The 230,686-nt window shown below is 47.6% G+C and carries 220 protein-coding genes, 3 tRNA genes, 1 pseudogene and 1 riboswitch (2 of these 225 cut by a window edge); of the genes and pseudogenes, 95 read left to right on the top strand and 129 right to left on the bottom strand.

The genetic code is table 11. The annotated features are described in order from the left end of the window. On the bottom strand, positions 1–1,154 hold the 5' portion of the coding sequence (dxs, locus tag ACYVI9_RS04350; protein ID WP_460761177.1) for a 1-deoxy-D-xylulose-5-phosphate synthase. Its footprint begins 775 nt before the window's first position; only the first 1,154 of its 1,929 coding nucleotides appear in the window; its start codon is at positions 1,152–1,154; its stop codon lies beyond the left edge, outside the window. Between the two features lie 277 nt (positions 1,155–1,431). Here dxs and ACYVI9_RS04345 point away from each other — a divergent pair, with 277 nt between their 5' ends. The 3 genes from ACYVI9_RS04345 to ACYVI9_RS04335 all read left to right on the top strand — a co-directional run bounded on the left by ACYVI9_RS04345 (position 1,432) and on the right by ACYVI9_RS04335 (position 4,590). Further along, positions 1,432–2,499, top strand: coding sequence for a sensor histidine kinase (locus ACYVI9_RS04345; RefSeq protein ID WP_460761174.1), 1,068 nt, complete (start codon positions 1,432–1,434; stop codon positions 2,497–2,499). A gap of 10 nt (positions 2,500–2,509) precedes the next feature. Further along, on the top strand, positions 2,510–3,229 hold the full coding sequence (locus tag ACYVI9_RS04340; protein WP_460761171.1) for a LytR/AlgR family response regulator transcription factor: 720 nt from the start codon (positions 2,510–2,512) through the stop codon (positions 3,227–3,229). An 80-nt stretch (positions 3,230–3,309) separates the two neighbouring features. Next, positions 3,310–4,590 carry a M28 family peptidase gene (locus ACYVI9_RS04335; RefSeq protein WP_460761168.1) on the top strand — a complete coding sequence of 427 codons (1,281 nt, stop codon included), beginning with the start codon at positions 3,310–3,312 and terminating at the stop codon, positions 4,588–4,590. 43 nt (positions 4,591–4,633) lie between these two features. Here the strand turns inward: ACYVI9_RS04335 and ACYVI9_RS04330 are convergent, their stop codons facing one another. Next, the gene (locus tag ACYVI9_RS04330) at positions 4,634–5,299 is read right to left on the bottom strand and encodes an FAD-binding oxidoreductase (RefSeq protein WP_460761166.1); all 666 of its coding nucleotides are present in this window, start codon (positions 5,297–5,299) and stop codon (positions 4,634–4,636) included. A gap of 225 nt (positions 5,300–5,524) precedes the next feature. Further along, on the bottom strand, positions 5,525–7,792 hold the full coding sequence (locus ACYVI9_RS04325; RefSeq protein ID WP_460761163.1) for an aconitate hydratase: 2,268 nt from the start codon (positions 7,790–7,792) through the stop codon (positions 5,525–5,527). A 266-nt stretch (positions 7,793–8,058) separates the two neighbouring features. Between ACYVI9_RS04325 and ACYVI9_RS04320 the strand changes: the two genes are divergently transcribed. From ACYVI9_RS04320 to ACYVI9_RS04305, 4 genes are all read left to right on the top strand, one after another. Then, entirely contained in the window at positions 8,059–8,280 is a 222-nt protein-coding gene (locus tag ACYVI9_RS04320; protein ID WP_460761161.1) for a PspC domain-containing protein, read from the top strand. 149 nt (positions 8,281–8,429) lie between these two features. Then, the gene (locus ACYVI9_RS04315; protein WP_460761159.1) at positions 8,430–8,981 is read left to right on the top strand and encodes an RNA polymerase sigma factor; all 552 of its coding nucleotides are present in this window, start codon (positions 8,430–8,432) and stop codon (positions 8,979–8,981) included. Continuing rightward, positions 8,965–9,672 carry a hypothetical protein gene (locus tag ACYVI9_RS04310; protein ID WP_460761156.1) on the top strand — a complete coding sequence of 236 codons (708 nt, stop codon included), beginning with the start codon at positions 8,965–8,967 and terminating at the stop codon, positions 9,670–9,672. The genes ACYVI9_RS04315 and ACYVI9_RS04310 overlap by 17 nt, the downstream gene beginning before the upstream one ends. Continuing rightward, positions 9,632–10,549 carry a DUF4097 family beta strand repeat-containing protein gene (locus ACYVI9_RS04305; RefSeq protein WP_460761154.1) on the top strand — a complete coding sequence of 306 codons (918 nt, stop codon included), beginning with the start codon at positions 9,632–9,634 and terminating at the stop codon, positions 10,547–10,549. Before ACYVI9_RS04310 ends, ACYVI9_RS04305 begins: the two co-directional genes overlap by 41 nt. A gap of 324 nt (positions 10,550–10,873) precedes the next feature. Here ACYVI9_RS04305 and ACYVI9_RS04300 read toward each other — a convergent pair whose 3' ends face one another. The 4 genes from ACYVI9_RS04300 to ACYVI9_RS04285 form a co-directional block, all read right to left on the bottom strand. Further along, positions 10,874–12,298: a Gfo/Idh/MocA family protein gene (locus ACYVI9_RS04300; protein ID WP_460761152.1), complete on the bottom strand. Its 1,425-nt coding sequence runs from the start codon at positions 12,296–12,298 to the stop codon at positions 10,874–10,876. Positions 12,299–12,436: 138 nt separating this feature from the next. After that, positions 12,437–15,598 (bottom strand): glycoside hydrolase family 2 TIM barrel-domain containing protein, encoded by a 3,162-nt coding sequence (locus ACYVI9_RS04295; RefSeq protein WP_460761149.1) that lies wholly within the window; start codon positions 15,596–15,598, stop codon positions 12,437–12,439. A 188-nt stretch (positions 15,599–15,786) separates the two neighbouring features. Beyond that, positions 15,787–16,059, bottom strand: a complete 273-nt coding sequence (locus ACYVI9_RS04290; RefSeq protein WP_460761147.1) for a chaperone modulator CbpM — start codon at positions 16,057–16,059, stop codon at positions 15,787–15,789. Between the two features lie 4 nt (positions 16,060–16,063). Then, a complete protein-coding gene (locus ACYVI9_RS04285; protein WP_460761144.1) occupies positions 16,064–16,993 on the bottom strand; it encodes a DnaJ C-terminal domain-containing protein in 930 nt (309 codons plus the stop codon). Between the two features lie 322 nt (positions 16,994–17,315). Here ACYVI9_RS04285 and ung point away from each other — a divergent pair, with 322 nt between their 5' ends. From ung to ACYVI9_RS04270, 3 genes are read left to right on the top strand one after another with little or no spacing between them, the layout of a single operon-like run. Further along, positions 17,316–17,987: a uracil-DNA glycosylase gene (gene ung / locus ACYVI9_RS04280; protein ID WP_460761141.1), complete on the top strand. Its 672-nt coding sequence runs from the start codon at positions 17,316–17,318 to the stop codon at positions 17,985–17,987. A gap of 11 nt (positions 17,988–17,998) precedes the next feature. Further along, positions 17,999–18,583 carry a GNAT family N-acetyltransferase gene (locus ACYVI9_RS04275; protein ID WP_460761139.1) on the top strand — a complete coding sequence of 195 codons (585 nt, stop codon included), beginning with the start codon at positions 17,999–18,001 and terminating at the stop codon, positions 18,581–18,583. Positions 18,584–18,591: 8 nt separating this feature from the next. Continuing rightward, a complete protein-coding gene (locus ACYVI9_RS04270) occupies positions 18,592–19,347 on the top strand; it encodes a lysophospholipid acyltransferase family protein (protein ID WP_460761136.1) in 756 nt (251 codons plus the stop codon). Here the strand turns inward: ACYVI9_RS04270 and ACYVI9_RS04265 are convergent. After that, positions 19,344–22,265: a putative LPS assembly protein LptD gene (locus tag ACYVI9_RS04265; RefSeq protein ID WP_460761134.1), complete on the bottom strand. Its 2,922-nt coding sequence runs from the start codon at positions 22,263–22,265 to the stop codon at positions 19,344–19,346. The genes ACYVI9_RS04270 and ACYVI9_RS04265 overlap by 4 nt on opposite strands. A gap of 42 nt (positions 22,266–22,307) precedes the next feature. Between ACYVI9_RS04265 and ACYVI9_RS04260 the strand changes: the two genes are divergently transcribed. The 6 genes from ACYVI9_RS04260 (at position 22,308) to ACYVI9_RS04235 (ending at position 29,583) form a co-directional block, all read left to right on the top strand. Beyond that, entirely contained in the window at positions 22,308–23,297 is a 990-nt protein-coding gene (locus ACYVI9_RS04260) for an N-acetylmuramoyl-L-alanine amidase family protein (protein WP_460761131.1), read from the top strand. Positions 23,298–23,361: 64 nt separating this feature from the next. After that, positions 23,362–24,348 carry an MlaD family protein gene (locus tag ACYVI9_RS04255; protein ID WP_460761129.1) on the top strand — a complete coding sequence of 329 codons (987 nt, stop codon included), beginning with the start codon at positions 23,362–23,364 and terminating at the stop codon, positions 24,346–24,348. Continuing rightward, a complete protein-coding gene (locus ACYVI9_RS04250) occupies positions 24,345–26,300 on the top strand; it encodes an OstA-like protein (protein WP_460761126.1) in 1,956 nt (651 codons plus the stop codon). The genes ACYVI9_RS04255 and ACYVI9_RS04250 overlap by 4 nt, the downstream gene beginning before the upstream one ends. Positions 26,301–26,437: 137 nt before the next feature. Further along, positions 26,438–27,688 (top strand): ABC transporter permease, encoded by a 1,251-nt coding sequence (locus ACYVI9_RS04245; protein WP_460761124.1) that lies wholly within the window; start codon positions 26,438–26,440, stop codon positions 27,686–27,688. A gap of 62 nt (positions 27,689–27,750) precedes the next feature. After that, positions 27,751–28,791, top strand: a complete 1,041-nt coding sequence (gene tsaD, locus ACYVI9_RS04240) for a tRNA (adenosine(37)-N6)-threonylcarbamoyltransferase complex transferase subunit TsaD (protein ID WP_460761121.1) — start codon at positions 27,751–27,753, stop codon at positions 28,789–28,791. A gap of 171 nt (positions 28,792–28,962) precedes the next feature. Then, a complete protein-coding gene (locus tag ACYVI9_RS04235; protein ID WP_460761120.1) occupies positions 28,963–29,583 on the top strand; it encodes a WG repeat-containing protein in 621 nt (206 codons plus the stop codon). A 150-nt stretch (positions 29,584–29,733) separates the two neighbouring features. On the opposite strand, the gene ACYVI9_RS04230 is transcribed toward ACYVI9_RS04235, so the two are convergent. Beyond that, positions 29,734–30,366 (bottom strand): response regulator, encoded by a 633-nt coding sequence (locus tag ACYVI9_RS04230; RefSeq protein ID WP_460761117.1) that lies wholly within the window; start codon positions 30,364–30,366, stop codon positions 29,734–29,736. A gap of 156 nt (positions 30,367–30,522) precedes the next feature. Here ACYVI9_RS04230 and ACYVI9_RS04225 point away from each other — a divergent pair, with 156 nt between their 5' ends. Both ACYVI9_RS04225 and ACYVI9_RS04220 read left to right on the top strand, forming a co-directional pair. Beyond that, positions 30,523–32,538: a tetratricopeptide repeat-containing sensor histidine kinase gene (locus ACYVI9_RS04225; protein ID WP_460761115.1), complete on the top strand. Its 2,016-nt coding sequence runs from the start codon at positions 30,523–30,525 to the stop codon at positions 32,536–32,538. Positions 32,539–32,633: 95 nt separating this feature from the next. Continuing rightward, complete coding sequence (locus tag ACYVI9_RS04220; RefSeq protein ID WP_460761113.1) at positions 32,634–33,350, top strand: tRNA1(Val) (adenine(37)-N6)-methyltransferase; 717 nt, start codon at positions 32,634–32,636, stop codon at positions 33,348–33,350. A gap of 64 nt (positions 33,351–33,414) precedes the next feature. On the opposite strand, the gene ACYVI9_RS04215 is transcribed toward ACYVI9_RS04220, so the two are convergent. From ACYVI9_RS04215 to ACYVI9_RS04190, 6 genes are all read right to left on the bottom strand, one after another. Beyond that, positions 33,415–33,663 carry a DUF6952 family protein gene (locus ACYVI9_RS04215; RefSeq protein WP_460761111.1) on the bottom strand — a complete coding sequence of 83 codons (249 nt, stop codon included), beginning with the start codon at positions 33,661–33,663 and terminating at the stop codon, positions 33,415–33,417. Between the two features lie 7 nt (positions 33,664–33,670). Beyond that, positions 33,671–33,982, bottom strand: a complete 312-nt coding sequence (locus ACYVI9_RS04210; protein WP_460761108.1) for a thioredoxin family protein — start codon at positions 33,980–33,982, stop codon at positions 33,671–33,673. Between the two features lie 11 nt (positions 33,983–33,993). After that, complete coding sequence (locus tag ACYVI9_RS04205; RefSeq protein WP_460761106.1) at positions 33,994–34,629, bottom strand: redoxin domain-containing protein; 636 nt, start codon at positions 34,627–34,629, stop codon at positions 33,994–33,996. Positions 34,630–34,775: 146 nt separating this feature from the next. Further along, a complete protein-coding gene (locus tag ACYVI9_RS04200) occupies positions 34,776–35,876 on the bottom strand; it encodes a Gfo/Idh/MocA family protein (RefSeq protein ID WP_460761103.1) in 1,101 nt (366 codons plus the stop codon). Positions 35,877–35,931: 55 nt separating this feature from the next. Next, entirely contained in the window at positions 35,932–36,621 is a 690-nt protein-coding gene (gene cmk / locus ACYVI9_RS04195) for a (d)CMP kinase (RefSeq protein ID WP_460761101.1), read from the bottom strand. A gap of 455 nt (positions 36,622–37,076) precedes the next feature. Then, on the bottom strand, positions 37,077–37,577 hold the full coding sequence (locus tag ACYVI9_RS04190) for a phosphoribosyltransferase family protein (RefSeq protein ID WP_460761098.1): 501 nt from the start codon (positions 37,575–37,577) through the stop codon (positions 37,077–37,079). 102 nt (positions 37,578–37,679) lie between these two features. On the opposite strand from ACYVI9_RS04190, the gene ACYVI9_RS04185 reads away from it, so the two are divergent. Continuing rightward, complete coding sequence (locus ACYVI9_RS04185) at positions 37,680–39,002, top strand: 4Fe-4S dicluster domain-containing protein (protein ID WP_460761095.1); 1,323 nt, start codon at positions 37,680–37,682, stop codon at positions 39,000–39,002. A gap of 7 nt (positions 39,003–39,009) precedes the next feature. Here the strand turns inward: ACYVI9_RS04185 and ACYVI9_RS04180 are convergent, their stop codons facing one another. Together ACYVI9_RS04180 and ACYVI9_RS04175 are read right to left on the bottom strand one after the other, a co-directional pair. Beyond that, the gene (locus ACYVI9_RS04180; protein ID WP_460761092.1) at positions 39,010–39,681 is read right to left on the bottom strand and encodes a LysE family translocator; all 672 of its coding nucleotides are present in this window, start codon (positions 39,679–39,681) and stop codon (positions 39,010–39,012) included. A 9-nt stretch (positions 39,682–39,690) separates the two neighbouring features. Next, positions 39,691–40,347 carry a protein-L-isoaspartate(D-aspartate) O-methyltransferase gene (locus tag ACYVI9_RS04175; RefSeq protein ID WP_460761089.1) on the bottom strand — a complete coding sequence of 219 codons (657 nt, stop codon included), beginning with the start codon at positions 40,345–40,347 and terminating at the stop codon, positions 39,691–39,693. A gap of 166 nt (positions 40,348–40,513) precedes the next feature. Here ACYVI9_RS04175 and ACYVI9_RS04170 point away from each other — a divergent pair, with 166 nt between their 5' ends. From ACYVI9_RS04170 to purU, 6 genes are all read left to right on the top strand, one after another. After that, positions 40,514–41,686, top strand: coding sequence for a glycosyltransferase (locus ACYVI9_RS04170; RefSeq protein WP_460761086.1), 1,173 nt, complete (start codon positions 40,514–40,516; stop codon positions 41,684–41,686). Between the two features lie 53 nt (positions 41,687–41,739). Beyond that, positions 41,740–42,762, top strand: a complete 1,023-nt coding sequence (locus ACYVI9_RS04165) for a GHMP family kinase ATP-binding protein (protein ID WP_460761083.1) — start codon at positions 41,740–41,742, stop codon at positions 42,760–42,762. Positions 42,763–42,853: 91 nt separating this feature from the next. Next, the gene (locus tag ACYVI9_RS04160; RefSeq protein WP_460761080.1) at positions 42,854–43,432 is read left to right on the top strand and encodes a D-sedoheptulose-7-phosphate isomerase; all 579 of its coding nucleotides are present in this window, start codon (positions 42,854–42,856) and stop codon (positions 43,430–43,432) included. 52 nt (positions 43,433–43,484) lie between these two features. After that, complete coding sequence (locus ACYVI9_RS04155) at positions 43,485–45,134, top strand: hypothetical protein (protein WP_460761078.1); 1,650 nt, start codon at positions 43,485–43,487, stop codon at positions 45,132–45,134. A gap of 6 nt (positions 45,135–45,140) precedes the next feature. Next, positions 45,141–46,421 carry an HAD-IIIA family hydrolase gene (locus tag ACYVI9_RS04150; RefSeq protein ID WP_460761075.1) on the top strand — a complete coding sequence of 427 codons (1,281 nt, stop codon included), beginning with the start codon at positions 45,141–45,143 and terminating at the stop codon, positions 46,419–46,421. A gap of 92 nt (positions 46,422–46,513) precedes the next feature. Beyond that, on the top strand, positions 46,514–47,344 hold the full coding sequence (purU, locus tag ACYVI9_RS04145; RefSeq protein ID WP_460761073.1) for a formyltetrahydrofolate deformylase: 831 nt from the start codon (positions 46,514–46,516) through the stop codon (positions 47,342–47,344). 74 nt (positions 47,345–47,418) lie between these two features. Here purU and ACYVI9_RS04140 read toward each other — a convergent pair. The 6 genes and pseudogenes from ACYVI9_RS04140 to ACYVI9_RS04115 form a co-directional block, all read right to left on the bottom strand. Further along, a pseudogene (locus ACYVI9_RS04140) lies at positions 47,419–48,117 on the bottom strand (efflux RND transporter permease subunit); the annotation flags it as partial. Between the two features lie 26 nt (positions 48,118–48,143). After that, a complete protein-coding gene (locus ACYVI9_RS04135; RefSeq protein ID WP_460761071.1) occupies positions 48,144–48,614 on the bottom strand; it encodes a TolC family protein in 471 nt (156 codons plus the stop codon). Positions 48,615–48,702: 88 nt separating this feature from the next. Continuing rightward, entirely contained in the window at positions 48,703–49,305 is a 603-nt protein-coding gene (locus ACYVI9_RS04130; RefSeq protein ID WP_460761068.1) for a TetR/AcrR family transcriptional regulator, read from the bottom strand. Positions 49,306–49,507: 202 nt separating this feature from the next. Continuing rightward, the gene (locus tag ACYVI9_RS04125) at positions 49,508–50,224 is read right to left on the bottom strand and encodes a 3-keto-disaccharide hydrolase (RefSeq protein ID WP_460761065.1); all 717 of its coding nucleotides are present in this window, start codon (positions 50,222–50,224) and stop codon (positions 49,508–49,510) included. A gap of 26 nt (positions 50,225–50,250) precedes the next feature. Next, positions 50,251–51,618: a Gfo/Idh/MocA family protein gene (locus tag ACYVI9_RS04120; protein WP_460761062.1), complete on the bottom strand. Its 1,368-nt coding sequence runs from the start codon at positions 51,616–51,618 to the stop codon at positions 50,251–50,253. A gap of 86 nt (positions 51,619–51,704) precedes the next feature. Next, positions 51,705–52,619, bottom strand: coding sequence for a DMT family transporter (locus ACYVI9_RS04115; protein WP_460761059.1), 915 nt, complete (start codon positions 52,617–52,619; stop codon positions 51,705–51,707). Between the two features lie 146 nt (positions 52,620–52,765). On the opposite strand from ACYVI9_RS04115, the gene ACYVI9_RS04110 reads away from it, so the two are divergent. The 8 genes from ACYVI9_RS04110 (at position 52,766) to ACYVI9_RS04075 (ending at position 61,709) form a co-directional block, all read left to right on the top strand. After that, entirely contained in the window at positions 52,766–54,199 is a 1,434-nt protein-coding gene (locus tag ACYVI9_RS04110; protein WP_460761056.1) for an arginine deiminase family protein, read from the top strand. Positions 54,200–54,233: 34 nt separating this feature from the next. Next, complete coding sequence (ctlX, locus tag ACYVI9_RS04105; RefSeq protein ID WP_460761053.1) at positions 54,234–55,151, top strand: citrulline utilization hydrolase CtlX; 918 nt, start codon at positions 54,234–54,236, stop codon at positions 55,149–55,151. Further along, positions 55,148–55,768: a DUF1684 domain-containing protein gene (locus ACYVI9_RS04100; protein ID WP_460761051.1), complete on the top strand. Its 621-nt coding sequence runs from the start codon at positions 55,148–55,150 to the stop codon at positions 55,766–55,768. The genes ctlX and ACYVI9_RS04100 overlap by 4 nt, the downstream gene beginning before the upstream one ends. 238 nt (positions 55,769–56,006) lie before the next feature. Continuing rightward, positions 56,007–57,065, top strand: a complete 1,059-nt coding sequence (locus tag ACYVI9_RS04095) for a Kelch repeat-containing protein (RefSeq protein ID WP_460761048.1) — start codon at positions 56,007–56,009, stop codon at positions 57,063–57,065. A gap of 126 nt (positions 57,066–57,191) precedes the next feature. Beyond that, on the top strand, positions 57,192–58,505 hold the full coding sequence (locus ACYVI9_RS04090) for a DUF4270 family protein (protein ID WP_460761046.1): 1,314 nt from the start codon (positions 57,192–57,194) through the stop codon (positions 58,503–58,505). After that, positions 58,495–59,760 (top strand): hypothetical protein, encoded by a 1,266-nt coding sequence (locus ACYVI9_RS04085; protein ID WP_460761044.1) that lies wholly within the window; start codon positions 58,495–58,497, stop codon positions 59,758–59,760. Before ACYVI9_RS04090 ends, ACYVI9_RS04085 begins: the two co-directional genes overlap by 11 nt. Before the next feature lie 67 nt (positions 59,761–59,827). Continuing rightward, complete coding sequence (locus ACYVI9_RS04080; protein ID WP_460761041.1) at positions 59,828–60,967, top strand: sensor histidine kinase; 1,140 nt, start codon at positions 59,828–59,830, stop codon at positions 60,965–60,967. Then, positions 60,948–61,709 (top strand): LytR/AlgR family response regulator transcription factor, encoded by a 762-nt coding sequence (locus ACYVI9_RS04075; RefSeq protein ID WP_460761039.1) that lies wholly within the window; start codon positions 60,948–60,950, stop codon positions 61,707–61,709. The genes ACYVI9_RS04080 and ACYVI9_RS04075 overlap by 20 nt, the downstream gene beginning before the upstream one ends. Before the next feature lie 54 nt (positions 61,710–61,763). Here the strand turns inward: ACYVI9_RS04075 and ACYVI9_RS04070 are convergent, their stop codons facing one another. The 4 genes from ACYVI9_RS04070 to ACYVI9_RS04055 all read right to left on the bottom strand — a co-directional run bounded on the left by ACYVI9_RS04070 (position 61,764) and on the right by ACYVI9_RS04055 (position 65,710). Next, entirely contained in the window at positions 61,764–62,654 is an 891-nt protein-coding gene (locus tag ACYVI9_RS04070; RefSeq protein WP_460761036.1) for an SDR family oxidoreductase, read from the bottom strand. A 162-nt stretch (positions 62,655–62,816) separates the two neighbouring features. Then, positions 62,817–63,674: a sigma-70 family RNA polymerase sigma factor gene (locus ACYVI9_RS04065; protein WP_008585204.1), complete on the bottom strand. Its 858-nt coding sequence runs from the start codon at positions 63,672–63,674 to the stop codon at positions 62,817–62,819. A 171-nt stretch (positions 63,675–63,845) separates the two neighbouring features. Further along, on the bottom strand, positions 63,846–65,132 hold the full coding sequence (locus ACYVI9_RS04060; protein WP_460761034.1) for a prolipoprotein diacylglyceryl transferase: 1,287 nt from the start codon (positions 65,130–65,132) through the stop codon (positions 63,846–63,848). A gap of 164 nt (positions 65,133–65,296) precedes the next feature. Next, on the bottom strand, positions 65,297–65,710 hold the full coding sequence (locus ACYVI9_RS04055; protein WP_460761031.1) for a BrxA/BrxB family bacilliredoxin: 414 nt from the start codon (positions 65,708–65,710) through the stop codon (positions 65,297–65,299). 297 nt (positions 65,711–66,007) lie between these two features. Between ACYVI9_RS04055 and ACYVI9_RS04050 the strand changes: the two genes are divergently transcribed. Beyond that, positions 66,008–66,454, top strand: coding sequence for an Hsp20/alpha crystallin family protein (locus ACYVI9_RS04050; protein WP_460761028.1), 447 nt, complete (start codon positions 66,008–66,010; stop codon positions 66,452–66,454). 173 nt (positions 66,455–66,627) lie between these two features. Further along, positions 66,628–67,884, top strand: a complete 1,257-nt coding sequence (locus tag ACYVI9_RS04045; protein WP_460761025.1) for a hypothetical protein — start codon at positions 66,628–66,630, stop codon at positions 67,882–67,884. 109 nt (positions 67,885–67,993) lie between these two features. Here the strand turns inward: ACYVI9_RS04045 and ACYVI9_RS04040 are convergent, their stop codons facing one another. After that, the gene (locus tag ACYVI9_RS04040) at positions 67,994–68,845 is read right to left on the bottom strand and encodes an SMP-30/gluconolactonase/LRE family protein (protein WP_460761023.1); all 852 of its coding nucleotides are present in this window, start codon (positions 68,843–68,845) and stop codon (positions 67,994–67,996) included. Between the two features lie 200 nt (positions 68,846–69,045). Between ACYVI9_RS04040 and ACYVI9_RS04035 the strand changes: the two genes are divergently transcribed. Together ACYVI9_RS04035 and ACYVI9_RS04030 are read left to right on the top strand one after the other, a co-directional pair. Continuing rightward, on the top strand, positions 69,046–70,404 hold the full coding sequence (locus tag ACYVI9_RS04035; protein WP_460761020.1) for a Gfo/Idh/MocA family protein: 1,359 nt from the start codon (positions 69,046–69,048) through the stop codon (positions 70,402–70,404). A gap of 55 nt (positions 70,405–70,459) precedes the next feature. Continuing rightward, positions 70,460–70,533: transfer RNA gene (locus tag ACYVI9_RS04030), tRNA-Ala, on the top strand. Positions 70,534–70,656: 123 nt separating this feature from the next. On the opposite strand, the gene ACYVI9_RS04025 is transcribed toward ACYVI9_RS04030, so the two are convergent. From ACYVI9_RS04025 to ACYVI9_RS03990, 8 genes are all read right to left on the bottom strand, one after another. Beyond that, positions 70,657–71,985: a D-alanyl-D-alanine carboxypeptidase/D-alanyl-D-alanine-endopeptidase gene (locus tag ACYVI9_RS04025; RefSeq protein ID WP_460761017.1), complete on the bottom strand. Its 1,329-nt coding sequence runs from the start codon at positions 71,983–71,985 to the stop codon at positions 70,657–70,659. Between the two features lie 6 nt (positions 71,986–71,991). Beyond that, positions 71,992–72,624, bottom strand: coding sequence for a phosphoribosylanthranilate isomerase (locus tag ACYVI9_RS04020; protein WP_460761015.1), 633 nt, complete (start codon positions 72,622–72,624; stop codon positions 71,992–71,994). Continuing rightward, positions 72,611–73,408 carry an indole-3-glycerol phosphate synthase TrpC gene (gene trpC, locus ACYVI9_RS04015; RefSeq protein WP_460761012.1) on the bottom strand — a complete coding sequence of 266 codons (798 nt, stop codon included), beginning with the start codon at positions 73,406–73,408 and terminating at the stop codon, positions 72,611–72,613. The genes ACYVI9_RS04020 and trpC overlap by 14 nt, the downstream gene beginning before the upstream one ends. Positions 73,409–73,489: 81 nt before the next feature. After that, the gene (locus tag ACYVI9_RS04010) at positions 73,490–74,002 is read right to left on the bottom strand and encodes a GNAT family N-acetyltransferase (RefSeq protein ID WP_460761010.1); all 513 of its coding nucleotides are present in this window, start codon (positions 74,000–74,002) and stop codon (positions 73,490–73,492) included. A 4-nt stretch (positions 74,003–74,006) separates the two neighbouring features. Continuing rightward, on the bottom strand, positions 74,007–74,999 hold the full coding sequence (gene trpD / locus ACYVI9_RS04005) for an anthranilate phosphoribosyltransferase (RefSeq protein ID WP_460761007.1): 993 nt from the start codon (positions 74,997–74,999) through the stop codon (positions 74,007–74,009). Between the two features lie 77 nt (positions 75,000–75,076). Then, positions 75,077–75,646: an anthranilate synthase component II gene (locus ACYVI9_RS04000; protein ID WP_460761005.1), complete on the bottom strand. Its 570-nt coding sequence runs from the start codon at positions 75,644–75,646 to the stop codon at positions 75,077–75,079. A 79-nt stretch (positions 75,647–75,725) separates the two neighbouring features. Beyond that, the gene (locus ACYVI9_RS03995) at positions 75,726–77,144 is read right to left on the bottom strand and encodes an anthranilate synthase component I family protein (protein ID WP_460761003.1); all 1,419 of its coding nucleotides are present in this window, start codon (positions 77,142–77,144) and stop codon (positions 75,726–75,728) included. 208 nt (positions 77,145–77,352) lie between these two features. Further along, positions 77,353–78,096 (bottom strand): murein L,D-transpeptidase catalytic domain family protein, encoded by a 744-nt coding sequence (locus ACYVI9_RS03990; RefSeq protein WP_460761000.1) that lies wholly within the window; start codon positions 78,094–78,096, stop codon positions 77,353–77,355. 394 nt (positions 78,097–78,490) lie between these two features. Here ACYVI9_RS03990 and purE point away from each other — a divergent pair, with 394 nt between their 5' ends. Then, the gene (gene purE, locus ACYVI9_RS03985; protein WP_460760998.1) at positions 78,491–78,979 is read left to right on the top strand and encodes a 5-(carboxyamino)imidazole ribonucleotide mutase; all 489 of its coding nucleotides are present in this window, start codon (positions 78,491–78,493) and stop codon (positions 78,977–78,979) included. Here purE and bshC read toward each other — a convergent pair. Together bshC and ACYVI9_RS03975 are read right to left on the bottom strand one after the other, a co-directional pair. Beyond that, a complete protein-coding gene (gene bshC, locus ACYVI9_RS03980) occupies positions 78,976–80,577 on the bottom strand; it encodes a bacillithiol biosynthesis cysteine-adding enzyme BshC (RefSeq protein WP_460760995.1) in 1,602 nt (533 codons plus the stop codon). The genes purE and bshC overlap by 4 nt on opposite strands. Positions 80,578–80,696: 119 nt before the next feature. Then, entirely contained in the window at positions 80,697–80,954 is a 258-nt protein-coding gene (locus ACYVI9_RS03975; protein ID WP_460760992.1) for a GlsB/YeaQ/YmgE family stress response membrane protein, read from the bottom strand. Between the two features lie 431 nt (positions 80,955–81,385). On the opposite strand from ACYVI9_RS03975, the gene ACYVI9_RS03970 reads away from it, so the two are divergent. Together ACYVI9_RS03970 and ACYVI9_RS03965 are read left to right on the top strand one after the other, a co-directional pair. Further along, on the top strand, positions 81,386–81,694 hold the full coding sequence (locus ACYVI9_RS03970; protein WP_460760989.1) for a CD225/dispanin family protein: 309 nt from the start codon (positions 81,386–81,388) through the stop codon (positions 81,692–81,694). A 1-nt stretch (position 81,695) separates the two neighbouring features. Beyond that, the gene (locus ACYVI9_RS03965; protein ID WP_460760986.1) at positions 81,696–82,121 is read left to right on the top strand and encodes a DUF2752 domain-containing protein; all 426 of its coding nucleotides are present in this window, start codon (positions 81,696–81,698) and stop codon (positions 82,119–82,121) included. On the opposite strand, the gene ACYVI9_RS03960 is transcribed toward ACYVI9_RS03965, so the two are convergent. From ACYVI9_RS03960 to ACYVI9_RS03920, 9 genes are all read right to left on the bottom strand, one after another. Next, complete coding sequence (locus ACYVI9_RS03960) at positions 82,118–83,116, bottom strand: chorismate synthase (RefSeq protein ID WP_460760984.1); 999 nt, start codon at positions 83,114–83,116, stop codon at positions 82,118–82,120. The two genes, ACYVI9_RS03965 and ACYVI9_RS03960, sit on opposite strands and share 4 nt — an antisense overlap. Positions 83,117–83,154: 38 nt before the next feature. Then, on the bottom strand, positions 83,155–84,483 hold the full coding sequence (gene aroA / locus ACYVI9_RS03955) for a 3-phosphoshikimate 1-carboxyvinyltransferase (RefSeq protein ID WP_460760981.1): 1,329 nt from the start codon (positions 84,481–84,483) through the stop codon (positions 83,155–83,157). Between the two features lie 76 nt (positions 84,484–84,559). Beyond that, positions 84,560–85,576, bottom strand: coding sequence for a 3-dehydroquinate synthase (aroB, locus tag ACYVI9_RS03950; protein ID WP_460760978.1), 1,017 nt, complete (start codon positions 85,574–85,576; stop codon positions 84,560–84,562). A gap of 178 nt (positions 85,577–85,754) precedes the next feature. Then, on the bottom strand, positions 85,755–86,843 hold the full coding sequence (locus ACYVI9_RS03945) for a chorismate mutase (RefSeq protein WP_460760976.1): 1,089 nt from the start codon (positions 86,841–86,843) through the stop codon (positions 85,755–85,757). A 139-nt stretch (positions 86,844–86,982) separates the two neighbouring features. Beyond that, complete coding sequence (locus ACYVI9_RS03940; protein ID WP_460760973.1) at positions 86,983–87,834, bottom strand: prephenate dehydrogenase; 852 nt, start codon at positions 87,832–87,834, stop codon at positions 86,983–86,985. Between the two features lie 5 nt (positions 87,835–87,839). Further along, a complete protein-coding gene (locus ACYVI9_RS03935; protein ID WP_460760970.1) occupies positions 87,840–89,021 on the bottom strand; it encodes a pyridoxal phosphate-dependent aminotransferase in 1,182 nt (393 codons plus the stop codon). Beyond that, positions 89,012–89,905: a prephenate dehydratase gene (locus ACYVI9_RS03930; protein WP_460760968.1), complete on the bottom strand. Its 894-nt coding sequence runs from the start codon at positions 89,903–89,905 to the stop codon at positions 89,012–89,014. The genes ACYVI9_RS03935 and ACYVI9_RS03930 overlap by 10 nt, the downstream gene beginning before the upstream one ends. 337 nt (positions 89,906–90,242) lie before the next feature. Further along, on the bottom strand, positions 90,243–91,754 hold the full coding sequence (locus ACYVI9_RS03925) for an APC family permease (RefSeq protein ID WP_460760966.1): 1,512 nt from the start codon (positions 91,752–91,754) through the stop codon (positions 90,243–90,245). Between the two features lie 71 nt (positions 91,755–91,825). Then, positions 91,826–92,389, bottom strand: coding sequence for a DNA-3-methyladenine glycosylase I (locus tag ACYVI9_RS03920; RefSeq protein WP_460760964.1), 564 nt, complete (start codon positions 92,387–92,389; stop codon positions 91,826–91,828). 98 nt (positions 92,390–92,487) lie between these two features. Between ACYVI9_RS03920 and ACYVI9_RS03915 the strand changes: the two genes are divergently transcribed. Further along, positions 92,488–92,562: transfer RNA gene (locus tag ACYVI9_RS03915), tRNA-Val, on the top strand. A 127-nt stretch (positions 92,563–92,689) separates the two neighbouring features. Here ACYVI9_RS03915 and ACYVI9_RS03910 read toward each other — a convergent pair. Then, positions 92,690–92,872 carry a transposase gene (locus ACYVI9_RS03910; RefSeq protein WP_460760962.1) on the bottom strand — a complete coding sequence of 61 codons (183 nt, stop codon included), beginning with the start codon at positions 92,870–92,872 and terminating at the stop codon, positions 92,690–92,692. 182 nt (positions 92,873–93,054) lie between these two features. On the opposite strand from ACYVI9_RS03910, the gene ACYVI9_RS03905 reads away from it, so the two are divergent. Further along, on the top strand, positions 93,055–93,288 hold the full coding sequence (locus tag ACYVI9_RS03905; protein ID WP_460760959.1) for a TOTE conflict system archaeo-eukaryotic primase domain-containing protein: 234 nt from the start codon (positions 93,055–93,057) through the stop codon (positions 93,286–93,288). 30 nt (positions 93,289–93,318) lie between these two features. Here ACYVI9_RS03905 and ACYVI9_RS03900 read toward each other — a convergent pair whose 3' ends face one another. The 7 genes from ACYVI9_RS03900 to ACYVI9_RS03870 form a co-directional block, all read right to left on the bottom strand. After that, complete coding sequence (locus ACYVI9_RS03900; RefSeq protein WP_460760957.1) at positions 93,319–93,900, bottom strand: hypothetical protein; 582 nt, start codon at positions 93,898–93,900, stop codon at positions 93,319–93,321. 672 nt (positions 93,901–94,572) lie between these two features. After that, a complete protein-coding gene (locus ACYVI9_RS03895; protein ID WP_460760954.1) occupies positions 94,573–94,833 on the bottom strand; it encodes a hypothetical protein in 261 nt (86 codons plus the stop codon). A 128-nt stretch (positions 94,834–94,961) separates the two neighbouring features. Further along, positions 94,962–97,040, bottom strand: a complete 2,079-nt coding sequence (locus tag ACYVI9_RS03890; protein ID WP_460760952.1) for a CehA/McbA family metallohydrolase domain-containing protein — start codon at positions 97,038–97,040, stop codon at positions 94,962–94,964. A 177-nt stretch (positions 97,041–97,217) separates the two neighbouring features. Beyond that, on the bottom strand, positions 97,218–97,952 hold the full coding sequence (locus ACYVI9_RS03885) for a hypothetical protein (protein ID WP_460760949.1): 735 nt from the start codon (positions 97,950–97,952) through the stop codon (positions 97,218–97,220). A gap of 127 nt (positions 97,953–98,079) precedes the next feature. Next, positions 98,080–99,063: an L-glyceraldehyde 3-phosphate reductase gene (mgrA, locus tag ACYVI9_RS03880; protein ID WP_460760946.1), complete on the bottom strand. Its 984-nt coding sequence runs from the start codon at positions 99,061–99,063 to the stop codon at positions 98,080–98,082. 47 nt (positions 99,064–99,110) lie between these two features. Continuing rightward, complete coding sequence (gene dacB / locus ACYVI9_RS03875; protein WP_460760943.1) at positions 99,111–100,580, bottom strand: D-alanyl-D-alanine carboxypeptidase/D-alanyl-D-alanine endopeptidase; 1,470 nt, start codon at positions 100,578–100,580, stop codon at positions 99,111–99,113. Between the two features lie 31 nt (positions 100,581–100,611). Next, positions 100,612–101,505, bottom strand: a complete 894-nt coding sequence (locus tag ACYVI9_RS03870; protein WP_460760940.1) for a DUF6528 family protein — start codon at positions 101,503–101,505, stop codon at positions 100,612–100,614. A 61-nt stretch (positions 101,506–101,566) separates the two neighbouring features. On the opposite strand from ACYVI9_RS03870, the gene ACYVI9_RS03865 reads away from it, so the two are divergent. Further along, a complete protein-coding gene (locus ACYVI9_RS03865; protein WP_460760938.1) occupies positions 101,567–102,850 on the top strand; it encodes a CinA family nicotinamide mononucleotide deamidase-related protein in 1,284 nt (427 codons plus the stop codon). Positions 102,851–103,097: 247 nt separating this feature from the next. Continuing rightward, positions 103,098–104,414 carry a dihydrolipoamide acetyltransferase family protein gene (locus tag ACYVI9_RS03860; protein WP_460760935.1) on the top strand — a complete coding sequence of 439 codons (1,317 nt, stop codon included), beginning with the start codon at positions 103,098–103,100 and terminating at the stop codon, positions 104,412–104,414. Positions 104,415–104,440: 26 nt separating this feature from the next. Here the strand turns inward: ACYVI9_RS03860 and ACYVI9_RS03855 are convergent, their stop codons facing one another. From ACYVI9_RS03855 to mraZ, 14 genes are all read right to left on the bottom strand, one after another. After that, positions 104,441–105,376: a TIGR01777 family oxidoreductase gene (locus ACYVI9_RS03855; RefSeq protein WP_460760933.1), complete on the bottom strand. Its 936-nt coding sequence runs from the start codon at positions 105,374–105,376 to the stop codon at positions 104,441–104,443. A 122-nt stretch (positions 105,377–105,498) separates the two neighbouring features. Further along, the gene (ftsZ, locus tag ACYVI9_RS03850; RefSeq protein ID WP_460760930.1) at positions 105,499–107,406 is read right to left on the bottom strand and encodes a cell division protein FtsZ; all 1,908 of its coding nucleotides are present in this window, start codon (positions 107,404–107,406) and stop codon (positions 105,499–105,501) included. Positions 107,407–107,561: 155 nt separating this feature from the next. Beyond that, complete coding sequence (gene ftsA, locus ACYVI9_RS03845; protein ID WP_460760928.1) at positions 107,562–108,947, bottom strand: cell division protein FtsA; 1,386 nt, start codon at positions 108,945–108,947, stop codon at positions 107,562–107,564. Positions 108,948–108,999: 52 nt separating this feature from the next. After that, entirely contained in the window at positions 109,000–110,232 is a 1,233-nt protein-coding gene (locus tag ACYVI9_RS03840) for a cell division protein FtsQ/DivIB (RefSeq protein WP_460760926.1), read from the bottom strand. Beyond that, positions 110,229–111,614 (bottom strand): UDP-N-acetylmuramate--L-alanine ligase, encoded by a 1,386-nt coding sequence (gene murC, locus ACYVI9_RS03835; protein ID WP_460760923.1) that lies wholly within the window; start codon positions 111,612–111,614, stop codon positions 110,229–110,231. Before murC ends, ACYVI9_RS03840 begins: the two co-directional genes overlap by 4 nt. 23 nt (positions 111,615–111,637) lie before the next feature. Next, on the bottom strand, positions 111,638–112,741 hold the full coding sequence (murG, locus tag ACYVI9_RS03830; RefSeq protein WP_460760921.1) for an undecaprenyldiphospho-muramoylpentapeptide beta-N-acetylglucosaminyltransferase: 1,104 nt from the start codon (positions 112,739–112,741) through the stop codon (positions 111,638–111,640). Next, positions 112,731–114,041, bottom strand: coding sequence for an FtsW/RodA/SpoVE family cell cycle protein (locus ACYVI9_RS03825; protein ID WP_460760918.1), 1,311 nt, complete (start codon positions 114,039–114,041; stop codon positions 112,731–112,733). The genes murG and ACYVI9_RS03825 overlap by 11 nt, the downstream gene beginning before the upstream one ends. A gap of 24 nt (positions 114,042–114,065) precedes the next feature. Further along, positions 114,066–115,403 (bottom strand): UDP-N-acetylmuramoyl-L-alanine--D-glutamate ligase, encoded by a 1,338-nt coding sequence (gene murD / locus ACYVI9_RS03820; protein WP_460760915.1) that lies wholly within the window; start codon positions 115,401–115,403, stop codon positions 114,066–114,068. Between the two features lie 3 nt (positions 115,404–115,406). After that, entirely contained in the window at positions 115,407–116,678 is a 1,272-nt protein-coding gene (gene mraY, locus ACYVI9_RS03815; RefSeq protein WP_460760912.1) for a phospho-N-acetylmuramoyl-pentapeptide-transferase, read from the bottom strand. Between the two features lie 50 nt (positions 116,679–116,728). Then, positions 116,729–118,177: a UDP-N-acetylmuramoyl-L-alanyl-D-glutamate--2,6-diaminopimelate ligase gene (locus ACYVI9_RS03810; RefSeq protein WP_460760909.1), complete on the bottom strand. Its 1,449-nt coding sequence runs from the start codon at positions 118,175–118,177 to the stop codon at positions 116,729–116,731. A 70-nt stretch (positions 118,178–118,247) separates the two neighbouring features. Further along, on the bottom strand, positions 118,248–120,380 hold the full coding sequence (locus ACYVI9_RS03805; RefSeq protein WP_460760906.1) for a penicillin-binding protein: 2,133 nt from the start codon (positions 120,378–120,380) through the stop codon (positions 118,248–118,250). Positions 120,381–120,461: 81 nt separating this feature from the next. Continuing rightward, a complete protein-coding gene (locus tag ACYVI9_RS03800) occupies positions 120,462–120,806 on the bottom strand; it encodes an FtsL-like putative cell division protein (RefSeq protein ID WP_460760903.1) in 345 nt (114 codons plus the stop codon). A gap of 39 nt (positions 120,807–120,845) precedes the next feature. Continuing rightward, complete coding sequence (gene rsmH, locus ACYVI9_RS03795) at positions 120,846–121,814, bottom strand: 16S rRNA (cytosine(1402)-N(4))-methyltransferase RsmH (protein WP_460760901.1); 969 nt, start codon at positions 121,812–121,814, stop codon at positions 120,846–120,848. A gap of 32 nt (positions 121,815–121,846) precedes the next feature. After that, the gene (gene mraZ, locus ACYVI9_RS03790; RefSeq protein ID WP_460760898.1) at positions 121,847–122,299 is read right to left on the bottom strand and encodes a division/cell wall cluster transcriptional repressor MraZ; all 453 of its coding nucleotides are present in this window, start codon (positions 122,297–122,299) and stop codon (positions 121,847–121,849) included. A gap of 375 nt (positions 122,300–122,674) precedes the next feature. On the opposite strand from mraZ, the gene ACYVI9_RS03785 reads away from it, so the two are divergent. After that, entirely contained in the window at positions 122,675–123,958 is a 1,284-nt protein-coding gene (locus tag ACYVI9_RS03785) for an S-adenosylmethionine:tRNA ribosyltransferase-isomerase (protein ID WP_460760896.1), read from the top strand. On the opposite strand, the gene ACYVI9_RS03780 is transcribed toward ACYVI9_RS03785, so the two are convergent. Then, entirely contained in the window at positions 123,931–124,329 is a 399-nt protein-coding gene (locus ACYVI9_RS03780; RefSeq protein ID WP_460760893.1) for a group III truncated hemoglobin, read from the bottom strand. The two genes, ACYVI9_RS03785 and ACYVI9_RS03780, sit on opposite strands and share 28 nt — an antisense overlap. Positions 124,330–124,548: 219 nt before the next feature. Between ACYVI9_RS03780 and ACYVI9_RS03775 the strand changes: the two genes are divergently transcribed. Together ACYVI9_RS03775 and ACYVI9_RS03770 are read left to right on the top strand one after the other, a co-directional pair. Next, positions 124,549–124,908 (top strand): DUF488 domain-containing protein, encoded by a 360-nt coding sequence (locus tag ACYVI9_RS03775; RefSeq protein WP_460760890.1) that lies wholly within the window; start codon positions 124,549–124,551, stop codon positions 124,906–124,908. Between the two features lie 31 nt (positions 124,909–124,939). Further along, positions 124,940–126,169: a trans-sulfuration enzyme family protein gene (locus ACYVI9_RS03770; RefSeq protein WP_460760887.1), complete on the top strand. Its 1,230-nt coding sequence runs from the start codon at positions 124,940–124,942 to the stop codon at positions 126,167–126,169. 57 nt (positions 126,170–126,226) lie between these two features. Here ACYVI9_RS03770 and trxA read toward each other — a convergent pair whose 3' ends face one another. Together trxA and ACYVI9_RS03760 are read right to left on the bottom strand one after the other, a co-directional pair. Then, complete coding sequence (gene trxA / locus ACYVI9_RS03765; protein WP_460760885.1) at positions 126,227–126,547, bottom strand: thioredoxin; 321 nt, start codon at positions 126,545–126,547, stop codon at positions 126,227–126,229. A 143-nt stretch (positions 126,548–126,690) separates the two neighbouring features. After that, positions 126,691–127,956, bottom strand: a complete 1,266-nt coding sequence (locus ACYVI9_RS03760; RefSeq protein WP_460760882.1) for a nucleoside permease — start codon at positions 127,954–127,956, stop codon at positions 126,691–126,693. Positions 127,957–128,007: 51 nt separating this feature from the next. On the opposite strand from ACYVI9_RS03760, the gene ACYVI9_RS03755 reads away from it, so the two are divergent. The 3 genes from ACYVI9_RS03755 (at position 128,008) to ACYVI9_RS03745 (ending at position 130,321) form a co-directional block, all read left to right on the top strand. Next, positions 128,008–128,451, top strand: coding sequence for a hypothetical protein (locus ACYVI9_RS03755; RefSeq protein ID WP_460760879.1), 444 nt, complete (start codon positions 128,008–128,010; stop codon positions 128,449–128,451). Positions 128,452–128,679: 228 nt separating this feature from the next. Continuing rightward, positions 128,680–129,828, top strand: a complete 1,149-nt coding sequence (gene mqnE / locus ACYVI9_RS03750; RefSeq protein WP_460760876.1) for an aminofutalosine synthase MqnE — start codon at positions 128,680–128,682, stop codon at positions 129,826–129,828. 64 nt (positions 129,829–129,892) lie between these two features. Continuing rightward, positions 129,893–130,321 (top strand): CBS domain-containing protein, encoded by a 429-nt coding sequence (locus ACYVI9_RS03745; RefSeq protein ID WP_460760874.1) that lies wholly within the window; start codon positions 129,893–129,895, stop codon positions 130,319–130,321. Positions 130,322–130,370: 49 nt separating this feature from the next. On the opposite strand, the gene ACYVI9_RS03740 is transcribed toward ACYVI9_RS03745, so the two are convergent. From ACYVI9_RS03740 to ACYVI9_RS03725, 4 genes are all read right to left on the bottom strand, one after another. Continuing rightward, positions 130,371–131,729: a voltage-gated chloride channel family protein gene (locus ACYVI9_RS03740; RefSeq protein WP_460760870.1), complete on the bottom strand. Its 1,359-nt coding sequence runs from the start codon at positions 131,727–131,729 to the stop codon at positions 130,371–130,373. A gap of 40 nt (positions 131,730–131,769) precedes the next feature. After that, positions 131,770–131,835: riboswitch (Fluoride riboswitch) on the bottom strand. 38 nt (positions 131,836–131,873) lie between these two features. Further along, positions 131,874–132,536 (bottom strand): alpha/beta hydrolase, encoded by a 663-nt coding sequence (locus tag ACYVI9_RS03735; RefSeq protein ID WP_460760866.1) that lies wholly within the window; start codon positions 132,534–132,536, stop codon positions 131,874–131,876. A gap of 27 nt (positions 132,537–132,563) precedes the next feature. Further along, the gene (locus ACYVI9_RS03730) at positions 132,564–133,886 is read right to left on the bottom strand and encodes an aspartate kinase (protein ID WP_460760863.1); all 1,323 of its coding nucleotides are present in this window, start codon (positions 133,884–133,886) and stop codon (positions 132,564–132,566) included. A gap of 172 nt (positions 133,887–134,058) precedes the next feature. Beyond that, positions 134,059–135,153, bottom strand: coding sequence for an Ldh family oxidoreductase (locus ACYVI9_RS03725; RefSeq protein ID WP_460760860.1), 1,095 nt, complete (start codon positions 135,151–135,153; stop codon positions 134,059–134,061). Positions 135,154–135,314: 161 nt separating this feature from the next. Between ACYVI9_RS03725 and ACYVI9_RS03720 the strand changes: the two genes are divergently transcribed. Next, positions 135,315–136,520: an NAD(P)/FAD-dependent oxidoreductase gene (locus ACYVI9_RS03720; RefSeq protein ID WP_460760857.1), complete on the top strand. Its 1,206-nt coding sequence runs from the start codon at positions 135,315–135,317 to the stop codon at positions 136,518–136,520. A 58-nt stretch (positions 136,521–136,578) separates the two neighbouring features. On the opposite strand, the gene ACYVI9_RS03715 is transcribed toward ACYVI9_RS03720, so the two are convergent. Beyond that, on the bottom strand, positions 136,579–137,040 hold the full coding sequence (locus ACYVI9_RS03715; RefSeq protein ID WP_460760854.1) for a single-stranded DNA-binding protein: 462 nt from the start codon (positions 137,038–137,040) through the stop codon (positions 136,579–136,581). Between the two features lie 226 nt (positions 137,041–137,266). Here ACYVI9_RS03715 and mnmA point away from each other — a divergent pair, with 226 nt between their 5' ends. Together mnmA and ACYVI9_RS03705 are read left to right on the top strand one after the other, a co-directional pair. Then, positions 137,267–138,370 (top strand): tRNA 2-thiouridine(34) synthase MnmA, encoded by a 1,104-nt coding sequence (gene mnmA, locus ACYVI9_RS03710; protein ID WP_460760851.1) that lies wholly within the window; start codon positions 137,267–137,269, stop codon positions 138,368–138,370. Between the two features lie 54 nt (positions 138,371–138,424). Next, the gene (locus ACYVI9_RS03705; protein ID WP_460760848.1) at positions 138,425–139,243 is read left to right on the top strand and encodes a hypothetical protein; all 819 of its coding nucleotides are present in this window, start codon (positions 138,425–138,427) and stop codon (positions 139,241–139,243) included. A 10-nt stretch (positions 139,244–139,253) separates the two neighbouring features. Here ACYVI9_RS03705 and ACYVI9_RS03700 read toward each other — a convergent pair whose 3' ends face one another. Further along, positions 139,254–140,159 carry a ribonuclease Z gene (locus ACYVI9_RS03700; RefSeq protein WP_460760845.1) on the bottom strand — a complete coding sequence of 302 codons (906 nt, stop codon included), beginning with the start codon at positions 140,157–140,159 and terminating at the stop codon, positions 139,254–139,256. 34 nt (positions 140,160–140,193) lie between these two features. Beyond that, on the bottom strand, positions 140,194–140,583 hold the full coding sequence (locus ACYVI9_RS03695; RefSeq protein WP_460760842.1) for an STAS domain-containing protein: 390 nt from the start codon (positions 140,581–140,583) through the stop codon (positions 140,194–140,196). A gap of 95 nt (positions 140,584–140,678) precedes the next feature. Between ACYVI9_RS03695 and ACYVI9_RS03690 the strand changes: the two genes are divergently transcribed. The 3 genes from ACYVI9_RS03690 to ACYVI9_RS03680 all read left to right on the top strand — a co-directional run bounded on the left by ACYVI9_RS03690 (position 140,679) and on the right by ACYVI9_RS03680 (position 144,490). Beyond that, positions 140,679–143,207 (top strand): ATP-dependent Clp protease ATP-binding subunit, encoded by a 2,529-nt coding sequence (locus ACYVI9_RS03690; protein WP_460760840.1) that lies wholly within the window; start codon positions 140,679–140,681, stop codon positions 143,205–143,207. A 367-nt stretch (positions 143,208–143,574) separates the two neighbouring features. Next, positions 143,575–143,781 (top strand): hypothetical protein, encoded by a 207-nt coding sequence (locus tag ACYVI9_RS03685; protein WP_460760837.1) that lies wholly within the window; start codon positions 143,575–143,577, stop codon positions 143,779–143,781. 211 nt (positions 143,782–143,992) lie between these two features. Continuing rightward, entirely contained in the window at positions 143,993–144,490 is a 498-nt protein-coding gene (locus ACYVI9_RS03680) for a VOC family protein (RefSeq protein WP_460760835.1), read from the top strand. A gap of 104 nt (positions 144,491–144,594) precedes the next feature. On the opposite strand, the gene ACYVI9_RS03675 is transcribed toward ACYVI9_RS03680, so the two are convergent. The 4 genes from ACYVI9_RS03675 to ACYVI9_RS03660 all read right to left on the bottom strand — a co-directional run bounded on the left by ACYVI9_RS03675 (position 144,595) and on the right by ACYVI9_RS03660 (position 147,733). Beyond that, positions 144,595–145,317 (bottom strand): porin family protein, encoded by a 723-nt coding sequence (locus ACYVI9_RS03675; protein WP_460760832.1) that lies wholly within the window; start codon positions 145,315–145,317, stop codon positions 144,595–144,597. 77 nt (positions 145,318–145,394) lie between these two features. Beyond that, a complete protein-coding gene (locus tag ACYVI9_RS03670) occupies positions 145,395–146,111 on the bottom strand; it encodes a porin family protein (protein WP_460760829.1) in 717 nt (238 codons plus the stop codon). Positions 146,112–146,190: 79 nt separating this feature from the next. Beyond that, a complete protein-coding gene (locus ACYVI9_RS03665; protein ID WP_460760827.1) occupies positions 146,191–146,865 on the bottom strand; it encodes an OmpA family protein in 675 nt (224 codons plus the stop codon). A 130-nt stretch (positions 146,866–146,995) separates the two neighbouring features. Further along, positions 146,996–147,733, bottom strand: coding sequence for a hypothetical protein (locus ACYVI9_RS03660; protein WP_460760824.1), 738 nt, complete (start codon positions 147,731–147,733; stop codon positions 146,996–146,998). 237 nt (positions 147,734–147,970) lie between these two features. On the opposite strand from ACYVI9_RS03660, the gene uvrA reads away from it, so the two are divergent. Next, positions 147,971–150,814, top strand: coding sequence for an excinuclease ABC subunit UvrA (gene uvrA / locus ACYVI9_RS03655; RefSeq protein ID WP_460760821.1), 2,844 nt, complete (start codon positions 147,971–147,973; stop codon positions 150,812–150,814). 70 nt (positions 150,815–150,884) lie between these two features. Here the strand turns inward: uvrA and ACYVI9_RS03650 are convergent, their stop codons facing one another. Continuing rightward, on the bottom strand, positions 150,885–151,475 hold the full coding sequence (locus ACYVI9_RS03650) for a Yip1 family protein (RefSeq protein ID WP_460760819.1): 591 nt from the start codon (positions 151,473–151,475) through the stop codon (positions 150,885–150,887). A 275-nt stretch (positions 151,476–151,750) separates the two neighbouring features. On the opposite strand from ACYVI9_RS03650, the gene ACYVI9_RS03645 reads away from it, so the two are divergent. The 3 genes from ACYVI9_RS03645 to ACYVI9_RS03635 all read left to right on the top strand — a co-directional run bounded on the left by ACYVI9_RS03645 (position 151,751) and on the right by ACYVI9_RS03635 (position 154,650). Continuing rightward, a complete protein-coding gene (locus ACYVI9_RS03645; RefSeq protein ID WP_460760816.1) occupies positions 151,751–151,966 on the top strand; it encodes a Sec-independent protein translocase subunit TatA/TatB in 216 nt (71 codons plus the stop codon). A 140-nt stretch (positions 151,967–152,106) separates the two neighbouring features. Next, positions 152,107–153,525 carry an Asp-tRNA(Asn)/Glu-tRNA(Gln) amidotransferase subunit GatA gene (gene gatA, locus ACYVI9_RS03640; RefSeq protein WP_460760813.1) on the top strand — a complete coding sequence of 473 codons (1,419 nt, stop codon included), beginning with the start codon at positions 152,107–152,109 and terminating at the stop codon, positions 153,523–153,525. Positions 153,526–153,603: 78 nt separating this feature from the next. After that, on the top strand, positions 153,604–154,650 hold the full coding sequence (locus ACYVI9_RS03635; protein ID WP_460760811.1) for a lytic transglycosylase domain-containing protein: 1,047 nt from the start codon (positions 153,604–153,606) through the stop codon (positions 154,648–154,650). A 653-nt stretch (positions 154,651–155,303) separates the two neighbouring features. On the opposite strand, the gene ACYVI9_RS03630 is transcribed toward ACYVI9_RS03635, so the two are convergent. The 22 genes from ACYVI9_RS03630 to ACYVI9_RS03525 form a co-directional block, all read right to left on the bottom strand. Beyond that, complete coding sequence (locus ACYVI9_RS03630) at positions 155,304–156,137, bottom strand: energy transducer TonB (RefSeq protein WP_460760808.1); 834 nt, start codon at positions 156,135–156,137, stop codon at positions 155,304–155,306. 67 nt (positions 156,138–156,204) lie between these two features. After that, on the bottom strand, positions 156,205–156,846 hold the full coding sequence (locus tag ACYVI9_RS03625; protein ID WP_460760805.1) for an ExbD/TolR family protein: 642 nt from the start codon (positions 156,844–156,846) through the stop codon (positions 156,205–156,207). Between the two features lie 33 nt (positions 156,847–156,879). Continuing rightward, positions 156,880–157,536 (bottom strand): ExbD/TolR family protein, encoded by a 657-nt coding sequence (locus tag ACYVI9_RS03620; RefSeq protein WP_460760803.1) that lies wholly within the window; start codon positions 157,534–157,536, stop codon positions 156,880–156,882. A gap of 68 nt (positions 157,537–157,604) precedes the next feature. Further along, positions 157,605–158,462 carry a MotA/TolQ/ExbB proton channel family protein gene (locus ACYVI9_RS03615; protein WP_460760800.1) on the bottom strand — a complete coding sequence of 286 codons (858 nt, stop codon included), beginning with the start codon at positions 158,460–158,462 and terminating at the stop codon, positions 157,605–157,607. Between the two features lie 293 nt (positions 158,463–158,755). Then, positions 158,756–160,030 carry an ABC transporter permease gene (locus ACYVI9_RS03610; RefSeq protein ID WP_460760798.1) on the bottom strand — a complete coding sequence of 425 codons (1,275 nt, stop codon included), beginning with the start codon at positions 160,028–160,030 and terminating at the stop codon, positions 158,756–158,758. 138 nt (positions 160,031–160,168) lie between these two features. Further along, entirely contained in the window at positions 160,169–161,542 is a 1,374-nt protein-coding gene (locus tag ACYVI9_RS03605) for an NADH-quinone oxidoreductase subunit N (protein WP_460760795.1), read from the bottom strand. A gap of 10 nt (positions 161,543–161,552) precedes the next feature. Further along, the gene (locus tag ACYVI9_RS03600; RefSeq protein ID WP_460760793.1) at positions 161,553–163,028 is read right to left on the bottom strand and encodes a complex I subunit 4 family protein; all 1,476 of its coding nucleotides are present in this window, start codon (positions 163,026–163,028) and stop codon (positions 161,553–161,555) included. A gap of 44 nt (positions 163,029–163,072) precedes the next feature. Further along, a complete protein-coding gene (gene nuoL, locus ACYVI9_RS03595; RefSeq protein WP_460760790.1) occupies positions 163,073–164,971 on the bottom strand; it encodes an NADH-quinone oxidoreductase subunit L in 1,899 nt (632 codons plus the stop codon). A 48-nt stretch (positions 164,972–165,019) separates the two neighbouring features. Further along, entirely contained in the window at positions 165,020–165,343 is a 324-nt protein-coding gene (gene nuoK, locus ACYVI9_RS03590) for an NADH-quinone oxidoreductase subunit NuoK (protein ID WP_460760788.1), read from the bottom strand. A 66-nt stretch (positions 165,344–165,409) separates the two neighbouring features. Then, the gene (locus ACYVI9_RS03585) at positions 165,410–165,946 is read right to left on the bottom strand and encodes an NADH-quinone oxidoreductase subunit J family protein (protein ID WP_460760785.1); all 537 of its coding nucleotides are present in this window, start codon (positions 165,944–165,946) and stop codon (positions 165,410–165,412) included. 6 nt (positions 165,947–165,952) lie between these two features. Continuing rightward, positions 165,953–166,519 carry an NADH-quinone oxidoreductase subunit NuoI gene (gene nuoI, locus ACYVI9_RS03580; RefSeq protein WP_460760783.1) on the bottom strand — a complete coding sequence of 189 codons (567 nt, stop codon included), beginning with the start codon at positions 166,517–166,519 and terminating at the stop codon, positions 165,953–165,955. Positions 166,520–166,603: 84 nt separating this feature from the next. Further along, on the bottom strand, positions 166,604–167,662 hold the full coding sequence (gene nuoH, locus ACYVI9_RS03575; protein WP_460760780.1) for an NADH-quinone oxidoreductase subunit NuoH: 1,059 nt from the start codon (positions 167,660–167,662) through the stop codon (positions 166,604–166,606). 79 nt (positions 167,663–167,741) lie between these two features. Then, positions 167,742–168,872, bottom strand: a complete 1,131-nt coding sequence (locus ACYVI9_RS03570; RefSeq protein WP_460760778.1) for an NADH-quinone oxidoreductase subunit G — start codon at positions 168,870–168,872, stop codon at positions 167,742–167,744. A gap of 33 nt (positions 168,873–168,905) precedes the next feature. Then, positions 168,906–170,261, bottom strand: coding sequence for an NADH-quinone oxidoreductase subunit NuoF (gene nuoF / locus ACYVI9_RS03565; protein WP_460760775.1), 1,356 nt, complete (start codon positions 170,259–170,261; stop codon positions 168,906–168,908). A gap of 45 nt (positions 170,262–170,306) precedes the next feature. Next, positions 170,307–170,807, bottom strand: coding sequence for an NADH-quinone oxidoreductase subunit NuoE (gene nuoE, locus ACYVI9_RS03560; protein ID WP_460760773.1), 501 nt, complete (start codon positions 170,805–170,807; stop codon positions 170,307–170,309). A gap of 53 nt (positions 170,808–170,860) precedes the next feature. Next, positions 170,861–172,090, bottom strand: a complete 1,230-nt coding sequence (locus ACYVI9_RS03555; RefSeq protein WP_460760770.1) for an NADH-quinone oxidoreductase subunit D — start codon at positions 172,088–172,090, stop codon at positions 170,861–170,863. A 36-nt stretch (positions 172,091–172,126) separates the two neighbouring features. Beyond that, entirely contained in the window at positions 172,127–172,729 is a 603-nt protein-coding gene (locus ACYVI9_RS03550) for an NADH-quinone oxidoreductase subunit C (RefSeq protein ID WP_460760768.1), read from the bottom strand. Between the two features lie 19 nt (positions 172,730–172,748). Then, positions 172,749–173,330, bottom strand: a complete 582-nt coding sequence (locus ACYVI9_RS03545; RefSeq protein WP_460760765.1) for an NADH-quinone oxidoreductase subunit B — start codon at positions 173,328–173,330, stop codon at positions 172,749–172,751. Between the two features lie 86 nt (positions 173,331–173,416). Continuing rightward, complete coding sequence (locus tag ACYVI9_RS03540; protein WP_460760762.1) at positions 173,417–173,812, bottom strand: NADH-quinone oxidoreductase subunit A; 396 nt, start codon at positions 173,810–173,812, stop codon at positions 173,417–173,419. 135 nt (positions 173,813–173,947) lie between these two features. After that, positions 173,948–175,723, bottom strand: a complete 1,776-nt coding sequence (locus ACYVI9_RS03535) for a tetratricopeptide repeat protein (RefSeq protein ID WP_460760759.1) — start codon at positions 175,721–175,723, stop codon at positions 173,948–173,950. A gap of 117 nt (positions 175,724–175,840) precedes the next feature. Then, positions 175,841–176,761: a PstS family phosphate ABC transporter substrate-binding protein gene (locus tag ACYVI9_RS03530; protein ID WP_460760757.1), complete on the bottom strand. Its 921-nt coding sequence runs from the start codon at positions 176,759–176,761 to the stop codon at positions 175,841–175,843. Beyond that, positions 176,758–177,012, bottom strand: coding sequence for a hypothetical protein (locus ACYVI9_RS03525; RefSeq protein ID WP_460760754.1), 255 nt, complete (start codon positions 177,010–177,012; stop codon positions 176,758–176,760). Before ACYVI9_RS03525 ends, ACYVI9_RS03530 begins: the two co-directional genes overlap by 4 nt. Positions 177,013–177,140: 128 nt before the next feature. On the opposite strand from ACYVI9_RS03525, the gene ACYVI9_RS03520 reads away from it, so the two are divergent. The 3 genes from ACYVI9_RS03520 to ACYVI9_RS03510 all read left to right on the top strand — a co-directional run bounded on the left by ACYVI9_RS03520 (position 177,141) and on the right by ACYVI9_RS03510 (position 178,827). After that, the gene (locus tag ACYVI9_RS03520; protein ID WP_460760751.1) at positions 177,141–177,794 is read left to right on the top strand and encodes a polysaccharide deacetylase family protein; all 654 of its coding nucleotides are present in this window, start codon (positions 177,141–177,143) and stop codon (positions 177,792–177,794) included. Positions 177,795–177,924: 130 nt separating this feature from the next. Next, the gene (locus ACYVI9_RS03515) at positions 177,925–178,704 is read left to right on the top strand and encodes a TatD family hydrolase (RefSeq protein WP_460760749.1); all 780 of its coding nucleotides are present in this window, start codon (positions 177,925–177,927) and stop codon (positions 178,702–178,704) included. 36 nt (positions 178,705–178,740) lie between these two features. Continuing rightward, positions 178,741–178,827 (top strand) — tRNA-Ser (locus tag ACYVI9_RS03510). A gap of 142 nt (positions 178,828–178,969) precedes the next feature. On the opposite strand, the gene ACYVI9_RS03505 is transcribed toward ACYVI9_RS03510, so the two are convergent. After that, complete coding sequence (locus ACYVI9_RS03505) at positions 178,970–179,377, bottom strand: DUF6157 family protein (protein ID WP_460760746.1); 408 nt, start codon at positions 179,375–179,377, stop codon at positions 178,970–178,972. A gap of 222 nt (positions 179,378–179,599) precedes the next feature. On the opposite strand from ACYVI9_RS03505, the gene ACYVI9_RS03500 reads away from it, so the two are divergent. The 5 genes from ACYVI9_RS03500 (at position 179,600) to ACYVI9_RS03480 (ending at position 183,452) form a co-directional block, all read left to right on the top strand. Then, positions 179,600–180,439, top strand: a complete 840-nt coding sequence (locus ACYVI9_RS03500) for an outer membrane protein assembly factor BamD (protein WP_460760743.1) — start codon at positions 179,600–179,602, stop codon at positions 180,437–180,439. Beyond that, positions 180,414–180,755, top strand: a complete 342-nt coding sequence (locus ACYVI9_RS03495; RefSeq protein ID WP_460760741.1) for a DNA-directed RNA polymerase subunit omega — start codon at positions 180,414–180,416, stop codon at positions 180,753–180,755. The genes ACYVI9_RS03500 and ACYVI9_RS03495 overlap by 26 nt, the downstream gene beginning before the upstream one ends. Before the next feature lie 137 nt (positions 180,756–180,892). Further along, positions 180,893–182,101 (top strand): bifunctional phosphopantothenoylcysteine decarboxylase/phosphopantothenate--cysteine ligase CoaBC, encoded by a 1,209-nt coding sequence (gene coaBC, locus ACYVI9_RS03490; RefSeq protein WP_460760738.1) that lies wholly within the window; start codon positions 180,893–180,895, stop codon positions 182,099–182,101. A 40-nt stretch (positions 182,102–182,141) separates the two neighbouring features. Beyond that, the gene (locus tag ACYVI9_RS03485; protein ID WP_460760735.1) at positions 182,142–182,600 is read left to right on the top strand and encodes a DUF4296 domain-containing protein; all 459 of its coding nucleotides are present in this window, start codon (positions 182,142–182,144) and stop codon (positions 182,598–182,600) included. Between the two features lie 24 nt (positions 182,601–182,624). Continuing rightward, positions 182,625–183,452: an aminotransferase class IV gene (locus ACYVI9_RS03480; protein WP_460760733.1), complete on the top strand. Its 828-nt coding sequence runs from the start codon at positions 182,625–182,627 to the stop codon at positions 183,450–183,452. Here ACYVI9_RS03480 and ACYVI9_RS03475 read toward each other — a convergent pair. Both ACYVI9_RS03475 and mqnB read right to left on the bottom strand, forming a co-directional pair. Continuing rightward, complete coding sequence (locus ACYVI9_RS03475) at positions 183,449–184,249, bottom strand: 1,4-dihydroxy-6-naphthoate synthase (RefSeq protein ID WP_460760730.1); 801 nt, start codon at positions 184,247–184,249, stop codon at positions 183,449–183,451. The two genes, ACYVI9_RS03480 and ACYVI9_RS03475, sit on opposite strands and share 4 nt — an antisense overlap. 5 nt (positions 184,250–184,254) lie before the next feature. Continuing rightward, complete coding sequence (mqnB, locus tag ACYVI9_RS03470) at positions 184,255–184,902, bottom strand: futalosine hydrolase (RefSeq protein ID WP_460760727.1); 648 nt, start codon at positions 184,900–184,902, stop codon at positions 184,255–184,257. Between the two features lie 53 nt (positions 184,903–184,955). Between mqnB and ACYVI9_RS03465 the strand changes: the two genes are divergently transcribed. From ACYVI9_RS03465 to ACYVI9_RS03445, 5 genes are all read left to right on the top strand, one after another. Then, positions 184,956–185,366 carry a 6-pyruvoyl trahydropterin synthase family protein gene (locus ACYVI9_RS03465; protein WP_460760725.1) on the top strand — a complete coding sequence of 137 codons (411 nt, stop codon included), beginning with the start codon at positions 184,956–184,958 and terminating at the stop codon, positions 185,364–185,366. A 111-nt stretch (positions 185,367–185,477) separates the two neighbouring features. Continuing rightward, complete coding sequence (locus ACYVI9_RS03460) at positions 185,478–185,891, top strand: 6-pyruvoyl trahydropterin synthase family protein (protein WP_460760722.1); 414 nt, start codon at positions 185,478–185,480, stop codon at positions 185,889–185,891. A 40-nt stretch (positions 185,892–185,931) separates the two neighbouring features. After that, entirely contained in the window at positions 185,932–186,528 is a 597-nt protein-coding gene (folE, locus tag ACYVI9_RS03455) for a GTP cyclohydrolase I FolE (protein WP_460760720.1), read from the top strand. Between the two features lie 79 nt (positions 186,529–186,607). Then, positions 186,608–187,498, top strand: coding sequence for an ACP S-malonyltransferase (fabD, locus tag ACYVI9_RS03450; RefSeq protein ID WP_460760718.1), 891 nt, complete (start codon positions 186,608–186,610; stop codon positions 187,496–187,498). A gap of 27 nt (positions 187,499–187,525) precedes the next feature. Continuing rightward, entirely contained in the window at positions 187,526–188,839 is a 1,314-nt protein-coding gene (locus ACYVI9_RS03445) for an amidohydrolase (RefSeq protein ID WP_460760715.1), read from the top strand. A 17-nt stretch (positions 188,840–188,856) separates the two neighbouring features. Here the strand turns inward: ACYVI9_RS03445 and ACYVI9_RS03440 are convergent, their stop codons facing one another. The 4 genes from ACYVI9_RS03440 to ACYVI9_RS03425 form a co-directional block, all read right to left on the bottom strand. Next, the gene (locus ACYVI9_RS03440; protein WP_460760713.1) at positions 188,857–189,936 is read right to left on the bottom strand and encodes a redoxin domain-containing protein; all 1,080 of its coding nucleotides are present in this window, start codon (positions 189,934–189,936) and stop codon (positions 188,857–188,859) included. 97 nt (positions 189,937–190,033) lie between these two features. Next, a complete protein-coding gene (gene trpA / locus ACYVI9_RS03435) occupies positions 190,034–190,822 on the bottom strand; it encodes a tryptophan synthase subunit alpha (protein WP_460760710.1) in 789 nt (262 codons plus the stop codon). A gap of 6 nt (positions 190,823–190,828) precedes the next feature. Then, positions 190,829–192,058 carry a tryptophan synthase subunit beta gene (gene trpB, locus ACYVI9_RS03430; protein ID WP_460760707.1) on the bottom strand — a complete coding sequence of 410 codons (1,230 nt, stop codon included), beginning with the start codon at positions 192,056–192,058 and terminating at the stop codon, positions 190,829–190,831. Positions 192,059–192,258: 200 nt separating this feature from the next. Beyond that, positions 192,259–193,827, bottom strand: coding sequence for a hypothetical protein (locus ACYVI9_RS03425; protein ID WP_460760704.1), 1,569 nt, complete (start codon positions 193,825–193,827; stop codon positions 192,259–192,261). Between the two features lie 193 nt (positions 193,828–194,020). On the opposite strand from ACYVI9_RS03425, the gene ACYVI9_RS03420 reads away from it, so the two are divergent. The 11 genes from ACYVI9_RS03420 (at position 194,021) to ACYVI9_RS03370 (ending at position 206,375) form a co-directional block, all read left to right on the top strand. After that, a complete protein-coding gene (locus tag ACYVI9_RS03420; RefSeq protein WP_460760701.1) occupies positions 194,021–195,181 on the top strand; it encodes a 2-isopropylmalate synthase in 1,161 nt (386 codons plus the stop codon). A 124-nt stretch (positions 195,182–195,305) separates the two neighbouring features. Continuing rightward, positions 195,306–196,427: a 3-isopropylmalate dehydrogenase gene (gene leuB / locus ACYVI9_RS03415; RefSeq protein ID WP_460760699.1), complete on the top strand. Its 1,122-nt coding sequence runs from the start codon at positions 195,306–195,308 to the stop codon at positions 196,425–196,427. A gap of 63 nt (positions 196,428–196,490) precedes the next feature. Next, positions 196,491–198,167, top strand: coding sequence for a dihydroxy-acid dehydratase (gene ilvD, locus ACYVI9_RS03410; RefSeq protein WP_460760696.1), 1,677 nt, complete (start codon positions 196,491–196,493; stop codon positions 198,165–198,167). 55 nt (positions 198,168–198,222) lie between these two features. Beyond that, entirely contained in the window at positions 198,223–198,717 is a 495-nt protein-coding gene (locus tag ACYVI9_RS03405) for a DinB family protein (RefSeq protein WP_460760693.1), read from the top strand. 55 nt (positions 198,718–198,772) lie between these two features. Next, positions 198,773–200,515: a biosynthetic-type acetolactate synthase large subunit gene (gene ilvB, locus ACYVI9_RS03400; protein ID WP_460760690.1), complete on the top strand. Its 1,743-nt coding sequence runs from the start codon at positions 198,773–198,775 to the stop codon at positions 200,513–200,515. Between the two features lie 11 nt (positions 200,516–200,526). Next, positions 200,527–201,099 (top strand): O-methyltransferase, encoded by a 573-nt coding sequence (locus ACYVI9_RS03395; protein ID WP_460760688.1) that lies wholly within the window; start codon positions 200,527–200,529, stop codon positions 201,097–201,099. A gap of 13 nt (positions 201,100–201,112) precedes the next feature. Next, positions 201,113–201,823 carry a class I SAM-dependent methyltransferase gene (locus tag ACYVI9_RS03390; RefSeq protein ID WP_460760685.1) on the top strand — a complete coding sequence of 237 codons (711 nt, stop codon included), beginning with the start codon at positions 201,113–201,115 and terminating at the stop codon, positions 201,821–201,823. A 69-nt stretch (positions 201,824–201,892) separates the two neighbouring features. Then, positions 201,893–202,480: an acetolactate synthase small subunit gene (gene ilvN / locus ACYVI9_RS03385; RefSeq protein WP_460760683.1), complete on the top strand. Its 588-nt coding sequence runs from the start codon at positions 201,893–201,895 to the stop codon at positions 202,478–202,480. 36 nt (positions 202,481–202,516) lie between these two features. Beyond that, a complete protein-coding gene (locus ACYVI9_RS03380; RefSeq protein WP_460760680.1) occupies positions 202,517–203,008 on the top strand; it encodes a DinB family protein in 492 nt (163 codons plus the stop codon). A gap of 52 nt (positions 203,009–203,060) precedes the next feature. Beyond that, positions 203,061–204,542 carry a ketol-acid reductoisomerase gene (gene ilvC, locus ACYVI9_RS03375; RefSeq protein ID WP_460760677.1) on the top strand — a complete coding sequence of 494 codons (1,482 nt, stop codon included), beginning with the start codon at positions 203,061–203,063 and terminating at the stop codon, positions 204,540–204,542. A 324-nt stretch (positions 204,543–204,866) separates the two neighbouring features. Further along, positions 204,867–206,375, top strand: coding sequence for an ATP-binding cassette domain-containing protein (locus ACYVI9_RS03370; RefSeq protein ID WP_460760674.1), 1,509 nt, complete (start codon positions 204,867–204,869; stop codon positions 206,373–206,375). Between the two features lie 15 nt (positions 206,376–206,390). Here the strand turns inward: ACYVI9_RS03370 and ACYVI9_RS03365 are convergent, their stop codons facing one another. Continuing rightward, positions 206,391–207,536: a methionine aminotransferase gene (locus ACYVI9_RS03365; RefSeq protein WP_460760672.1), complete on the bottom strand. Its 1,146-nt coding sequence runs from the start codon at positions 207,534–207,536 to the stop codon at positions 206,391–206,393. 175 nt (positions 207,537–207,711) lie between these two features. Here ACYVI9_RS03365 and ilvA point away from each other — a divergent pair, with 175 nt between their 5' ends. Continuing rightward, the gene (ilvA, locus tag ACYVI9_RS03360) at positions 207,712–208,965 is read left to right on the top strand and encodes a threonine ammonia-lyase IlvA (protein ID WP_460760669.1); all 1,254 of its coding nucleotides are present in this window, start codon (positions 207,712–207,714) and stop codon (positions 208,963–208,965) included. A 21-nt stretch (positions 208,966–208,986) separates the two neighbouring features. On the opposite strand, the gene ACYVI9_RS03355 is transcribed toward ilvA, so the two are convergent. Further along, positions 208,987–210,060 carry an Mrp/NBP35 family ATP-binding protein gene (locus ACYVI9_RS03355; protein WP_460760667.1) on the bottom strand — a complete coding sequence of 358 codons (1,074 nt, stop codon included), beginning with the start codon at positions 210,058–210,060 and terminating at the stop codon, positions 208,987–208,989. 101 nt (positions 210,061–210,161) lie between these two features. Here ACYVI9_RS03355 and ACYVI9_RS03350 point away from each other — a divergent pair, with 101 nt between their 5' ends. After that, the gene (locus ACYVI9_RS03350) at positions 210,162–210,803 is read left to right on the top strand and encodes a carboxypeptidase-like regulatory domain-containing protein (protein ID WP_460760664.1); all 642 of its coding nucleotides are present in this window, start codon (positions 210,162–210,164) and stop codon (positions 210,801–210,803) included. A gap of 35 nt (positions 210,804–210,838) precedes the next feature. Here the strand turns inward: ACYVI9_RS03350 and ACYVI9_RS03345 are convergent, their stop codons facing one another. Together ACYVI9_RS03345 and ACYVI9_RS03340 are read right to left on the bottom strand one after the other, a co-directional pair. Then, the gene (locus ACYVI9_RS03345; RefSeq protein ID WP_460760661.1) at positions 210,839–211,120 is read right to left on the bottom strand and encodes a barstar family protein; all 282 of its coding nucleotides are present in this window, start codon (positions 211,118–211,120) and stop codon (positions 210,839–210,841) included. Further along, entirely contained in the window at positions 211,117–211,569 is a 453-nt protein-coding gene (locus tag ACYVI9_RS03340; protein ID WP_460760658.1) for a ribonuclease domain-containing protein, read from the bottom strand. Before ACYVI9_RS03340 ends, ACYVI9_RS03345 begins: the two co-directional genes overlap by 4 nt. An 86-nt stretch (positions 211,570–211,655) precedes the next feature. Here ACYVI9_RS03340 and ACYVI9_RS03335 point away from each other — a divergent pair, with 86 nt between their 5' ends. Further along, positions 211,656–212,546 (top strand): 3-hydroxyacyl-CoA dehydrogenase family protein, encoded by an 891-nt coding sequence (locus ACYVI9_RS03335; RefSeq protein ID WP_460760656.1) that lies wholly within the window; start codon positions 211,656–211,658, stop codon positions 212,544–212,546. Here ACYVI9_RS03335 and ACYVI9_RS03330 read toward each other — a convergent pair. After that, positions 212,520–212,966, bottom strand: a complete 447-nt coding sequence (locus tag ACYVI9_RS03330) for a type I restriction enzyme HsdR N-terminal domain-containing protein (protein ID WP_460760653.1) — start codon at positions 212,964–212,966, stop codon at positions 212,520–212,522. The genes ACYVI9_RS03335 and ACYVI9_RS03330 overlap by 27 nt on opposite strands. Before the next feature lie 32 nt (positions 212,967–212,998). Between ACYVI9_RS03330 and ACYVI9_RS03325 the strand changes: the two genes are divergently transcribed. The 4 genes from ACYVI9_RS03325 (at position 212,999) to queA (ending at position 217,430) form a co-directional block, all read left to right on the top strand. Then, positions 212,999–213,769 (top strand): AMP nucleosidase, encoded by a 771-nt coding sequence (locus ACYVI9_RS03325; protein WP_460760651.1) that lies wholly within the window; start codon positions 212,999–213,001, stop codon positions 213,767–213,769. Between the two features lie 38 nt (positions 213,770–213,807). Next, positions 213,808–214,197, top strand: coding sequence for a hypothetical protein (locus ACYVI9_RS03320; RefSeq protein ID WP_460760649.1), 390 nt, complete (start codon positions 213,808–213,810; stop codon positions 214,195–214,197). Further along, entirely contained in the window at positions 214,197–215,921 is a 1,725-nt protein-coding gene (locus tag ACYVI9_RS03315) for an ABC transporter ATP-binding protein (RefSeq protein WP_460760646.1), read from the top strand. Before ACYVI9_RS03320 ends, ACYVI9_RS03315 begins: the two co-directional genes overlap by 1 nt. Before the next feature lie 459 nt (positions 215,922–216,380). Then, positions 216,381–217,430 carry a tRNA preQ1(34) S-adenosylmethionine ribosyltransferase-isomerase QueA gene (queA, locus tag ACYVI9_RS03310; protein WP_460760644.1) on the top strand — a complete coding sequence of 350 codons (1,050 nt, stop codon included), beginning with the start codon at positions 216,381–216,383 and terminating at the stop codon, positions 217,428–217,430. Between the two features lie 151 nt (positions 217,431–217,581). On the opposite strand, the gene ACYVI9_RS03305 is transcribed toward queA, so the two are convergent. The 6 genes from ACYVI9_RS03305 to ACYVI9_RS03280 all read right to left on the bottom strand — a co-directional run bounded on the left by ACYVI9_RS03305 (position 217,582) and on the right by ACYVI9_RS03280 (position 222,560). Continuing rightward, complete coding sequence (locus ACYVI9_RS03305) at positions 217,582–217,995, bottom strand: hypothetical protein (protein WP_460760641.1); 414 nt, start codon at positions 217,993–217,995, stop codon at positions 217,582–217,584. Between the two features lie 504 nt (positions 217,996–218,499). Then, a complete protein-coding gene (locus ACYVI9_RS03300; protein WP_460760638.1) occupies positions 218,500–218,901 on the bottom strand; it encodes a hypothetical protein in 402 nt (133 codons plus the stop codon). A gap of 577 nt (positions 218,902–219,478) precedes the next feature. Continuing rightward, entirely contained in the window at positions 219,479–220,813 is a 1,335-nt protein-coding gene (creD, locus tag ACYVI9_RS03295) for a cell envelope integrity protein CreD (RefSeq protein ID WP_460760635.1), read from the bottom strand. 60 nt (positions 220,814–220,873) lie between these two features. After that, positions 220,874–221,164 carry a winged helix-turn-helix domain-containing protein gene (locus tag ACYVI9_RS03290; RefSeq protein WP_460760634.1) on the bottom strand — a complete coding sequence of 97 codons (291 nt, stop codon included), beginning with the start codon at positions 221,162–221,164 and terminating at the stop codon, positions 220,874–220,876. A 20-nt stretch (positions 221,165–221,184) separates the two neighbouring features. Continuing rightward, on the bottom strand, positions 221,185–221,799 hold the full coding sequence (locus tag ACYVI9_RS03285; RefSeq protein ID WP_460760631.1) for a hypothetical protein: 615 nt from the start codon (positions 221,797–221,799) through the stop codon (positions 221,185–221,187). A gap of 116 nt (positions 221,800–221,915) precedes the next feature. Further along, complete coding sequence (locus ACYVI9_RS03280; protein ID WP_460760628.1) at positions 221,916–222,560, bottom strand: hypothetical protein; 645 nt, start codon at positions 222,558–222,560, stop codon at positions 221,916–221,918. Between the two features lie 180 nt (positions 222,561–222,740). Between ACYVI9_RS03280 and surE the strand changes: the two genes are divergently transcribed. Continuing rightward, the gene (gene surE, locus ACYVI9_RS03275) at positions 222,741–223,601 is read left to right on the top strand and encodes a 5'/3'-nucleotidase SurE (RefSeq protein WP_460760626.1); all 861 of its coding nucleotides are present in this window, start codon (positions 222,741–222,743) and stop codon (positions 223,599–223,601) included. A 33-nt stretch (positions 223,602–223,634) separates the two neighbouring features. Further along, positions 223,635–224,762: a lipid-A-disaccharide synthase gene (gene lpxB / locus ACYVI9_RS03270; RefSeq protein WP_460760623.1), complete on the top strand. Its 1,128-nt coding sequence runs from the start codon at positions 223,635–223,637 to the stop codon at positions 224,760–224,762. A gap of 46 nt (positions 224,763–224,808) precedes the next feature. Here the strand turns inward: lpxB and ACYVI9_RS03265 are convergent, their stop codons facing one another. The 3 genes from ACYVI9_RS03265 to ACYVI9_RS03255 all read right to left on the bottom strand — a co-directional run bounded on the left by ACYVI9_RS03265 (position 224,809) and on the right by ACYVI9_RS03255 (position 227,171). Further along, positions 224,809–224,973: a DUF6728 family protein gene (locus ACYVI9_RS03265; protein ID WP_460760620.1), complete on the bottom strand. Its 165-nt coding sequence runs from the start codon at positions 224,971–224,973 to the stop codon at positions 224,809–224,811. An 18-nt stretch (positions 224,974–224,991) separates the two neighbouring features. Continuing rightward, positions 224,992–225,684, bottom strand: a complete 693-nt coding sequence (locus ACYVI9_RS03260) for a hypothetical protein (protein WP_460760617.1) — start codon at positions 225,682–225,684, stop codon at positions 224,992–224,994. 65 nt (positions 225,685–225,749) lie between these two features. Beyond that, positions 225,750–227,171: an FAD-binding oxidoreductase gene (locus tag ACYVI9_RS03255; RefSeq protein ID WP_460760614.1), complete on the bottom strand. Its 1,422-nt coding sequence runs from the start codon at positions 227,169–227,171 to the stop codon at positions 225,750–225,752. A 330-nt stretch (positions 227,172–227,501) separates the two neighbouring features. Between ACYVI9_RS03255 and cysM the strand changes: the two genes are divergently transcribed. After that, positions 227,502–228,383, top strand: coding sequence for a cysteine synthase CysM (cysM, locus tag ACYVI9_RS03250; RefSeq protein WP_460760612.1), 882 nt, complete (start codon positions 227,502–227,504; stop codon positions 228,381–228,383). 45 nt (positions 228,384–228,428) lie between these two features. On the opposite strand, the gene ACYVI9_RS03245 is transcribed toward cysM, so the two are convergent. Next, complete coding sequence (locus ACYVI9_RS03245; protein WP_460760609.1) at positions 228,429–228,758, bottom strand: MmcQ/YjbR family DNA-binding protein; 330 nt, start codon at positions 228,756–228,758, stop codon at positions 228,429–228,431. Between the two features lie 75 nt (positions 228,759–228,833). On the opposite strand from ACYVI9_RS03245, the gene ACYVI9_RS03240 reads away from it, so the two are divergent. Next, a complete protein-coding gene (locus tag ACYVI9_RS03240) occupies positions 228,834–230,165 on the top strand; it encodes a sulfatase-like hydrolase/transferase (protein WP_460760606.1) in 1,332 nt (443 codons plus the stop codon). Between the two features lie 21 nt (positions 230,166–230,186). Here ACYVI9_RS03240 and ACYVI9_RS03235 read toward each other — a convergent pair whose 3' ends face one another. Next, positions 230,187–230,686, bottom strand: the 3' end of a protein-coding gene (locus ACYVI9_RS03235) for an MFS transporter (RefSeq protein WP_460760604.1). The gene runs 883 nt beyond the window's last position; 500 of the gene's 1,383 nt are visible here — the last part of the coding sequence; the start codon falls outside the window, past its right edge; its stop codon occupies positions 230,187–230,189.

Below are 230,686 nucleotides of genomic sequence, written 5' to 3'. Positions count from 1 at the left end.
GCACTTAAGGTCGCCGCATGCTGTTCACAGATGCCCACATCAAAAGCCCGGTCGGGCATTTCCGCCATCATATATTTCAGGGAACATCCTGAAGGCATGGCCGGGGTAACAGCGAAAATCCGGTCGTTCTGCCGGGCCAGTTCAATGATGGTCTTGCCGAATACATCCTGGTATTTGGGTGGCTGTGGGGTTTCGAACTGCTTTTTGTAGATTTCTCCGGTTACCTTATCAAACAAACCGGGAGCATGCCATTTGGTCTGATCCTGTTCCGCCAGCGCATACCCCTTTCCCTTGGTGGTAATGATATGCAGGAGTTTGGGGCCTGGGATCTCCCGAAGGTCATTAAGGGTATCGATCAGTTTGCTGATATTATGGCCATCGATAGGTCCAAAATACCGCAGCTGTAAAGCTTCAAAAAGGTTGGCGCTGCTGCTGACCATACCTTTGATACCCTCTGTCAGTTTATGGGCCATGGCCCGTGTAAATCTTTTACCAACCGGCAGTTTACCCAGGGTATTCCAGACATCATCTTTAAATTTATTATAGGTTGGCGAGGTCGTAATATCGGTCAGGTATTCTTTCAGTGCACCGACATTGGGATCAATTCCGATGCCATTATCATTGAGAATGATAAGCATATCGGTATTCGCTACGCCTGCATGATTCATGGCTTCAAAAGCCATCCCCGCCGTCATCGATCCGTCTCCGATCACTGCGACGACTTTACGGTCAGCTTCCCCTTTGTAACGGGCCGCCATGGCCATTCCCAAGGCCGCTGAAATGGAGGTGGACGAGTGTCCTACGCCGAAGGTATCATAGATACTTTCACTGCGTTTCGGAAAACCACTGATGCCTTTGTATTTCCGGTTGGTCTCAAAAACATCCCGCCGGCCGGTAATGATTTTATGACCATAGGCCTGATGGCCCACATCCCAGACCAGCTGGTCATAGGGCGTCCGATACACATAATGCAGGGCCGTGGTCAGTTCCACGACACCCAGACTCGCAGCAAAATGTCCGCCATGGACACTCACCACATCAATAATATACTGGCGGAGTTCTTCACAGAACTCGTGCAGTTTCTCCAGGGGGATTTTCTTCAAATCCTCCGGAGAATTTACCGATTGTAATAAGGGACCGGGCGTGATAGTCATTCGGAATCAATTATCCTGCAAAAATAATAATTATTGTAATATGAGCCTGTCCCGCTCCGGTGGAAACACCGGCGCCGGGTTGCAGGCTCCAACCTGCTGTTAGTGACCTGTTTACGGCTTCCGGCCGCGCCGTACGGGAATAGCCCACCCCGCATTCCTTCACTGTCCGGTTCTTCAAGACCTGCCAATCCGGTATCCCTCACCCGGGGGCAAGAGGGCCTATTTCCGTTCATCCTTTAGGCGCTCAGGAACAGAAAAATTCCATTAGGTTTGTTCTATGTTTAACGGCAGGAAATATTACTGGATCTTCCAACTTATCGGATGGAGCTGTTTTTTTCTCTGGCAGATGTTTGGCGCCTGGTCTGTGGAGCGCATGAATACCCCGGAGGACCGGCTGCTGATCATTCAAAGGGCCGGAGGATTTACGGTAATGGGATTGATCATGACCCATTTACTACGTTTTACCGTATTAAAATTAAAAATTCTCTCCCGAAAACTCCCGCAGCAAATCTGGGCCTTTGTCTGGCTCACCCTGGCCACTTCTTTCATTACCGGATTTATTGAACTGTTTCTTTTCAAGGAACTTCACCTGCTTAGTAAGGGTGAGTCTATCATCATGAGCAGGTCCCTATGGTTGATTCTGCTGAACAACGGACTGGCCTGGTTTACTTTCCTGATTACCTGGAGTGCGATTTATTTTATATATCACTATGTATCGGCGTCTCAGAAAGAACAGATGGATCACCTGAAACTGAGATCTCATATCAAAGAACTGGAACTCAAAACCATAAAAGCCCATATCAACCCTCATTTCATTTTTAATTCCCTGAACGGCATCCGGGCCATGGTGGATGAGGATCCACGTCGTGCCAGAGCGGCGATTACCGAACTCAGCAATATTCTTCGCGGCGGCATCAATATTGACAAGTCTGACACCGTTCCGCTGACCGATGAGTTGAATATTATCAAAGACTATCTGGCGCTGGAACAAATGCGGTTTGAGAACCGGCTGACCGTTCAATATGATATTGAGCCGGATACCACCAGTCAGCAGGTACCGCCGATGATGTGGCAGATGCTGGTTGAAAATGCCATTAAACATGGCATCAGTCATGAAATGAACGGTGGACTGGTGCATCTGATCTCCAGGATCAACGGCGATCATATGGAACTTATTGTAGAAAATACCGGGCGCCTGAGCCACCGTCCGAACCATAATGGTTTCGGGGTAAAAAGTATCCATGAACGCCTGGAACTGCTTTATGGCAGTAATGCCTCCTTTGAAATTAATCAGGACGGCGACCATCGGGTTAAAGCCCTGCTTCGGTTGCCGGTTCAACCTTAAAGCTGTATATATGAAGACGCTTATTATTGACGATGAAAGACTGGCCCGTAAAGAACTCAGACAACTGCTGCAGCATTTTACAGAAATTGAAATTGCAGGAGAAGCTTCCAATGCCAATGAGGCAATAGAGAAAATCCGGGAACTGCAACCGGAATTACTATTTCTCGACATCCAGATGCCAGGTAAAACCGGTTTTGAAATGCTGGCAGAACTGGAAGCCGCTCCCCGGGTCATTTTTACCACTGCCTTTGATGAATATGCCCTGAAAGCATTTGAAGTCAACGCCCTGGATTATCTGCTCAAACCCATAGATCCCCAGCGGCTTGAAACGGCAATCAGGAAGGTAAACAATGAGTCACAGTCCGATCAGGAACATGCAGCAAACGGTGAATTATTAAACGAACAGAGCCAGGTATTTGTCAAGGATGGAGACCGTTGCTGGTTTATCCGACTCAGTGAAGTCCGGCTTTTCGAAAGTGTAGGTAATTATGCCAAGGTATTTTTCAATAATAATAAACCCTTAATTTTAAAGTCATTGAACGCTTTGGAAGAGCGCCTGGACCCGAAGGTTTTTTTTCGAGCCAACCGAAAACATATTATCAATTTACGGATGGTGGAAAAAATTGAACCTTATTTTAACAACGGATTAATCATCGAATTAAAAGGCGGTGAAAAAATTGAAGTCAGTCGTCGTCAAACGGTCAAGTTCAAGGAGAAAATGAGTTTATAATTCAGCGGGCCGGGATACACTTTAAAGCCGGAAAAAAATAGTTGGCGAAATAAAAACAACGAATTAAAAAATAAATACTGATGCAGTTAAAACAAATAATTACATTGGCCGCATTACTGGGTAATGGTATCCTGATGGCGCAATCCGCCACAGAAATACGGCAATCTGAAGTCAGCCGGGTGATTAATAAACTGGCTTCCGATGACATGCGGGGCAGAAAAGTGTACACGCCCCAAATTGATGAAGCTGCTGCATTTATTGCCACAGAATTTAAAAATGCGGGCCTGCAGCCGCTAATCGGCAGCAGCTTTCTGCAACGTTTTTCAACCATCAGCGCCACCCAGCAGGGCCTTACAGCCAGCGCCGGAAATCAGCAACTGGATGCCAAAAATTTTGTGGTATTAACCGCTTCCCCCGAAGTAACCATAACGGCCAATCAGGACTACCCTGTAAAACGCATTACGGCACAGGATAATTTTTTCGCCAAAGCGATGGAATATGCATCCGCCGGACAGAATGCAATTGTTTTGGTAGATACAAGCTTTGCCCAAAGATTTCCACGGCTGGCAGTATTAAAACGGAATTTCTTTAAATCAGCGGCCACCGTCGTTTTTGTTTCCGGGGATATCGATCTCAAGAATTTCAAACTGACAGCTACCCACCAAATAAAGGAACTTCAGTTATCCAATGTGGCGGGCCTCCTTACCGGGAACAAGCGTAAAGATGAATATGTCATTTTCTCGGCCCATTACGACCATATCGGCATTGGCCAGGCAGAAAATGGAGACAGCATCTACAATGGCGCCAACGATGACGCTTCCGGGACTACTGCAGTTATTGAATTGGCGAAATACTACGCGAAAAAAAAGGACAATGACCGCTCAATTATCTTCGTGGCTTTTACCGCTGAAGAAGTGGGTGGTTTCGGTTCCCAATATTTTAGCCAGCAACTGGATCCCGAAAAAGTGATGGCCATGTTCAATATTGAAATGATTGGGACCGACAGTAAATGGGGAAAAAACTCTGCTTATATAACAGGCTACGAAAAAACCAACATGGGAGATATTCTGCAAAAAAATCTTCAGGGGAGTGGTTTCAGTTTCCATCCGGACCCTTATCCCGACCAGCAACTTTTTTATCGCTCAGACAACGCCACACTGGCCCGACTCGGGGTTCCGGCGCATACAATATCCACTTCCAAAATGGACAGTGAACCCAATTATCATAAAGCCAGTGACGAAGTCAGCACCCTGGACCTGGAGAATATGACGCGGATCATTAAGTCCATTGCGATCAGTGCGCAGTCGATTGTCGCGGGAAAAGATACGCCGACCAGGGTTGATACCAGCAGCCTGCGTTAGTGTCAAAGTCTCAAGAGAAAGCACCGGATGCAATAAGTTTTTCTTAAAACGCCTCTTTTACAATCGCTGATGCCGCAATACCCAGTTTTGTTAATTCAGCTTCGACCGATTCCATCATCGCATCCGGTCCGCAGAGATAATAGTAGCGGATATTTTCATCAGCATGTTGTTGAATTAATGCGGCTGTTATATAGCCATGTTCATACGCTTCGGTTTGCTGCTGGGACAAAATATTAATAAAGTTAGCACCTAGCAGGTCCCTGAATGTATCTTCCAAAATAATATCTGCACTGGTCTTATTAGCAAAAATCAGTTTATTCTCACCGATTTTGCCTTCTTTTTCCAGGTACTTAAAAATGGCGATAAAGGGCGTCACACCTGCTCCGCCAGCCAGGAATATTCCAGGGCCTTTATAATGAATGTCACCAAACACTTCATGCAGTAACAAGCCGTCCTTTGGAACTAATGAAAGCAACTGTCCGGTAACACCATGATGATCAGGATAGGTTTTGATGGTAAACTCGATATGATCATCCTCCGGCAGAGAGGTAAAAGTAAAGGGTCTTAACTCCTTTTCCCAGCCAGGTTTGTCTATCGAGAGATCCACTGCCTGGCCAGGTTTAAATTGCAGGTTGCCTGGTTTGTCCGCCCGAATTTGCAGGACATCATGAGTTATTTTTTGAACCGATTGTATGGTAACGCGTTCCATATTTCTATGCTTTAGTCACCTGAATATACTATTAATTCTCCAGAGCAGCTGCCGATGCCTGTTTTTCGAACGGTAGATCGGACAATTAATAAGAATTCAATAGTGATTGCCTGATCCTATCCTATATCAATTCAAAAAACTTTAGCGATAGATTCGATCGGCCCTATATGAAATTAAGAAGCCGGCTCGAAGCCGGCTCCCTGGAAATTTTTCGAATTTTTACAATTAATTATTAGCAAATTCCTTTTTGATGATGTTTAACGCACCACCTGCAGCGAACCAGCCAATCTGTTGCATATTGTAGGTATGATTTACGGAGATTTCTTCAGAACTACCATCAGCATGATGTAATACTACTGTCAGCGGTATTCCGGGAGCAAAATCCTGCAGGCCGATAATATCGATGGTATCATCCTCCTGGATCTTATCATAATCAGCTTTATCTGCAAAGGTCAAACCCAGCATACCCTGCTTCTTCAGATTGGTTTCGTGGATCCGGGCAAAGGATTTTACCAGTACCGCACGTACACCCAGGTGGCGCGGTTCCATTGCCGCATGCTCACGGGAAGACCCTTCGCCATAGTTCTCGTCTCCGACAACGATAGTACCGATGCCTGCTGCTTTATATGCCCGCTGTGTAGTCGGGACGGGACCGTATTCCCCGGTCAACTGATTTTTAACGGCATCAGTTTTTTCATTAAAAAAGTTAATTGCTCCAATCAGCAGATTATTAGAAATATTATCCAGATGTCCTCTGAATTTCAACCAGGGACCGGCCATGGAAATATGATCAGTCGTACATTTGCCTTTGGCTTTGATCAGTAATTTCAGTCCTTTCAGGTCTTCTCCTTCCCAGGCTGCAAATGGTTCCAGTAATTGAAGCCGTTTGCTGGCCGGATCGACAATGACCTCTACGCTGCTGCCGTCTTCTGCGGGTGCCTGATAGCCCGGATCTTCGACCGAGAATCCTTTTGCCGGTAGTTCATCACCAGTGGGCGGATCGAGTTTTACGACTTCCCCGTTTTCATTTACCAGGGTATCGGTAATGGGGTTGAAGGTAAGATCACCGGCGATGGCCAGCGCGGTTACCAGTTCCGGAGATGCTACAAAGGCAAAGGTATTGGGATTGCCGTCTGCGCGTTTGGCAAAGTTGCGGTTAAAGGAGTGAACAATGGTATTCTTTTCTTTCCGCTCAGCACCTACCCGGTTCCACATACCGATACAGGGGCCGCAGGCATTGGCAAAGACTGTGGCGCCAATTTTATCAAAAGTATCCAGAAATCCGTCTCTTTCAATGGTGTAACGCACCTGCTCGGATCCAGGGGTTATGGTAAACTCGGCCTTGGTCTTCAGGTTTTTTTCACTTACCTGTTTGGCCAGAGAAACGGCCCGGCTGATATCCTCATAAGAAGAGTTGGTACAGCTGCCTATCAGACCCACTTCCACTCTGGTGGGCCAGTCATTGGCGGCGGCCACTTCTTTCATTTTGGAAATAGGCGTCGCCAGATCTGGCGTGAAGGGCCCGTTCAGGTGCGGCTCCAGTTCATCGAGGTTGATCTCAATCAACTGATCGAAGTATTTTTCAGGAGAAGCATATACTTCCGGATCTGCAGTCAGTTGATCAGCGATTCCGTCAGCCAGTGCCGCAATTTCTTCCCTTCCGGTAGCTGTAAGGTAACGGCTCATACTTTCATCATATCCAAAAGTGGAAGTGGTAGCTCCTACTTCTGCACCCATATTACAAATGGTACCTTTCCCGGTACAACTCAGTGATTTGGCACCTTCACCAAAATATTCGATAATACATCCGGTACCGCCTTTTACGGTCAGCACACCGGCTACTTTTAAAATAATGTCTTTAGGAGCTGTCCAGCCATTAAGTTTGCCCGTCAGTTTTACACCGATCAATTTTGGCATTTTCAGTTCCCAAGGCAGTCCGGCCATCACGTCACAGGCATCCGCCCCACCTACACCAATCGCAACCATACCCAGACCACCGGCATTCACTGTATGACTGTCCGTTCCGATCATCATGCCTCCGGGGAATGCATAGTTCTCCAGAACAACCTGGTGAATAATGCCCGCACCTGGTTTCCAGAAACCAATTCCATATTTATTCGATACGGAAGCCAGAAAATCATAGACTTCCTTGCTTTCCTTATTGGCATGTTGCAAATCGGCAGATGCACCGGTTTCTGCCATAATCAGGTGGTCGCAATGTACGGTCGACGGTACGGCCACCTTACTTCTACCCGCCTGCATAAACTGCAACAGCGCCATCTGTGCTGTGGCATCCTGCATAGCTACCCGATCTGGTGCGAAATCCACATAATCTTCTCCCCGCAGATAGGCTTTGCTGGCAGCTTCGGTAAGATGGGTATATAATATTTTTTCGGTAAAACTGAGTGGACGGCCGAGTAGGGCACGGGCGCTGTTTACTTTTTCTTCAAATGATGCGTAAACTTTTTTAATCAGATCGAGATCGAATGCCATTTCTTTTATATGTTTTTTTAACTAAATATGAAGGTTCCTTTAGCAATGGCGCGAATTTACATAAAATAGAGGGATTCTATTGACTATTTTTCAGCAAACGATTGCATGAAATAGCCTTAATCCACTCAGGATCAACAGCAATACCAGAACGCCCGTCACCCGCATTAGCAAATTGATTCATGTCAATTCATGGGCGCTCGTATGAAATTTTCCTAAATTACTCTACTTTTGCAGGGTTAATCTTACCATTCATCATATTTTCAACCATGAACCAGCTAAAAAGTTTTGTCGAATGGAACGCTTTTGGCGTTTGTTCATCCATAGGTGACCGGCTGCATATATCTCCCTGCCGTATTCGCCAGTATTTTATTTATTCCTCCGTGCTGACGATGGGTTCCCCTATTATTATTTATATGGTGCTTGCATTCTGGAAAAATATGAGAAACTATATCTATTCTTCCAAAAGAAATCCCTGGTACTATCTTTAACCAGGTTTATAAAACATTGGAATCATTTTTCTTCCTGACCCACAAACTTTTACGCTTCTAATTTTTGTTGGGCAAAAAATCCCTTTTAGGCTGTAACATTTCCCGGAGATTTGCTATTATTTATTAAAGGGAATGATATACTATTGAGTTTGACTGCCGAAATAGCATTGGATGAACAGGTGGAGCGCTGTCGCAGGGGCGACAGGAGGGCTTACCATGAAGTGTACCAGAAATATGCCCGGCCGATGCTGAACAGTAGCATGCGGGTATTGAATAATCTGGCAGATGCTGAGGATATGGTCCAGGAGGCGTTTATTGATGCCTTTAATTCTCTGGATCGTTTTAGCTATAAAAGCAGTTTTGAAGCATGGCTGCGTCGAATCGTTATTAACAAATCCATCAGTCTCATCAGAAAAAGGAAACTTTCGTTTTCCGATATTGATGTCTCAGGAATTGAGGAGACAGAGGAGGATCTGGAAGGAGAAGAATCGTCGTTCCAATATAACGTCGAACGTATTAAACAAGCTATCAAACAGTTACCCCAAAATCACCGGATCATTTTCAACCTATATACAATCGAGGGGCTGCCCCAGGAAGAAATCGGCCGGATGTTGAACCTGAGTCATAACAATGTGCGTACGATTTATCATCGTGCCCGGAAAAAAATACAGGAGCTTATCAGTTATGAGCAAAAAAACTAGTAAACTGGAATCTTTTATCGAAAGCCATAAAGAAGCTTTCGATGAATTTGAACCTTCGGAAGCTTTATGGCACCGAATTGAAAGAGCGTTGCCGGAACCGAAGGAACAAAAGGGCCGGGTCGTTTCCGTCAGAAGACTCTGGCAGGTCGCAGCGGCAGCAGCGGTGATACTGGGGGGCATTTTCCTGATTTACAGGATGAACCCATCCTCTTCAAATCCGGGTGCGGAACTGACCTCCCAAATAAATGACAGTGCAAAACAGCCGGATCCGATATTGCCAAAGGAACCAGAATCTACAATAGTTGCTGTAACGGTCGACACGCCGGTGCAGGAACTGGCTGAAGGCGGCCGGAGACAACAACCAACGGTAGTGGATCCGCGCCCGCAAATATCCCAGGAAGAACTATATCATTATTCCAGGCTGATCGAAATCAAGCAAAGCCAGATGGAAGCACTCAAAAAAAGTGAACCGCTACTGTATAAAGAATTTGCTGCGGATATGGAAATGCTGGAAACTTCCTATGGCGCTTTAAAACACCAGTTGGATGAAGGTGTGAACAATGAGAAAATTCTGGAAGCGATGATCGGCAACCTTAAAATGCAATCCGAACTGCTGAACCGCCAACTGGAGATACTTAAACAAGTTAAAAATGAAAAGCAAAATAATGAAAAGTCATTTAAGAATTTATAGCCTGCTGTCGCTCCTGTTACTGGCGACCGCAATTTCAGCAAAAGCGGGCAATATTGAGAAAACAAAAAAAATCAGTAAAACCTATGCCCTGAGCCAGCAGCAGGGTGTAAAAATTACCAATAAGTTCGGTAAAGTAGACATACGGACCTGGGAGCGCAATGAGGTTAAGGCCGAAGCTACCATACGGGTTACCGCCAGTAGTGAGCAGGCCGCGCAACAGTTGCTGGATAATATTCAGATTCAATCCTCCGACGGCAACCCGGTTAATTTTACCACCAGATTCTCAGGAGGCCAAAACAGACAGTCCAAAAACTCTCAGATTCATATCGACTATGTGGTTTATATGCCGGCCAGAACGGATCTGGAAATTAAGAATGAATTTGGGAATACCAGGATCCCGGATTGGACGGGCAACCTACGGATTGAACAATCCTTTGGTGATGTAATTACCGGCAGACTGTCGGGAGAACCGGATATCCAGGTAAAATTTGGCACACTCCGCTCCTCATCGATCCGCAACGGGGACATCAAGATTTCCTATTCCGATCTGACAATCGAAGGTCTCCAGGGTATCATCAGTGGGAAAATAGATTTTTGTAAAGTAGTGTCGCTGGGCCTCGAAAAATCTTTGGAACAACTCGATCTGAAGATATCCTATTCAGATGTCAAACTTAATTTAAATGAACTCAATGACCTCCAATTGGATATCCGTACCAATTTTGGAGATGTCCAGAACAAGTCAGGTATTCATCTGGAAGAAAATTCCAAATCAGGCAACCACGGTCCCAACTTCAATAAAAAATTTAGCGGTAAGCAGGGGTCGGGAAAAACTGAAATCAACATTTTCAATAGCTTTGGCGATATCATACTACTATAGGCTTTCAAATTAATTGAATCAAACCGAACAGAACGACCAACCATACCAAACAAAGTTCCCTTCCCAACATTTTCTTATCCCAGCTTCAATTTTTATAAAACATGCCGTTAAACTCAAAAGTCTTTCGCTTTTGGGATCTAAGGGAGGAACCGTTTCTGTAATATATGCACAACATCAGTTTAGGATGTAAAACCCTGTAGGGGACTTGCGCGTACACGTGTGGAGCGATAGTAAGAATTATAGCTTTTCCAGAGCAGTACCCCATAAAAAAATGTGGCTGCTGTCTAAAGCCCGCCACATTTTAAAATCCTATTCCAGGTTCAGTTATTTTGCGAAAGCGTGTTTATAGCCCTGAACCCTGTTCCAGCCGCCCCGGGTAAAATCAGGAATGGCTACAGGCGCACTGCCATTATCCAGAGAAATTGCGGTCAGTTCTGTCAAACAACACCATTCCGCCAGATCATAAACATCCATATCCAGGGGAAGCCCGTTCTGCAGGCAATATGCCAGCCGATAGTCCATAATAAAGTCCATGCCACCATGGCCCCCTACTTTCTTGGCCTGCTCTTCCAGTTCCTTTTGTATGGGGTGTTTGTATTTCTTCATTAAGGCTTCTTTCACTTCCTTGGGCACAAAACTGTGGGCACTCAGTTTCTCATGATTTGGCGCCACATCGGAGGAAGCCTGATCAGCACCAATTGCATAGCCTTCCAGCGGATACTTATTGGCAAATCCTTTGGTACCTGTCAGTTGGTACATCCGGGAATAGGGCCGCGGCGTCATTACATTATGCTGTATTTGAATGCTCTTCCCTTTTTCGGTCTTGATCATGGTAATGGTTTGATCACCGTTTCGAAACTCCGTGGGATATTCGCCTTTCATTTTTTTCCACTTCTCCCGACCATTGAAAGGATCAGTATCCACTGCTACCAGATAGTTCATTTTATCACCGCGGTGGATGTTCAAGGCCTGACAAATCGGACCAATACCATGGGTAGGATAAACGTCACCGCGATGTTCCCTGGCATAATCCAGCCGCCAATTGTTCCAATAAGCATCCCAAAATTCCGACAGATCATGAATATAGGCGCCTTCGCCATGAATCACTTCTCCGAATACGCCCTGCTGGGCCATGTTCAGCGTAGTAAGTTCAAAAAAGTCATAGACGCAGTTTTCTAGCATCATACAATGCTTACGCGTACGTTCCGATGTATTGATCAGCGCCCAGATATCGTCCATATTCATGGCAGCAGGCACTTCAATTGCAACGTGTTTGCCGTGCTCCATAGCATATAAAGCCATCGGCACATGGTGCTTCCAGTCGGTAGCAATATAAACCAGATCGATATCGTCTCTTTCGCATAATTTCTTCCAGGCATCTTCAGCCCCTGAATAACCTTCGACACGGGCTACCCCCCTTTTATCCAATATTTTTTGAGCATTCTCGACCCGCTCGGGACGCAGATCTGCCAGCGCCATAATTTTAGTATTGGGAATATGGGTCCAACGCTCCACCGCACCCGGGCCCCGCATACCCAAACCGATAAAGCCCACCCGGACCAACGGTATCTTCGGCGCTGCAAAACCCAGCATATCCTGCTGACCGGCAGGCCGGGCCGGCACCGGAACTGCTATTTGTTTCGCGACACCTTTGGTTGCGGTTCCCGATACAGATCTGGACGTGCCACATCCCTGAAACAAAAATGCAAATGAAGCCAGTGCAATAGTTAAAATCTTCAATTTGTTCATAATATTACTTTAGATGAATTTATTAATTCTACCCAGTTTGAACGGGCAAGCCGGTTGCTAGGGCACTAAGGTAAATCTTTAGTGGCTATGGCCGCCACGCAACCGTTTGCGCAAAAACCAGTCACAGCGCCCGGCTGTTTACAGGGGCTGGATCAGATAACTGTACTGATATTCCCCGGGCAACACCCAATATTTCTTAAGTGGCAGCGAACCCCAGCTGTCTATACCCTGGACGCCCAATTGCCGCAAATCGATATGCATATACACGGCATCGCCGGCTTCCAGCTCACCGGAATGATACTGATGTTTCTCAGGTGCCGGATCCAGTGCGTCCAGCGAATAGGGAAGCGCCGCGACAGAAAGCAGACTGTCGGTACATACTATTTTTAATCCCCTGCCATTAGCAGCTGTCAGCGACATCCACCGGACACCCGTTTTATTACCACTCTCCTGTGGACGTGCATAGGGAAAATACTGCTGCTCCAAACGCTGTTCAAACAACCCGACTTCGCTGGCATATTGTCTGTCAACATAATTTTCCCACGGACCCCGACCATACCACCGGATGCGGTTTAATTTCCTGGCTACCTGCATATCGTTGCCGATACGCATTAATAATTTACCTGCATCGGACGCTATTGTAAAATGATTTTCCACTAGTACACTACCGTCACTTGCCACCGTAAAAGACTGTTCAGTCGTTGCCTTTCCATTCAGCAGGGTTTTGACGAAGGTTATTTTATACGCATGTCCATCGAGAGGATCCTTCCGCACATCTGTCAATTCCCCTTTCTGATAGGCGTCACGCCAGTTACGTAGCGATTTATTCAGGCCGGCACCAATATCATTATCAGTAGGAGCTCTGTAAAAAGCAGGCTGGGGGCCGCTGCTTATCAATGTTGCATTATCGGCCGAATAAGCCGTTAACAGACCGGCTTTGGTGTCAAACTCCGCAGTAAAATGGCGCCCCTGTACGACCAGTATATTACCTGCCTCACTCACTTTTACCGTGCCTTTAGAAAAATCCGGAGCAACTGCGGTTACACCGCCTGCCCATTTAAATTGTTCGCTGGCTATTTCATAACCTTTCTCCAGAAAAGGTTCCGATTTTTTCAGGCGGTAATGGAGGTTCAGAAAATATTCTTTCCCTTCTTTAGGCCGGGTTTTAACCGGCAGTATCATATTGATCACTTCCCCGGATTGCAGTCGAAGTTTATTATTGGTGCCTTTCTCAACGACCCGCCCGTCTTCCAGCAGCTCCCAGTCCAACTGAACATTACTGAGGTCCCGGAAATCATAGCGGTTCGCAATACCGATTTCATTATTGCCCTTGTAAACAGATTTGATATATTGATGAACTTTCTTCAATTCCACCGCCATAGGCGTCAGCTGTCGGTACGCAGTTACGACACCTTTAACGCAGAAATTATTATCACTGAAATCCTCATTAACCGGTCCCGTCAGCGGGAAATCACCACCATAAGCCATGATCCGCTTGCCATCCTTTACCGTATCAATCGCCTGATCGATCCATTCCCAGACATACCCGCCCTGAGCACCTGGTGTGCTTTCTATGGCATCCCAGTAATCCTTAAAATTCCCAAGGCTATTGCCCATAATATGTGCATACTCGCTCATGATTAAGGGCCTGTTGTCTTTGGAATTACGCCAGCCGGCCACCCATCCCGGAGAAGGATATTGCGGACATAAAACGTCCGTATTGTAGTCGGATTCAGCACGTTCATACTGTACAGGCCTGCTGTCTCTGGCCTTCAGCCAGTCGTAGGCCTCATACATATTGACCCCGTTACCGGCTTCATTGCCCAGCGACCAGGTGATTACAGAAGTATGATTTTTGTCGCGTTCATACATTCGCTGAATGCGTTCCAGATGAGGTACCCGCCATTTCTTATCATTGGCCAGGCTGTACTCCAGGTCGTAATAACGTCCATGTGATTCAATATTAGCCTCGTCAATTACATAGAGTCCGTACTCATCACAAAGTTCCATCCAGTAGGGACTGGGCGGATAATGGGAATGGCGAACCGCATTCACATTCAGTTTCTTCATCATTTCCATATCCTTACGCATATCCGCCGCTGTGAGCGTATGCCCGGTACGTGCATTGTGTTCATGCCGGTTCACACCTTTGAAAAAAACTCTTTTACCATTTACCAGAAAATCCCGGCCCTTGATTTCTACCGTCCGGAAACCCAGCCGCACCGGGACGACTTCCAACAGGTTGCCGGATTTATCTTTTAACGTAATATATAAAGTATAGAGATAAGGTAACTCTGCGGACCAGGCTTTAACCTGGGGTATGTTTTTGGCGAAACTCAGGTCAGTTTTGTACCGTCCCAGTACTTTTTTAATACCTTCAGAACTGGCATTGTAGACCGCATTACCCTCCGCATCCTGCAGTTCAACGGCTACACTGAAAGTGTCGGGTTTGGAATGATTGGTATGCTGGTCTTTGCGGTAATTATTTACTTCGATGTCCAGTTGCAATTGGCCATCCTTATAGTCGTTCACCAGAGTGGACCGGACCTTAAAATCACGGATATCCAGCAGCGGTGTCGCATACAGGTACACCTCCCTTTCAATCCCGGAAATCCGCCACATATCCTGACATTCCAGATAGCTGGCATCGCTCCAGCGGTATACCTGCAGTGCCACCAGGTTCTCTCCCGGATGTACATATTCTGTAATATCAAATTCTGCTGCCAGTTTGCTGTCTTCACTGTAACCCACTTTTTTCCCGTTCACCCAGATAAAGAATGCCGATTTCACCGCACCCAGATGTATAAAAACCTGCCGGCCGTTCCAGGAAGCTGGCAGGGTTACTGTTTTGCGATAGGAACCTACCGGATTATTATCCTGGGGGATATCAAATGGGGGATTCATACGGGAACCCGTCAATTTTCGTCCGGCAAATTCATAGGGTTGGTTCACATAGATCGGCAGGCCGTAGCCGTTGAGTTCCCAGTTGGCAGGTACCGGAAAGTTCTCCCATTTGGAATCATCAAAGTCTGTCTCATAAAATCGCTGCGGGCGTTCCTGAGGATTTTGCACCCAGTTAAACTTCCAATTGCCATTGAGTGAAAGAAAATACCGCGAGTCTTCCCGGTTTCTTTTTTCAGCCAGTGCGCGGCTTTCATAAGCAAATGCCGTTGCCCGCATGGGCATCCGATTGACGGAAACGATCTCGGGCGTCAGTAATTCTGTCGGTAGCGGCTGTGCAATAAGACCATTCAAACAAATCATCAATGCCAGACAGCTCAACAGCGTCAATTTTTTCATGCGTAGAAGTTTTTACAATAATGAGGCTTCCGGATAGCCCAATATCTATGTGTCACCCATAGCCATCATCACTGCTATTGAAATGGTTGAGAATTCAAGGGCCACAAATAAACAGCTAAACTCCCTAAAAACAAAGGTTTGCGCAATCGGTTGTCCTGTAAAAGGAATAGATATGGTCTGTAGAATCCTTAATCTTCCAGTTCCCTGAGTTGTTGTTGCAATTGCTCAATGCGGCCCAGCAAATGGCTGATCGCTTCAATCCCGGGAAGATTAATATCCAGGTCGTAATGAAAATGCATAAACTTTTCGACAGCCGATAACTGGTCATCGCTGATAAACAGGGATTCCTCAGTTTTAGTCAACCGAATCAGGCCACAATCATCCAGACTTTGTATAAATGAAGTTTCTATGCGGTAATGCCGGCAGAGCTCATCAATATGAATGTTTTTTTCGCTGTCCATAGTCTCAGGATTTAGCAGCTTCGTCAGCCAGTTGTTGAAATAATGCTTTTTCTTTCTCAGATAGTTTTTCGGGTAGTTGTACCTGCCAGGTTATATACAGGTCACCGGTCTGACCTTCCTGTTTATATACCGGGAATCCCTTGCCTTTGAGCCTAACCGTAGACCCGCTACGGGTTTCAGGCTGGATGGTAAGTTTCACTTTCCCGTCCAGGGTCGACACCGTCTCCTCCCCTCCGAGTATTGCTTTATACAAACCCAGGGGGGCGTTTAAATACAAGTCGCTGCCTTTACGGGTAAAATTGGTGTTATTGACAATATGGAAAGTAATATACAAATCTCCATTGGGACCACCATTGACACCCGGCCCGCCATACCCCTTGATTTTTATTTCCTGGCCATTGTTAATACCAGCGGGCACGGTAATACGGATGTTCTTTCCATTTACTGTGAAAGTCTGCTGATGGGTTTTGGCAGCGGCGGTTAACTGCACGTCCACTTCCGCCCGGTAATCCTGTCCCTTATATTTGACAGTCCCCTGAGATCGTCCACCCGCCCCACCGAACATCTGCGAGAAAAAGTCAGAGAAGTCCCCCCCTTCACTATAGGTGAAATGTTCGGCAAAGTCTCCTCCAAACCCTCCGCCACCATAATAACTCCCTGATCCGGCATTCTGTTGCTGTTGCCTGCGGGCTTCCTCAAACTGCTCCGCATGTTTCCAGTCTGCTCCATACTGATCGTATTTTTTCCGCTTCTCCGGGTCACTGAGCACCTCATGAGCTTCATTAATTTGCTGAAACTTTTTAACCGCTTCCTGATCATTGGGGTTCAGATCGGGATGGTGCTTGCGTGCCAGTTTACGATAGGCTTTTTTAATTTCATCCTCAGAAGCGCCCTTCTCCAGACCCAATACTTTATAATAGTCTATATAATCCATTGTAGAACCGTATTACAGGCAAATTACAAAAATATTTGCTTCCTGAACAATTGGCGCAACCATGCCCTTGAATAGAATTCGGCCACGGACCAAACAGGTTCTCTGTATTTTTTAATCAGGTCCTGTTTACCAAAACCGATTAAATAGCCTGCAATAGACCGACAGCATTGTCCTGGTATCCCAACAAAAAACAATCGTAGCATATAAGTTATTAATTGGAGTTCCGTTACTGCTAACTCCGTGAACCTTTAAGCAAGGCAATACATCGCTGTTTTGCCGGTCCCGTTTAAATCTTTATGTTTGGTACTCAATTTATCAGTCTATGGATGTAGAAATTGCGGCTTCCTGGAAGCATCAGCTCAAAGACGAATTTGAACAGCCATATTTTGGCGAAATCGTCACCCAACTCAAAGCTGAAAAAAAAGCAAATGCAACTATTTATCCTCCCGGACCGCTTATTTTTAATGCATTTAATACGACGCCTTTCGAGAATGTAAAAGTATTGATATTGGGTCAAGACCCTTATCATGGTCCTGGACAGGCCCATGGCCTTAGTTTTTCCGTCCCTGAGGGGGTGCCCCCTCCGCCCTCCCTGGTCAATATTTTCAAGGAACTGGAAACTGATCTGGGTATACCAAGGCCCCTCAGTGGTAATTTAACGCACTGGGCCGCCGAAGGCGTTTTCCTATTGAATGCTTCGCTGACTGTGCGAAGCGGCGCCCCGATGAGCCATGCCAAAATTGGCTGGTCCCTGTTTACAGATGCCGTTATAAAAAAAGTCGCCGATCAACAGGAGCATGTCGTTTTTATGTTATGGGGGAGGTTCGCGCAGCAAAAAGCCGGATTCATTGATCCTTCCCGACATCTGATTCTGAAAGCGGCCCACCCTTCTCCGCTGTCAGCGCATGCAGGCTTCCTGGGTTGCCGACATTTTTCAAAAGCGAACGCGTATCTTACGGAACATGACCGTACTCCCATCAACTGGAACCTCTAATTCAATCGCATATGATACCCAAAAATCTTTCCCTGGAAACCGAACGGGTCCTTCTAAGACCGGTTACAGCAGCCGATTACGATACTTTTCTGGCCCTGAGTGCTCAGGATGATACGATGTGGGAATATTTTTCTTCAAAACTGAGCGACCCCGAACAACTGCAACAATGGATGCAGAATCTGTTAAACGCCAGGGAAGAAGGCAGCTGGGTGCCTTTTGCTATTATTGATAAGGCATCCGGTCAAGTAGCCGGCAGTAGCAGCCTGCTAAATATCTCCTGGCACGACAAACGCCTGGAAATCGGTGCCAGCTGGCTCGGTCCGGCTTTCAGAAGCACGGGCGTCAACCGGCATGCCAAATTTGCGATGATGCGATACGCAATTGAAAATCTGAAATTCGAAAGGGTGGAATTTAAGACCGGCGTCCTCAACCACCGCGCGCGTCGCGGACTGGAGAAAATCGGCGGCGTGGAAGAAGGCACCCTCAGAAGCCATTCACTGCTCTGGAACGGGCAGCGGAGAACTTCAGTTTATTACAGCGTCCTGAAAGAAGAATGGCAGGAGCTGAAAAAAACTATTTTTGCAGATATCTTATAACCACCAAGATGGGAATTTTCAAAGAAATTGCGGGAAGGATCTGGGCCACCTGGGGGCTGCTTTCATTTATCATTACATTTCTGATCGTGTTGCCAGTTGCACTGATTTCCTATTTGTTGCCGGAGCCACGCGGTACTGCCTTTCTGATCGGCGTATCCCGGATCTGGATGCGCGTCTGGCTCTTTTTAATCGGCTGCCCTGTAAAAATAGTAGGCACTGAAAACTTCAGGAAAGGTAAAAGCTATATCGTTACCTGCAATCACAATTCACTGCTGGATATTCCCCTCTCCTCTCCCTTTATCCCCGGCGCCAACAAGACCATTGCCAAGCGGAGTTTTGTAAAGATACCCCTGTTCGGCCTTTATTATGCCAAAGGTTCTGTACTTGTCGATCGCAATAGTGAAAAAAGCCGCAAGGAAAGTTTTGACAAAATGAAACAGGTGCTCCGGATGGGGATGTATATGTGCATTTATCCCGAAGGCACACGCAACCGCAGTCAGGAGCCCCTGAAACCTTTTTATAATGGCGCCTTTAAGCTGGCCCATGAGACCGGAACCGAAATTATCCCGACCATAATTTCCGGTACAAAGGAAGCCGTTCCGCTCGACAAAGCCTTTTTCTTTCTGCCCAGGGCCTTTGAAATACGCTTTCTGCCACCCATTTCGCCGGATGGCAAAACGGCGATGCAACTGAAAGAAGAAGTATATCAGGTAATGTACCAGGAAATTAAGGACCGCCAACAAAAAACAGCCATTGCCGGTTAACGGGTATTGGTAAACGAACGGGTACGATTAATTTTCAGATCCTGAAGCAGGGAGGATTTAGGACTGATGGTAAAGCTGAAAAAACGGTACATCCCTACCGGCGTTACATTGATGGACATCTGCCAGCAATGCAGATCCCGGGATATCGACATGGTAAATGTCTGTAACTGGGTCGTCGTTATATCATAATAGCCATTCACGCTAAAATTCCATTTGGGTGTCAGGTTAAAACTACCACTCATGTTGACACTGGAAGTCACCGGTTTCACCGTAGACTGCTGGGTCATGATATTACGCCCCCGTCGTGAATAAGAAAGTGAATAAGAAAGGTTAATGGACCAGGGCGTATTAAAATCCACAAACTCAGCAGGATTGTTCTGCATGTATTCCAGCAGGCGTTGCTGATCAGCCTGTAGCATTGGATCGTTCAGGGTCTCATTAATGGCTTTTTCGCGGGCTTTCGCTTTATCAGGGTCCTTGGGCTTACTCTGAAAACTGGTACTCATGGAAATACTGGCATTGGTAATGGTACCAGGCGAAAATTTACCTCCTGTCCAGGCATATACCGGCGTGGCATATCCGTAATCATTAAGTTTATAAGGCACAAGATTGGCTGTCGCGTTGATATTTATTTTCTCGAACAGATTGGTTCTGAAATAAATATTGATCGGAGAAAGCCGAAAGGAATCTGCCAGGAAATTATACGACCCGTTGAATCCAAATCCATCGATTATTTTAATCTTCTTAATGCCATCCTCGGCATCCTTATCAGATGTGTCCGAATAGGAATCCGATTCAAAATTATCCGTCAGTGCGCCCGAGCTTTCCTCCTCCTCTTCGGATTTTGATTTTTTCTTGGGTTTGGCCCGAACCTTGAGCTCCAGATTATTGTCCAGTCCAAAATTTATGCCTCCCGATCGCTGACTGACGAACTGGTTTACCGGCCCCGAGGTACCGAGTCGGTTTACCCAGGCGCTGTCGCCCTGTTCATTGATCCGCATCCTGGACCAGTATTTCCGGTTCAGATCCGGCGAATAACTCAATCCGAAGGTCGGGCGAAGCACATGTCGCAATGCGATAAGCTTTTTACTCTTAAACCGGTACTGTCCATACAATGCCGTATTGAACGAAAGGCCGAATGAGGTCTGCTGTTTGATATAAATGCCGCGATTGAAACGTTCGGTAACGGTATCGATCGTGTAGAGGCTGTCCTGTGTACGCAGGGTATAATCATAGTATCTGAGGGTTCGGGGCCCCCAGCCATATTCCATTTCCCGGTCCACCCACTGCTGCGAATAGGAAATCGATGGCGATATCACGACAGCCCCACCGAGAATAGGTGGCAGTGACAGCGAAACGGGTATGCTGTGGTTGGCAGTCCATTGCAGGGTATCCCAAAGTTGTCTGAATCCCGCCCTTTCCTTGTCATAAAAGGAGCTGGTCGTCCTGAAATTGCCCGAATAACCCACGCCCAGCTGCTCATACCATTTTCTGCTTACACTCTCCTTTTTCTGCAGGGGATACAGGGTACTCACTGTAAAGTTCGCATCAGGGAAATTTACGGTAATCAGCCCCGCCTGGTTATTCTGGTTGTGGTTGGCTGACAGGGTCAGATTAAAAGGTTTATCGATCCACTGTTTGGAATAGGTAATGGAAGAACCCATTACGTTCTGATAATTGAGTTGTGGATTATTGGGAATATTCTGGTTGTAATTGGTGGAAGCGGCATTTACATTGGCTGAAAATGTCACACCGGGTCTGGAACGGGTATCGGAAGAATGCGACCAGTTGATCGAATAGGTCTTACTGCTGTAAAAATCCGGATCATTTCTGAAGTTCCGACGCGTACTCTGCATGGTGAAGTTGAACTGGCCCTGATATTTATATATTTTCTTATAAGTAGGATTGACGCTGGCATTCCAGGTGCCGAAGGAATAGACATCACCATACGCCTTCACGTCCCAATGGTCATTCAACACATGATAGTACCCAAATCCGGAGAGCCCCAGTCCCATCTGGTCATTGGTTTCAAAGGAAGGCGCCATAAATCCTGAATGTCGCCCCTGATACAGGGGATAAAAACCGAAAGGCAGGTAGACCGGTACCGGAACCGAATCAAATTCCGGGCGGACAGCTCCGGTTACCGCCAGTTTTTTATTGACAATTTTTGCCCGCCTCGCCCGAAAACCGAAATGCGGATGGTCCAGATTACAGGTTGTAAAGAAACTTCCCTGCAGGTAGGCGGTATTCTCATTGACCTTCTTGGCGATATCGGCATGAACGAACATCTCGCCCTGTTGGGTTATCGTACCACGGATGATCCCTTTCTGGGTTTTAAAATTATAGCTCAGGCTGTCGGACTGATATTCCGTTTCCCCATCATTCATTTTAACATAATCGTTGATCTCGCCCAGGGAATCCCTGCCCGCCAGCGCTGTGACATACCCGGTGGCCTGGTTCATTCTCATATAGGGAGCTGCCAGCGACTGGGGGCCGTATTCTGTAGTGGCTTTCCCATATAATTCCACTATTTTCTCATTTACCAATCCCACGGCAGAATCTTCCGCATGGTACTTTATGGGTGCTGACAGGGAATCTTTGGAAAGTTTCAGGGTAAAAGTGTCCAACCGGGCACTGCTGTCCCTGGCCAGATTACTGTCTGCCACAGGCAGGGTGTCACGCATAGCCAGGGAATCAGCCTTTCCCGTTGGCTGCACGCCTGTTTTTAAGGGAATGGTATCTGAGACCGGAATGGTATCCTTAACCTGTAAAAAAGTCGAAAATTCTAAAGTATTGTTAATAGCGCAGGGCTCGCCTCCAATCGCAGTGGACAGGACAGCGAAGATCAGAAGTACTGCATAGTAAATTCTTTTAAATTTGCGCATTAGTTGCAAAGAACGCAAATGTATAAAGAACATGGTAAAGATTTTGTGAAGCTTTGCTACTATTAATAAAATTAAATGTTATTCCTCAAATATCCTAGTTCAGTGCTGTTTATGACCCGTGCTACAATTCTACTGATTTCCGGACTGCTCTTTCAACTAATTGCCGTCGCACAAACAAAACCCGCCAACGTAACTACCATTATCGTCGATGCCGGACATGGCGGACCGGATGGCGGTGCACGCGGCACCCTTACCAATGAAGCCACTATCACGCTGGCTGTCAGTCAGAAACTGGCTAAAGCGCTCAGAGACAGTCTGCCCGAACTTAAGATACTGGAAACCAGGCCAGGCTATGAACTTCCTGGCGGTCTCACCAATCCCAACACGGCCAACCGTCTTAGAGCTGACTTTGCCAACCAGCATAACGGCGATTTGTTCATTTCGCTGCACTGCAATGCTGCCGGCCGGCGCCCGGGAGGTTGGTATACCAAAAAAGTGGTGGGACGTCAGGCCAGAACCCGATATGTGAAAAAAGGGAAAAAAAGGGTCAAACAAACCTACTATGTAAACCGTTATGATGATGTTTGGGTGGAAAATAAGGCAAAGGGCACCGAAACCTATATCTGGGCAGTGGGTAAAAACGATCAGAAAATATCATCACTGCGTCAAATGAGCCAGGAAGAACAGGATGGCGATTACTATGATGAAGGCGCCTCTGAAGATTCCACCGGCACAGATGAATTACAATTGCCTGATCCCAATGATCCGGCAGAAAAAGCCCGCCTGCTGATTTATGCCCAGCACTATTTTAGAAAAAGCTATGCCCTGGCCACGCTGGTGGAAAAAGAATTTGTCGGTTCGGGACGCACCAGTAGGGGCGTTCAGCAGCGCAATCACAAAGGCATCTGGGTACTCCAGGCGACCGGGATGCCCAGCATACTTGTGGAAATGGGTTTCATTAGTAATAATGACGATCAGGCCTATTTGATGAGTGATGAGGGCCAAAGAAAAATTGTCGAAAACATCGTAAATGCGGTCAAGGTTTATTTGGAGAAGTATAGTTAAAAATCAACTTAATTAACTATTTTGCCGCTCCGTAGCAACTGTATATCAACTTAAATCCTAAGTTATGAAAATATCAAACGAAGTAAAAGTGGGGATTCTGGCGCTGGTAGCTATCCTGATACTGATTATAGGATTTAGATTTCTGAAGGCAAAAGACATATTCAATCACCATCCCAAGATATATGCCATCTTTAAATCTGTCGGCGGCCTGGAAAAATCGAATTTTGTAAAAATCAATGGCTTGACCATCGGCAGTGTTTATGCGATGGAACCGGCAGATGAAAATGTATCTGCCATTAAAGTAATTTTAAATATCACAGAAGAAGGGGTGTTGATCCCCGCCAATTCCGTGGCCTATATTGAAGGTAGTTTACTGGGCACTTCCAATATTATTATCGAAAGAGGCGATGCTAAAAATTATATGGTTGACGGCGATCGCATCAAGACAAAGGAAGAAGCAGGCTTATTAGGAAACCTGACCTCAGAAGCCAAACCCCTGATGAACAAAGTGAAGACGGTAGCAGATTCGCTTACCCTGCTGCTATCCAATTTCAATCATATCCTGGATGCCGGTACCCAGCGGGATTTGCAAAGCGCCATTGCCAATCTGAACCATTCGACCGCTTCACTCAATGCCTTACTGGCGGGAGTTAACAAACCTCTAACAGCAACCCTGGATAATTTCAGTGCAATTTCCGGAAATTTGAAAAATCAAAATCAGGCTATAGAAGGCATTTTATCAAATGCAAATGCTTTTACAAGCAGTTTAAAGGAAATGCAACTTCAGCAGACAGTAGATACACTTAACAGTACCATCGCAGCCCTGCGTCAGGCGGTAAATGGCATTAATAACCCGAACGGTAGTCTGGGTGCCCTGATGAACGACCGACAGGTATATAACCGGCTCAATGATGTCCTGCTAAGTGCGGAAATTCTGCTGGACGATGTAAGGGTACACCCCAAACGCTATGTAAACATATCTGTTTTTGGTAAAAAGAACAAGGCAGGAGAACTCACCGCACCTGCCATCAAAGATTCTGTACCGAAGTGATACAAAACAAATCCAGACTCCGCTATTTTCTGCTCCCACTGCTGGTAGCGGCGATGGGTATGGCTGCCTTCAGTACAGCCGAAAAAAAAGCAACTGTTTCTTTTAGAAATCTCGCTTTTCGGGATACCATCTATGTCATTAACGTCAATGAGATGACTATTGAACCGTCCAGCAAACTGATGACGCTGGAAGGTGATGTGGTATTGAAGCAGGGCAACACTATTTTCAAATGCAATAGGGCAATCAAAAACGACAGCCTGAATACTTTTGAAGCATGGGGAAAAGTACATATTAAGGATGCCGATACCACAAATATCTATGCCGATCATCTGAAATATTTCGGAGATACCAAAATTGCCAATCTGGACGGAAATGTAAAATTGACCGACGGTTTGGTTGTGCTCACAACGCCACATCTGGTCTATAATATGAATACCCATATCGGCACATACAGTGACGGGGGTAAAATCGTCAATAAGAAGACAGTCATCACCAGCCGGGAAGGCCTCTACTATTCTGACCTAAAAGACGTGTACTTTAAAAAAGATGTGGTGGTTAAAGATCCTGCTTACGACATCACTACAGATTCTTTATGGTACAATACCGGCACGCAGGTAGCCCGCTTTATTGCCCAGACCCATATTCGGGACAGTGCCCGCAGAACCATCGATACCCGGGAAGGTTTTTATAACCTGCAGACCGGTGAAGCTGAGTTCAGTGACCGCCCTTTTATCAATGACGATAACAAAACGACCCTCAACGCCGATAATGTATACCTCAACGACAATATTGCGCGAGCCGAGGGAAATGCCGTCGTTGTGGATTCTGTCAGAGGCACTATTATTATTGCCAACCTGATCTATCAAAACAGGCTCAATGAGGCCGTGCTGGCGACCCAAAAGCCGGTGATGATCATCAAACAGGACAAGGATTCCATTTATGTAGCCGGCGACACCCTGTTCAGTGCAAAACTGACCGATCTGTATGAAATCAGATCTACCCGGGCGGAAGATTCCACACTTGTGACCGATTCAGCCAGCGCTGTAACGACAGGGACACTGGAAACGGACAGTATTAAAATAGCCAGTCAGCGCGCAGCTGCGCCGGCCGCGAAGCCTGCACCTGGCCGTAAAGCAGTAGCAAAGACCATTGGAACCGACAGCCTGGCTACTGTCCCTCGGCCAGATAGTTCGATCCGTCAAAAACCGTCCCAGTCCGGCCAGGTGGGTCCGGTAGTACCCGGTCGGGATAAAAGTACTATCCCTGCTACAGACTCCGCTTTGCGTTTGGCCAACAGGCAGGCAGCCGATGATACAGTTAAAGACAGTAGTTCGCCCCTTTCGCTGGCCACAGGAAAAATCAAAAAAGACAGTACGGCCGAAGACAGTACGAACCGTTATTTCGAAGCTTTTCATAACGTACGGATTTATTCGGATTCCACTCAGGCGATATGCGACAGCCTGTTTTATTCTTTTAAAGATTCCACCTTCCGCATGTTTGTCAACCCGGTGGTTTGGGGTAAGGAAAGCCAGATTACCGGTGACACAATTCTGCTGCATACCAAGAATAAACAACCGCACTGGATGGAAGTCTTCGATAACAGTTTTTTGGTCAGCCACCTCGAAAAAGAAGCTTTCAATCAGATCAAATCCAGCCGGATGGACGCCTATTTTCTGGACGGAGGACTGGATTCAGTTAGGGCCAAAGGATCGGCAGAAAGTATCTATTATATGCAGGATGGTGACAGCGCTTACACCGGCATTAATCAGTCCACAAGTGATATCATCGATGTTTATTTCAAAAACAGGGAGATGGATAAATTTGTCATGCGCAGTAATGTAGATGGCACGATATTTCCTATGCGACAGAAATCACCCAGCGAAATGCGCCTGCAGGGTTTTTCCTGGCAGGAAGCACTGAGACCGAAGTCAAAATACGAACTGTTTCAGTAATGCTGCTTGCCCGGTTGCGGCGAATAACTTTTCTGCCATTATTGCAACCGCCTACTTTTCATCCCGGGAGCCAGGTTGCCTGTAACCGTTCAATCTTCATCCGGGATGCTTAACTTTGATTACTTATTTATATTGATTTGCTGCGACGCACTTTAGATATTATCGGTACGAGCTTCAGGATGGCCTTACAGGAACTGTGGAAGAACAAACTGCGTACCTTCCTCAGTCTCTTTGGCGTCACGATCGGCATTTTCTGTATTATAGGCGTACTGGCAACCGTGAACAGCCTGCAGCGTAATATCCAGAATGAAATAAAGTCGATGGGCAATAATATCATTTTCATTGATAAATGGGAATGGATCTCCCAGGAAAGTGACTATCCCTGGTGGAAATACGTCAATCGCCCCTACCCCAAATTTTATGAGCTCGCATATATAAAAGAAAGATCACCTAGTACGCAGTATGCTGCTTTTTTTTATGATCAGAATGATAATATTGAATTTGGCGGTTCGGTGCTGGACGGGGTCAAGGTTTATGGCGTGAGTGAGGACTATAATAATATTCAAAAGCTCAGCTTTGCTTTCGGCCGGTATATATCCCAGGCAGAATTTCATTATGGCACCAACGTTGCTGTACTTGGAGACGAAGTGGCTACCAAACTTTTTTCCAACCCGCAACTTGCGCTTAACCGGCAAATTGACATCAAAGGTAAACAGCTGAAAGTTGTAGGTGTTATTAAAAAACAGGGCAAACAACTCACCGGTGGCTGGGAATTTGACAAATGTGTCATTATTCCCTATCAGTTTGCCAAGACCATTTACCTGGAACGGTATTCAGATCCCAAAATTATGGTCAAGGGGTATGAGCATATCAATAACGCGGCCCTTAAAGATGAGCTGGTAGGTGTAATGCGCAGCATACACAAACTCAGTCCCACGCAGGAGGCGGATTTTGCCCTTAATGACCTCAATGATGTCAATAAGGAAGTCGAAGCTGTATTTGTCGGTCTCAACCTCGGCGGTGCCATAATCGGTGGCATTAGTTTGATCGTCGGGCTTTTTGGTGTGGCCAATATCATGTTTGTTACTGTGCGGGAACGCACCCCTCAGATCGGTTTAAAAAAAGCCATTGGTGCAAAAAAGCACCTGATTCTCACCGAATTTCTATTGGAGGCTGCTTTTCTCTGCATTATCGGCGGTCTGATCGGTCTGCTGCTGGTAGTGGTTCTGGCTTTTATTCTCTCCAATGCGCTTGAATTTCCAGTTTATGTATCGGTGGCCAATATGGCCTGGACCTTCTGTATTTGTATTCTGGTAGGTATTATTGCAGGCATCATTCCGGCTGTCCAGGCGGCAAAACTGGATCCTGTGGTGGCCATCCGAAGCTAGCTAACCTTACCTGGACCTGCTTTGCGGATTATTGGGTTGTTATTAGTTATTTTTGCGGCTCTATGCCTACTATACTTGCAATCGAATCCAGTTGTGACGAAACATCGGCCGCTGTCTGTGAGGACGGCCGCATCCTTTCCAATGATATTGCGACGCAGGCTATGCACGCTGCTTACGGGGGGGTCGTGCCGGAAATGGCATCCCGGGCACATATGCAGCATATTGTTCCGGTGGTAGACACTGCACTAAAAAAGGCCGGAAAGACCCTTCGGGATCTGGATGCGATTGGATTTACCCGGTCTCCCGGACTGATTGGCTCCCTACTGGTAGGATCGGAATTTGCAAAATCGCTGGCCCTCGCCTTGCAAAAACCGCTGATAGCGGTCAATCATATGCAGGCACATGTGCTGGCGAATCTGATTGGCGATCCCAAACCCCGGTTTCCTTTTCTTTGTCTTACGGTAAGTGGCGGCCATACCCAGATTGTCTTGTGCCGCTCCCCGCTTGAAATGGAGATTATCGGAGAAACCATTGATGATGCCGCCGGAGAAGCCTTTGACAAATCTGCCAAATTACTGGGGCTTCCCTATCCGGGAGGTCCCCTGATCGACAAATTCGCCCAACTCGGCGATCCCCATCGCTTTGCATTTCCGCAACCACGTATTCCGCAATACAATTTTAGCTTCAGCGGCGTCAAAACGGCGATCCTGTACTTTTTAATGAATGCGGGTAAAAGTCAGGTATATAAAGACAGTTTTAAAGCAACCGAAGAAGAAAAAGCGGTTTTCATTAAGGAAAACCTCAATGATATCTGCGCATCTATCCAGGAAAGAATTGTCAGCATTTTGTTGAATAAGTTTTCAAAAGCAGCTGCAGATCTGGGCATCACAGAACTCTGTATTGCCGGTGGCGTTTCTGCCAACAGTGGTCTTAGAAAAGCATTTACGGAACTGGGTGAGAAAAATGGTTGGAATACCTATATCCCTGCCTTCCAATACTGTACGGATAACGCCGGGATGATCGCCATCACCGCCTATCATAAATTTCTGGAAAACAGGTTCGATCCCCTGACCGTAACTGCGGTCGCACGCGAGACTTCCTGATCGGCCATGCTGTTTTACAAAGGAAACGGTGTATTGAAAAATTCAATTTTTCAGAACAGGTTACCAGTGCTTTAGCAACAAACCGTCTTTCGAGCCGGTGGCCTAACAGCAAAATGCCTGTTTTCCGGGATAGGCCCATAACAGGTCCAGCGTTATTTTTGTCGGGAATACATGATCCTGAAATACCTATTATACCTGTCAATGGTCCTTGGCGCACCCTATCTGGCCGCACAACAATCAGCCAACTCCTATAAACTGCAATATCCGGCACTGATACCGGTACTGGAAGCAGGACATTATGGCTATTGTGACCCACAGGGCAGGGTTCGGATTACACCGCAGTTCGATGAGGTAAAATTTTTCGAAAGAGATTATGATTTCGAGGTATTTACAGACAATACAAAACGATCCTGGGGTGGCAATACTTATGCCTGGGTTAGTCGCAACGGGGAAAGATTAAGAATTGACAGTACAGGAAAAATCGTCTATACATTTCAACAGCAAGACTTTGAAAACGCCCCGCCGATCGTCACCGTTGGTATACCACCAATCAGGTTGCCAATTGTCCCCATCCGCGATTCACTAACAGGACTTTGGGGGCTGCGAGACACACTTAGCAGTGATACCCTGCTGCCCTGCCGCTACACCCGGATCTGGGAACAATACTACGACCAGCGCCATGCTCCCCAATATCCGTTGGTACTGGTAAGCACCGCTAAAGATGGACTACCCTTCTTCGTCGGTCTCAATGGTAAGGAATATATCATCCGGAAGAAAGCGTCGCATCCCTGAAACCCTGTAATTGTCTGTTTATGATCGAAATCATCCGGCAGCACTGCCGATGATAAGGCCGTTGATAACCTGAGAAAACCTATAATAGTTCTTTGCATAAGGTCGGAGCGGCCGCAAAATGAAGGCTGCAGACCGCCATGGACAGGGGACTCACAGTAGTCCCAGATTCTTGACGGTATTAATGACCGAAGTCGTACTCTTGGCCTGAAACTTTTCCATCAGGTTCTTTCGGTGACTCTCCACGGTATGGGGACTGATAAACAAAAGGGCAGCGATCTCGGCGGTGGTTTGGCCGTCCGCAATTAATCGCAGCACTTCTTTTTCTCTACGGGTAATTCTGGGTAGGGCCGTCATTTGACGATCAAGTTTCTGCAGCGATTCCCTGGTTCTTTTGCACAAAAATTGCTCCCCACCGAATACGGTTCTAATGGCTTCGATGATTTCCTCGCTGTCCGCATGCTTGAGTACATAACCCCGGGCACCGTTCTGGAGCATCTGGGAAATCACCACGCCTTCGTTCTGACCGCTGATGGCAATAATGCCGGTATCAGGATACATTGATTTCAGGGTCTTGCAAATATCCAGACCGTTGGCATCCTGCAGGTAAATATCCAGCAGGATAATATCAACCGTATGCTTTTTCAGCCATTCCAATAGTTGAGCAGCTTGCGCGAAGACTCCACAGACTTCAAAATCTGTTTCCTTTGATAATAACGAACTTAGTCCCTGTGAAACAATGGGATGATCATCGGTAATAGCGATTTTTATTTTCAATTCAGACAAATCTGAGGAATTAAGTTTAGAAAGTATAGCAGGCCAAACTTACAGTTTTTTTTTTAGCCAGCCGCCACTGGATCTGGTACACGGACAATATGATATTGTCCGTATTCGGGGGAAAATACTGATGGAAGCACCAGAACCGCATAATTTTACAACCAAATGCAAATAAAAGTATCATTATATATAGTGCTGTACGGGCTGTTTTTCCTGCTGCTGCTGCAACAGCCGCTTCAGGCGCAGGCTTCCCGTGTAAAAGACAGTCTCAGGGTGGAGGAATTATTAACTGAGATCAAGACCTTGTCGCCCAACGATACAAGCGCTTACCAGGAAAAAGTAGGTCAGGCAGCCGTACTGATCCGTCGCAACAACTTCCAATTGCTAACGGCTGCGCTCCTGCTCAGAATGGCTATATTTAACTATAATACCTATCACTATGAAACAGCTGAAAAACTGACCGATCAGGCCCGTGCTTTTCTGAATACCCTGGAGCCTTCAGATCAGCAGGCCTTACATCTCTCCCGAATAGCCATGATCAAAGCTATCTTTTACGGTATGAGAGGTGCGTTTGAAGAGGAACAAAAAATCTATCTGGAGCTGATACCCTATTATAAGAAAAACAATGATAGCAGTTCGCTAACAAATCTATACTATAATCTGGGTAATGTATTCTTCAATAAAAATCAGTACGACAAAGCCCTGCATTATTTTTTGGAAAGTACTAACTACAAATCTCTCCAGGGAGTGCCGTCAGTAAATTATTCATCCAATACGCTTGGCATTGCGATGACGTATAATGAGTTAAAAGATACCGTTCATTTATCACAATATCTGGATATCGCCCGCAAGGAGTTGTCACTGCAGCCGGATTCTCTGGAGGACTGGTCGATGTACTATCACCTGAGCGGACAAAATCAAATTCTAAGAAAGAACTACACCCAGGCAATTGCCTTTAACAGAAAGGGACTGCAATTTGCTGAAAAAAACAGGGATTCAATTTATATAATCAATAATATCGGTGGATTGGCGACCGCCCTTTACGAACTGGGCAACTACGAGGAAGCCTTGGATTTCCTGAAAATTTATTATGGATATATGCGATCCGGAGGTAATGGACATTATACCCTGGTTGCGCTACGACAAATGGCTGACATCAACTTCAAAACCGGTCAGCCCAAACTCGCCTATCAATTTCTGGATGAATACATCCAGTTATCAGACAGCATAAAAGAGTCTCAGGTAACACAACAGCTACATCGGCTGGAGCAACAGTTCCAGGCGGTGCAGAAGGAAAATAAAATAAAAGCGCTCCAATACGCCAATGAAAGAAAAGACTGGAAACTGAATCAAAATCGCATTTACCTGCTGGGCTCTGTAGCCACCATTCTCGTATTATTCGCACTTGCCTTTTTACTCTACCGCAACAGCAAGAACCAGAAGCAACTCCACCAGCAGGACCGACAACTCCACCAACATGAACTGTCCCGTCTGGAACAGGAACACCAGATCGCTATGCTTTCTTCACTGATGCAGGGTGCTGAGAGTGAAAGACAACGTCTGGGACGGGATTTACACGATGGCCTTGGGGGGCTGCTTTCGGGCATCAAACTCAAACTCAACAGCCTGATGAAATCCGCTACCACTTCGAACGATGGGCTGCAAAATGAAGTCAGGTCGGACCTGGACCATGCTATCAATGAAATGAGGACTGTGTCACAAAGCCTGCTACCCGACATGCTTCAGGAATACGGCCTCGCAGAAGCCCTGAAGCAATTCTGCGCGCGCCTGTCTACTGACCAACTGGATATTCAGTTTCAGGCGGTGCGATTTACAGGATTGTCCGATCAGCAGCGCGAACTGATACTCTATCGGGTGGCCCAGGAACTTATCAATAATGCGATCAAGCATGCCCATGCAAGGGAAATTCTTGTCCAGCTGCAACAACGTGCCGCGCAGATTTTTCTCACTGTGGAAGATGATGGTATCGGTTTTGATGAAGTGAGCCAGACCAGGAAAGGCTCGGGGCTTACCAATCTGGAACACCGTATCGAATACCTGAAAGGCACCCTGGAACGCAATACCGCACCTGGCCAGGGTTGTTCTGTTTATATCACCTGCCCGGTAACGACTGATTTACAGACTGGCAATACCATTATCAGAGAAGCATCGTCAAAATAATCTTACCGAACCAGGCAGGAAACGACAGCAAGGCCTAATTTTGGGAAAACGGGTCTGGCAGCTGCACCTGGCGGACCTGCTGTTAAATATTAATTGTGGCCAACACGTACTTTCGCTTCAAACAGTTTACCATACATCAGGACCGGTGTCAAATGAAAGTCACCACCGATTCCTGCGTATTTGGTGCCTGGATGGCAACCCGGATTCCGGATCTCGCTAAAAAAGCCCGCATGCTGGATATCGGCAGTGGCAGCGGCCTGCTCAGCCTGATGGTAGCACAACGACATCCCCAGTTGATAGAGGGCGTAGAAATCCAGTTGGCCGACTGGCAACAGTCGTTGGAAAATATTGCCTCGAGTCCCTTTGCGGGCCGCATTAAAATCCTGAATGCAGACATCAGGGCCGCCGTTTTTCAACATCCCTATGAAGTAATATTCAGCAACCCACCCTTCTATGAAAATGAACTCAAAAGCCCGGCATCGGCCAAAAACCTGGCGCATCATGATCTGGGATTAAAACTAAGTGAACTACTGCCACTGATTGAAAAAAACCTGAGCAGGGATGGAAATTTTTACCTGCTTCTGCCCGCAAAAAGAACGGCTGACTTACAGGAGCTTATCCGGAATTCCGGACTGTTCATTAACGAAATTACTTTCCTGTACGCCACTGAGCATCATCCGGCTTTCCGGGTCATGATCCGGGGGAGCTTTCAGGATACTGCCGTCCAAACTGAGCAGCTTTACATCCGCCAAAAGATCGAATACAGTGCTGCCTTTATCCAGCTACTAAAGGATTACTACCTGAATCTGTAATGGCCGGAAATAAAAAATCCCGCTGTGAAGCGGGACTTTCATTATAGACCTGTGATTGATTGCGTTAACGATCGATTGAGCCCAACACTTTACTGGCAAAATGGTTTAATGCCTCAGACTCTTTCATGCCGTCTGCCACCAACTGGTGCACCTCGATGGCGCCGCACAAATTAGTGAGCAGTTCACCAGCCATATCCAATTCCGCTTCCTGCACACCCCTGATTTCACAAAATGCTTCCAGCACTTCTACAGTAGTTGCCAACTGTTCCGCAGGTGCCGCCTGATACAATTGTCTGATTATCGGTAATTTCATTCTTAGTTTAATTAAAAGATTCACTAAAAAAGCGCAGCAGATTGTCTGCTTTATTTGTTTGCAGCTGACTGACAAATGCGCCCTGTTTAAATGCAGCGAACGTAGGGAGGTTGTCTACTTTTGCCAGTTTTCTTGACTCGGGCAATTTTTCCGCGTCCACATATACAAATAGCACCCCTTCATTCTCAGCAGCCAGCTTTTTAAACTTGGGTTTCATAATCCGACAATTACCACACCATCCGGCACCATATTGTACGACAACCTGCTGATGGGCCGCCACAATTTCGTGCAATTTATCTTCTGTTAACTCCTGAAACATCTCTTTTAATTTTAATTATTGGAAAAATACGAACTCACTCCTTCCCTGTTGGCATGCATCGCCTCCTTGCCTTCTTCCCAATTGGCAGGACAAACTTCACCGTGCTGCTGTACATGGGTATAAGCGTCGATCAAACGAATAAATTCCTGCACATTTCTTCCCACCGGCATATGATTGACACCTTCATGGAAAACCAGGCCTTCTTCATCAATCAGGTAGGTGGCCCTGTAAGTTACATTACTACCGAAAGTACAGACAAGTCCGGTAACCGGATCGGTTGTCACAGCACCATCCACAATACCCAGTGTACCCGCCAGCGCCCGATGGGTATCGGCCAGAATATTATAGGTCACGCCTTCAATACCACCGTTGTCCTTAGCAGTATTGAGCCAGGCGAAATGCACTTCAGGGCTATCACAGGAGGCTGCAATTACAATAGTGTTTCTTTTCTCGAACTCAGGCAGCGCTTCCTGGAAAGCGTGCAATTCTGTGGGACATACAAAAGTGAAGTCCTTGGGATACCAGAACAATAAAACTTTTTTCTTATTCTCTATGGCTTCTTTAAAGACATTCACCTTTATGGTGTCGCCCATTTCATTCATCGCATCTACTTCAATATTAGGGAAAATGGATCCTGTTAATGACATAATTTTAGGTTTTGAATTTTCAATTGAAGTGCAAAATTAGTCATTCCTATTGGTAAAATTAATCGATATAAATTATCCTTTCATAGATAAAATCTATGAAAATAATTTAAAGTCGCCCGCCTAAACCTGAAACAAAAAAAATCGAATTAGAGTGTAACTTTATTACCACTGGCTGCCGCCTTATAGATGGCTTCTATAATACGAAGGTCCCTGACACCTTCCATACCATCGACTGGCACCGCGGGTTTCTTACCATCCAGAATGATGGCGGCCATCTCGTCCATCTGCAGAGTTTGTTGTATTTCGGTAGTGGGATCAATATTCCCCTTATGGGTACGACCCCTGATGGGACCATAGCCGGTAGCCGGATGCAGTTCCGCAAAACCCTCATCTCCATTGAGAAAGAATTTATCAAGATTGTTCATATTGTAGCTGGAAAGACAGGAAGCCACTGCTCCACTTTTGAAACCAAACTGGAACATAATGGTTTCATCCACGCCTTCTTTAAATTTCACGGCATCCGTCTTTGTTTCCTGTGCCGTTACATATACCGGCTCTTCGCCCATCATATAGCGGCAACCATTAATGGCATAAATACCGATATCATACAGCGCACCGCCTCCGGCAAGTTCCTTATTCAGCCGCCATTGATTCGGATCGCCGATTCTAAAACCACATAGCCCCTGAAAAAATCGAATCGTTCCAAAATCTCCCGCATTCCGCATTCCAATAACCTGTAAGGTCGCCGGTTCAAAATGAAGCCGGTAGCCAACCAGCAATTTTACTCCGGCCTTTTGGCAGGCCGCCACCATTTCCTCGCCCTGTTTCACATTAATAGCCATCGGCTTTTCACAGATCACGTGCTTACCGGCCCGTGCAGCGCGGATAACCTGGTCATGGTGAAGCGCGTTGGGGGTTATGACATAAACGGCGTCAATCTCTTTGTTATCACGGATTTTGTCAAAGTTTTCGTAATTATAACAATTCTGTTCCGGCAGCTGATACGTCTGCTGCCAGGTCCGGATCTTCTCTGGTGTACCACTAATAATGCCCGCCAGCCGCGCCCTTTTACAATGCTGCATTGCTTTGGCAACGCGGGTTGCATAACCTCCGAGTCCCATAAGGGCGACCCGCAGGGGCTTTTCAGACAATGCTACAGGGGTTTGGGAAAATAATTCTGTACCGGCAAAAGGCAGCACCAGGGACGCGAATGTGACCTGTCGGACAAAATCTCTGCGGGTATTCATAATGGCTTATTTATGTGGAAAAAGAGCGTATTCATCGTCACCCGGCTCAACTGGCTCAGGTTTCCTGTCCGTTCATAACCCTGGCTGCCAGGTCGAGGGCCAGTTGAAGCTGCTCGGCCGGTGACAGGTTGGTATTATCAATAACAATGGCATCATCGGCCTTGCGAAGCGGACTGATTTCCCGGTTGCTGTCCATATAATCACGCATCTGTATGTTCTCGGCAACTTCCTCAAGCGTTATATTCGGATTCTTGGCAACCAGTTCCTTAAACCTTCTTTCAATGCGTACGGCGTTATCGGCCGTCATAAACAGCTTCAATGCAGCTCCGGGGAATACGACAGTGCCAATATCCCGGCCATCCATAATTATGCCTTTACGGGCACCCATTTTCTGTTGCTGCAATACCGCAAACTCACGAACCGACGCATTCGCCGCTATTTCGCTTACTTTCTCGGCTACAATCATTTCCCGGATCAGGTATTCCACATTCTCATCGTTGAGGAAGATTTCTGCCTGCCGGCTCTGGTCATTGAATCGAAAATCCAATTCGATCTCACCGAGTGCACGGGCCACTTGCTCAGGATTACCAATATCAATATGATTTCTGAGAAAATACAGGGTTATGGCACGATACATAGCACCGCTGTCCACATACACATAATCCAGTTCTTTTGCCAACTGCTTTGCCAAAGTGCTTTTGCCACAACTAGACCAACCATCTATCGCTATTATAATCTTATCCATCTTATCTTAGTGCTATTGCTGGCAAACAATTTGTTCTGTCCTAACAATAATACAATAAAGATAATTTTTTTTTAGCAGTATTTTCTTAAACATCCCTTAATCCTTGTGCGAATATCCCTATAACTGCTTCTTTTCCCTTCTGTGTTGCTGATGGCCTGTAATACACCCCCGAAATCCGGGAAAAACGCCTTAAAGTACCCGGTACAAACCTGACAATCCAGGATCTGGTACTGAACGGCGCAATCGACAACTTCGTCAAAGCCCTAAGAAGTAGCGGCTATCAAATAAAGAAATGGATCAGGATGACGTTTCTTATACATTCATTGATTATCCCGGCGCCAAATATGTATTCATCCATTCGGAAGCCACCGCCATTGCCGCCCGGACTAAGCTGAAAATCGCCTAATCCTGGAAGTAGCCGGAATTCTTTTTACAGGAAATATTTCAGTAACTGACTAGCTGAGATAGGCACCGGTAATGCGGTCTGCTTCTACTTCTACCTTAATATGCTCCTGCAGCGTAGTCGCCAGTGTAAACCCCTTGTAATTCGCGTGTATCGGGAACTGGGTATGACTACGTTCCACAAGTACCAGGGTCTGTATTTTTTTGGGATGCTTCTCCAGAAAGGGTTTCATGGCATATAAGAGGGTACGGCCACTATTGGTAACATCATCGATGAGAATGATGACTTTGTCGTCAAAATTCATTGGCGCACTCAGTTCGATGGGACCGGGTCTGTTTTTATCCATCTCCATGGTCAGCAATTCAATCTTTACCTTGGCTGTTTCTTGTACCAATTGCTGTAATTCCTTAGCCACAATAATTCCTGTAGGGGCCACACCTACAAATAGCAACTCCTTTTCATCCAGGTTATTTTCAATGATCTCCAATGCCAGCCTTTTCATCTTATTCTCTATGACTGCCTGACGGAGTATATACTTTTTTTTCACTTTCATAATATCTGCTTTGCCATTCCTTTTCCTGATTTATCTCACAAAAATATGAATAGTCGGCTACAACACGTAAATTAGCAGTAGCCAATATCGGAGTTAATGCAAATGGTTCCACAAATACTGTTTACGCTGCTGGTTCTGGCCGCCGTATACCTGTTTTACAGGAATGCCCAGCGCATCCGTAGTAATATCAGAATGGGTCAGGCTGTGGATGTTCCCGGTCCCAGATCCATGCGCTGGCGTAATGTGCTGTTGCTGGCATTCGGACAAAAGAAAATGTTCCGCAATCCCCTGGTAGGCCTGCTTCATTTTCTGGTCTACGCCGGATTCATCATCATTAATATTGAAGTACTGGAAATCGTACTGGACGGACTGCTGGGTACCCACCGTTTATTTGCTGCTCCCCTGGGTGGTTTCTACCACTTTTTAATCAATGCATTTGAAGTGTTGGCAGTATTGGTTATCATCGCCTGCGCCATTTTCCTGGTGCGACGCAATTTACTGAAACTGAAACGCTTTATCAGTAAGGACCTGGATGGCTGGCCTCGTAATGATGCCAATTATATCCTGATCACGGAAATCCTGCTGATGAGCTTTTTTCTGACCATGAACGCCTCCGATGGACTCTTACAGGCCCGAAATCTGGCGCCCTATAACGAAGTGCTTACCGGGAATTTCCTCATCTCGGGACTGCTGCAGCCAATGTTCAATGGCCTGAGCGATCCAGCGCTGGTCGGTTTGGAGAGATCCTGCTGGTGGCTGCATATTGCCGGCATTCTGGCCTTTCTGAATTATCTGCCCTACTCCAAACATCTGCATATTTTGCTGGCCTTTCCCAATGCCTACTATGCCCGGCTGGAGCCCATGGGTAAAATGGGAAATATGCCTTCCATTCAAAATGAAGTTCTTTATGCAATGCAACCCGAACTTACACCAGCGGATGCAGCCCCCACAGAAAAATTCGGAGCCCGAGATGTCCTTGATCTGAACTGGAAACATTTACTGGATGCTTATAGCTGCACGGAATGTGGCCGCTGTTCAGTCGCCTGCCCTGCCAACCTTACTGGAAAAAAGCTTTCTCCCCGTAAAATAATGATGAACACCCGTGATCGTGCAGAAGAAGTGGGTAAAAATATAGCCCGGAATAAATCATTTCAAGATGACGGTAAATCGCTGTTACATGATTATATATCGGTGGAGGAATTAAGGGCATGCACGACCTGCAATGCCTGTGTACAGGAATGTCCGGTAAGCATAAATCCACTCGACATCATTGTACAGTTACGGCGTCAACTGGTAATGGAAGAAAGTAATGCACCGCAGGAATGGAATGCCATGTTCAGCAATATCGAAGTAAATTTTGCCCCCTGGAAACTTCCTCCGGACGATCGGGATCAGTGGGCGCAGGGACTGGAGGAAGCTTCATGAGAAGGGTTTAAGACGCAGAATCAGATTCGTGCAATTTGGCACTGAAATCCTTTTTCTTTACGAACATCCGCCATGCCTGAATCAACGCCGTCACGACAAATACGCCACCAATGATATAGTTCAACAGCGACTGGTTGTTCTGAATCTTACCGGCTACCAGGCGGCCCCCAAAAATAAATACACAATTACCCAGCAAAGTACCTATTCCAATGCCGACCGTGTAAAAATTGTAATGTGTATTATTGGGCAGCAATAGCTTCTTGGTAAAAAGGACGGTACTCCATCCAAACCAAAATGGAATTTGAATCGGATTGATGGCACTCATGGTCAAACCCAGCAGATAAGATGGCAGGTTATTATTCAGCAGCACATTCTTACTACTTTCCGGATGTCCTGCAGCGATAAAACTGGCCACGGCCAGGGCTACAATGATCACCAGCGTCAGCCATTCAAGCCATTTAAAAATCTTTTCCTGTTTCCGTACCCAATCCATGGCTACCAGCGAAAGCCTGACATAAACCATTTCTGCGGTGAGCGATCCCAAAGAAAACAACAACGCATTGCGAACTGAGTCGGCAATGGCAATCTGCATGGCTGCAATATTGAGGGTACCCAGTGGCAGCGAGCCCAGAAAACTGACCAGCATACCGGTAAAGAAAATTCGAACGGCACCCTTCATGACGGGAAATTATGCATTTTTACCCTGTAGCATGGGTACGAAGGAAAAATTACCAAAATATTCTATATCTATATCTTTCTCCAGTTTCGTAATCCGACGCATTTGTTGCACCCCGCCAATATCCACCGGAATTACCATCAATCCTCCCTGTTTCAATTGCTCCACCAGTTTGGCCGGAATTTCAGGGGCCGCAGCAGTAACAATAATTTTATCAAATGGCGCATAGGAACGCAGGCCTTCAAAACCGTCACCATAAAATCGCTTGATTGAAGGATAGGCATGCAGCAATTTAAATTGCTTATTTTCATCAAATAACTTCTTCTGTCGTTCAATCGTAAATACTTTGGCTCCCATAGCCGCCAGGACGACCGCCTGATAGGCGCTGCCGGTGCCGATTTCAAGGATTTTATCACCAGGTTTCACCTCCAGGAGCTGGGTCTGATAAGCGACGGTATAAGGCTGGGAAATCGTCTGTCCTTCCCCAATTGGAAAGGCACGGTCCACATAAGCCAGATCGTCAAATGCTGAATCCAGAAAAAAATGACGAGGTACGCTACCAATCGCCTGGAGTACTGCCTCATCCTTAATCCCCCCCGAGCGAATGCCATCCACCAGCTTCTTTCTAAGTCCCTTATGTTTATACGTATCTTCTGTACTCCGCCTCATGGCGCAAATGTAACTGATAGTTGATTAGTTTGCAACTAAAGAAATAACGTAAAATCGGAAAGTGAGCCTGGTGGGTAACCATTCCGTAAACAACTGAAGAACGCTTCGATCTATTTAACGATGGGTTTCTGATTCTACGCCATTCTCGAGTATATTTGCGGCTATTATGGCCAATGTGATGATATTGGGTCCGGCGCATCCCCTGCGTGGCGGACTGGCAACTTTCAACCACCGCCTCGCGAAAGAATTTATTGCGATGGGACATCAATGCTCCCTGGTTTCCTTCCGGCTTCAATATCCTTCATTTTTATTCCCGGGCAAGACGCAGTACAGCGAGGAGCCAGCACCTGAAGGGCTGCATATCCGTTCATTAATACATTCGATTAATCCCCTGAACTGGATTGCAACAGGCCGACTTTTAAAAAAGGAACAACCCGACATCATCGTTGTACGGTACTGGCTGCCATTTATGGGCCCCGCATTAGGCACCCTGCTCCGGCAGGTAAAAAAGAATAAACATACCAGAATCATCTGCATTGCGGATAATATCATACCGCATGAAAAAAGACCAGGAGATACTATTTTCACGAAATATTTTCTTCAGCCGGTGGATGGCTTTATCACTATGAGCGAGCAGGTAATGGCCGATTTGAGAACCTTTACTTCGAAACCGGCACAGTTGGTACAACATCCCCTCTATGATAATTTCGGAACACCGGTTTCCAAAACAGCCGCCCGACAGCAGCTGGGGATTCCGGAAACGGGCCGGCTGATGCTTTTTTTTGGTTTTATCAGAAAATACAAGGGGCTGGACCTGCTGATCCGGGCATTCGCAACAATGACCAAAGAATTCCCCGACCTTACCCTCTTGGTAGCCGGTGAGTTTTATGAAGAAGCCGCCCCCTATACTGATCTGATCGATTCACTGGAACTAAAAGACAAAGTCATTCTGAAAACCGCATTTATACCGGACAGCGAAGTCAGGTACTACCTCTGCGCTGCTGATGTGTTGGTACAACCTTATAAGCATGCCACGCAGAGCGGCGTTACGCCACTGGCTTACTATTTCGAAAAACCAATGGTCGTTACCAATGTAGGCGGACTACCCGACCTGGTACCCGATGGAAAATGCGGTTTGGTCACTGCGCCCCAACCAGATGCCCTGGCGGCTGGCATAGCGCGGTTTTATCAATTAGGCGAAGACCATTTTATTCCACATCTTCGCACTGAAAAAGAAAAATACAGCTGGAAACATCTTGTCAATGCGGTATTGGAATTAAGCGACAAACAATCCATCGGCGGCGGTGTTTCCCAAAATTTATCAGCCACGCCGGATTGATGGAAGCTGAAGGAGTGGTCAGGCCTGACATTTAAAAAACAGAATCAGATACAATGATACACAGAAGTAAAGCACCTTTACGGATTGGACTGGCAGGCGGGGGGACCGATGTCAGTCCCTATTGTGATCAGTTCGGAGGTGCCATTCTGAATGCGACGATATCCCTGAATGCCAATGCGACCATAGAAAGCAGGACGGATGGGAAAATAAGTCTCGAGGCTTTTGATCGAAATGAATCGGCCAGTTTTGACTGGACCGAAGAACTGCCACTGAACGGCACGCTGGATCTGTTGAAAGGCGTTTACAACCGGATTCAAAAGGACTATCCCTTTCCCGCGAATGGATTTAAGCTCAGCACCTTTGTTGATGCTCCGGCGGGATCAGGACTCGGCACTTCCTCCACCCTGGTAGTTGCGATCGTCGGCGCTTTTGCGGAAATGCTGCAGCTCCCGCTGGGAGAATATGACATCGCGCATTATGCCTATGATATCGAAAGAAAAGACCTGCAACTGGCGGGTGGCAGGCAGGACCAGTATGCTGCCACTTTTGGTGGTTTTAACTTTATGGAGTTCTACAAGGACGACAAAGTAATTGTCAATCCACTGCGGATTCGACAACGCTACCTGGATGAACTGGAAAACAACCTCCTGTTGTACTATACTTCTACCAGCCGGGAATCTGCCAAGATTATAGAAGAACAGCGTAAAAACGTTACCCAGAAGAAGCAGGATTCCATTGAAGCCATGCACCAATTGAAACAACAGGCTCAACTAATGAAAGAGGCGTTGCTGAAGGGAGAACTGCATGAAATCGGCAATATCCTCAATATTGGTTTTGAACAAAAAAGAAAAATGGCAGCGGGTATTAATAATGGGCTGATCGACGATATTTATCACGCGGCGAAGACCGCCGGAGCAACCGGAGGTAAAATCAGCGGTGCCGGCGGTGGGGGGTTTATGGTGTTTTACTGTCCGGGGAATACCAAATATAAAGTAAGGGAATCGCTGAAAGCATTCGGCGGACAACACCGCAATTATCAGTTCACTAAACACGGGCTGAAGACCTGGACGATGTAATACCCGCAACAAAGCCGCCCTTTGAAAATTCCGATCCGGGCAAATGAGCGTATCTGATTAACTTCGGGCGAAGAACCGTAAATCCAGCACAATGAAAGATCAAATTCAGGAATTAATTAAAGCTTCTATACAAACCAAGGAACAGGTCCTGGGAAACAGTGCGTTGCTGGCTGTTGTCAGCAAGGCGACTGAAGCCATTGTCGAAGCTTTTCAGCAAGGGCATCATATCTATTTTTGCGGCAATGGGGGCAGTGCCGCCGATGCCCAGCACCTGGCCGCAGAATTCAGTGGCCGGTTTTATAAAGACCGCCAGGCACTCCCTGCAGAAGCGTTGCATTGCAATACATCCTACCTTACCGCCGTAGCCAATGATTACAGTTTTGACCTGATCTATGCCCGTCTGATTCAGGGCCTCGGTAAGACCGGCGACATATTGTTCGGCCTCAGCACATCAGGAAATTCTAAAAATATTGTAGCGGCTTTCCAGACCGCAAAAGAAAAAGGTATGACAACCATTGCGTTTACCGGTGCCAGCGGCGGTGCCATGAAGCCCTGGAGTGACTACCTGATCAATATTCCCTCCACCGATACACCCCGCATTCAGGAGAGCCATATGCTGCTGGGTCATATTATCTGCCAGCTGGTGGAAGAAAAGTACTTTGAAAGTTAACGGGCCAGCCGCGGCTGACTTTATTTTTATCTTCTACCCATTAATTTTGATTATGAAAACCAGAGGGATCTTGATATTGGCCGTCCTGACGCTGCTATTACCAGCTTCCTCCCTGTGGGCTTCGGATACCCTGATCCTGATTCAGCACCGGTACCTGAACCTGCCGGTATCCCAAAAATCAACCCGTCAGTTCATGCATTTTGAGCTGAATGGACGCACGGAAAGGACTTTTAAAATCCGCCTGGCAAATTCCGAACCGGAATACTGGGTATTTGCCGATGTCAGCCATTTAAAAGGGAAAAACCTGAAAATTCACTATGATGGCACTTCGGCCGGAATGAAAAGCATCTACCAGAGCGATGCCATTGCCGGAGCGGACTCCCTGTACCTGGAAAAAGACCGACCCCGGCTACATTTCACCACCCGAAGGGGCTGGATCAATGACCCCAATGGGTTGGTATGGTACAAGGGGCAATATCATTTATTCTACCAACATAATCCCTATGAAAACCAGTGGGAAAATATGCACTGGGGACATGCCGTAAGCCCCGATTTGGTGCACTGGAAAGAATTACCAGTGGCCTTGCGTCCGGATTCTCTCGGAACGATGTTTTCCGGTTCAGTAGTTATCGACCGAAAAAACAGCGCCGGTTTCAACAGCGATAGCAAGGTCGCCATGGTGGCGGCTTACACCGCCGCATCGGCATCCAGGCAGGTGCAATGTATTGCTTTCAGTCTGGATGAGGGCCTGACCTGGACCAAATATGCCGGCAATCCGGTAATCGACTCCAAAGCACGCTGGCACTCAGTGGACACGCGTGATCCACGACTCTTCTGGTTTGAGCCAGGCCGGCATTGGGTTATGGTACTTAATGAACGTGATGGACATTCTGTTTACAATTCTGCCAATCTAAAAGACTGGACCTATCAGAGTCATATTACCGGATTCTGGGAGTGTCCCGATCTTTTTGAGTTACCCGTCGAGGGCCAGCCCCGGCAAAGAAAATGGGTCCTTCTGGGAGCTTCCAACACCTATATGGTCGGACGTTTCGATGGTAAGAAATTCACGCCCGAATCCGGCAAACATTATTTTACCGGCGGTAGCATCTATGCTGCCCAGACATTTAATAATGTGCCCGACGGTCGTAGAATCCAGATCGGCTGGGGCCGGATTAATTTTCCGGGAGCTGCTTTTAACGGCCAGATGCTGATTCCCACCGAACTCCGGCTGCGCCCAACCAGAAACGGACTGCGCATTTTCAGTCAGCCGGTCGCTGAATACGAATCCTTGTTCCGACTTTTGGGCCATTGGAAAAATCTGGATGCCAACCGGGCATTACAACTACTCGACAGTATAGGACATCAGGAAAGTTTCCGATTAAGGTTTACACTGCATCTCTCGCATGCAACGGCTGCAGGACTGGAACTGGACAGTCAGCGTCTGCTGGATTATGATATGAATTACAATCGGATCAATGGTATTTTTTACAGTCCCGACCAACCGGGCAGTATGGAGATAATTGCCGATGTCTATGTAGATCGTCATTCAATAGAAGTCTTTATTGATCAGGGCGCCTATAGCTATAGTCTGGAACGCCGGCCGGAAAATACCCATGGGCTTGCTTTCTTTGGCCAGCAGATCACCATTAAAAACCTGGAAATTTTTGAAGCGGCCTCTATCTGGCAGCCCAATTTAAAATAACTTACCATGTCATCCATTGCTACTTCCTGCGCCCCTTCTACCGAACCCAAGGAAGCCATTATTCTGGCAGGCGGTCTGGGCACCCGGTTAAGATCTGCGGTACCGGACCTGCCCAAATGTATGGCGCCGGTTGCGGGCCATCCTTTTCTGTACTACCTAATCAATTACCTGCGTATGCAGGGAATTGAAAGACTGATCTTCAGCCTGGGTTACAAACACGAGCATATCCTGGACTGGTTGGAGGAAAGTTATCCTACACTGGATTATGAATATGTTATAGAAGCTGAACCATTGGGAACCGGCGGTGCCGTACGATTGGCGCTTCAAAAAGCAAAGTCGGACCAGGTCTTTATTGCCAATGGCGATACTTTGTTTGGGTTTGATGCCACCGCCCTGATGCAATGCCATCAACAGACTGGGGCGGCCTGTACCCTGGCTTTAAAACCCATGCAGGATTTTGACCGCTATGGTGTGGTAACCACTAATCGGCAGCATCGCATTCTTCGTTTCGAAGAAAAAAAATTTTATACATCCGGCTGGATCAATGCGGGTGTTTACCTGCTTGATAAATCCCGGTTTCTTAGTCATAATTTTCCGGAACGTTTTTCTTTTGAAAAGGATTATCTGGAAGCCCGGGTAGCCCAGGGAGATTTTTCAGGACTTAGCGCCGAAAATTATTTTATAGATATTGGCATTCCTGAAGACTTTCAGCGGGCGCAAAGTGATTTTCAACAACCATCGCTGGACCTGACCGCTATTGATGATAAGTGGACCCTTTTTCTGGACCGTGACGGGGTTATCAATGAAGACAATCCAGGTGGCTATATTACAGACGCGGAAGCCTTCCGTTTTACAACCGGCTTTCCTTCCGGATTTGCCCAACTCAGTCAAAAATTCAAATATATAATTATAATCACGAATCAGCGGGGCGTGGGGCGTGGTATCATCCAGCCGCAAGACCTGGAAGCCATGCACCGAAAACTGCTGGAGGGGGTACAGACTTCCGGCGGCCGGATCGACCATATCTATTTCTGCACTGCGGTCGAAGACAAAGCTTTCTGCAGAAAGCCCAATCCGGGAATGGCTTTAGCGGCATCTATGGATTTTCCGGATATTGACTTTAGCAAAGCGGTCATGGTCGGCAATAATCTGAGTGATATGTCCTTTGGCCGGAATGCAGGCATGCATACTGTTTTTGTTGCGACAACACAGGCGCCGCTCCCTTTGCCGGATCAACGCATTGACCTGCAGTTTTCCGATCTGCAGGCCTTCTGCCAGGCATTGTAAGCAGAAGACCCATTGGAGCAAATGGCTTTCTTAGCCCTGTGCCTATCGCCAGAATTTAACGCCCATTATAGAATTAGCAGTATTTTTAACGCATGATTATCTTGTTACAATGTAGTGACCGTGTTGGTCTGGTGGCGGACATAGCCGCTATAATGGCCACTGCCGGATTGAATATTATTTCCATGAAGGAATACGTGAATACTGAAGAAAACCGGTTTTATATACGTCTGGAAATACAGGGCAGGCACGACTCGGCGCAATTGGAAGCAAAATTAAAGGCCCAACTTCCTGAAGACACGCAAATCAGCATCAAAGAGGATAATAAAAAGAAGATTGCGGTTCTTGTCACCAAAGAACATCACTGTCTGGGGGACATCCTGCTAAGAAATTACTTCAATACCCTTGGAGCGGAAGTTGTTTGCGTCATTGGTAATTACGAAACACTGGAACAACTCACACAAAAATTTGATATCCCTTTTCATCATGTATCCCATGAAGGCTGCGAGAAACATATTTTCGAAGAGGCATTGACAGAAGTGTTGAATCAGTACGCATTTGATTTTATCGTATTGGCGAAATTCATGCGAATCCTTTCGCCGGAATTTCTGTCGCGATATCCCGAACAGATTATCAATATCCACCACTCATTTTTACCTGCCTTTATCGGTGCACATCCTTACCGGCAGGCCTATGAGCGGGGCGTCAAACTAATCGGTGCTACTGCACATTTTATTACCAATGTATTGGATGACGGCCCCATTATATCCCAGCAAATCATTCCGGTAAACCACAGTCACAGCGTGAAGGACATGATCCGTCTGGGCCGGGAAATCGAAAAAGCTGTCCTGGCGAATGCGCTGCAGCTTATTTTGCAGGACAAAGTCCTTGTCTACCATAATAAGACCATCATCTTCGAGAATTAGCCAAGCAAATTAAATAGAAATTGCCGCACCCCAGGGGATGCGACAATTGAATCTATAGGAAAAGGTCAGGTTCATTAAATATGTGCGGGCGTAAACCCGTCTTCACTGAGCTCCCGGTGCTGATATTCTTCCGTCATCAACGCTTCGACCTGTTTTGCGGGTTTGTTCTTATTGAATTTCATTAACACTTGGTCAAAAATGGTATAAATTACCGGAACGACCACCAAAGTGAGAAACAGAGAACTGATCAAACCGCCGATAATAACCCAGGCCAGACCATTCTTCCACTCTGCACCGGCACCGCTTGCCATCGCGATAGGCACCATACCGATCACCATCGCGATCGTCGTCATCAGAATCGGACGTAGTCTGGCATGATTGGCCTGAATCAACGCGTTGAAAGTGGATTGCCCCGCCGCCTTTCGCTGGTTGGTAAAATCCACCAGCATGATAGCATTCTTTGCCACCAATCCAATCAACATTATCAATCCCAGAATGGTAAATATATTCAGGGTATTATTTGTTAATGCCAGGGCCAGAAGTGCTCCGATGATCGAAAGTGGAATCGAGAACAGCACCACAAAAGGATACACAAAGCTGTTATACAGCGCCACCATGATCAGGTAGACCAGTACGATTGCGGCGAGCAGCGCAATGCCCAATGAGCCAAACCCTTCAGACTGGTTTTCCATATCTCCACCCCAGATATAACTAACACCTGCCGGCCGGCTTAGCTTTTCCAGCCGGGTTTCCCACTCGGCAGCAATTGTACCAGTAGGTCTACCGACACTTTGGGCTTCTACAGTGCGACCTGTTCAATTACTTGTTCTTCTGTCAACTGTTGATTTAATTCGTAAAACTCCTTGGTCGACCGGGCAGCTTTCAGTCCGGTAAAGACTGATTGATCAAATATATTCTGGGTCACCGCCACCCCGACATTCGCATTCCATTTCTGACCAAAAGCGATCAGCATATCCTCTCCGGGGTTGGTGGGGTTCATGGCACCGGGAAGCACACTCTTTTGTAACAGCGGGTTATAATTGAGTTGTCCGGAACCGCTCACCTGGGGCAGGGCACGGGAACGCACTTCATCGATCTGATATTGTGCATTCTCCAACTGTAGCGAAGCCTTCCTCGCATCGGTGTAGTGTTCCAGTGCATATTGTATCGCTGACCTGAGGCTTATCCCCGATCCGACCTGTGCGAATCCGCTGCTTATGACCAGGGATAATACCAGGGTGAGCAACGCCGACTTTTTATTTGTTTTCATGTGATTTTTAATTGAGGTACTTTAATATTTTACAATTTCCTCTAACTTATTTGTTTGACTTTTTTGTAAATCATGAGGTAAAAAAATTTTACTTCAGAAATACGGTTTTCAAAATAGCTTCTTTACGTCCCTGGATGATTAGATTAAATGAAATGGTATTCATTTCCAGGGCCCGCTCCAACAGTGGCCTCATGATAATTGGGTATGAAACCATTGCGGCAAGATTTAGCAAAAAATGGATTGGTTCCATGCTGGCGATGTTTCCGGCTTCCATTTCAGCCCGGATATCGGCATAAAAAGCATTGATTTTCTGCCGGTTGCTATTGTCATTAGCCGTAAGTGCGGCGACCATTTCGGGCTTATTCAACTGAGATACCAGGTAAGTGTCTAAAAACGGATACTTCATACCCTGTTCCATCCAGATATCAATAAGATGTTTTATTTTATCTCGGAAAGATTGCTCCGGCTTGACGATCTCGTCAATCTTTTTATAGAATTCCACCCTTCCCTCTTCCAGCACTTTCTGAAACAGCTGATCCCTGGACCGGAAATAATAATGTACCAGGGTCCTGTTTACACCAGCAGCGTCTGCAATTTCCTGTGTCGTGGCCTGAAAGCGTCCTTCCCGAAAGAACACCCTCATCGCAGTATCCCGAATCAGCTTCTCTGTATTGCTATCTTTGGCGGACATTTTATTGACATTTTTGTTAAACAGCAAAGTTAAACACTTTTCGTGGAGTCTGCCAAATCTTTCTTATTATTTTTTCTTATTCTTCATCCGATGGGCAAGCTTCTGATAAAAAAATCACCGGCGTAAAGCCGGTGAAAATGATCAAAAGGGTTTAAAATCAGTAACAAACAAACTGAAGTCGGTACATAAAATGGTCGGTGAATCAAAGTTCCCGAATCCGAATATTTTTGAAATAGGCTCTTTTACCATGATCCTGGAGGGCAATAAATCCTTTTTGGACAGTGGCATATCCGGGATAGTCTTTCCATTTGCCCGTCGTTCTCTTCTTTTTCCAATCTTCTGTATAAGCCTGAAATTCGACAATCTTCTGCCCGTTGAGCCAGTGCTCTACATGCCCCTTATTATAAATGATACGGCTGTTATTCCATTCACCTACGGGTTTGAGCTTTTTATTAGGGCCCGCAACATGCATGGCATAGTCGGCTCCCGCCTGCTGCCATTCTTCCAGTTTTCCCGGAAAATTCACATCATCGATAATCTGATATTCAGGACCGGTTTCGTAAGGTCCATGATATTTTTTGTCTTCAATCACATGATACATAACGCCGCTATTGCTGCCTTTGTCCACCTTCCATTCCCAGGCCAACTCAAAATTCTCGTATTGCTTATTGGTGACTATATCTCCACCTGTATCATGTGCAGCAGCCCCCAGACACACCAGGGCCCCATCAATAATAGTCCAGTTTTTTACAGTAGCGTCTCCCCGATTATAACCATGCCAGCCGCTCAGGGTTTTGCCATCAAATAAGGATTCCCATCCCTGTTCTGAACCCGCTTTACGTGCAGAGCCACAGGAAACTAAAGTTGCACCCGCCACTAACAGGAGCAGCGCATGTTGAATAATGCTGTTTTTTTTCATTTTTTGGGCTTTATGTATTTGAATGATTATTGCTTTTTCATGGTTACCGGATCCCAAACCATGGGACGACCCGCATCCAGACTGTCATTGCAAAGTAAGGCGGGTGCCGCTGCGCGATAGCCAAAGACCGCATCTTCCGCAATCGATTGACTATTGCCATTACGTATGGCAGTTACAAAATTGACCATATGGTCATATGGACCGCCTTTATAACCCTTTTCCGCCTTGAAAACCGTGGTCGCCGGCGCCTCCTCAACGATACGTTTGCGGCCTCGGTTCCCTGAAGTTCCTGCGTCCTGTTGCTTAAGAAAGGGATCTTCTACTGCCGAACCGTTATTTTTTTTCAGGGTAACATCATCCCAGGTGATATCCATAGAACCTTCACTTCCTACAAGTTTCAGGTAAGTTGTACCACTTGTTCCATCTACAAAATTGCATCGCAACGAAAGGTTAAAGGCTGGATGTGTTTCGGTTTTAGGATAGTCAAAGGCACCCAGCTGTACATCCGGCACTTCCCGGCCATCGTTCCAGAATCGGAGACCTCCGGTAGAATAAATCCGATTGGGCCCGAGTGAATCTGTAATAAAATGGAGACTGGAAAATAAATGAACATACAGGTCCCCCGCCATACCCGTACCATAATCCTTATAATTTCTCCACCGGAAAAAACGCATCGGGTCAAAAGTCCGTTTATGGGTATTACTAATATAGGTATCCCAGTCAACCGTCTGCACGGAAGCATCTTTGGGTATGGGATACTGCCATACCGCTACCGGATTGCGCCGGGCCCAGAACCCTTCCGCGTAGTTCAATTCACCGATCGCTCCCTGCTTCAGCAGCTCTCGGGCTTTTTCATTGCCCAGGGAAGATACGCCCTGACTGCCCACTTCAAAAACTTTTCCGGTTTTCTTCTGTGCCGCAATCACTTCCGGCCCTTCTTCAATACTGTGCACCATCGGTTTTTCGCAATACACATGTTTACCGGCTTGCATGGCATCAATAGAAATCTGCTTATGCCAATGATCGGGTGTAGCCACAATAACCGCATCTATATCCTTACGTTGCAGAATTTCCTTATAGTCTTTTGTAGTAAATATATCATTGCCCCAACGTTTTCTGGCAGTATCCAGCCGACCAGTGTACAAATCACAGGCGGCAACCATCCGCACACCAGGGACTTTTAGAGCGGTATCCAGGTCATTACTACCCATACCACCGGCGCCAATCAGGGCTATATTCAGTTGATCGTTCGCCCCAAAAATATTGTTGCGGGAAAGTCCTATAATTTTTCGGGTTTCCGCATTTGCAGCGTCCAGGTATTTCCCCGCCATTAAAGCGCCGGAGGAAAGCGCCAGTTTTTTCAAAAATCGCCGTCTGGCTGATTCAGCATTCATAATCGTTAAAGAAGTTTTGACAAATAATAGCGCTAAAGATAAGTAAACCCTTCGATAGAATTATACAGCGATTACAAAAGAAAACCCTATTTATCCGGTATTGAAAGGACGGCGTTTTTTTCGCTTCTGCTATTTTTTTGTTTCCGTCTCAGCATCAAAGTATGGACGAATAATGTAGAGATGATCACCAATAACCCCAGATAAAATCCTGAATTCATGTCCCGGTTTTCCTTGAAAATCAGAAAGGCCATCAAGATGCCGTAAATCGGTTCCATACTATAGGACAGATTCACGGTAAAAGCAGATAGTTTTTTCAGCGCATTCATCGAAAACTGAAATGCGATCACCGAACAAACCCAGGCCAGTACCAACAGCCAGAGCAGATCGCTCCAGGAGGGCAGCAGACTGGCCACGGGGAAAGCTTTCAGATAAAAAGGCATCAGGGCCGACAGGGTAATAAAACCGCCGGATATCTGCCAGGTCAATACGGTTTGCATATTGATCCGGGTCATTTTAATCTTTAACAAAATAGGGAACAAGGCGGCAAAGAAAGAAGACACCAACCCCAGCAATATTCCTGTTTTATACCGGGTATCAAAATGAAAAATCAGCCAGATACCGAGAACGTTCATCATCCCCAGGCCCAGTTCCAGCAGGTTGATGCGAACCCTGTTAATCAATGGTTCCAAAATAGACGAAAAAAAGCTGACGACCGACAGACAAACCAGCCCGATCGAGACATTGCCGTATTTGATTGATGCGTAAAAGAATAACCAGTGAAGGGCACTTACAAATCCCGTCAGAACCAGGTGCATGCCGTCTTTATAATTCAACCGCTGCAGTTTTCTGGTCCACAAGAACAAAATCCAGAGTGTAATGCCCGTAAACAACAGCCGGTACCAGACAATTAAGCCTTCATTGAGCGTAATCAGTTCCCCCAGAACACCCGTAAACCCCGCCAGAAGGACGGCAATATGGAGCTGCAAAAAAGCCTTTTTCATTTCGGGCGCAAGCTACATAATTAATGGACGCCCTGTATCAAATTCCAACCGGTAAAAACGGATATTGGGCCTATCCCAAGGTTTGACAGTCCCTGTGCAAAAGCTTAAATTTGTGAAGCTGCCTGCGGCAATCTAAAAATAAAATTATGGCTCAATCCGAAATCCGTGTCAGTTCCGAAACCGGCCGCCTGAAACGCCTGCTCGTCCATAGTCCGGACAGCGGTCTGGGAAAAGTGGTTCCTTCCAAGGCCCAGGACTGGCTTTTCGAGGATATTGTACACCTGGAGACTATGCGGCGCAAGGAATACGACTACTATACCAAGCTCCTCCTTTACTTTACAGATCCTGATAAAATAAAAGGCAGGCTGACCGAAATTGATGACCCCCGGAATAATTTCGATTTTTATAAACCTTCCAGCGACCATTTTTTCCGTTCGGAGCAGGTCATCGAAATTGAATGGCTATTGGCGACGATCCTGGACAATGAAAAGATCCGCACCCGGCTGGTAGCATCCGTCTGCGCTGTCGAAAACTGCAGCTATGCGATTCAGGAATCTTTGATGGAACTGGAATCCCGGCAACTGGCCAATGTTTTTATAACAGGCACCTATTGGGACAATGAAATGTTGTTCCCACCCGTGCCCAATTTCATTTTCACCCGCGATATCGGTATTGTAATAAACGATCATATACTGCTGAACAAACCCGCCAAGCAGGCCCGGACCCGCGAAGCCCTGCTGATGAAATACATTTTTTACAACCATCCCTTATTCGAGACGCACCGGGAAAAGATTATCGAACTTCCGGAGAGTCCGTACCAGTTCCTCTTACCCAAGGATTCCGAAGAAAAGGCAGTCACCTTGGAAGGTGGGGACATTATGGTGGTCAGCCCGGACCATGTACTGATTGGAGTTAGTGAGCGAACATCCCTGGAAGCTGCCAACCAGACCATTCATGCGTTATTTGATCGCAAACTTGTCCGGAAGGTATCTGTGATAAAAATACCGCGTAAAAGAGATTATATGCATATCGATACGATATTTACGCAGGTTAGCAGAAATACCTGGGTAATGCTTGGCACATTTTCGAAAAAGCATATCAAGGGAGAAGATGCAGACGATATCCAGCGGGCACTGGATACCCGAAAAAAAGACGAAATAATATCGATCATTCAGTTTCATCGGGATCGGATTTCCCGTCCTTTGTATTTCGACAACCTGGAAGACCTGCTTACGGATATCAGTAAGAATGACCTGGCTTGTGGCCAATCGCCACGATTTATTTATTCCGGTAATAATGAATTCCCTTTTGATGCCCGGGAACAATGGACGGACAGTTGTAATCTGCTGGCCCTGAAAGACGGCGTGGTGCTGGGGTATGACAGAAATGATCATACGTTGCAGGCTTTCGTCAATGCCGGATTCAGGACGGTCAGGGTCCAGGATCTGCTGACAGCACTCGAAGCCGGCGATCTGGATACCGCATCGCTGGAAAACACATTTATCATCATGCCATCCGCAGAACTTTCCAGAGCAAGGGGCGGATTTCATTGCATGAGCATGCCCTTACTTCGGGATTGATCTTCGATACGCTTACTTTTTCAATTATTGAATCATGATCACTGAACATATTTTGATGGTCCGTCCTGCTGCTTTCGGGTTTAACGAACAGACGGCCGTTAACAATGCTTTCCAGCATGCCGGGGGTGCTTCCGATATACAGACACGGGCGCTGAAAGAATTCGATGCTATGACAACGCTGCTCCGCCATCATGGCGTGCAGGTTACTGTCGCAGAAGACCACCCGGAACCCCTGACCCCCGATGCCATTTTCCCCAATAACTGGGTCAGCTTTCATGAAGAAGGTTCAGTTGTCTATTATCCCATGTTTGCGCCCAACAGAAGAAAGGAAAGAACAAAGTCCGTTATGGATCTTATTCACGATAATTTTTATGTGCGTTCTGAAATTGACCTCACCTATTTTGAAGAAAAACAGCTTTTCCTAGAAGGCACTGGCAGCATGATCCTGGATCGCGACAATAAACTGGCATATGCCTGCCTTTCGCCCAGAACAGATGCCAGTCCCTTGTATGGTTTTTGCCATTCGCTGGGTTACCAACCTGTGTTGTTTTATGCGCATGACGAAAACGGCATACCCATATATCATACCAATGTAATGATGTGTTTGGGCAGCGCTTATGTAGTCATTTGCATGGAAAGTATCAGGGATGCGACACAATCGACCATGTTAATGGAAAAATTTGCCCAAACGGGCAAAACCGTTATTCCCATCAGTATCGGACAAATGTTGCAGTTTGCCGGTAATATGCTCCAGGTCGCGAGTTCGGAAGGCACCCCCTTACTGGTTATGTCGCGTCGCGCCTATAACAGCCTGACCCAGGAACAAATCGCCCGGCTGGAATCATACAATCAGTTGCTGCATACACCCCTGGATACAATAGAACGGCACGGCGGGGGCAGCGCCCGTTGTATGATGGCAGAAATATTTTTAATCCCAAAAGAAGAAGCATGAAGACCGTCCATTATTTATACACGGGTTTTCTGACCTGTGCCCTTTTGCTACTGACAAATTCAGGTCAGGCGCAGACCAGCTATATGGACAGTATCAGGCACTTCCAGATGCGCTATGTAAAAGAACACGAAGTAGCCCGATCCGCATCTTCAAAATCTCAAATAGCATTCTATCCTGTAGATTCACAGTATCAGGTCCTCGCCCGATTTGAACCAGTGCCCGATAGCAAATGGTTCAGGGTACCTACTTCTTCGGGACGCTCCAAGATATTCCGAAAAGCGGGAAAACTGTGTTTCCAATTAAAGGACCTTGAACAAACGCTCTATGTTTATCAGTCGCAGGTGCTGCTGCAGGATCCCCAGTACTGGGACCTACTCTTTCTTATGTTCACTGACAGTACCACGGGCTACACCACTTATGAGGGGGGACGTTATATCGATCTCAAACAGTCTGATCTCCGGGATGGCCATATTCTGGTAGATTTCAACAAAGCTTATAATCCCTACTGTGCTTATGGAATCGGTGGAAAATATAATTGTCCGATTCCGCCTTCCGACAACCGCTTAGGTATTGCAATTTATGCCGGTGAAAAAAGTTTTCCTGCGCATTCGGACTAAGCGTTACTAATTTTCATTTCGCCGGACAGGCAGGAGATTTTTTTGCCCGCCTGTCTACTTAACCTGCCGAACACCTCACTTCGCCCGGATCCGGGCATATTAATACCAGGCGAAACAGACCACAACAGATGGTCGGCATTTCAAATGTCCGCTTCGGAAGGGTTATTGTCCTGTTGGGTCTAATTAACTTTTCTTTTAAAAAAAAATAGCTGGATTTTGCCTGCAAATAATGAACTGTATGATGAAAATGAACAAGTTAAAAATCTTTCGTTATCTGATTTATTTGCTAACAATTGGTATAATCATTTCGACTGGCTGCTCAAAAGACGATACCACAGATACTGATCTGGAAGGCAATTGGAAAGTGTCTTACGAATTTGAAGGCGTGGGTAGAACAGACGCTGTTTCTTTTACAATTGGAGAAGAAGTTTATGTAGGACTCGGATACAATGGATCCCTGGGATCTAATTCGGCGGATCGGTTAACAGATTTCTGGGCATTTCAGAAATCCAACGGCACCTGGAAAAAAGTTGCCAACTTCCCTGGTAAGGCGAGAAATGCTGCCGTAGCCTTTGTTATCGACGGCATCGCCTATGTGGGAACCGGGTACGACGGCACTACACGTTTAAATGATTTCTGGGCCTATCATCCTGCCACGAACAGCTGGCACCAGATAGCCGATTTCGGCGGTAGTGCCCGTTACGGGGCCGTTGCCTTTGCCATTGGCGGCACCGGCTATGTAGCGACCGGAAATGACGGTAACTATCTGAAAGATTTATGGGCATACAATCCTACCTCCAATAGCTGGACGCAAAAAGCCAGTCTGGCCGGTTCCAAACGACAGGATGCAGTAGCTTTTGTCCATAATGAAAAGGCTTATATTGTAACCGGAACCAATAACGCGAGCCTGCTTACAGATTTTTACTATTATGATCCGGCAACAGATGCCTGGACACGGTTGCGCAATATTAATTCCTCAAATGATGACGAGGATTATGATGATGACTACGGCTCGGGCATTACCCGCAGCAATGCCGCAGTATTTGTACTTAACAATAAAGCCTATCTCTGTTGTGGAACGATCAGCGGTAATACCGGCACCGTCTGGGAATACAATATCGACACTGATCTCTGGGCCCAGAAAACTTCATTTGAGGGATCTGCCCGACAGGGCGCTATTGGTTTTGACGCAGGAAATTATGGTTTTATTACAACGGGAACCAGCGGCAGTTCTTATTTTGACGACCTGTGGCAATTTGATCCAAACGCAGAACAATCCTCGACAGACAATTATTAAAGTCAATTAAGATATATGCTTCACTAATCGCATAGAAGCATACTCAGGGAATGGGCAGTTAATATTCCTATTAGCTGCCCTTATTTCAAATTCTAATATTAAGTGATTCAGTATAATGGAATTAGGATGAGATATTTTCAGATCAGTCTGCTTTTCATAGTGATGTTGGTTAGTTCCTGTCAAAAGACCAATGTATATTTCAGTGACAATACCATCATAGAAGACCCCAATATCACCATATGGGATAACTATACGGTTTCCCTGAGCACTTTTAAACTGGACAGTTTTCAGTCAAATGGTGACAGCGTTTGGGTTCTAGGCCATCATGCGGATCCGGAACTGGGCAGTATCAACGCCTTTTCGTTTTGCGAAATCGCCCGCCCCGAAAATCATCCTTTCGGCAATGATCAGATTCGTTTCGATTCGGCAGCGCTGCTACTCGTTCCCAGTGGTGTTTACTATGGGGACACGACCCGGCCCTTCCGAATTCAGGTCTTTGCCCTAAGCCAGACCATTGGTTCCGACACGCTGGGCACGGCGACCTTCTATAATACCCAAAGCACTAACTATTTGCCCGAACCCATTGGCGAGACAAACCTTTTAGTACACCCGTTGAAAAAAGACACCGTTTTCATCCCGCTGGACGACGGGTTTGCCGGAAGCCTGTACACTCAGATGAAAAACAATACCCTGGCAATGACCGATCAGAACAATTTTCGCAACTATCTCAAAGGCATCTGTATTGCAGCTGATTCTGAACAAAATAATACCATTTATCAATTTTCCAACTCGGAAGCGGTTCCGATAATCCGTATTTATTATACCGAGAAGGGGCTCTATAATAACAAGGGATATTATGACCTGAATTATATTCCGGCAAAACAGTATAACCATATAGCTTACGATCCGGTGGATTCCCCCATGTCCGTATTTGCTGATTCGGGTTTTTCACTGGCGGCAAGTAACCTGACCGGTTATAAAGCCCTGCTCAGCAATTTAAATCCCACCCGGATTAAAATTGAATATCCGAACCTCCTGAATATTACCGAATCCTATCCCTATGTAAAAGTGATTAATGCCAGCCTGGAAATCAGGGTAGATCATTCTCTGAATCAATCCCCTTATATTATACCTTCTGCCTTGCTTTTGTATACCGGGGATCAGTCCAATCAGCTGAACTCTTATATCGTTTCCCCATTAACCGGTTATCCTGAATCCGGAAACCTCGTATCTGATCCTCTTGAGGCCGATGGCACTAAATACAGTTTTGATATCACCAGTTACATCAATACCCTGATCAACGAAGGAAGATTCTCTACCCAATCCTTATTCCTCTGTCCCTATAACGACAATTATTTTGGTACGGGCTCCCGGCTTATTGTCAATACAAAAGCTGCGGATCCGGACGTACGTTTAAAACTCTATGTTCTTGGCTTGTAAATACATCAAAAATTGGATCAGGAATAATGCCTGTATACTGCTGTTATGCTATGGACCTGCAGTGGCGGCACAAAATGTCACCTCTCCTTATTCCACTCTGGGCCTCGGCGACATAAGCACCCAAAGCACAGGTCGTTATAGTATCAGCGGCGTATCTGTCTCCCGGAGAAATGAAAATACTTACAATGACGGAAATCCTGCGTCCTTGAGTTCCCTGGGACTGAAATCCGTCAATTTCGACCTGACAGGAAAAGGCAGGTCCTCCCGATTCCCGTCGAAGGCCATTGATACGGCTTCCGCTTTTAGCAAGGATTTTGTAGTCCACAACGTCTCAATGGCGTTCAAACCCTTTCATGCCACCGGGTTTGCTTTGGGCCTTAAACCTTATAGCACCGTCAATTATCAGTATCCCCTACCGGATGCCATTTACAATGATCAGACACAGGGCTTCAGCAGGCAGGTGGAAGGCAGTGGTGGTATCAACCAGATTTATGGTTCGTTGGGTCATGCCTGGAGCAAAAATTTTTCTGTTGGGATTACCGCCGCTTATCTGTTTGGCAGCACCCAGAAAATGACCAGCTATCTGGACAACAATCTGGGTTTGGATATCAGTAAAAACGAGATCTCCTTCTATTCCGGCGGCAAGTTCGATTTCGGGCTACAGTATTACACTGATGCGAATCGTTCCTGGCAACATACATGGGGCCTGACCTTTACGGCTAATACCAGATTAAAAGGTTACCGGAAAACGGAATATACCAGTAGCGATACCATTTTTGGTGAAAAAAGTAACGGTCCAGCGCATTTCAAGCTTCCCATAAGCGGTCTGTTGGGTTATACAGCTTCCAATAAACGGGGCCTTAGTATCTCTGTGGAGGGCGGATATTATAACTGGGAAAAACAATCCTTAAATTATACAAACAGTTATACTTCCCCCAATTTTCATATTGCCGCCGGCTGGGAATACGCCAGGACCGTTAAGTCTTATTTGGAAGGTTTTACCTATGAAAAATACTACTTGGGCATGGGGCTTATTGCCGAAAACAGTTATTTTCACCTGAACGGCAACAAGATATGGGATTACGGTTTCACTCTGGGTGGTGGCTATAATGTTACAGGAAGATTATACCTGCATGGGGGACTGGAGCTTGGCCGCAGGGGTAGCTTTTCATCCGCCCAGATTAAAGAAAATTATACCCAGTTTACGCTGGGTATCAGCGTAAAAAATATCTGGTATAAGTTCGGTACCCAGTAAGAGATGCCGATGGCATCTTCGCCAACCGGATAATAACAGCAATTAACAATATATTTGGAAGACAAATATGGTTCAGTCGGCCACAAATACATATCCTGTTCCTTACCGGGACATTCTGATCATCGCTGCAATTACGATACCATTGTTTGGCATTTCGGCAGCAGTACCCATGCCTTTATTATTCACCGGCGAATTCACCTGGGCAGAAACCCGGTTCGGATTGCTTAGTGCCATGATGAATGCCGGATTGTTCTGGCTTCTGAATACCCTCTTGCTTTCGCTATTTTTTAGATACGTCCCACCCCGCTATCAGTGGCTCCGGTATCTGGCCAGCCTGGTGATTTGTGGATTGGCCGCCTATTTCTTCTTTCGGCTGATCCGTATCCTGCACCTACATCCCGAACCAATTGGAGGCCCCCGATTTCATATCCGGTTTGATGCATCTCCCAACATTGGACCACCCCGCACCCGTGATTTTCAGACTGCCCATCGGCCCTGGTTTAATATCTTTGCAATATTGCCCGGACAATCCACCAATATTCTGATTCTGGTGCTGACAGAAATCATACTCCTGAGAAAGAAAAAGGAACATGTAGAAAAGGAAAATAATCAGCTCCGGATTGCTAACCTGGAAGGCAAGCATAATTTACTAAAACAACAATTGCAACCACATTTTCTATTCAATTCCTTATCAATCATCAAAGCCCTGATTAAAAAAGATACCGTAAAAGCTGATCATTATGTAGATATGTTGTCGGAACTACTGCGGTATTCGGTATATGCCAACAATAACTACAAAGTAACCGTCGAGGAAGAAATAAAATATGTCAGTACCTATCTGAAAATGCAGAAAATTCGCTTCAAGGATGCCCTGATCTTCAATTTTGATATACCTGGGGAGCTTTTGAACGGACTGGTGCCGATTCATTCCTTGCAGTTACTCGCGGAGAATGCGCAGAAGCATAATATGCTCAGCGAAACCAGTCCGCTTTTGATAAAAGTAAGTGGTGATGCAAGGCTGCGCACTATCTGCGTAGAAAATAATCTGCAACCCAAATCGGATTTCAACACCAAAAAAGGGCTGGGACTGAAAAATCTCAGGGAAAGATACCAGCTGCTGGGTGGTACGGATTTACAAATCACCCAAACAAAAGACCAGTTTATTGTCACGTTAAAGTTACTCGAAGATGAACACAGTGATCATTGAAGATGAAGGTTACACCGCTGAATATCTCAAAGAATTATTAGAAGAGATCGCGCCGGATTTCCAGGTTATCGGTCAGCTTGCTAGTATCGGCGCGGCTACGGAATACTTCAACAGTCACCCCCAGCCTGACCTGATATTTTGTGATGTCCATCTGTCGGACGGTTCGAGTTTTGAAATTTTTCAAAGAGTAAAGATCAGTAGTCCGGTTATATTCATCACAGCCTATGACCAGTATGCCCTACAGGCCTTTAAAGCTAATGGCATTGATTATATTCTGAAACCTTTCAATGAAAAATCATTATTGGACGGGATTAATAAATTCAGAAGGCTTTATGGTACGGCCATCCGACGGGTTAACCATTACGACCAATTGCTCGGGAATATGAATATCGAGAACGCCTCGGGTGGCACCAATGCCTTTCTGGTGAAATATGGCGACAAAATCAAACCCATAAAAATATCGTCAATTGCCTATTTTATCACGCAGCATAAGGCGGCGCAACTCATAACCCTACAGAATGAAAAATACCTCATCAATAAATCCATGGATGAAATAGAAAAAAGCTGTGGGACTGGGTTTTACAGGGTCAACCGACAGGTATTGGTCAATAAACAGTCCATTGATGAAGTACTCCAAAGCCACAACCGTAAACTTCTGATTACCTTAAAATTATCCGACGCACCTGTCTTTGAGATCAATAAGGTAAAAATGACCGATTTTTTGAGCTGGCTGAGTCGATAAAACAAACTTAGCAACTGTCATCGCTTCGGTCAACTGGCCGTTTCGCAGCTAGGATCAAGAAAGCGTTGCTGCCAGCCCCTTATCAAATGACATAGGATTAAAAGATAATTCCTGGACCGCTTTTTCAATATTCAAACCGGTACATAAAGGCCGTCGAGCTGGCTCTTTAAACGCCTCACGGGTAACCGGTCTTAGTCTGTGGTTGGTAACATTCAGATGGTCTGCTACTTTCAAGGCCATTGCATAGGGCGACAGCTGCTCCTTCCCCGCCAGGTGAAATATTCCTGTTGATCTTCTTTCAAGAATGCGGGCAATACCCCAGGCGAGATCCGGCGCATAGGTCGGCGTGCGCTGCTGGTCTTCAACGACGTTAAATGATTCACCCTGACGCAGCTTTTGAGCCACCAAGGTTATGAAATTATCTCTACCGTAAAAAGGTTTAGCATAGACGAAGCAGGTTCTGGCGATGGCCCAGCCCGACTGGTACTCCGCAACTGCCTCTTCCGCCTGCCATTTGGTTTTGCCATAATAGTTCACCGGATCCGGCCGATCGGTCTCCCGGTACATTCCCGTATCGCCATTGAACACAAAATCAGTAGAGACCTGTACAAAAAAGGCGTTATACAATTCGGCCGTTTTGAGCAGTTGTACTGTTCCGTACACATTGGTATCAAATGCATCTGCCTGGCGTTGTTCGCATTCGTCGGGTTTGCTCATGGCGCCGCAATGTACGACCAGTTCAGGACGGACAAACTCGAAAGCATCGCCGAGTGAGTACGGATCTGCGAAATTGACCTGTATAAAACGATATTGTGGATGCTGGTTAAAAGAAGACATATCTCCCGTTCTGGATGAGGCAAACACTTCATGGCCTTCTTTTAATAGACGATCTACGACGAAACTTCCCACCAAACCATTGGTGCCTGTTACAAAAACCTTTGCCATAATTGAAATTTAAGCTCCTGCAGGCAGCAACCTACCAATGGTTCCTGGCAACCTGCATCACAAATCTAGAAACTATTCCGATTAAATTCATTCCGTTCATTCGATCCTACAAAAAAACTCCGAATATTACTTCGGAGTTTCTATTATTTAAAACAATTCTTTCTACCCTAAATAGGATTTCAGGGCGCTGCTATACCGCGCTTTCTGTAAACGCTTAATTGCCCTTTCTTTAATCTGGCGAATGCGCTCTTTGGTCAGGTCATATTTTTGGCCGATCTGTTCAATGGTCACACCATTCTCACCGTCCAGACCAAAATAGGCATTGACAATTTCAGCTTCACGCGGTGACAGGGATTTCAAAACCCTGCGAATTTCATTGCGTAAAGAATCCTTCATCACATCATCATCCGTATCTGATCCGCCTTCCAGCAGATCGCCCATAGCTACATCTTCCGCTTCATGCACCGGGGCATCCAGAGAAGTGTGGCGGGTATTGCTTTGAAAAATATTGTTGATTTCAGTCTCACTCATTTCCAGCAGTTCAGAAAGCTCTTCGGTGGAAGGTTCTCTCTCGTGTTCCTGCTCGAAAGCCATATAAGCCTTATTGGCTTTATTATAGGTACCGATCTTATTTTGTGGCAGACGTACCAGACGCCCCTGCTCCGCCAATGCCTGCAGGATGCTCTGACGAATCCACCATACCGCATAAGAAATAAACTTAAAACCTTTGGTCTCATCAAAACGCTGAGCGGCTTTTATCAGGCCCAGGTTGCCTTCATTTATCAGATCGCTTAAAGAAAGCCCCTGGTGCTGGTATTGTTTGGCAACAGAAACCACAAAACGCAGGTTGGCCTGAACCAGTTTATCCAGAGCCCGCTGATCGCCCATTTTTATTTTTTGAGCGAGCGTAGTCTCTTCCTCTGGTGTGATCATAGAAATTTTAGAAATCTCCTGCAGGTATTTTTCAACAGCCTGGGAATCTCTGTTAGTAATTTGAGTAGCAATTTTGAGCTGACGCATATCTGATTATATAAACTTTATTTTGGTAAATGATAGTGCAGGCCGATAGGATTCAAATTTAATAATAACCCGCAAAATTACGCAGAAATCACGACAATAGCAAGTTGGGTTTTAACAACTTGCTGACGCCGGGACCACTGTTTCGCGCGTTCCTGCCCTTATTTAACGCTTTTAAGTCCCAATTGGTTGCCGCCGGTTATGACGGAACCTGGAATATACCACTACGCCTATTCCTGCCAGAATCAGACCAAAAGAAATCAGCTGGGCCTGGGTCATTTCGATGCCGAAAAGATGCATTTTGACATTAACCCGGATGCGTTCGATGAAAAACCGCTCTAAACCGTTGAATATCAAATAGATTCCAAATAATAACCCGGGTATCTTTATCCTTTTGCGGAAGGCCCACAGGATCCCGAAAAGTAGTAAACAGATCAGGATTTCATAGACAGATGTCGGAAATACCGGCGCCGGCAGGTGATTACAATATTGTAAATCCGTGCAACCAGCCATCGGCACCCCCGTCTCGTTGACATTATGGGGAAAATCATAGGCGAAAAACCAGTCAGGCAGAAAATTCAGGAAGTCGGGTTTGGGGAAAAAGGCATTATCTGTTCCGTGTCGGGCAAAAAAATTAGGATTTGAGGTTACTGCTGCCTCAAAATCACCAGCGGCCGCAGGAAGGATGCCACCTTCGGATCTGGTTTTAAAGGCGCGGTTAAAAATCCCCCAGTCACCATCGCCGGCAACCTGGCATCCGATCCGACCCAATGCATAGGCCAGCATCATAACCGGTCCCATAACGTCGACAAAATGGATAAAAGGAATTTTGTGCTTTCGGGTATACCACCAGAGGGCAATGCCCGCGCAGATCAGTCCTCCGTAGAAAGTCAGACCAGAAAAAGTAAAGAAGCTGGAAGGGTCCTGAAGGAACGCGTCCCAGTTTTCGAAAGTATCAAAAAGTTTGGCGCCCAGCAGCCCAAAGACAAGGGCGATCATGGTAATCTGGCCCACCCTGTCCTGCGGCCATACCCGTATAATCCGCTTTTCCGGCTTGGCAAGTTTTTGCTTATTGGCTTCCCGATATTTCAGTCCCGCAAATAAAAATCCCAGTACAAGCCCGCCCAGCAGGTTCCCCTGTGAGGAGAATATGTATTCCTGCGGATTGACGCTCATTGAATTCTTCATAAACACCAGGCCCAGAATCTTATAGCCCAACAGAAATCCGAGGATAAAATTGGTCAGCAATTCAGCAACAGATGCAGGCTTACCAATTTCTATGGTTTCTTCTGTCGGCTGGAAAAGCCCTTCTTTGCTTTTACGTTTGAGTTCCTGGGTTAATACATAGGCGCAGATCAAAAAGGCTATCGCAACAAAAAAGCCGAATGAATTCACAAAATGAAGCGGCTTCCATTCCACTCCGAACCAGTCTTTAAAGACATAATATAAATTAGGATACATGCAGCTGGGTGTTTACTTTTTGTGGCAATATTACGATAAAAAGCTTCATGAAGCAGGATTACCCATGACCCCGATCTGCCGACAGAACCGGTAAAAAGAAAAAAAGGACACCCTTCGGGTGTCCTTAATATGATTTGCTATAACCAAATACCTTACTGGTCAGCTTAACAATACTCATCAAAGGCAGCGATCAGATTCTGGGCGATCATCTGCGCAGACCGTCCTTCGATCATATGCCTTTCTATAAAGTGTACCAGTTTTCCATCTTTGAATAAGGCAATAGAAGGGGAAGATGGCGGATAAGGCATCAGATGCTCCCGGACCTTTGCAACGGCTTCAAAATCAAAACCGGCGAAACTGGTCGTTAAATGGTCAGGCTTTTTTTCCGCATTGGCTACGGCCATCAGCACACCGGGTCGGGCAGTTCCTGCGGAACAACCACATACTGAATTAATTACGAGTAGATTGGTTCCCTCTTGTGCCAGACTATCGTCTACATCCTGCGGGGTTTGGAGTTCCACAAAGCCATTATCCGTTAATTCCTCTTTCATGGGAATTACTATTTCTGCTGGATACATATATTTTAATTGATTTTATTGGTTCGCATTTTCAACACAAAACTAGGTGAAAAGTTTAAGTAAGGTGATATTTACCACTAAGGAAAGGAACTTCTGGTTTACGGCTAAATCTACGACCGACCAACTGGCATCCTGGTATGACATAATTTATATTCCACAGGAATCAATGAGACTTAATGGCAGTCAACTCGCAACAAAACTGTCATATTGTCATTTAATGGCTGAATATTTGCCGTTGGTTCGACATTTGACCCTGTACCTGCGTAAAACAATTCATAAACAAAAAATTCGGATATCATGACAAACGTAAAATTTAACGGCATCCCATTTGAAAGAACCTTTACCAGTCTGGTAGATGATTTCTTCACTGAAATTCCTGGAATTCTTAAAACAGAAGTGAACAAACCCAATATCAAAGGGCATGCGCCGGTAAACATTATAGAAAACGACAATAATTATGTGATTGAAATTGCGGCTCCCGGCTACGAAAAAACAGATTTTAAAATCCAGGTAGAAAATAATCTGCTGTCCGTATCTGCCGAAAAAAAGACCGCAGAAACTGAAGCAACAGGTAAAGAGATTCGCAAAGAATTCCACCTGCGTTCTTTTAAAAGAACCTTTACCATTGACAACAAAATAAATACAGAAAAAATTGACGCCAAATATGTTAACGGAATCCTAATTGTAACCTTACAACGCAAGGAAGAAGCTAAACCGGCGTCCAAAGACATAGAAGTATTATAAGCAAGTTTTTCTCATAAGCAGTTAGTTTTGGTTTAATCCCCACGTTTCCACGCGGGGATTTTTTGCGGTTATATGCCTGTTTTTTTGTATCTTCTGCAATTCATGCTGCTTATTTCGGGTTTTAGTCGTCTAAAGCCTAATTTTGCACATTCATTACAAAACGCTTATCTGGTATGCGAAGTACAACATTGGTTCTTTTATTGGCACTTATTTTTGGTTCGGCGAAATCCCAAATCATAAATGATACCATGGTGATCCACAATCCGCAACCAATCGTTCTCGCCGATACCAGCAGCCTGCGCATCGTAAATTTCAGCCCGTTTTTTTCGTTGCATTCAGATTCCAGTCTGAACTATAAATTTCAGATCAACAAGAACCCCAAAAAATATTACTGGTTTCTAACAGACGCACCCGCCGGATTTAAACTGGATAAAGACAATGGTATCCTGAGCTTTAAAGCCAATAAGTCCCTTTTTCTGGCAGGACGATTGAAATATGACAAAGAATACCCGGTAAAATTTGGCGTTCAAAGTCTTTCAAATCCTTACGACCGGCTCGACACTACTTTAAAAGTGATCTTCTACAGTACCGATGTCATTTATCCCAAAATAAAACCGTCAGTCGTAAGTCCGGTCACGATAGCAGAAGGCAGCAAACTTTCATTCAGTATCCTTTGCGAAAATGGCAATTTCCCCATTGATAAAATCCTGATGTCGAGTGATATCTCTATAGGTAATTTTAAACTGCCCAAGACCTGCGATGATACCTTTGAGTGGACCCCTGGTTATGAATTTGTTACGGAAAAAGATGCCAAAGGTGAACGTATAGTCAACCTGGAATTCATTGGTACGACTAATTTTAATTTTGCCGATACAGCCCGGGTTAAAGTGGTGGTCAAGGATGGTCTGAACTATGATATCGCCACGGCTGCATATGTGGATGTGGACACCAGTACCAGAAAATGGATCCGAACCCTGAAGGTAACCTTTGTAGAGTTGGACAGAAAAATCCGTAAAAACAAAACCGCGCGATCTTCCTTTGATATTACAACGGCTACCTCCACAGTAACCGGGACCATTTACTCCACAGTAGAGAAGGAAAAAAATATTGGCAAGATCCTGCCTGGTGCCGGCGTTTTACTGGTACCGGTAAAAGAAGCGGCAGCTCCTACAAAAACAGCCGAACAAAATCAGGCTTCCCTGATCCGTGCGAATATCAAACGGTTGGAATATGTTCTGGCAGATAACCGGCTCTCCGGTGACAGGGATCCTGCCATTGCCACAAAAACCAATACCCTGAAAACTGAGCTCCGGCAAAGTCAGGTGCAATTGGTGGATGTTCCAACGGAAGCTTTTTCTGAAATGAGTGATAAGGAATTGGACCGGATAATGAACAGCCGTAAAGTGGCCCGTAAATACCGGATGAAATAAGAATCCATTGCTCAAAGAGATTCACAGGCTTGCAATCCAACCATAGCGCCTGCCCCGGTATTTCCAATACTTATAACTTAAAAGTTGTCTGGTTCGAATAAAGGTACCCTTACTCAACCTTATACGCTTGTAGTTTATTTTTAAAGAAAGTTGGGATATACAGTGTTCTGCTTTCGGGATCATAGTCGATATCGGCCGTATTCATCTGCTGATCCCTGGTGTCCAGTAACAACTTTTTAGATCCGTCTTTGCCAATATAATAGACCGTGCCTACCCAGCAGGATACAATAAAGTCTCCGTTCTCCAGTTCTACAATACCATCTGTACTGGCTTCCATCCCGGATGCGAGCTCCGTAAGCTGATTGTCCTGTTCAATGCGGTACAAACTGCCCGCATCAGCGATGTACAAATCACCTTTACTGAACAATACACCATTTGGCCCTTTCAATTTATTACTGTCCAGCATAACCTGAAAGCTGTTATTAACATAGCGGTAAAGAACCCGCGATTTGGTATCTGTAACATAGACCGCTCCCTTATCATCCACCGTAACATCGTTTAATCGTTGCGCCCCTTCCGGCTTTACTTTATCCAGTACCTGTCCACTGGCAATATCTATGATCACCAGTTCTTCAACATCAGCAACAAATAGCTTGTTCTGGAATTTACCGATCCCTTTGGGCGCATTGAGTCCGGTAACCCAGTTATCCTTTACCAGCTTCCCGTCAAAATCGAGCTGCACAACAGAGCCTACACTGTCCACAGTCCAGCCGTCAGCTCCGTCAATATTGGAAACATAGAGTACATTATTTTCCCGATCCTGGTAAACAGATTCAGGCACCCTTAAGATCGTGTCTGATTCCCAAAGCAGGGATAACTGATGCTCGGTTGCCGGGGATTGACAAGAGAAAAATCCGACGGAGATTGTCGCGATCGATAAAATCCAAATTGACTGCTTCATCTGAATATGTTTTATTATTATGAAATGTAAGGTTGCTCCGGACGAACCGGATTCAGGGCAAACTGCAATAAGAGGCGCTCAAAATCCCTTTCTGCATAAAAATAGCAAAGTTTTCCCGAATGACCTTCCTTGACATTTTCAGGATTTTGAATTCGTTGATATATTCAAATTGGTTAACTTAGGACCCAAATTCAAGCCGTATGAGTAATTCAAGAAGAAAATTTATTAAGAACAGTGTCGTAGCCGGATCAGGTGTATACCTGGGCGCTATGGGTTTCAGTGCAAAAAGTTATGCCAATATCATTGGCGCAAATGACCGGGTCCGGGTAGGTGTGGTCGGATTCTCAGACCGGTTCCGTTCCTCTTTGCTGCCTTCCTTTTTAAACCACCATAAGGAACTCAATTTCGATATTACCGGCGTATCAGATTTATGGAGCTATAGAAGGGAACTGGGCGTTGCGCATCTGAAAGAAAAACTGGGCCATGACATCAAAGGATTCCGAAATAATGAGGAACTGTATGATTCCAAATCAGTGGACGCCGTTTTTATCAGTACCGCCGATTTTCAACATGCCCGGCACGCTATTGAAGCCGTAAAGGGTCATTGTGATGCCTATGTAGAAAAGCCCTTTGCCGAGACAATGGAGGACAACCGGGATGCTTTAAAAGCGATCAAAGCATCCGACAGGGTCATTCAGATCGGATCCCAGCGACGCAGCGGCAGCAACTATAAGGCTGCTGAAGCTTATATTAAAGACGGCAAGTTCGGGGATATCCTGATGGTGGAACTTACCTGGAATGTAAATCAACCGGGCCGCTGGCGGCGCCCTGACCTGGTTGCCAAACTCAAACAGGAAGATACCGACTGGAAACGTTTTTTAATCAACCGGCCCTTTGAAGAGTGGGATCCGCGTAAATATCTGGAGTACAGACTATTCTGGCCTTATTCCTCGGGTCAGCCTGGTCAATGGATGAGCCATCAGATCGATACCGTGCATTGGTTCAGCGGTTTGAAACATCCCCGTAGTGTCACTGCGAATGGTGGTATTTACAGCTGGAAAGACGGCCGTCGCAACTGGGATACGACGACCGCGGTATTTGAATACGGTCCGGAAAATGAACCGGAAAAAGGGTTTCAGGTGGTCTTTATGAGCCGAATGGGTAACGGTGATGAAAACCCTTCCGAAATTTATTATTCTAACGGCGGGGAACTCAATCTGATCACCAATAAAGTTTCACCAAAAGGAGGGCTGAGAGAAGGCCACGCAAAAGCCATGGGCATGAAGCCCAATTTGCTGCCGGAAATCAGTCTGGTAGAAAAAGCCGAAAAAGTGGTAGCCAGCGCTAATACCGGAGGGGATTCACTGACCAGTGCGCATGTACGCAACTGGATGGAATGTATCCGTAGCCGGAAGACCACCAATGCGCCGGTCGAAGCGGGTTATCAGCATTCAATCGCCAATATAATGACAACCGCAGCTTCTCATACGGGCATGAAAGCCACTTTTGATGAGGCCACACAGGAAGTGATGGTCGGCGGAAAAGTTTTTAAATATTAAACATGCTTCGGGGGTTGGAAGAATAATTTGTTTGTATTATCTTCGCCCCCCTTTCGGGGGATTAGCTCAGCTGGCTAGAGCGCTTGCATGGCATGCAAGAGGTCACCGGTTCGAATCCGGTATTCTCCACAAGTCAAAAAAGCTTCAGGAAACTGAGGCTTTTTCATTTCAAAAAACCATGACTGCCCCCTCCAATTTATTAAAGTGCGTGCCGTAAGATTAGGCCAGGTCTGCCTGCGGGAATTAGTTATTCTAATATTTTTTCCGGACAGATTTTAAAAACTGCTCAATAGACTTTCTCACAGTGGTGGCGCTGGTATTATGATTATTCACCAGGATTGAAAACACCAATTGTCTTCCCTTTATAGTAGTTAAAAATCCACTTAATGCGACAACGCCACTCAAAGTACCTGTCTTGGCATAAATCTGACCCGATTCCTCCAGGTACAAATGACCCAGCGTTCCCTCCCCTCCTGTGGGCAATATGGTTTTAATCCTTTCCAGCCCAAACTCCAGTCGCATCTGATTTAACAATGCGACAAAATCTTCAGGTGTAAAAAGATTATACCGACTCAATCCGGAGCCATCCTCCCATCTGGGTCGTTGCGGGAGAAACCTCAGGTGGGTTTTCAAAAGCGTATCAATAATCCTGGTATTAGTCATGCTGCCCAATAATTGGTTGCTGACCATCAGTAAACTCTGTTCCGCAAAAAAATTGTCGCTGCGGTGCATCATGGGCTTAAGCAAACTGTCCAGCGGCCTGGAATAAATTATATAGGACCTTAAAGGCGCTTTGCTGACATCCAGGCTGTCAATTAATTGAATTTCCTTATGTAAAGTATCGGACAATAAGCGCCAGGGAAGTATCCGATCGGTAATGAAGGGAACACGATACTCGTGCGGTGTGTCTCCCTCCAGCTGAAGCGAATACATATTGGCCCTTAATTTCCGGGAAACCCCGCTCAGATAATTTTCGCTACCACTGGTCCTGATGCGGAAACTGGGGCGTTCCTCCACATTGGGAAAATATTTCGGTTGGCCACCCTGACTGCCATAAAACCAAATCAGGTTGCAATAAATCGGAAATACAGAACGCTCAGCCATATAATCTCCATCGTAATCACTCCAGCTCCAGCCACTACCCCAGGCACCCGTCTCTAAAGAATCGGAGACAGCCTGAATCGATTTGTCCGTGCGGTTTAGAAATTCAAATACGGGTTGATCAGGAAACTCCGGGTCAAGAAAACCTGGATCTCCGCTACCCCGAATCACTATCTTATCCCTGAACTCCCTGACCTCTAACCCGGGGACGCTGTCACCCAGAAACTTCATGGCTGCATAGCAGGAAAAAAGTTTGGTATTACTGGCTGGTACAAAATATTTATCGCCATTATATTCATAGAGATATTTTCCGGCAAGGGGATCATAAATACTGATACCTATATGGGCGTTTTCCAGCCCGGGTCCGGATAGTGGATTATGTTGATGGTTCCTTATCAACTGTTGCTGGGCCGTACAGGAGAACAAACACAAGCAAGTCAGGAGCTTCAGGAAGCCGCGATACCCTTTGATTCGCTTCATAGGCATTTATTTTTTCAGGTCAGAAACAAATTGCTGAATAATACTGATATTCTTTTCCCCGGGCGAAGTTTCAAAACGACTGTTGACATCAATAGCATACAGATTATTCTGTCCGGCAAATCTTAATATATCTGCTATATCCTCCGGACCCAATCCGCCGCTCAAAAAATAAGGCTGCTTCAAAGACAGACCTTTCAGTACCGACCAGTCAAATTTCTTTCCGCTTCCTCCATAGGATTTGGTTTGCGTATCGAATAAAAAATAATCGACATAACGACTGTGCCTCTTCAAAAGTTCCACATCCGGCAGTTCCCGGCCGATCGGCAGCGCTTTAATAATCCGGGTTCTGCCCACCAGGTCCTGATAGTGCTCAGGGAGTTCATCCCCGTGCAACTGTACCGCATCAAGTCCATAAGCTGTAACCAACTCAGCTAACTGATCCGGTGGTGTGTTTACAAAAACACCTACTTTCTGGATTCCCTCAATTTCCTTCAACGCATCGGGAGCAATCCTGCCAGGTGCATAGCGCGGTGATTTTTCATAAAAAATAAATCCGGCATAATCCACGCCCAGTTCCGCTAATTGCCGGACCTGATCGATTTGGGTCAAACCACATACTTTGACTTTAAAGTTTTGCATCCGCCGTTTTTAAGTTTTCCACAAAGAGCTGGAACGCCCGGGGCGTATCCGGCTGCCGCATAAAATATTCCCCAATCAGAAATCCTTTGAAACCATTTTTCTTGAACAACAGAATATCCTCAATTTTATCAATACCGCTCTCGGCAATCTTCAGGGTTCCTGCCGGCAGTTTCTCGGCCATCTGCAGACTGCGTTCAATATTCACCTGAAAGGTTTTAAGGTCCCGGTTGTTGATGCCTACAATCGGTGTTGCTTCACAAATATGTCCCAGCTCTTCGGCTGCATGTAATTCCAGGATCGTCTGCAGGCCCAGTGAACGGGCAAATGAAGCCAGGCGGTTTACCTGTTCGGGGCTCAGGCAGGCGGCTATCAAAAGAATCACATCGGCCCCAATGGACCTTGCTTCCAGTATCTGGTATTCATCAATGATAAAATCTTTGCGCAGTACCGGGATGTCATTGTCCCGGGCCTGCATCAGGTCTTCATCAGATCCGCCAAAAAAATCGATATCGGTGAGCACAGAAAGCCCTGCAGCGCCCAATCTGGAATACGCAGTGGTTATCGCATGCACATCAGCATCGGCCTTAATAAAGCCTTTGGAAGGAGATTTTCTTTTAAATTCCGCAATAATTCCCGTGCTTCCGTCCCGAGTCAGGGAAGCATCCAGGGGTATCACCGACCGGCTGAAATTAGGACGGTTTTCCAGATCCCGTGTTGACACCAACTGTTTGCGGGCTGCGACCTCCTCCTGCTTCCGGGCAATAATTTTATCCAATATATTCATCTGTACAATTTCAATTTTTTTTACAAATTCAGTAATATCTGTAAGGCCGCGATGTCTATGGTTCTACATGTGAAATGCCATTCAATGATGCAAATATTTCCCGGGACGGCCCATTAACTGATTTTGAAGTGCCGGCTTTTCAAAATATACCAGCGACAGGTCCTCATGAATTTTCTGAATCTTGAAAATACGATAACCTGCATCTTCATAAAAACGGATATTTCTTTCGCTCTTATGGCCGGTAAACAATTCATAACGCTGCGCAGCAGCCAACTCGTCTTCGATTGCCGCCATCATATACCGACCGTAACGCCGGCGCTGGAAATCGGGGTGAACGATCAGCTTATTCAAGCTGGCCGTATCACCTTCCAGCCAACCTCTGACCGAGGCCACCATTCTGCCCCCCTGATAGCCTGCCAGAAATAAAGCCCCCTGGTCAAATTCAGCTTCCAGTTCCGTCAAGGTCTGGCGCATCGGCTGAATAGCCGTATTCTGGTAGATCGCTGCCTCTGACTGGTAGGCCAGGTACTGCAGCTCCAGTAAGTCCGGGAGCCGGCATCGATCAAGGTATAGTATTATCAGTGTATCAGACATGGTCTTATTGCAGGGCGATTAATTTTTCCAGACTCCGCCTGGCTTTACCGCTTTGGAGGCTTTCCCTGGCGGCATCAAAAGCAGCTTCATAACTATCAAATGCGCCAGTCACCTGCAGCGCAGTAGCCGCATTGGCAAGGACTACCGCTTCCTGCTGCGGTGTTCCGGTTCCCTCCAGGATATTTTTGAAAATACGGGCAGCTTCCTGAACACTGTTTCCACCGCTGATCGATTCAGGCGTAACTTCGATGCCCGCTAACGCTTCCGCCGACAATACTTTTTCTCCATCCTGTGTAATCAGCTTGCTATCCCCCGTCAGTGAGATTTCATCATATCCATCCAGACCATGTACAATTGCGAACCGCTTATTTTGCTGTTGTAATAAATAATTGTACAATCGGGCCATTTCAAGATTATAAACACCTATTATACTAAATGTCGGGAAAGCCGGATTTACCAAGGGGCCCAGCATATTGAAAAAAGTCCGGATGCCCAGGTTTTTCCGTATGGGTCCGACATTCTTCAACGCAGGGTGAAAAAGGGGGGCATGCAAAAAACATATTCCCGCCTGTTCCAACTCGCGGCGCAGTGCATCGTTGTCGTTTTTAAAACGATAGCCCATCGCTTCGATCACATTAGAAGCACCACTTATGGCCGAAGCACCATAGTTGCCGTGTTTGGAAACCTTATGCCCGGTACCGGCCACGATAAAACAGGAAAGTGTTGATATATTGAATGTATTCTTACCATCGCCGCCCGTTCCTACAATATCGACTGTATCCAGACCATCAAAATTCACCCGAAGGCAAAGTTCCAGCAGGGCATCCTGAAATCCCTGTAATTCCTGAAGGGCGATGCTGCGCATCAGAAAAACCGTCATAAAAGAAGTTACCTCATGTTCGTTGTACACCCCTTTACCAATATTGACAAGTACTTCTCTGGCCGTAGCCCGATCCAGTTTTTTATGTTCAAACAGCAATCCCAGTATCTTTTTCATTCTCGTATTTTAAAAAATGTTAATGGAAGATTTTTTGTCTTTCGCTCTTCCGGTGCCCGCTGCACAAATTTTACCGTTTATTGTTTCAACCAGTTCCGCAGGATTTGCTCGCCCTGAGGTGTCAGGACGCTTTCCGGATGAAACTGAACGCCCTGTACATCGTAAGTCTTATGACGCAGCCCCATCACCATATCATTATCGTCTACTGCTGTAATCTCCAGTACTTCCGGAAACCCTTCTCGGTCGACCACCCAGGAATGATAACGGCCCACTTCAATTACCTGAGGCAATCCTTCAAACAGCGGTTCTTCAGGTTGGGTGATCCGACAGGGCGTAGCAACGCCGTGATACACTTTGGACAAATTGGTCAGCTTTCCGCCGAATACCTGTCCAATAGCCTGTTGACCCAGACAGACTCCCAGAATGGATTTAGACGCTGCATAGGTTTCTATCAGTGGCAACAACAAACCCGCTTCTTCAGGAATGCCCGGACCGGGCGACAATATAATTTTTTCATAAGCCGCTACCTGTTCGAGGGGCAATTGATCATTTCTATACACGTCAACCGGCTGATGCAGTATTTTCTCCACCAGGTGCACCAGGTTGTAGGTAAAAGAGTCGTAATTATCGAATACTAAAATCTTCACTTGATTTACATTTATTTGTTTTGGTCACTCATTATGTTTGTCATCAGCTGTCATGATTTTTCCGAATGATTCCAACTGATTAGCAAATTTCCCGGGCCGCGACAATCGCTTTTTTCAAAGCACCCAATTTATTGTTGACTTCCTGCAATTCACTTTCCGGATCGCTTGCCGCCACAATCCCGGCACCTGCCTGATAATAGAGCGTATTCTGCCGGCTCAGAAAGGTACGAATCATGATCGCCTGATTGCAGCTGGAATCAAAACCCATAAAGCCCACGGCACCGGCATAATAACCCCGTGGAGTGGGTTCGAATTCACTGATCAGTTGCATTGCTTTTATTTTCGGTGCGCCGCTTAAAGTTCCCGCCGGAAATGTCTTCGCAAAAAGTTCAAATGAGCTCGTGGAAGGGTCTACGTCGCCGGTAACTTCACTAACCAGATGGATCACATGGGAATAAAAATGTGTTTCGCGAAAATGTTTTACTTCTACATTGCTGCATCCCCGGCTCAGGTCATTACGGGCCAGATCAACAAGCATGACATGTTCTGCATTTTCCTTGGGATCGGATTCCAGGCGGAGCGTTTCCTGACGATCAATCAGGTCATCACCTGTTCGTTTTACCGTACCGGCAATGGGGTGTACCACTGCTTTTCCATCCTTTATAATCAACTGAGATTCGGGAGAAGAGCCCATCAGTTTATAATCCCCATAATCAAAATAGAATAAATAAGGTGAAGGATTGATATTTCGAAGGCTACGGTAAACGTTAAATTCATCCCCGATAAAAGACTGCTGAAAACGCCTGCTGGGAACAATCTGAAAAACGTCGCCGCGATAACAATGTGCGATGCACTTCTTTACAGTCTGGCGGAAGTCTTCATCACTCATATTGGAACTTTCCTGCCCAACAGGTTCAAATGGATATACAGGAACGTCGCGCCCACGTATCAGCGACAGGACCAGTTCGAGATCAGATTTCAAACCTTCTATCTCATTCTCACAGACAAACAGTTCATCTTTAAAATGATTGATGGCGATCACGTATTGATACAACCGATAACGCATAAGCGGAATAACGGGCGGCTCACCGGAAAATTCGGCTCCGGGGATCCGATCAAAAAAACGAACAGCTTCATAAGATGTATAACCGAACAGCCCCTGTGCATAGGCAGCTGCCTTTTCGGGAGCCGGATTCACCTCAAACAGGTTCATAAACCGGTCCAAACGGGTGGCCACAGGTTCACTGTCATCCAGGGGCAGCATTTGCGCTGTTTGTCCCGGCAATTTATATTCAATCGTAGAACCATCGGTAATTTCAATGCCGGCGATAGCATTGACACCAATAAAGGACCAGCTGTTTTCCGCTGCATGGTTATCGGTACTCTCGAGCAATATGGTATCCCGGAACCGGTCTCGCAACCTGAGGTAGATCCCGACGGGTGTATACACATCTGCCAGCATCCTGGTAGTAGAAGTCTTAATTTTAGTGGCTTGCATATTTAGTTTACTATATACGGTTTAAAAGCAAAAACCCCGGAATACCGGGGTTTCTGAATATCATTCATCTTTTTTAGATGCGCGGCATTACATAACCCCCAAAGAGCTTACATGCCACCACCAAAAAAAGTTAAATTCTTGTTTCATTTCAGCAAATATAGACGGGAAATTATTGGCGAACAAATTTTTTTTATAGCCTAGCAACCCGTTATCCCAATGCAAAATCACTGGACGGTCTATAAGACTTATTATAAATGAACAAACAGGTGCCATCCCGAATGGTCTGAATAATATTCCGGGTGACCGCCATGGGAATAGCCGGACAACCAAAGCTTCGGCCGATATAGCCCTGGGCATCAATATAGGACTGGCTGACATATGGCGCACCATGAATCACAATGGCACGCCTGTAAGCGTTACTATTGACATTTTTTTCCAGGCCGATCAACTTAAGAGAGTATCCTTTGCTGCCATAGTAGGTATGGTCTGTAATATAAAATCCCAGACTGCTTTGGTGAGAATTATTCCGGTTGCTGAAAAACTCCGCCTGTTCCTTACCGGTATTTTTACCGTGGGCCACCAGGGTATTAAAAAGGATTTTATAATGCTTCAAATCGATGATATACAATCTCTTTTTATAGCTGGGCTGGTCAAAATCAATAATGGCCAGTACAGAGTCGTTGCGAAGGACGCCGCCACTGTCCAGTTTCTCAAAACCTTTCATCGCATAATTAAATGCATTTTGGGACAATCCCTTCGTCTCAAGTTCAAGACTATCATAAATAAAAGCTGCCGTCAGTTTGCTATTCTTAACAGGACTGAGAACACTTACTTTATGGGTTCGGGGTGTATGTAATCCTCCACCAATTCTGTTAATGGTCCAGGACATAAAAAACACGGAAAATAAAGAAAGCAATAACAGGGGCACGAAATGCTTAAACTGCGACATCATAATAACTTCTATCAATTTTTCTGTAATGATTCAATTCATCAGCAGTCGTTCTGCAGACATAACTCAATCAATCAATAATGAATAAAGTGATCCGGTAATTCTATTGGGTTCTTCAGGGTCAGATTAAGGACAGAAACGGATTAAAAACGAATAGCCTGAATGAAATATTGCCGTATTAGAACGACTATAAGATATTTTTAACAGTCAAAGGACTGGTGTTACGGATCGCATTACTAACAGCACAGCTAACCAAAAGTTGGGAACAGCGAAATGTTTTCCTGTTTTTTAGCCAGGGTTCCTTGATTATCAGCGACTAAGGATTCCAGGAAATCCTTACGAAATTTCAGCATTTTTATTGTTCCTTTGCGGAATGGGAATAAATGTCGGAATAATTATGGGTAGCGACAGTGACCTTTCCGTGATGGAAGCTGCCGCAACCGTACTTAAGGAATTGGGTATTGAATACGAACTAACGGTTGTATCCGCCCATCGGACACCATTACGCATGGTTGCCTATGCGCAGGGGGCTCGCGGACGGGGAATCAAAGTAATTATTGCCGGCGCCGGCGGGGCCGCCCACTTACCAGGAATGGTCGCTTCCTTAACTACCCTTCCTGTTATTGGCGTACCGGTAAAATCCAGTAATTCCATTGATGGATGGGACAGTCTGTTGTCCATTTTGCAAATGCCCAACGGGGTACCCGTGGCAACCGTAGCACTGAATGCCGCCAAAAACGCCGGATTACTGGCAGCTCAGATACTGGCCACTGCTGACGATACCCTGGCTGACCGTTTGGCGGCCTATAAGAAAAATATGGAAACGGCTGTAATGGGCAAGATCGCGCAACTCAAGGATCAGGGGTTTACCAATAATTTTGATTAATGCAGTTCCAATACGGTAAACGCGCCGTCCAGCGCAGGTGAATTTTCATATAATATATCCAGCAACCGGGGGCCGTACTGTGCATAATATGCTGAAAAATTGTCGATGCGTTCCTGCAAACTACCGAAAGGGAAGAGCTGGTTCTTAAGTTGATGGATTTGCCGCATTGCATCGCTGTGGTTTCTTTTCTCCGCCCTCAGTAATTTTTTTCCCAACTGCCGGATCCTGTCGAAGGATTTCTTCTGCAAGGCCCGGACATGGGTGGGAAGGGTATCCGAAACCTGCTTCGCCTGTTTTTCCAGCTTGGCATATAGTAATTCCATTTCTGTCAATGCCTTTTCTACCGAAATATCATGCTGTCCATGCACCTGCACCCATTGTTTTTCCAGATCTTTTAAAGGTTGAAATAAATCTGCGGAAGTAAAACCGAGATTTTTCATCCTTTCTGTCTGCTTTACATTCACCAACAGGAAAGAATTACGCAGTATCAGGATGGGGTAAGGTATTTTATACTGTTCAAATACTGACTTCAATTCCAGCCAGTAAGCCAGTTCGCCACCCCCTCCGATAAACATCAGATTAGGAAGGATCATTTCCTGGAACAATCCCCGAAGTATCACATTGGGGCTTATTTTTTCCGGGTGTGTCTGAATATCCTCAATCAAACCCGCCTGATCAAAACTGAGATCGGTTCCCACGACCCTCCATCGCGTATCCTGTTTTTCAATTCGTTGCCTATAATCATCCGTTAGATAGAACAGATTTATCGCTCTTCCATGGGTCTGGGCTTTATATCCCTGGTCCGTCAGCAGGTCTGCTGTTTCCTGTACCAAACCGGAGGAACGTTGCTCCAGCAGTTCATCGATAAAAAGTTCCAATCCTGCCTTCTTTAGTAATGCGTCGTCGGGAATAAGCACAACCAATCCGAAACGCCCGAATAATTCATGTACAAAATCACGGGTGGCTTCCTGCAGACGACGACCTTTACGGTAGCAGGCTTTAAGGGAACTAATGAGTTCAGGACCGAAAACGGTCCCGCCTATCTGAGATGCGATCTGGTTTATCAGATCTGTCAACTCCTCATCCACGAGCATTCTACCTACTGCCCCTGTCTGGTTCGTCTTCCATTCCAGCTTTTCACGATTCAGATAGATATGGCCCAATTCCTCTATGTCGGCATCTTCACTGCCCATATAATAAACGGGAACAAAATTATAGTCAGGAAACTGCTCCTTGCAGAAGGCAGCAAGCCGCACGGCATGCAATATCTTGTAGATAAAATACAGCGGTCCTGTAAAAATATTGGGCTGGTGCGCTGTCGTAATCGTAAATGTTTTTTCAGATAACAGCAGGTTCAGGTTCATTTGTACCGCATCGGGTAAGGTCAGCTCTCCATATTGCTCCTGTAAGGCTTTTACCAGAAGCTTCCGTGGCGTGGCGTATTCCTTGCGGCTGTGTATCTGGGCTTCCAGTTGGGATGCCTCAGGCATGCGCCCGTAAAATGGCCGAAGTGCTTCATGGCCGCATAAATAGTCAGTTACGGTTTTGGAAAAATAACCTGTCTCCGGATAAGGAATATCTGCTTTGTTTAGATTCATGTTCAGACCACTTGCAAATAAAAAAGTATAACATTTTTGTCCGGGAATAGTTTGTCCCGTTCCGGAAATTTAAAAAAAAGCCACTTGATAAAAGTGGCTCTAATGTACATACTTTTACGTCAGCTTCGTTTAGCTGTAGCCAGTCTATAGAGCCAAAGCAAAATAACGGCACCTGCAATCGCCAATGCGAAACTTCGGAAATTAAATCCATCGGTCGATCCCCAGCCTAACAATGTCCCGATCCAACCTCCAACAAAGGCTCCGGCGATACCTATTAAAATTGTTACAATCCATCCTCCGGGATCTTTTCCGGGATGTAAGGCTTTTGCAATAGCACCGGCGATTAAACCAAAGAGGACCCATGATAGAATACCCATAGTTTGAAGTTTTAAATTTAGGAATTAGAATGTCTTAATGAAGATACTTAAAAAATATCAATCCCTGCATCTGGTCATTGACTAAAAATCGGGGTACAAATTATTGAAATTACATCCATTAAACTGACTGATGAACATAAAAACAGCATGGAACGAAATTTGGTTTTCAATCATTTAGCTGCAGTAACGGGGTCAGCCCGCTTTGAACCAATGACCTGAATTATAAATCGCCCCATATAGCATTACAGTGGTTTCTGGAGACCGTATCTGTGGAAAACTACTACATACAGGCAATCCTGATCAGGGCAGGGTCGGCTGGTACCTATCGCTTTCATTTGAATCATCAACCCGCAAAACGCCTTATCCTGCAATCGGAAATTAAAATATGTTAAAAGATTGCAATTCTTATATTTGTATAAATTAATTTCAATATGGAAAATTATCAACAAGACCAAAGCAATCTAAACATTCCTCAGGGTCCTCCACCAGATAATTACCTGGTTTGGGCTATTTTATGTACGCTGTTTTGCTGCTTGCCATTGGGTATCGTATCTATCATCAAATCCAGTCAGGTTAATACCAAGTGGCAGGTGGGTGATTATGAAGGCGCCAGACTCGCGTCTGAAGAAGCAAAAAAGTATGCCAAACTAGGCGCTATTATCGGCGTGGCAGTAATAGTCCTGTATATGATTGCAGTATTTGTCTTAGGTTTTGGGGGCGCTATTTTAGGACGCGGTTAATATGTCCCGTAACAGAACCTTACAACTTATTTTTCTGACAAGCCTCGGCATTATCATAGCCGGGGCTTTTTATTATTTCTATACTTTCAATCCTTCCACAGCAAACGGCCATTATCTTCAATGCCCTTCCAGAATGCTGTTGGGAATTTATTGTCCCGGATGTGGCGCGCAAAGAGCCATTCATCACTTATTACACGGAGATATAGGAGAAGCGCTTCGTTATAATCCCATGATGGTGTTATTTATTCCATTGTCACTGATACTGGTGATACAATGGGTATTACGATATTTTGGAAAGCGATACTGGCATATCCCGCTCTTCTATCAACCCTGGTTCACCTGGACACTCTTTATCCTCTTTACAGTGTACTTTATTGTCCGGAACCTGCCTTTTGCGACTGGTAGCTGGTTGCAACCGCCCCATTAAGAGGCCAGCACTCTGGGTATCCGGCCTTCCTGCATCATAAAATCAGTCAGGCTGATGGCTGTAGCCGCTTCCACGATTACCGGCGCCCTCAGGGCAACGCATAAATCATGGCGGCCCTTTACAGAAAAATCTTCCATGGCGCCGCTTTCCCAGTTCAGACTGTGCTGCAGTTTCGGTGTCGATGCCGTAGGTTTAATGGCGATGCGGAAGACCAGTTCATTCCCATTGGTAATACCACCGACAATGCCACCGGCATGATTGGTAATAGTATGACCCTGGGAATCACTGATGGCATCATTATGCTGCGAACCAAACATTCGGGCAGCTGCAAATCCAGCTCCGAACTCTACGCCCTTAACAGCAGGAATTGAAAACATCGCATGTGCTAATACAGATTCAACCGAATCAAAATGTGGCTCACCCAGCCCGACAGGCAACCCATTGACCCTGCATTCTATGATACCACCTACAGAATCCTTGGCATCAATACCTTTCTGGAGCCCTTTTTCCGGATCTGCCTCTCCGGCAATCTCAATAATCCGGGCTCCAATAGTAATTTGCTGCAAAAGCTTTTTGGCAATCACACCGGCAGCGACCAGCCCGGTTGTCAATCGGGCACTAAAATGACCGCCGCCCCGGAAATCCTCAAATCCACCAAACTTCTGATGTGCAACCCAATCCGCATGTCCGGGCCGGGGAAAACTCCTCTGTTTTTCGTAATCACCACTGCGGGTATTCTTATTCTCAAAAAATATCATGATGGGAAAACCAGTCGTTATACCATTGAAGACCCCGCTTTTGATCAAAGGAATATCATCTTCCTTGCGCGGTGTCGCTCCTTTCTGAGTGCCCCCTTTCCGGCGCTCCATATCCCCCAGAAAATCTTCAGCTGGCAGGGCGAGACCCGCCGGACAACCATCAATTACGATGCCCACACCATCACCATGTGATTCACCAAAAATCTCAACCCGGAAAATGCGCCCGAAACTGTTCATAGTCGTTCGTTTAAGATCAAGTAAAAAAAATTATCGTCTTAGCTGATACCAGCAGCGGATTTCCAGTCCAGTCCACCTGCTACCCCGCCACCCAGGGCCTGAATATCCCTGTAAAAATCAGGGTATGATTTATCAACTGCCTGCGCTTCCGCGATCGAGGTAGTTCCTTCGGCCCCGAGTGCTGCTACGGCACAAGCCATGGCGATCCGGTGATCATGTCGGGAATGCACTTCAGTTCCTTTCAGGGTGCCGCCCCCGTAAATAAGCATCCAATCGTCTTCCAGTGCTATTTTCAGCCCCATTTTACCAAACTCCTGCTGTAGGGTGATGCCCCGATCACTTTCCTTATGGGCAAGTCGGCTGACTCCTTTAATTTTAGTCACTCCCTCACAAAAAGCAGCCAGGGCGGTCAAAGGCGGAAAAAGATCCGGACAATCAGTGGCATCAAATTCAAATGCCTTCATGGCTTTGGGCTGCAGGTGGATTTCCTTGGCGTCCACTGCAAATCCGGCACCGGCACTGATGAGCGCTTCCGTAATTTTTCGGTCGGCCTGTGTGCTGGCCATGCTCAGTCCCCGGACGGTTATGGGGCCGGCAATGGCACCGGCGACCAATAGAAAGGCACCACCGCTCCAGTCGCCTTCCACCGTATAACTTCTGAAAGCTGGTACAGATTCGGAGACTGGGGAAGGCAGGAATCGGAAAGCTTTGTAATCGTCATTGACCGGAAGATTCAATCCAAATTTCTGCATCACATCCAGGGTCAGATCGATATAGGGTTTACTTTTCAGATCCATAACCTCGATTGTCACCGCCGCTGTAAGTGGCAGCGCCCCAAAAGCCATCAGCAGACCGGTTAAAAACTGGGAACTCAGCGAACCATCGATCCGTATATCGCGGGGTTGCAGGGGCCCCTGTATGACCAGCGGGAGTTTCCCGCCATTGGACCGGACCCTGATATCGAGCTGGGGCAGTATCTCATCAAAAAAACCCATGGGTCTGGTAACCAGACTTCCGCTTCCGGTTATTGTTATTTCATTACTGCATAAGGCTGCCAGGGGCGTAAACATACGGATACTCAATCCGCTTTCTCCACAATGAACGGCGCCTTCTTTGGATGTAATACCCGCAGGCTGAACATAGGAGCTTTCGATTTCGATGTGCTGATCTGATAATTTGGTTATTACAGCACCCAGCTTTTGAATAATGTCCAAAGCTGCTTTATCATCATTACTATGACCCGGATTATAAATCTTGCTGGGACCCTGATGCAGCAGGGCTGCTGCGCAGGCCCGTTGCATAGAACTTTTGGAAGCGGGTGCCTGTATGCTGCCATTCAACCGGGAAGGGGAAATGGAAATTATCATGAATTACATTTTTAGTTCGCCGCACCTTTCCTGACCGGCAAACGCCTGTGAACTTCCAACAAATGCCAACAGTTGGTTACCCCAGCTGTTGTATCAGTTGTTCTAATTTTTTTAATGGTATCGCCGCCACCGCCGCCTTGCCGATTCGGTCCAGTAAGACGAAATTCATTTCTTTGCTGACACGTTTTTTGTCCATGGTCAGCACTTCGAATACTTTCTTGGCATCAAACCGAAGCTGTATCGGTAATTGATACCTTTCCAGCAGGGCCGCCACCCTGGAACGGCCTTTGAACCCGGTACGAATGGCAGAAATATCACTGGCATAAACCGTACCTATGGCTACAGCTTCTCCATGCATCAGCCCATATTGTGTTTCTATGGCATGTCCAATAGTGTGACCCAGGTTTAATAGCCGGCGATCACCCTTCTCAAATTCATCCTTCTGCACCACTCGTATTTTAATCAGGGCATTGCGCTGTATCAGGTCCGCCAGTAACTGACGGTCCTTTTGGTAATCGGATATCTGGTGTTGCTCCAATTCTTTAAACATGACCGCATCTTTGATACAGGCATGTTTGATAATCTCCGCAAATCCATTTTGCCACTCTTTCACGGGCAGGGTTTTCAAAAGACGCAGGTCATGCAGGATAAATGACGGCTGCCGGATGACACCCACCATATTCTTATAAGGTCCCACATCGATACCATTCTTACCTCCAATGGAGGCATCTACCAAGCCCAGGATGGTAGTGGGCACAAATCCAAACCGGATACCCCGCATATAGACGGAAGCAATATATCCGGTCAGATCTGTAATAACACCTCCGCCTATACCGACCAAAACTGACTTTCGGTCCGCACGAGCCTGGATCAGTTTTCCAACCACCTCATCCACCGTCTGCTGCACTTTAAACTTTTCGCCGGAGGGTATACGGATGATCTGAAGTCCCCGGAATTTAGTCGCGTGTGCCTGATAAACCTTTTCATCAATAATGAAAAAACTGTTCTTTCGGTCAATGATTTTACCCAGTTCCTTCAGCGAACTGTCGAAGTAAAAATCCGTCGATGCATTTGAAAATCTAAACGATTGCACTATGGGTGATTTGAGTCATCTTATCCCACTGATTCAGCAGAATAAGGATTTAAAAACTAGAGATCCCGGTGCAGGACAAAACTGTAGGTCAGGCCTTCCGCGTCCGGCGTCCGGCATCCGATATTCGACTACCAGACCGGGAATATCCGTTCAGCGTTACCGGCCCTGAATTCCTGCATCAGGCGTCCATGATATGCTTCTGATGATTGATGCTCTCCAGATGCACCGCGTCCAGATACTTATTCAGGAACTCTTTGCTGAGGCCCAGTTTCTCACCGCGGGGGATCGTTTTATCAATAATTTCCTGCCAGCGACTGGGTTGCAGGGCTGTAATATTATTGTCCTTTTTATATTGTCCAATCTGGTCAGCGATCTTCATACGTTGTGCCAGGATCTGAAGCATTTCATCATCCAGGTTATTGATCTGCTGCCGGAGTTTCTCCAGGGCCTGATGAAAATCTTTATTATCCACGTCTTCCTTTCTCCAGATAATAGCATCCAGCATCTCACTGAGGCGTTGAGGTGTTACCTGTTGTTTGGCGTCGCTCCATGCATTATCAGGATCCAGATGAGATTCGATCATCAGACCATCATAATCCAGGTCAATGGCTTTCTGAGATACGTCCATCAGATTGTCACGTTTTCCGCAAATATGGGAAGGGTCATTGATGATTGGTAATTCTGGATATTTGAGTTTCATTTCAATAGCCAGGTGCCACATGGGTGCATTGCGGTATTGGGTATTACCATAGGAAGAAAATCCACGGTGAATCAGGCCCAGGTTTTTAATGCCTGCCCTGGCGATCCGTTCCACGCCCCCGCTCCACAATTCGATATCGGGATTGATAGGATTCTTGACCAATACAGGAACGTCCACACCTCGCAGGGCATCTGCTACTTCCTGAACACTGAAAGGGTTCACCGTTGTACGGGCACCGATCCACAGAATATCAACATCAAATGTTAATGCATCCTGCACTTGTTTGGCTGTGGCGACTTCCACTGCCGTCGGCAGACCGGTAATTTCCTTGGCTTTCTGCATCCAGGGTAACCCTTTGGCACCTATTCCCTCGAACATGCCGGGTTTGGTACGGGGTTTCCAGATGCCCGCTCTTAAAACATTTACTTTACCGGTGGCGGCCAGCTGCTTGGCTGTTTCGATCACCTGTTCTTCGGTTTCTGCACTACAGGGACCGCTGATGATCAGGGGGCGTTTGGCCCATATTTCCTGTATTTTTTCTTTTGCTGTTGCTTGCTCAGTACTCATTGGATACTTTTTGTTTTTTGTCCCGATTCAATCGCCTTCTGGCTGCCCCGGAAACTGCTGTTGAATAAATTATTACCTGAATTCCTTTGCTGCCGCTCCAAAATCAGCCTTTTTAAGAACCGGAGCCGCAAATTTACTTTTATTTTATGATTCTTTTTATTTTATTGGCGTCCTTTATCAGCGCCTGTAAATGAGCACCATCGCTGTTTTCGATACTTTGTCGGAATGCAGTAAGCTGCTTGATATGTTCACCCAGCACTTCCAGAATATTCTGCCTGTTTTGCATGAAGATGGGCACCCACATTTCAGGGTTACTTTTGGCAAGACGCACAGTGCTTTCAAAACCTGCAGAAGCGATTTCAAAAATTGCAGATTCAACCTTTTCCTTTTCCAAGACGGTATTGGCCAGTGCAAAGGACGTGATATGTGATATATGACTTACATAGGCCACGTGCAAATCATGTGCACGGGCATCCATATCAACGATCCGCATACCTATTTTCCGGTACATTTTTTCCACCCACTCCAAAGCATCCGGATCGCTCTGATTCCGATTGCAGAGAATGACGGCTTTACCTTCAAACGCGCCTCTGACAGCAGCCTTCGGGCCACTGTATTCTGTACCCCACATCGGGTGCGTCGCAACATACCGGCCTCTTTTGGGATGGTCCTTTACGGCTTCTATCAGATCGAACTTGGTGGATCCCAGATCAATTACAATCTGATCAGTTACCTGGTCCAGTACCTGAGGCAACATTTGAACCTGTATATTGACCGGTATGGCCAGTACAATCACATCCGCCTGTTCAACCGCCTGATCCAGCGGTAAAATCTCATCCACCAGTTCAGTGTCAATGGCTTCCTGTGCATGCGCAGCGCTCGCTTCAACGCCAATAAGCCGCGATGACAGCTTTTTTTCGTGAAGCTGGAGCGCCATGGAGCCGCCGATCAGTCCAACCCCTACTATTGCAATTTTTTTACGGTTGTTCATGATAATTATGGCTTTATTAAATGCTCTCTGATTCGTAGTATCGCCTGCTCAAACCGTTCAATGCCCCCGCATAGGCTGATGCGGATATAACCATCTCCTGCCGACCCGAAAATACCGCCCGGCGTTATAAATACTGCAGCCTGATACAGTACCTCATCGGCGAGGGCATACCCATCTTTGTACTGCGCCGGAATCCGGGCCCAAAGAAACATACCGATTTGATCTTTGGAATAGGTGCAACCCAGTAAGTCCAATAACTCATACACTTTCTGGCGTCGGGTACGATAAACGGTATTGACAGTTTCAAACCACTCCTTATCCAGACTTAATGCCTGCGCGGCAGCCAATTGCAGCGGGAGGAACATACCGCTGTCCATATTGGATTTAAAGCGTAAAACTTCATTGATTCTCTCGGCAGCTCCGCACAATACACCGACCCGCCAGCCGGCCATATTATGAGATTTACTTAGGGAATTCAGTTCAACCGCAACCTCCCGGGCACCCGGAAGGCTCAACAAACTAACAGGGTGCTCATTTAGGATAAAACTGTAAGGATTGTCATGAACAATCAACAATTGATGCTTCCGGGCAAAAGCGATCAGTTTTTCAAACACCTGCAAATCCGGGGCCTGCCCGGTTGGCATTTGGGGATAGTTCACAAAAAAGAGTTTCACCCGGTTTCCTGACGCATTCAATTTCTGTATCTGGGCTTCGAGGATTTCAAAGTCCGGCTGATATTGATTCTCTTCCTTCAATTCATAGTCAACACAAATACCGCCGGCAATTGTAACATTACTACGATAGGTCGGGTAACCAGGGTTAGGGACCAGGGCGTAGTCGCCTTCATTCAGATAAGTCATACAAATATGCATGATCCCCTCCTTGCTGCCGATCAGTGGCAGGATCTCGGTTTCGGGATCCAAAATCACTCCATACCATCGAGCATACCAGTCGGCAAACGCTTTTCTGAGTATCGGACTGCCCTTATAGTTTTGATAGCCGTGAACCTGGGGCTGACTTGCCATCTCATTTAGTTTTTCCACCACAGCGGGGTGCGGCGGCAGGTCCGGGCTACCGATACCCAGATTCAAAATGGCTTTACCCTGACGGTTCAGTTCATCAATCTCCCGTAATTTTTTGGAGAAATAATATTCTCCGACCCCCTGTAATCTTTTTGCTACTTCCATATACCTTTATTATAAATGCCGTAAATTTTGATCTCTTCCGTGAACTTCTTTAATTTTTCTACAACCCGCTCAAAAGTTTTCAACTGATCAAATTCCAGGTCCGCGTGAAACTGGTATTTAAACTCCGACCCCGGTATGGGAAAACTCTGCAACTTGGAAAGATTCACTTTGTGAATAGCCATGACACCCAGTACACGCGCCAGGGCACCGTCCTTATGGATGGTTTGAAAATTAATCGAGGCCTTATTTCCCGTTTGCGGCTCGATAATATCTTCCGGTCGTTTCAGCACCAGAAAACGGGTATAATTCTTCCGTTGCGTCTGTATTTTGGGAGCAATCACTTTCAGATCGTAAATCTCCGCCGCCAGGGTGCTGGCGATAGCGGCAATATGTTTACTTTTATACTGACTGATATGTTTAGCGCTGAGGGCTGTGTCATCCGTCTCCACCAATTTCCATTTGAACTGGTCCAGAAACTCATAACATTGCTGAAGCGCCATGGTATGGGAATGCACTTCCCGGATGTCTTCCAGTTCCACATCCTGGTTGACCAGCAGATTTTGGTTGATCTGCAAGTACACCTCTCCGACTATTTTGAGGTTACTGGACTGCAGCAGGTTATAGTTTGGCAGAATGCTGCCAGCCAAAGAATTCTCGATAGCCATCACACAGCCATTCGTTCTTTTACGGTCCTTGGCCGCGATAATCACTTCCTTAAAAGTATCGCAACATTCAACCGTCGCCTGTTTGCCATAAAACACCTGCGCTGCCTGCTGATGAAAACTACCTTCATAGCCTTGAATGGCCAAATGCGGTGCAGGCGCTTCAACGGCTGAGGCCGTCGATACTTTTTTGTCTTCCTGAATAACTTTCTCTGCGGTCATAATTATTATTGATCTTTCTCAGGTTCTGTCAGGTTCCAGATGGTTCCGGCAGGCCCTAAAAAAATCCCGGCAATTGTTGCCGGGATTTCTATGTTGATTCTTTTTTATCGTATATCTGTTTGAGTTCAACTACAGGATGCCCGGCTTCATTTCAAAAAAGAAGCTAAAATAAAAGCCGGTAAAAAATCGTGTTGAATTCATTTGCGCTGCGAATATAAAAACTATCGATGAATTGACAAATAAAAATATCAGGAACAAACAACCGTTTGTTTTTTTTGATCTGGTTGTCCCGGTAGAATCAGATGCCTTTCGAATAACCGGCGCTCCTGGACGGTCATCAGACAGCCACAGTATCCTTTTTGGATTTATTCATGAAGAAAAAGTAAATCGGTATGCCGACTGCTACGATACCCAGGCCGGCGAGCGATGTTACGGGTTTAGCATACAGGAGTCCTACTGCCATGGTCCCCGCCATCAACAAATAAATAATGGGTATCACCGGATAACCGAAAGCTTTATAAGGCCGTTCCTGATCCGGGCGGGTCTTTCGCAAACGAAATACACCAATAATGGTCAGTATATAAAAGACCAGGGTAATAAAAACAACATAATCCAGCAGCAATCCGTATTTACCACTGAGACAAAGGAGACTGGCCCAGATGCACTGCGCCCACAGGGCCCATTGGGGCACGGCATTTTTGTTCAGGGTTCCTGCCTGGGGTAAAAACAGCCGGTCTTTAGCCATTGTGTAATACACACGCGCACCCGTCAGAATCAGACCGTTATTACATCCAAATGTGGAGATCATGATCATGACAGCAATAACCGCTGCACCATAGGTTCCGAAAATATTGGTGGCGGCAGCAGTGGCTACCCGATCCTCCCGGGCAAAAGCAATATTGGGAACATTCATATCAGCCGTAACGAATGGAATCCCCCCCGCAGCTGCATCCGGAAACAAGGGCAGCACGGCAACATACATAATATTGGTGAGTACATATACCAGGGTAACGATCAGGGTACCCAGAAACAGGCTCATACCCACATTTCTTTTGGGATTCTTGATTTCACCGGCCACAAAAGTCACGTTTTCCCAGGCGACGCTGCTGAACACCGATCCGACCATCGCGGAACTAATCAGGCCTATGGCCACGATCATTGTAGCGGGCGTTTGCAACATCGACCAGCCGGACTGGCCTGTGCCGGTATCCGTCGCTGCCTGCGTAAACTGCATATTAAAACCCGTAGCCCAGTTCTGATTCCAGATATCCGAATTGGACGCCAGTAAAAGCCCGAAAACAATTAGAATAAACAAAGAAAAAAGCTTGGTAACGGTAAACACCGACTGGATTCTTTTGCCGTCTTTGATGCCCCGGGTATTAACATAGGTCAGAAAAATGACCAGGATGATCGAAACCAGTTGGGCAGGGTACAATTTAAACCATCCCGCCTGCCAGATTATATTCTCTTCAGCGAGGCTGAGTGCCGGTATAAAATAGCCTGCAAACTTACTAAACGCGACACCCACGGCGGCAATGGTACCGGTCTGTATAACCGAAAAAAAGCTCCAGCCGTATAAAAAACCCGTAAAGGGATTATAAGCTTCTTTCAGATAAACATACTGGCCACCTGCTTTGGGAAACATGGAGGATAGTTCTCCGTAGGTAACTGCTGCAAAAACAGTCATCAGTCCGGTAATGATCCAAAGTGCGATCAGCCATCCGGCACTGCCCACATTACGGGTCATATCAGCACTTACAATAAAAATACCGGATCCAATCATCGACCCGGCAACAATCATGGTACCATCAAATAAACTCAGCGATTGTTTAAATTTCTCTCCAGACATATGGTTGTTTCGTTTAAGATTGAGAAAGATAGGATTTAATGCTGAAAATTGTCCTATAGGTAAAATATTTCTCAGGAAATGGGTTGCTTCGCCCCCATCCACATGGGTTTGAGCCGAAGAATCTTTTTGTAGACCGGACAGTCCTCGCTATGGCATCCGGGTAAGTACCCCGTACTCATTAAAAATTCGTTGACAATTTCCCCACCCGTAAATTTAAATGTCTTTTTAAAAAGTCGGGTCCATTGCTCCCTGCTCAGGGGATGATGGAAGTCCAGCCATTTTTTAAAAGAACCCTGTTCCTTCTGGATAGCCTTTATGGTCCTGGCATTTTCAATCGCCGCATTAATTTTGAGCCGGTTGCGTATGATGCCCGAATCCTGCATTAGCTGGTCGAATTTCCGGGATGAGTACCGGCTCACTTTCTGAATATCAAACTGGTCGTATGCCTTAAAAAAATTATCTTTCTTTTTCAAGATTGTTTCCCAGCTCAATCCGGCCTGGTTAATCTCCAAAACCAGCCGGGCGAATAGTGCATTATCGTCTTCCAATGGAAAACCATATTCGTGGTCATGATAGTGTTCATGAACGGTCCCCTTGCCCTTTTTTTGAACGAAATCGCAGTAAAAACTTGCCATGCTGCAATTTGGGGAAAATTCTCCAATATTTTTTGGCACTTAATAATTTCATCCCTTATCTTTGCACTCCCGATTTTAAAATCGGGATTCTATTTAAAGGGAGTTTAGCTCAGTTGGTTCAGAGCATCTGCCTTACAAGCAGAGGGTCGGCGGTTCGAGCCCGTCAACTCCCACCTGAAAATCAAGCAGTTACAAATTAAAATTTGTAACTGCTTTTTTGTTTGAGACATGTTTTGAGACATATTATTTTGTGAATAACTATTTTCGTTTTTTTCCGGATCAAATACAAAACCTGGGGATTTAGCCAAAAATATTTGATAATCTGAACAGGAAGAACCTCGTATCCCTGACGCCTCTGAACTGATTTCTAAAGGCTTTTATCTTAGCATTAAATGATTCAGCTGAAGCGTTTGTACTACGCTTATTGAAGTAATTGAGGATATCATTATAATGATGTTGTCGCGGGCTTTTAATATCTTTCATGTTGCCGATTTCAGGGACGGCCTGGAACGATGGAAAATATGACGCTGTGCGCCGATTTTTTCAATTTTTATATAAAATTATTGTCACTTATTTTTTATAAAAGGTGACAATATATAAAATCACAATGCAGTATACAGACCATAAAATCGACAATATTTATCTTTATAAAGAATGATGTTAATTTGTTTGACCAGGACTTCAATAAAAAGATTACATTATTCCGCTCCCATTTCAGAGGCAGGGAAGATGTATTTGCAACTTGTCGGGAAATCCCGGCTCGTTCACCTGGCGGCGAAACCAAAAGTGGTTATATGCATGCTTATTTTTACGATCCCTACCGATACAGGGCTCACAAAATGAAAGGTGGTACTTTTCAAAACTACGTTGATAAAAAATATTTGCCGCTCATGGATTAGTTGGGATTTTTCCAAAAGGAGAATTGGCAATTAAGTCGGCTTTTTCTTATGCCTGTACATTTTGTAGGCCAGGTTTATCAGTACACCCGTCGCCTCATAGAACCATACCAGATTCCCTTTGTGTATTTCCTTCTCCCCCTTGTAATTAATTACTGCATCTAACATATCCAACAATTCCATCTGCGCATAGAATCGGCTAAACATCTTACAGAATTGTTTGATCACCTGCAATGGATTTTCCGTTTCTTCGGCAGTCAGAAGGTTCGGAATATTTGTTTTAGTACCCATTACCCGCGCCTCTTTTGACAATCCATTTTCTAGTTTTCGCTTCCTGCCCGCGTTTAGTCTATCATTTAAAATATGAAAAGCCTCAATGAGCCTGAGTAGCTGTTGCATAAAATCCATCAAGTCCTCCCGCGCGCCACTTTCGCTATAAGCACTTTCATCATTACATAAAGCCAGACGTTGCCAGTATTGAAGTTCCTGCGTCAATTCATCCAGGTGACAAGCACAAAAGATTTCCCATAAGATATACGCGGGTCGATTACCGGTCTGGCCGATATTATGCAAGGGTTTGTAAAAACGCTTTCTGTTGCTGGTAAGGGTTTCCATAACATTAATAATTTTATCGGGTAATATTTTGTGCTCCCGATTACAACGGAGCATGTACAAAGTATTTACATGCACCAATCCTAAAAAAAGAACGCCCACGTTTGAACCTTTTATAAAAGGAAAACGCGAGCGATTACCAACCAATCCCTACCAAAATCATCAATATATCAAAATTTCAGATTCGGAGAGATTGCACTTATAAAAGTTAGATACTTTTTATAAGTTCATGGCACAATATAATAGGTTTGTTTAACTACATTATTATCTGTTATTTTTCTTAATAACTGACAATAGTAATATAAGAACAAACTAATACCATAACGTAATTACATAATATTTCACTTAAAAAGTATATTTATAGCAATTATTTTTATACCTACAAGCACATTGTACAGTATATATATACAAATAATATTATTTTATAAATTTATATATCAGAACAATGATAAAATCAGGGCCATTATAGAAAGAGTGGATTCCTGTGCAGGCGCCTTACCCTGCACCCCATCTTTGCGCAGCGCCGAACTTTTATGAAAGCAGCATGCGCTTATCTTTTGTAAGTTCTGGTTAATAATTCTGTAAAGGGACGTTTTTTCGTAAAGGTTCCCTCAGTTGCAATATTCAAATGACCCGAACGCTCATCCGGCAACATCGCCTCTCGTACCATTCGAACTACAATTCGTTTTTCTCCTGTTCCAGTTCTGCGTCAATCGCCGTACCAATGGCCTCGATCGCTTCATTGTTTAGCTCACCCCAAATCTGCTTCCATTGATCCATTTCCTTTCGCAGCCAGGTCAGATCCTTGTCAGTTTCGCTACATTTATAAAACTCGATACCATCGCTGGTTTCAGCAGTTTGTACCTGAAGTCGCCGTTGGCTGCTATTGAAACTGGCTTCTACCGAAAAACTTCGCTCCTGAAATGCTTCATTCATAATGAAAGTTTTAAAATATTAATACTTCATACTAATGAAAAACTACCAAGATCGGGCCATAAACTACACACAGTGCCGCCGGATATTATTTTCTAATAATTTGAAACTGTAAAGTTCATTACCGGTCTTCACTTCAGCCATACCATCGGTGTATAGGCCCCATTGGCGGCAATATCCCAGCCTTCGATCCGTACCCATTTTTTACCAGTCAGATCTACCGGCCAGCTGAATTGCTGTTTACCAAAGGACCGGGTATCTTCCAAATTAATTTTCTGTCGATACACCTGATGCCCATCACCGGAAACGATTTCCACATAGCGCAGCGGAAAGGTCCAGTCAAGTTCCGCCTCTACGACTGCTTTTGCCGGATCTTTGAGTTGTAATACCTCCCCTGAAGTTTTGCCATTGACAGAAAATGATGGAATCAATAGTTCCCCTGTAGAAACAAAAAATTTTCCCTGACGCATGGCATCCAGTACGGGGGCCCAACCCTGTCGGTAATCCGGTATCTGATCCAGCTTCAAGTAAGTGACGTTTACATGGGCATACATTTCATTCTGAAAGGTAATTGTAAACATATCAGATTCCCCGATCGCGTACTTCCGATAACCCCAGTTGGCCATGTCGTCCATCAGATCCAATACCCTGTGGCTCAGAGATGGCCAGGAAAGATCCGCCGGAATCGCTTTCCAGGCTGCGCCAAAATAAGTATCCGACTTGAAAAAATCTTCGTCCTTGTATTTATCCGGATAACCGGTGGAGCCTTTGGTCCGCGCATGAGCAACCCAGGCCAGCCCTTGCTCCTTTTCCAGCAGCCGCAGCATTTCTTCCTTATTACCTACCCGGTATACTTTCCCATAGCCGGGCACCTCAGTTTCAAAGGGAGCTTCCGGCTTTCTGGACATGATCCAGTATATGGGTTTTGGAAAGAAAGCCAGCCAGTGACCACCATAAAAATTATTAGCTTCTTCACCTGGCAACAATAAAAAGTCTTTGTCCGAAAGACGTCGGGTTTGATCGAACAGCGCTTTGAGTTCTACCAGACGGATAGAGTCCGGTCCGCGGGGGTGACCGCCCATATGGAACTCTGCGAGTTTGACAATATCCAGACCCATATCCTTTAAAACATCTACAAATTCCGGTTTTTCGGGAACAGGTTTGCCGGGCATGACATCGGTAATAATAAATTCATTGTGGAAATGAGAGGCAAAAGTTTTATAACCTAGCAATTTCGCAAACCGGTCATTGTGCGTATAACGCTTAACTTCCTTTAAAACGGACTCAGGTCCCTGATTGCTCACCAAACAAAAGAAATTCAGGCGCTGATCCGTATTCGGAGGGGCGTTAAACCAGGGCACATAGCGATGATCCCCTTCCGGTTCCTGTCGAATACCGATGCCAAAATCATCCACGCGATCCAGATAACCTTTTCCATACCAGGTGAACTTCAGATTGAAAGCTTCATCCAGGGGATAAAAGTATTGATGGGGTGCTGGAAATACAGCCAGACTTCCTTTGGGGGTCATTCCAATAATCGTACGGTATTTTACTTCCTGATTGACCGAAGGAGACACCGGTGTCACATTCCTGTGCCGGAGCTCATCCTGCACATCAGCCCAGGCAATCTGTTGCCAATTTTCCTTTTTATTTACCAGTCCGGCATCATAAAGTATTGCGGTTGAATCTTTCTGGGTGGCGATAACTGCTGCGATATTAAACAACGGACTGCCATTATAAAAACTGAATTCAAGATGACCGGAAAAACCTTCTGTCTTAAGGCCCTGCACTTTTACAATCAGGGCCGCACCTCTGGATGTGACCGTAGCCCCGGATTTCTCCAATTGGATCGTTTGAGTGGTGTAGGGCCGTTCCGGCACTTTGTCAAAAAACACATCCCAACCGCCGCTTTCCGGTGAGAGGGTCCGCTTTCCCACACGAAGGATGAATACCGGATCCAGTCCCTGTATAACCGTTTGCATTTTTGAGGAGCTGCCGGATGCGATACGGCTGATTAACGGCATCCCGGTATGCAGATCAAGGACCATTTCCGCTCTGTTGGAAGATCCCGCATCCCAATTGATGGTGAGCAGTCCTTTTTCGGCTTTTACTTTGGCGCCATTGTTCGGGTACTGTTCAATATTAATGGGAGGTTGTGCTTCCAGGGCCAGCCATCCACAGGTGGCCAGTAATAATAAAAATTTCTTCATATGTAAAAGATAGATCTAAAAGTAAAATTTCGCGGGCTTTACAGCGCATCAACTGCGTTACAGGACAGAAGATGCGTTGATTGGTATATTTAAAATGATCGTTGATAGCCTTATCAAACGCAAAGTTTTGCGGGGGTAAAATCAAGTTTCCACATCCAGCTGAAATCAGGCGTCTACTTATTTTTCCATCCGGCTCCAGACTTCATAAATCGGAGCGCCTTTGGAACTTTTTCCGGAATGAATCCATTTACCGTTCTCCAGTTTACCGTCAAAAGTCAGCGACATCCCTACCCTGGAACTGTCCCGGGAGAAGAATTCAATATGCTCTGTGTACTTTCCGTTCTCAAAACTATAAGTACCGCCACCGGTACCCGAAAACTCACCGGTTTCAATATTGATGGCCGCCCACTGAAAACGGGTAGCCGTAAGCAGTTTCAGGGTACGTCGGGCCCGTAGCGGCATATCCACCATCTGATCCCCCTGCTTTCTTTGCGTAATCCGCCAGTTACCAGCCAGTTTATCACTACCGGCGTCTGCCCGGGTCCATTTCATTTCATAACCTTCCACCAGGGTGGTAAGTGCATCTCCGGATAATTTGTATCCATAAGAATGAGATTGGCCCATATCCGATTTATTTGCACTGTTGAACTGGGTTGTAATGGTAATGCTGTCATCGCCGACCGTATAAGGCCCACCGGAACTCGCTACAAACTGCCGGCCTTTGAACTGGGTAAACATGCAGTAACCATCCTGGAACAGCAGCACAAACTGCTGGCCTCCCCATTCCGCCGTCCAGGCACCAACTATGGTATCCTTCTCAAAATTCGCTTGTTGTTGTTTTTGTCCACGCATTGCCAACAAAACAGCGGCAATAGGTAAAAGCAGGACCAGGGCAATCATACGGCATTTCATCGGCAAAGATTTAATGTTATTAAATGGCCTGTGGCAAGGTTAAACTTCTCCTTTACCTGAAACCAACACAACTGTGACTTCAGAATAAACCATCCTTATACAAAACGTAATTCACTACTGATTATTGTCAGCGCAAGATTAATTCTATGGCTTCGAGTTCCTTTTTCTCAAACTCGAGTCGATCCAGGCTCTGTAAGGAATCTTTCAGCTGTTCCGGACTGCTGGCACCTACCAATACCGAAGTAATTCTCTGATCTTTTAACAGCCAGGCCAGGGCCATTTGGGCCAGACTTTGCCCCCGAATTTCTGCAAGGTTATTTAACTTTTGTAACTGTGCAATCATATCCGGTGTAATGACTTCCTTTTTAAGAAAGCCATGCTTTTTAGCAGCACGGGACTTCCGGGGAATTCCCTTGAGATACCGGTTGGTCAGCAGGCCCTGCGCCAATGGTGAAAACGGTATGCATCCTACGCCCTCCTTTCCCAGCAGATCCAGCAATCCACCTTCGACCCAGCGTTCATACATGGAATACTTTGGCTGGTGAATCAAACAGGGCGTGCCCATTTTCTTCAGCAGCGCAAAAGCCTTTCGGGCTTCCGGCACCTGGTAATTGGAAAGCCCCACATAAAGGGCCTTTCCCTGACGCACGATTAAATCCAGGGTACTCATGGTTTCCTCCAGCGGGGTATCCGGATCAGGTCGGTGGTGATAAAAAATATCAACATAGTCCAGTTTCATCCGCTGCAGACTCTGGTCAAGACTGCTCACCAGATATTTACGGGACCCCCAGTCTCCATAAGGCCCCGGCCACATGGTGTATCCGGCTTTGGTAGAGATGATCAGTTCATCCCGGTGACTTCTGAAATCACTGTGCAGCAGTTTGCCGAAATTGGTCTCTGCCGAGCCGGGTGGCGGACCGTAATTATTCGCCAGATCAAAATGGGTAATGCCATTATCAAAAGCCGTATGCAGGGTCCGCCGGTAGACTTTTACATCATCCACATCTCCGAAATTATGCCAGAGGCCCAATGAAATTGCCGGCAGCATGAGACCGGAATTTCCACAACGGCGGTATTGCATCTGCTGGTATCTATTTGCTGAAAATTTCATGGTTTTTTAATTATCTGTTTACAATTGGGTTTAATGAGTTGCAACAGCTACTTCAACTCATCCAATACTTTATACATTTTGCGGATCAATGTGTACTGACTGCCGTTATAATTATTGATCAGCATCGAAAAAATATAAGTATTTCCATCCCGTGACTTTTGGTATCCTGTAAAACCCTTAACCCGGTTAATGGTACCGCTTTTCATTTTCATGTCATTGTAAAAAGGGAAGGCTTCATAAAAATCGGTGAACCAGGGCCGGTCACGGCTGTAGCGCAATATCGCCACCTGTGCATGAGGTGTAATCCGGTTTTGCGGAGATAGTCCCGAACCATCATATAGATGCAGTTCTTCCGTATCGATACCTTTATCTTTCCAGTAGGCCTGAATCGCCTCAATACCGTTGTCAGTTGTGGCCGCGCCTTTCTGATGCAGACCGATGGTCTTCAGCAGGGCTTCTCCATACAGGTTGATGCTTTTTCTCAGGAACCAGTAGATGATCTTTGACAGGGAGGGCGATTGGTGGGTAAATAACCAATCGGCGCCGGCATACCGTTGATCGGTGATTTCAATGGCACCGGCGGGCAGGCTCACCTGATCTTTCAGTTCCTGCTGTATGGTCCGGGCGAGTTGTCCGGCGGGATCATACATTGAACCGGAAATGGTAAAACTGCTTTTACCGGATGGGATCGTTCCCTTCAGGACGCCGGCAGAACGGCCATCTGAGGGATAGTATAAATAGCTGTTATCACTGCTTTGGGGCCCCGCCGCAATTGCTTCTGAAACAATCTCATAATTATAAAGCCGGGGAATGGTCTTGAGAATCTTAACCTGACTGCCCGTGGTGGCACCAGACTGCAGGACCAGATCAAACTGGTTCTCCCGCCAATTCAACCCCCTGGCCCCGGCCCCGTAGTATTGCCCCAGATCCTGCCATATCCAGCCATCCGGAATCCCCTGTTCCGCACTCCAGTTTTTCTGACTGATACAAATAAAATCCAGTTTCGATACCTGCTTTTCCTTCAATGCAGCCTTCAGGCGATCCAGTATGACCGATTCTTTGGTGGATTCCCAACGCCAGCTGCCCAGGGTGGGATCACCAGAAGCTTCAATATACAGTCCCCGCTTGCCCTGTCGTTCCAAAATACCAAACCTGGTAGCATAACGATAATCCTTGCCCAGAACTTCAAAAGCTGTTGCAGCCGTCACGATCTTTTCGGTAGAAGCCGTTGCCAGACCTGTAAGTCCCTGCTGATTCAATACCTCTGCCCCGGTTGCCGCATTGACCACGTAGAATCCCACACTGGCAAACCGAAGCTGGTCGTCCTTATTAAATTGTTCCATGGCAGCTGCCAGTTTTTTTCCGGTCTGCCCCAGCACAACGGATGCGGGCAGCAGTAATAAAATACAGCAGAGCCATCCGACTGCAGGAAGCTGCCGGTAAGAGTGCCTTCCTTCTGCACTAACTGATTTACTTATGAACGACCTTATGAAAAATCTTCTGATAACTTCATACATCTGCAACCTGATTTACCTGTTTGAATATAATTTACCATTGAATGACACGCACCTTATAGACCCGAAGATCCGGGATAGGTATCCGCGCCGGTTTTGTATTTAAATAAATATTATGGGTCCACCAGCTTTCCTCCGCGATGGTGTATACCAGCTTTTCCGAACCCGGCTCAAAATTCGCCGATTTTATATTATGCCGGCCCTGCAGGGGCACGAATACGGTAAATTTTCCTGTCTCCAGGTTGAAACGATAGACATTTTCATGGGTACTGACCAGCAAGGCGTCTTTGCCTATGGCGGTCAGGTCGTGCCCTCCTTCGTCGGGCAAGGTCCAGACAGCCTCCTGCTTCAGTGAAGGCGCGCCTGATTTTCCTGCCAACCGGTACGACCGAAGCTGGTCAAATCCCAGCGCATACAACCTTTTTGTTTCAGCATTCCAGATGACACCATGCCCCGAATACAGGCTGTCTCTCCACAGGCAGTTTTCCGGTTGGTTCAGGTCGTAGATTTCCAGGCTATTGCCTTTTTTATGGGTGGACAAAGCCACTGCTACAAGATCACCCGGTAGCAGCTCGGCGCTATGTGCCATCGGCACCCTGGCATAGAACAATATTTTACGGGTGGCGGTATCCAATAAGATGACGGCGCCTCCCGAAGAAGTCAGCAGCAATTTTCTACCCTGATCCACCGGCTTACACTCATCCAGCGGAATCAGCAACCGCTGATATGCGGCAGGTATTTCACTGGCTTCCGACACCTTCCACGCCCAGATCGTTTTTCCCGCTGTGCTGTCAGAACTCGCTACATCCAGGATTCGTACCTGATCGCCACCGCAAAGGACCAGGCGCTGCTGTGCGCGGACACCCACCGGAAACAAACCCATTACCATTAAAAAATACAGTAGCTTCCAGCTGAGAAGAATTTTCATTTCAGGAATTGCTTTTTAAATTTTCAATATTTCAAAGATATTTGTTTTAAACTTTCTCCAAATGAATGAAATAAATGCCTCAATCATCACAGTCGGCGACGAACTGCTGATTGGTCAGACGATCGACACCAATAGTGCTTTTATCGGCCAGGAACTGAACAAAGCCGGTATCTGGGTACGCCGTAGGGTGGCGGTGGGCGATGTCTATGAAGATATGTGGCAGGCCCTGGACGAAGAGGTACGGCAATCCCGACTGATTATTATCACGGGAGGTCTGGGACCTACTGCCGACGATCTCACCAAGCCCCTGCTCAGTGACTACTTTAAGGCGCCCCTGGTGCGTAATCATCAGGTCCTGGCACATCTGGAAGACTTATTCAGGAATGTTTATAAACGTGAAGGGCCGCTACCGGAAATCCAGCAGCAACAGGCAGATCTGCCACAGGGATGCACGGTACTGCACAATGCACATGGCACTGCTGCCGGTATGTGGCTGGAGCGGACCGATAACCAGGGTCAGAAAACAGTCGTCGTTTCCCTGCCGGGCGTACCCTATGAAATGAAAAAAATTGTTACGGATGAACTAATGCCCAGGCTCAGCGCAGGTTTCGGTGGTTTTCAGGTAGTCCATAAAGTGTTATCCACTTTCGGCATGGGCGAATCCAGCGTAGCAGCCCGCCTTGAAGATTTTGAAAAGGCACTCCCGGCACATATCCGGCTGGCTTATCTGCCGGGCTATGGTATGGTAAAACTGCGACTGACTGGTAAAGGAACCGAGCGGTCCCTGCTGGAAATGGAAATGGAAACGCATTTCCAGACTATGAAAACCCTGCTGGCTGCCATAATCATAGCAGAAAACGATGATCCACTGGAAGTCATCGTTGGAAAAATACTGAAGGAACAGGGCAAATCGATGGCTTCCGCTGAAAGTTGTACAGGCGGATTGATCGCACACCTGGTCACCAGTATCCCCGGTTCTTCCGACTATTATAAAGGAACCGTGGTGGCTTATAGCAACGAGATCAAAGAACAAGTGCTTGGCGTTGATCCTCAGGTACTGAAAACGGTGGGCGCAGTCAGTGAAACTACCGCACAACAAATGGTACAGGGTGCTATCCGCACTATGGGAACCGACTATGCGGTTGCCACATCCGGCATCATGGGTCCGGGGGGTGGCAGCGAAGCAAAGCCAGTGGGCACCGTATGGATCGCCGCAGGCAGCAAAGAGTCGATCCGCACCAAACAGCTCCATCTCGGTTTTGACAGAACCCGTAATATACAAACGACAGCCCTCCACACTTTAAATCTGTTGCGCCGGTTGATGCTGGGTGAGCAACTGCCGTAAATCATCGGATGATCCCTACCGGCTATTCCTGCCCCGAAGGGAGGATCCGGATCCTAGGTCCCGTGAAAGACGCAAACGGTACTTCGCAGGTATATCCACCGTGAAAACTGCATTTTCCATAAAGTTCCGGCTGCACGGGGAAGGCTGGCTGGAATCGAAATACCGTTCCCGTTCAAATCATTATTTTTGTCGGGTTGCTTTGAAGGGTGCGGTGGAAGTTTTTAATTGGATTATAAAATAATAATTTATGGCAATCGTTGAATTGGTGTTACCGAAATTGGGCGAAAGTATCATGGAGGCCACGATCTTAAAGTGGCTGAAACAGGTAGGCGACCCCGTTCAGGTCGATGAAACGGTACTGGAAATTGCCACCGATAAAGTCGACAGCGAAGTGCCCAGCACTGCCGAGGGAATCCTTACAGAAATTCTTTTCAACGAGAATGATGTCGTTCCCGTCGATACGGTGATTGCCCGGATTCAAACCGAAGCTGACAGCGCATCAGACGCCCTTTCAACTGCCCCCCCCAGGGAAGCAGCGCCCACCATCACAGAAGACCAGCCAGCAACCGAACCAGTCGCCGAAACGACCGCAGAAGTGGTTTCCAGTCAGCTCAAGACTGAAAAACCTGCTCCGGTTGCCGGCGGTAGATTTTACTCCCCCCTGGTACTGAATATTGCTGCCAGCGAAAATATTCCACTGAGTGAACTGGAACAGATTCCCGGAACGGGAAGTGGTGGCCGGGTGACCAAAAATGACCTGCTCAAATACATCGAACAGGGCAGAAAGGCGACCACGGCGCCGGGCGCTGTCGCTTCCCAACCATTGCCGGCGGTACAACATAGCAGTAGCAGTTCGGACAATGTGGAAATTATTGAAATGGACCGGATGCGGCGGTTGATCGCTGACCATATGGTACGCAGTGTGCAAACCAGTCCGCATGTTACCAGTTTTAGTGAAGCGGATGTAACCAATATTGTGTTGTGGCGGGATTCGGTGAAAAAAGACTTCGAAAAACGGGAAGGCACCAAGATTACTTTTATGCCTCTGTTTATCGAAGCTATAGTAAGATGTATTAAGAAATTCCCGATGATCAACAGTTCGGTAGACGGCGACCGGATCATTCTGAAAAAAGATATTCATATCGGTATGGCCACGGCGCTGCCCAATGGCAACCTGATCGTACCGGTGATTAAAAATGCTGATCAGCTCAATCTGGTCGGACTGGCCAAACAGGTCAACCATCTGGCAGATGCTGCCCGAAACGGAAAACTCAAAGCCGATGATACCCAGGGCGGCAGTTTTACGCTGACCAATGTCGGCACTTTTGGTAGTCTGATGGGTACGCCCATCATCAATCAGCCCCAGGCGGCCATTATGGCCGTGGGTGCGATTAAAAAGCGGCCGGTAGTGATTGAAACAGCTCAGGGTGACAGTATCGCCATCCGGCATATGATGTACCTCAGTATGAGTTATGATCACCGGATAATCGATGGCAGCCTGGGTGCTTCCTTCGTGACTGCGGTGGCAAGGGAACTGGAAGGTTTCCGGGACGGTACTTTCTAATAACTTTGGAGATCGATGCGATGATGCTAGGTAACCGGGGAGGCCAGCAACTGCTTCAGGGCCGTCTGTATATCGGGATATCGGAAGACAAAACCGTTATCGGTCAATTTCTTACTGCTTGCGGTTGTGCTCTTCAGCAATTCACCACCGAGTTCTCCCAAGGCCAACCGCAGCAGGCGGCTGGGTACCATCATCCTGGTGAAAAATTTTCCTTTCAGTACCTCTGCCAGTGTGGTCATAAAACGGCGGTTGCTGACCGGCTCAGGAGCCACGGCATTATAAACACCGCTATAGTTCGACTTGCGGATAGCCTGCAGGTATAAATGCACCAGATCATCAATATGTATCCAGCTCATGATTTGGCGACCCTGTCCCATCAGGGTAGCAAAACCGAGTTGCACCGGTCGCTTTAATGCGGTCAAAATACCACCCTGATTACTTAACACCACCCCGGTTCTCAGCACCACCTTTCTAAGGGTGGTTTCCCGCAGCGGATCCAGTGCCGCTTCCCATTCGTAACAAAGGCGGCCCAGAAAGTCCGATGCCGGTGGGGCCCCTTCCTGAAAGGGTTCGGAATACCGGATTTTCGGATCCGCACCATACCATGCAACACCCGAAGCACTGACAAAAGTCTTAACATTTCCAAAGTCCGCTGCCAGTGTCTGAGCCAACAGCCGGCCCGAATTTACCCGGCTGCCCATGATTTCCTTTTTGCGGGCCTTCGTCCATCTTTTATCCGCCAGACCAGCCCCCGCCAGATGTATGATATGGTCGGCTTTACGCAGTTGTTCGCCATCTATCGTTCCAGTGTCCGGGTCCCAGTGGATAAGCCGTACGGGGCCCTGTACCACCCCTGGGGGCTTACGGGTAAATAAAAGCACCTCGTAGCCCTTGGCAATCAATACCTTCGTCAGTGCCTTGCCCACCAGTCCGGTACCTCCTGTTATCAAGACCCGCTCCATATTACAAAATTACCCTAATTCCTCAGAAGCGTCTGTTAAATGCCGCTAAAAAAAGACCTCCCGCAAAAGCGGGAGGCAACAACTATAAACTAATCCAAACATCACGTGAATTTTCACAGGGGTTAATCAGGTTTTTTACCATCAAGAAAGGTGTTGATGGTATTAATCTGACCCTGGTTCTGGTTATCTGACGACACTTCGATTTTGCTATAGTAACTTTCAATATGTGAAGTATTGCTGGCGAGTTCCATATTCCGACGGATATAGGCCGGAACGTTTTCAAACTCGTTGGTGGGATCTCCGGAATTTACATTGAAAGAAAGATTCCGCAGTTTCTGCAGTCTTTCCATTTGTCTGCGTTTTTGCATTTCCTGATCTTCTGCCTGTTGCATTTCTATGCTGGTGGCAGGTGGCTCCGCCGTATGTCCGAAGTTGACAACAGGCGATTCTTCTGCTGGCTCGATTTTTTCAAAGAGTCCCATTTCTTCGGCAGTAACGGAAGGCGCTTCAGGAGTGGCAGCCGCACGTACGGGCAATTCCCCTTCTGTATCCGCATAGATGTTCACGGGCTTTCTCAGAAAGCCTTTACCCTGGGTTGCCGTATCATCTGTTTCTGTCTCCTGTACCGGTTTTTGTTCCAGCACACGTTCGCCTGGGATGGCCGGAGAAAAGAATACGGAATCTTCCTCGCGCTTATCGGCAGTCAGTTCTTTATCCTGCTGTTCCACATCACTGACAAATTTCATATCTGCTTCCACAGCTTTCTGTCCCAGCATGAAGTTTATTACTGCCGGTTCATTCGTATCTTCTTTATCCTGAACCACATCTTCAACAGTAGGCATTGGCGCATCTTCCAACGGAATGGCTTCCACCAGTCGGGGTGCCAGTGCATCCAGCACCACGGGTGCTTCCGCTTCCGCTTCCACGGTTGCAGGTGTTGCCACCTCGGGAATATCGGTACCGGTGACTTCTGCTGGTTTCTGTGCACCCTCGGCATTCAGGGTCATGACAATCTTTCCTTCGGCGGCTTCTTCTTTCTTCAGCAGTGGTTTAACAAAAGGATCCTTATTCTCGAAACCGGTAGCAATCAGGGTAATGCCAATCTGATCGCCCAGTGATTCGTCGTAACCCATTCCCAGGATTACATCCGTCGTTTCTCCCGCCTGGGTCAGTAAATGAGATTGGATAATTTCTACTTCGTCCATCGTAAATTCGTGCTCGCCTTCAGCCGAATTGATATTGATTAAAATCCATTTGGCGCCACGGATATCATTGTCATTCAGGAGGGGTGAATTCAGCGCTTCTTCGATCGCACGCTGTGCCCGGTTTTCACCGGAAGCAGCAGCGCTTCCCAGTATGGCCACACCGCCATTTTTCATTACCGTACAAACATCGGCAAAATCCACATTGATCTGACCGGTACTATTGATGACATCGGTGATACATTTGGCGGCAGTGGCCAGCACATTATCTGCCTTCTCGAAAGCTTCCCGCATTTTCAGATTACCAAACTGGTGGCGCAGTTTGTCATTACTGATCACCAGCAGGGTATCTACATACTGTTTTAACTGCTTGATGCCTTCTTCCGCCTGTAAATGTCTTTTTTTGCCTTCATAGGCAAAAGGCATGGTCACAATCCCAACTGTAAGGACGCCCAGGTTTTTACTGATTTTAGCAATAATTGGCGCACCCCCGGTACCGGTACCGCCGCCCATACCGGCAGTAATGAAAACCATTTTTGTATTGGTTTCCAGAATGCGTTTAATTTCCTCCAGCGATTCCTCGGTAGCCTGACGTCCGATTTCAGGATTGGCACCCGCACCCAGACCGGAGGTAAGCTGTGGCCCCAGCTGGATTCTGTTGGGTATCTTGCTTTGCGCCAGGGCCTGGGCATCCGTATTACATATAATAAAATTTACGCCGTCGATGTTTTGGCTGAACATGTGGTTCACGGCATTCCCGCCGCCACCACCTACTCCTACCACTTTGATGATAGAAGACTGCTCCTGGGGTAAATCGAACTGTATCATAACGTTAAAATTTTTGACTCTCTGCGAGCCAGATTTAAAATAGGGTTAGTATGAAAATCACCACACGCTATTGTCGGTGTCTGCAGACAGCAACAACAGGATTTGATGAAAAAATTATTAAAAGAACTATAAAATGGATTCCTCGGTTATATCCATCAGGCGAAATGATTGTCTTCCTCTTCTGCGAAAATGCTGATCAGACCATCCTTGAACCGTTTCCAGAAATCAGAAACCGGTTTGCGGTTGGGCTTTTCGGATGCATCGGATTTCGCTGTTACTTCTTCTTGGATTTCGGCAGCGATTTCAGCTTCAGATTTCTTCAAATCGCTGGGCACTTCGACATTTATAAAGCTTTTTTCAAACTGCTTCCGGTTATTTTCGAAATCATCATAGCCTTTCAGGATCAGACCGAGACAGGTGGAATAAGTCGGCTTCGCGAGTTCCTCAATATGTCCGGCAGCCAGGTGCTCGTTGGGCAGACCGATACGCGCCGGCATCCCGGTCACATACTCGGTGAGCTGAATCAGATGCCTTAACTGGGAACCACCCCCCGTCAGCACAATGCCGCCATTCAGCTGCCGGTTGTCCATGCCAATTTGCTTCAGGTGATAGGTAACGAAATCCAGAATTTCACTCATCCGGGCCTGAATAATATTGGCCAGATTCTTAACACTGATTTCTTTGGAGGGCATCCCTCTTAATCCGGGAATCGTAATATAGGCATTGGCCTTGGCCTCATTGGCCAGCGCGCTACCGAACTGGGTTTTCATTCTTTCCGCCTGGGTTCTCAATACACCCAGACCGGTCTTGATATCACTGGTGATATTCTCACCCGCAAATGGAATCACGGCTGTATGGCGTAAAACACCTTCGGCAAAGACCGCCAGGTCCGTGGTACCACCACCCACATCCACGATGGCAACACCGGCTTCCAGATCCTCCTGTGCCATGACCGCGGCCGCTGAGGCCAGGGGTTGCAAAACCAGATCTTTGGTACGCAGACCTGCTTTCTCCACACTGCGGTTGATATTCCGAATCGCATTCTTGTCGCCGGTAATGATATGGAAATTAGCGCCCAGCTTTACCCCGCTATAGCCGATTGGACGGACGATATTCGGCATATTATCCACGGTATATTCCTGCGCAATGACATCAATAATCTGATCTCCTGCCGGAATATAGGTTTTATACTGTTTGCTGATCAGCATATCAACTTCAGCCTGGGTTATTTCTTCCTCCTCGTTTTCACGAACAATATCGCCCCGGGTTTGCAGACTCTTGATATGATGTCCGGCAATACCGACGTATACGTCGTTAATACTGAGATTCGGGTTCAGGGAAAGACAATTGTCCAGTGCCTGGCGGATTGCTTTGATGGTTTCGTCAATGTTGAGTACCTGACCGTGTTTCACACCGTTGCTGTTCGCCTTTCCAAAGCCAAGAATTTCAAGTTTGCCAAACTCATTCTTACGCCCAGCGATCACTGCGATTTTGGTGGTACCAATGTCTAGACCTACAATAATGGGTTGTTCGGAATTCATCGTATGTTGTTTTTAGTTGTTTGCCTGTTAAAAAAGTTCCTGATTTATTTTCCTAGTTCCTTTTCTTCTCTGTGTTGTTTGACTTCTTCTCCTTCCCGGTTGTTGTTTTCCCTGAAGTTTTCTTTTTGTCTGTGTCCTTTTTCTTACTATCTGTCGTTTGCTTCGCTACGGTTTTCTTTGTCGTTGCCTTCCCGGATTCCGGCTTTTTTCCCGGACGGGCCTGCGCTGTAGATTTCCCGGTTTGCGGCTTTGCTGATTCAGATGCGGTTTCGCTTCGCTTGATGGCAGCTACGGTCCCCGTTTCCGAATCAGTTACTACCAATTCTTCTCCCAGCGGGTTGATGAACAGCCCCCGCGCCTCGATACTGGTATCGGTAGGCATATTGGTAATCGGCGGAAGCGTGGGTGCCACCTGCAGCATTTCATTTGTTTTTCTGGATTGCGCCAGCAAATGTTCTATATTCTTTCGCAATTGCAGGGAATCCACCCGGTCATAATCACCTTTTACACCGATGACCTGACCGTCGTACTGCACATCAATTTTGCTGTATTTATCAAATCCGGTACGTTTCAGCACCTGATCGTAAAAAAGGAAAAGCCGGTGAAACTTCGATGCAATATCACTACCATCACCCAGATCTACTTTATGGCTGCCGACAACCGGTATCATCTCCATCGACCAGCAGTCCGCGCCGCAATTCCGAATATCGACCTGCGCAACCTGGGCATTCCAGAAAGAATCACTGGAAATAAAAGATGCGGTCGCAATCATATTCTGCAACAGAACGCTATCGGCAGCATCCATAATCTTTTTAGACACATAGCCTGTAAATACCGGCAGGTCCAGGCTCACCTGGTCTGACAACGGAATGCGTTTGCCGGCTTCATCGATATAGAAAGAACTGCCTGTCGTCGTGAATATCCGGGCCATGGGCTCCCTTTCCATGACATTGGCATGCAGGAAATTGTTATTGTCAAAATACAAATCCGCATTATATACCCAGGCGCTTTGTTCCAGCAGGTCTTCCATCAAAGGCAGATTGAAATCCGATTTTTTCTGACCGGCAACTTCCCCCTTACCAGCTGCTTTCAAGAGCGCTGCGATCTGATCCTCGGTCGTGAAAAGCATATCAGGCCGAAAACCGGTAATCTGTATTTTATAACCTTTGCAGCGCCCGGATTCCTGAACACGCATAGCCGCAGTAATCAGCGTTACCATACCGGTGATGACGCCCAGCCACATCAGGGAGAGCAACATTCTTTTTATGGCGCGTTTTGTGTTCACTTGCTTAATATTTGTTTTATCGGTTCTGTTAACTTATCTATATCCCCGGCACCGGCCAGTACCAGCACTTCTCCAAACTCCCTGTTCCTGGACGCGTTGAACTTTTCGGCCCAGGTTAATAATTCCGCGGCGGTCAGTACTTCCTTATGTTCCAGCGTCATCCGGTCCAATATCAATGCGCTGCTGACGCCCGCAACCGGCAGTTCCCTGGCTGGGTAAACAGGCAGTAATTTTACACTGTCGGCTTCATCCAGTACCGCCGCAAATTCTTCCGCAAAATCCCGGGTCCTGCTGAACAAATGAGGCTGGAATACCAGCGTACATCTGCGTTGCGGAAACAAGGTCTTTACCCCCCGGATCAATGCCTTCAGTTCTTCGGGATGATGGGCATAATCATCAATAAAAACCAGCTCCGGTGTCTTTATCAGGTATTCAAAGCGACGTTTCACGCCCCGGAAACCGGCGACCGCTGACCGGATGGCTTCCGCTGAAATATCGAGTGCATCTGCGACCGCAATGGCTGCCATACAGTTTTCGACATTGTGCATGCCGCCCATCGAGAGTTCCACCCCTTCAATGGTTCGGCCGGGCAGTACCGCATCAAATCGGTATCCGCCATCCTGCAGTTCAATACGGGCACCGTAGATATCAGCAGATTCATTCTGCAGGCTGTAGCTGAACACCCGGTCTGCCTCCATGCGGCGGTCCAGTCCAAACTTTTTAAGCAAAAGCCCGCCGGGTTTTACCCGTCCGGCAAACGCCCGATAGGCTTCGGCCACCTGCTCCGGCGTTCCGTAGATATCCAGATGATCTGCGTCAGCGGCTATTACCACCGCGATATCGGGACTCAGTTTTAAAAAGCTCCGGTCATATTCGTCGGCCTCAATGACACAGACATTTCTTTCATCGCTCCAGAAATTGGTCTGATAGTTTGCAGATACCCCGCCCAGGAATGCATTGCAGCCATATCCACTGTCCCGGAGAATATGAGCAACCATGGTGGAAGTTGTCGTTTTACCATGTGTGCCGGCGACGCAGATATTAAAAGAACTTTCGGTTATCAGCTTCAGGATATCACTGCGTTTGACTACCGGGTAGCCCTGCTGCTGATAGTAGACCAGCTCGGGATGATCAGCCGGTATCGCCGGTGTATAAATGACATAATCTACTTCTTTCGGCGCCGTAGCGATATCTGCCTGATACCGCAGCCGGATGCCTTCGGCTTCCAGCTGACGGGTCATCGCGGTCTCCGTCCGGTCATAACCGCTCACCGTGATCCCCCGGCTATTGAAGTACCGGGCGATGGCACTCATACCGATGCCACCGATACCTATAAAGTAAACGGCTTTCAGGGCGTCAATATGGTTACCTTTCTGATTCATTTTTTATTTATTCGCTTCAATTATCATTTTTTATCATTCAACACCTGCAGCACTTCGGCCGCAATCCTTTCATCTGCATCTTTTACCGAGAGGGGTGCCAGCTTTTCAATCATGGCAGCGCGTTGGCCGGCATCCGCCGCCAGCGTCAGGATCTGCGCTAAGCCTTCTTCTTTCACCCGGGCATCGGGAATCATGCGGGCGGCCCCCTGGTCGGTGAGCTGCCTGGCATTCACCGTCTGATGATCTTCCGCCGCAAAGGGATAGGGCACAAAAATCGCCGGCTTGCCTACCACACAGATTTCCGCGACGGTCATGGCGCCTGCTCTTGCCATTACCAGATCCGCTGCTGCATAGGCCAGCTCCATACGATCGATAAAAGCACCGGCCCAAACCCCTGGTCGTCCTGCAGCCGCTTCCGCTTTCGCTGCATCAAAACCTTTTCCTGTTTGCCAGATCAATTGCAAACCGGCATCCTGTAAGCGGTCAAGACCCGCCGCAATGGCTTCATTGATCGACCGGGCGCCCAGGCTGCCGCCAACAACCAGCAGGGTGGTTTTTCCGCTAACCAATCCGAAGGCCTCCAGCGCAGATTCCCGGTTGACCTGACCTGCGGCAATATCTTTTCTTACCGGATTTCCGGTGACGATGATCTTCTGTGCCGGGAAAAACCGATCCATACCTGCGGTCCCGGTAAATATCTTCGTGGCGTCTGCCGCCAACATCTTATTGCTCCTGCCGGCGAATGAATTGGATTCATGAATAAAATTCGGAATGTCCAATGCCTGTGCCTGCTTGAGCACCGGAAAGGTGGAATAACCCCCCACACCGATCACTGCGTCGGGGCGAAACTCCCTGAAAATGCGGCGCACCTGAAAAAAACTCCGGATCAGTTTCAGGGGCAGTCCCAGATTTTTAAACAAAGAACTTCTGTTAAAGCCTGCAATATCCAATCCCACAATACGATAGCCCGCCTTGGGTATCCGTTCCATCTCCATTTTGCCCCGGGCTCCCACAAAGAGAATCTCTGTATCGGGTGCCTGTTGCTTCAGCGCATTGGCAATGGCTACCGCAGGGAAAATATGTCCCCCGGTTCCGCCGCCTGCTATGATAATCTTCTTATGCGCCATCGGTTTCTTTTTCCTTATTTTTTGCAGCCACATGCGCCGGCTCCAGGTGTTCCACATTTCTGGATACGCTCAGGATGATCCCGATTGCCAGACAGGTAAACAGAAAACTGGATCCGCCCATGCTGACCAGTGGCAGGGTCACCCCGGTTACCGGAAACAGGTTCACGGTGACCGCCATATTCGCCATTGCCTGGATGGCCAGGGTAAAACTCAGTCCCAGTGCCAGAAATGCGCCGAAGGCAAACGGACATTTTTTAAATATCCGGATGCATCGGTACAGGAAGACCAGGTATACAAAAATCAAAAAAGCGCCGCCCATCAGCCCGTACTCCTCTATGATTATGGCGAATATGAAATCATTATACGCCTGCGGCAGGTAATTGCGGGTGGTACTGTTACCGGGTCCCACACCGACCAGACCGCCATTTGCTATGGCGATTTTAGCCTGATTGACCTGGTACATTTCGTCGTTATCGGCTTCTTTTCCACCATAAATAAATCTTTCCACCCGGCCCACCCAGGTGCTCACACGAATCAGTAAGGTGTTCTCTTTCTTCTCTGTTACTACCGTTGTCGCCTGTGGCGTGAGCTCCGATTCCGCCGACTTATCACTACTGTGTTTCGCCACAGCCGCGATGATGAGCATAACGATCGGAATCAATGCCAGTCCCGCCACGAGCAATAAATGTTTGATATCGACCCTTCCCATAAACAACAGGATCAGACAACTCAGACCCAGCAACAGGGCCGTGGACAGGTTGGCCGGTGCGATCAGTGCACAGGTGATACCTATCGGTATGATCACCGGCAAAAATCCTTTCTTAAAACTTTTTATCACCTGCTGCTTGCGACTCAGCAGCCGCGCCAGGTACATGAACAGCGCCAGTTTGGCCAGATCAGAAGTCTGCATGGTCATATTGATGATCGGCAGTTTGATCCAACGGCTTCCGTCATTGATCCGGGCACCAAAGAATAAGGTATAAATCAGCAGGGGTACACTCAGTACGAAAAGAATCTGTGCGACCTTGGAATAAATGGTATAATTAACCCGGTGGGCAAAATACACGACGGCAAATCCCAGTAGGATAAAGGCAATCTGCTTGAACAGGTAGATCTCGGTATTGCCCTTGTGGTTCCGGTAAGCCAGTGAACCGGTGGCACTGTATACTGCCAGCAGGGACACCAGGGTCAGCAGCACCACCAGGGCCCAGATCACTTTATCACCGCGGGTATGCCGGTTGATATTGGACCGCCAGTCTGCCGGAGTGGCCTGTTTGGATATGTCGGTTATCGCTGCCATAGTAACAGTTCCCTTTTTTATTAATTATAACTCGATGACGGCATGTTTAAACTGGACGCCCCGGTCTTCATAATTCTTAAACAGATCGAAGCTGGCGCAACCGGGGCTCAGCAGTACTGCATCACCAATCGCTGCGTGGTTGAACGCTGCATGTACCGCTTCTGCCGCACTACCGGTATCAATAATGGCAGGTACCAGTCCCTCAAATGCCTCATGTATTTTTTTATTATCCACACCCAGGCAAACGATGGCTTTCACTTTCTCTTTGACCAGATCAGCCAGTAAACCGTAATCATTGCCCTTATCCACGCCTCCCAGTATCAAAACGGTAGGCTTTTCCATGCTTTCCAGGGCATACCAGGTGGAATTAATATTCGTGGCTTTGCTGTCGTTGATGAAGTCAACACCCCTGATGGTCGCCACAAACTCCATCCGGTGCTCCAGATTCTGGAAGGTTTGTACCGCTTCACGGATTTTTTCCTTTCTGATCTTCATTGTCGCGCCTGTCAGACATCCGGCCATAGTGTTGTATTGATTGTGTTTGCCCTTCAGCGCAAAATCGTATACGCTCATGCTAATAAATTCATCTCCTGTCCTTACATACATCTCGCCGTCCTTGATAAATGCCGTACTGTTTTCTTGTGCCATACTGATGGTTAATTGGTTTGAGTGGATATTAAATTGTTCGATATATTTCATGGTCGTCGGATCATCGAGATTGTAAATGAAATAATCCGTCGCCTGCTGATTTTCAATGATCCGGAACTTACTTTTGATATAGTTCTCAAAATTGTAATCATACCGATCCAGGTGATCTTCTGTAATATTTGTCAGGACCGCGATATCCGGCCGGAACTCACGAATATCATCCAACTGAAAACTGCTGATCTCCACGACATATACCTCACTGGGCTCACTGGCTACCTGTCTGGCCAGTGAAGTACCGATATTGCCTGTCAGCGCCGCGTCAATGCCGCCTGTTCTCAGGATATGATGAATCAGCGCCGTCGTTGTGGTTTTACCATTACTACCGGTAATGGCAACCATTTTTGCAGGCCCTTTGTGCCGGTAAGCCAGTTCAATCTCACTGATCACCGGAATGCCTTTGGCACGAACCGCGCGCACCAGCTCATTGTTTTCCGGAATACCGGGGCTCTTGACAATTTCATCGGCTTCCAATACCCGCCGGTTATCATGTCCGCCTTCCTCCCAGGGAATACCTGCCGCATCGAGTTCATTGCGGTAATGCGGTTTCAAAGAACTGCTGTCGGATACGAAGACCTCATAGCCCTGCTGTTTCGCCAGCAAAGCAGCGCCTACACCACTTTCGCCTCCACCCAGTATGACCAGCTTTTCCGACATCCCTTATCTCAGTTTTAATGTAACAATGCAAACCACTACCAATAAAATCTGTACGATCCAGAAACGGGTAACAATTTTTGCTTCGTGGTATCCCTTTTTCTGGAAATGATGGTGCAGGGGACTCATTAAGAACACCCGGCGGCCCTCACCATATTTTCTCTTCGTGTATTTAAAATATCCCACCTGAATCATCACGCTCAGGTTCTCGACAAAAAATATTCCGCAGAATATCGGAATCAGGAGTTCCTTATGTACAATTACCGCAATGGCAGCGATCAGTCCGCCCAGGGTCAGGCTACCGGTATCCCCCATAAAGACCTGTGCCGGATAGGCATTGTACCAGAGAAAGCCCACACAGGCACCGATCATGGCCGCCAGGAATATGGAAAGCTCACCCAGGTTGGGGATGTACATGATATTGAGGTAGTCGGCAAAAACGAAGTTGCCACTGGCATAGGCAAATATCCCCAGCATGACACCGATCAGTGCCGAAGTACCCGAAGCCAGCCCGTCCAGCCCGTCGGTAATATTGGATCCGTTGGAAACCGCTATAATAATAAAGGTCACAATCAGGATATAGAGCACCCAGGTATATTGCTTCAATGGTCCGGGCAATAGTACAGAATAATTAAACTCATGATTCTTCACAAAGGGAATGGTAGTAATGGGTTCCTTGGATTCTACAAAATATTTCTCCTCCCCGTTGACGACCTTGGTAATCACACCTTCATTAGCCGGGTTGCCGGTATATTCCCGCAGGATTTTTACATCGCTGTTGAAATACAGCACCGATCCAACCAGAATTCCGATACCCACCTGCCCGATGATCTTAAACCAGCCGGCCAGTCCGTCCTTGTCTCCTTTCTTATAATTAATGCCCTGCTGCTGCGCCAGCTTCTTGGCCCGCAATTTCAGATAATCATCCACGAACCCGATGGCTCCTAACCATAAGGTCGCTACCAGCATGATGATCACGTATACCGTATTAAGCCGGGCAAACAAGAGCGTAGGAACAAGAATGCCGAGGATGATGATGATCCCCCCCATGGTGGGCGTTCCTTTCTTGGCCTGCTCTCCTGCCAGACCCAGGTCCCGGACCGATTCCCCGACCAGTTTACTGCGCAGTATAAGGATCAGCTTTTTACCGTATATCAGTGTAATGGTCAATGCCAGCAGCACAGCCATCATGATGCGGAATGTCTGAAACTCCATCAGCTGGCGGCCTGGAAAATAAATGCCCTGTTCTTTAAACCATTCGAATAAGTGATATAACATATACGCTTTGTCCCGTCCTGTTTCCGATCAGGTCTACGGGTATTTTTGGGTTACTTGTTTAATAATTCAAAAATTTCAGTGACCACTTCGCGGTCATCAAAATGATTCTTAACGCCCCTGACTTCCTGATAATCCTCATGTCCTTTACCGGCCACCAGTACAATGTCCTCGCTTCCCGCCAGGGTGATGGCCGTCTTGATCGCTTCATGCCGATCGGTGATGGACAGGCATTTTCTTTTGGCAGCAGCCGGTACGCCGGCTTCCATATCCCGGATAATCGCTCCCGGATCTTCGAACCGCGGATTGTCACTCGTAAAAATCACCTTGTCACTGTAATTACAGGCGACTTCCGCCATCACCGGTCTTTTGGTCTTATCCCGGTTGCCACCGCATCCCACGACCGTAATCAGCTGTTCCGTTCCTTTTCTGAGCTTTTTTATCGTTGCCAGCACATTCAGCAGGGCATCCGGGGTATGGGCATAGTCCACAATGGCAATGACCCCGCCCGTAGCTGAATTAATCTGCTCAAACCTTCCGGCAGCACCCGGGAGCCGGCTCAATGTCTGCAGCAGTTCCTGTTTATCCGCTCCCAGACAGACAGCCGTGGCATAAACTGCCAGCAGGTTATAGGCATTGAACTCACCGATCAGCCTGAAATACACTTCCTGTTCATCGATCGACATCTGCAAACCCGTAAGGCTGTTGTCCAGTACCTTAGCTTTAAAATCACTGACGGTCTGCAGGCTGTAAGTCTTCACCGTCGCTGCCGTTTGCTGTACCATGATCCGGCCACGTTTGTCATCCAGGTTGGTGATGGCATAAGCGGAAGCAGGCAGCTGATCAAAGAGCATTTTCTTGACCCGGATATACGCATTAAAATCCTTATGGTAATCCAGGTGGTCATGGGTAATATTCGTAAATATGGCTGCCGCAAAATCCAGCCCTTCGATCCGATGCTGGTCAATGGCATGGGAACTCACTTCCATAAATACATGTGAACAGCCGGCCGCTACCATGGCACCCAGGAGTTCATTCAGACGGACGGCATCCGGTGTGGTATGGGTGGCCGGCAGGATCCTGTCACCGATTTGATTCTGTACGGTGCTGATCAGTCCGCACTGATACCCCAGGGCCGTATAGAGCTGAAATAAAAGCGTGGCTACGGTCGTCTTTCCGTTGGTGCCGGTGACACCTACCAGCTTTAGTTTCCCGGAAGGATCGCCGTAAAAATGATGCGCCATTACGCCCGCTGTCGCCGCGCTGTTCTTAACCTGTACATAGGTCAGTCCGGATTGTAGGACTTCCGGCAGCGTTTCGCATACAACCGCTTTGGCGCCTGCAGTAACCGCCTGGTCAATGAACTGATGGCCATCAGACTGCTGTCCTTTGACCGCTACGAATACCGTTCCCGGTTCCAGCTTCCTGGAATCTATACTGATCCCCGTAATCTCGATGGCCGTATCACCATGAACGGACAGAAGCGGGGTTTTATATAGCATATCCTGAAGAAGCACGTTTTTCTATTAGAGTCTTTTATTTGATTTAAAAATTCCGATGATTCCTGTCAACTCAACCCAGCGCCAGGGTTACTGATTGTCCCTCCTTAAAGGGGGCACCCGGCCGTATGGACTGGTCTGATACTTTTCCACTACCCCTGACCCGCACTTTCAGTCCCATTTCCTCCAGCAGGCGTATCGCATCCCGAAGGCCCATTCCACTGACATTGGGCATCAGATGATCCCGGACCACATTGGTCCGGACCACCCGGCGGTAATTATTGGCATACATACTGGCCCAGTCCTGCTTCCTGGCCGAGTCCACATAAGGCATGTCCAGGTACTGTAGTACCCTTTTGATACCGTTGGCATTACCTGCATAGAAATAATGACTGCTGTCTGCCGAACCGCCATATTCTTTCGGTGTTTTGCGATCGACATACATCGAATAAATTTTCGTGGCAATCTCCCGGAATACAGGTGCGGCCAGCTGTCCGCCGTAGTACATACCGGCGCCGGCACGGGTGCGGATGGTTACGATACAGGAGTACTGGGGGTTATCCGCAGGAAAATAGCCCACAAAAGAAGCCTGATAAACGCCATGGCCGTACTTGGTATTACCATCGGCCACATGAGCGGTACCGGTTTTTCCGGCAAGCAGGAAGGGCATGTCCTTAAATACATTCTTACCAGAGCCTTCGGTGACAACCATTTCCAGTGCTTTCTGCGCCGAAGCCAGGGTGGCCGGTTTACAAATATGCTCTTCCAGTGCCTGGGGCTGCATGGCCTGAACCAGCACCCCTTTATCTCTGACGCCGCTGACCAGATAGGGCTTCATCATCCGACCATCATTGGCGATGGCGTTATACAGCGTCAGCAATTGCATGGGACTGACCTGAATGGCATAACCGAAGGCCATTGTCACCAGGTTCATCTGACCGCCATGATCCAGTTTCAGCGGCGCTACCGCAGGCTTGGGTACGGATGTCAGGTCGATCGGAGACCGGGTGGTCAGGTGGTATTTCTCCAGGTATTCTTTATACTCGGGTGGATTCTTACCAAATGCTTTTAAAGCCACTTTACCCATGCCTACATTGGAACTATGAGCCACACATTCTTCAATCGTCATGACCGGTTTGGGCATCCGGTGGGCATCGGTAATCGGCCGGGGGCCCACCTGCATCCTGCCGGTGCTGCCGACTTCAAAAAGATCACCGGGCTTTACATTGCCTTTATCCAGGGCCGCCAACAGGCTGACGATTTTAATCGTGGAACCGGGCTCGGTTACCCGCAGGGCATAGTTATCATTCTCCCAGTAAGTTGTGTCTTTGGGGTTACGGCCCAGATTGGCAATGGCTTTGATTTTCCCGGTTTTGGTTTCCATCAGGATCGCAGTTCCATATTCGGCTTTGGAAGACTGCATCATCCGCAACAGGGCCGTTTCTGATATATCCTGCATGTTTACATCCAGGGTGGTATAGATGTCCCTGCCGTCTTCGGGTTCAACCTGGAATCCTTCAACGGGAACGGCGCCACCGGACACATACCGAACCAGACGCTGGCCCCGCTGACCGTCCAGCAGGCTGTCGTAGCTCATTTCCAGCCCTACATTCATTTTCTTAACCTTGCCTTCACTGTTGATATATTCCCGGCTCAGACCAATGGTCCGGTTGGCCAGCAATCCGAAAGGCGCCACGCGTTTGCTGGATTGTTCAACGATAATGCCGCTTTTGTTCTTACCCAGCCTTACCAGGGGGAATTCCCGAAGAGCTTTATAATCGTCAAAAGAGATTTTCTTTTTCAGCGAATAATAACGGCTGCCCTTTTTATAGGCCTCATCAAATTCCTTACGATATTCACGAGCCGTTTTGTCTTCAAAATACTCGGCCATCCGATGGGCAAAAGAATCGATATACTCATGATAAATTTTTCCGCCTTTATCCCGCAGGCCATCGGCTTTAAAATCCATGTAAATATCAAACTGCGGTATGGAAGTACTGAGCATCTGACCGTCTTCGCTGAAAATGGTACCCCGGTCGGCATTGATCTCTACGATTTTCTGGTGCATGCTGTCTCCCATGCTCCGCCAATGCTCTCCCTGGACGCGTTGGATGACGACTGCTTTTGCCAAAATACATACCGACAGTACCACGACTCCGATAAAACAGAGGTACACCCGCCATAATATGTCTTTTTTTATCTCCATAACCGGAATTTCCGCGCCCTTTCAGGCTGTCTCCGAAATTTTAAATTCTATTAAATGTCCGCCGTTCCTGCCCGCCTGTACTTATTCCGCACTGACGATATACTGTTCCAGCGAATCTTTGAGTACATAAGGTGTCTCCGACAGTTCACTCAGTCCCAGCGGACGCAGGGCACTGGACAACTGGCTGGGTTTACTGCGAAACATCACTTCACTTTTCAGGCTCTTATATTCCCATTGCAATTCTTTTACTTCCTTGGCGGTCTCATTGATCCGGCGAACGGTCTTATCAGCCATATGACCGTTATAGATATATATTACTGCCAGAAAAGCCAGGAAAAACAGGAAGGGTACCTGCCTGACAATGGACTGGTAGTTCAGTATGCGTTTCCAGCTTAGCCGCGCTGATTTTTCCTGTTTGGATGACATATTCTTTATCGGTTTTATATTCGGTTGTCCGGGACGCACTCAGGTCCGTTCCGCAATTCTTAATTTGGCACTTCTGGATCTGGGATTGGCCCGCAGTTCCTGTTCCGTCGCCGTTACCGGCTTTTTTGTGATGATCTTAAAAATCTTTTCCGGTGTCCTGCTCTCAAAAGGATGCGATTCCTCCGGCTCCAGGCCGCCGTTTCTGAAAAAGTTTTTTACAATCCGGTCTTCAATCGAATGAAAACTGATGATGGCGATCCGTCCCCCCGGTTTCAGTACGGTTACGGACTGTTGCAGCATCTCCTCCAGGGCTTCCATTTCCTGATTGACCGCTATGCGCAGGGCCTGGAATACCTGAGCGAAATATTTATTCGGATTACCTTTTACTACCGGATAAACAGCCTGTTTAAAGCCATCGATTGTTTGTAAGGCCACGCGGTCGCGTAAGGTAACAATCGTTTTTGCCAGGGTCTTTGCATTCGTCACTTCACCGTACTTTTCAAAGAGTTTGTGCAACTGCTGTTCAGTATATTCCTGCAGGATATCGGCAGCCCTGAATGATTGTCTGCGGTCCATGCGCATATCCAGCGGTGCATTAAACCGGGTACTGAACCCCCTTTCACCCTGATCAAACTGATGACTGCTAACGCCCAGATCTGCCATAAGTCCATCTACCTGAGTAATACCGTGCAGGCGGAGGAACCGGGCCAGATGCCTGAAATTCTGGGGAATAAACACCAGGCGTGAATCTGAAGGCAAATTGGCGGCAGCATCCGCATCCTGATCGAAAGCAAACAAACGGCCGTTTTTGCCCAATTGCTGCAGGATGCCGGCGCTATGCCCGCCACCACCGAAAGTGCAGTCCACATACACACCCTCCGGCTGAATGGCCAGCCCCCCGATTACTTCCTGAAGCAGGACCGGAATATGGTAAGCTTCCGTTGGCTCCTGAAGCTGATCTGCTGGTAAGGAGTCCTGTTCTTGCATCGCTCCTTTTTTCTTTTTCATACCAGATCAACTTTTAATCTTAAATAAACTTTTTAGCTGCTGGTTCCCATCACCAGATTGGCCAGGTCGCTGAACGACTCAGGTGAGAACGCATCAAAGAACTCTTTATATTTCGCACTATCCCAGATTTCCATTTTGTTGCCCGCCGGTACGAGTACGATATTTTTTTCCAGCCCGGCATATTCCCGTAGTCCCTGTGGCAGGAGAAGCCTGCCGGCAGTATCGGGCTCCACCAGTGTTGCACCATTCAGAAAATACCTTTTAAACTGCCGGACTTTGGGATCAAAATCATTCAAGGCATTGATTTTCTCGGCCAGGGGTGACCAGGAACTCACCGGGTACAGACTCAGGCATTTTTCAAATCCGCGGTTGATTACAAACTGCACCGTATCCTGCTCGGCAAGCTGTTTTTTAAAGCCTGCCGGTAAAAGGAATCGGCCCTTGGTGTCAACCGTGGCCTCAAATTCTCCGAGGAAACCGGTCATAAATCTGATGATTAAAAATGCTCGATACTAAATATGACACAAAATAACACTTTTTCCCACTTATTAACCAAATTTAACCAGCTTTGATTTATCCACAAATTGAAAATCGATGAAAGGCGCCAGCAGCGGGCATTTGAGGCGTTTTTTAGCATTTTTTTGGCAGAACCACTGTGAATAGCATGTGGATTACAGTGGAAAACACCTGCAAATAAAGCGAAATAGCTGCATTTACTGCTTTTTTTGATGAAATACCTGCTAAAAATGGAAAAAAAAGAAGGAAATCCAAAACCTTGGATAACTTGCGCCGGTGCAACGGAAGGGCTTCCCGGCATTTCGGTTTGAATTTCCGGAGTCTGCCTGTTTCAAATGCTGAGTATGGATCCCAGAAAAATTGATATTAAGGACTTTAGTTACGCGCTTCCGGCGGAGCGGATCGCATTTCGGCCGCTGGAACAAAGAGATGCTTCCCGCCTGCTGATCTACCGACAGGGCCGGATCAGTGAAGAAAGCTATCGCCATCTGGACCGGCAAATACCGCCGGGCGCCCTGATGATTTTCAACAATACCAAAGTGGTGGAAGCCCGGTTGCTGTTCCGAAAACCCACCGGTGGACAGATAGAAGTTTTCTGCCTGGAACCCGATGCCTCCTACCCCGACCTGACTACCGCCATGGCAACGCAACAACAGGTCGACTGGGTCTGCCTGGTGGGCGGTGCCGCCAAATGGGATAAAACAAGGCCCCTGTACCTGGAATTTACCATCGACGGTAAAAACTGGCAGCTTGAGGCCCGTTATCTGGAAAAAAAAGGCGACAGCTATCGCATCCGGCTGAACTGGGAAGCGCCTGTCAGCTTTGCCGAACTGCTGCATCATGCGGGCCATGTACCCCTGCCCCCCTATATCAAAAGGCCGGATGAACAAATGGATCAAACCCGTTATCAGACCGTCTTTGCCCTTCATGATGGTTCGGTAGCCGCCCCTACCGCCGGGCTGCATTTTACGGAACGGGTGCTGGATCAGCTCCGCCAGCGGGGGGTGCTACAGGATTTTGTCACCTTACATGTGGGAGCCGGCACTTTTAAACCGGTAAAAGCCGCCACCATGCAGGACCATGAAATGCATGCAGAATTTATTGAGGTGGACCAGTCCCTGATTGAAAAGCTGCTGGACCGGGGTAAAGATCCGGTTATCGCTGTGGGCACCACTTCCATGCGCACCCTGGAAAGCCTGTACTGGCTGGGGGTGGCCCTACTGGAAGACCCGCAGGTTTTTGACGGGCAAATGCCCTTTGTGAACCAGTGGGCGCCTTACGGCAACCACGCTACAATGACAACCGCGGTCGCCCTGGAAGCATTACGGGCATGGATGCACCGTACCGGTAAAGAAAAACTGCTGGCCAGCACCCGTATTATCATTGCACCTGGTTACCGGTTTAAAATCGTCAACGGGCTGTTGACGAATTTCCACCAGCCGGCTTCTACCCTGCTCCTGCTGGTGGCGGCCTTTATCGGGGCTGATTGGAAATCCGTCTATGATCATGCCCTGCAACAGGAATTCCGGTTCCTGAGCTACGGTGACGGCTGTCTGCTCTGGCCACCGGAGGATGCCGATAGCCCGCCATCAGGAGATCATCAGACAATCGGCTCCCGGCCACTCTGACGGTAGTCTTCAATCCGGGCCAGAAAAACTTCAGCCATGGCATTGCCCCGCCACCGGGCCTCTTCCGCTTTCTTACCGGAAAAATACCGGTCAATGGACTGGTTCCAGAGCCCCAGCCATGCATCAAAATGCGCCCGGCTGACCGGTAAACGGGCATGGGGTTTGAAGGGATGGCCGCTGTAGGACTGCTCCCCCAAAAGGACGGTTCCCCAAAACCGATACATTTTTTCCAGGTGCAGGGGCCAACGGTCCTCAATGACTTGATTAAATATGGGACCGATCAGGGGCTCTTCACGGACTTTTTCGTAAAAACTATCGACCAGCAGCCGGATATCCGCCGCTGTTTCTATATCCCGTTTTACTGTACGCATTTTCGTTTTTTTAAGTCGCTGTTGACAAAGTTACGGCGGGCCCATGCGCTACTGCCTTCAGCGACATTCCCTGTTTCAATAACCCGTCAGTAACCAAATTGTTATCCCGGCTGCCGGTTAAATACCGGGGTCATTAGCTATTACCGGTCTCCGGGCGCGGATTCGGGATAAAAAAAGACATAAATATCCTTTAATTTTGTCCATGAAACAGAAAATTTAATGGCGACCTCCCTACAGATAAAACGGATCTATGCGCCGGCAGCCGCTACAGATGGGTACCGGATCCTGGTGGACCGGCTCTGGCCCAGGGGAATTTCAAAGGACCATGCCGCTGTCGACCTCTGGCTCAAAGAAATCGCCCCCTCCACCGCCCTGAGAAAATGGTTTGGCCACGACCCGGAAAAATGGCGGGAATTTCAGCAAAAATACCTGGCCGAACTGAAAAACAATCCGGCGGCTGCCACCCTGTTGGAAGCCGTTAAGGTCCACCGACACTGTAGTCTGCTCTATGGCGCCAAAGACGAAGCACATAACCAGGCGGTGGTGCTGCGCGGATGGTTAGATAAGGCCCTGAAATAATTAATTCATACAGAATCTGAAGAAGCTGCACATGATAAGTCCCGATACGATAGAAGCAATGGCCACGCTGGCGGTTCACGGCGTAGCCGAGAAAGGTGGCGAACACGCCCACCTGGCACCCATTTATGCGACCTCCACCTTTACTTTTGACAATGCCCGTCAGGGTATGGACCGGTTCGCCGGGCGGGAGCCCGGTTTTATTTATTCCCGATTCGCCAACCCCACTACGGCTGCAGCCGCCGACCTGATTGCCCGTCTGGAAGCACATGGGATCTTTCAATCCGATGGCAGGCCGCTCGAAGCCAGCGGACTGCTGACCGCCAGCGGTCAGGCCGCATTATCAACGCTGGTGATGAGTCTGGTACAATCCGGTGACACCATTATTACCAATCAGGCGCTGTATGGGGGCACTTATGAATTTTTCAGCACCCTGCTGGCTGGTCTTGGCATCCATACCTGCTTTATCAATATGAGCGATACGGACGCGGTTCGACAAACGCTGAAAGCCCATCCGAATACCCGGCTCATCCACCTGGAAACACCTGCCAATCCGGTAATGCAATGTACCGATCTGGCCGCCATTTGCAGCATTGCCCGGGAACATGGGGTCCTGGTCAGCGTAGACAATACTTTTGCTACCCCTTATCTGCAGCAGCCTTTCCGTTACGGCGCAGACTATATTTTTCATTCGACCACCAAATTCTTAAACGGCCACGGCACAGCCATCGGTGGTGTGGTTCTGGGCAGGGACACCGCTTTTATGACGGGCAGGATGACCAAAATTTATAAACTACTGGGGGGTAATGCCAATCCTTTTGACGCCTTTTTGCTGATGCAGGGCATCAAGACCCTGGCCCTCCGCATGGACCGCCATTGCAGCAATGCCCTGCAGGTCGCCCGATACCTGAACGATCACCCTTCGGTAAATCAGGTCAACTACAATGGCCTGGAAAGCCATCCGGATTACCCGCTGACCCAAAGGCAGATGCGGCATGCCGGTGCGGTACTAAGCTTCGAACTCAAAGCCAACCTGGAACAGGCGATCCGGTTCATCGACCGGTTGAAAATATGTGTCAGGGCGGTATCTCTGGGCACCACAGATACCCTGATTTCCCATCCGGCATCGATGTCCCACAGCGGTATGACCCCCGAGGAGCGACAGGCAGCGGGCATTTCTGAAGGCCTGTTTCGCATGAGTGTCGGACTGGAAGATCCCAATGACCTGCTGCGGGATCTGGACCAGGCGCTGGCGGGTGCCTGAGGCTGACAAAAAGGCCCCGCAATGGCGGGGCGCTTCCAAATTCTTGTACCTGACGGTTTAGTTCACGTGGGTTTCAATTTTCTTTACGAAATTACCCTTGGGCTGTGCGCCGACCAGTTTGTCGACCACCTGACCGTTCTTGATAAACAGGATCGCCGGAATGGAGGTAATGCCGTAATTGGTGGATACCTGCGGATTGACATCCACATTGACTTTTCCAATATTGACCTTGCCTTCATATTCCTTTGAAAGTTCCTCGATTACCGGTCCGATAGCCCGGCAGGGACCGCACCATTCTGCCCAGAAATCCACTACAGTCAGTTTATCGGAATCCAGTACTTCCGTCTGGAAATTCGCATCATTAAATTCTTTTGCCATTATCAGATCTTTTAAAATTTACAATTCGGGAATTAAACGCAAATTTAAGTCCACCCAACCAATAACAGCCATTCAGACATTTTGTTGTGAAGAAAATGTCAATACCGGCAGCCGTTCCTGACAAAGTACCACTAACAGGTGTTTTACAGTCGCGTTTCTGCTTCCGGAGGCAGGTCGGTCACTACGGCCTCCTGCCGGTGCCGGTATTTAAAGCAGACCGCAAATAAGACAGCAATCACCAGGGCATATATGCTGAAAATATACCAGACCTCCGACCAGTGGGTCCCGCCGTTGACGGTATAATGCTCTACGAGCCAGCCGCTGCCAAAACTACCGATCATGGCGCCAATCCCGTTGGTCATCATCATAAACAGCCCCTGGGCACTGCCCCGGATGGTGGCAGGCGTTTCCTTTTCAATAAACAGGGATCCTGAAATATTAAAAAAGTCGAAAGCCATCCCATACACAATCATCGAAAGGATCAGAAAGATCAGTCCGCTGCCCGGATCGCCGATGCCGAATAGAAAAAAGCGCAGGAACCAGGCCAGCATGCTCATCAGCATAACAATCTTAATTCCATAGCGCCGCAGGAAGAACGGAATGGTGACAATAAAAACCGTTTCTGAAATCTGGGATATCGATACCAGAATATTGGGATAACGAACGCCGATGGTATCAGCAAAAACCGGATTGTTCTTAAAATGGTCGATAAAAGGCACCCCCCACTGATTGGTAATCTGCAGGGCCGCACCCAAAAACATCGAAAACACAAAAAAAATGGCCATCTTGGGTGTCTTGAACAACCGAAACGCATCCAGACCAAAGGCCGCGGCCAGGCTGCCCGTACGGGACCTGGCAGGAGGACAGGCCGGCAGGGTAAAACAATAGAGTCCGGTCAGCAGTGAACTGGCAGCAGCAAATAACAGTTGCTCCCGGGTCAGGGTAAAATGAAAGAGATCGGTCAGCCACATGGCGACGATAAAGCCAATGGTTCCCCATACCCGGATGGGCGGAAAATCTTTCTGGGGATCAAATCCCTGCTGCTTCAGTACACTGTAGGATACGGTATTATTGAGTGAGATCGTCGGCATATAAGCCGCACAGACACCCAGCATAGCCCAAAACATTCCGGAAGCGGAACTCACCGTGGCGGCGTAGTAAAGTGCCAGGGCACCTGCCAGATGGGCCAGCCCCAGTAGCCGCTCGGCGCGGATCCACCGGTCAGAGACAATACCCAGCAGCGGTGGCATAAAAATCGATGCAATTCCCAGGGTCAGAAATATCGTCCCCACTTCGCTGCCCTGAAAACCCAGGGTGACAAACATATAGCCGCCGATAGAAGTCAGGTAGGCGCCCCAGATGAAAAACTGCAGAAAATTAATTACAGTCAGTCTGAATTTTATCGACATAGGATATTGCTGAATTTAGGGTGAGCCAAACAAAACGCATTTGATTTCCGGATGCAGGAAGCCTGCTTTCCTGGCTGGCCCCACCGCCCGACGAATCTAAAGAAATTTCCTGAACTGCCCGCTTTCCGCTACCGAAATCCTAATTTCACCGGTATGATCAATTATGATGGCAAAACCTTCCGGCCGCAGTCCAATTCCGAGAATGGTGCTACAACCGCCGACACCCTGTTTTACTACCGGCAAAGTGACGAACTGCTGACCGCCACTTACAGTGGCGGTGGCATCCGCGCCGGGCAACTGATCGGACTGGTTGACGATCAGGGTTGCATCGATATGCGTTATCATCAGGTAACCGATGCGGGTCAGTTGCAAACCGGTATCTGTCATTCCGTTCCCGAGATCCTGGAAGATGGCAGGATCCGGCTGCTGGAGGACTGGCAATGGACTTCCGGAGACCAATCCCGGGGCCATTCTGTTCTCGAAGAGTGCGTATAGACCGGTTCGGTGACGAAGGTGGTATCCATTGTGGGAAAATTTTAAATGCGTATAAACCGTGCACGGTTTTATCTTTGTGGCAAGAAGGCGGGTCTTTTCCGAGCTCAGGATCCGTCTGTGGACAGGGAAGAAGCGCAACTTACAGACTTCAATTATCCCTCTCCCCAGGGGCCGGTGCGATATCCGGCAGTCCTAATTTTACGGAGCTTTCAACAGATAAATAGAGACATGGAGATTCCAACCCTACCCGTGACAGACAAGCGGCTTCAGGCCATTGCAGAGAAAGTATACCAACATCAGAGAATCAGCGAAGCAGAAGCCCTGCTACTCTATGAAGAAGGCAGCCTGGCATTTACCGGTGCCCTGGCCAATTTTGTACGGGAAAGCAAACATGGCGACAGGACCTATTTCAACCGTAATTTTCATATTGAACCCACCAATGCCTGCATCTATTCCTGCCATTTCTGCAGCTATAGCCGCTTATACGCCCACCGGGAAGAAGCCTGGGAACTGAGCCTGGATCAGATGATGGATATGGTGCGGAAATACGATGGTCAACCGGTAACAGAAGTACATATTGTGGGTGGGGTACATCCGAAAATGAACCTGGAATTCTTCGCCGGTCTGCTGCGGCAGATCAAGGCCCACCGACCGGAATTGCATATTAAGGGCTTTACTGCAGTGGAGCTGGACTATATGTTCCGCAAAGCCAAAAAATCTTTCCGTGAAGGACTGCAATACCTGAAGGATGCGGGGCTGGAAAGCCTGCCTGGCGGGGGTGCGGAAATATTTGCACCTGAGATCCGCACCCAGATCTGTGCCGACAAAATTGATGGCGAGGGCTGGCTGAACATGCACCAGACCGCCCATGAGCTGGGCATGGCCACCAATGCGACCATGTTATTCGGCCATATCGAATCCTATGCGCATCGTATTGATCATATGCGCCGGCTCCGCGAACTCCAGGACCGTACCGGAGGCTTTAATACTTTTATCCCTTTGAAATTCCGCAATGGTGACAATGACATGAGCCATGTTCCTGAATCTTCCTTAATTGAGGATATGAAAGTCTATGCCATTGGCCGGATCTACCTGGACAATATTCCCCATCTGAAAGCCTATTGGCCGATGTTGGGCCGCCAAAATGCACAGTTATCCCTGTCATTTGGCGTTAATGACATTGACGGTACCATTGATGATACCACCAAGATCTATTCCATGGCAGGCGCTGAGGAACAGACACCTACGATGAGTACCGAAGACCTGGTCATCCTGATCCGCCAGGCCCGCAGAAGGCCGGTAGAAAGAGGCACGCTTTACAATGTTATCCGGGACTATGGCATGGCGGATAGCACCGAAGCCGCCCTGTTAAATTAGGCCGGTGCATTTTTGTCGATTCCGGGCATTTTTGTTATATTAGCTTGTCTAAATCAATGCTCATATGGGTAAGGTATCTGCGATTCTCAGCCGGAAGGGAAATAGCATCATTTCCATTGATGTCAATACAACGGTACTGGATGCACTTCAGTTGATGTCAGAGAACAATATCGGTTCACTGGTGGTGATGAATCAGGATAAATTTGCAGGTATTCTGACGGAAAGAGATTATTCCAGAAAAGTCATCCTGCAGGGCAAACATTCCGATCATACAACTGTGGGAGAAATCATGTCTGTCGATCTGCCCACCGTTTCGCCGGAAGATACCGTGGAAACCTGTATGCAGCATATGTCTAATAAGAATGTCCGCTACCTGCCCGTGTTTGAAGGTGACACACTCAAAGGAATCATTTCCATCAGCGATGTGGTGACCGAAACCATTCTGCAGCAGAAAGAAACCATCAGTCACCTGCAGAATTATATCCAGGGTTAGTCAACCGGTGCTGTACACCCTTTTTTTAAAGCCGCCATTTTCTCTTTTCTTAAAGCTCCGAAGCGCGCTCCCGTTTTTTATTGTGGCGTTTATTTGCACGCAGCTCGGACAAGGTGGAACCGGTATCGGCCGACCACCAGGGCAATTTGGAAGCGCCGATCCGCTGGGATCCGTAAATACCGGTATGTCCACTGAAATAATAGGCAGTAAAACAGGCCACGGCATAATAAATCAGGTGCTGACCACCGAAAAGTTCCACGCCCATCAGGGTGCAGGCCACCGGTGTATTGGTCGCACCGGCAAATACCGCAATAAAACCGAGTCCGGCCATCAGGTCAACGGGGGCCCCGGTCAATACCGCCAGGGTATTGCCCAAAGCCGCTCCCACGAAAAACAGCGGCGTCACTTCTCCACCTTTAAAACCGGTACCCAGGGTAATGGCGGTAAAAATCAGTTTCCAGAACCAGCTAAAGGGTTCGGCGCCCCCGGCCTGAAAACTACGCAGAATGGACACGGAACCGGAGTCCGGCTGGCTGACGCCGAGACTTAAGTAGTCCCGGGTGTCCAGTAACCAGCAAAGCAGAATGATCAGCAGCCCGCCGCATACCGGGATCATCCAGGACTTCGGTATCCAACGGTTGGCGTAAAATTTGACCGCATGGCAGGCTTCTGCAAAAAGAAAACCGGCAATACCAAATGCGGCTGCCGCCCCGATTACTTTGACCAGCAATCCAAGATCAAAATGCAGCCAGTTTCCGGACGGTTCCGTGAAATGAATCTGATACAGGGTATGCTGGGTGCCCCAGGCCATACAGACGAGATGCGCCAGCAAGCTGGCAATCAAACCGGGCAGGAGGGCATCATAGCGCATGCGCCCCAGGGTAACCACTTCCAGGGCAAAAAGCGCCCCGGTCACCGGCGTCCCGAATACGGCACCGAAGCCGGCCGCCACACCACAAATCAGCAGGATCCGCAGATCGGCCGGCGAAAGCCGGAACAGCCGGGCAAAATACTGGGCAATACTGCCGCCCATTTGAACCGCCGTTCCTTCCCTGCCGGCAGAACCTCCGAATAAATGGGTCAGTACCGTCGTCAGCAATACCAGCGGGGTCATCCTGAAAGGAACCCCACCACCGGGTTGATGTATTTCATCAATAATCAGGTTATTGCCCGCTTCTGCATTCCGGCCGGACCAGCGATAGAGCCAGTTAATGAAAAGTCCCGCCAGGGGCAGGAAATACAGTAACCAACGGTACTGATGCCCCAGGCCGATCACCGTTTCGAGCATCCATAAAAACAGGGCGACCAGTGAGCCTACAACCACTGCCACCGGCAGTACCAGCAGGGTCCATTTAATCAGATAACCAATAAGAGGGATATGAAAGCGGCCCGGGTTATTTTGTTGCATCCTACAAATATGTTTTTGAACTATTAAAAATAAGTTTCAATAATTTGTAGGCGCCATCAGCTTTTCAGGGCGGTTTATACAGGAAGACACCATTTCCTTTCCAATCTGGTGCGAAGATACGATTTTAGCTTAAGGGTTGATATTTCAGGCAGAAGGCAATTGCCGGAGCTGCTGATTGATCAGCGCGCTGATTTCTTCCGCCCGGTTAAAGACCATCATATGGGTCCCCCCCCGAATGGTATGGGTGGGCTTCATGTGTCGGATGGGCAGGATATGGTCGGCATCGCCATGAATATGTATCAGGCCGGAAGGATAGTCCTGATTCTGCCAGTTTAGAATCTGATGCATGCTCCATTTTACATAAGGCAATTCAGCATGACTGCGGTAATAGGCTGCGAAATATTTTTCTTCGGGACTGCGGGCACCCAGCCTCCAGTTGGCCAGGGCATATAGCAGTTTGCTGCGCTGCAGCCAGCCCACCGGCAATATCCGGTAGATTTTTGACCGGCCGGCCCAGCGGAAATACCAGGGCAGTTCTGACCGGGTTTTCGCCGACGAAATAATAATGACACGGCTTAGCTGCAGAAATTTACTGATTTCTATCGCCAGCATCCCTCCGAACGAAACACCGATCAATACAGCATCCGCTTCCTGAATGCTGGCAGCCATCCGAATGGCATATTCCCGTAAGGATTCCTGTTGCAGGGGCTGCAGCCAGTTGATGCATTGCAGACCCGCGTCTAAATTCAGGCGGGAAAACAATTGTTGATCCACCCCAAAACCCGGTATGGCATATACTTTTTTCACCGGCTTCAGCCCTCAGAGGGGTCCGGTTTAATTCAGTCCGAACATCCCCTTGTTCAGCTGTTGCAGCATCTGTACCTTATGTTCACTGGCTACCAACAGTGAGATATTATGGCGACTGCCTCCATAAGACACCATCCTTACAGGAACATTTCTGATCGATCCGAACAGCTTTTTTACAATGGATTCGGTTTCGGCAATATGATCACCTACAACTGAAATAATGACCTGGCCTTCATCGATTTCCACGGTACCCAGTGCTTCCAGTTCTTTCAGGATCTGCTTGAGGTGTTCGTCGTTATCGATGGTCAGTGATACGGCTACTTCCGAAGTCGTGATCATATCGATAGGCGTCTTGTACTTTTCGAAAACTTCAAATATTTTTCTCAGAAAACCGTAGGCCAGCAGCATTCGGCCGCTCTTGATATTGACCGCAATGATATTGTCTTTGGCAGCGACTGCTTTGACACCGGTTGAAGCGGCATCCTGGGTAATCAGGGTGCCCTTTGCTTCCGGTTGCATGGTATTCAGCAATCTGACCGGAATCCGGTATTGCTGTGCCGGCCATATGGAAGCGGGATGCAGAATCTTGGCACCAAAATAGGCCAGCTCCGCAGCTTCGTCAAAGCTCAGTTGTTCTACCGGCCGGGTTTTTTCCACCAGCCTTGGGTCGTTATTATGCATGCCGTCGATATCCGTCCAAATTTCACAGACAGAGGCATTAATAGCTGCTGCAATCAGGGAAGCGGTATAATCACTGCCCCCCCTTTTCAGGTTGTCCACCTCACCGCGGGCATTCCGACAGATATATCCCTGGGTTACCAGGATTTTCTTATCGGCATGTTGACTGAGCAATTGGGCCAGGCGGGTACGGATCCGGCCAATCTGAGGCTCTTCATTCTCATCAATGGTCATGAATTCCAGGGCCGGCAACAGCGCATAGGATGCCCCCTGCTCTTCCAGGTAACAGCAGAATATCTTGGTAGAAAGCAGTTCTCCCTGGGCCAGGATATCCTTGCTCAGGGCTTCGCTATAGGAAATCTTCAGAATAATGTTCAGGAAATCAAAATGCTCATTCACGATCTCCTGGGCCTTTTTATAGCTTGCTTCCGAACGAAGCAACGCCCGGATAAATTGCTGGTAATGCTCCTGCAGGGCATTGATCTGCTCCAGTGCCGTATGGCGGTCATTGGCGGCGATGCTATTGCTGATCGTTACCAGGGCATTGGTGGTACCCGAGAGGGCCGATAAAACCACCAGCGCCGGCTCAGTTTGCTTTTCCAGCAAACCGGCAATATGCTGCATACGTTCCGGTTTGCCAACACTGGTACCTCCAAACTTCATAATCTTCATCTGTATCTGATTTTAATTTTCTTACAAAACGGGTAATGGAATGGCAGTTTCTTTTTCTCCCGGCTGTGATGAACGCATCCCGGAGTTTCAGGCTTCCAAAATCGGGTGCAAATATACAACAGCCGGGCGTCCTTTGCCCGCTAATTGTTAAATTCGCGGATTGTCCGCAGCCCTACTGCTCAGGAAGCGGAAAGTTCAGGTCCAGGGTAGCTGCCAGCTGCCGGAGATCTTCCACCACCGGTTCCAGAAGCGGAATACCCGCCGTACTTCGAACCGCCTGTATTTCCCTTTCCGGATCGCCGGGTACCAGCACCCGGTCGTGGCCGGGTAAAGTGGCAGCACTGCGGAAGCCCCCGATCCAGTCGTCCATATCTCTTTTATAGGCTTCCACCGATCGAAACGCATCCACCCGCATCGCGCCGAAAAAATGACCGATACCCTTGCCAGGCTGGCGGGCCGGCATCGGCACATAGGCCGGAAACGGCGGTACCCAGGGTGCAAAATTGGCGCCACTCAGCAGGGCAGAAAACAGGTCGACCATGGCGCCCAGCGCATAGCCCTTGTGACTGCCGTGTTCCGGATCACCACCCAGGGGCAGCAGTGCGCCGCCTTTTTTGAGAATGGCGGCATCATCGGTACTGCGGCCTTCCGCATCCTGTACCCAGCCCTGGGGGGCGGCCTGCTGTTTCCGCTGCAATATTTCCAGTTTACCATTTGCAGCGGTAGTGGTGGCCAGATCCATCACAAAGGGCGGTTCTTTTCCCGCAGGTGCGGCCACACAGATCGGGTTGGTTCCCAGCATTTTTGCGGTGGAAAAAGTCGGCGCCACCAGCGGACTGGCATTCGTCATCGAAATGCCGATCATATCTCTGTCCAGCGCCTGCATGGCATGCGCCGCAGCGATACCATAATGGTTGCTATTTTGTACACTCACCCATCCGGTACCCGCCTGCGCCGCTTTTTCGATTGCCACCTGCATTGCGAAAGGCGCCACGACCAGGCCCAGCCCGCTGTCACCATCCACCACAGCGGTGGAAGGGGTTTCATGAATGATTTTTATATCGGGCTGCACATTGACACGCCCGGCATCGCGCAGTCGCACATAACCGTTCAGTCGGGCAACGCCATGGGAATCTACCCCCCTTACATCCGCCAGTAATAAGACTGCCGCTGCCGTAGCGGCCTGGTCGTCCGGAACACCGATTTTACGGAACACTTCCACGGTAAAGTCCCGAAGCGCGGCCACTGAAAAATTCTGTATTTTCATAATAGTAATGCAAAGAAAAGATAAAGCCGGCGCTATCTGAAAAATTAATGGCAGGATGGAAATATCCAGGCAATGGCATTTCACGGATATCGGCGGAAGAAATCTGCCCTGCAGGGGTGTCGCAGCAACCGACGCATTATTGAAACCTGTCAAATGAATATATGGATCTGAAATCCAATGAACCTTTCTGGCTGATCAAAAACGGCTTGATCCGCAGCTATGACGGCTTGCGGACCGATAGTCGCTGCGATGTCCTGGTCGTAGGCGGCGGCATCACAGGCGCTTTGATTGCCCACCAATCTGTCGCCGACGGGTACCGGACCCTGCTCATCGACAAAAGAGAAATCGCCAACGGCAGTACTTCGGCTACGACTTCCATGCTGCAATACGAGATTGATCAGCCCCTTATCCGGCTCACTGAAAAAATTGGCATCAATGGCGCCCTGAAAAGTTATCAGGCCTGTTATGCAGCCATCGACCAGCTGGGAGCGCTTTGCCGGCAAATCGGGTCCCAGGCGGGTTTTCGTAAAAAAGACTCCCTTTATTTTGCGGCCCGTAAAAAAGACGCGAACTGGCTCCAACAGGAATTTGAAGCCCGCCAGGCGGCTGGTTTTCCGGTTCATTGGCTGGAGGCTGCCGCCGTCCGGTCCCGTTACAATATACAGGGCAGTTATGGCGGTATTCTGTCCACACAGGGCGCCAGCGTGGATGCTTTCCGGCTGGTCCATGAACTCCTGGGCTATAATATCAGGAAGGGCCTGCAGGTATATGATAAGACCGAACTCCTGGAAGTAAAATCCCGACATGGCTTTGAGGAAGTGCATCTGGGAACCGGTGCGGTCATCCAGGCGAAAAAGATCGTTTATTGTGTGGGCTATGAATCCCGGCTCATGATCGAAGAACCTTTTGTGGACCTGATCAGCACTTATGCGATGGTATCGGAAATAGCGCCACAACTCTGTCGTCCATTTGAAAAACTGCTGGTTTGGAATACTAGAAACCCCTATCTCTATATGCGCAGTACCGATGACCACCGGATGCTGATAGGCGGTCGTGACCTGCCATTCCGGGACCCCGTCCGCAGGGACCGGCTGATTGCCCGGAAATCCCGACAGTTACTAAAAGATTTTCAACAGCTGCAACCCGAGGCTGCCTTCTATCCCGATTTTACCTGGGCCGGCACTTTCGGTCAGACCAGGGATGGCCTACCCTATATCGGCACCCATCCGCGGTTTCGGAATGCTTATTTTGTCCTGGGATTCGGCGGCAACGGTATTACTTTTTCTGTGACGGGTATGGAAATGGTGGCTTCCTGGCTGAAAGGCAAAAGACATCCCCTTTCCTACTGGTTCCGCTTTGGCAGGTGAGAAAAGTATACAGCCCGGCAGTGCCGGGCTGTAATAAACTGGTTATCATTAGTATACCTTAGAAGGGCAGGTCATCCGATGCATCCGCATTCTGGGCACCGCTGTCACCCGGGGCAGTCGCCGGCGTGGCCGGTGTTGCGGCGGGTGTGGCGCTGTTATAGGTATTCCCGTAAGCAGCACCACCGCCCTGGGGAGCCCCTTCCGAACGACCGCCCAGCAATTGTACTTCCCGGACCCGCAGGGACAGGGATGCTCCGGAACTACCGTCATTGCGGGTAAAACTCCGGACTTCAGGCTGTCCCTCGACAAAAACCTGTTTGCCCTTGGTCAGGTACTGCGCTACGGCAGTTCTGTCGGTCCACCAGGCACATTCGACCCAGGTGGTTTTTTCCTGGCTAACGCCTTGACTATCTTTGTATTTTTCGGTATGGGCTACCGTAAAATTGATCACATTTCTGCCGTTTACATTGTTCACCAGGCAATCTTTTCCCAGATTGCCAATTACCTGCATTTTAATCATAGTACTCGTTTTAAAAAATTAAATTAGGAAAGGCAATTTAGGCAAATCAATTGAGACTTTTGCCATAAAAACCTCAGGTTTTCCGGGACCGCCTCCCTTCCCCGGCGCCCCCTGATCCTTGATTAATCTCCTTGAAATCACAGAAAGAACGCTCCATCCGCAACTTTTCGAAAATTCACTTGTTAAACACAATCAGTATCTTTGCCTATTAATTTTTTTAAGACAAATGAGCAAAAAAGGGAAAGTTTTAGTGGCTATGAGTGGCGGTATCGACAGTACCGTTGTGGCCCTTATGCTGCATCATGAAGGCTATGAAGTAGTGGGCATCACCATGAAAACCTGGGATTATACCCAAAGCGGCGGCAGCAAGAAGGAAACCGGCTGCTGCAATGTGGACAGCTTCAATGATGCCCGTATGGCAGCAGTCCAGCATGGTTTCCCACATTTTATACTGGACATTCGCGAAGAATTCGGGGATTTTGTAGTCAATGATTTTGTGGAGGAATACCTGGCCGGGCGCACACCCAATCCCTGTGTCCTTTGCAATACCCATATTAAATGGCGGGCCCTGCTCAAAAGGGCAGATGCCCTGGATTGCGATTTTATTGCCACCGGGCATTATGCAAAAATCCGGCGGCAGGACAATGACCGCTATGTGATCAGTAAGGCGGTGGACCCTACCAAGGACCAGAGCTATGTACTCTGGGGACTGCAACAGGACCTGCTGCGCCGTACCCTGCTGCCGCTGGGCGGCTACCATAAATCCGAAATCCGCCAGATGGCGGTCGACCTGGGTTATCCGGAACTGGCTAAAAAAAGTGAGAGTTACGAAATCTGCTTTGTGCCTGATAACGATTACCGCGGATTTTTGAAGCGCCGGGTGGACGGCCTGGAAGAAAGAGTCGCCGGCGGTGATTTTATCGATAAACAGGGCCGCATCCTGGGGAAACATAAGGGCTATCCTTTTTATACCATCGGGCAGCGCAAAGGCCTGGATATCGCATTGGGCAAACCCGCTTACGTTACTGAAATTGACCCGGTACACAATACCGTGACCCTGGGTGATGAGGCCGACCTGGACAAAAACGAAATGCAGGTGGGCAAAATCAACCTGATTAAATACGATGCCATCACACCCGGCATGGAAGCGGTGACCAAGATCCGCTATAAAGATGCCGGTACCCTGACCCAGCTCTTTCCCGAAGCACCGCACATGAAAGTGCGTTTCTTCCAGGACGCCAAAGGCATTGCCCCCGGCCAAAGCGCCGTTTTCTATGAAGGAGACGATGTGCTGGGCGGCGGCATTATACAATCCGGTAGTCGTTTCTGAGCGGAAGGGCGGCAATCCTGTTTACATAAACTGATAATACAGTATCTTTCCTGCATGGCATTGCCGTTGGATTACCATACAAGTCTGTTGAAAAAACTGCATAAGGCTATAGCGGTGCCGCTGTTCTGCGGACTGCTGGCAGCCTGTTCCAACCGAACGGAAAAATTTGAATCAGCCGCTTTGACTGACTACCTGCCTTTGTCCGTCGGCCGGTCCTATACCTACCGGCTGGACTCCCTGGTTTTTACAAGGAGTGGCACTGTTCCCGAACTGCATCGCTACCAGTTGCGGCACCGGATCAGTGGTCAGGCTATCGATAATCTGGGGCGCCATACTTTTATTATTCAAAGGTTGATCAATAACGAAAACGGCAGTGGTGACTGGCAGGCCCGGGGCAGTTTTTATATTACCCCACAGGAGCAGCAGATGGAAGTTATTACCGATAATATGCGGGTGATCGCCCTGACATTGCCTTTCCGGCAGGGATTTACCTGGAAGGGTAACAGCTACCTGATCCGACCGGGCGAGAACAGCAATAGTTCACCTTATAGCGATATTTATGATATGTTTGTCGATGACGAAATGTATGCCTGGGATTTCAGTTACAGTGGTTTCGGTTCGGAAACAATCGAAGGACAGCAGTACGATGATGTCTGGACCATACAGCAAAGTAATGACAGCCTGAATATCCCGCCCACCCCGGAAACTGCCATTGGGTACAAGGCCGTCTCCACAGAAAAATACGCCCGCGGTATCGGACTGGTCTATAAGGACCTGCAGTTATATGATTATCAGGGACCCGGATCCGTAGACAACCCTTCGGCCCACTATACCGGATTCGGGATTCGGATGTGGCTGATCGCCCGTGACTGACAAGACTTAATCAGGGAAACAAGTAGCTGACGCCTTCCAGTGCGAGATCGGTATCGGGAAAGACTTCCCGGGTCTCAGTTTCGAATTCTTCAAGTGTATCATAACGGCTGCTGAAATGTCCGATCAGTAATTTTTTTACACCGGCCAGTTGCGCAATTCGTCCGGCCTGCCGGGTGGTAGAATGAAAACGCTGATGGGCCATTTCAGAAAAATTATCGTGATAGGTTGTTTCATGATAGATCATATCTGCGCCTGCAATACTGTCCAGGAAGCCTTCGTTGTATCGGGTATCTGCACAATAAGCATAGACCTTGCCCTGCCGGGCGGCTGTCGTCAACAGGTTGTTTTTTATAACGGAACCGTCTTCATCCACATAGTCGCGGCCGAGCTGGAGTGAATAGAAAGACGTCGGCGGAATCTGGTGGACTTTCACGGCTTCAGGGTCGATCCTGCGTGGATTGCGGATCTCCCGGAATACAAAACCAAAACATTCGATGCGATGATCGGTTTTAAAACAGCGCACTTCAATATTGCCTATTTGTACCAGGGGACCGCTCCCGTTGATGGCGATAAAATGCAGGGGAAAACAGATCCTGCTATCTGCTACCTTTAATTGCAGATCCAGAATTTCCTTCAGGGGGCCGGGAGCGACAATGGTCAGTTCCTGCTGGCGACCCAGCAGGGCAAAAGAATTGATCAGGCCGATCAGACCGAAATAATGATCACCGTGTAAATGGGAAATAAAAATATGGGAAATCCGCTGCCGCCTTATTTTATATTTGATCAATTGTATCTGGGTTCCTTCCCCACAATCAATCAGAAAATTATGCGCCCCCATGGTAAGTACCTGGCTGGTCGGATGTCTGTCAAATGCGGGTACAGCTGAATTATTACCAAGTATCGTTACGCCGTACATCCCTACAAATTTAACTTAAAATTGCTGCTGAGGCTCAGGTCTCCAGCCAATCCTCATTGTCCAGTAATTCTCTTTCGATCACTTCCATCTGAACAATATCGCCGGCTTCGCTCTGGGTAGGTGTAACATTTAAAAGCTCTAAAAGTTCATTTTCTGCCAAAAAGACTTCCACGGCTTCCTGCAGATTACAACTCACAAATGAAGCATTCTGCTCATAAAATTCCTGCTGAATATGCAGTAACAGTTCGGCAGCAGGCCGGTCCAACCGCTCAACACGCTCCAGGTTAAATACCAGATTTTTCACATCATTTTTTAAAAAAGGGAGCAACGCCACCCGAATGCCGTCTGTCATACTAGCAGAAAGAACTGATTCGATTGGCGTGATGACGTGAAATTGTTCTTTGGTATCTATTTTGACCTGCATATATAGAAATAGTTTGACACTGGTGTTCACAAATTACGCAAACCAGTACCAAATATATTTGTTAATATTGTAACTAAACATTTTATCTGAAAAATATGGATAATAATTTTTCAACTCAGGTGAAAGAAATCATCTCATTCAGCCGGGAAGAAGCGCTGCGGCTGGGGAATGATTTTATTGGCACGGAACATTTATTGCTGGGATTGATTCGGGAAGGAGATAATACGGCTATTCGCATCCTGAAGGGCTTTAATATTGATATTGCAGAACTCCGCAAGGAAATCGAACTGGCCATAAAAGATAAAACCGGAAAGAATATCGCCAACATCAACAGCCTGCCGCTAACCAAGCAGGCCGAAAAAGTAATTCGGGTAACCGTGCTGGAAGCCAAGGCGCTGAAAAGCAGCCAGGTGGAAACCGAACACCTTATGTTATCGATTTTAAAAAACAAGGAGAATATCGCCACGCAGATTCTGAACCAGTATGATCTGGATTATGACATGTTCCGTCAGGAATTGGGTATCGTAAAATCCAATGAACCGCATGCTGAATTCGGCGAAGAGGGTGATGAAGATTTTGAGGAAGAAAAAAAATATTCCCAACCTTCCAAAGGCAGCGGTTCCAAATCCAATACCAAAAGCAAGACACCGGTACTGGACAATTTCGGCCGGGATGTGACCAAGCTTGCTGAAAGTGGTAACCTGGATCCTATCGTAGGCCGGGAAAAGGAAATTGAACGGGTCTCACAAATCCTGAGCCGGCGCAAAAAAAACAATCCCATCCTGATCGGCGAACCCGGTGTGGGTAAGACGGCCATCGTGGAAGGGCTTGCACTGCGCATTGTACAGCGCAAGGTCAGCCGGGTATTGTTTGATAAAAGGGTCATCTCACTGGATCTGGCTTCTCTGGTCGCCGGCACCAAATACCGGGGTCAGTTTGAAGAACGTATGAAAGCCATCATGAACGAACTGGAAAAAAATCGTGACGTCATCCTGTTCATTGATGAAATGCATACCATTGTCGGTGCCGGTGGTGCCAGCGGCTCGCTGGATGCCAGCAATATATTTAAGCCCGCACTGGCGCGGGGTGACCTGCAATGCATCGGTGCCTCCACATTGGATGAGTACCGGATGTATATCGAAAAAGATGGCGCCCTGGATCGTCGTTTTCAGAAAGTGATGGTAGATCCGCCAACGGTGGAAGAAACCATTCAGATCCTGAATAATATCAAATCGAAATATGAAGACTTTCATAGTGTTACTTATAGCGATGACGCCATTGATGCCTGTGTGAAACTCTCTGATCGTTATGTAACCGACCGGCTTTTGCCCGATAAGGCCATTGACGTAATGGATGAAGTCGGCGCCCGGGTGCACCTGAAAAACATCAATGTTCCGGATAATATTGTGGAGCTGGAAAAAAAGATTGAAGACGTCAAGGAAGAAAAAAACCGCGTCGTTAAAAGTCAGAAATTTGAAGAGGCTGCTTCTTTACGGGACACCGAGAAAAAACTGGCCGAGGAGCTGGAAAGAGCCAAAGCACAGTGGGAAGAAGAAAGCAAGCACAAGCGCTATCCCATTAACGATGAGGATATTGCAGAAGTCATCAATATCATGACCGGCATACCGGTGAAGAAAATGGTAGAGGCGGAGACCGAGAAACTGCGTAAGATGACCGATGATATGAAAAATATGGTCATTGGTCAGGATGAAGCAATTCTGAAAGTGGTTAAAGCCATCCAGAGAAACCGGGTAGGACTGAAAGATCCGAAAAAGCCCATCGGTAGTTTTATTTTCCTGGGACCCACCGGTGTGGGTAAAACAGAACTCGCGCGTTCCCTGGCCCGCTATCTTTTTGATGCGGAAGATGCACTGATCCGTATTGACATGAGTGAATACATGGAGAAGTTTACGGTGAGCCGGCTGATTGGAGCGCCTCCCGGATATGTGGGATATGAAGAAGGCGGTCAGCTGACTGAAAAAGTACGCCGCAAACCCTATAGTGTGATCCTGCTGGATGAAATCGAAAAGGCGCATCCGGATATTTACAACATCCTCTTACAGGTGCTTGATGACGGACAACTTACCGATGGTCTGGGCCGTAAAGTCAACTTTAAGAATACCATCATCATCATGACATCAAATATCGGTGTACGTCAACTTAAGGATTTTGGTGCCGGTGTAGGATTTGCCACCCAGTCCAGGGTCGCCAACGAAGATGAAGAGAATAAAGCGGTAATCGAGAAGGCATTGAAACGTACTTTTTCACCTGAATTCCTGAACCGTATTGACGATGTGGTCATCTTTAACAACCTGACCAAGGAACACATTTTCAGCATCATCGATATTTCCATGAAGAGCGTACTGAAAAGAGTAGAGACCCTTGGCTATCAGCTGGAACTGGCTGAAGATGCCAAGACCTTCCTGGCAGACAAAGGTTATGACCAGCAGTTCGGCGCCCGGCCGCTGCATCGCGCGATTCAGAAATACCTGGAAGATCCGCTGGCAGAAGAAATTCTGAACATGAATGTGAAGCCCGGTGATGTTTTAGTGGTTAACCTGGATAAGGAAGCCGATAAACTGGTATTCACCGTCAAGGAAAAAGCCGACGCTCAGGAGGCCTGATAAATAAAAAACTTTCTTACAGCTGCGTAGTCATCACTGCGCAGCTTTTTTATGGCTGTGAACCAGCTCATGCCAGGCTTGAACGAAAAGCCCGGAACCCTGCCTAAATCGATTGCGTACGATTTTTGTAAGCAACACCAGGAGCCTTCAATCACCCTCCTCCTGCGACTTCCGGGACGGCATTCATTTGCTTATATGGCTGAAAATCGGTATATTCCGAAGGTTACAGGTACCTTAAAGCATAGGTTCGAATCCGCTACCCTATCTAAAAATAGTTTCCTTTAGAATCTACTATTGAATAGGCTGTTCTCCGGAAGAGTACCTGGCGGTGATATGGCATTCTACGAAGGTTTTAAAAAAGATGAATATGTTGAAAATCAAAGGTGCAGGCAAGGATATTATAATGACCAATATCCGTTTTACAGGAAATGCCATTGCTTTAATAAATGAATACGTCCGTACAGATAATACCATTCATCTGGAAGATTGGCAATGGCATGAAGAATTAAGAAGCGGCACGGTCTGCTGTATTATTACGGATCTTAAAAAATCAGGCAGCCCCACCCATAGTTGAATAGTTTCAGAACCAAACAGCTATACCACCCGCTTAACTGTCCAGGATCGGTTTCATCCGGCGCCCCAATAGGGTCCACCGCACAAGATTTCCCCGATAAACAGTAGTTTTGTATTTGAACAATCAGGCACCCTGCATCTCAGACGGGTAAAGCCGTTTATGGTGTCGGATAGAAAGCCGCAATTCTGCTACCACTTCAAAAAAAGATACTATGGATGATTATCAATTGCCTCCTCAGACCAGAATCGGTCATGTACATTTGAAGGTGGCCAGCCTCAAGCGGGCCCTGGATTTTTATGAAGGATTACTGGGATTTGAACGGACCGTAACGTATGGTGATCAGGCCGTATTTCTTTCAGCCGGAGGCTACCATCATCATATCGGATTGAATACCTGGCAGAGTCGGGACGCACCACCTGCTCCGAAATTTGGCGTGGGCCTCTACCATACGGCTATCCTCTATCCAACGCGAAAGGATCTGGCCCGAATTTATCAGCGGATCCGGGATGCCTATTACCCGCTGACGGGGGCCAGTGATCACGGGGTATCTGAAGCCCTGTACCTCGACGATCCTGATGGGAATGGCGTCGAACTTTATTGGGACCGGCCCCGGGAAAGCTGGCCGCATCAGGCCGATGGCAGCCTGGACATGTATACCCACCGGCTGGATCTGGAAGATCTCCTGAGCGAACTGGACCCTGGGGCATAAAAAAAGTTTGCCAGACCTGTCGTTGTCAAGGAATCGATTTTCATCCCTTAAAAACCACTGTCTGGCAAACCCTGGCACTTGCGCCCCGGAGGGGCATGCAGTGCTTAAAATTTATAACCTACCGAAACGCCGAAGTTGACATTTCTGAGACTGCCGTCTTGTTTATTGCCATCATTATCCGGCTGAATATCTGCCAGACCTAACTGGGCATTCAACTGCACGGAAAACTTATTGGCGAATTCGTAACCCGCGAGCAGGTTGGCACCATAGTCAAAAGGTTTGGCATAAGGTACTTTGTCATCATCGCCTGAAAAATCATTATTATCATTAAGGAATTCCAGTTTGGCATGATCACTACTGTTCGCTTCGCCATTACCCCAGTCTATATTATTGTCAGAACTTACTTTACCACCCAGACCATAACCGACATAGGGACCTGCACCCAGCAATAAATGTCCCATACCCAGTGCGGGTTTATACAGGAAATTTACGGGTACCTCGATATAAGAGGCATTCCAGCGAACTTCGCCGTCATAATTAAAACCTCCAATGCTGGCATCTGAAGTTGTTTTAAACCCTTTCATGCTGTACAGGGCAGCCGGCTGAATATAGAATTCATCGGCAATGGGAATATCGAAAGTCAGACCTGCATGAAAGCCGGGATTGATTTTCGTATCGGCTCTGTCTCCGTCACCATCTTTACTGGAAACATTGTTCAGATTTAAACCTGCGCGGATACCTACGTCCACCTGCGCCTGCGCCTGGATACCGGCTGCGGTAAAGACCAACGCCAATGCAGCTACCGGCAAAATTTTTCTAATTTTCATAATAATGTTGTTTAAATAATTTTAGTAATTGATTGTTTAAAACGTTGCATAGAGAACGAGATTGATGAGCTCCTCCATTAAAACTTATAGCCTAATGAAAGACCAAAGCCCACGTTTTTAATCTTATCATTATCTACGATTTCACCGCCGAGTTCAGGAGCAATATTCGCCAGACCCAGCTGTGCATTCAGTTGAACGGAAAGCCGGTTTGCGAATTCATAACCAGCCAGTAGGTTGGCGCCGAAATCAAAGGGCTTTCCATATGCGTAGGTGTCTTCATCATCAGACTGATCATCCCAGTCTTTAATAAATTCCAGCGAGCCTTTGTCATCATAATTATCCGATTCGCCATCGGTCTGCTTCTCTCTCCAACGACCACCCAATCCGTAAGCGGCATAAGGTCCGGCTCCCAGCAACAACCGGCCGGTCCCCAGCGCAGGCGCATACAGGAAATTTACCGGCACTTCCAGATAAAAGGGCGTTGCCGTAAAACTAAACTTTCCGAAATCACTCTCATCTTTAATTTTATATCCCTTGGTGCTGAATAACGCACCGGGTTGCACATAAAACTCGTCTGCTACCGGGATATCGAAAGTGACGCCTACATGAAAGCCGGGATTGAGGGTTTTACCGTCATAATCGTCTTCGAAATCCGGATCATCACTGGACATGGTAACATTGGACAGATTAAATCCCGCGCGGACGCCTACATCGACCTGCGCATTTGCCTGTTGACTCAGCACCGTAAGCCCGGAAAGCAATACCGCGCCAATCATCATTTTTTTGAATTTCATAAAAAAGGTTTAATGGTTAATGAATTTTCCTAAAAGCAAAAGATTTGCTGTTTAAAGGGATAACGATTGAATTTTCAAATTACTTTGTGCCGGCTTCTTTTTGTGCATCTGCCTTCATTTTTTCGTTGGCGGTAATCAAAAATTCCACCCGACGATTCTGGGCACGGCCCTCGGCAGTTTCATTCGAATATTTAGGATTGTTCAGTCCGTAACCGACCGTATTCAGCCTTTCCAGGCCAATCCCGTGTCCACTCAGGTAATTGGAGACTACAGAAGCCCTTCTTTCACTGAGGCCCTGGTTGTATTTAGCCGTACCGGTATTGTCAGTATGCCCCTGAATTTCCACATCCGTATCAGGATATTTATTCAAAATGGTTACCAGATCGTCCAAGGTGGACTGCGACTGTGCGGTCAGGGTCGCCTGATCAAATCCGAACAATACGGCGCTGCTGAATTCCACTACAATACCTTCTTCCACACGTTCTACTTTCGCACCGGGCACTTCCTGTTTGATTTCTTCCGCCTGCTTGTCCATTTTTTTACCGATTATAGCACCGGCGGTGCCACCCACAGCTGCACCGATGATGGCGCCCATTGCGGTATTACCGGTAGCTTTACCAATTACGGCGCCGACAGCAGCTCCGCCACCAACGCCGATGGCAGCGCCTTTCTGAGTTCTGTTCATACTATCACAGCCGGCAAGCAGCAGGCCTGAGAAAGCAGTAGCAAATAAGGTTGTTTGTAAAAATTTCATTGTATGAGTTTTTAATTAACCACCTATGGACAAAATATGTGCCAATTGGCAGTGATGCAGCTAAGAGGGCGGCAAAAAGAAAAAGGTTGTCTCATCGACAACCTTTTTAATATGAATAAGTTAAGTATTACTAATTATTGGCTGGTTCCGCTACAGGCGCCGCATCGGCCGCTTCAGTAGCCTCCGCAGCTGGTGTCACCAGCACTTCCTCAACTACTTTATCCAACACATAAGTCGTTCCTTTATTCGCTTTTTTGGCGGCTTTTTTCGACTTTACTGCTGTTTCGTCTGCAACTTCGGGAGTTACAGTCAGGGAATCTGCTGCGGCAATTTCGGGAAAGACCTCAGTCGGATTCTCCTCATTGTATTTCGTGCCGACATGGATATATAATTTTCTGGAAACCGTGTCCAGTAACAAGGTGCCCTCATCCAGTGATTTTCCGGAGAATCTGGAAGCAGCCTTATCGGTTGTTTCTGCCGTAGCCGCTGTTACTGAATCCGCAGCCGCCTCATATTCCGGCAGGTCATTCTGAAGGGTCTTCTGCGCCGGAATTTTATAAGTAGCAGGTGATACCCTTAAGTCAGCTTTAAATTTACCCTGGGGCATACCATTCACCCAAACGGTTCCCTTATTGGCATCATCACGGTATACCAGTACTTCGGAACTGGCACCCTCCTCATTCGTATAGGCATATTTACCCAATACCGGAAAGATCATCTCATCAGTAAGTTCGCCGGGCATGGGCAATAATTCTTTGGGAGCGGGTTTGTAATTTTTGGGAACTTCAGGTGTGGTCGACACCTGTGCAAATGTGGTACCGTAAACTGTCGCTGCAAGGACCACTGTCAGTAAGAAATTCTTTTTCATTCGTTTTATTTTTTTGTAACCTGAAAAATCCCGATGTCTACCGGCCTGATATTTACGTTTGAGGGCTGCATTTGGAATGTCGGGAAGCCCGCCGGATGCTTTGAGACGCTATTGCCAAAGAAATTATTATGCCAAAAATTTCTATGTAGCGGATAAACCTTTATTTTACAGATCAGTTATCATAGATAAGCATTGGGGTTCAGCAATCAATTAGCCCAAAAAAGGAGTAGTATCAATTTGGAAAACAATCATTTAGACTATATTTCAGTCAACGGTGCCCGGGTCCATAATCTGAAAAATATCGACATTTCGATTCCTAAAAACGAACTGGTCGTTATCACCGGTATCAGCGGAAGCGGTAAATCTTCCCTGGCTTTCGATACCATATATTCAGAGGGGCAACGCCGATATATGGAGACTTTTGGCGCTTATGCCCGGCAGTTTATCGGCGACATGGAAAGACCCGAAGTCGACCAGATCACCGGCCTGTCTCCGGTCATTTCGATTGAGCAGAAAACGACAAATAAAAATCCCCGTTCTACGGTGGGTACGGTCACCGAAGTCTATGATTTTTTCCGTCTGCTGTTTGCCCGTGTCGGCGAGGCCTATTCCTATAATACCGGCAAAAAAATGGTCAAATGGAGTGAAGAAGAGATTGTTGACAATATTTACGAGCGTTTTTTCAACCAGAAGATCAACCTGCTGGCGCCGCTGGTAAGGGGCCGGAAGGGCCATTACCGGGAATTGTTTGAAGAAGTCCGGAAAAAAGGCTACCTGAAAGTGCGGGTGGACGGTACCATCAGGGACCTGACGCCCAAAATGCAGGTCGACCGTTATAAAATTCATGACATTGAACTGGTGGTAGACCGGCTCCAGGTAACTGCCGAGCTCAAACCCCGGTTGAGCCAGAGTGTACAGGAAGCATTGAGACTGGGCAAGGACCTGATTTTCGTCGCCCCCCTGGATCCACCGGATGCCCTGGCCTCCTATTCCAAAATGCTGATGTGTGAGGATACAGGTATCAGCTATGAGGAACCTTCCCCCAATTCATTCTCCTTTAATTCTCCTTATGGGGCCTGTCCGCACTGCCGGGGACTGGGTGTCAGCTCGGTCATCAGCATGGACGCAGTACTGCCGGACCTGGGCAAAACGGTAAAGGAAGGTGGCATTGTGCCGCTGGGCGAACAACGGACTGCCAGTGTCTACCAGCAGGTGGAAAGTTTTGCCAAAAAACACAAGATTTCCCTGGCCAAACCCCTCGGTGAACTCACCCAGGCGCAACGGGATCTGCTGCTTTATGGCGATGGGGATGCCCTGCAGACCCTGGATCTGGATGGTACCGATACCTCTATTCCGGTCTATTATACGGGCAGTTATGAGGGCATTATTCCCATGCTGAAGCGCTGGTATCTTTCCACCAACAGCAATGAAAGTCTGCGGGACTGGGTGGAACAGTTTATGGAACTACAGCCCTGTCCGGCCTGTGAGGGCCAACGCCTGAAAAAGGAAAGTTTATGGTTTAAGATCGACGGCAAGAATATCGCCTGGCTGAGCAACCTGAATCTGGATAACCTGTCGGCCTGGCTGGATGGAATTGAACTCCGGCTGAGTAAAAAACAGAATGCCATTGCCCGGGACATCCTCAAGGAAATCCGGGAAAGACTGGGCTTCCTGCTGGATGTCGGTCTTACGTATTTATCCCTGAACCGTCCCAGCCGAACCTTAAGTGGCGGCGAATCACAACGTATCCGACTGGCCACACAGATTGGCTCCCAGCTGCAAGGCATCACTTATATACTCGATGAACCTTCCATCGGGCTCCATCAGCGGGACAATCACCGGTTGATCGATTCCCTTCGAAATCTGAAAAATATCGGCAATAGTGTGCTGGTCGTGGAGCATGATAAAGACATTATGCTGGCGGCCGATTACCTCATTGATATCGGTCCTAAAGCCGGCCTGCATGGTGGGCAGGTAGTGGCCCAGGGCAGCCCCAAACAGATTCTCAAACTGGATACCATTACCGCAGGCTACCTCAATGGTCATTTAAAAATAGATACGCCGGCCAGCCGCCGGGAAGGCAACGGCAAGTTCATTGAATTAAAAGGTGTGAGTGGCAATAACCTGCAACAGGTATCGGTGAAGTTTCCACTAGGCAAAATGATCCTGGTTACCGGCGTCAGCGGTAGCGGCAAGTCTACCCTTATTAATGAAACCCTCTACCCCATTCTGAGCAACCACTGCTTCCCCGCTTCCAAAATGCAGCCCATGCCCTATAAGTCGGTCAAAGGGCTGGAGCATATTGACAAGGTCGTGGAAATTGATCAGTCACCGATCGGCCGGACCCCACGCAGCAATCCCGCTACCTATTGTGGGTTCTTTACGGATATCCGCAGTCTGTTTGCGTCCGTACCCGAAGCCAAGATAAGGGGCTACAATGCAGGACGGTTCTCCTTCAATGTGAAAACCGGCAGATGCGAAGTCTGCGAAGGTGGTGGTATGCGGGTCATTGAAATGAATTTTCTGCCGGATGTGTATGTACCCTGCGAAAAATGTAATGGTAAAAGGTACAACCGGGAGACCCTGGAAATCCGTTATAAGGGGAAATCGATTTCCGATGTGCTGGAAATGACTGTGGATGAGGCGGTAGCCTTTTTCCAGGCAGTACCTTCCATCTATCGAAAAATAAAAACCCTGCAGGATGTCGGACTGGGTTATATCACTTTAGGACAGAGCGCCGTCACTTTAAGCGGCGGCGAAGCGCAGCGGGTAAAACTCAGTACCGAACTTTCCAAAAAAGACACCGGCAAGACTTTTTATATCCTGGACGAGCCCACCACCGGTCTTCATTTTGAAGACATCAAACAGCTCCTGAAAGTGCTGGATAAACTTACTGATCGTGGCAATACCGTTCTGATCATCGAGCATAATATGGATGTCATAAAAGTGGCCGATCATGTCATCGATCTGGGGCCCGAAGGGGGCGACGGCGGCGGTCGCATCCTTTTTGAAGGCAGCCCCGAAGCACTGGTAAAAAGCAAAGACAGCTATACCGGTCAGTACCTGAAAGCCGAGCTCTGATTCCAAAATAGTTATGGAAACAAACAGGGGCCCTGGGCCGGGGAAAAGTGCTGGCGGACAGTCCGTGGGCTTACCTGAATGTGGAAATGCCCGCAGTTCCGGCAATCAGGGAACTGAACAGTACACCGGCCACCACGCCCATTAATACCATATAGATTGCCCAACTGACCAGGATATAGACCACAATATAAATCACTTTCTGATCCTCAGGCGTCTTTTTCATCGGCGTCAGCCCCAGGTAAAACAAATAGATACTGTAAACCGCTCCGGCCAATGCCAGCAATCCGCCGAGAAAGGGAATAAAGGAGAACAGGCTGGCTACATAGCCGGCAGTACCGGCATAAGCCACCAGTTGTGCGGAACGATTCAAGTTCTTTTCAGATTTAAAACTGGGGGCCAGCGCATCAATGATATAGGTGGCAATGACAAAAACCACGATGGTCGCCAGCACCGCAAACAGGGTATAGGCGATTCCGTAGGTAAAACCAAAGATGGAAGAAAAAACAATATACTTCAGGAAATTGGCCAGTCCTGCCAGCAGAGAAAGCGGGATAACATAACCCGTCAGCAGGCTTTGCAGGGTTGCTTCTTCGGCTTTAATTTTTTCCCATTCCAGTTTGGGTTCGGTGAGGATGTTTTTGACCCGGTCAATTAAATTCATGGCAATTCAAGGTTTGTTTTTAGTGAAATAAAGGGGGTAGACTGCTTAAAATTATGTCTTTTGCCGCAAAAAACCTTTCCGGACGCCTCCCGAATTCTAGGTAGCGAGAGGATTGCAGGCTTGCCTGCTGCGACCGGCAGGCTAACAGATGCCATTACCCGGTGATCCTTATGATCCCATGACCGGGTATCGGGCATTAATTTGCAAAATTGCAACCTTTAAACTACGGCTTTTGTTATTTGTAATGTATATTTGAACATTAATTAAATTACATCATGACACATTTTGAACTACTGGGGGCCTTGGGTACCAATGAAATTATCATCATCATGGTAATTGTGCTGTTATTATTTGGAGGCCGTAAAATTCCGGAACTGATGAGAGGTCTGGGTAAGGGTGTTCGCGAATTCAACGATGCCAAAGACAATGTAAAGAAAGAAATCGAAGAGAGCGCCAACAATATTACCAGCGAACCGAAGCAGGCGCAATAGTCCGCGCTTCGGGCAGCTTTTTACGCAGCCCCGACAACATTCTGTTGACAACCATTCGAGCTGTCATGAACTGAATTTTACCGTTTTTTATTCAGAACAGGCAGTTATTTACTACAATTTCAGTTCCTAAAGTTCATCAATTGCCGGATTTTACTTCTATTGCCGATTACCACCAACAAATTCAGGAAGGCCGGACCTGCTGTACTGACACGGTACAACAGTACCTGGAAAAGATCCGTGCACAGGCACATTTAAACGCATTCGTCGAAGTATTTGATACCGAAGCCCTCACACGGGCGGCGGAATTGGATCAGCAACCCGTAAAAGGCCGGCTGCACGGTGTCGTCATTGGCATTAAAGATGTGATCTGTTATAAGGACCATGGTCTGACGGCAGCTTCCAGGATGCTGAAAGGGTTTGAATCGGTTTTTTCTGCTACGGCAGTAGAGCGATTGCTCGCGGAAGGCGCCATTATCATCGGCCGGTTGAACTGTGATGAATTTGCCATGGGTTCCACCAATGAGAATTCAATTTACGGCAAGGTACTGAACGCAGCAGATGAGACCCGGATTTCCGGTGGTTCTTCGGGTGGATCTGCCGTTGCCGTCCAGGCAGGTCTCTGTATGGCTTCACTGGGTAGTGATACCGGCGGTTCAGTTCGACAACCCGCAGATTTCTGTGGCATCGTTGGCCTCAAACCCACTTACGGAAGAATTTCCCGTTACGGCCTGATTGCCTATGCCTCTTCTTTTGACCAGATCGGCATTTTTTCTAACAATATGCCTGATGCCGCCCTCCTGCTGGAAGTAATGGCGGGTCCTGATGATTTTGACAGTACGGTTTCCCAGGAACCCGTGCCCGCCTATTCCCGATCACTGGAATCCGTTCGACCGCGGCGCATCGCTTATTTTCCCGAAGCATTGGAGCATCCGGGCCTGGATCCACATATTGCCACCCAACTCAAAACCCAACTGGAAACCTGGAAAACGGAAGGACATCAGGTCGAGGCCGTTCCTTTTGATTTGCTGGATTATATCGTCCCTGCCTATTATATCCTGACCACCGCAGAAGCAACTTCTAACCTTTCCCGGTATGACGGGGTTAAATACGGCTACCGGGCTGCCGGGCCGGCAACGGACCTGGATCTGTTTTATCAGAAAAACCGTTCCGAAGGATTTGGCTGGGAAGTGAAACGCCGGATCATGTTGGGCAATTTTGTATTGAGCTCCGGCTATTATGATGCGTATTTCACCCAGGCGCAAAAAGTTAGGAATTTATTAACAAAAAAAATACAGCTGATTTTCAAGGACTTCGATTTTTTATGCCTGCCAACCGCCCCATCAGTGGCCTTTAAGATCGGTGAAAAGATGGCCGACCCAGTCGCCATGTATGTCGCTGATATTTATACAGTTATAGCCAACCTCACCGGAATCCCCGCCATCTCGGTCCCCCTGTTCAAGCATCCGGAAAATGCAATGCCCTTTGGTATTCAATTACTTGCGTCTCATTTTAATGAGTTATCTTTGCTCTCTTTTGGTCACACTATTTTATCAAAATAATCGTTTAATATACACTTTAACTACTACCAGGCCGTATTGTCAGAAAATTGACTTCATCAAAAAACCTTAGTAATTAAAATGACCCTTCGCAAAGAAAAAGCCTTAAGGAAATTAGGACTTGTTGCTGTTCTGGCATCGTTGCATGCTGTCGGCATGGCACAGGTCAGTCCGCTGGTGGTTACTGCGCCTGCGGCAGCACCCACTAGTGAAGTCCGGAAAGCCGATCCCAAAGCCAGTTTCAAAAATCTTTATGAGAAGGCTTCTGCAAAATCAGAGGCTTTCAAGGGTATCGATATCGAGCACCTCAACCCACAGGCCATTAGTTTTGTAGAAGACTATATCCTGAAGCATGCCGAGAGCCTGAAAGAATTACAAAGTTGGGGCCGCCCCTATTTTGATATGATGGATGATGTGCTGAGCCAGAATCATATTCCGGTACAGTTAAAATACCTGGCGGTCATCGAATCCCATCTGAAAGCTACTGCTGTTTCCTGGGCAGGTGCCGTAGGTCCCTGGCAACTGATGCCTGCTACCGCCCGCGGACTGGGACTTCAGGTGAGCCGCAGAGTGGATGAACGTAGAAATTACCTGAAAAGCACCCGTGCGGCCAGTAAATACCTGAACTATCTGTTTGATATTTATGGTGACTGGTTGCTGGTAGTCGCCGCTTATAATTGCGGACCGGGTCGGGTTAATTCCGCAATCGCTAAAGCCGGCACCAGTAATTTCTGGAAATTACAGAATTACCTGCCAACGGAAAGCCGCAATCACGTTAAGAAATTTATTGCCACGCATTATATCATGGAGGGGAAAGGTGGTATCACTACTGTTTCCAAAGAGAAAGCGCTGGCCATGATGGCGACCATTAAAGACGAAGTCACGGATGCTGATATCAAAGTACAGACCATCAGCGGACGTTATAATTCCAAAGCTATTATCAAGCAGTTGGAAATGGAAGCTGAGGACTTTGATAAACTAAATCCCAATCTGGATAAAGTACTGGCAAGTAACAGCACTTATCAGTTAAAGCTACCGGTGGATAAAATGGAACAGTTCATATCCAAGAAAAATGAAATGCTCAACGAATCCATCCAGATGCTGCTGGACCCGGAATACAGAAATTAAAAAGTTACCGTACAATATACGATTACCGCTCCCCACAGGAGCGGTTTTTTATGTCCCTTGCCCCCATTTACGCAGTATGTCCGTATGGGTGAAATTGCAGCCGGTACCTGTTTAAAAGGTGCAACGGCCTGCACCGATTGCCAGAAACCTATGCCGGCCGGCCGGCGTTCTTTAAGACCAAAGTCGCCACCGCAGCCAATGCCTGTCCCGTCGGTCCCCTCGCTGATTCCTGCTTTTTGATCCTCCCTGGACTGCAATCTGTCCCCGTAGCGCGGAGCTTAGGAACAACCCTCCTTCGGGAGAACCACCTTCAATTCATCGCAATATTATTGTGCGGTTTCGGTTATAATGGGCCAGACAACAAAGAGTGAACTACCCATTGGCTAAAGACCAATGGGCTTCGTGTTTCACAGCGATTTGCTTACTGCTCCGAGGAGTTAGAAGTCTTACTATCACTCCACACGTGTACTCGCAAGTACCTTACGAGGTTTTTACATCTTATACTGATGTTGCAAATATACTATATTATACAAAAAAACAATTTTGTGCCTAACATCCCAAAAGCTAAAGACTTTTGGGTTTTACGGCACAGTTTATATAAAAAAAATCCCGCCGGGAGGCGGGATTGTATCATTTCTAAAATTACTCATCCGTTAATAACCGTCGGTTACCTGGAAGGTGATGGGCTGCTTACGGAAGGCTTTTACTTCCTTACCATTCTGAATCGCAGGTTTCCATCTACCGGATTTTTTAATAACCCGCATGGCTTCCTGCTCCATCCCGTATCCAACTTTAGTCAGCGCTTTTACATCACTCACATTTCCGGCTACATCCACAATGAATTGAATAATAACCGTATGGTTACCGGGAGGTGCGCCGTTATCTACTGCTACCTGACCGTCCAGATTCCTTTCCAGGAAACTTCTCCAGTTACCCGGATACTGGGCGTCTACTTCCACTTTGGTAAATACTTCAGGTTCCTTTTCCACCGGTTTGGCTTCTACCAGCCCTTTACCCGCATCCACAGCGGCCGGGGGGGTAACGATCCCAATATCCTTGATACCTTCCTGATTGATGGTACCAATTTTGGTTTCTTTGAGTTCTTCCACGGCGGGTGGCGGTTCCTTTACTTCCTCATCCTTTACAATCTTGGGAGGCGTAAAGGCCTTCATCTCGATTTTGGGCGGAGGGGCCTGTTTGGGCGGAGGGGGTGGCGGCGGCGGTGGCGGCTCTTCCTTGGGCTGCTCCTGCTTGATGTCCGCGATGGTAACTTCGTTAATCTTTACCGCATCAGCATCATTCTTTTTGAATTGACTCTGGAGAACTATGATGCCTACAATCGCTACCAGAGCGAGAGCGGTAATTCCCAGCGCCAACCAAAGCCGTTTCTTATAGGTCCTGCGAAGTTCGTAAGCCCCATAACTTTTATTCCGGCCTTCAAAAAGAAGATCCAAAAAGTCGGTACTCAAAATTTTGTTGGCTTCCATTATCTTTTAGTTTGTTATTGATAAGATGCGCAGCAGTGCGGATTCCACACAGCCGGCACCTGCTTTTTTAATTTGCCGGAGCCTCGGTCGTACTTGCCGCAGGCGCTGCACCTTCTGATACTGTTATAAGCTCTTTTTCCTGTTCAAAGGGCTCCAGTAATGCATAACGGGCTACTTTGTTAATGGTCATCTCATCCAGCAGATCGATCACATTCTTGTAATTTGCTTCTTCTGTTGGTTTGATCAGTACAAAGAAATCCTTCTGCTTACAGCTATTGGGGTCCTTTCCTTTCTGACGGGCCTCGGCTTCGCAGGCTGCGTCGGTGACATAAGCGGACTCTACCTGCTCCTTTTTCTTGATGATCTCCGTACGAATCTCCTTAAAACTGGAGGATTTAAAGTTGCTGCCGTCCGGCAGTAACTCTCCCTCGTAATAGAAAAGATTATTGTCCTTGCCGATCATAATAGTCAGGGCACCGGATTGTTTGACCTTGGTCTCCTCTTCCTTTTTTTCAGTATCCTTCGGCATATTGAGATCCATGGTCGTCGGATTACTCATTGTCGAAGTAAAGATAAAGAAGGTAATCAGCAGGAACCCGAGATCTACCATCGGCGTCATATCCACCCGGGTACTCAGCTTTTTGGCTTTTTTCACGCCGGGGCCTTTCTTGTGGCCACCTCCGCCGTCACCGGTATCTAAACTTGCCATATTATCTTAAGTTTTAGAATTAAAAAACTAATATTATTTGGTGGAACTGTTACGTTCTTTCCATAATTCCGTGCCCTCGGGAGCGCCTTCAGGCATGGTGACCAGATTGTATTTCTGTTCATCATTCTTTTTCAACGCCTCGATTACTGCTTTAAAAGCCGGGTACTTGGATACATTATCCCCTTTGATCAGGTATTTCAGTGTCTGACCTGAAAAAGTCGTACGGGCCGCTGCGATCCAGTAATACAACTCATTGTTAGCGGAATCTTTCACCGGAATACCTTCCTGAACGAAATCGGCCTTCTGCTCCTTGGTCAGGTCCAGAAATCCGCCCAGTTTACTGAAGGGCACCCCGATCATGTCTCCTGAAAAATACTTGGCAGCCTGGGCTTCCGTTACCGGAATATTCCGGGCTTTGGCCGCACTGATAATGATCTCTTTGGCTTTTTCCGGCTCATTGGCAGCCATAATGGAAAAATACACCTTATCATCCTTGTCAATGCTGATCATGACCGCATTATTCTCCGGTAATTTTTGTGAAGACACCGAATTGGGCGTTTCGATCGGAACCGCTTCCGGTGGTTTAAATTTTGTAGCCATGATAAAGAACGACAGGATCAGGAACGCGATGTCCACAAAGGGCGTCATGTCCGTTTCCGTCGACTTTTTGGCTATCTGAACTTTAGGCATATAAACTCTTTTTTGATAGTGACGAAATAATGCCGGTTTTCCATAAAACCGTCTTCCTGCTTTATAAATTATTTATATAAAGAAGCGAAGGACTGGGTTAAAGTGAAACCAGATTCATCAATACCATAAGTAATGCTGTCGATTCTTGTAGTCAACATATTGTAGAAAATCAGGGCCAATGCTGATGTACCGATACCTAATGCCGTGTTATACAGGGCTTCAGAGATACCTACCGCCAGTGCACTGGAATCTCCACCACCACCAGACTCACCTAAGGCAGCAAATGAACGGATCATACCCATTACCGTACCTAACAGGGCGATCAGGGTACCGCAGGATACAATCGTAGAAAGGAAAACCAGGTTTTTCTGCAGCATCGGCAGTTCCAGTGCAGTAGCTTCTTCCACTTCTTTTTGAATGGCGATCACTTTCTGCTCTGTATCCAGACCGGTTTCGTTAATCATTTCTTTATAGCGACGCAGGCCGGCTTTCATTACATTGCCTACGGAACCTTTTTGCTTATCACATTCAGCAATTGCAGCGTCCACATTTTTGTTGGCCAGCTGATACTGTATTTTGCGAATGAAATTGCTGATATTCCCTTTGCCCAGGGCTTTGGAAATGGTCATGAACCTTTCAATGGCAAATACAATGGTCATTAACAGCATACCGATCAGCAGGGGTACGATGATACCACCTTCATAAATTCTGTGAAAGGCATCCTTAGGACCTAAGTGATGGGGCCAAAAACCTCCTGCCTGATCGGGAGACTCAAATCCTGACGGATTTCCCATACCAAACCTCCAGATACAATAACCTGCCACTATACATAAAATTGGTGCGATCCATGATATTGCATTGCTGCTCTTTTTAGGTTGCACAGATGTTGTTGCCGCCGCTCCCGGCTTAGCTTGATTTTCAGCCATGATCTTAGTTTTTTTAGTTTTTTAAATATTAAGCTTGAGAAAATAGATTACAATTCTAACAAAAAAAAAATTAGAACAAAATTTTTATTTGTTATTTTTTTTATGTTTTTGGTACATAGTCAAATCCGCTCCAATTAATGATGGCCACTCCGGTCGCCTGAAAAGCAAGTCTGATCGTTCATTCCATAGAATATGAATCGTCTCTTCTTCGGGTGAAATTAGGAAATTTATCGATCAAATATACTTTTTCATTCATTTATTTTGTGTTGTAAAAATCGTTGCAAATGCGCATTTTACTCATATCTCAGCGCATCTATCGGGTTGAGTTTGCCCGCTTTAAGCGCGGGGTATAATCCAGCCAGCAGTCCCACGATACTGCAGATAATAATTCCGTATAATATCCAGCCCCAGGGTACAACGAACCCGGTTTGAAGAATCAGTGCGAAACTGTTACCAATCAGAATGCCCAGCAGTATTCCGAGAATGGCACCTAAAAGACTGATAATAACGGCTTCCAGCAGGAACTGTCTTTTTACCGCACTACTTTTACCTCCGATGGCTTTGATCAGGCCTACTTCCTTGGTGCGCTCCGCCACACTGACCAGCATGATATTCATCAGACCGATCGCTGCCCCAATCAGGGTAATCATTCCGATTACGGTGGCCGAAATCGTCAGAAAACCCAGACTGTTCATGGCGCGTTCCACCATCGAGTCACTTTTATCCAGTACAAAATTGCTCTCTTCCGTAATGGCAATCCGGCGCACCCCCCGAAACAGGGACTCGGCCGCGCCCATGGCTTCATTCATCGAAGAAATCTGCGGTATTTTTACAGCCAGTACATAAGAGGTATTACTGCCCAGAAAATGCTGAACCAGATTGCGGTACCCCAGTATGGCCATATTGTCGCGGCTGAAACCGAAGGTGGAACCCCGGCTTTCCAGCACACCGGTTACCCGGTAAGGCAGGTTGTTGATTCTGATGGTTTTGCCCACAGCCCTGGTCACGGGTTCTCCATAACATTTTTTCGCTACATCATAACCAATAATGCAGAGATTCTGTCCGTTACGGACTTCCTGCAGGGTCAGGTTCCGTCCGCTGAGCAGCTTGTAGCCATTCAGTTCGAGGTAATTTTCATCGCCGCCAAAGAGCATCACATTGGGATTGGTTTTCTTATTGCGATAGGACAATGTATTGGAACGGCTGCCAAAAACAGACAACCCCGTAATGGCCCCAGGGAAATGGTAATTGGCGATAAAATACTCTGCCTGATCCCGGGTAATAAAACGGTCCAGATTGGATTTTTTTGCCTTCTTGCCTTTCTTGGATACGGTTAGTTCCCGCCCGCCGCCGTTCCGCAATTCACTTTCCTTAAAACGGATGGTAAAGGCATTGGCACCCATACTGGCAAAGCTCTCGGTGAATTTCTGGTTCATGGCTTTGATGGCCGTGATAATCCCCACCAGCGCCATAATTCCGAATGCAATAATAGCGACCGTCAGCGCCGTACGTAATGCATTGCTTTTAACGGTACGAAAAGCCAGGAAAAAACTGTCAGCTAACCTCATGGCATCAAAAATGTAGTTCGTAAAGCTAAGGCCGCAGGCGGGTAAATACAAATTTAATTGATCCCCTGATATACAGGTCCTTCCCACCGGCCCGGCGGTTAAAGGCAGCCGGATTACAAACAGGATGCGCCAGGAACTTTAGAAATACAACCAGTGCAGTAAAGTCTGCGGAAAGGTACCGATCAGCAGGATCAGTATACAGATCGCCACAAGGGTATATCTTTCAAATGCGGCAGTAGGCAGGGAATGATCGGGACCTTCCTTAAAGTACATGGCCTGGATAACCCGAAAATAATAATAGGCGCTTACGGCCGCCATCAGGACGGCAAAGATCACCAGCCATATATGATGACCGGTAGCCACAGCTGCCTTTAACATGTAAAACTTACCCAGGAAACCTGCTGTAAGGGGTATACCCGCCAGTGACAACAGAAAGATGGTTGCGGTGAGCGCCAACAGCGGGCGGTGTCTGGACAGGCCGTTGAAACCTTCATAACTGTAATCCGACATCTTGGTCAGTACCGCAAAAATACCAATGGTTGCCAGGCAGTAGGCTGCTGCATACAGGGCCAGTCCTTCCCTCCCGGCATCCCCGCCGGCATAGAGGGCAAACAGCAGGAAACCCGCCTGTGAAATACTGGAATAGGCCAGCATCCGCTTGACGCTTTGCTGAAAGACCGCCGTAATATTACCGATGAATAAAGTAGCGGCAATCAGCAGGGCGACCCAAAGCTGCCAGGCTTCCGCGAGTCTGCCGAACACATCCAGGAACAGGCGCATGAAACCCGCAAACACGGCAACTTTTACGATGGTTGCCATAAAAGAAGTAAATACGGTAGGCGCCCCATCGTACACATCGGGGGTCCAGAAATGAAAAGGCGCAATAGAAACCTTAAAGCTCATGGAAAACAGCAACAGGAGCATACCCGCTACCTGCAGTCCGGAATCCGGATGCAGGGTAAAATTCATGTTGGAAATGGTAAAAGTCCCCTGGGATCCATAGATCAGCGCAATGCCCAGCAGCATGATGCCGGTGGAAAAGGACCCCATCAGAAAATACTTGAGGGCCGCTTCGTTACTTTTGAGATTGGATTTATCTGAACCGGTGAGAATATACAGGGGGATGGAAATAATTTCTATGCCCAAAAACAGCGTCAGCAAAGAAGTAAAACTGATCGTGAGCGCCACGCCAGCCATGATGAAAAAAATCAATGCCAGGTAATCTGCCAGGTTACGGCCGACTTTTTCCATATCGTTGACCGTAACGATCAGAAAGATCAGGGTAGCGAAAAGGGTAATACCATTAAAAAACAGGGCATAGCTGTCAAAGGACATAAAGGCGGATACATCGAAATGAAAAAAACGAATGCCCCGCATTTCCATGCAGTTGACAATTAACAGTAAGGCCATAGCCACAATGGCCAGTACCTTTATGGGGGCACTTTTCTTCAGCAGCACACCGCTAAACATCATCACCACACCAAATATTGCAGACAGTACTAATGCGTTCATACTTTTTTGCTTATTGCTTCTTTAAAAGAGGAAGCACATCGGAATGTTTTAAAATTGAATTTGTTATTGATTCAAAAGAATCCAGCAGGTGCTGGGGATAAATACCCGCCACCAGGATGATTACCACGATGATACCCAGGATCACTTTCTCATGCAGGACAATATCCGTACCCGTTGCGGTCAAAGCAGAAGTCGGTCCCAGAAATACTTTGCGGGCGAATCGCAGCGTATAGGCGGCCCCCAGTATGATGCCCACACAGGCCAATACCGTCAGCGGCAATCCGTAGCGGGTTACCGGAGAACTCAGCACCCCGTTAAACATCAGGAACTCTCCCACAAAACCGTTGGTCAACGGCAGGGCAATATTGGCCAGGGCAATGACATAGAAACAGATCGTCAGTACCGGCGCTTTGGCGGCGATCCCCCCGAGCTCACTCATTTTACGGGTTCCGAATTTCCGTTCAATTATTTCTACCACGATCCACATCCCCAGGATATTGATCCCGTGGGCAAACATCTGAAACAGGGCGCCCTGGATCGAAGATTCCGTCTCTGCAAATACGGCCAGACAGATCAGGCTGATATGCGCAATCGAGGAATAGGCTACCAGCCTTTTCATATCGTCCTGACGCAGGGCGATCAGCGATGCGTATATAATCCCGATCACGGCCATGGTGGAGATGGTATCACCCCATAAATAGGATCCCATGGGCAATACCGGCAATAACCAGCGCAACAGACCCAATACCCCCATTTTTACCATGATGCCACTGAGTACCATGGTTGCCGCGGTAGGCGATTGTTCATAGGTATCGGGCTGCCAGCTGTGGAAAGGGAAAATGGGCATCTTTATCGCAAATGCAACAAAGAACAGCCAGAACAGCCGGCTTTGCACCTTCCAGTCCAGACCGGAATTGTAAAATGCCGAAATATCAAAGGACTGGGTTTTGGAATAAATATATAAGATGCCGATAAGCATCAGCAGGGAACCCGCAAACGTGTATACAAAGAATTTAAAAGTGACTTTAATCCGTCGGGGGCCGCCCCACTGGGAACAGATAAAATAAACGGGTATCAGGGCCAGCTCCCAGAAGAAATAAAACAGCAGCGCATCCATGGCCAGGAATACCCCCATCAGGCCCGCCTGACAAAGCAGCATCAGCCCCAGAAAATTCCGGGCTTTCCGGTAAGAAGTCGTCCAGGTGGACAGGAAGATCAGGGGATAAGAAATGGCCGTCAGCATACAAAGCATGGATCCCATCCCGTCCGCGGCACTGATGGAAAAACTACTGTTTAAGATGCCCATCCAGTCACCCTGGAAACGCAGCAACGCGGAATCCCTGTAACAGGTAAAACCAATAATGGCCACGATGAAAGTCAAGATGGCACAGAATAGTGACCAGGTTCTGGCTGCCTGTTCCTTTTTAATCAGGAAGGTACTGATGCCCCCCAGAAGCGGAATGAATATCAACAATAATGCGATCATACGAATCTTAAATTCAAAATTTCAAATCCCAACATGCAGCGGGTTTATTTTCTGATAAAAAACTGCCAAACCAACACCGCCAGCATCCCGGCCACCATAAGCAGAATATAGACACCGGTCTGGCCGCTCTGCAACCAACGCAACTGCCGGCCGCCATACTGCACCAACCGACCTACGCCGTTCACCAGACCATCCACTATATTTTTTTCAATGATATTATTCAGAAAACTACCCAATCCTTTCAGCGGTTTCACGATGAGGCCGTCGTAGAGCTCGTCCACATACCATTTCTGCTCCAGGAACCTGCCCAGGCCACCGGCCTGCTCCAGGTCCGGTTTTTTGCTGAAGCGGCTCCAGGCAAAAATCACGACGATCAATACCAGCGCCGAGGAAAGCCCGGTCAGCATCCATTCCGTACTATGTGAAATCTCGTGGTGGGGTAGGTACTGATAGGATGCTGCAAAAACGGGATCCAGAAAATCTTTCAGGTGCTGGCCACCATGCACCAGGAATGCCGGCAGATTGATATAGCCTCCAAAAACAGACAGGAGGGCCAGCAGGATCAGCGGCAGAGTCATTTGCCAGGGGCTTTCGTGCAGGTGGTGCTTTTGCTCCGAGCTGCCGCGGAATGTCCCTCTGAAAGTGGTGGCATAGAGCCGGAACATATAGAAGGCGGTCATCAGTGCACCCAAAAGGCCCAGCACATAGAGAACAGGGGTCCTGCCCAAAGCGCTGATCAGGATCTCATCCTTGGAAAAGAAACCCGAAAAGCCGGGAATCCCCGCAATGGCGATACAGCCGACCAGAAATGTGATATGGGTGATTTTCATGTAACCGGCCAGGCCGCCCATCCGCCGCATATCCTGTTCGCCGCCCATGGCATGGATCACGCTACCACTGCCCAGAAATAGCAGGGCTTTGAAGAAAGCATGGGTCATGACATGAAATACGGCGGCTACATAAGCACCCGTACCCAGGGCCAGAAACATATAGCCCAGCTGGCTCACTGTTGAATAGGCCAGTACTTTTTTAATATCGTTTTGTTTGAGCGCGATACTGGCGGCCAGCAAAGCCGTCGCTATTCCGATCACCGCAATGACATTGAGGGTGGCCGGTGCCATGGAATACATCAGGTTACTGCGGGCGATCATATAGATACCGGCGGTTACCATGGTAGCGGCGTGGATCAGCGCGGATACCGGTGTGGGACCGGCCATCGCATCCGGCAGCCAGGTATACAGGGGAATCTGGGCGCTTTTACCGGTAGCACCGATAAACAGCAGGGTGGTCACCAGGGTCAAATCCCAGGCAGACAACCTGGACAGACTTTCAGCAGTAAAGAGTTCGGCATAACTCAGGGTCCCGACTTTATGCAGCAGAATAAACAGGGCGATCAGAAAGGCAAAATCACCAATCCGGTTCATGATGAATGCCTTAGAAGCTGCTTTGGAAAAATCCTTGTTTTTGAACCAGAAACCAATCAGCAGATAGGAACAGAGTCCTACCCCCTCCCATCCCAGGAACATGATTACAAAATTGGCGCCCAGGATCAGCAGCAGCATCGAAAATACAAATAAGTTCAGGTAGGCAAAATACCTGGCAAACTGTGCCGGAGCTTCCTCCTTCATATAGGCGGTGGAATACAGGTGGATCAGGGAACCCACGCCGGTAATGATCAGCAAAAACAGGGCACTCAGCTGATCCGCCTGCAAGGCAAAGGATATCCGGAAACCGCTGGTACGGAAAAAATCGAAATACTCCACTACACCGGTATGACCTGCTTTTACCTGCATGAATACCCGGCAGCTCAGCACCAGGGCGCCCAATATGACGCCGGTACCCAGAAAGCCGGACAGTTTCTTCGGCAGGTAATTTCTCAACAGTCCGTTTAACAGAAAACCGATAAATGGTAATAATGGTATGAATAATAATTCGAGGTTCATGCGCCTATGCCAGTTTGTTTAACCGAATGAAAAACGGGTCCGCGGCTTTCAATGTTTGAGCCGGTTCAGAAAATTAATATCTATCGAATGTATATTGCGGTACATCATCACAATAATGGCCAGGCCCACACTCACTTCCGCTGCGGCCACCACCATGATAAAAAACACAAAAAGCTGTCCGTCCGCTGCGGCCACGGTGACGGCATCCTTGGCCGCCTGCATTTTGGAAAAGGCCACCAGCAACAGGTTCACGGAATTCAGCATCAATTCTATACACATAAAAATGATGATGGCATTCCTGCGGGTAAGTACGCCCACCACGCCAATGCAGAAAAGAGCCAGAGAAAGTACCAAATAATAATTTACGGGCATGTTTGATTGATCATTTTAGGGCTTCGGTATGCCCCGGAAGCCGCTTGATTTTTAAATATATCCGACTCAGTTGCTGGTCGGGGTTCCGGCCGCGGCCTCTTTTGCCGGCGCCTTCCCGATCACGACTACACCAACCATTGCACTCAGAAACAAGATACTGCTGATTTCAAAAGGAACCACAAAAGTGGTAAACAGTTCCCGACCCAGCTGCCGGATCAGTCCTACATCGCCCGTATTGGTTACGATGCTGTTACCGCTGATCTCGGTCTTTTTTAAAGCCGCTACCAGCACCAGCAGCAGGCAGCCGCCACTCACCATGCCCACCAGCTGCAGCCAGCGGTGTTTGGGCGGCTCCGAGTTCCGGTTCAGGTTCATCAGCATGATGACAAACAGGAACAACACCATGATGGCACCGGCATATACGATAATATTTACAATCGCCAGAAACTGGGCATTCAGCAGTATATAATGTCCGGATATCGCAAAGAAGGTGACCACCAGCCAAAGCACACTGTGCACCGGGTTTTTACTTGAAATTACCATGATGGCACTGAACAGGGCCATGATGGTAAGTATCCAGAAAAGAATTTGAGTCGCTGTCATCACTTATTAGTTTTCCTGCGCTTTATGATGTTTACTGCTGACGGAGCCCAGTGCCTTCTGGTAGGCTTCGGGATCCTCTACAGGATTGGGTATCAGGAGATCCGATTTCTTATAAATAAAGCCTTTACGATCGTAATTGGCAGGTGTAACGGTCTGTGTCAGGTAAATGGCATCCTTGGGACAGGCTTCTTCACAATAGCCACAGAAAATACAACGCAGCATATTGATCTCATATTTGGCAGCGTATTTTTCCTCCCGGTATAAATTTTCCTCACCAGGCTGTGTTTCCGCGGCTTCCATTGAAATGGCTTCTGCCGGGCATGCAACGGCACAGAGACCGCAGGCGGTACATCTTTCTCTTCCCTGTTCATCCCGGTTCAAAATATGCAGACCACGGAATACCTTACTGAAGGACCGCTGCTGTTCGGGATACTGAATGGTAACTTTTTTGGAAAAAAAATGTTTCAGGGTGATGCCCATGCCTTTCAGGATATTCCACAGATAAATCCTTTCCAGCCAGTTCATTGGCCGGCGGTCTACCGGTTTCGCCCTGTTCGTATACTGTATTCCCATTTTGTTTTCGAGCCCTTCTTTTAAATTTTCGCAAATATAGTTAAAGCAACTGCTTATTAATCTTCCATACGGCTATTTTCCGCCTCATCCCCGCTGGTGCAGCCAAAGCACCACCACGGCCGTTATCAGCATATTGACCAGCGCCAGAGGGACCAGCCGCTTCCAACCCAGATGCATCAGCTGATCAAAGCGGAACCGGGGCACGGTCCAACGAATCCACATAAAGACAAATACAAAGAAGAAGGCTTTTGCCAGCAGTACCAGAAAACTGATAACCGCCAGCAGGTTGGGCGCGATCTTCCAGGTCGATTCATCCACAAAGGGAATATCATAGCCCCCGAAGAATAAAGTGGACAGGATCACACAGCTGATGAACATATTTATGTATTCGGCAAACAGGTAGAAGCCCAGTTTCATACTGGAATACTCCTGGTGGTAACCAAAGTTCAGTTCACTTTCAGCCTCGGGCAGGTCAAAAGGCGTCCGGTTGCATTCCGCCAGGGCACAGATCAGAAAGATAATAAATCCCAGGGGCTGGTACAATATATTCCAGCCGTTGTCAACCTGATTTTGTACAATGACACTCATTTGCAGGGAACCGGTGAGCATCAGCACGGCGATCAGTGACAGGCCCATTGCCAGCTCATAGGAAATCATCTGGGAAGCGCCCCGGATTCCGGCCAGCAGGGAAAACTTATTATTGGAAGCCCAACCACCGATCATGATGCCGTACACGCCGATACTGACGACGCCAAACACATAAAGAATACCGATATTGACATCGGCTACCTGCAGCGGGACCGTGCGGCCGTTGATGACTGCTGCCGACCCCCAGGGTATGACAGCGCTGGTCAGCAGCGCTGTCACCATCGCCAGGACCGGCCCCAGAATAAATAATACTTTCGAAGAAGCCAGTGGAATGATTTCTTCCTTGAAAAACAGCTTTCCGCCATCGGCCAAAGGCTGAAGCAAGCCAAAAGGACCGGCGCGGTTGGGGCCGATACGGTCCTGAATAAAGGCAGCGACCTTCCTTTCGGCATAAGTAGCATACATCGCGACGACCATCGACAAGGTGATGATCAGGGCAATCAGGATCAGCTTTTCCAGAATAAAAAACCAGTCTGTGGCGAGTAAAGGAATCATGTGCTGTTGGCTATAAATATTTTATTGAATGCTTTTATCGTAATCCGGGACCGCCCTATCTGCAGCCCGCCCGGAACTGCTATTGTTTTTTATCTTTATTGAATACCGCTCCGGTAGCCGGCCCTTCAATCCTACTCAGGTCAATGGCAGGATCATTGACTTCGCTGATGCTATGGATGTCCAGCAGCAGCTTCGGTTGCCTGCCACCCATTACTTTCTGGATGGTTTCGTCGGGTTTCTGCAGTCCGGGGTATTTATTGGCGCCAATAACGGAACCGCGGGCGATCTCTGTCAACCCTTCTATCACCCAGTCGGAAGTCTGCTTCTTTTCAAACCGGCATTCATTACAAATCCAGCCGGCTTTACCGTCTTCGGTGGGCTTGACTTCGTTCCACTCATCCTTACGGGCCGTTACCCGCAGGACTTCATCGCCCCTTTTCCAGAGGGTTACCTTGCCGCAGCATTTATCGCAATCACGATGCGCTTCTACCGGTTTGGTAAACCATACCCGGTTTTTAAAGCGGAAGGTCTTATCCGTCAGGGCGCCCACGGGACAAACATCAATCACATTCCCGATAAAGTCATTATCCAGTGATTTTTCGATATAAGTGGCGATTTCGGCGTGGTCGCCACGGTCCAGGACGCCATGATGCCGCTTGTTGGTTACCTGATCAGCCGTATACACACATCGGTAACAAAGAATGCAACGGGTCATGTGCAGCTGAATGTATTTACCCAGGTCATGTTTTTCAAAAACCCTTTTCTTGAATTCAAAACGGGTGCCTTCCAGACCGTGCTCATAACTAAGATCCTGTAGCTTGCACTCTCCTGCCTGATCGCAGATGGGACAATCCAGGGGATGGTTGATCAGCAGAAACTCCACCACTCCGGCCCGGGCATCAAGTACTCGCTGACTGGTAATACTTTTAACTTCCATACCGTCCATGACGCCGGTACGGCAGCTGGCCACCAGTTTGGGCATCGGACGGGGATCCTTTTCTGAGCCCTTGCTGACTTCCACGAGACAGGTCCGGCATTTACCACCACTGCCTTCCAGCGGGGTATAAAAACACATGGCCGGCGGCGTGATATCACCACCGATCTGGCGGGCTGCCTGCAGTATCGTCGTGCCCGGCGCCACGTCAATGCTTACATTGTCGATGGTCACCTTAATGGTAGGGGCTGCTTCCTGTTTATTTTCTGTTGCCATGAAATTCAGTAAATTCTTTTTTTAATACTTTGCCTAAGCGGTAACCGGTTCCAGGGCATCCGCATAATGCGCCAGCCCGAAATTATGCTGCTGCGCTTCTTCGGGATGGGTGATATGCCACTCAAATTCATCCCGGAAATGTCGGATGGCCGCCGCGACCGGCCATGCTGCCGCATCGCCCAAAGGACAGATCGTATTGCCTTCAATATTGCTTTGAATATTCCAGAGCAGTTCTATATCACTCATTTTACCCTGGCCCTGATCCAGCCGGAGCAGCAGTTTCTCCATCCAGCCGGTACCTTCCCGGCAGGGGGAACACTGGCCGCAACTTTCGTGGCGGTAGAAGCGGGCCAGTGTATAGGTGTTGCGCACAATACACTGGTCTTCATCAAATACAATAAAACCTCCACTACCCATCATCGATCCGGTCTGAAAGCCACCGTCGGAAAGACTTTCATAGTTCATCATCCGCTGTTCGCCCTTGGCGGTCTTCAACAGCAGGTTGGCGGGTAGCACGGGTACCGAAGAGCCTCCGGGAATGCAGGCTTTCAGGCGCTTGCCACCGGCAATACCGCCACACCATTCATCACTGTATATAAATTCTTCCACCGAAATGGTCATATCGATTTCATATACACCCGGTTTGTTGATATTCCCGCAGGCGGAGATCAGTTTGGTACCGGTGGATTTACCGACACCGATCTTGGCATATTCCTCACCGCCCTCATTGATGATCGGTACCACGGCAGCGATGCTTTCTACATTATTGACCACGGTAGGCCGGTCCCAGACCCCTTTGACGGCCGGGAACGGCGGCTTGATCCGGGGATTTCCCCTTTTGCCCTCCAGGGATTCCAGCAGGGCGGTTTCTTCACCACAGATATAGGCGCCGGCCCCTCTTTGTACATAAACTTCGCAATCAAAGCCACTGCCCAGGATGTTTTTTCCCAGGAACCCGTTCTGACGGGCTTCTGCGATGGCCTGTTCCAGGATGTCTACAATCCAGGCATATTCCCCACGGATATAGATATAAGAGGTATTGCTGCCGAGGGCATAAGATGCCACGATAATGCCTTCAATTAGAATATGGGGCAGAAATTCCATCAGGTAGCGGTCTTTAAAGGTACCGGGTTCACTTTCATCGGCATTGACGACCAGGTGACGGGGTACCCCTTCCGGTTTGGCAAGGAAGCTCCATTTTAGTCCGGTCGGAAAACCGGCACCGCCCCGACCCCGGAGACCTGATTTTTTCACTTCCTCGGTAACATCTTCAGGAGCCATTGTCTTCAGCGCTTTTTCCACGCTGCGGTAGCCGCCTTCGCGCCGGTAGGTTTCAAAATACCGGATGCCTTCTACCCCTGCTTTTTCTAATAATAGTTTTCTACCCATGTATCCAAAATCAATAATTGATCAATTTTATTTACCGGCAACCCCTTACTGTTGCAGGGCTGCTTCCTGCCGGTAGGCTTCGATGATGGCATCGACCTTTTCTTTCGTCAGGTGTTCCTTATAGTGCTTGCCTACCTGCATCATCGGTGCATAACCGCAGGCGCCCAGGCATTCCACCGTCTTAAGGGTGAACAGCCCGTCGGCAGAAGTCTCACCGGGTTTAATATCCAGTTTCTGACCGATATAAGCGATGATATCATCGCAACCCCGGATCATACAGGGACCGGTCTGGCAGACTTCAAACAGGTATTTGCCCACAGGTTTGAGGTTGAACATGCTGTAAAAAGTCGCCACTTCATACACTTCAATCGGTTCCAGATCCAGCAGCCCGGCAACATAATCCATGGCCTGCTCGCTCAACCAGCCAAACTGCTCCTGCGCCAGGTGCAAAACCGGAATCAGGGCACTTTTCTGACGGCCTTCCGGATAACGGGCAATAATCTGCCGGGTTTTATCCAAATTTTCCTCTGAGAACTGAACACTCATCTTTTTATTATTTCGCGTATATTTTTTTAATTCTTCTGCCACTTATCAGGTCATCAGGCATCCATTTCCCCCGCAATCAGGTTCAACGATGACATCACGATAACGGCATCACTCAGCATGCCGCCCTTGACCAGTTCCTCATAAGCCTGATAATAGACAAAACAGGGTCTCCTGAAATGCAGGCGGTAAGGCGTCCGTCCGCCATCACTGATAAAATAGAATCCCAACTCCCCGTTGGCGGCTTCGATACCCTGGTAGACTTCACCCGGCGGCATATCAATCTCGCCCATGATGATCTTGAAATGCCAGATCAGGGCTTCCATTTTTGTATAGACATCCTGCTTGGGCGGCAGATAATATTCCGGAACATCGGCATGATAGACGGTAGCTTCCTCACCTTTCAGGTTGCCCAGCTTTTCCAGGGCCTGACGGATGATCCGCATGCTCTGCCACATTTCCACATTCCGGACCAGGTAGCGGTCATAACAATCACCGGTACTGCCTACAGGCACATCAAATTCAAACTCTTCATAGCTGCTGTAAGGCGACACGACCCGCAGGTCATAATCCACGCCTGCGGCCCGCAGGTTGGGTCCGGTAAAGCCATAATTCAGTGCCCGTTCCGCACTGATCGGACCTGCCCCGATGGTCCGGTCCATAAAAATCCGGTTCCGGGTAAACAGGTTTTCAAATTCCCGCAGTACATCGGGGTATTCTTTCAGAAATTTATCCAGTTTTTCAAAAGCGATATTATTGAAATCCCTTTCAAATCCGCCAATGCGGCCGATATTGGTGGTCAGCCGGGAACCACAGATTTCCTCCCAGATCTCATAGATCAGTTCCCGGTACTGCATCACATACAGAAATCCGGAGAACGCGCCACTGTCCACACCCACAATGGAATTACAAATCAGGTGGTCGGCGATCCGAGCCAACTCCATAATGATGATCCGCAGGTAGTCCACCCGCTTCGGGGTTTTCACCCCCAGCAGTTTTTCGCAGGTAAGGTGCCAGCCCATATTGTTCAACGGTGCTGAACAATAATTCAGGCGGTCGGTCAGCGGCGTAATCTGATACAGGGGGCGCCGTTCCGCAATTTTTTCAAATGCACGGTGAATATAGCCCACGGTCTGATCCGCCTTGACGATCTTCTCGCCATCCAGCTCGATGATATTCTGAAACACCCCATGTGTCGCCGGGTGGGTCGGCCCCAGATTAAGGGTCGTCGTCTGTTTTTCGATGCTGCCAGCGGGAAGATTGATATTTTGATTGATTTCAGCCATTTCTATTTAATCCTGGTCGGTTATTCAGTTGTAAATTTACCTTTCGGCAATATCGCCCGTCTTTTCATCCTCAGCTAGGGTTCCTTCCATCGTTTTTTCGGTACCAAAACCCAGCATGCCGCCCCGGCCGAACATTTCGTCGTCCTTATCGGTACGGCTCTGATCTTCCAGCGGAAACTCCTTACGCATCGGGAAATAATCCATTTCCTCGACATTCAGAATCCGGATCAGGTTGGGATGGCCGATGAACCGGACGCCATAAAAATCATAGGTCTCCCGCTCCATCCAGTTGGCAGCCGCAAAAATACCGGTGGCGGTAAATACTTCCGGCTGCTGAATGTCCACAAATATTTTCATGCGAATCCGGACATTCTCCCTGATATTATGTAAATGGTAGACTACTGCCAGTTCCTGACCTGGCTGATCCGGATAATGCACGGCACAGATATCGGTCAGAAAATGGAAGCCCGGTTCCGGTTCATTCAGAAAATTCAGGATTTTAAGATTGATGGCTGCATCCGCATGAAAACCCAGGATGCCATACTGCTCTTCAAAATGCCCTACCTGGTCATTGAAGCGCTGCGTTAGTTGCTGTTCTATCCATTCCGTGGTCAGTGCCATGCCTGTACTATTTGTCATTTGAAATGATTGCTGGGAACTATTGGATGCCGTAGCTCTCCAGCAGTCCCTTATACTGTTCACTGTTTCTTCTGCGCAGGCTTTCCCTGCCAATCAGGTCCTGTATGCGCATGACCCCGTCCAGGATCGCTTCAGGCCGGGGCGGGCATCCGGGCACATATACGTCCACCGGTACTACCTGGTCAATCCCCTGCAACACACTGTAAGTGTCAAAAATGCCACCACTGCTGGCGCAGGCGCCCACGGCGATCACCCATCTGGGCTCGGCCATCTGCAGGTATACCTGTTTTACCACCGGTCCCATTTTCTTCGCAATCGTTCCCATAACCATTAATAAATCACATTGCCGGGGGGAGAAACCCACCCTTTCGGCACCAAAACGACCCAGGTCATAGGTAGAAGCCATGGTGGCCATAAATTCAATGCCACAACAGGAAGTGGCAAAAGGCAGCGGCCAGATGGAATTTTTACGGGCCAGGCCGATCACGCTATCCAGTTTGGTAGCGAAAAATCCCTGCCCCTGATGCCCTTCGGGCATTTCAGCCATGCTGATATCTGCCTCCAGTGGCTTTTGCTTTATATTGTATGATACTGGTCTCATAACCAAGCTTGCCCTGAAAAAGGGCCGTTTTGTTTCATCCCTACAATGAAACGGTTAGAAAAAATTGATCCCCTTTAGGTGAGGGGCTAGTCTTCCCACTTAAGTGCACCCTTTTTAATGATATAGATAAAGCCCAGCAGAAAAAAGCTAACGAACATCAGGACGGCATAAAAGCCTTCCCAACCCAGGTCTTTAAATATGACCGCATAGGGGTAGAAGAAGATGACTTCCACATCAAATAAAACGAACAGAATGGCTGTCAGGAAATATTTGATGGCCATGGGTTGGCGGGCATTACCATGAGACTCAATTCCGCTGGAAAAGTTTTCGAGTTTATCCTTTGTTTTACGGGATGGGCCTAATAAATGGGTGACTATCACCAGTGTTACGATAAGTCCGCCGGCGAAAATCAGCTGCAATCCAATCGGTAAAAAAGACTGCGCAGTATTTTCAGTGACAACGGATTTAAGTAAATAAACCATATTATTCAGTAATTTGCAAAAATAAGGCAGGCTGGTCAATTATCCCAAGAAATTAATTGCCATAATGCATGAACCCCGCATTTAAAGCGGGGTTCATGCATTCCATTAAAATATTCTTAAAATTACCGGGGCAACTTACTGCTGGCTGGTAGAACTGCTGTCTGCAGCCGGAGTCGTACTGCCTGCCGCCTGGGTACTATCCGTAGCCGGTGCCGCATTCGGGTTACCAGGGGTGCCACCCATTTGCGTGATATAACCGGCAATCTGTTCTTTTACCGTTGGGTTATCGGCATTATCATGGGCCAGATGCAGGTACTGCAGGGTCTTGGCATTGTCCTTGGCCACATTCGCATAATAAGTGAATAGCGGAATCGCCGTGGTCAGGATTTCAGCTCTTTTGGTCGTAGCGGCTGAAGTATCCTTGGGTGACTGCAGGTAAGCGATGTATTTTTCGCCATCGGGTACCAGTTTATTCTGTGCATTGACAGAATCAAAGTTCTGACTGCTGGAGAAAGCCAGTTTGTAACCGTAATTCCAGTTCGGGAAACGGGTCCGGGCAGCATCAAAAACAGTCCAGGCTTTATCAAATTGTCCTGCTTTATAATAACCGGTATAGCCGGCATTGAAAAAATCATTGATGGTGAGTTTATCCTTAGGTTTTATTTCCAGAATCTTGGCATACAGATCACCAGCCAGTGCATTGCGACCGCCATTGGCAAAGGTTTTGGCGCCGGTTTCCAGGACTTCGATTTTACCGTCTACAGAAGTATCTGCCGCCAGTGCCTGCTCGAATGTCTTGACCACTTCCGCTTCCCTGCCTGGTGTGGTTGAATAAGCGGTGGCTTTCAGGATATAATCCTTGGTAACCAACTCTTCCGGATCCTGGTTTTTGAAATAATCTTCTACAAAAGGAATTGCTGCCGCCGTGTCCTTATTATCGATCAGGGCATAGGCCACCAGTTTGTAAACTTTGGGATTGGTTTGCGCACCTGCTTTGGCGATAATATCCTTACCAATAGTAATGGCTTCATTGTAATTTTTCGTAAAATACGCCGCTGTTGCCTTAAAATACTGGTTATTGGGACCGGGAGGCATCAAAGCTTCCAATTTATCACCATACGGCTTCGCTGCTTCAATACTTTTGGCAGTATAAGCGTTATATTCATAAAGGTCGTCCAGGGCAGGATAGAACTCCGAATTGATCGCAGTAGCCTTGGTCAGCGACTGCAGGTACATATCGGTATTGCGCTGGGACCGGAAAATCCGGGCCTTCTGGTATTCTGCCGCTGCAAAAGTGGGATCAGCCAGCAGGGCATCCTGGTAAGCACTGAAAGATTTACTACCATCGCCGGGGTTGGCTTTCAAATAAGCATTCCCCAGATTGGTCAGGATATCTGCCAGCAAGGTCTTGTCCTGCTTTTTGTCCTTGATACCGGTCTCAACGGCTTTGGCTTCTTCCAGTTTTTGAACACCATATTTGATATCACCGACCTTGTCGATATTATTAAAGACCTTGGAGATGGCACGACCCACGGCGTTTAAAGCCTGCGCCTTGTCCTCATCCTTTTTACCTGCAGCGGTGATCGCGGCCTCAAAACTCTGATGGGCTTCGGAAGCCTTGTTCTCCAGCAACTGCGACTGACCTTTCGCTGCCAGCAACAGGTAATTATTCGGATTGGCGGTCAAAGCTTTGGTGACGATATTCTTTGCCTCCTCATTTTTTCCTTTGTAAAAATAACTTTCAGCAAGCCAGTAAGCAGCATTCGCATCGGTGGACTGCTTTTCCAGGACACTAATGGCCCGGTCGTAGTTACCGTTATAAAAGTCTTTCACGCCATCCTCCACGGACTGTGCAAACACCGCACTGCTCAACATCACACCAAGTGCGAGTAGATGGATTGTTTTGTTCATCTTCATTTTTATTTTTTAAATTTTCGGTTTAAACTAGTTGTAAATATAGTTTTTTTGCCTTTTCCTGCAAATCCTTCGCTGAAATGACAGCATTTTTATAACATTCAGCCTAGACGCCTATTCCTCATGGAGTTCCGCCGGTCTCAGGATAAAACTGCGCCGTCCCGGCATCAGATAGGCCCTTTTGAAGATCAGCTGGCCGATTTCACCGGTGATGAATTCTGCAAACCCCGTGCCTAATCCCCGGCCTCTTTCCTTCAGAATATAGGTCAGATCCCTGGTCAGCGGATATGCCTTGGTATAGATATTCTCCTGTGTAGGTAAGATATATTTTCCGGCGGTATCGTTGCTTTCCAGCGGGATAATTTTAACTTTTTCTAAGTGCTTTAACTGGGCCGGATCTTCCGGATTGCCGATCCAGCTGACACCGATAAAACCCATCGCATCCGGGTGGTTCATCACGTATTGAATAACCGAATCACTGGACCTGGCGGCAGCGGCTCTGGAAGTCAGAGCGGTGCCCTTCAATACGGAATCGATCATATACCGCACGGTACTGGTAGCGGTTACCCCGTCAAAAACGGGTACCAGGGACCTGGAATAGATACCCGTCAGTATCTGGCGGATTTCTTCGATGGACAGGGTCTGCAGCGGATGGTTGCGGTTCAGAATCACCGCAATAGCATCCCGGGCCACCGGTATCTGGACTACTTTTTTCCGGATAGAGTCCACTACAGACTGCCGCTCTGCTTCAGTCAGCCGAAGCGTGGAAAGGATCATCCGGATGCTGTCATTATAAAGATCTTTCACACATTCCGCCTCGGATTTATATTCCACCAGAATCCGGGTGCCCGCCGTATTGGATTCATAAACCCTGATGAGTTCATCCACCACGGGTTTGAAGGATTCGTCCGCACTAATGGTAATGGTGCCGTGCAGGGGGGAATCCGGAAGCGCCGCTCTTTTTTCCTTGTCCGTCTTACAGGCCATCAGCAGGAGCATCAAACCAATCCCCGCATAAATACATATCCTGCTCATTTGAAATAATTCTTTTTATATCCCCTGTAAATCCGCCAGCCACCATAGGCAACCGCCAGTGCACCATATAATTTATCCCACTGGTCCGGCGGATAGGTCTTATTCAGCCCGATATTCAGTTTAAATCGAAAGATCAGAAACAAACCGATCAATATGATCAAAACGCCCATGGCGTAATCCAATACAGATCGCATCCGGGATACCTGGCGGTTCCGCTGCTGTTCGTAATCTTCATTTGATTTATGCTCCATCTTTGTCATTGATCGGCCCAAGATAAATACTTTTCACTTGAGATACAAAATCCGGAAAAATCCATAGTGTGTGCTGCGCCGGTCTTTAAAATGATGGTTAATTTCATCAGGGGATTATTTTTGCAGTCATGTACTTTGTCAAAACCCCACAATGGCTCAAACGTGTTTTTAAATGGTACCACTGGGATATTCCCACAGATACGAAAATTCTCTACCTGAGTTTCGATGACGGGCCCCATCCTCAAATCACGCCTTTTGTGCTGGAAATGCTGGAGCGCTTTCAGGCAAAAGCCAGTTTCTTCTGCATCGGCAAAAATGTGCAGGCCCATCCTGAAATCTACCTGCAAATATTGGCCGGTGGCCATACCACCGGCAACCATACCCATAATCACCTGAACGGCTGGAAAGCCCCGATTCCAGCGTATATTTCCAATGTAAACCAGGCCGCCGGTCTGATTGATTCAAAACTTTTTCGGCCTCCTTATGGCCGGATTACCCGAAAAAAAGCCGAGCTCCTGATAGCACAGGGATTTGAAATTATTATGTGGGATGTCCTGAGTGCCGATTTCGATACCCATATATCTCCGGAAAAATGCTTTGAAAATGTGCGCAAAGGGTGCCGGCCGGGATCCATTATCGTATTTCATGACAGTGAAAAAGCGTATCAGAATATGGCCTATGCCCTGCCCCGGACCCTGCAATATTTCTCGGAACAGGGCTATCAGTTTCATGCGCTTCCTGTTGATTTTCAAGGCGCAGAAAAGAAAAAGGGCCCTGGGTAAACACCCGGGCCCGATTTTTAATCCGTACCCTATGAAAACTTGCCATGAAGTTACTTGTTTTCAATATATATGCAAAATAATTGTTCTATAACACGCAGCAGCTCAAATACAAGCTCCAATCAACTCTTTTATGTTAATTGATACCCATTCCCATATTTATGCATCAGAATTTAATGAAGACCGGCCCGACATGCTCCGGAATGCAGCTGCTGCCGGCATAGAAACCATCCTGATGCCCGCCATTGACACCGACACCCATGATGCCATGCTTGCACTCGAAGCCTTCAGCCTTTCTGCGCCCGGTCTTCCCCGCTGCCTGAGCATGATGGGCCTGCATCCGGTTTCTGTAAATGCTGATTATCAGCAGGAACTGGACCAGGTTCGCCGGTTTTTAGAACAACGAAGTTTTATCGCCATCGGCGAGACCGGCATTGACCTGTACTGGGATCAGACCTATCGGACCCAGCAGATCGCGGCTTTTGAACAGCAGATTGAATGGGCCCTGGAATATGGTTTACCGCTGGTCATACACAGCCGAGCGTCTACTGATCTCTGTATCGACATCGTTTCAGGCTATATTGCCAGGGGACTGAAAGGCGTCTTCCACTGTTTTGGCGGAAGTCTGGAAGAAGCCCGTACCATCACCGAAATGGGTTTTTATCTCGGTATTGGCGGGGTGCTGACGTTTAAAAAGTCTGGCCTGGACCAGGTACTAAAAGAACTGGACCTGAAGTATATACTGCTGGAAACAGACGCGCCCTATCTCGCGCCAACTCCCTATCGTGGCAAAAGGAACGAACCGGCCTATTTAAAACTGGTGGCCCAAAAGCTGGCAGATACGAAAGAAATGCCGCTGGAAAGCCTGGCAGCGATCTGTACCGAAAATGCGAAAAAATTATTCGCACTGTAGCGCTAAAATCCTGTATTTTTGCCAACCTTTTCAGAAAGAGAGGTGCCCGAGTGGTTGAAGGGGCTCGCCTGGAAAGCGGGTATACGGGCAACCGTATCGAGGGTTCGAATCCCTTCCTCTCTGCGATAATGAAAGCCTGGATAATTGTAATCAAATATCCGGGCTTTTTTGATTTCCTGAAATACCGGGAGAAATTCCCTGACAGATGCCCGTTCCGGGCGGACCTTTCTCAGCTATTAATGGCGCTTCGGCAGTCTGATTGAATTTACTTCGAACTTCGCATTGCATTTACCTGGGTAATGCGGCTGTCTGCTTCCAACCGCCGGTACTGCTCAGTTTCACAACCATAAACAGCCATGCGTCCTTCCGCATCGAAATGAACGCCCCAGCCAAAACTTTTAGGTAACGGTGATGCCCGGAAACAGGCCTGGCCTTTCGAGAAGAATTGTTTCCTCGCGGCCGTATATTTTGTTTCCGGCAGCTGGTTTCTAAGCGCATATACCTGAAACAGTACATCGTCAGAGCAGTACCGGTAAGGGTGTCCCCCAATCATTTCCAATTGCAGGCCGGCTATCGTCTTCCGACCGGCTTTTTCGAGTGGTGTCCTGCCTGCTGTGGCTTTTGAATCCGGTGCAATCCTGATAAATGTGTTGTAATAATTTGTCGAATGCATGATAAATTAATCTTTAAATCATTGATAATCTATTATTTAAACTAATTTCATACCCGCTATTTTACAAATCTACAACCAATGACTGTCAACAGCTTGTCAGCAGTCTGTGAACGGCGGCAATTAATTGACTTATAGCTAAAAAAACGCCGATTCTTTCTTTACCAAAACCTTAACTCCCATGGATTTAGACATTTTAAAAATTTTCCCAATTTTCGTGGTATTATGGTTACCTTTGCACACTTCATGAGGCTGATTTGTATTATATTTTCTGCATTGTTTCTGGTGTCCTGCGGTCCCGGAATGAACAAGATACTGAAAAGTAAGGATGCGGCTTTCAAGCTCAAAATGGCCGACAATTTTTTCGAAAATAAGAAGTGGGCCAAGGCTTATATGGTATATGAGGACGTGATGCCTTATTACAAGACGACCCAGCAGTTTCAGGAAATTTATTATAAATATGCTTATTCCGCTTATAACCAGAAAGATTATATGAATGCGGAAAACCTGTTTAAAAGCTTTCTGGAAAGCTTTCCGAACAGTCCCCGCAATGAAGAAATTGAATATATGCGGGCCTATACTTATTACCTCCAGTCTCCCAAGGCGGAATTGGATCAGACCAATACCTATAAGGCGATGGGGGCCCTGCAAACATTTATTAATACCCACCCCCAGTCGGTCCGGATCGCTGATGCCAACCGGCTGATTGATGAGCTGCGGAAAAAACTGGAAGTTAAGAATCTGAAAGCGGCCGAGCTGTATTATAATCTGGGAGAATTTCAGGCAGCCGGTGTGACTTATACGACTTTACTGGAATCTTACCCGGAATCCAATGCAGCCGACCAGTACAAACTGATGATCGTGAAGTCACAGTTCAAATATGCGGAACTGAGTGTGGCCACCAAGAAAGTAGAGCGTTTTAAACAGGTGATCGAAGAGGCCAATGATTTTATTCAGCGTTACCCCGACAGTAAACTACGCAAAGACGTAGAAAATTATATCGTTTTATCCAATTCTGAAATACAAAAATTTACCAATAATGAGCAAGTTAAGACGCCAGCTTAGCGCCGGTATCCCGAATAATGTGGAAACCAAGGATCTTAGCGCCATCAAGCAAAAGACCGGAAATATTTATGAGTCTATATCGATCATTGGCAAAAGAGCCAATCAGATCAATATTTCCATTAAAGAAGAATTACACAATAAGCTGGATGAGTTTGCCAGCCATACAGATACGCTTGAAGAAATTCATGAAAACAAGGAGCAGATCGAGATTTCCAGGGCTTATGAAAGAATGCCCAATCCGGCCCTGCTGGCTACCCATGAGTTTCTGGAAGACAAGGTTTACTTTAGAAAAGCAGAAGACGAACTGTTCAGTTAGTCCTTCCTGCCGGAAATGATACAAAACCACGGTTCCCCTTTTCAGAACTGTGGTTTTTTTAGTTTTAGATATTTTTGCAGTACAGCGAAGCAGGCGCCGTCCATCCGGATCCAAAATCGCTGCCAATAACAATTAATATGCTGGAAGGGAAAAAAATATTACTGGGTATCACGGGAAGTATCGCCGCTTACAAATCCATAGCGCTGGTAAGACTGCTGGTAAAACAGGGTGCGGAAGTAAAAGTAATCATGACTCCGGCGGCGGCGGATTTTGTGTCCCCCCTGGTCCTGTCCACCCTTTCCAAAAACGAAGTGTTAAGCGAAATTTTTTCAGAACAAACCTGGGCCAATCATGTCGCATTGGGTCGCTGGGCAGATATTTTTCTAATCGCACCGCTGAGTTGCAATACCCTGGCGAAAATGGCACAGGGACTTTGTGACAACCTGCTGCTTTCGGTCTATCTCTCTGCGACCTGCCCGGTAGCCATCGCACCGGCAATGGATGACGACATGTGGCGGCATCCGGCCACCCGTGCCAATCTGGAGACCCTGCGCCGCTTCGGTCACCAGATCGTGATGCCCCGCTACGGGGAACTGGCCAGCGGACTGGTGGGAGAAGGTCGAATGGAAGAGCCCGGCGCATTGTCAGATTTTTTATCTGCCGCACTGGAACCCCCAACCGGATCACTGGCCGGTAAAAAGGTCTTGATCACTGCCGGTCCTACCCAGGAGGCACTGGATCCGGTGCGCTTTATTGGCAACCATTCTTCAGGAAAAATGGGCATCAGCCTGGCGAAAGAAGCTGCCCGCAGAGGTGCCGAAGTCACCCTGGTGCTCGGTCCGGTAATGTCTGCTACCATCCCGGAAGCCATCCAGGTTATCCGGGTCAGATCTGCGGAAGAAATGTATCAGGCCTGCCATGAACGTTTTGCAACGATGGATATCGCGCTGCTGGCCGCCGCAGTGGCGGATTACCGACCGGCCGACTACAGCGAAACGAAAATCAAGAAAGGAGCCGATGAGGCGCCAGCGCTCCGGCTTATACGCACAAAAGATATCCTTAAAAGCCTGGGTGCCATCAAACGTCCGGATCAGGTATTACTGGGCTTTGCTTTGGAAACCGATAATGAAAAAGCCAATGCCCTGGAAAAATTACGCAGCAAAAATGCTGACTTTATCGTGCTGAATTCCCTGCGCGAAGGTGTGCGTTTTGGCAGTGAGGAAAACAAAATAACCATCTTTGGCCGGGATGGTAGTGAAATCGAATTTGAAACAAAATCCAAAGATGCAGTAGCCGCCGATATACTGGACCAGATCAGTGCCTATACCGCAACTGTTACGGTCTGATCCGGATCCGCTTCTGTTTTATGAAAATAAATAAACGCCGATGTACACCCGATACCTTTTCATCCTGATCTCCAGCCTGCTACTGGCCTGCAGTACCAAAAAAGGAACAGTGCTGCCGAAAGAGAAAATGCAGGCCGTACTATGGGATCTGGCGCAGGCAGGAGAATTTCTGAACAGCTATGTGTATTTTAAAAACCCTACCCAGAACCGGGCCGCCATTAACAATACGCTACTGCATAAAATTTTTGAGATCCACAAGATCAACAAGGATGACTTTGATAAGAGTTTGCAGTATTACAAAGCACATCCTAAAGATTTCGCAGCGATACTGGATACCATCACAACCAGGCAAAACAGAATCGATCATCCCGAGGCTGCCAGCCCCGACAGCGACAGTCTGAATCGCCCGCAATCGGAGCCGGCCCAGGGCCCCGTCATGCGTGGCAGCCGACCCACGGCACCACAGGCACTGCCGTTGCCTGAAAAGAGCATACAGTAAACTTATCACCCATAACGATCCCGATTGTCCTATTTTATTTATAACGGAAATTTTTATCAGCAGGCGGAGGCGGTGATTCAATTATCGAACCGGTCCTACCGTTACGGCGACGGCTTTTTTGAAACCATTAAAGTGGTTCAGGGAAAAATCCCCCTGGCGGGATTTCATCAGCGACGTATCGAAGACAGCCTGGCGCTTACGGGGTATGCCCTGCCGGACAGGATCGGTGTTCCTGATATTTTCGGGGAAATCCTGGCGCTCTGTCAGAAAAACGGATGCAGCAATATGGCCAGGGTCCGGTTATCCTTTTCCCATGGAGACGGCCCACTGCAGGGAAAACCCCAGCCACTCAACTATGCCGTGGAAGCCTCCGCTTTCACTCCGGTCCAGGAAGGCTTTCCGGTCAATGGACTCACCATAGGCCTCTTTCCGGAGATGCAAAAAATGGCGGACCGATATGCTGTGCTGAAATCAGCTTCGGCCTTTTTATTCAGCAGAGCCGCCCAATACAACCTGCAGCAGCAATGGGACGACAGTATCATCTGCAACCACCGGGGCCGGGTTTGCGAAACCAGTATCGCAAATATTTTCTGGATAAAAGACGGAAAACTATTTACACCACCACTGTCTGAAGGTTGTGTCGCGGGCGTGATGCGGGCTTTCCTGATACAGCATCCGGGTCGGGTCACAGAAGCGACCTGCCAGCCGGAAACACTCATGGATGCGGATGAACTATTGCTCACCAATGCCCTTCGGGGTATCCATTGGGTAGCACAATGGGACAAAAAGACCTATCGATGTGAACAGGGCCGGGCCCTTTACGATCAGTATATCCGGCCACTCCTGGCCTAATCCCTGCCCTCGTAAATGGACTGCAGTACGGCTACCGCCTCCCGACCTTCGACGCCGAGATCACGGGTATATTCGTTTACGTATAATTCAATATGCTGACGCATTACGGCTTCACTCATCGCCTGTGCATGCTGCTGGACATAGGCAGAAATTTCCGGATAATGCTGATAGGATTTATCAAGGCTCTGACGAATCCAGTCTTCTACCCGACCTGCCAATTCTGTACCCAGACTTTTTCGGATCACAATACCCCCCAGTGGTATGGGCACTTTCATGACGGCTTCCCAATAGGTACCCAGGTCCATCTGTTGGTGCAGCCCCCTTTCCTGATAGGTAAACCGGTTTTCATGGATGATCACACCCAGATCCGCCTCACCGGAGGCGACCATATTTTCGATCTCATGAAAAACACTGTATAACTTATTCCGGGCCTGCGGATAAGCAAACTGAAACAACAGGTTGGCAGTCGTATTCAGGCCAGGCAGCACCACCCTGGCCTGATTCACCGCTTCGGCATCGTATTCCGTCTCACTGCCTTTGATCAGCAGCGGGCCCACACCCCTGCCCAGTGCGCTGCCTGCATTCAGCAGGCTGTACTTGTCTGCCGTTCTGAAATAAGCGGGGAAACTGAGTTTGGTAATATCCAGCCGGCCTTCCAGCGCCCACTGGTTGAGGGTTTCCACATCTTCGAGTACCGGCTCCAGCCGGATACCATCCAACTCGATGCCCCCATTGACTAAGGCGTCGAAAATAAAAGTATCATTGGGACAGGGAGAAAAACCAATTGTTAATACCATTGTCTTCAGAAATATTTTGCTTTACTTAATCGTTCCAATACCTGGAGCAGGTGGCTGCCCAGTTCGGCGGTCGCTTCCTCCAACCGCCATTTTGTTTTGTTCCGCTCACCTATATAGTTAGAAACGGAACGCAGCTGCAAAAACGGAATCTTTTCCTGCAGGCCTACATAATGAAAGGCCGCGCCTTCCATGGACTCCAGTACCACGCCCTGCTTTCTAAACAAATCGATCATGGCTTTGTTCGTACTGATCGTATTTACGGTTACCGCTGCCGCCGATTCCACTCCCGTTGATTGTAACAATGGAAGAGAAGGCTGCGGCAGCAGGCCCTTTTTAAAAGGCTGCTGATTGGGATCAGCCAGACCCAGATCTGCCATAGTATGCCACTGCCCATGCTGGCGCACACCGATATCACCGAAAAAATCCGACCGGATCACCCGGGTAGCCCCCAGGGGAATCTTACGGTCGAAACAGCCCGCAATGCCGGCCTGAATCATCAGCGCAGGCCGCTGTTCCGCCAGTTTTTTAGTAAGCGCGTAGAGTGTGGCCGGCATACCAGCTCCGGTAATCAGCAGCGGCAGCCCCTGCCGCTTCAACCGGTTGAGCACCGGTTTGAGTTCGAATGCCGTTGCGGCAACAATTAATAGGCTCATAAAAAAATCTTCGGCCAAAGGTCGTTATTCTGTTGAAATATTACCTTTGCGCGATGGTATATCTCACAAGGCAGGAACATTTTAATGCAGCACACCGGTTGTACAATCCTTCCTGGGATGACGCGCGTAATGAGGAAGTATTCGGTAAATGCGCCAATCCCAACTGGCATGGACATAATTATGACCTGCTGGTGACCGTCAAAGCAAAACCCGACAATAATACCGGATTTGTATTTGATGTAAAAATGCTGAGCACGATTATCCGGACACGGATTATCGAAAAGCTGGATCATAAAAACCTGAACGAAGATGTGGACTTTATGCAGGGAAAAATGTGCAGTACGGAAAATCTCGCCATCGAAATATGGAAACAGCTGGAACCCCATATCCCGGCCGACATACATTTACATTGTATTAAATTGTATGAAACGCCCCGTATTTATGTAGAATATTACGGCGGGTGAACCCTTCACGGGCCTGGAAACAATGAGGGATTACCATTAAGTCTTTAGAATCCGTCACCGGCAATCGCCCCTTATTCAGGCAGCAGCACTCAATAGTTTAAATTCAATAGCATGGACGTATCAGTATTCAGACAGGAACATTTTAATGCCGCCCACCGCCTGTATCAGCCCCAATGGGATGAAGCTACCAACCAACAGGTTTTCGGCAAATGCGCTTCACCCCATTACCATGGTCATAATTATGACCTGGTGGTAAAAGTCACCGGTCCCCGGGACCCGGAAACCGGCTTCGTCATCGACATGAAACGACTCAGTGATATCATCGGAAGGGAAGTACTTCAGAAATTTGACCATAAAAACCTGAACCTGGATACCGAAGCATTCCGGAACCTGAATCCCACGGCAGAAAATATCGCTATCGTCATTTACGAGCTGTTAAGACCGCATATCGATGCAGCGCTGGACCTGCAGGTGCGTTTATATGAAACACCCAGAAATTTTGTGGAGTACCCTGCCAAAAGATAATTATCCTTAAATTGGTCAACAATTAACCGCATTTACAATCATGTCCTATTCAAAAAATGAATCTTACGATCCCCAGATTACCGAGGGTTTGATCGGTCACTATAAATCCATTGTAGAACTACTGGGAGAAGATGCTTCCCGGGAAGGTCTGTTGAAAACGCCTGAAAGACAGGCCAAAGCCATGCAGTTCCTAACCCAGGGTTACGAAATAGATGCCCATGAAATCATCAATAGTGCAAAATTTCATGAGCCTATCAGTGAAATGATCGTCGTAAAAGATATTGAACTTTACAGTCTCTGTGAGCACCATGTACTGCCTTTTTTCGGAAAAGCACATGTGGCCTATATTCCGAATGGGTGGATTACGGGCCTGAGCAAAATCGCCCGGGTCGTGGACGTGTTCAGCAGGCGCCTGCAGGTACAGGAACGTCTGACCGTACAGATCATGAATGCGATCAAAGAAACCCTGAATCCACTGGGTGTCGCGGTAGTTATCGAAGCCAAGCACCTGTGCATGATGATGCGTGGGGTCCAGAAGCAGAATTCCGTGACAACGACTTCCGCTTTTGACGGAGAATTTCAAAAAAATCCCACCCGAAGTGAATTTTTAAAGCTGATAAGCGCAGATTTGCACTAGATTTGCGTGTAATCCAAAGCTGCCTGCTGGGGCGCGGAGTCTGCATGCAACTCGAAAACAAAAAAAGAAACGACAAAAGATGAAGTACGCATATGTTTTTCCCGGTCAGGGATCGCAGTTTAGCGGTATGGGAAAAAGTCATTATGAGCAGAGTGTATTTGCCAAGAAATTGTTCGAACAGGCCAATGAAATCCTGGGTTTCAGAATTTCTGATATCATGTTTGAGGGTTCGGAAGAGGATTTAAAGCAGACCAAAGTCACCCAACCCGCTGTTTTTCTGCATTCCATTGTCGCCTACCGCACCATTGAAGAAGCCCATCCTGACATGGTGGCCGGCCATTCCCTGGGTGAATTCTCAGCCCTGGTAGCCAATGGTACCCTGAGTTTCGAGGATGCACTTCAACTGGTGGCCATTCGCGCCGGTGCCATGCAGAAGGCCTGCGATATCACCCCTTCCGCCATGGCAGCCATTATTAACCTCAGTGATGAGCAGGTGGAACAGATATGCAGTGAACTGCGGGAAGAAACCGGCGAAACTGTAGTAGCCGCTAATTATAACTGTCCCGGCCAGCTGGTCATCAGTGGCAGCATTAAAGGAATAGAACTTGCCTGTGAGCGTATGAAAGCAGCCGGCGCCAAAAGAGCGTTGGTATTGCCGGTAGGGGGCGCTTTTCATTCGCCCTTTATGGAGCCCGCCCGCCTGGAACTCCAGGAAGCCATAGAAAAAACCAATTTTCACAATCCCGTATGTCCGGTCTACCAAAATGTCACCGCCAAACCGGTACGCGATAAGGATGAAATCAAAGACAATCTGATCGCCCAGCTTACCGGACCGGTACGCTGGACCCAGACCGTCCGGGAAATGATCGCCAACGGCGCTTCCCGGTTTACAGAATCGGGGCCTGGGAAGGTATTGCAGGGGCTGATTCTGAAAATTGACAAGTCGGTGGAAGTCAGCGGTGTCAATTAAACCGTCATTTTAAGTAATTTTAAGCCAATGAAGTGTATTATTCTCTGCATTGGCTTTTTTGTTGGCGCTATTGGCGGTGTCCAGGCCCAGTCCCTGACCGAGCGCATTGGCGCAAAAGCGGCTGCCCTGCAGCCCCGCCTGGTCGAATGGCGACGACATATACACCAGCATCCCGAACTCAGCAACCGGGAATTTCAGACCCAGGCTTATATCCTCGAACATCTGAAAAAACTGGGTATTCCGGCACGTACGATGGCTAAAACTGGTGTTGTGGCCGAACTGAAAGGTGGTCGGCCGGGCCCGGTAATCGCCCTCAGGGCAGATATGGACGCCCTACCTGTGGAAGAAAGAAATGAATTACCCTACAAATCGACCTCCAGGGCGGAATATCTGGGGCAGGAAGTGCCTGTTATGCATGCCTGTGGCCATGATGCCCATGTCGCCATATTGATGGGCACGGCCTCCCTGCTGGCTTCGATGCAGGAAGAACTGCCCGGAACGGTAAAATTTATCTTCCAGCCGGCCGAGGAAGGTCCACCGCCCGAGGAAGCAGGCGGCGCGGCGCTGATGGTACAGGAAGGTGTTATGGAAAATCCCAGAGTGGATGCCATCTTCGGACTCCATATAGAAAGCTGGATCGAAGAAGGTAAGGTATACTATAAACCCGGGCCATTTATGGCTGCCAGTGACTGGTTCACCATTAAGGTAAAGGGCAAACAATCTCATGGCGCCCAGCCCTGGAAAAGCGTGGATCCCATTGCTACGGCCACTCAGATCATAAACAGCTTCCAGCAGATTATCAGCCGGCAGGAGGACCTGACCAAGGCGCCGGCCGTGCTCACTGTAGGAAAAATCCATTCCGGTCTCCGCAATAATATCATTCCTGAATCCCTGGAAATGGGTGGTACGATCCGGACTTTCGACACCGCGATGCAAAGCGATATTCATCGGCGTCTGGAGCGGACGGCCCGGCATGTGGCCGCCGCCAATGGGGCGCTTGTCGATGTTTCCATCAGCCGGAAAACACCGGTAACTTACAATGACCCGGTTTTGACCGCGAAAATTCTGCCGCTGCTGCAGCAGGCCGTAGGTAAGGAAAATGTCCAGGCTACCCAGTGGGTAACCGGCGCGGAGGATTTTGCCTTTTATGGCCTTAAAGCGCCCGCAGTCTTTCTGTATTATGGGGGCATGCCCCGGGGCAATAATCCTGCCAAGGCGCCGCCACATCATACCCCGGATTTTATCATTTCAGATGCACTGCTGCAGAATGGCGTAAAAGTATTCAGTCACCTGGTTTTCGGTTACGACAGAATGGATAGCCCGGAAACCAGCCCTGAATAGCAGCAATACAGGGCATTTTATGGTGCAGAAGAGAAAAGTTCCTGTAATTTCAGGTCCAGCATTTCGCTGTCCAGGTCCTTGGCCAGAATCTTTCCTTCAGGATTGATCAGCAGGTTATGGGGAATGGAACGCACCCGGTATTTAACGGCGACTTCATTTTCCCAGCCTTTCAGATCACTGACCTGAAACCAGGCCAGTTCGTCTTTGCGTATGGCACGCAGCCAGTCTTCCCGGTCTTCATCCAGGGATACCCCCAGGATGGTAAAGTTCTGATCCTTGTATTTATTGAAGGTTTTGACCAGAAAATGATTTTCCTTGCGGCAGGGACCACACCAGCTGGCCCAGAAATCCACCAGGACATATTTTCCCCGAAACTGCGACAGCGACATATCCTTGCCGGTGGTATCCGTCTGGGAAAAGTCCAGTGCGACACTTCCGACCGCATTGAAGCGGGCATCTACGACGGCCTTTTTCAACTGACCGCCAAATACATTACTGAGTGCTTCCGGTTTGAGGCTCTCGGCTCTTTTCTCCAACAGATCGATATCCTCGGTCAGACTGATGGTGGACAGGATGGCCAGGGCACTAACTGGGGATGCCGGCCGCTTCCGGATAAACTGGTCTACCTCGGTTTGAATATCACGTACCAGACTGTCCAGCTGCCATCGCAATGCATCATCCGCACCGCCTGTCTGGGTCAGCATGGCCAGTTCATTCAATTTTCCGAAACGGGGCGTAAATGTTTGCTGGAACGCAATAAAATCACGCTGAACGTCCGATCCGGTATACTTCCAGTTATCGACGCTTTCCTTCATATCACCGATCACCTGCACCGTTTCGTTGTCCATGAAAACAGCTGTTTTGATACTGTCGCCAACAGCCAGTCCCAAGAGAGAAGCGCCTTCCAGTTTTGTCGTCAGGTTGAATCTTCCCGAAATAGATTTGGTGGTAGCCAGTGGCGCTCCGGGATTCTGCAGGTCGCTCAGCGAGACCGTTGTATAATCCTTCAGCCCACCGATACTTCCGGAGAGACTCAATTGCTGGGCCCCTATATAAAAAGGCGATAAAAACAGTATCAAAAACACGGATTTCTTCATGCGCAACATTTTAATTTCAGGAAAGCCGCCTGTTAAAAAACAGCCTGCCGGCCGCAAAATTAACCTGCCTCCTCATAGTAAACTGTTAATTTCCGTTTTAGTTCAAAATGCTTTGTACAAAACTTTTGGTAACGGCTTCCGGCGTTTGTATATGCTGGATCATTTTGATATAGGCGGAACCAATAATGGCCCCGTCTGCATGAGCGCAGGCAGCCGTAAAACTTTCATGATCACTGATGCCGAATCCAACCAGAACCGGGTTTTTCAGCTGATAGCTTTGCAAACGCTTCAGGTACAAGGCCACCGCGTCAAAATCCTTTTTCCCGCCGGTGGTAGAAGAAGAAGATACCGCATACAGAAAACCACTGCTGAGCGCATCCAACTGTCGCACCCTTTCCTCTGAAGTTTCGGGCGTCACCAGAAAAATAAAGTCCAATCCATTTTCTTTTAGAACCGGACCATAGATATGCTCAAATTCATGGGCCGGTAAGTCGGGCAGAATCAGTCCGTCGATTCCTACCCGGGCCGCATCGGCACAAAACCGTTCGAATCCGTACTGCAGTATGGGGTTCATATAACCCATCAGGACCACCGGAATGGAAATACCGGCACCGCCTTCTTCAGGGCTGCTGCGCATCACTTTCAACTGTTCAAAAAGCACCGCAATGGTCATGCCATTTGCCAGTGCAACACTACTGCTCTGCTGAATGGTTTCGCCATCGGCCAGCGGATCACTATAGGGCATGCCCAGCTCTATGATATCGGCCCCGCCTTCCTGAAGGGCTTTCATGACCGGCAGGGTACTGTCCAGTTTCGGATAGCCTGCCGTACAATAAATGTTTAATATTTTCTTCTCTTTCTGAAAACTATTAGCGAGTCTGCTCATGATCGATCAAATTGTAGATGGAGTAATGGACTGTCTTCTGTTGAGTTCCTGCATATAGGTCTCCATATCTTTATCACCGCGGCCGCTCAGACAGATCACGACGGCGCCTTCCGGCTTTTTCCTGCCCGCCCCGTAGAGCTCCGGCAATACGGCCAGGGCATGGGCGCTTTCCAGCGCGGGGATAATCCCTTCCAGCCGGGCCAGTTCGAAAGCGGCATCCAGTGCCTGACGGTCGGTTGCACTGAGAAAGGTCGCTCTGCCACTGGCAAAAAGATGGGCATGAAGCGGGCCAATACCCGGATAATCCAGACCCGCCGAAATACTATGGGGTTCCACCACCTGACCATCGTCCGTTTGCATGACATAGCTTTTACTGCCATGCAGGATGCCGGGTTTACCCAGTTGTGTGGTAGCGGCAGACGCGCCAGAATGGATGCCACAACCGGCCGCTTCCACGGCGTAGAGTGCCACTGAAGGCTCATCCAGAAAATGATAGAATGCGCCGGCTGCATTGCTGCCACCACCGACACAGGCAATCACGGCTTCGGGCAGTTCCGTGCCTGTTTTCTCGCCTAATTGCTGACGGATTTCCCGGCTGATGACACTTTGAAAACGGGCCACCATATCAGGGTAAGGGTGCGGCCCTACCACACTGCCAATAATATAGAAAGTATCCTCAGGGTGGTTGATCCAGTCGCGGATCGCTTCATTGGTGGCATCCTTCAGGGTCCGGCTGCCGCTGGTCGCCGGGATCACCGTGGCACCCAGCATCTTCATCCGGGCCACATTGGGCGCCTGCCTTTCAATGTCTTTTTCTCCCATATAGACAATACACTGCAGGCCTTTGAGCGCACAGACCGTGGCCGTGGCCACGCCATGCTGGCCGGCGCCGGTTTCTGCTATAATTCTTTTTTTGCCCAGTTGTTCCGCGACCAGGATCTGACCGATGGTATTGTTGACCTTATGGGCGCCGGTATGACAAAGGTCTTCCCGCTTGAGGTAAAGAGGTACCTGGTATTTTTCAGACAACCGGGCCGCATAATACAAGGGCGTTTCCCGGCCGGCATAATCCGTCAGTAAGTCATTATATTCCCGCTGAAAGCCCTCATTATTGATGACGTCCAGGTACCGGGTTCGCAACTCTTCCACATTCCGGTAGAGCATTTCCGGAATATATGCCCCCCCGAATTCACCATAGTAGCCCCGAGGATCGGGCTCTTTATAAGTCGCCTGCATAGCTGATAAAAAGTTTAAAGTGTGTAAAGATAAGAGAAGTAACAGTGCGGTTTCCCGATAGTATAGCAGCCCTTTGTCTGCCAGGATCGGTGGCATCAACGCCACCATCGGCGGGAGAAAATATCTGGGAAGGTTGGCTTACACATGCCTGCGAAGATAAAACAAAAAATCAGGCAGCCGAAAAAGTTTCCTGTCCTGGCCTATTTTTTTTCTTTCCTGCGGCGAAGTTTCTCAGTCCGCTCCTGGAGGTATTTTTTTCTGATGACATCCTGTACATGGATACCAGAAATCTTGCTTTCCAGCCAGCTGATGACATCCAGATAGGCAAATGCCCGGGCTTCCAGCCGGTTGTATTCGTATTTTTTCAGTTTGGCCAGGAGCTTTTCAAACTCAGGCCGGATGGTCTTTTCATTAAATTTAAAGGCCCGCTTTAAAAACTTGAACATCTCCTCCTCCACCCGGCTGAGGTTTTCCATCTTGGCCATATACCGGTAGACCGACTTGATCAGGTATTCCAGCAGGTTAAAATTACCCAGTTCATAATGGGCAATCAGGTGCAGGAGCCTGGAATAGCATTGCAGGTCGGTGCGCAGATCATCTTTCTGATGAATAATCCGGTTCAGGTAATCGATGGCCCGGTTATTATCTCCGCTGCCAAAGTACAGACAGGCGATCTTATAATAAAACACCATTACCCGGTGACGATCCAGGTATTTTCCATATTTCACCAGCATTTCTTCCAGAAAGGGTACCATCCGGATGCCCTTGTGAAAAGTCCCTTCCAGAAAATGCAGGTTGATTACGGCTGTATAGAGGTAGACATAAGTAATGATCCGGTTGTTGTCATTTTCCTGTACCAGACTGGTCTGTGCGAAATGTTTGAATTTCTTGATACAGGAGGCCAGTCCGTCATGGTTCAGCAGGTTGAAATGCGCTGCCATAAGGTTGTGCATCCCCTTTACATACATGACGGTTTCGGTATCAATCATTTTGGGATATGCGTGAAAAATATCCACCCATTTCTGGGTATACCGGTAAAAAAGCAGGAAATCCAGTTTGATATAAGCGAACCATACATGACACTGGTAATAATAAACTTTCTCGTAGAAGCCCTCCCCAATCCGCGCCGGAATCCTTGCGTCCATAAAGGCTTTCATATGCCGGATATCCTTCTCATTGCGGGCATGGCCGTTCTGAATATACCAGCCGTAAAGCTGTAAGTTCAGATTGGACAGGGCGTTGACGTGCTCGAGGCTCTCACTCACCTGATCGGATTCCGCCGTCAGTTGCTCGGCCCGGTTCTGCAGGCTCCGGGTGATATAGAGCGCTTCAATTTTTTTCTCGAAGAACAAGGCCTGCTGCAGAAAGGTCAGCTGGTGATGGGTCCGCGAAAAATCCTTGATCCGGTCCAGCATTTTCAGGGTCTGGTGGTATAGCCCCTTGTTATACAGGATCCGGGCATTATCCAGCATCTCATGAAGTTGAAGGTCCGTATTGCGTTCATCCCGAATAACGCGTAAACTACTGAGTATCTGCCTGTAAAGTAAAGCCTTGGTATTCGATAACTGCTGCTTGCTGACGGATGGCACTTTTTTGAGCAGGAGGGCCTCATCATATTCATGCATCTTATCCAGGGCATCAAAAACCCGGATACTTTTCAGGCTCTCGGCCGATGAATTTCGTTTGACGAATAATTTCAGGTTCCGCTTCTCTGCTTTCTGAAGCGATTTGATCAATTGAAAAAGGGCATCTGTACTTCTACTGGGCATTGTAATTTACACTCCTATTATTTGCTGATTTTCAGCAATATATGAAATTTTATCAAAACTTATCCGATGTAAAATCTGCTATATTATAGTTTTCCCTACAATATAGTAATAAGTACTTTTAATATACGGAATTATCTGTTGTAAATCGACAGTAAAAAACTCCGCAAATTTTTCACCTACAACGTTTTCAATTATGGCACAAGACAAAGTTTTTATTTTCGACACCACACTCCGGGATGGTGAACAGGTTCCGGGTTGTAAGTTAAACACAGAGGAAAAAATAAAACTGGCGCTTGAGCTCGAATCCCTGGGCGTGGACATCATCGAAGCAGGCTTTCCTGTTTCCAGTCCCGGTGATTTCAATTCAGTACATGAGATTTCCAAAGTTATTAAAAACGCCACAGTAACCGGCCTGACCCGCGCCGTGGCCAAGGATATTGAAGTAGCCGCCCAGGCCCTGCAACCGGCGCTGAGACCCCGGATTCATACCGGTATCGGTTCCTCAGACAATCATATCAAATACAAATTCAATACGACCCGGGAAAATATTATAGAAAGAGCCGTAGCGGCAGTAAAACTGGCCCGTAATCTGGTACCCGATGTGGAATTTTATGCAGAGGATGCCGGCCGGGCGGATCTGGAATTCCTGGCGCGCCTGACAGAAGCCGTAATTGCAGCCGGTGCCACCGTTGTCAATATTCCGGATACGACAGGATTCTGTCTGCCGCATCAGTACGGAGAAAAAATCAGTTATCTGTTCAACCATGTGCCCAATATCGATAAGGCCATTCTTTCCTGCCATTGTCATAATGACCTGGGACTGGCTACCGCCAATTCCATTGCCGGTGCCGTTGCGGGTGCCCGCCAGATCGAATGTACCATTAACGGCATCGGAGAAAGGGCCGGTAACACCTCCCTGGAAGAAGTTGTAATGGTGATCAATAAACATCCCGAACTGGGACTGGGTACTTCAGTGGACACCAAGAAGTTACTCCCGATGAGCCGGCTGGTATCAGATACCATGCGCATGGTGGTCCAGCCCAATAAAGCGGTCGTCGGAGACAACGCGTTTTCCCATTCCTCCGGCATCCATCAGGATGGCTTCCTGAAAGAAGCAACGACTTACGAGATTATTGCCCCTGAGGAAGTCGGAGCCGATACCAGTCGTATTGTTCTGACAGCCCGCAGCGGTCGCAGCGCCCTGGCCTATCGATTCAAGAATCTGGGTTATGAATTTGACCGCAATCAGGTGGACGTCCTGTACCAACAGTTCCTGGATGTTGCTGACCTGAAAAAAGAAGTGGAGGACGGTGATTTAAAAGCCCTGGCTGATAATATGAAAGCCCTGGCATAAATTTTACCACCCATTCATTCAAAACAATAAAAATTACATTGTTCATACCCGATACCATAGTAAATCACCTCTACTTTCCTGAAGGGATTTTTTTGATGGCACCGGATCCTAAATCTGACGCATCATGAAAAAACCTTTCATCAAATCAATCGCAGTTATTGAAGGGGATGGTATCGGCCCCGAAGTTACAGAACAGGCCGTCAAGGCGCTGAACGCTATTTCAGAACAATTCAGTCATCGCTTTGAATTCGATTACTGCCTGATCGGCGCAGCCGCCATGGAAAAGACCGGCCAGCCACTTCCCGAAGCCACGGTATCCAGTTGTCTGAACAGCGATGCCATCCTGATGGGTGCGATCGGCGATCCCCGGTATGACCATGATCCTGACGCCAAAATCCGACCAGAACAGGGGCTGCTTCAGTTACGCAAGGCGCTGGGCCTTTTTGCCAATATCCGGCCGGTACATTCCTACAACTCCCTGCAACATCTGTCTCCGCTGAAGACCAGACTAAGTACAGAGATCGATTTTGTTATCTACCGGGAACTCACCGGAGGCATATATTTCGGACCTCAGGAGCACAATGCGGACTTCGCATCGGACAGTTGTGTATATCATCGGGAGGAAATCGAAAGGATCACTGAACTGGCTTTTAAACAGGCGGGCCGCCGTAACCGCAAACTGACCCTGATCGATAAGGCCAACGTACTGGAAACTTCCAGGTTATGGCGCAGGACGGTTAAAAGAATCGCACAACAATATCCAGATATACAGGTAGACTATCTCTTTGTGGATAATGCTGCTATGCAACTGATCATTAATCCCCACCAGTTTGATGTCATCCTGACTGAAAATCTTTTTGGTGATATCCTAAGTGATGAAGCCAGCGTGCTTACCGGTTCGCTGGGCATGCTGCCCTCGGCATCTGTCGGAGATACCGTCGCGCTTTTTGAACCGGTACACGGTTCTTATCCGCAGGCCAAGGGTAAAAATATCGCCAATCCGGTAGGTGCGGTCTTATCAGCTGCCATGCTACTGGACTACCTGGAGCTGCCCGAAGAAGCCGGTCTGGTAAGAGATGCCATCAGCTGGACCCTAAGCAATGGTTTTGTGACCAGGGATATTAATCCGGGCAGTTCTTACTCCACTTCCGATGTGGGTGATCTTATCAGCGATTATATCTACGGTCTGATACCTGGTTCGGGCAAAAGTGAAAATATTAATTTACGGAAGTCCACGATCATTTAGCCCAAACGCCGAATATTGGACAGCCCCCGATCATAAACAGAACAGATTTTATAAACCGATACAATGGAATTAAACAAATACTCGAAAACGATTACGCAGGACCCCACACAGCCTGCTGCCCAGGCACAGTTATATGCGCTGGGTCTGACGGAAGACGATCTCAAGAAAGCGCAGGTAGGAATCGTCAGTATGGGTTATGACGGCAACCCCTGCAATATGCACCTGAACGGTCTGGCCGCTGAAGTCAAGAAAGGTGTCTGGGACAATGACCTGGTGGGTTTGATTTTTAATACCATTGGCGTCAGTGATGGCATGAGTAACGGAACCGATGGGATGCGCTATTCACTGGTCAGCCGCGATGTAATCGCAGATTCTATTGAAACGGTTTGCGGTGCCCAATATTACGACGGACTGATTGCCGTGCCGGGCTGCGATAAAAATATGCCCGGCTCCCTGATCGCCATGGGGCGCCTGAACAGGCCGGCTATTATGGTTTATGGTGGTACCATTGCCCCAGGCCATTATAAGGGACAGGACCTGAATATTGTATCTGCATTTGAAGCCCTGGGACAGAAAATAGCTGGTCAGCTGGACGAAGCCGATTTTCAGGGCATCGTAAAAAACAGTTGCCCTGGAGCCGGCGCCTGTGGTGGTATGTACACCGCCAATACAATGGCTTCTGCCATAGAGGCCATGGGCATGAGCCTGCCGTACTCCAGCAGCAATCCGGCCCTGAGTGAGGATAAAAGACAGGAATGCCTGGAGGCAGGTAAATACATCCGGCTCTTACTGGAAAAAGATATTAAACCCCGCGACATCATGACCCCTAAGGCTTTCGAAAACGCCATTACGGTTATCATGGTCCTGGGAGGCAGTACCAATGCGGTATTGCACCTGCTGGCCATGGCCAGATCTGTGGGCATCAACCTGACCCAGGATGATTTTCAGGCCATCAGTGACCGGGTACCGGTGCTGGCAGATTTTAAACCCAGCGGTAAATACCTGATGCAGGACCTGCATGAAAAAGGTGGCGTGCCGGCCGTGATGAAATACCTGCTTAAAAACGGGCTGATTGACGGTAGCTGTTTAACGGTAACGGGCCGCAGTATTGCAGAAAATCTGGAGGCAGTTCCGGACCTGGATTTTACCACGCAGGATATCATCTATCCCCTGGAAAATCCCATTAAAAAAACCGGTCACCTGCAGATTCTGTATGGCAACCTGGCTGAAAAAGGTAGTGTCGCCAAGATCAGTGGCAAGGAAGGAGAACGCTTTGAAGGAACCGCCCGGGTGTTTGACGGTGAGAAGCGACTCATCGAAGGACTGGGTAATGGCAAAGTGAAAGCAGGCGACGTGGTCGTCATAAAAAACGAAGGTCCCAAAGGTGCCCCGGGTATGCCGGAAATGCTCAAGCCCACGGGGGCCATTATCGGAGCAGGACTGGGAAAATCGGTTGCCCTGATTACCGATGGCCGGTTCAGTGGTGGTACCCATGGTTTTGTCGTCGGCCATATTACGCCCGAAGCTTTCGACGGAGGGTTGATCGGTCTGGTAGCTGATGATGATATTATTGAAATCGATGCCGTCAACAATACCCTGACCCTGAAAGTTTCCGATGAAGAAATAGCGCGCCGGCGTGCCAGTTGGACACAGCCGGAACTAAAGGCAAAAAACGGCGTTCTTTTTAAATATGCCAAACTTGTAAAAGACGCTTCTGAAGGTTGCGTAACAGACGCCTGAGGCAGGCCGGTGCTATGCCTGCCTACCGGTCTTCAGGAATGATATAATATTGACAATGACGAAAGCCTATTTTCAACAACTGGCCGGCTATAATTGCTGGGCCAACCAGGAAGTCCGGCAATGGATCGGCGCCCTGGATGATGAGCAGTGGCAGCAACCGGTGACCAGCAGTTTTTCCAGTATCGCCGCTACCGTCCTGCATATAATCAGTGCTGAAAATATCTGGCTGCAACGGTTACAGCAACTTGAAAATACGGTCTGGCTGCAAAGCAGTTACCGGGGCAGCAAATCGGAGCATATCGAGCTCTGGGAAAAGGTTTCGGCGTCCATTAAAACGCATATTGACCAAATGGAGGAAGTTGATTTTGACCGGGTGCTGGAATATAGAAGATTGAATGGCATGGCTTTCCGGACGCCGAATTATCAGGTACTCGCGCATCTTTTCAATCACAGCACTTATCACCGGGGTCAATTGGTAACGATGTTCAGAACGGTAGGTTTTGAGAAGATCAGCAGTACCGATATGGTCAATTATTTTCGAATCGATTAAAAATTTCATCCGGCAATGCCGGAGCACATAAAACTTAATAGAAAAATCAAAGCATATGGATACGACTACAGCAACAAAAACAGCCGCCCCCGAAACAGCGCCACCAACACGGGAAATTAGTGGTAGTGTGGCTGTGCTGGAAGCATTAATTGCCGAAGGCGTGGATACCATTTTCGGCTATCCCGGCGGTGCAATTATGCCCATTTATGATGCATTATACGATTACAGCGACCGCCTGAAGCATATACTGGTCCGTCACGAACAGGGCGGTATTCATGCCGCACAGGGTTATGCCCGTACCAGCGGGAAAGTAGGCGTGGCTTTCGCCACCAGCGGCCCTGGCGCCACCAATCTGGTTACCGGACTGGCGGATGCCCAGATTGATTCCACACCGATCGTGTGTATTACGGGTCAGGTGTTTGCGCACCTGCTGGGTACCGATGCCTTCCAGGAAACAGACGTGGTTAATATTACGGCGCCTGTGACCAAATGGAATTACCAGGTAACCGATCCGACCGAGATCCCGCATGTATTGGCCAAGGCATTTTATATCGCTGCCAGCGGCCGGCCCGGACCAGTGCTGATTGATATCACCAAAAATGCACAGATCCAGCAATTCAATTATGAGGGCTATAAGCCCGTCAATCATATTCGCAGTTATCGACCCAAACCCATCGTGCGCAAAGAATATATTGAACAGGCTGCTGCACTGATCAATAAAGCCGAAAAACCATTTGTCATCTTCGGCCAGGGCGTTATTCTGGGCAACGCGGAGGCGGAATTCAAAGCCCTGATTGAAAAGGGGAATTTACCTGCCGCCTGGACCATTCTGGGTGAAAGTGCCATTCCCTCGGACCACCCTTTGGGTGTGGGTATGCTGGGTATGCACGGCAACTACGGCCCCAATGTCCTGACCAATGAATGCGATGTACTGATCGCCGTAGGCATGCGTTTTGATGACCGGGTAACCGGCAGACTGGACAAATATGCCAAACAGGCGCAGATCATTCACCTGGATATTGATCCTGCTGAGATAGACAAGAATGTAAAAGTGGCCGTTCCGGTATGGGGGGATTGCAAGGAAACCCTGCCCCTGCTGACGGAGCTGATCGATAAAAAAGAGCACAGCGCCTGGCTGGAACAATTTAAGGAATATGCCCGTCAGGAAGAGGCCCAGTGTATTTATCCGGAGAAGCATCCTGAGGGCGACATACTTTCCATGGCGGAAGTAATGGAACTCCTCAATGAATTAACCGGCGGTGATGCGGTTATTGTAACCGATGTGGGTCAGCACCAGATGGTGGCCTGTCGTTATGCTAAATTCACCAAGTCCCGTTCCAATGTTACTTCAGGCGGACTGGGTACCATGGGCTTTGGTCTGCCAGCGGCCATCGGTGCCAAATACGGTGCTCCCGACAGAACCGTAGTGGCCATCATCGGCGACGGCGGCTTCCAGATGACCCTGCAGGAACTGGGAACCATCATGCAGTTTGGTGCTGAGGTAAAAATCCTGATTCTCAATAATGAATTTCTGGGTATGGTACGTCAGTGGCAGCAGTTGTTCCATGACAAACGCTATTCTTTTGTCAATATAACCAGTCCGGATTTTGTGGCATTGGCCAAATCCTACTACATCGAAGGGCAGCGGGTAGCTGACCGGGCCTCATTAAAACAGGCGGTTAAGACCATGCTGGAACACAAAGGATCCTATTTGCTGGAAGTAATGACCGGAAGGGAAAACAATGTATTTCCGATGGTTCCGCAGGGTTGTAGTGTGGCAGAAATCAGGTTAAAATAAAAAAACTGCAAATGCAGGGAGCCATTACCGACATACCGGCCTCTTATGAAGCAATCCGGCTGGAGACAGAACGGGCAGCTTTCCCCATGGCGTCAGATAAACAGACGGGAAGCCTGCTACGAACCCTGACCCGTTCCAAAAAGTCGGCACGGATCCTGGAATTAGGTACCGGAACTGGTCTGGCAACCTCCTGGATTCTGGAAGGCATGGACGAAGGCAGCCGGCTGACGACCATCGACAATAACCCGATCCTGCTGGATATTGCCCGTCAATTCCTGCCGGATCCCCGGATTGACTTTATACTGGCTGATGCCCAGACCTGGTTGCAGCAGGCCGGCACCCAACCATTTGATTTGATTTTTGCAGACGCCATGCCCGGGAAGTATGAAGGACTCAGTGAAACGCTGGCATTGTTACAACCCGGCGGCCTGTATATTATTGATGACATGCTGCCGCAGCCCAACTGGCCTGCAGGGCATGACCAGCGGGTGAATCAGTTGATCAGCGATCTGGAAACCCGCAGGGATCTCGCGGTAACCCGATTACAATGGTCTACCGGCATCCTCATCGCAGCAAAAATTTAATGAAGTGGTAGTAATGGAGCAAAAATCAACCATCGCAGAAATCAGGGCCCGTTTTGACGGAGATGTGGAGCGGTTCTCCCATCTGGATACCGGACAAGTGTCTACCATCGACGCCAGGTTGTCGCTGGAGTTGATTACCGAATCAGCGAAAAGGCTGGTGCCGGGCGCCCGTACCGTATTGGATATCGGATGCGGTGCAGGCAATTACACCCTGATGATGTTGTCCAAACTGCCGGATCTCGATTGCAGCCTGGCAGATCTAAGCGGACCGATGCTACAAAAGGCGCAGGAACGGGTCAGCGCCGCTACCCGGGGCCATGTGGATATCCTGCAAGGAGATATCCGGGACCTGGAATTACCGGAACAGCATTTTGACATCATCCTGGCTGGCGCGGTATTGCATCATTTAAGGGATGATGCAGACTGGGAAGCAGTTTTTGCCAAATGCTATCGGCTTTTGAAACCCGGCGGCTGTCTGATGATCTCCGACCTGGTCACCCAGGAAACGGAACTACTTACCGCCTACAGCTGGGAGCAGTACGGCGCTTATCTGGAAGATATCGGTGGTCAGGATTACCGGGAAAAGGTTTTGGCTTATATTGAAAAAGAAGACAGCCCAAGGCCGGTTACCTATCAGTTGGAGTTGATGAAAAAAACAGGATTTACAAAAACTGAATTATTGCACAAGCATATGTGCTTTGCAGCTTTCGGTGCCGTAAAATAAAAGTACAGCAAACAACGGATCTCCGGGCGTCAAGACGCCGGCGATCCTTAAAAATTTAAATAGTAAGGAATGAAACAGGTTTATACCATCACGGTTTACACGGAAGATCAGATCGGGATTGTGTCCCGTATCTCCACCATCTTCTCCCGCAGAAAAATCAATATTGACAGCCTGAATACCTGTCCTTCTGAAGTAGAAGGCATTCATCGGTTCACCATTGTCATTAATGAAACTGAAGAAGTCGTAAAGAAACTCTGCCGTCAAATTGAAAAACAGGTGGAAGTATTAAAAGCCTATTATAATACAGATGAGGATATCATCTGGCAGGAAATGGCTTTATACAAGGTTCCCACTACCATTGTGGAAGAAAAGCTCGTGGTGGAGCGTTTTCTGCGTAAGTATGGCGCCCGGGTTGTCGCCATTCGGGAAGACTATACCATTTTCGAAGCCACCGGCCAAAGGGAGGAACTGGATGGCCTGGTGACTAAATTCGCTGAATTCGGACTGATTGAATTTGTGCGCAGTGCCCGGATCGCTATCATCAAAGCCAGTGAAGGTTTCCACCGTAAACTCAAAGAATTTGAAAGCAGGGAACCGGGAGAAGAGTTGGTGGAAAATGAATTTTTAAACGACAATGAACAGGTGTTTACTATGTAATCCTGTTCAGGAACCAAACCAGACAAGATAATAAATATGTTTGTACTAGATAATATCGACAGTATCCGTAAAAAAGTAATTACCATAGTCCGGTCGCTGAGCCCGGAAGCGCTGAATACCATCCCCGAAGGCTTTAACAATAATATCGCCTGGAATTTCGGACATATCGTGGTCAGCGGCTACAGCCTGGTCTTTAAGGCTACCGGAGCGGACCCGGACTTTTCTATTCCTTATGTGGAACTATTCCGAAAAGGCAGCAAACCCGGGGAACCGGTGTCAGCAGCCCAGGTAGAAGCCCTGATTGAACTTTCCGACCGGTTCACAACAACGGTAAAAAAAGCGTTAACACAGGAAGAAAGTTTCCGCGATATTACTGCCTACACCACGGGTACTTTTGGCGTAAGTGTGACGACTATCAACGATATGCTGGTTACTGTGGCCATGCACGATACCTGTCATTGGCAGACGATCCGGGATTACCAGCGTATATTAGCGCTTCGGCAAGAGAACCCGCGGGTTGCCTCCTAAAACAACAAGATAGTAAAATTCAAAATCACAAAAATTAAATACGGACAACAAAATGGCAAATTATTTTAACACATTACCACTCAGAGAGCAATTAAATCAACTTGGTGTATGTGAGTTTATGGACAAGGATGAATTCCTGGACGGCGTAGATGCCCTCAAGGGTAAAAAAATTGTAGTTGTAGGCTGCGGTGCGCAGGGGCTGAATCAGGGTCTGAACCTGAGAGATAGCGGACTGGACGTTTCCTATGCCCTTCGTCAGGAAGCAATTGATCAGAAAAGGGCCAGCTGGAAAAACGCCACGGATAACAATTTCAAGGTGGGCACTTATGAGGAACTGATTCCCACAGCTGATCTGGTCATTAACCTCACTCCGGACAAACAACATACACAGGTGGTAAGTGCGGTAATGCCGCTGATGAAACAGGGTGCCACCCTATCCTATTCCCACGGCTTCAATATTGTGGAAGAGGGCATGCAGATCCGTAAGGATATTACCGTAATCATGGTAGCTCCCAAAAGTCCGGGTAGTGAGGTACGTGCTGAATACCTGCGGGGCTTTGGTGTTCCGACTCTAATTGCCGTACACCCCGAAAATGATCCTCAGGGTAAGGGACTGGACGAAGCCAAAGCCTACTGTGTGGGTACAGGGGGCCATCGTGCAGGGGTGTTAAAATCTTCCTTTGTAGCCGAAGTAAAATCGGACCTGATGGGCGAACAAACCATTCTTTGCGGCTTGCTGCAAACCGGTTCAATCCTTTCCTTTGATAAAATGATCGAAAAAGGAATTGATCCGGCCTACGCTTCGAAACTGGTGCAATATGGTGTGGAAGTGATTACCGAAGCATTGAAACATGGCGGTGTAACCGGTATGATGGACCGGCTGAGCAACCCGGCAAAAGTCAAGGCATTTACAATCGCTGAGACACTAAAAGAAATCATGCGGCCTTTGTTCAGAAAACATCAGGACGATATTATGAGTGGTGAATTCAGCCGCATCATGATGGAAGACTGGGCCAACGGTGATGCCAACCTGCTGAAATGGCGGGCTGAAACCGGCGAAACTGCTTTTGAAAAAACCCCTGCCGGCGACATGAATATCAGCGAACAGGAATATTTCGACCACTATACGCTGATGAGTGCTTTTATCAAGGCAGGTGTGGAACTGGCCTTTGAAACCATGGTGGAAGCCGGTATCAAACCAGAGTCTGCCTATTACGAGTCCCTCCATGAGACGCCGCTGATCGCCAATACCATTGCCCGTAAAAAACTTTTCGAGATGAACCGGGTGATCTCAGATACCGCCGAATACGGATGTTACCTGTTCGATCAGGCCTGCAAGCCGCTGTTGGCTGATTTCATGAAAACCGTCGATACCGACCTGGTAGGCAAAAACTTCAATGAAGGCAAGAACGGGGGTGTTGATAACCAGCAATTGGTGGAAATCAATGAAGCCATCCGAAATCATCCTGTAGAAGAAGTGGGTAGAACACTGCGCAAAGCAATGACCGCGATGAAAGCGATAAAAACCGCTTAAATTCAACCGTCCTTCCGACCTGGTCCTTTATACAGAACTTAGATGCGCGCCAATCCGGGCGCGCATTTTTTAAAACAGATCTTTTCAAATATATCCCGGAATGAGCGATAGGCCGGCCGCGCTTATGGCGGACCTGTTGATCAATCGATAGCAGGAAGGAAACCGGCACCCCGTGCCTGCATTTACCCGCATCCAAACAGGAACCCGCAGGGTGCTGGTTGCAACTTTGAAGACATGGGCCCTGGGCTGTGTTTTGACAGGGGTAATCACGAATGATATATTTCAATATAACCTGCATTCAGAACTTTAATTTTGACGATGTAAGTGTTAAAGAGCGTGTCGCTTACACCACATCCACAGGGCCATGCATGGGTATTACGCTCCATTCACAGCATGAGTTATTTAAAAATAGAAAATCTCCAGGTCCGATATGGCCTGAAAACAGTTATCAGCCAGCTGGACCTTCAACTTGAAACTGGTCAGTGTCTGATCATCAGCGGTGAGAGTGGTGTCGGAAAGACCACACTCGGACGAGCGATTGCGAGACAACTACCTTCGGAAGGCAGCATCCTTATGAATGGTACCGGAGGTGCCGGTATGGCCGACAAGATACTATTTGTTGACAGTTGGTACCGGTTCACCAATCTGGAAGGGGACCGCAATTTTTATTATCAGCAACGTTACAATCACCAGCAAAGAAAGGAAACGGTCAGTATTGCCCGGGAACTGGATCTTTATGGCCAGGAGCATGCACTGAATCCGGATCGGCTGAAAACCCTGCTGCAGGAACTGAACTACAGTCAGGTACTGGAAGAACAGCTATTTGAAATTTCAAGCGGGGAACATAAAAAGTTACAACTCATCAAAGCCCTCTGGCTGCGGCCGGCCCTGTTGATCATCGACCAGCCCTATACCGGACTGGACAGCGCTTCACGTCAGGTCCTCAACCGGTTACTGGATGAATATCTGAAAGCAGGCATGTTGATACTGCTCAGCAATGATCCCGAACTGCCTGCAGGCACCACCCACAGGATGCGACTCCGAGAGGGAAGACTGGAGATAAATGACGACGAATGGTCCAGTCCGCCAATCCCGTTGAAACCAATTCCGGAATTTCTGAAACAGGCGCCGGCATACAGCAGTACCGATATGATCCGGATGAAAGATGTCAGTATTCACTACGAAGCCAAGCAGGTACTTACCGACATCAATTGGGAGGTCCGTGCCGGTGAACGCTGGCTCCTGCAAGGTCCTAATGGCTCCGGAAAGTCTACCCTGCTCAGTTTGATCACCGCCGATCATCCGCAGGCATATGCCAATGATATCCGGCTGTTTGGTGTGCAACGCGGAGGTGGCGAAAGTATCTGGGACATCAAGAAAAAACTGGGACTGATCTCCCCGGAACTCCACTGGTATTTTGACAGTAATGCCACTGTAGCCCAAAGCCTGGCTTCGGGCTTCTTCGATGCCAATGGTCAATATCAGCGACTCCGTTACAGCCAGAAACAACAACTGGAAGCCCTGCTTCATTTTTTTGATCTCTATGAAATCAGAAATGAGTTGCTTTCCACCCAGCCTTTGGGCAAACAGCGGCTGGCCTTACTCGGAAGGACCATCATCAAGAATCCGCAGCTACTGGTACTGGATGAACCCTGTCAGGGACTGGACAGGCAGCAGACCCGGTATTTCAACGATCTGATAGATGCGATCAGCAACAATGGCGTAACGATTATTTACGTGGGGCATTTTGAATCACAGCTCCCCTCCTGTCTTACGCACAAACTGGTACTTTCTCAGGGACACATGATGGCCAATGGACCAATCAGCAATTAACAAACAAGCTCCTGCTCATACATTCCTGAGCAGGTTGGCTGCCTGATCCAGCACTTCCGGTCTTTTCGCAAAGCAGAGCCGGACAATTCTATCGTCAGTGCCGCTTTTGTAAAAGGCACTGAGTGGGATCGTGGCGATTTTATGTTCCACTGTCAACCATTGAGCGAATGAAAGATCGTCCAGTTCACTAATAGCGCTATAATCATATAATTGAAAATAGGTTCCGCGACTGATTTCCAGGTGCCGCAATCGGGATGGCAGCAATCCGTTAATCAGGCGGTCTCTTTTCTCCTGTAACAGGTCCGAAGCAGCGCCTGGTTTTACAATTTCCAGATACTTCATCAACGCATACTGGGCTGGCGTGCTAACACTGTAAGCAAGATACTGATGTATATTTCGGAAGGCGGCGGTGATTTGAGGACAAGCCACGATATAACCCATTTTCCAACCCGTGATATGAAAGGCTTTCCCAAAGGAATAGATGGAAATCACCTGTTCCCCGATGGCTTCCTGCAAAAAACCTGGTGCATGGGACTGCCCATCAAAAACCAGATGATCGTACACTTCATCTGAAATGACATAGATCTGTCGTCCGGCGACCAGGGTTGCAAGTAGCTGCCAGTCCTGCTGTGTCCAAACATATCCGGTAGGGTTATGTGGTGTGTTGATCAATAGGGCCCGGGTGCGGGGCGTTATGGCTGCCGCCATCTTTTCAAAATCCAGCGCAAACCCGTCGGCTGATTTCAAACTGACAGCGACAGGTACGCCGCCATTGATCTCGATGGCGGGCCTGTAACAATCAAATGCAGGTTCCAGATATACGACTTCATCTCCCGGTCGGATCAGCGTGGCCATAGCTGTAAATATGCCATAGGTGGCACCCGGCGTAATGGTAATAATATCCGCGGAACAGTGGTTCGACCTATATCGCTTGTTCAGATCAGCAGCGATTTTTTCCCGAAACATACCCAGGCCGGGCATGGGTGCATACTGGTTAAACCCGGCCGAAACGGCCTCCCGGAGTAATTCGCCCAACTCAGGAGCGACGGGATAATCCGGAAGTCCCTGAGACAGGTTGCAGGCCTGATGTTCATTTGCCAACCGGGTCATTACTGCAAAAATACTTAAAGAAGATGCCGTATGTTTCGTTGCTATATCCATCACTTGTTCACTGTTATATTTGGTGCAAAATAACAGCAACTCTGGCAGACGCAAGTAATTTTGTGTATCCGGTGCCCGGAAAAATAAAATTGAATACGCCGGGAATTGGGCTCCTGCAGCGCAGGTCTCTGCCAATTAGTTCGTAATTTTAAGGTCTTTACCGACGTTTCAAAATATGCAATCCGATACAAATTTATTATACGATCATATCCTGGAAGCCGCCGAGCGGCTGAAACCAATCGTTACGAAAACACCCCTCCAGTACAATAGCTTTCTGAGCAAAAAATATGGCGCCAATATTTATCTAAAGCGGGAGGACCTGCAGACCGTACGTTCTTATAAATTAAGAGGCGCTTACAATCTGATTTCTTCGCTCCCCAAAGATGTCGCCAGCCGGGGTGTGGTATGCGCCAGCGCAGGTAACCATGCACAGGGATTTGCTTATAGCTGTCAGCAGTTGAATATACATGGTGTTGTGTTCATGCCGATTACTACGCCGAATCAAAAAGTACAGCAAACGGAAATGTTCGGCGGAGATAAAATCACTATTAAACTGGTAGGAGACACTTATGACGATTGTGCCGCCGCAGCGCAAGCGTTCTGCGAGCAGCAGAACATGACTTTTATCCATCCCTTTGATGATAAAAAAATTATTGAAGGGCAGGCTACTGTAGGCGTCGAGATCTGGGACGAACTGAAAAATATTGATGCCGTTATTATTCCGATCGGCGGCGGCGGGCTGGCCGCTGGTGTTGGGACTTATTTAAAAACGGTCAGCCCGAAAACCCGCATCATTGGTGCTGAACCGGAGGGAGCTGCTTCGATGATCGCTGCACTGAAAGCGGGCCAACCCGTCACACTCGACAGTATTGACCGGTTTGTGGACGGTGCGGCAGTTAAACGGGTAGGTGCCCTTCCCTTCGATAGCTGCAAAAAAGTGCTAGATGATGTCATCGCCGTTCCGGAAGGCAAAATCTGTTCCACCATACTGAATCTTTATAACAGGAATGCCATTGTGGTGGAGCCCGCCGGTGCCTTATCCATCGCTGCGATCGATCTGCAGCAGGATGATATCCGGGGAAAAAATATCGTTTGTATTGTCAGTGGCAGTAACAATGATATTGACCGGATGCAGGAAATAAAGGAACGGAGCCTACAATACGAAGGGCTCAAACACTATTTCCTGGTTAACTTTGCCCAAAGACCTGGCGCCCTGAAACAGTTTGTCAATGAAGTATTGGGGCCAGATGATGACATCACACGGTTTGAATACATGCAAAAGACCAATAAGGAAATGGGACCCGCGCTGATAGGGATCGAACTCAGAAATCGCGATGATTATCAGGGATTGCTGGAAAGACTGGAAGAACGGGGTATGCAGTATAAAGAACTCAACAAGGACGATTCTCTGTTCAGCTACCTGGTATAACAGCGATCCCTATAGAATTGCTTAATCCGGCTGATGCGCCTTATTAATGCCCGCCTCAACAGCAGTGGCAAAATCCTGGAAAGCCTTTTTGCTGACCGCATCGTCGCCCATCATCACAGGTACGCCTATATCGCCACCTTCCCGGATGCTTTGTACCAGTGGAATCTCTCCCAGAAAAGGCAATTCGTATTGTTCTGCCAATTTTCTGCCACCCTGCTTTCCGAATATATAATATTTGTGATCGGGCAGTTCAGCAGGTGTAAAATAGCTCATATTTTCTACCAGACCGATAATCCGGGCCGGCAATTGAGCCTGACCGAACATCGCGATTCCTTTCTTTGCATCTGCTAGGGCTACGTCCTGCGGTGTGGTGACAATCACGACGCCCGTTACCTGAATCAGTTGTAATAAAGTCAGGTGGATGTCTCCGGTACCCGGTGGCATGTCCACTATCAGGTAATCCAGGTCTCCCCAGTCCACATCGGTTACAAACTGACGGATGGCGCTGCTGGCCATGGGGCCCCGCCATACAACCGCCTTATTGTCGTCGACAAGTAACCCGATACTCAATAATTTAATACCAAAACGCTCCAACGGTACAATTTTACCTTTTCCGTCAACATCCCGCATCATCGGTCGCTGCCCCCTGACACCAAACATAATGGGTACGCTGGGACCGTAAATATCGGCGTCCATCAAACCTACTTTCGCACCATCCTGTCCCAGGGCCAACGCCAGATTCGCCGCTACGGTACTTTTACCGACACCGCCTTTACCGCTGATGACCGCAATGATATTCTTTACCGAAGCCAGCGGCGCTTCGGGTTGCTGCTCGTAAGTGCCGGGCCGGCTGGTGGGAGCACCAAAACTAATTTTAACTACGGCATCCTTATTCACTTCTTCCTTGATGGCCTTGATGGCTTCGCTTTTCAACTGCAACCGCTGGTCCGCGTCGGCGGTATTTACATTAAGATTAAAAGATATATAATATTTTTCGATCGCCAAATTCTGTACCGCCCCCGAACTCACGATATCCGTGCCATTGTCGGGATTCTGCACTTTTTTTAACGCTTCCAAAATGGTTTCTTTTGTCATTACTAAAGCTTATGTTAAATTCAATTGTAATTCACAAAGTTAAACACCTCCGGGGTGAAATTGTTGTCTTTATTAACATTCATGTATTTAATTTTGACGCAGTGAAAAGAATACTACTGTTTATTTCGGTTACCTTTTTTTTCGGATGGGGCCAGGCCAATGCGCAGTTTGAAAAAGCGCGCGATTCAGTGGTGCAGCTTTATGGTGTAATTATGACTGCCGATAGTCTGGATGCGATTCCAGCAGTCAGCATTACGATTAAAGGTACCAAAAGAGGTACGGTGACCAATCGCGACGGTGTATTCTCCATCGCAGTATTGAAAGGTGATATCATTGAGTTTACCCATGTAAGTTATCTGGCTGAGGAAGTCCGGATTCCGGACACCCTGAAAGGGACGCAGTACAGCATCGTAAAGACCATGGTAAGGGATACGGCCTACCTGCCGGTGGCGATAATACGCCCCCGTCCCACCAAGGAACAGTTTGCCCGTGATTTTGTCAATGCCCAGGTCGATGATGATGAGATGGAAATTCTACGTAAAGCCAATACACCGGAAGCCCGGGCAGCTTATCTTGCCAAATTACCATATGATGGCCGGGAGATGACCGGCCGGCAACTGGACCAGGTGTATCAACGGGCCCGTTACCAGGGACAGGTCCCCCCGCAGGGCATATTTAATCCTGCCGCCTGGTCGGAATTCATCAAAGCATGGAAAAGGGGTGATTTTAAACGGAAGAAATAATAGCTGTCAACACGTCCTTTGCGGGACGGACCGTTTCAATATTCTTTGCTGAGATAATATTCAAATTCTAAAGCACCTTCCAGGGCTGTTGCCGCATCTTCAAAAAGGCCGATCAGTCCACCAAAGGTCTCCAGCTGTGAAAGTGAAAGATGTACAAACCTTACCCGCAGGGGCAGGGCAGCATCACCGGTAACAAAATCCCATAGGGCGTCCAGGTTATTGCCAAAATATTCGGGCAGGTCCCACCGACGGCCCGCCATCTGATAGAAGTCTGTCATCGACCCGATTCTGGAGAAATCAAATTCCAGTTCTTTCATCGTTTTTGAAAGGTTTTATAGTGATCATAGCTCACATAGATCAGGCCATCGGAAGAATAAAGCAACCTACGGGCATTCCGACGGCCACAATCATAATCCAGGTCTGCTTCAAACCATTTTCGGCCGGATGCTACCGGCAACTTTCGCTCCCGATTGGAAAAATGATCACCGCCTATGGCATATCCTTCCAGGAGGTCACACAAGTTACCGCTTGCCGGATCCCAGCCCCGGGCCCGGGCCTGCTTTTTGGTCAGGTAATAATCCGGCAACTGCTGGTGGGATCTCAGGTAGGCGATCACGGTCGCTTCCCGGGTTTTTGCCGCTATGGTCGCTGTAGCCGATACTTCTGAAGACCCTCCCTGCGCTGTTCCGCCCTGGTTATACAGATACCAGCCTGCAGCCAGCAGGAGTACAATTACCAGATAAATAGCTTTGGAATGCTTCTTCATACCGGAACAAACTTAGGCAAATAATAACTTGCTTGTACAGGGAATCCTATTTTTGCTGCATCTTGAAGGATTTAAAACCTATCAATATGATCCAGAATATTGCTGTAATCGGCGCCGGCACCATGGGGAACGGAATTGCCCATGCATTCGCCCAACATGGTTTTAATGTGCAACTCATCGACCTTTCTGCCGCACAATTAAACCGGGCCTTGGAAACCATCCAGAAAAACCTGGACCGCCAGGTGAAAAAATCGCTGCTTACCCCAGCCCAGAAACAGGCCACACTGGATCGTATTCAGACCGGCACCGGGCTGGACCAGGGTCTGGAACAAGCGGCACTGGTGGTGGAAGCGGCCACTGAAAATGAATCCATAAAGCTGCAGCTCTTCGAACAGCTGGATCGGGCTGCCCCGCCGGATTGCCTCCTGGCCACCAACACCTCTTCGATCTCTATCACCAAGATTGCAGCGGTTACGCAGCGTCCGCAGCAGGTGATCGGTATGCATTTTATGAACCCCGTGCCGGTAATGCAACTCGTGGAAGTCATCAATGGCTATGCCACAGCGCCCGAAGTGACCCGGCAGATTCTGGACATTTGTCAAAGGCTGGGGAAAATTCCTGCGCTGGCCAATGATTATCCGGGATTTGTGGCCAACCGCATTCTGATGCCCATGATCAATGAAGCGATCTTTACCCTTCAGGAAGGCGTTGCGGGCGTCAGCGACATAGATACCATTATGAAGCTGGGGATGGCCCACCCTATGGGTCCCCTGCAACTGGCAGATTTTATTGGTCTTGATACCTGCCTGTCCATACTTCAGGTAATGCACAGGGGGTTCGGACAACCCAAATATGCGCCCTGTCCCTTACTGGTCAATATGGTTGCCTCGGGCCGGTTGGGTATTAAATCCGGTGAAGGTTTCTATACCTATGTTGCCGGCAGTAAGGAATTAGTGGTGAGCGGGAAATTCAGGTAAGGCGGTGATGGCCTGAAATCCCTGGTCGGTCTTCTTCCAGCCATGGGTCTGCTGTCCATTGGTCAATATCAGATAATTGGCTGGCATGGCAATATGGTATCGCAGAATCTGCTGCAGGGTCTGGTCGGTTAATGGAACGGCGGTTCGCTTGCATTCGATCAGCATCCAGGGTTGATGCTCCGAGTTATATACCAGAATATCAAATCGCTTTTTCAGGGAACCCAGATAAATTTCCTTTTCCAGGGCAATCAATGTAGCTGGATAACGCATTACCTGTAGCAGGTAACCGACAAAGTTCTGTCGTACCCATTCCTCATCCTGAAGCAGGAGCCATTTTCTGCGGAGCTGATCAAATATATAACGCTGCCCGTTTCGTATTTCCGTTTTAAAATCCGGTGCAGGGTATTCTATTAAAATCATAGGTCCAAAAATAAAAGTTTATTTTGCATCTTATGAAAACAAAGGAAGACATCGTCGCCAACTGGCTGACCCGTTATACCGGAGAATCCCTGAAAAATTTCGGTAAATATATTCTGTTGACCAATTTCAGTAACTATGTGAAGCTGTTTGCTGCCTGGCACAAAGTGGAGGTAATCGGGCTGGATAAACCGATGCAATGCGCCACCGCCGACGATATAACGATTATAAATTTCGGTATGGGCAGTCCCGGCGCAGCCACTATTATGGACCTGCTCACAGCGATTGAGCCGCAGGCCGCTTTATTTCTGGGTAAATGCGGTGGATTGAAGAAGCGCAATAAGGTCGGCGACCTGATTCTACCGATCGCTGCCATTCGCGGCGAGGGAACTTCCAATGATTATTTTCCACCCGAAGTCCCGGCCCTCCCGGCATTCGCCCTTCAGAAAGCTGTGAGCACGTCTATCCGGGAAGCCCGCACAGATTATTGGACCGGTACCGTCTATACGACCAACAGGAGGGTCTGGGAACATGATGAGGATTTTAAGGAATACCTGAAAAAGATCCGTGCTTATGCTATTGATATGGAGACGGCCACCATATTCACGGTAGCTTTCTATAATAAAATACCGGCGGGGGCGTTATTATTGGTAAGTGATTCGCCGATGATTCCGGAAGGGGTAAAAACCGAAGAAAGCGATAAAAAAGTAACCCTCAACTACGTCGAAAATCATTTGAAAATCGGCATCGCTTCTCTACAGCAACTGATCAAAAACGGAGAAACGGTAAGACATCTTAAATTTTAACCTCCACTAATTTGCATTCATCAATAAATACCTATAATATGAAACAGTCCCCTTTCCTGATTTGCATCGCAGCCATCCTCTTGCTGGCTGCCTGCACCCCAATAGCCCAGAAAACCACCGGTAAAAGATACAAGGGCAAGTTCGAAGTCGCCGGGCTTTGTTCGAATTATACTTTTTCGAACACTGACGGAACGATAGATGAATCGCTGGTAGTGCCGTTATGGACCAATCCACAGACCGGTAAAATTTATTCCAGTGCATTTACCGTCAAAAACCCCTGTGACCTGCCAAAGGATTTAAAGGAGGGCGATGAATTTTATTTTGAAATCACGAATGGTCCAGAAAAGAATTGTGCCGTATGTTTGGCTTTATACCCGACTCCGGAGAAGAAACTGAATATTAAAGTTCTGGAACGAATCAACAAATAATGCAATATCCACTGCTCGCTATTGAAGAACTGTCGATCAGTTTCATGGTCAATGGCCAGTTACGTCCGGCCCTCAGCCAAATTTCTCTGACGGTAGAGAAAGGTGAAATTGTGGCGTTGGTAGGCGAAAGTGGTTCAGGCAAATCCGTCACTTCCCTTTCTATCCTGGGTCTGCTACCCACTCCCCCGGCCCAAAAAACAGGAGGGCGCATTCTGTTCAGTGAGGACGGCCAAAAGGTAACCGAGCTCAGCGCAGGTTCCAGACAGCAACTGCGTCATATCCGGGGTCATAAAATTGCCATGATTTTTCAGGAACCGATGACTTCCCTGAATCCGGTTTTCACCTGTGGTCAACAGGTGGCCGAAGCTTTGCGGGCACACCAGAAAATATCAAAGCAGGAAGCGAGAAAACAGGCCATTCAATGGTTCGAAAAAGTAAAACTCCCCCAGCCTTCATCTATTTACGATCGCTATCCTCATGAGTTGAGCGGCGGCCAGAAACAAAGGGTGATGATTGCCATTGCGATGTGCTGCCGCCCCGCCCTGCTGATCTGTGACGAACCTACTACAGCACTGGATGTTACTGTACAGAAAAGCGTCCTGGAACTGATCAAAGAATTGCAGCAGGAAACCGGTATGGGTGTCATCTTTATCACCCATGATCTGGGTGTTGTGGCCCAAATCGCCGACCGGGCCATCGTTATGTACCGGGGGACTATCGTAGAACAGGGAACCGTAAATGATATTTTCAGCAGGCCCGGTGCTGCTTATACCAAAGCTTTGATTGCTTGCCGGCCGGTGAACCATAAACGGGGTGAGCGCCTGCCGGTCGTCAGCGATTTTATGGAACCCGCATCCGAAGCACCTGACCAGAGATCCGTTTCGGTGATCGAAACAAGCCCGCTGAACAGGACGAAACCCGCTACCACAGATCCGGAAATACTTATTAAAGTCACAGATCTATCGGTATGGTTCCCCAATAAAAGAAACTGGCTGGGTCGGCCCCTTAGTTTTATCCGGGCGGTTGACGGGTTAAGTTTTGAAGTCTTTGAAAACGAAACCCTGGGTATTGTCGGCGAAAGTGGTTGTGGAAAAACCACCCTGGGCCGTGCCCTCCTGCAGCTACAAGCAGTCACCAGTGGTAATATTTTTTACCGGGATACCAATCTGAGACTTTGCAGGCCGCCACAACTCCGGCAACTGCGGCAACACCTTCAGATCGTATTTCAGGATCCCTATTCTTCGCTGAATCCCAAAAAAAAGATCGGTGCTGCTATAGAAGAACCGCTGATCGTCCATCGGTTGTTACCAACCGCAGCATCCCGGAAACAGAAAGTCATCGAGCTGCTGAAAAAAGTCGGCTTACAGGCCGAGCATTATGATCGCTATCCCCATGAGTTCAGTGGAGGTCAGCGGCAGCGTATCGTCATTGCCCGGGCACTGGCCCTCCGGCCCTCTTTTATTATCTGTGATGAATCGGTGTCCGCGTTGGACGTGAGTGTACAGGCCCAGGTGCTGAACCTCCTGAACGATCTGAAAAGGGAATTCGGCTTTACCATTGTGTTCATCAGCCATGATCTGGGGGTTGTCCGCTATTTCAGTGACCGTATTATCGTCATGAATAAAGGGAAGATCGAAGAAATGGGACCCGCCGATCAGATTTACGAGGCGCCTGGCACGGAATATACCCGCCGATTGATCGAAGCAATTCCCCAGGCGGGCTAAAAACGTTCAGGAATCAGAGAATCATTTACACAGCGCATTGTTTAGGGAAAAAACTTGATATATCGGGTAAATATATTACCTTTGCAGCCACAAAATCGAAAACCGGTGCCGTAAGACCGGGGCTCGGATGGAAAAACCTGTCTGGCAAAACAGACAAAGTCTCCCCCCAACCTCAGCTTCTCGTCATCATTTTCAATAAAACGTGTTGTAAAACCCAAAAGTCTTTAGCTTTTGGTAGGTAGAACAAAGGGTAATTGGATATTTTACTAGGCCGTTTACCACTATTTTGTCAGTAAAAGACATAAAAACCTCGTAAGGGACTTGCGAGTACACGTATGAATCGACAACCCGTCTTCCAACTCCCGGGAGCGGTAGACGGGTTGATGTGAAATACCAAGCCAAACAATCCTCGGTTGTTGGCAGTTCACTGGTTTAGAAACACTAAAATGAATACCTTACATGAAGCTTTCACAATTTCAATTTGACTTACCGCTTAACCTGATCGCCCAACATCCTGCAAAAAAAAGAGAAGATGCCCGAATGATGGTGGTTCACCGCCATACCGGCGAAATCGAAAACAAGTATTTCCGGGACATTCTGGATTATTTTGACGATAGGGATGTATTTGTGGTTAATAACACCAAAGTATTTCCGGCCCGCATGTACGGTCGCAAGGAAAAAACAGGTGCAAAGATCGAAGTCTTTTTACTTCGGGAGCTCAACAGGCCCAACCGGCTCTGGGACGTAATTGTGGATCCGGCCAGAAAGATCCGTGTCGGCAATAAACTTTATTTTGGCGAAAATGAAGAGCTGGTGGCTGAAGTTATTGATAATACGACCAGCCGCGGGCGAACCATTAAATTTCTTTGGGAAGGCGATGAGGAAGGATTCCGGGCTCAATTGGAGATTCTGGGCGAAACACCCCTGCCCAAATATATCAAGCGGAAACCCGACGAAGAAGACAAAGAACGTTACCAGACCGTTTATGCCAAACATGAAGGTGCTGTAGCGGCACCTACTGCGGGCCTGCATTTCAGTCGGGAGCTGATCAAACGCCTGGAGATTAAAGGCATTCGTTTTGCTGAAATCACCCTGCATACGGGTCTGGGTACTTTTCGTCCCATCGAAGTAGAAGACCTGAGTAAACATAAAATGGACGCCGAATACTATAATATCGATGACCAGGCATGTAAAATCGTAAATAAAGCGAAAGAAACCAATCACCGGATCTGTTCAATTGGTACAACTACTATGCGGGCTATGGAATCTTCGGTGACCGCTCAAAAATTATTAAAAGCATCAGAAGGCTGGACCAATACATTTATCCATCCGCCCTATAATTTTAATATCGCTGATTCGCTGGTAACTAATTTTCATCTGCCCAAAACCAGCCTGATGATTATGACCAGCGCCTTTGCAGGTTACGAACTGGCAGTAGAGGCCTATAAAAAAGCAATTAAAGATAAATACCGGTTTTTCAGTTACGGAGATGCATTATTGATCCTGTAACCCCAAACCCTTCAACTATTAGTAAGGCTGTCCCGATGGACAGCCTTTTCTTTGGACCATTGACAGCTGCTGTTTTTTTTCGGGCACCCTCCGCCCCAAACGAAAAAAACCGCTCCCGAAAGGAAGCGGCTCATCTGTACTCTCAAGCTGTTTATTTTACTTCGTCTACTGAAATTTCGTCTACAACTTTTTGATTGCGGGTTACATTATAAGTACCCACGGTCTTGCCATTCAAATCTGTAACAGTGAATGTCAATTCGTATTCATTGCTGTACACTTCATTATCTAGCTGATAATTGCGGACAATGTTTACACCTTCTACCTGATCACAATAAAACACGTTACCGGATTTGTCGCTGATAGAAACAAAGTAAACAGCTTCGGCATTGTTCTTCAGAGACAGTCTGTACACGGGTAATTTGTTTACATTACCGACGTAGTTTAATTGCACTTTATCATCGTCTTTAAGTTTTACTTTTAAAACGGAAGCGGCTACGGTGGTGGTGATTAATGTAATGATTGCAATAAGTACGAATACTTTTGTTCTTGATAAATACTTCTTCATGGATTTTAGGTTTTATATGTTTAATAAATTAATTCCTACAAGATTTACGTCGGCCTCTAACGGTGATGCGAACGTCCGTTTTGAATGCGGAATATGATTGAAAGAAACTTTGAGCGCTGCAGGGGGGCCCTTCCTGTTTTAGTTAACTGCTCTGGTTGAAATGTTCATTTTAATTTCCTCCTTTCAAGTGCTTTTAGTCAATTTCCGTTGAAACGGTATTAATTCTTCTTGCTTGTTCTTGTCAACCGGTCTGGATCTCTCTGTTCCGGTTTGATTTGTTTGATGATGCAAAATTACATGAAAACCACCCCCTGATGCAAACCATTTATTCGGCAATAACCTGAGTTCTAAAATTTCAATTAACATATATTTATTTGGTTATCAATAGTTTACCGCAGTCTCTTTTATGATATCCAAGACCTGTTTTCATTTACAAAACTATCAGTATAACACAGAAAAAGGCCCCACTTTCGTGGGGCCCTGATGAATTAAAGAGAAGCTGCCTTACTTTACTTCATTAATGGCGACTTGCTCAATTACTTTTTTTACCTTGGAAATATTATATACACTCAGGGCTTTGCCTTTGCTGTCAGCAATGGTGAATGTGAATGTATACTCATTATCGTTGTTGCCGTTAAACTGATAATTACGTACGATATTTACACCGCTTATTTTTTCGTTGTAAATTCTGTTTCCTTCACTGTCGGTAACAGATACATAATATACGCTGTGATCCGCATTGTGCAGGGACAACCGATAGACTGGTAATTCATTGAGATTTCCAACATAACTGACCGATGCCTTTTTATCCTTGTCGCCGTCGTTCGCGATAGCTTTTACAGATGTAGCTACAGTCAGCAGCAACGCCAGGGCTGCTATTTTAACGTTTGATATGTAAGTTTTCATTTTGAATATTTTAATAGTTAAAGATCATTTTTAAATTGCAACGGATGCTTATGCCTTATAGCTTGGTTGTTGCAGACGGGCATCTCCGGTTGTTGTCAGGGTATTCGAAAAAAGAACACCTAATTTGTACGCGACGCTAATCGCTTTTGCTAATTGAGCTTTCATAATAGTCTCCTTTTTTTAAGGGTTTATAAATTAATTCTCGTCATACTGGTGAGCATCGCCGGGCGGCAAACAAAACGAGACAAACGAATACTTTTTAGCGCTATTTTCAACTACTGTATCAGTTGATTGCTGGTGTATTATGACATAAAGATACATCGCCAAAATATCAGTTTAAAACCAATATTTAGCGAGATATCGGAAACTGAAATCTAAAAGCATCCTTGCAATTGCCTGATAATCTGAATGCTACTTCAAGGGACACTATGATCTCCAACTACCATTTCCGCTGTTCCAACATCAATACCGGGCCCTAAAATTCCCCAATAGCGGCCATCCCGAAAACAGCCAATGGCCGCCTGTATCACTTTGGATGCCAGACAGCCATTTTCCTAATGCATTAACGGGCCGAATTTCAGGATGCTTTTGAACTGGTGTCGTACCAGTCTATTTTCTTTGAAAAATACATCAACAGGGCAATGATTACGAATAGACCCAGACTGCCAAACAATAAGGCATAATCCTGTAGTTGAATTAAAATATAAATGTATAGATACAGACCCGCCAACGCGGCAGTGAACAGCAGTGCGATGCTACGCTTCTTGAAAATACCCCATATATAGAAGCCTATGAGGAGCACCGTTGCTACCGATGCAATCAGGTAAGCCGGATTGAATCCCGTGTATTCTGAAATAGATAGCAGCAGGGTATAAAATACACAAAGTGAAAATCCGACCAACAGGTATTGTAGCGGATGTATCTGTCGCTTTTGTATGATTTCAAGGAAGAAAAACACGATGAAAGTCAGCGCGATAAACAGGATCGCATACTTCACCGACCGTTCCGTTTTTGCATAACTGTCAGTTGGCTGAATCAATTTGACGCCGAAAGCAGAAGCCTCCAGATCATATTTTTCGTCCAACCAGGTTTGCGGATAACTCCGGGAAACCTGCAGTACTTTCCAACGGGCATTAAATCCACTGTCCGTAACATGGCTGGCGACCGGTAAATAGTCCCCGTCGAAGGCCGGGTCCTTCCAATCCGAAGAAAGTTGTACCAGCGTGGTCTTACCCACAGGTGTAAAAAACAGATGTTCGGAACCTTTTAATTTAAGCTGAATTTCAAAACCGGTGTCGCTTTGCGGATCAAAAGGTACCGGGGCACTTAGTCCCTGTTTGACCGCCGTGTTGACAGGAATGCCCGCATCCATGGCAATCATTTGCCGGGCCCATTTAATGCTGACTTCCTCCTCCAGGCCTCTGGCATCGTTTAAACCCAGCACCAATTTTGCTTCATTCCAACGGATATCAGCCGATTTCAGTTGCAGGGGTGCCAGATCTCCTGCCATAAAAACACCTTTCAACCGAAGCACGGATTTATAAAGTGAAACATCATAAAGACTTCGATGACGGATTTCAGGCAACAATTGGCCATTTACATCCAGGGAATGGGGCAGCAGGACCAGGTTATCCAGCGTCGTTATGATTTTACCATCCTTATCCTTCTCATAGGTCTGGTAAGGAATGACCAATGCCGGGCCAACGACGGTTTGTGCAGAAGCCCATTTTGAGCTTATTTCTTCCATTACTTCCTGCTGGCGGTCCTTTCGTTCCCGGACCAGTCCCTGTAGCAAACCGGCGGGTATCAGCATTAACAGAATCAGAAATCCAATCAAAAATCCTTTAATCAGGTTTTTATTTCGCTCAAAGAAACCGGGGTTCTTTTCAAAAGAGGTAGGCATTGTTTCCATTTTTATCATTTTAAAATTAAAAAGCACTTTGTATTTCAAAGCATATAGGTAAAAAAAATTTTATCTGTTAAGCAACTTTTCCAGGGCATTAATATGTTGTAAAAAAGCTTCCTTCCCTTTCACCGTGACAGCATAGGAAGTGCGTGTTTTTTTGCCCACAAATTCCTTTGTCACTTCTATGTATCCGTTGGACTCCAATGCATTGATATGGCTGGCCAGATTGCCATCCGTGACCTGCAGGTGCTCCTTCATCTCCAGGAAGTCGACACTTACATTCACCATCAATACCGACATGATGCCTAAACGTACCCGGCTTTCGAAATTTTTATTTAAATGTTCTAATAAACTCATCGTATAAGAATATAAGGCCCCTATTCATATTTTTTGTACATAATAAAGCCATATACAATATGAAGGATACCGAAACCAATCGCCCATAACACCAAACCATATCCCGGGAAAAAAAGTCCGGTAATCCCCAGAAATGCTTCGCAATAGCCCAGTTGCTGAATATCCGAGTAAGTGTATTTCGCGGTATTGATCAACGCCAATCCGTAAAAAACCAGCATCAGCGGGGCAATGATCCCCATGAAACCGTTATACAAGACCGCCAGACAGGCCAATCCGCCGACTATTAAGGGGACTGCCAGGGCCAGTACCACCTGCCGGGAAGTTTTGGTCCAGACTTTCAGCCCCTGTCGCCGGCTTTTTCTAATCGTAAACACCAGGCCCGCCCCAATGGCACCTATGAGTACCAATATAGCCACGATAACCAGTTGCAATACCAGCTCGCTTGAATACTGATCGCGCCGGCCGTCAAAATAATCCACCCCTTCCCTGCTGATGAGGGCATAAACCAACCCCGCCCCCAGCAGGGCAATGATGCCGGCGACAATACCAGACAGCCCGCTCAGCGAAATAAACCTTGAGGATTGCTCCATCATTTTCCGGATATGCTGGAGGTCTTCTTTTATAAAATCATTCATAAAAAGTGCTTTGCACTACAAAGTAATTAAGAAATACCATTACCTCCAAATTTTTTTTACATAAATAAAGCCATCCCGAAAGATGGCTTTGTACACTAAGCTTGCGTTGTCCGTTTTTATCTGCGGCCGCTGGTGCGATGACGACTGCTGGCACCCTGAACGGATCGGCTTTTTGTATCCGTATTCCGGTTGGTTCGCACTGTGGGTTTAACTGGGGTATTCCGGTTTTCGGTAACCCGGGAATGATTGTCAGAAGGACGCCTATCTGCATGCCGGTTAAATTTTACAGCATTGTTACTGTTTCTTGCAATATTATTCCTGCTGGCCGCGCTATTTTTCCATTGCTGGTGCATTGGGTGAAAACGGCTTTCAAAATAACGACTGTCCCGGCTGTCCCGGATCAGGGCCTGATTATAAGTGTTCCGGTATTGTCCGTATCTCAACCTGTCACTACGGTTGTCACGGTAAGGTGCGTAGTTTCTGTTGACGACAACCTTATAAGTGCGGTACAAATCCACCCGACCGTAGGTTCCGGGCAACATACTGGCATAGATCCAGTTTCCCCGGCGCAGGTAAATGAACCTGCCGCTGTTTATATCATAATAGGCATTATACGCAGGCAGGTAATAATAACGGGCATAATCATAACCAACCGGTCCCCAGGCGGGCTGGTTGCCAATATTTATTTGGATGCTTATCTGCGCCTGGGCAGCGCTGGCAAATCCCAGGACAATGAATGCGGCAAATATCAACTTTTTCATAATTGGTAATTTTAGGGTTTACAAATATTGTTTTGTGAACGCTTTGATCTATAGACGCTCCACAATGGCTAAAAGCGGTTGCCTTAGCAGGTTTTATCAAATTCTTAGGACTTGTTCAAAATGTTGCAGTAAACCGCATAAAAACACAAGTATGCGGTGCATGCCCTAAATTTGTCTTCTATGAGCAGCAATAAAAAAGGGAAAGCCAAACAGGAACCTGTGATTCTGATCACCAATGATGACGGAATAGATGCGGCCGGTATCCGGGCGCTTTACGAAGCCGTCAAAGACCTGGGCAAAGTCGTTATCGTAGCGCCCGATAAGCCCCAATCAGGAATGGGACATGCCATTACTATTGGTCATCCCCTGCGTTTACAGCGAAGGGACCTATTCGACGGTGCAGAAGCCTATGCCTGTTCAGGAACACCGGTGGATTGCGTCAAGCTGGCCGTAGATAAAGTGTTGCATCGCAAGCCTGATATCTGTTTGAGTGGCATTAACCATGGTCCCAACCACAGCATCAATGTGATTTATTCCGGAACCATGTCTGCGGCTATGGAAGCCGCGATCGAAAGTATTCCTGCAGTTGGATTTTCTTTGATGGATTACAGTACCGATCCTGACTTTTCCGCCGCACAGTATTATGTCAGGCTGATAACAGAGAAAATGCTAAAACCGAATTTAAAGCGTCATTTCCTGTTGAATGTCAATATACCTTATGTACCGCAAAGTGATATCAAAGGATATAAAATATGTAAACAGGCCTATGCCAAATACAATGAAAAATTCCTGGAACGCAAAGATCCCGGCGGCAAGAAATATTATTGGCTGACCGGAGAATTCATCAATTTTGATAATGCGCGAGACAGCGATGTTTGGGCACTGGCCAATAATTATGTCAGCATCGTACCCGTAGAGTTTGACTTAACCGACTATAGTCTGAAATCCAAACTGGAGAAAGAATGGGCCGACCTGGAAGGTAAGGTAAAACCTAAAACCGTGAAAAAAATCGTACGTACCAGTATGCGTAAATCTTATTAATTTTTAATTAAAAGTAGTTTCCTATTGCATTCAATGCCTCCCAGATATTACCTGATCGCCGGTGAAGCATCCGGAGATTTACATGGCAGCAACCTGATCTATGCACTCAAGGCTTTGCGGCCTGATGCAGATTTCCGTTGCTGGGGTGGTGATAAAATGCAGGCCGCCGGTGCCCGGTTGGTAAAACATTATAAGGATCTGGCTTTTATGGGTTTTATTGAAGTGGTAAAGAACCTCCCTACGATCCTAAAAAATCTGAAGACCTGTAAAGCAGATATCGCAGCTTATAAACCGGATGTATTGATTCTGATTGATTATCCTGGATTCAACCTGCGGATCGCGGAATGGGCCAAACAACAGGGTTATAAAGTCATTTACTATATCTCTCCCCAGGTCTGGGCCTGGAAAGAAGGCCGGGTAAAAAAAATGAAACGCTGCATTGATAAAATGCTGGTAATCCTGCCTTTTGAAAAAGACTATTATCGCGAGAAGTGGAACTGGGAGGTCGAATATGTAGGCCATCCGCTTATCGAAGAAATCGACAAGCATCAACTGAAAAAAAATGAGCTCCAAATCCTGGATGCGGCCGGCAATGAGAACACCCGACCTGTAATAGCATTATTGCCGGGCAGCCGGAAACAGGAGATAGAAAAAAAATTACCGGTAATGCTTGAAGTGAGTCGGGTATTCCCCGATTACCAGTTTGTCGTCGCACAGGCACCCGCGCTTGACCGGTCTTTTTATGAGCATTTTACCGGTACTTATCCAAATGTTAGTATTGTTAATAATCGAACCTACGACCTCTTACAGTTAGCCACTGCGGCGCTGGTTACTTCGGGCACCGCCACCCTGGAAACTGCTTTGTTTGGCGTCCCGGAAGTCGTCTGTTATAAAGGATCTGAAATCAGCTACCAGATTGCGCGCAGGGTCATCCGGATTAAATATATTTCATTGGTCAACCTGATTATGGACAAAGAAGTCGTCAAGGAACTGATTCAGGGAGAAATGAATGTCGCCAATATCACCCGGGAATTACAGCTGTTATTGCAGGACCGTTCGAAACAAGAGCAGATCCGCCGCGATTATCAGGCACTGAGAACCCTGTTGCGTGCCGCAGGGAATGCTTCCCGGACGGCCGCTGAAATCATTGTAAACAGCTGACTAGTACACCTGCGGGGACACCACCGCAACGCACCCGCATGGCAGATTAATTACGCAGCAACTTAATCATCAGAATAATCATGCACAGGATAAATATAAAAAGGCTGATCCTGTTGATTCCGTGCATATACCCAACCCAGGAGCTTTTCGGCCGGTTGGGGTCTTTCTTCCGCAAATAAAGATATTCCGCTAACTGTTTAAAAACGCCCATCACTGATAGATTTAACCATTATTCATAATACCCGTACCGCTTCTGGAAAAGTCCTACGTTCACACCGGCGCGGATCACCGGCACAATGCTTACCCGCTCTGCCCCGGTATTGGGATCATAGTCCAGATCTACATAAGGACTGTTACGGTTTTTGAGCACATCCGCCAGTATCGACACATAGAAAAAGGTTGTTCCGCCTTTGAGCCGACCGGTGGAATAACCACCGCCCAACAATAAGGAAGTGGCATTGGCGTTGAACTTGCTGTCGGGTCTTTCAGCCCCTGCAGAAGTATAACGTCCATGGGTAAAATTATGTTCAAGCTGGGCCTGGGCAAACAAAAAAGAAATTGGATAGGCCCGCAGAAAGACACCGGGGCCGATTACATGCTGCCGATACTTGTCATTATACATGTATACGTCCCTGGCGCCACTGTATACATAGTTTAAGGATACGCCGGCATCCAGGTAATCATTGAGTTTATACCCCAGCATGGGACTCAGTCCCAGGACTGAACCGCCACTATAGAAAGAAGCTGTCAGCCCCCCGCCAACGAACAGGTTTTGCTTCTTAAATCCCTTCTCTTCTAATATCTGGGAGGATTCCTCCTGCTCATTGCCATTGCGAACTTCCACTTCATCCTGTGCAAATAGGGCATTGGCAAACATAGATGTCAGCAACAGGGTAGCGAATGTGCCTATAAGTTTCTTCATGAATATTGTTTTATTCTTTTAGCTGTAAATGTAGTGCAATTCGGCATTTATAGGTCCCAAATGCGTCAGGCATCAAAAATCTTTCCGGCATTGAGGATGCCGTTCGGATCAAAAACCTTCTTAATCTGCCGCATCAGCCGCAATTGTACCGGTTCAAAAACAATAGATGTAAACTCCTTCTGTAACAGACCGATGCCATGTTCCCCACTGAGGGTTCCCCCCAGCCGATGCACCAGTTCAAAAAGCTCCCGGATGATTACCGCCATTACCGGATTACTGTAGCTGTTGGGATGACCTTCTTTCCGGATCCGGATATGCAGATTGCCATCTCCGGCATGCCCGTAAGCCACCGCTTTAAAATCATGCTTTTCCCCGAGCGCTTTCAAACCGCGAATCAATTCGGGCAGGGCCGCCCGCGGAACTACGGTATCTTCTTCGATGGTATATCCGGCCATTTTTACATATTCGGCAACCTGCCGCCGTAGTTTCCATAACTGATCCTTTTGTTCTGCAGATTCGGCCAGCAAGAGGTCTCCAGCACCCTGCTGTTCCAGGACCTGGGCGATCTGTTCCATCTCCCGGTAAAGCATTTCACTGTCATTTCCGTCGATCTCAATCAACAGATGGGCTTCGATGGTGTCATCGACCGGTACAGCATGATGATCCACCATTGCACTAACAATTTTCAGTGCGTCGATTTCCATAAGTTCCAGTACGCTGGGCGTATAACCTGCACGAAATATGGCGCTCACCGCTTCAGCCGCCTTTTCGAGTTTTCCAAAAGGCGCCAGCATCAATAACTGCAGCCGGGGGAGCGGAATCAGTCGCAGCACAATCCTGGTAACAATACCCAGTGTACCCTCACTACCGACGACCAGCTGCGTCAAATTATACCCGGTCGCATTCTTCAGCACATTGGCACCAGTCCAGATGATTTCGCCGGTCGGGAGTACCAATTCCAGGTTTAAAACATAATCTTTCACCACCCCGTATTTTACCGCCCGGGGGCCACCGCTGTTCTCAGCTATATTCCCCCCGATAAAACAGGAACCCCTGCTCGCAGGATCCGGCGGATAAAAAAAACCTTTCGCCGCTACTTCCCGCTGTAACACTTCTGTAATGACACCGGGTTCTGTCGTTACCTGTAAATTTTTCTCATCGATGTTCAGAATCTCATTGAATCGTTCCGTAGAAATGACCAGGCCGCCCAGTTGCGGTAGCGCACCGCCACTCAGCCCGGTGCCGGCACCCCGGGGCGTAACAGGAATCAGGTGGGTATTGCAAAATTGTAAAATGGCACTTATTTCTCCTGCAGTCCGGGGAAGTACAACCCAATCCGGCGGAAAATAGAGTGTCTCGGTTTCATCCTGACCATAAGGATGAACGGCCTCAGGTTCACGGAGAACATACTGGCTGCCGACAATACTTTCCAATGCTGCCGTTATCGCTGCGGGGGTGAGTGCAACGGAGGACGAAGAAGATTCCATAGCTGTAAAATTAACTGATTTCAATTTGGCGGTCCTGTCTCACAGCGCCTGATAAGTAATTTCTCCATTTGAGGTATCCGCTTCCACTACACTTTTAAAAACTTTCATTTACACAGGATATGTCCAACAGATGGCAGCAGCAATGCTTGAATAATAACCCCGAAACTACAGCTGCGTCGGAGGCTTTTTTTCGTGCTTCCTGAATTACCGGTCTGTTCATGCCATCTGGTAAATCGCCAGTCCGAATGAACAAATCATCGAAAAAATGCGTTCTACTCCAGGCTTATGCCTCAGTTCAATTATCTTTGAGACCCTTTAAATAAATATACAATGGCAGGAATATTGGATCTGATTGGGAATACCCCGCTTGTTGAACTCAAAAATGTTACTGTAAATGATAAGGTTAAAATCTTTGCCAAACTGGAAGGAAATAACCCGGGGGGAAGTGTAAAGGATCGGGCCGCCTACGGCATGATCAAAGGCATTCTCGACCGGGGCGAACTGCAGGCAGGTACCCGGCTGATAGAAGCAACCAGCGGCAATACCGGCATTGCGCTGGCAATGATCGCCAGTCTCTTTGGTATCGAAATCGAACTGGTCATGCCGGAAACAGCGACCCGGGAGCGGGTATTGACGATGCAGGCTTTTGGCGCTAAAGTGATACTTACGCCCAAAGAGATTGGTATGGAAGGCGCTATTGACTACGCCAAAAATCAGGTTACTGCGGGAGGCTATCTGATGGTCAATCAATTCGCAAATCCCGACAACCCTGCCATGCATTACGCCACTACGGGTCCCGAAATCTGGCGGGATACGGAACATCAAATCACCCATTTTGTCTCTTCAATGGGTACAACGGGTACGATTATGGGCGTCTCCCGCTATCTGAAAGAAGTGAATCCCGAAATTCGTATCGTAGGTTGTCAGCCTACGGACAATTCCAATATTCCCGGCATCCGAAAATGGCCCGAGGCCTACCTGCCTAAAATATTTGACCGCAATCGTATCGACCAGGTTATTGAGCTCGATGAACAACAAGCCAGAGAAATGTCGCGTCGACTAGCGAAAGAAGAAGGTGTTTTTGCCGGAATGAGTAGTGGTGGCGCCGTCCATGCTGCAGTTGAACTCTCCAGACAACTCGAATCCGGCACCATTGTTTGTATCATCTGTGACCGTGGGGACCGTTACCTTTCCTCCGATCTTTTTGGCTGAGACAGGTGCTGCAGCGGATAATTTCAATGCTGCCTCAATACAGCCTTACTTTTTCTTTTTTCCGGCGACCAGTTCATAAGAATCATCAATCCATGACCGGATCAGTTTTAAGGATACAGAACCATCTACCGTAACGGTATTCCAGTGCTTCTTATTCATGTGATATCCAGGTGCCACACAGGGATAGGCCGCGCGCAACTCCTGCGCCTTATCAGGATCACATTTGACATTAAAACTCAACGGCTGGCTGTCGAGCCCCATCAGGCAGAATATTTTTCCCGACACTTTATACACCAGTGTGTCTGGTCCGAAAGGCAGGGTCTCTTCCACTTCCGGCTTGGACAGACAATAATTTCTAAGTACTTCGATATTCATTTTTTCATTTCAATTTGATTTATCAAAAATTTGTTTATAATTTTTGCGTAAATCTGATTAAACAAAAATTCTGTTATGAATAGTACCAAATTAGGAAAATACCTGTTGTTTTTGTTGCTTTTTTCTATCAGTAAGTATTGTTCGGCTCAACAAAAGCCTAATATTATTCTGGTACTGGCGGATGATATGGGTTATGCCGATTTAGGTTGTTATGGCAACCCCCTGATCCAGACACCTTTTCTGGACCAAATGGCGGGTCAGGGAGTAAGGGCTACCAATTTTGTAACGACTTCTCCTATCTGCTCGCCATCCAGGGCTTCGTTGCTAACAGGAAGATACTGCACCCGTTCCGGCATCACCTATGTGATCGGACCAGGCAATAAGATTACCATGCCGGCAGAAGAAGTCACCATCGCAGAAATGCTGCAGCCGGCGGGTTATACCACAGCAGCCATTGGCAAATGGCATGTCGGAGATTACGGATCAGGTCTGCCCAATAAACAGGGTTTTGATTTGTTCTATGGCATGATGTACAGCAATGATTATCGCGCACCTTATGTAAAAACCGATACGGTTATCAAGATCTTCCGCAATACCCGTCCGGAAATCTACCGCCCCCATGACAGTATCCTAACTAAAACATATACCTATGAATCGATTCGGTTTATCGAAGACGCGGTACAGCGAAAGAAACCCTTTTTTCTCTATCTGGCCCATAATATGCCCCACCTGCCCGTAGCTTTCGCCGCCATGCGACATCGCAACCGCGAATCCGAAGCCGGTCCACTGGGTAACGTGATCGAAGATATGGATGCGGGCCTGGCAGCTATCTGGGCGGCGGTTAAAAAAGCAGGTCAGGAGGACAATACCATTTTTATTTTTACCAGCGACAACGGTCCCTGGATGCAGGCACCCCAACGGATGTATGATGATGGAGTAACCCGGCCGAATCATGTAGGATTTCCGGGTATTTTCAGGGGCTGGAAAGCCACTTCTTACGAGGGCGGCCACCGGGTGCCATTTATCATATACTGGAAAGGCCATACCCTGGCCCGGGAAACACTAACCCGGCCCATATCCAATATCGATATCCTTCCCACCCTTGCCGAATGGACGGGAACGGCTGTTGACAACCAGCGCCTGGACGGTCAGTCAATTACCGGCTATCTGACCATCAAAGACTACGACCAGCCGCATCAACCGATTTACTATCATAATACCCGCTGGGAAGGGGTGAAAGAAGGTGACTGGAAATTAAGAGTAGTTCAGGCCGGTGACAGCACCAGCCATGAATTGTATCACCTTTCCTGGGATCCCTCGGAAAGAGTGAATTTATACAATGATCCCGCTTTCAGCAAAAAGCGGGATCATCTTCTGGATTTATTCAGTAAGCATCCGGTTGATTAAAAACCGGTTGAATACTATAAACTATAGATCGGTGATTTGCTTATACCGGGGAACCAGGGCTTTCATGATCAGCCAGGCAACCAGATAGGCCAGGGCGCAGATCGCGAACATAATGGTATAGCCCGTCTCGATATGCCCCAGCGCTTCATACTTGTCAAATAAATAGCCACCCAGCTTATTGATGACCACACCGCCCAGACCTCCGGCCATTCCGCCGATACCGACTACAGAGCCTACCGCCTTTTGTGGAAACATATCAGAAACCGTGGTAAAGATATTGGCACTCCAGGCTTGGTGAGCGGAAGCACCGGCGCCGATCAGTAATACCGGAATCCAGTAACTGATATGACCCAGGGGTTGTGCCAGCAGCACTACCAGCGGAATTAATGCGATGATAAACATGGCAATCATTCGTCCGTTATAGGCTTTATGCCCCCGTTTAATAAAATACATGGGAAACCATCCTCCGGTAATACTGCCAATCATCGTAAGACTGTAAATCACCATAATGGGAATGCTTA

It is taken from the genome of Niabella terrae (genome assembly GCF_054783135.1).
Note: the sequence above shows the minus strand (reverse complement) of the source record. Positions and strands in the feature narration are given on the sequence as shown.

What these genes read in the sequence shown, in the direction of transcription:
- ACYVI9_RS04345 (WP_460761174.1), top strand. Translation starts at nt 1,432, where the DNA reads ATGTTTAACGGCAGGAAATATTACTGGATCTTCCAACTTATCGGATGG.
- ACYVI9_RS04340 (WP_460761171.1), top strand. Translation starts at nt 2,510, where the DNA reads ATGAAGACGCTTATTATTGACGATGAAAGACTGGCCCGTAAAGAACTC.
- ACYVI9_RS04335 (WP_460761168.1), top strand. Translation starts at nt 3,310, where the DNA reads ATGCAGTTAAAACAAATAATTACATTGGCCGCATTACTGGGTAATGGT.
- ACYVI9_RS04330 (WP_460761166.1), bottom strand. Translation starts at nt 5,299, where the DNA reads ATGGAACGCGTTACCATACAATCGGTTCAAAAAATAACTCATGATGTC.
- ACYVI9_RS04325 (WP_460761163.1), bottom strand. Translation starts at nt 7,792, where the DNA reads ATGGCATTCGATCTCGATCTGATTAAAAAAGTTTACGCATCATTTGAA.
- ACYVI9_RS04320 (WP_460761161.1), top strand. Translation starts at nt 8,059, where the DNA reads ATGAACCAGCTAAAAAGTTTTGTCGAATGGAACGCTTTTGGCGTTTGT.
- ACYVI9_RS04310 (WP_460761156.1), top strand. Translation starts at nt 8,965, where the DNA reads ATGAGCAAAAAAACTAGTAAACTGGAATCTTTTATCGAAAGCCATAAA.
- ACYVI9_RS04305 (WP_460761154.1), top strand. Translation starts at nt 9,632, where the DNA reads ATGAAAAGCAAAATAATGAAAAGTCATTTAAGAATTTATAGCCTGCTG.
- ACYVI9_RS04300 (WP_460761152.1), bottom strand. Translation starts at nt 12,298, where the DNA reads ATGAACAAATTGAAGATTTTAACTATTGCACTGGCTTCATTTGCATTT.
- ACYVI9_RS04295 (WP_460761149.1), bottom strand. Translation starts at nt 15,598, where the DNA reads ATGAAAAAATTGACGCTGTTGAGCTGTCTGGCATTGATGATTTGTTTG.
- ACYVI9_RS04290 (WP_460761147.1), bottom strand. Translation starts at nt 16,059, where the DNA reads ATGGACAGCGAAAAAAACATTCATATTGATGAGCTCTGCCGGCATTAC.
- ACYVI9_RS04285 (WP_460761144.1), bottom strand. Translation starts at nt 16,993, where the DNA reads ATGGATTATATAGACTATTATAAAGTATTGGGTCTGGAGAAGGGCGCT.
- ung (WP_460761141.1), top strand. Translation starts at nt 17,316, where the DNA reads ATGGATGTAGAAATTGCGGCTTCCTGGAAGCATCAGCTCAAAGACGAA.
- ACYVI9_RS04275 (WP_460761139.1), top strand. Translation starts at nt 17,999, where the DNA reads ATGATACCCAAAAATCTTTCCCTGGAAACCGAACGGGTCCTTCTAAGA.
- ACYVI9_RS04270 (WP_460761136.1), top strand. Translation starts at nt 18,592, where the DNA reads ATGGGAATTTTCAAAGAAATTGCGGGAAGGATCTGGGCCACCTGGGGG.
- ACYVI9_RS04265 (WP_460761134.1), bottom strand. Translation starts at nt 22,265, where the DNA reads ATGTTCTTTATACATTTGCGTTCTTTGCAACTAATGCGCAAATTTAAA.
- ACYVI9_RS04260 (WP_460761131.1), top strand. Translation starts at nt 22,308, where the DNA reads ATGTTATTCCTCAAATATCCTAGTTCAGTGCTGTTTATGACCCGTGCT.
- ACYVI9_RS04255 (WP_460761129.1), top strand. Translation starts at nt 23,362, where the DNA reads ATGAAAATATCAAACGAAGTAAAAGTGGGGATTCTGGCGCTGGTAGCT.
- tsaD (WP_460761121.1), top strand. Translation starts at nt 27,751, where the DNA reads ATGCCTACTATACTTGCAATCGAATCCAGTTGTGACGAAACATCGGCC.
- ACYVI9_RS04235 (WP_460761120.1), top strand. Translation starts at nt 28,963, where the DNA reads ATGATCCTGAAATACCTATTATACCTGTCAATGGTCCTTGGCGCACCC.
- ACYVI9_RS04225 (WP_460761115.1), top strand. Translation starts at nt 30,523, where the DNA reads ATGCAAATAAAAGTATCATTATATATAGTGCTGTACGGGCTGTTTTTC.
- ACYVI9_RS04215 (WP_460761111.1), bottom strand. Translation starts at nt 33,663, where the DNA reads ATGAAATTACCGATAATCAGACAATTGTATCAGGCGGCACCTGCGGAA.
- ACYVI9_RS04210 (WP_460761108.1), bottom strand. Translation starts at nt 33,982, where the DNA reads ATGTTTCAGGAGTTAACAGAAGATAAATTGCACGAAATTGTGGCGGCC.
- ACYVI9_RS04205 (WP_460761106.1), bottom strand. Translation starts at nt 34,629, where the DNA reads ATGTCATTAACAGGATCCATTTTCCCTAATATTGAAGTAGATGCGATG.
- ACYVI9_RS04200 (WP_460761103.1), bottom strand. Translation starts at nt 35,876, where the DNA reads ATGAATACCCGCAGAGATTTTGTCCGACAGGTCACATTCGCGTCCCTG.
- cmk (WP_460761101.1), bottom strand. Translation starts at nt 36,621, where the DNA reads ATGGATAAGATTATAATAGCGATAGATGGTTGGTCTAGTTGTGGCAAA.
- ACYVI9_RS04190 (WP_460761098.1), bottom strand. Translation starts at nt 37,577, where the DNA reads ATGAAAGTGAAAAAAAAGTATATACTCCGTCAGGCAGTCATAGAGAAT.
- ACYVI9_RS04185 (WP_460761095.1), top strand. Translation starts at nt 37,680, where the DNA reads ATGGTTCCACAAATACTGTTTACGCTGCTGGTTCTGGCCGCCGTATAC.
- ACYVI9_RS04180 (WP_460761092.1), bottom strand. Translation starts at nt 39,681, where the DNA reads ATGAAGGGTGCCGTTCGAATTTTCTTTACCGGTATGCTGGTCAGTTTT.
- ACYVI9_RS04175 (WP_460761089.1), bottom strand. Translation starts at nt 40,347, where the DNA reads ATGAGGCGGAGTACAGAAGATACGTATAAACATAAGGGACTTAGAAAG.
- ACYVI9_RS04170 (WP_460761086.1), top strand. Translation starts at nt 40,514, where the DNA reads ATGGCCAATGTGATGATATTGGGTCCGGCGCATCCCCTGCGTGGCGGA.
- ACYVI9_RS04165 (WP_460761083.1), top strand. Translation starts at nt 41,740, where the DNA reads ATGATACACAGAAGTAAAGCACCTTTACGGATTGGACTGGCAGGCGGG.
- ACYVI9_RS04160 (WP_460761080.1), top strand. Translation starts at nt 42,854, where the DNA reads ATGAAAGATCAAATTCAGGAATTAATTAAAGCTTCTATACAAACCAAG.
- ACYVI9_RS04155 (WP_460761078.1), top strand. Translation starts at nt 43,485, where the DNA reads ATGAAAACCAGAGGGATCTTGATATTGGCCGTCCTGACGCTGCTATTA.
- ACYVI9_RS04150 (WP_460761075.1), top strand. Translation starts at nt 45,141, where the DNA reads ATGTCATCCATTGCTACTTCCTGCGCCCCTTCTACCGAACCCAAGGAA.
- purU (WP_460761073.1), top strand. Translation starts at nt 46,514, where the DNA reads ATGATTATCTTGTTACAATGTAGTGACCGTGTTGGTCTGGTGGCGGAC.
- ACYVI9_RS04135 (WP_460761071.1), bottom strand. Translation starts at nt 48,614, where the DNA reads ATGAAAACAAATAAAAAGTCGGCGTTGCTCACCCTGGTATTATCCCTG.
- ACYVI9_RS04130 (WP_460761068.1), bottom strand. Translation starts at nt 49,305, where the DNA reads ATGTCCGCCAAAGATAGCAATACAGAGAAGCTGATTCGGGATACTGCG.
- ACYVI9_RS04125 (WP_460761065.1), bottom strand. Translation starts at nt 50,224, where the DNA reads ATGAAAAAAAACAGCATTATTCAACATGCGCTGCTCCTGTTAGTGGCG.
- ACYVI9_RS04120 (WP_460761062.1), bottom strand. Translation starts at nt 51,618, where the DNA reads ATGAATGCTGAATCAGCCAGACGGCGATTTTTGAAAAAACTGGCGCTT.
- ACYVI9_RS04115 (WP_460761059.1), bottom strand. Translation starts at nt 52,619, where the DNA reads ATGAAAAAGGCTTTTTTGCAGCTCCATATTGCCGTCCTTCTGGCGGGG.
- ACYVI9_RS04110 (WP_460761056.1), top strand. Translation starts at nt 52,766, where the DNA reads ATGGCTCAATCCGAAATCCGTGTCAGTTCCGAAACCGGCCGCCTGAAA.
- ctlX (WP_460761053.1), top strand. Translation starts at nt 54,234, where the DNA reads ATGATCACTGAACATATTTTGATGGTCCGTCCTGCTGCTTTCGGGTTT.
- ACYVI9_RS04100 (WP_460761051.1), top strand. Translation starts at nt 55,148, where the DNA reads ATGAAGACCGTCCATTATTTATACACGGGTTTTCTGACCTGTGCCCTT.
- ACYVI9_RS04095 (WP_460761048.1), top strand. Translation starts at nt 56,007, where the DNA reads ATGATGAAAATGAACAAGTTAAAAATCTTTCGTTATCTGATTTATTTG.
- ACYVI9_RS04090 (WP_460761046.1), top strand. Translation starts at nt 57,192, where the DNA reads ATGAGATATTTTCAGATCAGTCTGCTTTTCATAGTGATGTTGGTTAGT.
- ACYVI9_RS04080 (WP_460761041.1), top strand. Translation starts at nt 59,828, where the DNA reads ATGGTTCAGTCGGCCACAAATACATATCCTGTTCCTTACCGGGACATT.
- ACYVI9_RS04075 (WP_460761039.1), top strand. Translation starts at nt 60,948, where the DNA reads ATGAACACAGTGATCATTGAAGATGAAGGTTACACCGCTGAATATCTC.
- ACYVI9_RS04070 (WP_460761036.1), bottom strand. Translation starts at nt 62,654, where the DNA reads ATGGCAAAGGTTTTTGTAACAGGCACCAATGGTTTGGTGGGAAGTTTC.
- ACYVI9_RS04065 (WP_008585204.1), bottom strand. Translation starts at nt 63,674, where the DNA reads ATGCGTCAGCTCAAAATTGCTACTCAAATTACTAACAGAGATTCCCAG.
- ACYVI9_RS04060 (WP_460761034.1), bottom strand. Translation starts at nt 65,132, where the DNA reads ATGTATCCTAATTTATATTATGTCTTTAAAGACTGGTTCGGAGTGGAA.
- ACYVI9_RS04055 (WP_460761031.1), bottom strand. Translation starts at nt 65,710, where the DNA reads ATGTATCCAGCAGAAATAGTAATTCCCATGAAAGAGGAATTAACGGAT.
- ACYVI9_RS04050 (WP_460761028.1), top strand. Translation starts at nt 66,008, where the DNA reads ATGACAAACGTAAAATTTAACGGCATCCCATTTGAAAGAACCTTTACC.
- ACYVI9_RS04045 (WP_460761025.1), top strand. Translation starts at nt 66,628, where the DNA reads ATGCGAAGTACAACATTGGTTCTTTTATTGGCACTTATTTTTGGTTCG.
- ACYVI9_RS04040 (WP_460761023.1), bottom strand. Translation starts at nt 68,845, where the DNA reads ATGAAGCAGTCAATTTGGATTTTATCGATCGCGACAATCTCCGTCGGA.
- ACYVI9_RS04035 (WP_460761020.1), top strand. Translation starts at nt 69,046, where the DNA reads ATGAGTAATTCAAGAAGAAAATTTATTAAGAACAGTGTCGTAGCCGGA.
- ACYVI9_RS04025 (WP_460761017.1), bottom strand. Translation starts at nt 71,985, where the DNA reads ATGAAGCGAATCAAAGGGTATCGCGGCTTCCTGAAGCTCCTGACTTGC.
- ACYVI9_RS04020 (WP_460761015.1), bottom strand. Translation starts at nt 72,624, where the DNA reads ATGCAAAACTTTAAAGTCAAAGTATGTGGTTTGACCCAAATCGATCAG.
- trpC (WP_460761012.1), bottom strand. Translation starts at nt 73,408, where the DNA reads ATGAATATATTGGATAAAATTATTGCCCGGAAGCAGGAGGAGGTCGCA.
- ACYVI9_RS04010 (WP_460761010.1), bottom strand. Translation starts at nt 74,002, where the DNA reads ATGTCTGATACACTGATAATACTATACCTTGATCGATGCCGGCTCCCG.
- trpD (WP_460761007.1), bottom strand. Translation starts at nt 74,999, where the DNA reads ATGAAAAAGATACTGGGATTGCTGTTTGAACATAAAAAACTGGATCGG.
- ACYVI9_RS03995 (WP_460761003.1), bottom strand. Translation starts at nt 77,144, where the DNA reads ATGCAAGCCACTAAAATTAAGACTTCTACTACCAGGATGCTGGCAGAT.
- ACYVI9_RS03990 (WP_460761000.1), bottom strand. Translation starts at nt 78,096, where the DNA reads ATGATGTCGCAGTTTAAGCATTTCGTGCCCCTGTTATTGCTTTCTTTA.
- purE (WP_460760998.1), top strand. Translation starts at nt 78,491, where the DNA reads ATGGGTAGCGACAGTGACCTTTCCGTGATGGAAGCTGCCGCAACCGTA.
- bshC (WP_460760995.1), bottom strand. Translation starts at nt 80,577, where the DNA reads ATGAATCTAAACAAAGCAGATATTCCTTATCCGGAGACAGGTTATTTT.
- ACYVI9_RS03975 (WP_460760992.1), bottom strand. Translation starts at nt 80,954, where the DNA reads ATGGGTATTCTATCATGGGTCCTCTTTGGTTTAATCGCCGGTGCTATT.
- ACYVI9_RS03970 (WP_460760989.1), top strand. Translation starts at nt 81,386, where the DNA reads ATGGAAAATTATCAACAAGACCAAAGCAATCTAAACATTCCTCAGGGT.
- ACYVI9_RS03965 (WP_460760986.1), top strand. Translation starts at nt 81,696, where the DNA reads ATGTCCCGTAACAGAACCTTACAACTTATTTTTCTGACAAGCCTCGGC.
- ACYVI9_RS03960 (WP_460760984.1), bottom strand. Translation starts at nt 83,116, where the DNA reads ATGAACAGTTTCGGGCGCATTTTCCGGGTTGAGATTTTTGGTGAATCA.
- aroA (WP_460760981.1), bottom strand. Translation starts at nt 84,483, where the DNA reads ATGATAATTTCCATTTCCCCTTCCCGGTTGAATGGCAGCATACAGGCA.
- ACYVI9_RS03945 (WP_460760976.1), bottom strand. Translation starts at nt 86,843, where the DNA reads ATGAGTACTGAGCAAGCAACAGCAAAAGAAAAAATACAGGAAATATGG.
- ACYVI9_RS03940 (WP_460760973.1), bottom strand. Translation starts at nt 87,834, where the DNA reads ATGAACAACCGTAAAAAAATTGCAATAGTAGGGGTTGGACTGATCGGC.
- ACYVI9_RS03935 (WP_460760970.1), bottom strand. Translation starts at nt 89,021, where the DNA reads ATGGAAGTAGCAAAAAGATTACAGGGGGTCGGAGAATATTATTTCTCC.
- ACYVI9_RS03930 (WP_460760968.1), bottom strand. Translation starts at nt 89,905, where the DNA reads ATGACCGCAGAGAAAGTTATTCAGGAAGACAAAAAAGTATCGACGGCC.
- ACYVI9_RS03925 (WP_460760966.1), bottom strand. Translation starts at nt 91,754, where the DNA reads ATGTCTGGAGAGAAATTTAAACAATCGCTGAGTTTATTTGATGGTACC.
- ACYVI9_RS03920 (WP_460760964.1), bottom strand. Translation starts at nt 92,389, where the DNA reads ATGGCAAGTTTTTACTGCGATTTCGTTCAAAAAAAGGGCAAGGGGACC.
- ACYVI9_RS03910 (WP_460760962.1), bottom strand. Translation starts at nt 92,872, where the DNA reads ATGAAAGATATTAAAAGCCCGCGACAACATCATTATAATGATATCCTC.
- ACYVI9_RS03900 (WP_460760957.1), bottom strand. Translation starts at nt 93,900, where the DNA reads ATGGAAACCCTTACCAGCAACAGAAAGCGTTTTTACAAACCCTTGCAT.
- ACYVI9_RS03895 (WP_460760954.1), bottom strand. Translation starts at nt 94,833, where the DNA reads ATGAATGAAGCATTTCAGGAGCGAAGTTTTTCGGTAGAAGCCAGTTTC.
- ACYVI9_RS03890 (WP_460760952.1), bottom strand. Translation starts at nt 97,040, where the DNA reads ATGAAGAAATTTTTATTATTACTGGCCACCTGTGGATGGCTGGCCCTG.
- ACYVI9_RS03885 (WP_460760949.1), bottom strand. Translation starts at nt 97,952, where the DNA reads ATGAAATGCCGTATGATTGCCCTGGTCCTGCTTTTACCTATTGCCGCT.
- mgrA (WP_460760946.1), bottom strand. Translation starts at nt 99,063, where the DNA reads ATGAAATTTTCAGCAAATAGATACCAGCAGATGCAATACCGCCGTTGT.
- dacB (WP_460760943.1), bottom strand. Translation starts at nt 100,580, where the DNA reads ATGTATGAAGTTATCAGAAGATTTTTCATAAGGTCGTTCATAAGTAAA.
- ACYVI9_RS03870 (WP_460760940.1), bottom strand. Translation starts at nt 101,505, where the DNA reads ATGAAAATTCTTCTCAGCTGGAAGCTACTGTATTTTTTAATGGTAATG.
- ACYVI9_RS03865 (WP_460760938.1), top strand. Translation starts at nt 101,567, where the DNA reads ATGAATGAAATAAATGCCTCAATCATCACAGTCGGCGACGAACTGCTG.
- ACYVI9_RS03860 (WP_460760935.1), top strand. Translation starts at nt 103,098, where the DNA reads ATGGCAATCGTTGAATTGGTGTTACCGAAATTGGGCGAAAGTATCATG.
- ACYVI9_RS03855 (WP_460760933.1), bottom strand. Translation starts at nt 105,376, where the DNA reads ATGGAGCGGGTCTTGATAACAGGAGGTACCGGACTGGTGGGCAAGGCA.
- ftsZ (WP_460760930.1), bottom strand. Translation starts at nt 107,406, where the DNA reads ATGATACAGTTCGATTTACCCCAGGAGCAGTCTTCTATCATCAAAGTG.
- ftsA (WP_460760928.1), bottom strand. Translation starts at nt 108,947, where the DNA reads ATGAATTCCGAACAACCCATTATTGTAGGTCTAGACATTGGTACCACC.
- murC (WP_460760923.1), bottom strand. Translation starts at nt 111,614, where the DNA reads ATGAATCAGAAAGGTAACCATATTGACGCCCTGAAAGCCGTTTACTTT.
- murG (WP_460760921.1), bottom strand. Translation starts at nt 112,741, where the DNA reads ATGGCGCATAAGAAGATTATCATAGCAGGCGGCGGAACCGGGGGACAT.
- ACYVI9_RS03825 (WP_460760918.1), bottom strand. Translation starts at nt 114,041, where the DNA reads ATGGCAGCGATAACCGACATATCCAAACAGGCCACTCCGGCAGACTGG.
- murD (WP_460760915.1), bottom strand. Translation starts at nt 115,403, where the DNA reads ATGTCGGAAAAGCTGGTCATACTGGGTGGAGGCGAAAGTGGTGTAGGC.
- mraY (WP_460760912.1), bottom strand. Translation starts at nt 116,678, where the DNA reads ATGTTATATCACTTATTCGAATGGTTTAAAGAACAGGGCATTTATTTT.
- ACYVI9_RS03810 (WP_460760909.1), bottom strand. Translation starts at nt 118,177, where the DNA reads ATGCTATATAAAACCCCGCTTCTGTCCGTTCATGGTGATACGGCCATC.
- ACYVI9_RS03805 (WP_460760906.1), bottom strand. Translation starts at nt 120,380, where the DNA reads ATGGAGATAAAAAAAGACATATTATGGCGGGTGTACCTCTGTTTTATC.
- ACYVI9_RS03800 (WP_460760903.1), bottom strand. Translation starts at nt 120,806, where the DNA reads ATGTCATCCAAACAGGAAAAATCAGCGCGGCTAAGCTGGAAACGCATA.
- rsmH (WP_460760901.1), bottom strand. Translation starts at nt 121,814, where the DNA reads ATGAAAAAGAAAAAAGGAGCGATGCAAGAACAGGACTCCTTACCAGCA.
- mraZ (WP_460760898.1), bottom strand. Translation starts at nt 122,299, where the DNA reads ATGACCGGTTTCCTCGGAGAATTTGAGGCCACGGTTGACACCAAGGGC.
- ACYVI9_RS03785 (WP_460760896.1), top strand. Translation starts at nt 122,675, where the DNA reads ATGGATCCCAGAAAAATTGATATTAAGGACTTTAGTTACGCGCTTCCG.
- ACYVI9_RS03780 (WP_460760893.1), bottom strand. Translation starts at nt 124,329, where the DNA reads ATGCGTACAGTAAAACGGGATATAGAAACAGCGGCGGATATCCGGCTG.
- ACYVI9_RS03775 (WP_460760890.1), top strand. Translation starts at nt 124,549, where the DNA reads ATGGCGACCTCCCTACAGATAAAACGGATCTATGCGCCGGCAGCCGCT.
- ACYVI9_RS03770 (WP_460760887.1), top strand. Translation starts at nt 124,940, where the DNA reads ATGATAAGTCCCGATACGATAGAAGCAATGGCCACGCTGGCGGTTCAC.
- trxA (WP_460760885.1), bottom strand. Translation starts at nt 126,547, where the DNA reads ATGGCAAAAGAATTTAATGATGCGAATTTCCAGACGGAAGTACTGGAT.
- ACYVI9_RS03760 (WP_460760882.1), bottom strand. Translation starts at nt 127,956, where the DNA reads ATGTCGATAAAATTCAGACTGACTGTAATTAATTTTCTGCAGTTTTTC.
- ACYVI9_RS03755 (WP_460760879.1), top strand. Translation starts at nt 128,008, where the DNA reads ATGCAGGAAGCCTGCTTTCCTGGCTGGCCCCACCGCCCGACGAATCTA.
- mqnE (WP_460760876.1), top strand. Translation starts at nt 128,680, where the DNA reads ATGGAGATTCCAACCCTACCCGTGACAGACAAGCGGCTTCAGGCCATT.
- ACYVI9_RS03745 (WP_460760874.1), top strand. Translation starts at nt 129,893, where the DNA reads ATGGGTAAGGTATCTGCGATTCTCAGCCGGAAGGGAAATAGCATCATT.
- ACYVI9_RS03740 (WP_460760870.1), bottom strand. Translation starts at nt 131,729, where the DNA reads ATGCAACAAAATAACCCGGGCCGCTTTCATATCCCTCTTATTGGTTAT.
- ACYVI9_RS03730 (WP_460760863.1), bottom strand. Translation starts at nt 133,886, where the DNA reads ATGAAGATTATGAAGTTTGGAGGTACCAGTGTTGGCAAACCGGAACGT.
- ACYVI9_RS03725 (WP_460760860.1), bottom strand. Translation starts at nt 135,153, where the DNA reads ATGAAAATACAGAATTTTTCAGTGGCCGCGCTTCGGGACTTTACCGTG.
- ACYVI9_RS03720 (WP_460760857.1), top strand. Translation starts at nt 135,315, where the DNA reads ATGGATCTGAAATCCAATGAACCTTTCTGGCTGATCAAAAACGGCTTG.
- ACYVI9_RS03715 (WP_460760854.1), bottom strand. Translation starts at nt 137,040, where the DNA reads ATGATTAAAATGCAGGTAATTGGCAATCTGGGAAAAGATTGCCTGGTG.
- mnmA (WP_460760851.1), top strand. Translation starts at nt 137,267, where the DNA reads ATGAGCAAAAAAGGGAAAGTTTTAGTGGCTATGAGTGGCGGTATCGAC.
- ACYVI9_RS03705 (WP_460760848.1), top strand. Translation starts at nt 138,425, where the DNA reads ATGGCATTGCCGTTGGATTACCATACAAGTCTGTTGAAAAAACTGCAT.
- ACYVI9_RS03700 (WP_460760845.1), bottom strand. Translation starts at nt 140,159, where the DNA reads ATGTACGGCGTAACGATACTTGGTAATAATTCAGCTGTACCCGCATTT.
- ACYVI9_RS03695 (WP_460760842.1), bottom strand. Translation starts at nt 140,583, where the DNA reads ATGCAGGTCAAAATAGATACCAAAGAACAATTTCACGTCATCACGCCA.
- ACYVI9_RS03690 (WP_460760840.1), top strand. Translation starts at nt 140,679, where the DNA reads ATGGATAATAATTTTTCAACTCAGGTGAAAGAAATCATCTCATTCAGC.
- ACYVI9_RS03685 (WP_460760837.1), top strand. Translation starts at nt 143,575, where the DNA reads ATGTTGAAAATCAAAGGTGCAGGCAAGGATATTATAATGACCAATATC.
- ACYVI9_RS03680 (WP_460760835.1), top strand. Translation starts at nt 143,993, where the DNA reads ATGGATGATTATCAATTGCCTCCTCAGACCAGAATCGGTCATGTACAT.
- ACYVI9_RS03675 (WP_460760832.1), bottom strand. Translation starts at nt 145,317, where the DNA reads ATGAAAATTAGAAAAATTTTGCCGGTAGCTGCATTGGCGTTGGTCTTT.
- ACYVI9_RS03670 (WP_460760829.1), bottom strand. Translation starts at nt 146,111, where the DNA reads ATGAAATTCAAAAAAATGATGATTGGCGCGGTATTGCTTTCCGGGCTT.
- ACYVI9_RS03665 (WP_460760827.1), bottom strand. Translation starts at nt 146,865, where the DNA reads ATGAAATTTTTACAAACAACCTTATTTGCTACTGCTTTCTCAGGCCTG.
- ACYVI9_RS03660 (WP_460760824.1), bottom strand. Translation starts at nt 147,733, where the DNA reads ATGAAAAAGAATTTCTTACTGACAGTGGTCCTTGCAGCGACAGTTTAC.
- ACYVI9_RS03650 (WP_460760819.1), bottom strand. Translation starts at nt 151,475, where the DNA reads ATGAATTTAATTGACCGGGTCAAAAACATCCTCACCGAACCCAAACTG.
- ACYVI9_RS03645 (WP_460760816.1), top strand. Translation starts at nt 151,751, where the DNA reads ATGACACATTTTGAACTACTGGGGGCCTTGGGTACCAATGAAATTATC.
- ACYVI9_RS03635 (WP_460760811.1), top strand. Translation starts at nt 153,604, where the DNA reads ATGACCCTTCGCAAAGAAAAAGCCTTAAGGAAATTAGGACTTGTTGCT.
- ACYVI9_RS03630 (WP_460760808.1), bottom strand. Translation starts at nt 156,137, where the DNA reads ATGGAAGCCAACAAAATTTTGAGTACCGACTTTTTGGATCTTCTTTTT.
- ACYVI9_RS03625 (WP_460760805.1), bottom strand. Translation starts at nt 156,846, where the DNA reads ATGGCAAGTTTAGATACCGGTGACGGCGGAGGTGGCCACAAGAAAGGC.
- ACYVI9_RS03620 (WP_460760803.1), bottom strand. Translation starts at nt 157,536, where the DNA reads ATGCCTAAAGTTCAGATAGCCAAAAAGTCGACGGAAACGGACATGACG.
- ACYVI9_RS03615 (WP_460760800.1), bottom strand. Translation starts at nt 158,462, where the DNA reads ATGGCTGAAAATCAAGCTAAGCCGGGAGCGGCGGCAACAACATCTGTG.
- ACYVI9_RS03610 (WP_460760798.1), bottom strand. Translation starts at nt 160,030, where the DNA reads ATGAGGTTAGCTGACAGTTTTTTCCTGGCTTTTCGTACCGTTAAAAGC.
- ACYVI9_RS03605 (WP_460760795.1), bottom strand. Translation starts at nt 161,542, where the DNA reads ATGAACGCATTAGTACTGTCTGCAATATTTGGTGTGGTGATGATGTTT.
- ACYVI9_RS03600 (WP_460760793.1), bottom strand. Translation starts at nt 163,028, where the DNA reads ATGATCGCATTATTGTTGATATTCATTCCGCTTCTGGGGGGCATCAGT.
- nuoL (WP_460760790.1), bottom strand. Translation starts at nt 164,971, where the DNA reads ATGAACCTCGAATTATTATTCATACCATTATTACCATTTATCGGTTTT.
- nuoK (WP_460760788.1), bottom strand. Translation starts at nt 165,343, where the DNA reads ATGCCCGTAAATTATTATTTGGTACTTTCTCTGGCTCTTTTCTGCATT.
- ACYVI9_RS03585 (WP_460760785.1), bottom strand. Translation starts at nt 165,946, where the DNA reads ATGACAGCGACTCAAATTCTTTTCTGGATACTTACCATCATGGCCCTG.
- nuoI (WP_460760783.1), bottom strand. Translation starts at nt 166,519, where the DNA reads ATGGGAATACAGTATACGAACAGGGCGAAACCGGTAGACCGCCGGCCA.
- nuoH (WP_460760780.1), bottom strand. Translation starts at nt 167,662, where the DNA reads ATGATTCCTTTACTCGCCACAGACTGGTTTTTTATTCTGGAAAAGCTG.
- ACYVI9_RS03570 (WP_460760778.1), bottom strand. Translation starts at nt 168,872, where the DNA reads ATGGCAACAGAAAATAAACAGGAAGCAGCCCCTACCATTAAGGTGACC.
- nuoF (WP_460760775.1), bottom strand. Translation starts at nt 170,261, where the DNA reads ATGGGTAGAAAACTATTATTAGAAAAAGCAGGGGTAGAAGGCATCCGG.
- nuoE (WP_460760773.1), bottom strand. Translation starts at nt 170,807, where the DNA reads ATGAGTGTTCAGTTCTCAGAGGAAAATTTGGATAAAACCCGGCAGATT.
- ACYVI9_RS03555 (WP_460760770.1), bottom strand. Translation starts at nt 172,090, where the DNA reads ATGGCTGAAATCAATCAAAATATCAATCTTCCCGCTGGCAGCATCGAA.
- ACYVI9_RS03550 (WP_460760768.1), bottom strand. Translation starts at nt 172,729, where the DNA reads ATGACAAATAGTACAGGCATGGCACTGACCACGGAATGGATAGAACAG.
- ACYVI9_RS03545 (WP_460760765.1), bottom strand. Translation starts at nt 173,330, where the DNA reads ATGAGACCAGTATCATACAATATAAAGCAAAAGCCACTGGAGGCAGAT.
- ACYVI9_RS03540 (WP_460760762.1), bottom strand. Translation starts at nt 173,812, where the DNA reads ATGGTTTATTTACTTAAATCCGTTGTCACTGAAAATACTGCGCAGTCT.
- ACYVI9_RS03535 (WP_460760759.1), bottom strand. Translation starts at nt 175,723, where the DNA reads ATGAACAAAACAATCCATCTACTCGCACTTGGTGTGATGTTGAGCAGT.
- ACYVI9_RS03530 (WP_460760757.1), bottom strand. Translation starts at nt 176,761, where the DNA reads ATGAGCAGGATATGTATTTATGCGGGGATTGGTTTGATGCTCCTGCTG.
- ACYVI9_RS03525 (WP_460760754.1), bottom strand. Translation starts at nt 177,012, where the DNA reads ATGGAGCATAAATCAAATGAAGATTACGAACAGCAGCGGAACCGCCAG.
- ACYVI9_RS03520 (WP_460760751.1), top strand. Translation starts at nt 177,141, where the DNA reads ATGTACTTTGTCAAAACCCCACAATGGCTCAAACGTGTTTTTAAATGG.
- ACYVI9_RS03515 (WP_460760749.1), top strand. Translation starts at nt 177,925, where the DNA reads ATGTTAATTGATACCCATTCCCATATTTATGCATCAGAATTTAATGAA.
- ACYVI9_RS03505 (WP_460760746.1), bottom strand. Translation starts at nt 179,377, where the DNA reads ATGCATTCGACAAATTATTACAACACATTTATCAGGATTGCACCGGAT.
- ACYVI9_RS03500 (WP_460760743.1), top strand. Translation starts at nt 179,600, where the DNA reads ATGGTTACCTTTGCACACTTCATGAGGCTGATTTGTATTATATTTTCT.
- ACYVI9_RS03495 (WP_460760741.1), top strand. Translation starts at nt 180,414, where the DNA reads ATGAGCAAGTTAAGACGCCAGCTTAGCGCCGGTATCCCGAATAATGTG.
- coaBC (WP_460760738.1), top strand. Translation starts at nt 180,893, where the DNA reads ATGCTGGAAGGGAAAAAAATATTACTGGGTATCACGGGAAGTATCGCC.
- ACYVI9_RS03485 (WP_460760735.1), top strand. Translation starts at nt 182,142, where the DNA reads ATGTACACCCGATACCTTTTCATCCTGATCTCCAGCCTGCTACTGGCC.
- ACYVI9_RS03475 (WP_460760730.1), bottom strand. Translation starts at nt 184,249, where the DNA reads ATGGTATTAACAATTGGTTTTTCTCCCTGTCCCAATGATACTTTTATT.
- mqnB (WP_460760727.1), bottom strand. Translation starts at nt 184,902, where the DNA reads ATGAGCCTATTAATTGTTGCCGCAACGGCATTCGAACTCAAACCGGTG.
- ACYVI9_RS03465 (WP_460760725.1), top strand. Translation starts at nt 184,956, where the DNA reads ATGGTATATCTCACAAGGCAGGAACATTTTAATGCAGCACACCGGTTG.
- ACYVI9_RS03460 (WP_460760722.1), top strand. Translation starts at nt 185,478, where the DNA reads ATGGACGTATCAGTATTCAGACAGGAACATTTTAATGCCGCCCACCGC.
- folE (WP_460760720.1), top strand. Translation starts at nt 185,932, where the DNA reads ATGTCCTATTCAAAAAATGAATCTTACGATCCCCAGATTACCGAGGGT.
- fabD (WP_460760718.1), top strand. Translation starts at nt 186,608, where the DNA reads ATGAAGTACGCATATGTTTTTCCCGGTCAGGGATCGCAGTTTAGCGGT.
- ACYVI9_RS03445 (WP_460760715.1), top strand. Translation starts at nt 187,526, where the DNA reads ATGAAGTGTATTATTCTCTGCATTGGCTTTTTTGTTGGCGCTATTGGC.
- ACYVI9_RS03440 (WP_460760713.1), bottom strand. Translation starts at nt 189,936, where the DNA reads ATGAAGAAATCCGTGTTTTTGATACTGTTTTTATCGCCTTTTTATATA.
- trpA (WP_460760710.1), bottom strand. Translation starts at nt 190,822, where the DNA reads ATGAGCAGACTCGCTAATAGTTTTCAGAAAGAGAAGAAAATATTAAAC.
- trpB (WP_460760707.1), bottom strand. Translation starts at nt 192,058, where the DNA reads ATGCAGGCGACTTATAAAGAGCCCGATCCTCGGGGCTACTATGGTGAA.
- ACYVI9_RS03425 (WP_460760704.1), bottom strand. Translation starts at nt 193,827, where the DNA reads ATGCCCAGTAGAAGTACAGATGCCCTTTTTCAATTGATCAAATCGCTT.
- ACYVI9_RS03420 (WP_460760701.1), top strand. Translation starts at nt 194,021, where the DNA reads ATGGCACAAGACAAAGTTTTTATTTTCGACACCACACTCCGGGATGGT.
- leuB (WP_460760699.1), top strand. Translation starts at nt 195,306, where the DNA reads ATGAAAAAACCTTTCATCAAATCAATCGCAGTTATTGAAGGGGATGGT.
- ilvD (WP_460760696.1), top strand. Translation starts at nt 196,491, where the DNA reads ATGGAATTAAACAAATACTCGAAAACGATTACGCAGGACCCCACACAG.
- ACYVI9_RS03405 (WP_460760693.1), top strand. Translation starts at nt 198,223, where the DNA reads ATGACGAAAGCCTATTTTCAACAACTGGCCGGCTATAATTGCTGGGCC.
- ilvB (WP_460760690.1), top strand. Translation starts at nt 198,773, where the DNA reads ATGGATACGACTACAGCAACAAAAACAGCCGCCCCCGAAACAGCGCCA.
- ACYVI9_RS03395 (WP_460760688.1), top strand. Translation starts at nt 200,527, where the DNA reads ATGCAGGGAGCCATTACCGACATACCGGCCTCTTATGAAGCAATCCGG.
- ACYVI9_RS03390 (WP_460760685.1), top strand. Translation starts at nt 201,113, where the DNA reads ATGGAGCAAAAATCAACCATCGCAGAAATCAGGGCCCGTTTTGACGGA.
- ilvN (WP_460760683.1), top strand. Translation starts at nt 201,893, where the DNA reads ATGAAACAGGTTTATACCATCACGGTTTACACGGAAGATCAGATCGGG.
- ACYVI9_RS03380 (WP_460760680.1), top strand. Translation starts at nt 202,517, where the DNA reads ATGTTTGTACTAGATAATATCGACAGTATCCGTAAAAAAGTAATTACC.
- ilvC (WP_460760677.1), top strand. Translation starts at nt 203,061, where the DNA reads ATGGCAAATTATTTTAACACATTACCACTCAGAGAGCAATTAAATCAA.
- ACYVI9_RS03365 (WP_460760672.1), bottom strand. Translation starts at nt 207,536, where the DNA reads ATGGATATAGCAACGAAACATACGGCATCTTCTTTAAGTATTTTTGCA.
- ilvA (WP_460760669.1), top strand. Translation starts at nt 207,712, where the DNA reads ATGCAATCCGATACAAATTTATTATACGATCATATCCTGGAAGCCGCC.
- ACYVI9_RS03355 (WP_460760667.1), bottom strand. Translation starts at nt 210,060, where the DNA reads ATGACAAAAGAAACCATTTTGGAAGCGTTAAAAAAAGTGCAGAATCCC.
- ACYVI9_RS03345 (WP_460760661.1), bottom strand. Translation starts at nt 211,120, where the DNA reads ATGAAAGAACTGGAATTTGATTTCTCCAGAATCGGGTCGATGACAGAC.
- ACYVI9_RS03340 (WP_460760658.1), bottom strand. Translation starts at nt 211,569, where the DNA reads ATGAAGAAGCATTCCAAAGCTATTTATCTGGTAATTGTACTCCTGCTG.
- ACYVI9_RS03335 (WP_460760656.1), top strand. Translation starts at nt 211,656, where the DNA reads ATGATCCAGAATATTGCTGTAATCGGCGCCGGCACCATGGGGAACGGA.
- ACYVI9_RS03330 (WP_460760653.1), bottom strand. Translation starts at nt 212,966, where the DNA reads ATGATTTTAATAGAATACCCTGCACCGGATTTTAAAACGGAAATACGA.
- ACYVI9_RS03325 (WP_460760651.1), top strand. Translation starts at nt 212,999, where the DNA reads ATGAAAACAAAGGAAGACATCGTCGCCAACTGGCTGACCCGTTATACC.
- ACYVI9_RS03320 (WP_460760649.1), top strand. Translation starts at nt 213,808, where the DNA reads ATGAAACAGTCCCCTTTCCTGATTTGCATCGCAGCCATCCTCTTGCTG.
- ACYVI9_RS03315 (WP_460760646.1), top strand. Translation starts at nt 214,197, where the DNA reads ATGCAATATCCACTGCTCGCTATTGAAGAACTGTCGATCAGTTTCATG.
- queA (WP_460760644.1), top strand. Translation starts at nt 216,381, where the DNA reads ATGAAGCTTTCACAATTTCAATTTGACTTACCGCTTAACCTGATCGCC.
- ACYVI9_RS03305 (WP_460760641.1), bottom strand. Translation starts at nt 217,995, where the DNA reads ATGAAGAAGTATTTATCAAGAACAAAAGTATTCGTACTTATTGCAATC.
- ACYVI9_RS03300 (WP_460760638.1), bottom strand. Translation starts at nt 218,901, where the DNA reads ATGAAAACTTACATATCAAACGTTAAAATAGCAGCCCTGGCGTTGCTG.
- creD (WP_460760635.1), bottom strand. Translation starts at nt 220,813, where the DNA reads ATGGAAACAATGCCTACCTCTTTTGAAAAGAACCCCGGTTTCTTTGAG.
- ACYVI9_RS03290 (WP_460760634.1), bottom strand. Translation starts at nt 221,164, where the DNA reads ATGAGTTTATTAGAACATTTAAATAAAAATTTCGAAAGCCGGGTACGT.
- ACYVI9_RS03285 (WP_460760631.1), bottom strand. Translation starts at nt 221,799, where the DNA reads ATGAATGATTTTATAAAAGAAGACCTCCAGCATATCCGGAAAATGATG.
- ACYVI9_RS03280 (WP_460760628.1), bottom strand. Translation starts at nt 222,560, where the DNA reads ATGAAAAAGTTGATATTTGCCGCATTCATTGTCCTGGGATTTGCCAGC.
- surE (WP_460760626.1), top strand. Translation starts at nt 222,741, where the DNA reads ATGAGCAGCAATAAAAAAGGGAAAGCCAAACAGGAACCTGTGATTCTG.
- lpxB (WP_460760623.1), top strand. Translation starts at nt 223,635, where the DNA reads ATGCCTCCCAGATATTACCTGATCGCCGGTGAAGCATCCGGAGATTTA.
- ACYVI9_RS03265 (WP_460760620.1), bottom strand. Translation starts at nt 224,973, where the DNA reads ATGGGCGTTTTTAAACAGTTAGCGGAATATCTTTATTTGCGGAAGAAA.
- ACYVI9_RS03260 (WP_460760617.1), bottom strand. Translation starts at nt 225,684, where the DNA reads ATGAAGAAACTTATAGGCACATTCGCTACCCTGTTGCTGACATCTATG.
- ACYVI9_RS03255 (WP_460760614.1), bottom strand. Translation starts at nt 227,171, where the DNA reads ATGGAATCTTCTTCGTCCTCCGTTGCACTCACCCCCGCAGCGATAACG.
- cysM (WP_460760612.1), top strand. Translation starts at nt 227,502, where the DNA reads ATGGCAGGAATATTGGATCTGATTGGGAATACCCCGCTTGTTGAACTC.
- ACYVI9_RS03245 (WP_460760609.1), bottom strand. Translation starts at nt 228,758, where the DNA reads ATGAATATCGAAGTACTTAGAAATTATTGTCTGTCCAAGCCGGAAGTG.
- ACYVI9_RS03240 (WP_460760606.1), top strand. Translation starts at nt 228,834, where the DNA reads ATGAATAGTACCAAATTAGGAAAATACCTGTTGTTTTTGTTGCTTTTT.